The following is a 229,412-nucleotide window of genomic DNA, read 5'->3' on the forward strand; positions in this document are numbered from 1 at the left end:
TACTGGTTCGACGCATTTGCGCTCTGGGTGGTCTGCTGACGCGAATAACCCGCGGTATTGGCGTTGGCGATGTTGTTACTCAAGACCGACAACGATCCTTGAGCGGCGTTAAGCCCCGACATCCCGATATTGAGCAAACTCATGGTTCAGACCTTATAAATGAGTGGTCGCGCCCGCGGCAGCGTAATTCTGGTAACTGTTCATGGTTTTTGCGATCTGCGAAATCTTGCTGGCGTAGGCCGGGTCCGTGGCGTACCCGGCTTTTTGCAACTCGCGTACAAACTGTTCGGGGTTATCGGCCGATTTCACCACTTCTTTATAGCGATCATTGCTTTGCAGCAATGTCACGAGGTCATGGAAGCTGTCCTGGTAAGAATCGTAGGACCGGAACTGCGCCGTTTCCTTGACCATCGCCCCATCACGAAACTCGCTGGTGATTGCACGGGCCTGGCCGCCCTGCCAGCTCTGGCCGGCCTTGATGCCGAACAGGTTGTGGCTGCTGCTGCCATCCTCGGCGCGCATCACCGACTTGCCCCAACCGGTTTCCAGGGCGGCCTGGGCCACCAGGTACTTCGGATCGATACCGATACGCGCGGCGGCCGCCTTGGCCATCGGCAACATGGTCGCGACAAACTCATCCTGGGAGCTGAACGCCTTCTTCACCGGTGCCAATGGCGGCTGGGCCACAGCGCGGCCGTAGACCTGCATGCGCCCGCTCGGCACGGCAAACGTGCGCGCCGTGCTGTTGACCACATTGTCGGCGGCCGCGCTGTTACGCAGCGGCGCCGCCTGGGCAACGGTGGTGGTGTCGGTGCTCGGCACGATACCGGCGAGCAGGCGATCGGTCAGCTTGCTCGGCAAGGCGATACGGCGCTGGTTCATCAGTGCGATGTCGTTGCTGTGGGCCGCTGCGGCGCCCGCCTGGGGCTCCGCCACGCGATAGGCCCACAGTGGACGCTGGCCATTGGAACGCCCCAGCGGGCCCTCGGCCTGGGTTCCGGCGGCAATTTGCGTCGGCACATCGACCTTCTTGACCGCCTCAGCCGACGCCGGGCCCTGCAAGGTGGCCGCCTGGGCGTCCACCGGCTTGTTCTTCTGCATCTGGCGCATCAGCACATCGGCCAGGCCGATACCGCCGCCTTCGCGGGACATGGAAACCGCCAGTTGCTGGTCGTACATTTCCTGGTACTGCTTGGCGGCCGGGGTGTTCATCGGGTTGTCCTTGCCCAGGGCCTCGGTGGCCGAGCGCATGGACTTGAGCATCTCGCTCAAGAACAGCGATTCGAATTCCTGCGCCACCTTGCGCATGTTGCCTTCGCTGTTCTTGTCGCCGACCTTCAGTTGGTTCAGGCGATTCAAGTCGGAATACGAACCCGAATCCGCCGTGCTGGTCAGGCCGCTGTTACGCATGTCCATGGCCATGGCCTTAAATCACGATCAGGTCGGCTTGCAACGCGCCGGCCTGTTTCAACGCTTCGAGGATCGCCATCAAGTCGCCTGGCGCTGCCCCCACCTGGTTCACCGCACGCACAATCTCATCCAGCGTCGTGCCGGGGCCGAACTTGAACATCGGCTTGGCTTCCTGCTGGGCATTCACTCGCGAGCGTGGCACCACCGCCGTCTGGCCATTGGACAACGGCCCAGGCTGGCTGACGATCGGGTCTTCGGTGATGGTCACGGTCAGGCTGCCGTGGGTCACCGCCGCCGGCGAGACCTTGACGTTCTGGCCGATCACGATGGTACCGGTACGCGAATTGATGATGACCTTGGCCACCGCCTGGCCCGGATCGACTTCGAGGTTTTCCAGGATCGACAGGTAGTCCACGCGCTGGCTGGGGTCCAGCGGCGCGGTGACGCGGATCGAGCCGCCGTCGATGGCCTGGGCCACACCAGGGCCGAGCATGTCGTTGATCTTGTCGACTACACGCTTGGCGGTGGTGAAGTCCGAACGGTTGAGGTTCAGGGTCAGGCTGTTGCCCTGGTTGAAACCGCTCGGCACCGTACGTTCAACCGTAGCGCCACCCGGGATACGCCCGGCCGACGGCACGTTGACAGTGATCTTCGAACCGTCGCGACCTTCGGCGTCGAACCCGCCCACCACCAGGTTGCCCTGGGCGATGGCATAGACGTTACCGTCGATACCTTTAAGCGGGGTCATCAGCAAGGTGCCGCCACGCAGGCTTTTGGAGTTGCCGATGGACGACACGGTGATGTCGACCACCTGGCCCGGCTTGGAAAACGCCGGCAAGTCGGCACTGATCGACACCGCCGCGACGTTCTTCAACTGCACGTTGCCCGAACCCGCCGGCACCTTGATGCCGAACTGCGAGAGCATGTTGTTGAAGGTCTGCAGGGTGAACGGGGTCTGGGTGGTCTGGTCGCCCGTGCCATTGAGCCCCACCACCAGGCCGTAGCCGATCAACTGGTTGGAACGCACGCCAGAGATGCTGGCGATGTCTTTCAGGCGTTCGGCCTGGGCGACCGCGCTCAGACTCAGCAGGAGTGCCGCCGCCATCAGCTGTTTGAGTTTCAAAGTGGCCACCTAGAAAGGGAACAGCGGGCTAAGGAAGAACCGGTCGAACCAGCCCGGCTGACTCGCATCAGCGAACGAACCCGTACCCGAGTAGGTAATGCGTGCATCGGCAATGCGCGTCGACGACACAGTGTTGTCGGTGGAAATATCATCGGCACGGACCATGCCGGCAATACGCACCAGCTCGTCGCCGGTATTAAGCGTCATCCACTTCTCACCGCGCACGGCGATGATGCCGTTGGGCAATACATCGGCCACCGTCACAGTGACCGAACCGCTCAAGCTGTTGCCCTGCGCTGCCGCGCTCTTGCCGTTGGTGGCGCGATCACCGCTGTAGCCGGCATTCAGACTCAGGTCACCATTGCCCAGGGGGTTATTGGTGTTGGGCACGGCGCCAAACAGCGAGCTCAAACCAATGCTGGCCGTACTGGTCTTGTCGATCTGGGAGTTGGCGTTCTTGCTCGCCTGGGTTCGCTCGTTCAGGGTGATGGTGATGATGTCACCCACGCGGAACGCCTTGCGGTCGCTGTACAGGTTCTGTTCGAAACCGGCCTGGTAGATCGAACCATTGTTGGCCGCCGCCGGCAACGGCGTGCGCGGCAACACCGGCGCGTAGTACGGGTCATTGGGTTTTGGCGTCGGGGCGACACAGCCCGCGAGCACGGCAATCCCACTCAATGCCAGAACGGAAACATAGCGATTCATGACCCTTACCTCACGGTGTTGCAGGCGCTCTCAGGAGCGCCCCATAGACTTGATTACAGATTCTGCGTTACGAACGAAAGCATCTGGTCTGCGGTGGAAATCACCTTGGAGTTCATCTCGTAGGCGCGTTGAGTGGTGATCATGTTGACCATCTCTTCAACGGTGCTGACGTTGGAGGTTTCCAGGGTGCTTTGCAGCGTGGTGCCGAAACCGTTCAGGCCAGGGGTGCCGATTTGCGGCGCGCCGCTGGAAGCGGTTTCCAGGAACAGGTTGTTACCCATCGCCTGCAGGCCGGCCGGGTTGATGAAGTCGGCGGTTTGCAGGTTGCCGATCACTTGCGACGCCGGGTTACCGGCCACGGTGATCGACACGGTGCCGTCGTTGCCGACGGTGAAGGTCTGGGCGTTGTTCGGCACGACGATAGCCGGTTCCAGGGCAAAACCGTTGGCCGTCACGATCTGGCCATTGGAGTCCAGGTGGAAGGTACCGTCACGGGTGTAGGACGTGGTCCCATCCGGCTGCAGGATCTGGAAGAACCCTTTACCGTTGATGGCCATGTCCAGCGGCTGCCCGGTCTGCTGCAGGTTACCGGCGTTGAAGTTCTTCTGGGTGCCGACGATCTTCACACCGGTACCCAGTTGCAGACCCGACGGCAATTCGCTGTCCTGGGTCGACTGGGCGCCTGGCTGGCGCTTGATCTGATAGAGCAAGTCCTGGAACTCGGCGCGGTCACGCTTGAAACCCGTGGTCGACACGTTGGCCAAGTTGTTGGAAATGGTGGTCAGGTTGGTGTCCTGGGCGGACAGGCCTGTTTTGGCAACCCATAGAGCCGGAAGCATGCTGTTCTCCTTCGTGCGCCTGTTTGTTGGCGCTGCGCTGCAAAAATTGGTGGTCGGTCAATAACGTGGCTATCAGCTCATCGCCATTACGCGGGTCATGGCCTGGTCGTCTTCCTTGGCGCTGTTCATCATCTTGATGTGCAACTCGAACTGCTTGGAAAGCGCCAGGACCGCGGTCATTTCTTCCACGGCGTTGACGTTGCTCGCCTGCAGGAAACCCGAGGTCAGCGTGACGTTCGCGTCGGCAACGGCCGGCTGGCCATCCTTGGTATGGATGGTGCCATCCAGGCCTTTATTCATATTCTTGAAATCGGGCTGGACCAGCTTGATGCGGTCCACTTCAGCCATCACCCGCGGGCCTTCGCCCATGGCGCGGATGCTGATAGTGCCGTCGGCGCCCACTTCGACTTTCTGCTGCGGCGGTACGGCGATCGGGCCACCGTTGCCCATGATCGGCATGCCGTTGCCGGCGCGCAGCACACCCAGCGCATCGACGTTCATGCTGGCACTGCGCACGTAGGCTTCACCGCCATCGGGGGTTTGCACCGCCATCCAGCCATTGCCGTTCACCGCCACATCCAGGTCGCGACCGGTCTCGATCATCGCGCCAGGGCTGAAGTCGGTCGCGGGACGTTCGGTCATGGCAAACGCACGCGCCGGAAAGCTGTCACCGAACACCGGCATCGAACGCGCCTGTTCCAGGTCGCGTTGGAAACCGTTGGTGGAAATGTTCGCCAAGTTGTTGGCATGGGCCTTCTGCGCCAGTGCATTCTGGCTGGCGCCGGTCATTGCCACATAAAGGTACTTGTCCACGCTCTTTCCTCTTTCTGACGCAGGCTTGCCGCCCACCGCTGTACTGATGAGGCTTAAGCAATTTGCGAACCAACTTTTAAAAACAGGGGAAAGTCCAGGCGGGCTGGGGTTTTCGGGCAGGCAGCAGGATTTGAAGGACTGGAGATAGTCGAAAAAACGGCGGACTTATGCCGCTTACGGCAAGTACCCGTCTTACGGGTGACAGAGAACCAATGCGGGGGGGCGCAGTTGGTTATTTGTCCGCCTTGAGGATTTCGTAATCGCGCAACTTATTGGCGATGGTGGTGTGCGACACCCCCAGGCGTTTCCCCAACTGCCGGCTGCTGGGATGCTCGGCATACAGGCTCTCCAGCACCGCCTTCTCGAAGCGCCCGACGATCGCCTCCAAACCGCCCTCCAGGGAAAAGTCGCCAAGGGGTTGGCGCACGCCGTAGTCCGGCAGGCGGATGTGTTCGACCTTGACCGTCCCGCCGTCACACAGCGACACCGCCTGGAACAGCACGTTTTCCAGCTGCCGCACATTCCCCGGCCAGTGGTAGTGGCTGAGTTTGTCCATGGCGGCAGGCGCCAGCCTGGGCAACGGGCAGCCGATCTGCCGGCTGGCCTGGTCGAGAAAGTGCTCGACCAGGGGCGCAAGGCCGTCGAGGCATTCGCGCAGGGGCGGGATATGCAAGGACAGCACGTTGAGGCGGTGATAGAGGTCCTGGCGGAATTCGCCACGGGCGCAGAGTTCGGAGAGGTCCACCTGGGTGGCGCAGATCACCCGTACATCCAGGTACACCTCTTCGTCACTGCCCACGCGCCGAAAACAGCCGTCCTGCAGGAAGCGCAGCAATTTCACCTGCAAGCGCGCGCTCATTTCCCCAACGCCATCGAGAAATAACGTACCGCCGGCCGTCAGCTCCAGCAGCCCGAGCTTGCCTTCGGCCCGCGCGCCTTCAAACGCGCCGGGGCCGTAGCCGAACAATTCGGTCTCGGCCATCGACTCGGGCAACCCGGCGCAGTTCAGCGCCATCAACGGCGATTGCCCGCGCGGGCTGGCCAGGTGGCACGCGCGCGCCAACAACTCTTTGCCGGTGCCGGTTTCGCCTTCTATTAATAGAGGCGCATCCAACGGCGCCATGCGCCGGGCTTCACGCACCACGGCGGCCATGACCTTGGAGCTTTGGAAAATACTGTCGAAACCGCGCAGCTCCTGTTTGCGCACATTGTAGATACGCTCGCCCACGCGGTCGGCACGGTGCAGGGTCAACACGGCACCGGCCATGGCTTCGCTGTCGTCATGTTCGGAGGATTGCAGCGGTGCGATATCCGCCAGGAACACGTCACCCTTGACCTTGACCCGCAGGCCATTGATCCGCGATTTACTCGCGCGTACCAGTTCCGGCAAGTCGAAATCCTCGGCGTAGCGTGACAGCGGAATGCCCGGCACCTCGTCCACCCGCACCCCGAGCAACTGCGCGGCCGCACGGTTGGCGGCGACGATGGAGCCGCCCATGTCGATGGACAGCACCGGAAACTCCAGGGCACCGAGCAGCGCATTGAGCTCCATATGCCGACGCTCACTGGGCATCAGCCCTACCCTTTTGACGCCAAACACCCCGGCAATCGCCTCGAACTGCGGGCGCAGCGCCTGGAATTGCATGTTCACCAGGTTCGGGCAGAACAGGTAAATGGCGTTGCCATGCTCGCCGCCCACCTCACCCTTGGCGACGTTGACGCCGTACTCCACCAACAGGTTGAGGATGTCCCGCAGGATGCCGATGCGGTTCTGGCAGTGCACTTTGATACGCATGAAAAGGCTCGAAAAGTGGGTAGGCGCCGCGTCTTTTTGTCGCTGGGCGCAGATAGTCGTCAAGATTATGTGACAGCCTGGGGGCTTTTCCCAGCCCAATACGCCAACCAGTCGCACTTCCGTAACGAATACTTTACGAAAACCAGTAATTTTTCCTACACAGCCGATGCTGAAGCCGATGGAATCTTGCCCCGCACGGCGTATCAATAGGCTCATCCCAGGACATAACAAGAACGAATGCCTAGCAGGAGAGCCGTATGAAGCAGACGCACTACGTGGCCCGCGAGCCCGATGCGCAAGGTTTTATCCACTACCCGGCGGAAGAGCACGCGGTGTGGAACACCCTGATCACCCGCCAATTGAAAGTGATCGAGGGCCGCGCGTGCCAGGAATACCTGGACGGCATCGACAAGCTCGGCCTGCCCCTGGATCGCATCCCGCAACTGGGTGAAATCAACCAGGTGCTGGCCTCGACCACCGGCTGGCAAGTCGCCCGCGTGCCGGCGCTGATCCCCTTCCAGACCTTCTTCGAATTGCTCGCCAACAAGCAGTTTCCGGTGGCGACCTTTATTCGTACCCGCGAAGAACTGGACTACCTGCAAGAGCCGGATATTTTCCACGAGATCTTTGGCCATTGCCCGCTGCTGACCAACCCCTGGTTCGCCGAATTCACCCACACTTACGGCAAGCTCGGCCTGGCGGCCAGCAAGGAGCAACGGGTATACCTGGCGCGCCTGTACTGGATGACCATCGAGTTCGGCCTGGTGGACACCCCCGACGGTCGGCGTATCTACGGTGGCGGGATTTTGTCGTCGCCCAAGGAAAGTGTTTACTGCCTGTCCGACCAGCCTGAACATCAAGCCTTCGACCCGCTGGAAGCGATGCGCACGCCGTATCGCATCGACATCCTGCAACCGCTGTATTTCGTGCTGCCCAACCTCAAGCGCCTGTTCGAAGTGGCGCAGGAAGACATCATGGGCATGGTCGAGCGCGGCATGCAGCTTGGGTTGCATGCGCCGAAATTCCCGCCAAAACCCAAGGCCGCGTGAACCGTGGCTTTTAAGGCCAGGTGAGTCTGTTCCCCGGCCCCGCGTTGCTTTAGGGTGACGCCACTGACGACCGTTTTTAAACACTCGAATTCAGGACACCATCACATGACCACCTTGAACCAAGCCCACTGCGAAGCCTGCCGCGCCGATGCCCCGCAAGTCAGCGATGAAGAACTGCCGGTGCTGCTCAAGCAGATCCCCGACTGGAACATCGAAGTGCGCGATGGCGTGATGCAGCTGGAAAAGGTTTTCCTGTTCAAGAACTTCAAGTTCGCCCTGGCCTTTACCAACGCCATGGGTGAAATCTCCGAAGCCGAAGGCCATCACCCAGGCCTGCTCACCGAATGGGGCAAGGTCACCGTGACCTGGTGGAGCCACTCCATCAAGGGCCTGCACCGCAACGACTTCATCATGGCCGCGCGCACCGACGAAGTGGCCAAGGACGCCGAGGGCCGCAAGTAATGCATTTCGATGCCATAGGCCGGGTACCCGGCGACCCGATCCTCGGCTTGATGGACCTGTATGCCCAGGACGCCAACCCGAACAAGTTCGACCTTGGCGTGGGCGTCTATAAGGACGACCAGGGCCTGACGCCGATTCCCGCTTCGGTAAAGCGCGCCGAGCAGCGCCTGGTCGACACCCAGGCCACCAAGACCTATATCGGCGGCCACGGCGATGCAGCGTTCGGCAGCCTGATCAGCGAACTGGTGCTGGGCGCCGACTCCGCCCTGCTGCGCGAACACCGTGCCGGCGCCACTCAAACCCCAGGCGGCACCGGCGCCCTGCGCCTGAGCGCCGACTTTATCGCCCACAACCTGCACGGCCGTGGCGTGTGGTTGAGCGACCCGACCTGGCCGATCCACGAAACCATCTTTGCCAAGGCCGGGCTCAAGGTCAGCCATTACCCCTACGTGGGCGCGGACAACCGCCTGGATGTGGCGGCGATGCTGGCAACCCTCTCCACCGTGCCCAAGGGCGACGTGGTCTTGCTGCACGCCTGCTGCCATAACCCGACCGGCTTCGACCTGTCCCAGGATGACTGGCGCCAGGTGCTGCACATCGTACGCGAGCGCCAGTTGCTGCCGCTGATCGACTTCGCCTACCAGGGCTTTGGCGACGGCCTGGAGCAGGACGCCTGGGCGGTGCGCTTGTTGGCGGCTGAACTGCCGGAAGTATTGATCACCAGTTCGTGCTCGAAGAACTTCGGCCTGTACCGCGACCGGGTCGGCGCGCTGATCGTGTGTGCGGCGGATGCCGAGAAGCTGATGGATGTACGCAGCCAGCTGGCAAACACTGCGCGCAACCTGTGGTCGACGCCGCCGGACCATGGTGCGGCGGTGGTCGCGACCATCCTGGGGGATGCCGAGCTGAAACAGCAGTGGAGCGAGGAAGTCGAAGCCATGCGTGCGCGAATCGCGCAGTTGCGTTCCGGACTGGTGGAGGCGTTGGCGCCCCATGGTCTATCGGAACGGTTTGCGCACATTGGGGCGCAACGCGGGATGTTTTCCTACACCGGTTTGAGTGCCGAACAGGTCAAGCAACTGCGCGAGAAGCACAGCGTGTATATGGTCAGTTCGGGACGGGCCAACGTGGCGGGGATCGATGCGACACGCCTGACGCTCCTGGCAGAAGCCATCGCCGACGTCTCCAACTGAAGAAACACAAAACCAATTGTAGGAGCGAGCTTGCTCGCGAAGAACTCATAAGCACCGCGCCTATTCAGGCTGCACGCGTTATCGTTGACGTTTTTCGCGAGCAAGCTCGCTCCTACAGTTGGACTGTGGTTGGCCTTCAGTTTGTGATCATCTCAGCTTTCAACTGCGCTTCTTTCGCCTGCGCATCCGCCAAGCGATACAACTCGATGCTCCCATCCCAGTGCTCGATCAACGCCGTGCACGACTCCACCCAATCCCCGCAGTTGAGGTAATCCACCTCGCCCACCTTGCGAATCTCCGCATGGTGGATATGCCCGCACACCACGCCATGCAACTCGCGCCGGGTCACTTCGTGGGCGATGGCTTCTTCAAAATCGCTGATAAAGCTCACGGCGGTTTTGACCTTGTGTTTCAGGTACGCCGACAAAGACCAGTAGCCATAGCCGTAGCGGGCGCGCCAGTGGTTCAACCAGCGGTTCAAGGTGAGGGTGAACTCGTAGGCCGAGTCGCCCAGGAACGCCAGCCAACGGTGGTAGCGGGTGATCACATCGAACTGGTCGCCGTGGATCACCAGCAGATGGCGACCGTCGGCCGTCACGTGCACCGCCTCATCCACCAACTGGATATTGCCCAGGATCAGCTTGGAGTAGCGGCGCAGGAACTCGTCGTGGTTGCCGGTCACGTAGATCACCTCGGTCCCGCGCTTGGCCATGGTCAGCAGGCGACGGATCACGTTGGTGTGGGCCTGGGGCCAATACATGCCGCCGCGCATTTTCCAGCCGTCGATGATATCGCCCACCAGGTAGACCTTATCGGCGTGGTAGCCCTTGAGGAACTGCGACAGGTGTTCGGCCTGGCAATCCCGGGTGCCCAGGTGCACGTCGGAAATCCACAGGGTACGAACCCGCTGCTTGCGGCTGGGCTTGGTGAACTCGGCACTGGTCATGGGCATCCCTCGACGCTGTTTTCGCGAGCTTGCGCCCTGGCGATTAATAGCCCATGACAGTCGTGCGTCAGTCCGATGACAGCGCCCGCCGGCCGCGAAGCGTTGTAGACTGGCGCCCTGCCGCCCAGGAGACCGCGATGAGACCGTCGCTCACGCTACGCCACTACCTCGAAGCGCCCATCGCCCACAGCCATGACCATGCGCAGTTGGTGTTCGGCCTGTCCGGCCACCTGGACCTGGAAGTCGACGGCCGTGGCAGCCAGGTGCGCGAAAGCAGCGTGATGGTGCTGCCCTTCTCCGCCCACCACGCCTGTGGCAGTCGCGATGGCAGCCGTTGCCTGGTGCTGGATGTGCCCACGGAGCATTGGCTCCTGCAATCCCTGGGCGAACACGCCGACGCCAGCCGCCGCCTGCTCGATCAACCGGCACGCCTGGCCCTGGACTCCCGGCAACACCAACTGGTGCAATGGCTGGCGCACGGCCCCGTGGATGATCCATTGATCGTCCAACAGGGTGCGGTGCTGTTGCTGGCCAGCCTCAATCATCCGCAGGCCCCGCAGGTGCCGGGCCGCCGCCTGCCGTATGCGGCATTCAATGCGCATATCGAGCGACACGTCGCCCATCCGTTGCAGGTCGCCGACCTGGCGCGTATCGCCGGCCTGTCGGTGGCGCGCCTGCATGCGCGCTTTATCGCCGAATGCGGGCAGACGCCCATGGATTACATCCGCAGTCGGCGCCTGCAACTGGCCCTGAACCTGCTGCGCGAGACGCCGCTGCCCATCGGTGAAGTCGCCGAGCGGGTTGGCTACACCTCACAAAGTGCCTTTGCCGCCGCTATGCTGCGTGAATTCGGCGCCTCTCCCGGGGCGTTGCGGCGCGCCCCATAGGGCGAGCCTTGCGCTAAAAATCGCGAGTCCCACGACAGACGCACACACCGGCACCCTCTAGACTGCGAACCTGTCACTCCCGTTGGTTCAAGGATCGCAATGACTCCCCGCTCAGCCCTCGGCGCCCTGCATATCGGCGCACTGATGTTTGGCCTCACCGGCGTCTTCGGCAAGCTGGCGGCCGCCTCGCCGGCCATCATCGTGTTCGGGCGCGCCGCGTTTGCCGTGATCGCCCTGGCAGTGTTTGCGCGCTTCGCCAGCAACGCCCCCTGGAAAACCCTGGCGCTGCAGGACTGGCGCCGCCTGCTGGTCAGCGGCATGTTGCTGGCGGCACATTGGGTGACGTTCTTCATTGCGGTCAAAGTCGCCGGCGTGGCCGTCGCCACGTTGGGGTTCACCGCATTCCCGGCGTTTACCGTGATCCTCGAAGGGCTGATCTTCCGCGAGCGTATTCGCGCCAATGAGATCGTGCTGGTGGCCCTGGTCACCGTTGGCCTGGTGCTGGTGACGCCGGACTTCAATCTCGCCAGCGAAGCCACGGGCGGCCTGCTTTGGGGAATTGTCTCGGGCTTGCTGTTCTCATTGTTGTCGCTGAACAACCGCGCCAGCTCCGGACGGATTCCCGCCGTGCAGGCAGCGCTGTGCCAGAACGTGGTGGTCGCGGTGTGCCTGCTGCCCGTGGCCGCGCCGGGGCTGGCGGACGTTCGCGCGCTGGACTGGTTGTGGATCGGCCTGCTTGGGGTGTTCTGCACCGGCCTGGCCCACAGCCTGTTTGTCGCCAGCCTCGCGGTGATCAAGGCACGCACCGCCTCGGTGGTGTTCGCCATGGAGCCGGTCTATGGCATCACGGTAGCCTGGCTGCTGTTTGCCGAAACCCCGACCCTGCGCATGTTGCTGGGCGGCGCGTTGATCATCGTCGCCATCGTGCTTTCCGGGCTGATGGGCAGCGCCAGCCAGGCCAAGCAGCCCGCTGCAACGGCCTGATCTATACTTTAAACATCCGCAACAGTCAGCCGTCGTTCAACGGATACAGACTCCTCGACGACAGCCATGGTGTTTTCTGCAGTTGCTGCACGCGAGTGGTCACTCCATCAACGCGATGCAGGGGTTTCATCATGGAAATGTTCATCAGCTTGTTGGTTCAGATCATCAGCGGTGCCGTCGGTGGCAATTTGGCCGGCATGACCAAACAAAGCCTGGGCACCGGGCTCAATACCATGCTGGGGGGTGTCGGCGGGCTCGTGCTGGGCCAGGTCGTAGCCGCGCTGACCGGCACATCGGGCGGCGAGGCGCTGGATGTGGCAGCAGTCGGCAGCAATATCGTCGGCGGCGGCGTGGGCGGCCTGGTGCTGACCTGGGTCGTGGGCTTCATCAAAAGCAAGATGGCCGCCAAATAGCGGCGCACCAAGGGGTCACCGCCCTGATGTGGCGGTGACCTTCATGGCGTACGGTCGTTGTGGCCCAGGTCCCGTTGTGGGTCGATCTGGTCGCGCACCCGTTGCTTGAGCACCTTGGCTTCAGGGAAGCCACCATCCGCCTTGCGCTCCCAGATCTGCACACCGTCGCAGGTGATCCGAAACGCACCGCCGGTGGCCGGCTCCAGCGCCACCCGGCCGAGGTCATCGGCAAACGTACTCAACAACTCCTGCGCCAGCCACGCGGCGCGCAGCAGCCACTGGCACTGGGTGCAATAGGTGATGACAATCTCGGGTTTGCTCAACGACATAATTTGAGAGGCTCCTGGCGTAACGGGCTCGGTGGATCGGATGGCTATAATACCGGCCTTTATCGCCCAGCCTCGAGATTCATGATGCGCCGCCTGTTGTCCTGCCTGTTCCTGTGCCTGCTCCCGCTTCTTGCCGACGCCGTTGAGACGCCCCGCCCCAAAATCGGCCTGGTGCTGTCCGGCGGTGCCGCCCGAGGCCTGGCCCATATCGGCGTGCTCAAGGCCCTGGAGGAACAGGGTATTCATATCGACGCGATTGCCGGCACCAGCATGGGCGCGGTGATTGGCGGGCTGTATGCGTCGGGCTACAAGATCGATGAGCTGGAAAAACTGGCCCTGGGCATCGACTGGCAACAGGCGCTGTCCGACGCACCGCCACGGGAAGACGTGCCGTTTCGACGCAAGCAGGATGACCGGGATTTCCTGGTCAAGCAGAAGCTCAGCTTCCGCGATGACGGCAGCCTCGGCCTGCCCCTTGGCGTGATCCAGGGCCAGAACCTGGCGCTGCTGCTGGAAAGCATGTTCGCCCATACCAGCAACACGCGTAATTTCGACAAGCTGCCGATCCCCTTTCGCGCCGTGGCCACCGACATCACCACCGGCGAGAAAGTGGTATTCAGCAAGGGCCACCTGCCCCAGGTGATCCGCGCCAGCATGTCGATCCCGGCCGTGTTCGCGCCGGTGGAGCTGGATGGCCGCCTGCTGGTGGATGGCGGCATGACCGATAACATCCCACTGGATGTGGCGCGTGAGATGGGCGTGGACATCGCCATCGTGGTCGACATCGGCACCCCGCTGCGTTCACGCAAGCAACTGGCGACGGTGGTGGACGTGCTCAACCAGTCCATCACCCTGATGACCCGGCGCAACTCCGAAGAACAACTCAAGGCCCTGCAGCCCAGGGACGTCCTGATCCAGCCGCCCCTGGCCGCCTATGGCGTGACGGATTTCGGCCGCGCCAAGGACATGATCGATGCCGGCTACCGCGCCACCCGCGCCCTCGACGTTCGCCTGGCCCATTTGCGCCCCGCCGAGCCGATCGACCCGCAACTGGTGGCCGCGCGCACCGCGGGCGAACGCACCCCGGTGATCACCGCGATCAAGGTGGAGAACGACTCGAAGGTCAGCGACGACGTGATCCGCTACTACATCCGCCAACCGTTGGGCCAACCGCTGGAACTTGGCCGCCTGCAGACCGACATGGGCACCCTGTATGGCCTGGATTACTTCGAGCAGGTGCAATACCGCGTGGTGAAAAAGGGCCAGGACAACACCCTGGTGATCAGCGCGCGCGGCAAACGCAGCGGCACCGACTACCTACGCCTGGGCCTGAACCTGTCGGACGATATGCGCGGCGACAGCGCCTTCAACCTCGGCGCCAGCTACCGCATGAACGGCATCAATCGCCTGGGCGCCGAGTGGCTGACGCGGGTGCAGATCGGTGATCGGCAGGAGCTTTACAGCGAGTTCTACCAGCCGATGGATACCGGTTCGCGCTACTTTGTCGCGCCGTATATCAGCGCCCAGGCACAGAACGTCGAGCTGATCCTGGACAACGACCCCATCTCCGAATACCGCCTGGAACGCTACGGTTTCGGCCTCAACGTGGGGCGGCAGATCGGCAACAGCGGCGAGATCCGCTTCGGTGTCGGCGAGGCCTGGGGCAAGGCGGATGTGCGCATCGGCGACCGCGACCTGCCAAGTGTGAGCTTCAGCGAAGGCTTCTATGAACTGAAGTATTCCTTCGACTCCCTGGATAACGTGTACTTCCCCCACAGCGGCGAGGACATTGGCCTGGCGTTTCGCGAATTCGAACCGGGGCTGGGCTCGGACCAGCGCTATCGACAATGGGAGTTCAAGCTGGACAAGGCCATGAGCCACGGTCCGGACACGCTGGTGCTGGGCGGGCGCTACGGGCGCACCCTGGATGATTCGGACGTGGTGATTTCCAGCTTCCTGCTGGGCGGTGCGCGGCAGTTATCGGGCTTCCGCCAGGATGCGATTTCCGGGCAGAACATCAGCTTGATGCGCGCGGTGTACTACCGCCGGCTGACACCGCGCTCCTATCTGCCGCTGGATTTCCCGCTGTACCTGGGCGCGTCCCTGGAACGGGGCCGGGCGTGGAACAACGACAATGAGTTCGACAGCGGCTATATCAACGCCGCGAGTATTTTCCTCGGGTTTGATACGCCGCTGGGGCCGCTGAATTTCAGCTATGGGTTCAACGATGATAATCAGAAGGCGGTGTACCTGAACCTCGGGCAAACCTTCTAACCCTTGCTACAGGGCTCGGATCAGGATTTTTCCAGGTTTGCCAGGATGTGCCCATGCACCCGCATGCAGACACGCATATCTTCTTCGTCAATGCCCACAAACAGCTCGTGACGCAATGCCGTGGCGATCGTCTCGATCTGCTCGATCAACGGCTTGGCGGTGTCACACAGCAGGATGCGCTTGGCGCGACGGTCCTCCACCACGGCTTGGCGTTGCACCAGGCCCTGGCCTTCGAGGCTGTCGAGCAACCGGGCCAGGGTCGGCCCTTCTACGCCGACGCTTTGCGCCAACTCACGCTGGGTGGGGGCCTCTTCAAAACGGGCCAGGTGCAGCAGCACCAGCCAGCGCGCCTGGGACAGGCCCAACCCGGCCAAACGGCGGTCGAGCTCGGCGCGCCAACCTCGGGACATTTGCGCCAGCTGCATGCCAAAACGGTGTTGATCGGTTAACGGCATAAAAAACTCATGGTTTAGACTGAAAATAAAGTATGGCTAATTATTAGTCAGCTAAGCATGAGCCATGTCACTAGGCAAGAGTTGCTATGTACTGATTCGTTACATTGTCGTAATTGGCACACTAAATTTCGAATTCAGACTGCAAAGCGGCCCGCACGCAGTACAAAACCCCTTCAGGAACACGCCCGGTAAACAGCGGTGCAATCTCCGCAACCGGTGGCAATTCGCCTTCTCCGTCCAGGAATGCATCCTGGATCTCGCCGAGCAAATCTTCCGGCAAATCAAGGGCCTGCTCCAATGACAACTGCTGCTTGCCGATGGCTTCGGCCAGCAAGGTGTAGACGTTTTTCTCCGTGCATTGCAACTGGCCGGCGATCTGGATCGGGGTCATGCCGGCGCGGGCCAGGCTGATCAGCTCATGGCGAATATCGGCGATTTCCTTCGGCGCTTCGGCCTGGCCACCGAGCACTTCGAGGAACGCCTGGCCGTAGCGCTCCAGCTTACGCGCACCGACGCCGCTGACCCGCGCCATTTCGGCCATGGTGGTGGGCTGCTCGCGCAGCATTTCCAGCAAGGTGGAGTCGGGGAAAATAACGTACGGCGGCACGCTGTGTTCCTGGGCCAGTTTGCGTCGCAGGGTACGCAGGGCTTCCCACTGTTCGCGCTCCTCGCCCCGTACAAGCTGGCTGGCCTGGCTGGTGCTGGTCTTGGCGGTGGTTTGCGGCTTGAGGTCGCGGCGCAGCTCCAGGCTCACCTCGCCCTTGAGCAGCGGCCGGCAGCTGTCGTTCAGGCGCAGGCCGCCGTACCCTTCGATATCGATGTCCACCAGGCCACGCGCGACCATCTGCCGGAACAGCGAACGCCACTCGCCTTCGGCACGGGCCTTGCCGACGCCGTAGACCGAGAGTTTCTCATGGCCGAAGCTGCGCACTTTTTCGTTGTCCTTGCCCAGCAATACATCCACCAGATGACCGACGCCATAACGCTGGCCGGTGCGGTAGATCGTCGACAGTGCCTGGCGCGCGGGCTCGGTGGCGTCCCAGGTCTGCACCCCATCGATGCAGTTATCGCAGTGACCGCACGGTTGCGGCATGTCCTCGTCGAAGTAGGCCAGCAAGGTCTGGCGGCGGCAGCGGGTCTCTTCACACAACGAGAGCATCGCGTCGAGCTTGTGCTGCTCCAGGCGCTTGTGGCGCTCATCGCCTTCGGAGTTCTGCAGCATCTGCTTGAGCATCACCACATCCTGCAGGCCGTAGACCATCCAGGCATCCGCCGGCAGGCCATCACGGCCGGCACGCCCGGTCTCCTGGTAATAGGCCTCGAGGGACTTGGGCAGGTCCATATGGGCGACGAAGCGCACGTTGGATTTGTCGATGCCCATGCCGAACGCGATGGTGGCCACCATGATCAGGCCTTCCTCGTTGAGGAAGCGCTTCTGGTGGGCAGCGCGCGTTTCGTTGGGCAGGCCGGCGTGGTACGGCAGCGCCGGGTAACCCTGTTTGCAGAGGAACGCGGCCACTTCATCGACCTTCTTGCGCGACAGGCAATAGACAATGCCCGCATCGCTGCGCCGCTCGGAGAGAAACGCCAGCAACTGCTTGCGCGGCTGCTCCTTGGGCACGATGCGGTAGAAAATATTCGGCCGGTCGAAGCTCGACAGGAAACGCTCGGCGTTCTGCAGGTGCAGACGCTCGACGATTTCTTCACGGGTGCGCTTGTCGGCCGTGGCGGTCAGGGCGATACGCGGAACGTCCGGGAACAGCTCCGCCAGTTGACCGAGCTGCAAATATTCGCGGCGGAAATCATGCCCCCATTGCGATACGCAGTGGGCTTCGTCGATGGCGAACAGGGCAATTTCCAGGCTCTGCAAAAACGCCAGCATGCGCGGCTGCACCAGGCGCTCAGGTGCCAGGTAAAGCATCTTCACTTCACCGCGCTTGATCCGCGCGGCCAGGTCGCGTTGCTGCTCGGCACTGAGGGTGGAGTTCAAGGCGGCGGCGGCAACGCCGAGTTCTTCCAGGGTCGCAACCTGGTCGTCCATCAACGCGATCAGGGGCGACACCACCACTGCCAGCCCGTTGCGCAACAACGCCGGCACCTGGAAGCACAACGACTTGCCACCACCGGTAGGCATCAGGACCAGGGCATCACCACCCTTGGCCACGCGCTCAATGATCGCACCCTGGCGGCCACGAAAACTGTCGTAGCCGAAGATGTCCTTGAGGACGCGTTGAGCCTGATCGAGCATGTATAACTCCAACAAAATAGTGCCGAAATCCCTCTGTACAGGCTGGTCGAAAAAATGCGGGCTCACGGAAAATAATCCGTAAGCGAAGTTTTCTCGACCTGGCGCTTGGCCTGCAAGGGCATCACAAAACGCGGCAGTATACCCGAGCGTCATCCGGCAAAGGGTGCCGCTGACGAATTGCAGCCCGTCTCTAAAACCTGGCAAATATGCATGCCGACTGGCTTGGGCGCGCAAGAAAGCCTAGAATTCAGCATCGTTTATTCCCAAGGTAGTCCTTCAATGTCCTTCGCTGAGCAACTAACCCGCCTGCAAGCCTTCCTCGACGCCGATGAGCTGCATGACGAGGCGCTGGACTACGTGGCCGCCCACGGCTACCTGACCGCCCTGTCGATCTGCTCCGAGGTCGTTCCCGACCGTGAATGGATCGACGCACTGTTCGCCGAAGAGCCCCACTACGCCGACGCCGCCCAGCGCGAAGAAATCGAATCCACCCTGCTGGCCCTCAAGGCCCACATCTCGCGCCAACTGGCCTCCGATGAAGAGTTCGAGTTGCCGTGCGAGCTGGACCTGGGCGAGGAGCCGGACGACTCCGACCTGCGCGGCTGGTGCATCGGCTTCATGGAAGGTGTGTTCCTGCGTGAAGCCGCCTGGTTCGAAACCGCCGAGGAAGAAGTCAGTGAAATGCTCTTGCCGATCATGGTCGGTTCGGGGCTGTTCGAGGAAGAAGCTGAATTTTCCGACATCGCCGCCGACGCCAACCTGATGGACGACATGATCGTACAGATCCCGGAAGCCCTGACCGCCCTGTACCTGCTGTGCAACGCCCCTGACGAAAAACCGGCGATCCTCAAGCCACGCCACCACTGAGTCGCTTGCCCGTGACACCCATGGGCAATCGCTCGCTGCTCCTGCGCTACGTGCTGCTGGCCATCGGCTGGCTGAGCGTAGCGTTGGGAGTGATCGGTATTTTCCTGCCGGTATTGCCGACCACCCCCTTCCTCCTGCTCGCCGCCGCCTGCTTCGCTCGAAGCTCCCCGCGTTTCTACCTGTGGCTGGTGGAACACCCGCGCCTGGGCCCCTGGATTCGTGACTACCTGGACGGCAACGGCATCCCGCTCAAGGGCAAGGTCTACGCCATCGGCCTGATGTGGCTGAGTATCGGTTTTTCCTGCTACCTGGTGCCGTTGCCATGGGCACGTGGCTTCATGCTGACCAGCGCCGTGCTGGTGACAATCTACATCCTGCGCCAGAAAACCTTGCCACCGCGCTGAACGCCCACTGCGACATTAGATCCCACACGACCTTGGTCGACACTGACTAACCCCAGGCATCATGCGAGACTGTCCAACCGGGCCTGGAATGCCTGGGTGTTCTCATGCTCGGAGTTACCATGACGCTGTCCAGCGGGCTGATCGCCGCCGTTGCCCTGGCCTATATGGCCATTATGTTTGCCATCGCCTTCTACGGTGACCGCCGCCGTGCGCCGCTGCCGCCGCGCATGCGTGCCTGGGTCTATAGCCTGTCGCTGGCCGTCTACTGCACCAGTTGGACCTTCTTCGGCGCCGTAGGCCAGGCCGCCGAACAGCTGTGGGCGTTCTTACCGATCTACCTGGGACCGGTGCTGTTGCTGGTGTTGGCACCCTGGGTCCTGCAGAAGATGATCCTGATCAGCAAGCAGGAAAACATCACCTCCATCGCCGACTTCATCGCCGCACGCTATGGCAAATCCCAGTCCCTGGCGGTGGTGGTCGCGCTGATCTGCCTGGTGGGCGTGCTGCCTTATATCGCCCTGCAACTCAAAGGCATCGTGCTGGGGGTCAACCTGCTGATTGGCGCAGGTGCCGACACCACCGGCACCCGCGCGCAAGACACCGCCTTGATCGTGTCCCTGGTGCTGGCGTTGTTCACCATTGTGTTCGGTACCCGCAACCTCGACGCCACCGAACACCACCGCGGCATGGTGCTGGCGATTGCGTTTGAATCGTTGGTGAAGCTGTTCGCCTTTCTCGCGGTCGGGGCGTTCGTGACCTACGGCCTGTACGACGGTTTCGGCGACCTGTTCAGCCAGGCGATGCTCGCGCCACGCCTGGAGGAATACTGGAAGGAAACCATCAACTGGCCGTCGATGGTGGTGCAGACCGGCGTCGCTATGATGGCGATCATCTGCTTGCCTCGGCAGTTCCATGTGACGGTCGTGGAGAACATCGACCCCCAGGATCTGCGCCTGGCCAAGTGGGTGTTTCCGGCCTACCTGATCCTCGCCGCGCTGTTTGTCGTGCCGATCGCCTTGGGCGGCAAAATGATGCTGCCCGGCTCGGTGCTGCCGGATTCCTACGTGATCAGCCTGCCCATGGCCGAAGCCCATCCGGCCCTCGCCGTGCTGGCGTTTATCGGCGGTGCGTCGGCGGCCACCGGCATGGTGATCGTGGCGAGCATCGCCTTGTCGACCATGGTCTCCAACGACATGCTGCTGCCCTGGCTGCTGCGCCGCTCCAGCGCCGAGCGACCATTCGAAGTGTTCCGCCACTGGATGCTGTCGGTGCGCCGGGTCAGCATCGTGATCATCCTGCTGCTGGCGTATGTCAGCTACCGCCTGCTGGGCTCCACCGCGAGCCTGGCGACCATCGGCCAGATCGCGTTTGCCGCGGTGACTCAACTGGCCCCGGCCATGCTTGGCGCACTGTATTGGAAGCAAGCCAACCGACGCGGTGTATTTGCGGGGCTGGCGGCGGGTACGTTCCTGTGGTTCTACACCTTGGTCCTGCCGGTTACCGCGAAAAGCCTGGGTTGGTCCCTCGCCATTTTCCCGGGGCTGACGTGGATGCATTCGCACCCGCTCGGTTTGTCCGTCACCTCACTGACCCTGGGCACCGTGTTCTCCCTGACAGGTAACTTCACGCTGTTCGTGTGGGTGTCGATGCTGTCGCGCACGCGCGTGTCGGAACACTGGCAAGCCGGGCGTTTTATCGGCCAGGAAATCAGCCCGCGCGCCAATGCCCGCTCGATGCTGTCGGTACAGATCAGCGACCTGCTCAGCCTGGCTGCGCGGTTTGTCGGCGAAGAACGGGCCCAGCAGAGTTTTATCCGCTTCGCCTATCGCCAGGGCAAAGGTTTTAACCCCAACCAGAATGCCGACAACGACTGGATCGCCCACACCGAGCGATTGCTGGCCGGTGTGCTCGGCGCATCCTCGACCCGGGCCGTGGTGAAAGCGGCGATTGAAGGGCGGGAAATGCAGCTGGAAGACGTGGTACGCATCGCCGACGAAGCGTCCGAAGTGCTGCAATTCAATCGTGCCTTGCTGCAAGGCGCCATCGAGAACATCACCCAGGGCATCAGTGTGGTGGACCAGTCCCTCAAGCTGGTGGCCTGGAACCGGCGTTACCTGGAGTTGTTCAATTACCCGGACGGGCTGATCAGCGTAGGCCGACCGATTGCCGACATCATCCGCTACAACGCCGAGCGCGGCCTGTGCGGACCGGGCGAAGCCGAGGTCCACGTGGCACGCCGCCTGCACTGGATGCGCCAGGGCCGCGCGCATACCTCAGAGCGGCTGTTCCCGAATGGGCGGGTGATCGAGCTGATCGGCAACCCGATGCCCGGCGGCGGCTTCGTCATGAGCTTCACCGACATTACCGCGTTCCGCGAGGCCGAGCAGGCACTTACCGAGGCCAACGAAGGCCTCGAGCAACGGGTGACCGAGCGCACCCACGAACTGTCGCAGCTCAATGTGGCGCTCACCGATGCCAAGGGCGTTGCCGAGTCCGCCAGCCAGTCAAAGACCCGCTTCCTCGCGGCCGTCAGCCATGACCTGATGCAACCGCTGAACGCCGCCCGGCTGTTCTCCGCCGCCCTTTCCCACCAGAACGACGGCCTGTCCAGCGAAGCCCGGCAACTGGTACAGCACCTGGACAGCTCGCTGCGTTCGGCCGAAGACCTGATCAGCGACCTGCTGGATATCTCGCGCCTGGAAAACGGCAAGATCAACCCGCAGCGCCAGCCCTTTGTGCTCAACGAACTGTTCGACACCCTCGGCGCGGAATTCAAGGCCCTGGCCCAGGAACAAGGCCTGCGTTTTCGCCTGCGCGGCAGCCGCTTGCGCGTGGACAGTGACATCAAGTTGCTGCGGCGGATCCTGCAGAATTTCCTGACTAACGCTTTCCGGTATGCCGACGGCCCGGTGCTGCTGGGCGTACGTAGGCGCAAGGGCGAGCTGTGCCTGGAAGTCTGGGACCGAGGCCCTGGCATCCCGTTGGATAAACAGAAGGTGATCTTCGAAGAGTTCAAGCGCCTGGACAGCCACCAGACCCGCGCCGAGAAAGGCCTGGGCCTGGGCCTGGCGATTGCCGACGGCCTGTGCCGGGTGCTGGGCCATCGCTTGAGCGTACGCTCCTGGCCGGGCAAGGGCAGCGTGTTCAGCGTGCGTGTGCCGCTGGCACGCAACCAGGCCAGCCCGCAGGCCAAGCCTGCCCAGGAGAACGGCCTGCCGTTAAGCGGCGCGCAAGTGCTCTGCGTGGATAACGAAGAGAGCATCCTGATCGGTATGCGCAGCCTGCTGACACGCTGGGGCTGTGAAGTGTGGACCGCCACCGACCAGGCGCAATGTGCAGCGCTGCTGGAGCAAGGCGTACGCCCGCAACTGGCGCTGGTGGATTACCACCTCGACCACGGCGAGACCGGCACCGAGCTCATGGGCTGGCTGCGGGCGCAAATGGCGGAGCCGATTCCCGGTGTGGTCATCAGTGCCGACGGCCGCCCGGAGATGGTGGCAGAGGTGCACGCGGCAGGGTTGGATTACCTCGCCAAACCGGTGAAGCCCGCCGCGCTGCGGGCGTTGCTGAGTCGACACTTACCGCTGTAAACCGGATGTACTCAGTCAAAATTGGGGAGGGGGCTTGGCCCCTTCCACCTTTCGGATTGTGTTTATTCGGGAAGGTGCGCCACGCCGTCGGCGTCGGTCATCGCCCGCTCCAGCAAATCCGCCGGCAGGCTCTTGCTGGCACGCGCACCGAGCAACCTTAATTGCTCGGTGCGACTGACCAGGTTTCCGCGCCCATCTGTCAGCTTGTTCCGCGCCGCGCTGTAAGCCTTGTCCAATTGCTGTAGACGATTGCCCACTTCGTCCAGGTCCTGGATAAACAGCACGAACTTGTCGTACAGCCACCCGGCGCGTTCGGCGATTTCGCGGGCGTTCTGGCTTTGACGCTCTTGCTTCCAGAGACTGTCGATCACCCGCAGGGTGGCGAGCAGCGTCGTTGGGCTGACGATCACGATATGCCGGTCGAAGGCCTCTTGGAACAGATTCGGTTCGGCCTGCAAGGCCGCGGAAAAAGCGGCTTCGATCGGTACGAACAACAACACGAAATCCAGGCTGTGCAGGCCTTCCAGGCGTTTGTAATCCTTGCCGGCCAAGCCTTTGACGTGATTGCGCAGCGACAGTACGTGCTGCTTCAAGGCTGCCTGGCCGATCACCTCATCATCCGCCGCGACATACTGCTGGTACGCGGTGAGGCTGACCTTGGAATCCACCACCACCTGCTTGTCGCCGGGCAGCATGATCAGCACATCCGGTTGGAAGCGCTCACCGTCCGGGCCCTTCAAGCTGACCTGGGTCTGGTACTCGCGGCCCTTCTCCAGGCCGGCGTGTTCCAGCACCCGTTCGAGGATCAACTCACCCCAGTTGCCCTGGGTTTTCTGGCCCTTGAGGGCGCGGGTCAGGTTGGTGGCTTCGTCTGACAGACGCAGGTTCAGCTGCTGCAGGCGTTCAAGCTCCTTGGCCAGGGAAAAGCGCTCGCGAGCCTCGTTCTGATAGCTCTCTTCCACGCGTTTTTCGAAGGACTGGATGCGTTCCTTCAAGGGATCGAGCAACTGGCCAAGGCGCTCCTGGCTGGTCTCGGCAAAGCGCTGCTCACGCTCATCGAAGATCTTGCCGGCCAGCTCAGCGAATTGCGCACGCAACTCTTCCCGCGAGCCCTGCAGGTCGGCGAGGCGCTGCTGATGGCTTTCCTGCTGCTCGCGCAGTTCGGCGCGCAAGGCGGCCGACAATGCGTCGAGGCGGCGTAATTCGGTTTCCTTGGCGCTGCGGTCAAGGTTCCAGGCGTGGGCGGCGTCGCGGGCGTTGTCGCGGTCGATCTGCAACAGCTCGACCTCGCGGCGCACTGCAGCCAGGTCCGCTTGCTTGGCGGCGTTGGCCTGGCTCAGATCGCTGATTTCATCACGACTGGCATCCAGTTGAGCGGCGAGGCCCTCCTGGGCCAGTTGCGCAGTGGCCAGGCGCTCTTCGAGCAGTTCCCAACCGGTGGTCCGCGCGGTCAACCGCCGCTGAATCTGCCAGCACACCGCCAATAAAGGCACTGCGGCGCCAGCCAGGCCCAGGGCAACACTGGTCCAGTCAAAAACCATAGCCATTTCTGCCATCACCGAAAAGGAGCAAGGTTAACCAAGCGTAGAGCGTGAGGACAGCTCAGTCTTCGACCTGACCCAGTTCCCGTTGGGCACGGCGGTCACCGGCACGGGCGGCCAGGCGCAGCAGATCGTGGCCGATGCGGCGGTCGCGGGCGTTGCCGCACTCGCGGCACATCAATTGGCCCAGACGGCTTTGCGCAGCCACTACGCCCTCACGGGCCGGCTGCTTGAGCAAGCGCCCGGCGAAGTGTTTGACGTTGGTGCTATGCCCCAGGCGTGGGCTGTCGAGCAACCACAGGGCGACTTTCAAGGAAAAACGCTTGGGTGCGGTAACAGTCTGGGGGGTGTCGGTAACAGAAGGTGATACTGAGCGAAACTTCATAAAGCACTGTGGGACAGAACGGAAGGCGCGCCACTCTACTCTTTTTTTCGCACAGGTAAAGCTGAAAAAACCCGGCACGCCCGTTCTAGAGCAAGCGCTCGGGACAATCCACAGAAGCTGTGGATAACTCAGTGGACAACCAGCCTTTAACTCGCGCAAAGGCCCATGGAACGGGGCCCGCAGTCAAACTGACGATTTTTTCACCAATAAAAAAAAGCCAGATTTTTCATTGACTTAAATTTCCATTGCAGGCAAATGGCAGCCCTGTCCAGCGATTGACAGCCTGGTTACACACGCCGCAACTAATGTGCACAAGTACCGACCCGATGGTTATATCCCCGGCTTTTTTTGAAGCGATAGCCCTCAAAAATGTTACCGCCGAGGCAAAACAGGGACTTTTCAAATCTTTGCCAGCTCGCCACACTGCCCGACGGACAACACAACGCTGAGTGGGCCGATGAAAGGAATGCTGTTATTCGCCGTGTTGTTACTCGCCATCTGTGCCATTTCATTAGGGATCAATGTCGTGCTGCCATCCCCGGATGGGGCATTGTTTGCCATTGCCATCCTGCTATCGGCCGCGTTCACCGCCGTGAGCCTGTGCATCGAGCTGGGTGAAGGGCGTATCGATGACATGGGCGATGTGATGAGGATGGTCGAGACCGGCCAATCCTTGCGCCTGACCCTGGCCGCCTATGGGTTGGGTTGTTCCCTGGCCGCCGCCGTCACGGTGCTGGTGTATCGCGGCCTGCTGGGCGGCTGATTGAAGTTTTTTGATTAACGCGCTTCCATTGCCTGTTTCAATCCGTTACTATCCGCAGCGTTAGTACCAAGCTGAAAGTCAATTCTGGTCGAACAACTCCCCTGAACAACACGGGATCGACCACCTCGATGGTTTCCAGGTATCACTTGCGACGACACTGCCTTTGAACAAGCAAAGGGTGCCGCGAAGTTTTCATACTCTGACCGAACCAACCTGCAAATTGATCAGGATCTTCACCCCGGGCCCAGAACCTTTGCCCTTGTTGTGTTGCCTGCCCTCCTAAGTACCTACCTGCCAGCCCAAGCGCGCCTAACTTAATCAGCGCTTCAAACTGGCTGCTTTGTTCCAGTCGGGTTCTTCGTTTGATCAATGGTGATCAACGTTACTGGAACGTTTTAACGTTGCACGGTTCTTATCCGTGTCATTTGTAGGAACACCAATAATATGTCCGCTATCCACACTCAGGATGCCATTCGCACCCTCACCAACGCTTTTGCCCCAATGAACTGCCTGATCATGGCCGCTCGCAAAGGTTGCTTCAGCTTCACCCTGGTCAACGAACATGGCATCGCCCGTCACAGCGAACGCCTGTACCCCGATCAATACTCCAGCGCTGAACCGCTGCAGGCCGTGATCGAGCGTACCCGTCAGGCACTGGTTGCCTGATCGACCCGAGTCGCTGAAACACAAAAAACCCTGTTTAAAACACAGGGTTTTTTATTGCCCGTCATTCTTGCCTCGAGTATTTGCACTAAGTTCAAATCGATATAAACGTTATAACTGGTTGAAGAAGATGTTTTAAAAACAGTCCTTTACCTCATGAATATGACACTACACTTCAACTCAAGCGGCATGATCCGCTTCCGACGAGCCTGAGAGCCGATCCACTGCTGCCAAGCCCCCTTTCTCAGGGCTCGTCGACCCTTTTCACGGATTGAGGCATGTATGGGTATCGCAGCCAGTGAATTGTGTCGTTATGTGATCCGGCCGACGCTGACGTACCTCGGCCAGCAGAGCCCCACGGCTGAGTCACTGCTGCTGGGTATCGCCGCCAGCCAGTCGGAATTGGGTTCTGCCCTGCATGATCGACGCGGCCACGGCCTGTACAGCATCACCGAACCTCGCCATCGCGCCTTGTGGGATAACTACCTGGCGCTCGACCCCGAGCGTGCCAGCCTGGTACGCGGGCTCGCCAGCCAACACGCCTTTCTCAGTGCGCCCCAACTGGAGCTCACCGTAAACCTGCGTTATGCCACGGCCATCGCCTGGCTCCTGGTCGAACAACACAGCCCCGCCCTGCCACCACCCGGTGATGTTTTAGCCATGGCGCGTATCTGGAAAGAAATATTTCATCCTCAAGGAAGGCTGCGGGATTTCGCCCAGGCCTGGCAAACCTGTGTTTCGCCCTTGAATCACGCGACCTGCTGACCGGGCAATTTGCAAGATTCGGCAAAAAAGCCGAATTTTGGTCGGATTGTCCTACAAAACCGCTCTATCTCCTGCATTACAGCCTATAGCGCGATGTTAATTTTATTGATACTTTCCGCTGCGGTGATCACCACGGAGTTCTAATAATGAAAAAAGTAATGCTCAAGACCACACTTAGCCTCGCCGTTGCCATGGCATCCTCCCAACTGTTCGCAAGCGGTTTCGCACTGAACGAACAGAGCGTCAGCGGGATGGGTACGGGTTTCGCAGGTCGCTCTTCTTCTGCCGATGATGCAAGCACTGTCTACGGTAACCCTGCCGGTATGTCGCGCCTGAATGGCCAGCAAATCACCGGTGGTGTTGCGGCTATCGATGCCTCTACCGACATCAGCAATACCGGTGGCAACTCTCGCGGCTCCAACAAAGGTGACATGGTTCCGTTCACCGCGGTGCCATTCGGTTTCTACACCAATAAACTCAACGATCAGTGGGCCGTCGGCTTCGGTGTATACGCACCGTTCGGCCTGGTGACCGACTATGAAAACGGCTTTCAGGGCCGTGGTTTCGGCAGCAAGAGCGAAGTGAAGGTCATGACCTTCCAGCCCACTGTCAGCTACGCGTTCAACGACCGTGTATCCATCGGTTTCGGCCCGACCATCAACCGGATTTCCGGTGTGCTCGAGTCAGACAAGACCCTCAGCCCGCTCGCTTCCGATACCAACGTCAAAATCAAGGGTGACGATACCGCCCTGGGTTTCAACGTCGGCGTATTGGTCCAGGCCACCGACACCACTCGCGTGGGCCTGACCTACCACTCGAAGGTCAAATACAAGCTGGAAGGCCACACCACGGTCAGCGGCCCAGCAGCCACTCAACCGTTCCTGCGTAACAACCGTTACGACGCTTCGTTGAAAATCGACACCCCAGAGTCCTACGACCTGTCGGTCACCCAAGACCTGACCGACGCCTGGAAACTCTACGGCGGTGCAACCTGGACCCGTTGGAGTCGCCTGAAAGAGATCACCGTCAACAACGAAGGCGTAACGGCTGCCGGCGGCGTACTGGCGCCAAGCCAACTCGGTTCCATCACCGAAGAACAAAACTGGCATGACACCTGGGCCTACGCCGTGGGTACCTCGTATCAGTTGACCAAGCAAGTCGTGCTGCGTACCGGCCTGACCTTCGACCAATCCCCGGCCAACAACACCGATCGTTCGCCGCGCATCCCGACGGGCGACCGTACGATCTTCAGCGTGGGCCTGGGCTACAAAGTCATGGATAACATGACCGTCGACCTGGCGTATTCGTACCTGAAAGAAGAAGACGTCAAGATCAACCAGACGGCTAACGCCCCGTCGACAGCCAGTTACCGCGCCAAATACGAAAACAGTGCCAACGGTTTCGGCCTGGGCATGACCTACACCTTCTGATCCGGATGGGTGTAAAAAAGCCCCGCTCTCCCGCAAGGGAGGCGGGGCTTTTCAGTGCCCGATAATCAGGGTTTGGACGCTATCGCCTGCTCCACCGCCTTGATCAGGTCGGGGCTGTCCGGCTTGGTCAGGCTGGAGAAATCGGCAATCACCTTGCCCTGGCGGTCGACCACGTACTTGTAGAAATTCCACTTCGGCGCATTGCTCTGCTGCGCCAATACCTTGAACAGGTGCACCGCGTCCGGACCCTTGACCTTCTGCGGCTCGGTCATGGTGAAGGTCACGCCGTAGTTCACGTAGCAGACCTTGGCGGTTTCTTCGCCGGTCTTGGCTTCCTGCTTGAAGTCATCGGATGGCACGCCGATCACCTCCAACCCTTCATCCTTGTAGCGCTGATACAGCGCTTCGAGGCCTTTGAATTGCGGCGCGAACCCGCAAAAGCTTGCCGTGTTGACGATCACCAGAGGCTTGCCGGCAAAACGTTGGCACAGGTCGATGGATTCCTTGGCGCGCAACTTGGGCAGTTGACCCTCCAGCAACGGCGGGCAATCGGCAGCCAACGCCACCCCGCCAAAAGCAGCCATCAGCACAGGTACAGCCAGCCAGCGCATCTGCATGTCGAAAAGTCCTTTAAAAAGTTCAGGCACCGAACTTAACAGATCGACATACCCAGTTGCATCAACGCCAGGCCACCGCGCTGCCAGCCCCACCAGGCCAGGGCCAGCAACAGCGCGGTCGCGGCGGCCCCGCCACACCAATACCAGGTCGAACTCATGCCGCCTCCATCTGCGCCTGCAATCGCGCCACCGGCCGCTCACGCACCGGCCAATTCAGGGCTGCGGCGAGCACGCTCAACAGGATCGCGACTTGCCAGATCAAATCGTAGTTACCGGTTCGATCATAGACCACTCCGCCCAACCAGCCGCCAAGGAACGAGCCAAGCTGGTGGAAAAGGAACACGATCCCACCGAGCATGGACAGGTTTCGCACTCCGAACAACGTGGCGACCGTGCCGTTGGTCAGCGGCACCGTGGACAGCCACAAAAAGCCCATGGCCATGCCGAACAGGTAGGCCGTGACTTCGGTCACCGGCGCCCACAAAAACAGGATGATCACCACCGCGCGCAGCAGGTACAACCCGGTCAACAGGCGCGGCTTGGACATGCGCCCGCCGAGCCAGCCGGCGGTGTAGGTACCGAAGATATTGAACAGCCCGATCAACGCCAACACCGTGGTACCGACCGTGGCCGGCAAGTGCTGGTCCACCAGGTAGGCCGGCAGGTGCACACCAATAAACACCACCTGGAAACCGCAGACGAAAAAGCCGAAGGCCAGCAGCCAGAACCCGGAGTGGGAGCAGGCTTCCTTCAAGGCTTCACCCAGGGTCTGCTGGCCGGCCATGACCGGCAGCGGGCGGTCCTTGAGCATGCTCACCAGCGGCAGAATCAGCGCCACCATCAAACCCAGCGCCAGCAAGGCGGCCGACCAGCCCAGCCAACTGATCAAGCCCAACGTGCCCGGCACCATGGCGAACTGGCCAAACGAACCGGCGGCGCTGGCAATGCCCATGGCCATGCTGCGCTTTTCCGGCGCCACGGCGCGGCCGACCACACCCAGAATCACCGAAAACGATGTACCCGACAGGCCAATCCCGATCAGCAGGCCGGCACTCAAGGACAATGACCACGCCGAATCCGACAGCCCCATCAACACCAGGCCTGCGGCGTACAACACCCCGCCGACAAACACCGCCCTGGTGGCGCCGAACCGGTCGGCCAGGGCACCGGTAAACGGCTGCGCCAGGCCCCAGATCAGGTTCTGCAAGGCGATGGCAAAGGCAAAGGTCTCACGGCCCCAGCCGAATTCGCTGCTCATCGGCGCCAGGAACAGGCCGAACCCGTGCCGCACGCCCAAGGACAACGCCAGGATCAGCGCACTCCCCACAAGGATCCAACCACTGGTGCGCCACATCGACGTCATTTCTTATTCTCCGTTCGCGGGTATATACCCGCTTGTATTCGAACAAACCCGCGTTCAGGCGAGTTCATCCAGCAAGGCCAACAGGGTTTCGCGTTTTTCCGCGCCGAGTTGATCGATCAATTTCTGTTGCGCCGCCTCCCAGGCGGGTAACGCTGCCGCCAGGCGCTCTTCACCGGCGGCGGTCAACAGCACCAGGCGGTTGCGCAGGTCATCGCCCTCTACCATCCGCACCAGGCCCTCACCTTCCAACACCCGCAGGTTGCGCCCCAAGGTGCTGCGATCCAGGCCCATGGCGTCGGCCAGGCTGGAAATGCTCGGTTGATCGAGGCGCTGCAGGTTGCACAGCAAGGAATACTGGGCGACGTTGATCCCGAAGCCGTCGAGGGCGCCGTCGTAGTGCCTGCTGACGCCACGGGCGGCACGTCGCAGGTTGGTGCATAAACATTGGGAGGCAAGCATGGAACGTGTATATACCCGCGATTAAGGAAATGCAAGAAAGTGTTACAACGCCAAACCGACCAGAACAGCCACTTCCAGCAGCTCCAGCAGCGCGCCAGCGGTATCGCCTGTGGTGCCGCCGAGGCGATTGACCATCAGTTGGCGCAGGCCGATAAAACACACGGCCGCGAGCAGCACGGCGAGCCCCCCGCTGAAACCACCGATCAGGATGCAGGCCAGGCCACTGAGAATCAGCACCTGTTGCCCGACGACGCGCGGTAGATGATCCGACAACGCCTGGCCCAAGCCACCCGCTCGCACATAACGGGTGGTGAGAAACAACCCCAGCATCGACGCCCGGCCGATCAACGGCGCGAGAATCAACGCCACACCGTTGCGCTGTTCGATCAAGGCCACCAGTGCGGTGAACTTGAGCAGCAACACCAGGCCCAGGGTGACCACGGCAATCGGTCCGCTGCGCGGGTCTTTCATGATGCTGAGGGTGCGCTCGCGGTCGCCGAAGCCACCCAGCCAGGCGTCGGCGCTGTCCGCCAGGCCATCGAGATGCAGGCCGCCACTGAGCAATACCCAGGCCGTCAGCAGCAGCGCGGCGTGCAACAACAGCGGCGATCCGATCAAAAGCGTATTGAGCCCCCACAGCAGCACGCCAAACAGCAACCCGACCACGGGATAAAACAGCAACGAGCGCCCCAGTTCCTGCGGCTGCGGCATACCCGGCAGGCGAATCGGCAAACTGCTCAGGAACTGCACGGCGATCCAGAACGGCAGCATGCTCAGATTCCTTCCTTCAACACGCCATCGGCGCCGACCTGCAGGTTGAACAACCCACCATGAGCGACTTCGACATTCAGCAACTGCTCACGGGGCAGCCCCCGAGCCTGGGCCAACAGCAAACGCATTACCCCGCCGTGACTGATCAACAGCACACGCTCACCGGCATACGCCTTATGCAGGCGCAGGACGGCGCCCAAAACCCGCTGGGAAAACGCGCTGACCGGTTCGCCCTGGGGCGGCGTGAAGCTATAGGGATCGGCCCAGAACCGGCCCAGGCCTTCGGCGTCGGTCTCCATCAGCGCCGCCGCACTCTGCCCTTCCCAGGCACCGAAGTGCAGTTCCTGCAGGTCCTTTTCCAGGCTCACCGGCACATTCAACCGCGCGCCCAGTTCCTCCGCGAACCGCGCGCAGCGTTGCAGCGGCGAGCTGATCAGCCGATCCCAGGGCCCCTGCGCCAGCACGGCGGCGCGCATCTGTTCCCAGCCCTTGGCGGTCAATGCATCGTCAAGGCTGCCGCGCAGGCCGCCACCCAGTTCGGTTTCGCCATGGCGCAACAGGTCCAGGTGCAAAGTCATGCCGGACGATCTGCCACGGCCGCTTCGGCAAACGTCGCCATCTGCCCGTGCAGCGCACACGCCAGGCGCAGCAACGGTACCGCCAACGCCGCGCCACTGCCCTCGCCCAGGCGCAGGCCGAGTTCCAGCAACGGTTGTGCATCGAGGCTCTGCAAGACATGGCGATGGCCAGGCTCGGCACCGCGATGGCCGAACAGCAGCCAGTCGCGGCACGCCGGGTTCAAGCGCGTGGCGACCAGCGCCGCGACGGTGCAGATAAACCCATCCACCAACACCACGATGCCTTCCTGGGCACAGGCCAGGTAAGCCCCCACCAGGGCAGCGATTTCAAAGCCGCCGAGATTGCACAGGGTGTGCAGCGCATCCCCACGCTGCGCGGCATGCAGCGCCAGCGCGCGCTCGATCACCGCCACCTTGTGACTGACGCCTTGGGCATTCAATCCGGTGCCCGGGCCCGTCAGCTCGGCAACCTGGCAATCGAGCAAGGCGCAGGCCAGCGCACTGGCGGCGGTGGTGTTGCCGATGCCCATCTCACCGCCGACAAACAACTGCGCACCGCTTTCACGGGCGCGCAGCACACTGTCGCGACCCGCCTGCAATGCCAATCGGCCCTGGGCGCCGGTCATTGCCGGGCCCTTGACGAAATTGGCGGTGCCCGCGCCGATATTCAGGTGACGGACGCCGGGCAGGTTCAGCGAAGGGGTCACCGTACCGAGGTCGACCACTTCCAACTGCGCATCCAGTTGCCGCGCCAATACACTGATGGCCGCGCCACCGGTGACAAAGTTATGCAGCATCTGCCCGGTCACTTCCTGGGGAAACGCCGATACACCCTCGGCAACCACACCATGGTCACCGGCAAAGATGGCGATCCACAGCCGGTCCACCGACGGTTTGACCTGGCCCTGCAAGCCGGCCAATTGCACGGCCAGCGCTTCCAGCTGGCCCAGGGAACCGGCCGGCTTGGTCAATTGCTGCTGGCGCGCCAGGGCTTGTTCGTACGCCGAGGCGTCAATGGCCTTACAAGGGTTGAGCCACCAGGTGTCAGTCATAACGCAGTACCTTTCAACGTCAGGGGCAGGCCGGCAACCGTCAGGACAACACGCTGACAGCGCTCGGCCAAGGCTTGATGCAGCCAACCGGCTTCATCCACATAGCGGCGAGTCAATTCGCCCAGCGGCACGACACCCAGACCGGTCTCGTTGCTGACAAAAATAATTTCACCCGGCAGCACGGCCAGGCTTTCCAGCAATTGATCGCGCTCGAACGCCAGGCGCTGCGCGTCTTCGAGCATCAGCAGGTTGGTCAACCACAGGGTCAGGCAATCCACCAGCAGGCAACGACCGGGCGCGGCGTTTTCGCGCAGCACACGCGCCAGCTCGACAGGTTCTTCGATCAAACCCCAGTGATCAGGGCGACGCTCGCGATGCAAGGCAACGCGGGCATTCATCTCGCCGTCAAGCGGTTGGCTGGTGGCGATATAGATGACGGGCAAAGCGCTGTCGCTGGCGAGCTTTTCGGCCAGGCGGCTTTTACCGGAACGGGCGCCGCCTAAAATCAGTTGAAGCATGAGACACCCCCTACCCACCCACCCATCCACGATGCGCAGCGAGTCGTTTTTGATCTGGCTTTTGATCTGAGGTCGCCCCGTAAACCACGCTGGCCGAACGCAGGCTTGAATCCGTGGGTAACCCGGCAGGACGCCGGGTTAGCCGCACCGGGCCAGGGATGGCCCATTGCGGCGGCCCACGGATTCAAGCCGGAGTGAGGGCACACCGAGCCCAAGCGAGGTGCCGAGTGGTGGGGCGAAGGCCTTTTGCTTACTTTTGGGCCTTTCCAAAAGTGAGCCGCTGTAAGAGCGGAACCATAAGTGGCCGTTACCGCAGGAATGGATATGTACTCGGTATACCCGAACAATTCAGCACCTGATACACCGCTATCGGGGGCAAGTCGAATCGTCGCACCGCCCCTCCCACATTTGAACCGTGTGTACACCCTTAAACCCCACACAGATTGCGCAACAAATCGGTATCCAAGTGGTTCTCCACCAGATCCGCCAGGCGCTCGATATCGCGCTCGCGCAGGGCGTGATAATCCACCGCCTGCACATCCTGCAACCCGGCCCAACGCAGCAACGCACCGCAGGCCGCCGGGGTCTCGAACACGCCATGCAGATACGTGCCGAGAATCTGCCCATCAGCACTGTGCGCGCCGTCACGGCGACCGTCCTCCAGCACCACGGCGGCGTTCGCCAGGGCCGCGCCGCATGTCACGCCGGCATGGATCTCATAGCCACTGACCTCGGCGTCCTCCAGCAACAAACGCCCGCGTACATTACGCAACTGTTTCTCGGCTTCCAGGGTGGTACTGAACGCCAGCAGCCCCAAGCCGTCGCTGGAACCGGCCGGCCCTTCCAGGCCCAACGGGTCGTGTACCTGCTCACCGAGCATCTGCAAGCCGCCGCAAATCCCCAGCACCTTGCCGCCGTAGCGCAAGTGCCGCGCCACGGCGGTGTCCCAGCCATGGGCACGCAGGTACGCGAGGTCGCTGCGCACGCTTTTCGAGCCCGGCAGGATGACCAGGTCGGCGGCCGGAATCGGCTGGCCCGGCCCGATGAACTGCAAATCCACTTGGGGATGCAGGCGCAGCGGATCGAAATCCGTGTGGTTGCTGATGCGCGGCAACACCGGCACCACCACCTTGAGCACCTGCGCCGCCTTGTCGATCTGACGTTGGTCGATGCCGTCCTCGGCTTCCAGGTGCAGGTCCATCACGTAGGGCAATACGCCCACCACCGGTTTGCCGGTGCGTGCCTCCAACCAGTCCAGGCCCGGTTGCAGCAGTGCGATGTCGCCGCGAAAACGGTTGATGATGAAGCCCTTGACCCGCGCCTGTTCGCTGGGAGAGAGCAGTTCCAGGGTGCCGACCAGATGGGCGAACACCCCGCCGCGATTGATGTCGGCGATCAGCAGCACCGGGCAGTCGACGGCCTCGGCGAAGCCCATGTTGGCGATGTCATTGGCGCGCAGGTTGATCTCCGCCGGGGAGCCTGCGCCTTCCACCATCACCACCGGGTAGGCTTCGCTCAACCGTGCGTGGGAGGCCAGCACCGCCTGCATCGCGATGGCTTTGTAGTCGTGATAGGCCACCGCGTTCATGCTGGTCACGGCGCGGCCATGGATGATCACCTGGGAGCCGGTGTCGCTGTTGGGCTTGAGCAGCACCGGGTTCATGTCGGTGTGGGGCGCCAGGTTGGCCGCCTGGGCCTGCACCGCCTGGGCGCGGCCGATCTCGCCGCCTTCGGCTGTCACGGCGCTGTTGAGCGCCATGTTCTGCGGCTTGAACGGCACCACGGCAATGCCCTGGCGTACCAGCCAGCGGCACAACGCCGTCACCAGGGTACTTTTACCGGCATCGGAGGTGGTGCCTTGCACCATCAGCGTCGTCATGAGGCGTCCTTGTAGGCCGCCAGCGCTTCGTCAAGGCGCAGCCAGTCGGCCTCGGTGTCGGGCAGGCCAAACCGTACGCTGCTGTTGTGCACAAACAGGCGCAGCAAGATACCGCGCTGGGCCATGAATTCGTGCATGCGTTCGGCGTGCGGGGTGATCAGCCATTGGAACAACGCGCAGCCGCCCTGGGGTTGAAAGCCACGGCGTTCGAGCAGTTCAAACAAACGCTGGCCGGCCTCGATGCAGCGTGCCCGCTGCCGCGCATGGCCGGCGGTATCGCGCAGGCACACTTGCCCCAGCACCCGCGTCGGCCCGCTGACGGCCCAGGGCCCGACCTGTTCGGCCAGCAACTTGAGCAGCCTGCGCTCGGCCAGCACAAAGCCCAGGCGCACCCCGGCCAGGCCGAAAAACTTGCCGAACGAACGCAGCACAATCAGGCCGACCTGATGGGCCTGGCTCGCCAGGCTCAACTGCGGGGTGACATCCATGAACGCTTCGTCCACCACCAGCCAGCCGCCGCGCTGGGCCAGCCTTGTGTGCCAATCCAGCAGGCGTTGCGGGGCCAGGCTCAGTCCGGTGGGGTTATTGGGATTGACCACCACCAGCACGTCGAGGACGTCGAGGAAGAAGTCGACTTCCTGCTCCTGCACTTCACGCACCACGTAGCCGGCACGCCGCCAGGCCTCGGCATGTTCGGCGTAGCACGGCGACAGCACGCCGACCTTGCCGGCACGGCGCAGGCGCGGCAGCAACTGAATCGCCGCCTGGGAGCCGGGCACCGGCAGGACATGCGCAGCGCCGTAATACTCGCTGGCCGCCTGTTCCAGGCCGTCGTCCGATTCCGGCAAGCGCGCCCAGGCCCGCAGCGGAATCTCCGGGATCGGCCATGGCCAGGGTGCGAGGCCGCTGGACAGGTCCAGCCAATCGTCCTCGGCAATCCCGTACTGAATCGCTGCCTTGCGCAGCCGGCCACCGTGCTCAAGCATAAAATTGCCCCCCCACGCAGAGAATCAGCAACCACAACCATACGCCGCGCTGCACCAGTTGCCAGCCGCGGTCGATAGAGTCGGCATCCGCCGCCGGGCCTTCGCCCAGTGGCGGACGCTGGTGCACCTGGCCGTGGTAAATCGCGGCACCGCCCAGCTCAACACCCAACGCGCCCGCGCCGGATGCCATCACCGGCCCGGCATTGGGGCTGTCCCAGGTCGGCCCCTGGGTGCGCCAGCATTTGAGGGCCAGGCGGGTTTTGCCCAGCACGGCGTAGGTCAAGGCCACCAGGCGTGCAGGCACATAGTTGAGTACATCGTCGATCTTGGCCGCGGCCCAACCGAAACGCTCGAAGCGTTCGTTGCGATAGCCCCACATCGCGTCGAGCGTATTGCTCAGGCGGTAGAGCACCACGCCCGGCACGCCGGCGACGACAAACCAGAACAACGCGGCAAACACCGCATCGCTGCCGTTTTCCAGCACCGATTCGGTGGCGGCGCGGGCGACTTCGGTGCGGTCCAGTTCACTGGTCTGGCGGCTGACCAGGTAGCTCACCCGTGTGCGGGCCGCGTCGAGGTCATCGCTGCGTAGGGCCTGGGCCACCGGGATCACGTGCTCGCCGAGGCTGCGCATGCCGAGGGCGCAGTACAACGCGAGGATCTCCAGGACCCAGCCGATATACGGCGCCCACGACAACGCGGTGGCCAGCAGGGTCAACGGCACCACGGCGATAACCCATGCGGTCACGCCATGGCTGCGCCAGCCCCGGCCACCGCTGTTGAAACGCTGCTCGATGCGCCCGGCAAAATTGCCGAACGCCACCAGCGGATGCCAGCGCCTGGGCTCGCCCAGCAGCGCATCCAGCGCCACTGCTGCGACACACAGCAAGGCCACACTCATTGACTCACTCCCCACGCGTTTTCATACACCATGTCACTCAACGGCCGAGGCTCGGTCCAGCCTTCGAGCTGCAACATCGGTGCCGGGTAAAACTCCGTCACCGGCCCCAGGCACAAGACCGCCAGGGGTTTCGCGCCGGGCGGCAGGCCCAGCAGGTCGGCCAGGGCCTGGGGGTCGAACAGCGAGACCCAGCCCATGCCCAACCCCTCGACCCGCGCCGCCAGCCACAGGTTCTGGATCGCACAGGACAGCGACGCCAGGTCCATCTCCGGCAAGGTGCGCCGCCCGAAGATGTGGCGCTCGCGATCATCCATCAACGCCGCCACCAGCACTTCGGCGCAGTCGTGGATGCCTTCGACCTTGAGCTTCATGAACGCATCGGAGCGCTCGCCCAACGCCTCGGCGGTGCGCACGCGTTCTTCTTCCACCAACTGTTGAATCCGGCTGCGCAATGCGCGGTCGCTGATGCGGATAAACCGCCAGGGCTGCATCAGGCCGACACTGGGGGCCTGGTGCGCGGCCTGGAGCAGGCGATGCAGCAATTCGGGCGCAACACTGCCACCGCTGAAGTGGCGCATGTCGCGGCGTTCGGCGATGGCGCGGTAGACGGCGTCGCGGTCGGCCTGGGGGAAAGCGTTGTCGGTCATGGCCCTATCGGGGGCAAGCCCCCTCCCACAGTGGATGGGGTTTCAGCTCGGTCCGGGGCAAACAACGCGGCTACCGCCGTCGGATTCGACGGGAAATAGAAGTGCACGTAAGAGGCCGTCATCCGCCCCTGCCGGAACACCGCTTCGGCACCGCGCCCACCGTTCGGGCTCAGGCCACGGGCAATCGGCTGGCACTCGGTGCTGGTCAGGGAATGGTGATACGTGTGCCCGCGCAGCACGCCTTCCGGCAATTCGACGCTTTGCAGGGCGAGGGCCGCGAGTTTCTTTTGCATCACCGCATCGCCTTGCAGCAGGCCGACCAGTTCGGCGCGGGTGCCGTCGACATCGGTGAGCGAATCCAGCAGGTAGAGCATGCCGCCACACTCGGCGAGCAAGGGTTTGCCGGCTGCATGGTGGTTACGAATGGCGTCAAGCATCGGCGTGTTTTGCGACAGCGCCTGGTGGTGCAATTCCGGGTAACCGCCGGGCAAGTACAGGCTGTCAGCCTCGGGCAGTTGGCAATCATGGATCGGCGAGAAAAACGTCAGTTCGGCCCCCATCGCCCGCAGCAGGTCGAGGCTGGCGCCATAGGTGAAGGCGAAGGCTTCGTCACGGGCCACCGCAATGCGCACACCGGCCAGCAACGGCTCGGCCTCGATCACTTCCGGCGCGGCGAAGGTCACCGGTGGCGGCAATGCGACTTCGCAGCTGCTGCCCAGGGCCTGGGCGGCGGCGTCCAGGCGTACGTCGAGGTCATTCAGCTCGCTGGCCTGCACCAGGCCCAAATGGCGGCTGGGCAGTTCGATCCCGGTTTCGCGGGACAGGGCGCCATACCAGCGCAAGCCTTCGGTGAGGCTGCCTTCCAGCAACTGCGCATGGCGCAGGGTACCGACGCGGTTGGCCAGTACCCCGGCAAACGGCAGGTCCGGCTGATAACGCGCCAGGCCCAGGGCCAGGGCGCCAAAGGTCTGGGCCATGGCGGTGCCGTCGATCACACCGAGCACCGGCACGCCGAAATGCCGCGCCAGGTCGGCGCTGGACGGTGTGCCATCGAACAGGCCCATCACGCCTTCAATCAGGATCAGGTCGGCCTCACCCGCCGCTTCCCACAGCAGCCGACGACTTTCCTGCTCGCCCACCATCCACATGTCCAATTGATACACCGGCGCACCGCTGGCGCGCTCGTGGATCATCGGGTCCAGGAAATCCGGGCCGCATTTGAACACGCGTACCCTGCGCCCCAGGTTGCGGTGCAAACGGGCCAGCGCGGCGGTGACGGTGGTTTTGCCCTGGCCGGACGCCGGTGCGGCGATCAGGACGGCCGGGCAATGACGGGGCTGATTCAAAGTTCGACGCCCTTCTGTGCCTTGATCCCGGCCTGGAACGCGTGCTTGAGCATGCCCATTTCAGTGACGGTGTCGCCCATTTCGATCAGTTCAGGCTTGGCGCCACGGCCGGTGACGACCACGTGCTGCATCGGCGGACGCGCTTGCAGGTCGCTGAGGACCTGGTCCAAGTCGAGGTAACCATGCTTGAGGGCGATGTTCAGCTCATCCAGCACCACCAGGCCGATGGTGGGGTCTTGCAGCAGCTCACGGGACACGGCCCAGGCGGCTTCGGCGGCGGCGATATCGCGCTGGCGGTCCTGGGTCTCCCAGGTGAAGCCTTCGCCCATCACGTGGAAACGCACTTGCTCGGGGAAGCGGCGGAAGAACAACTCCTCACCGGTGCTGTTGCGCCCCTTGATGAACTGCACCACACCGCACTGCATGCCGTGGCCCATGGCGCGCGCGAGCATGCCGAATGCCGAGCTGCTCTTGCCTTTGCCGTTGCCGGTCAGCACCAGCAGCAAGCCGCACTCATTGGGGGAATTGGCGATGCGCTCGTCGATCACGGCTTTTTTGCGCAGCATGCGCGCCAGGTGGCGTTCGTCGCGGTCGGGGGTATCGGTCATGGCAGCTCTCCATTGGGGCTGGACAAAAACGGCAGGCAGGAAAAAACAGACAGCCAAGCATCGCCCACCGTGATGCTGTTGGATGATCCAGGCCGGTCTCCGGGCTCATGAGTGGTGCGCTGGCTCATCGACAGAGCGAACACGCCGACGGCGCGCCTTCCCATATCGCGGGCGATACAGTGGCAAAAGGCACCGTCTTGACTCATTTACCGTTGCGGGGGCAGCGCCGGAATCGCGGCAGCACTGTGTACAAGTGCGCTCGCTCACCGGCTTCCCTGTTTCACTCGGTCGACCCATGGGTCACAGAGCACCTGGAACAAGCCGCGAAGGTTAGTGGGTTGGGGGTGGAGCGTCAATTAAAGCTGGCCTTGCACTTGAACCATCGCACCAGCGCCCTCCTCTACCCTTACAGGTATCAAGGAGAACACCATGCATAAAACCAGACTCGCCCTGCTCATCATGCTCGCCGGCACCCTCGCCGCCTGCGGTGAAAGCTCCACCCTGCAGGTGTCCGACGGCACCGGGCCGTCGCCGCAGCTACCGGAGCCGAACAAAACCCTGATTCCCACGGTGAACATTGCCCCGGCTATCGGCTGGCCGGAGGGCGTGAAGCCAACGGCAGCGGCCGGCACCCAAGTGGCGGCGTTCGCCGAAGGCCTGGATCACCCGCGCTGGCTGTATGTATTGCCCAATGGCGATGTGCTGGTGGCAGAAACCAATGCGCCGCCCAAGCCGGATGATTCCAAGGGCATTCGCGGCTGGGTCATGGAGAAGGTCATGGGCCGCGCCGGTGCCGGTGTACCGAGCCCCAATCGCATTACCCTGCTGCGCGACGCCGATCACGATGGTGTTGCCGAGACCCGTACGGTGTTCCTGGAAAACCTCAACTCGCCCTTCGGTATGACACTGGTCGGCAATGACCTGTACGTCGCCGATTCGGACAAGCTGCTGCGCTTCCCCTATCAAGCGGGCGAAACCGCGATCAAGGCAGCTGGCACCAAGGTGGTCGACCTGCCTGGCGGCCCCCTGAATCATCACTGGACCAAGAACGTGATCGCCAGCAAGGACGGCAGCAAGCTGTACGTGAGCGTCGGCTCCAACAGCAACGTCGGTGAGAACGGTCTTGAGGCGGAACAGGGCCGGGCGGCTATCTGGGAAGTGGATCGCGCCAGCGGCCAGCAGCGCATTTTCGCTTCCGGCCTGCGCAACCCTAACGGCATGGCCTGGGAACCCCAGAGCGGCAAGCTATGGACGGCGGTAAACGAGCGCGACGAGATCGGCAGCGACCTGGTGCCGGACTACATCACCTCGGTCAAGGATGGCGGGTTCTATGGCTGGCCCTTCAGCTATTACGGCCAGCATGTGGATGTGCGCGTCACGCCGCAGAACCTGGACCTGGCGGCCAAGGCAATCGTGCCGGACTATGCGGTAGGGCCGCACACCGCGTCTTTGGGCCTGACGTTCGCCGAGGGCAGCAAACTCCCGGCGCCGCTCAGCAACGGCGCGTTCATCGGCCAGCATGGCTCGTGGAACCGCAAGCCCCACAGTGGCTACAAGGTGATCTTCGTGCCGTTCGAGGCAGGCCAGCCTAAAGGGCAGCCGGTGGATGTGCTGACCGGGTTTCTCGATAAAGATGAGAACGCCATGGGCCGGCCGGTAGGCGTGGTGATCGATCAGCAGGGGGATTTGCTGGTGGCGGATGACGTGGGGAACAAGGTGTGGCGGGTGTCGGCGGCTCAATAAACGCCCCCAGAAGCAACACAGAACCAATGTGGGAGGGGACTTGCTCCCGATAGCAGTGGGTCAGGCACAGATACTGTGACTGATACTTCGCTATCGGGGGCAAGCCCCCTCCCACATTTGGTTCAGGGATTACGTGCCAGGTTTGCTGGCAACACACGCTTGGCGCTCAGATAGGCATTCTGCCAATACGCCTTGGACAAGGTGTCCAGCTTGACCGTACCGCCGGTCTGCGGCGCATGCACAAAGCGGCCTTCGCCCACATAGATGCCGGCGTGGCTGACCTGGGAGCCGCCACCGGTGGCGAAGAACAGCAGGTCGCCGGTCTGCAGGTTCTGCTCGCTGACATCCTGGGCGCGCATCACGATCAGCTCGCGGGTGGTGCGCGGCAGGGAGATGCCGGCGGCATCGCGGAAGACGAAGCCGATCAGGCCACTGCAATCGAAACCCGAGTCCGGCGTGTTGCCGCCCCAACGGTAAGGCGTGCCGACCAGGCCCAGTGCACGAAAGAGTACGTCTTCGGCCGCAGGCGAGAAATTCTGGGTGGAATAGTTGAATACCGGCTTGGGCTTGACCGCAACGGGAGCGGGCGGCGGCCGGCTGGCACAGGCGCTGATAAGCGCGGCGCAGAGAATAAGGAGCAGGCGGGCTGAGGTCGACATGTGCAGAACAATCCTGGTCTGGATGCGGCTATCGCTGCCGAACGCTGAAAACCAGAACGCGCAAGCAAAGCTCGCGCGAACGGATTACAACAATGTCCAGGAATTCTAGCGCTTACACGTCAAACTTCAAGTATCACTTTAAGTTTACTTACTGGCGGTAACCGTAGTCGGTGCCATGGCGAGTGCGCGCTTGGCTTCGATGAAGGTTTTGCTCCAGTAGCTGTCACCCAGGCTGTCGACTCGAACACCACCACTGCGACGGCTGCTGGAGTGGATAAACTGGTTATCGCCCAGGTAGATACCGGCATGGCTTACGCGACCACGGCCCGCAGTACTGAAGAAAAGCAGATCACCGGGCTTGAGGTTGTTGCGCGCGACCAACGGTGCTTTCACGTTGATCATTTCGCGAGTGGAGCGTGGCAGGTTCATGCCAGCTTCTTCACGAAACAGGTAGCCGATGAAACCGCTGCAGTCGAAACCGGCTTCAGAGGTACCGCCGAAACGGTAACGGGTACCGATCAGAGACATGCCGCGTTCGAGGATGCTGTCGGCCAGGACTGGAAGCTGGTAAGGCTTGTTGCCGGAGAAATCGGCCAGTTCCTTTTCGGTTGCCACCTCTTCTTCATAGACAGAAGCAGACTGTGCAGCAACGAATTTTGCCTGGGACTGTTGTTGAGGTTTTTGCTGCTCAACCACCTGTTGAGGGTGGGAGGCGCAACCAAACAACAGGGTAACGAGTGCGAGGGGCACGAGGGGTGCGAAGCGATTTAGCATGGGCACGACCGTGGCTGGTATGTAAAGAAGTCGAGACTATGCCTTCTATCACATCGATTTGCAAATTCAATCGTGATCTATGTGACTTCGCGATTGGACTATGACATCTAAGCCGTAATTCCATTTATCGGTTCACATGCGTAGCCAACGTGGCTTAAACGCAGGATTTCTGGCGCCTGGAAATTGCCGAACCCCGTAGATTCAAGCAGTTACCAGCCCAACGTTTCCTTGAGAAAAGGGATCGTCAATTTTCGTTGAGCCTGCAGGGAGGCCTGATCGAGCTGCTCGAGCAAATCGAACAACGCGCTCATGCTGCGGGTGCCACGGGTGAGGATAAAGTGCCCGACCTCATCGGTGAGGTGCAGGCCGCGACGGGATGCGCGCAATTGCAGGGCCCGCAGTTTGTCTTCGTCGGAGAGTGGGCGCATCTGGAAGATCAGCGCCAGGGTCAGGCGCGACTTGAGGTCGGCCAGCTTGACCGGCAACTCCCGTGGCGAGGTGGAGGCCGCAATCAACAAGCGCCGGCCGCTGTCCCGCAGGCGGTTGAACAGATGGAACAGCGCCTCTTCCCAATCCGCCTTGCCGGCCACTGCCTGCAGATCGTCCAGGCACACCAGTTCGTATTGCTCAAGGTTGTCGAAGATCCCGATGCCGCGATCCATCAACTCGGCCAGGGGCAGGTAAACCGCCGGCTCGCCCATCTGCTCGAAACGCAGGCAAGCGGCCTGCAACAGGTGGGTACGCCCTACGCCGTGTTTACCCCACAGATAGATCAGGCTTTCGGTCCACCCGGCGTCGGCTTCGCAGAGCCGCTCGACATAGCCGAGTGCAGCGGCATTGGCGCCTGGGTAGTAATTGATAAAGGTAGCGTCATCACGCAGACGCACACCTAAGGGCAGCTGAATCGGTTTCATGCTGACTGAACGGCTCCCATCGAACCGTTAGTGGCCTCTGTGTAAAGTTTGCAAAGTTTATACCCGTGACGCCGGGCGCACAATGCAGCAGACCACAAGCAAAATCAAAGGTTTGCGTTAACTTGCCGGTTTTGAGCGGATTGTTTGACGCCATACCCCCATAAACAACAAACCCGGCCGAAGCCGGGTTTATGACGCAGCGGTTACAGGTCGGGGTCTTCGACCCCCGTATAGGCGTCGGAATCCTTGTACAGATCGTGCATATGACGCACCAGCACCATGATCACCGCCGCCACCGGCAGTGCCAGCAGAATGCCGGTAAAGCCGAACAGCTCGCCGCCCGCCAGGATCGCAAAGATCACCGCCACCGGGTGCAGGCCAATCCGGTCACCCACCAGCAACGGTGTGAGCACCATACCTTCCAGGGCCTGGCCGACCATGAACACCGCGACAATCCCCAGCATCGGGTACAGGTCGCCGCCAAACTGGAACAGGCCAGCCACCAACGCCGCGCCGATCCCGATCACAAAGCCCATATACGGCACGATAGCGGCAAGGCCGGCGATCAGGCCGATCAACAGGCCCAGCTCCAGGCCGATGGCCATCAAGCCCGCCGCGTAGATGATCCCCAGTGCCAGCATCACCAGCAGCTGCCCGCGCACAAAGGCACCAAGCACCTCATGGCACTCGCCGGCCAGGGCCACGATGCGCTCTTCACGATTGCGCGGCAACAGGCTGCGGATCTTGGCCATCATGATGTCCCAATCGCGCAGCAGGTAGAACGCCACCACCGGAATCAGCACCAGGTTGGTCAGCCAGCCGATCAGCGCCAGGCTGGAGGCGGTCGCCTGGCTGAGGATCACCCCCACAATATCGGTGGTCTGGCCCATGTGCTCGCTGATCGCCGCCTTGACCTTGTCGAACTTCCAGAAGCCATCCGACAGGCCCAACTTGGCCTGGGCCCACGGCATCGCCGTGTGCTGCAGCCAGTCGAGCATCTGCGGCGCCAGCTCATAGAGACGAAACAGTTGCTTGGCCAGCATCGGCACCAGCACCAGCACCAGCGCGGTGATGATCAACGTGAACAGTGCAAACACCGCAACCACGCCCAAGGTCCGCGACAGACCGGCTTTTTCCAGGCGATCCACCACGGGATCGAACAGATAGGCGAGCAGCAACGCAACCAGGAACGGCGTCAGGATCGAATGCAGCAGGAACACAAAAACGCACAGCAGGACGATCCCGCCAAGCCACACCCAACGACGCGTATCCGCCATAAACCACTCCATTATTTGCTTCTATCTATATAGGAAGAACTTTTACCAACGAAAATGCAGTTGCGCCTGGGGCGCAGGTGCCGCCGGCGGTTGTGTGCCATCGACCGCAGGCTGCTGCACCGAGGCCTCACCGGCAGGCACTTCCTGCAACCTGGCCAGGCTCAACTGGGTACGCAACTGATCGGCACTGCCGTTGACCCGATACACAATACGATTGCCATCCACCCATTGCGGCTGACCGCCAAACGGCTCAAGCAGGTGCCCCAGGGCCGCGTACCGCTCCAGGTTCATGCCCTGCACTTCCAGCAGTTGCTCGGTGCTCACACCGGGCTTGACTGCAAAGCGCGGCGCCAGTTTTTGGCTGACCGCCAGCATGACTGCATCGGCCAGCGCGCCCGTGTCGGCGCCTTGCGCGGTGCCCTGCTCGCTCTTGTCACCCAGCCACAGGCGCCATTTGGCCTGCCATTGATTGCCTTCCTGGCGTGCATGCACGGCCAGCAAGGCGTCGGCACCGTAGCGCTCGGACGCGGCGCGCAATGGCGTGGCATCGGCGCTTTCAAGATTCGGCGCGGTGGCGACCACCTGTTCATCCAGGTCCCCCAGGGGCAGGCGCAATGGCAAGCCACGGTGCTGTGCCGCACGGCGCAGCGCCTGGGCAGCGGCCTGGCCATCGCCGACCAGGCTGCTGCCTTCGGTGGAGTCGTTCAGCCACCAGCCGAGGATCGAGGGCCGATTGCTGCCCCAGATCGACAGGCCGGCGTCACGCAAGGCGCGATCGGTGCTGACCGGGTCGAAGTCCACTTGCAGGCTCTCGGGCGGGCCGGCGTCGTAACCGTATTGAGTGATGATTTGCTGCGGATCCTTGCGAATCGCCGCCAGGCCCGGGCCTTGTGCGGCCTTGGCATCGCCGGTGAGGCGGATCACCAGGGTCTCCACCGCACGCTGGGTCGCCTGGTCGCGCTCTTGCGGCGATTGGCTGCTGACGGGTTCGAGTACCTGGTACAGGCCATTGAGGGTTTCGGCATGACTCGCCAGGCTGATCAACGACAAGCAGCCTACAAAAAAGACATTACACAGACGCATGGAAGATTCCCGAACGACAAATTTAGCGGCTGGAACAGACCGCGTGAAATCGGTGTAGCCAGGCTGTGACCACAGCGACAACTAAAACATTCACGGGGTCCCGGTAAGTTTTCGCCATGTCATTAACGACAGCGGTTTAAAGGCTATACCTTAATACGTGCCTGAACAGACCCGATCAGCATTTTTTTAACCGGCTTTTTTAAATCTATCTGCCCTGCCCGTCGGCCCGAGGATGGCCGCTGCCCCTCAAGCCTGATAAAATCGCGCGCCTTCGCAGACCGTCAACGGCTGGGCCTTTTACCAAAAGCGCCTGCCCGCTCGGTCGTTACCCCTGAATCCCCCCTAAAGGCCTGGATCATGAGCAAGCAACCCTCCCTGAGCTACAAGGACGCCGGTGTAGACATCGACGCCGGTGAAGCATTGGTCGAACGCATCAAGAGCGTTGCCAAGCGCACTGCGCGCCCCGAAGTCATGGGCGGCCTGGGCGGTTTTGGCGCCCTCTGCGAGATCCCGGCCGGCTACAAGCAGCCTGTATTGGTTTCCGGTACCGACGGTGTGGGCACCAAGCTGCGCCTGGCACTGAACCTGAACAAGCACGACAGCATCGGCATCGACCTGGTCGCCATGTGCGTCAACGACCTGGTGGTATGCGGTGCCGAGCCGTTGTTCTTCCTCGACTACTATGCCACCGGCAAGCTGAACGTCGAGACCGCCACCCAGGTGGTGACCGGCATCGGCGCCGGCTGCGAACTGTCGGGTTGCTCCCTGGTCGGCGGCGAAACCGCTGAAATGCCAGGCATGTACGAAGGCGAAGACTACGACCTGGCCGGCTTCTGCGTCGGCGTGGTGGAAAAAGCCGAGATCATCGACGGCTCCAAAGTGGCTGCCGGCGACGCCCTGCTCGCCCTGCCATCCTCCGGCCCGCACTCCAACGGCTACTCGCTGATCCGCAAGATCATCGAAGTGTCCGGTGCCGACATCGAGAACATCCAGCTCGACGGCAAGCCGCTGACCGACCTGCTGATGGCCCCGACCCGCATCTACGTCAAGCCACTGCTCAAGCTGATCAAGGACACCGGCGCGGTCAAGGCCATGGCCCACATCACCGGCGGCGGCCTGCTGGACAACATCCCGCGCGTACTGCCAAAAGGCGCCCAGGCGATCGTCGACGTGGCCAGCTGGCAGCGTCCTGCGGTATTCGACTGGCTGCAGGAAAAAGGCAACGTCAATGAAACCGAAATGCACCGCGTGCTGAACTGCGGCGTGGGCATGGTGATCTGCGTCGCGCAGGAACACGTTGAAACCGCGCTGAACGTATTGCGTGAAGCCGGCGAGCAGCCTTGGGTCATCGGCCAGATCGCCACCGCTGCCGAAGGCGCGGCTCAGGTTGAACTGAAGAACCTCAAGGCTCACTGATGCCTCGGACCTGTGATGTCGTGGTGCTGCTTTCCGGCACCGGCAGTAACTTGCAGGCCCTGATCGACAGCACGCGCACCGGCGACAGCCCGGTGCGCATCGCTGCGGTGATCTCCAACCGCAGCGACGCCTACGGCCTGCAACGCGCCAGGGACGCGGGTATCGAAACCCGCTCGCTGGATCACAAGGCTTTCGAAGGCCGCGAGGCCTTCGACAGCGCCCTGGTCGAACTGATCGACGCCTTCAACCCCCAACTCGTGGTGCTGGCCGGTTTCATGCGCATTCTCAGCGCAGGTTTCGTGCGGCACTACGAAGGGCGCCTGCTGAATATCCACCCTTCCCTGCTGCCCAAATACAAAGGCATGCACACGCACCAGCGCGCCCTCGATGCCGGTGACAACGAGCATGGCTGCAGCGTGCACTTCGTCACCGAGGAACTCGATGGCGGGCCTCTGGTCGTACAGGCAGTGGTTCCGGTAGAGTCTGACGACTCGGCGCAGACCCTTGCGCAACGGGTGCATACCCAGGAACACAGGATTTACCCGCTGGCTGTGCGCTGGTTTGCCGAGGGGCGGTTGATTCTTGGTGACCAGGGTGCATTATTGGACGGTCAGTTACTTGCGGCCAGCGGCCACTTGATTCGAACCTAGGAGATTTTATGCGTCGCGCCTTGCTCTTCGCTTTTGCGCTGTTCGCCTTGCCTGCCGTGCAAGCGGCAGATCTACACCCGTTCTCCGCCAGCTACACCGCCGACTGGAAACAGTTGCCCATGAGTGGTTCGGCAGAACGCAGCCTGACCAAGAACGGTGACGGCACCTGGACCTTGAACTTCAAGGCTTCCATGATGATCGCCAGCCTGACCGAAACCAGCGTGATCCTGTTCGACAAGGACACCCTGCAACCGAAGAGCTATGCCTTCGAACGCGGCGGCCTGGGCAAGACCAAGAAGATCAATCTGGACTTCGACCCGTCGACCAAGAAAGTCACGGGCTTTGAAAACAAAGACCCGGTCAATGTGCCCCTGCAAAGCGGCATGCTCGACAAGTCGACCTACCAGTTGGCCTTGCAGCGCGACGTGGCAGCCGGCAAGAAAAGCATGAGCTACAACGTGGTTGAAGGCACCGACGTCGACACCTACGACTTCCGCGTGATCGGCCCGGAAAAGGTCCAGACCAAGGTCGGCAGCATTGACGCGATCAAGGTCGAGCGCGTACGCGACCCGACTCAAAGCAAGCGCATCACCCAGATGTGGTTCGCCAAGGACCTGGGTGGCATCCTGGTAGCCCTGCGTCAGGTGGAAACCGACGGCAAGGAATACAACATCATGTTGCAAGACGGTACCGTTGACGGCAAAGCCATCAAGGGCAGCTGATTGGATTGATGAGCAGAGAAGAGCCTCGCTGAATGCGGGGCTTTTTTTCGTCTGGGGGTTTTGGGTTCAAGTGTCTGCCGTCATCGGGAGCAAGCCCCCTCCCACAGGGGAAAGTGTTCGCAGTTCAAATGTGGGAGGGAGCTTGCCCGATGCCGCCCAACATGAAACTTCTGTCATAAACCTCTAAAGCGGTTTACTTAGCAAGCTAACAAACCGTATAAAAAGACCTGCGACGACTTGCCGCATACCCACCAGAAATTGGAGCAAGCAGATGACTGTAAAAGTAACTGAACGCGACGACGAACATATGTCCCACGAAGCGCTGGGCCATGGGATTCACATCTGGGATGTCCACCAACAGGACCTGCTGGTCGGCATGTTTCATAACGAGAGCGACGCTCATAATTATAAAAACGAGCTCGAAGCCCTTGAGATGAAACGCCAGACGCAAAGCGCCTGAAACTTCGAAATCCTGTAGGCCCCCCAGCCCCACGCAGCTGGGGGGCCTATAAAACACAAACCCCGCCTTCTGAGCGGGGTTTGTGTGTTCTGGGGCTGCTTCGCAGCCCAACGCAGGGCACGCCTGCTCACCACAATTCGTTGCTACAGCCTTACCACATCAAATCATCCGGGATCTGGTAAGCGGCGTACGGATCATCCTCATCCGGCACCTGGCTTTCGGTGAGGATATTGAGCTGCACGATACGCTCCGGGGCGCGCTCCTGGATCTTCAGCGCGGCTTCACGGGGGATCACCTCGTAGCCGCCACCGTGATGCACGATGGCCAGGGAGCCGTTGCTCAGCTTGTTGCGCATCAAGGTGTTGACCGACAGGCGCTTGACCTTCTTGTCATCCACGAAGTTGTAGTAGTCCTCGGTCGTGAGCTTAGGCAGGCGCGAGGTCTCGATCAGTTGCTTGACCTGGGCCGTACGGGCCTTGGCCTCGGCTTTTTCCTGCTGCTGGCGGTTCAGCTCCTGGTCACGCTTGACCTTCTCGGCCTGCGCTTCGGCGGCCAGGCGAGCCTGGGTGTCATCGGCCTCGATCTGGCCCTTGTGGACCAGGCGCTGCTGCTTCTGTTTCTCTTTGCCGACCTGCTTGGCCTGCTTTTGGTTGACCAGACCTGCTTTGAGCAACTGGTCGCGAAGGGAAAGGCTCATGGTGCTTACTCACTTAGGCAACTGCTCAACCGCAGCTGGACACGTTCTTTTCCTGACGTTTGGCTTCGCCCCACAGGGCGTCCAACTCTTCGAGGGTGCAATCTTCTATGGGTTGGTGGGTATCGCGCAATGCCTGTTCGATAAATCGGAAGCGTCGCTCGAACTTGGCATTGGCGCCACGCAGCGCGGTTTCCGGGTCGACCTTGAGGTGACGGGCCAGGTTGACCGCCGCGAACAGCAGGTCACCGACTTCATCGGCGATGGCTTCCGGGTCGTTGTCGGCCATGGCTTCGAGCACTTCGTCCAGCTCTTCGCGCACGTTATCCACCACCGGCAACGCCGATGGCCAGTCGAAGCCGACCTGGCTGGCGCGCTTCTGCAATTTGGCGGCCCGGGACAGGGACGGCAAGGCGCTGGGCACATCGTCCAGCAGGGACAGCTGCTCCGGCGCGTCGGATTTTTCCGCACGCTCCTCGGCCTTGATCTGCTCCCAACGTTCCTTGACCTGCTCTTCGCTCAGTCGAGGAATATCCAGCGGCGCATACAGATCGCCGGTCGGGAACACATGGGGATGGCGGCGAATCAGCTTGCGGGTGATGCTGTCGATCACCCCGGCAAATTCGAAACGTCCCTCTTCCCGCGCCAGCTGGCTGTAATACACCACTTGGAACAACAGATCGCCCAACTCCCCCTGCAGATGATCAAAGTCGCCGCGCTCGATGGCGTCGGCCACTTCGTAGGCCTCTTCCAGGGTGTGCGGGACAATGGTCGCGTAGGTTTGCTTGATGTCCCACGGGCACCCGTATTGCGGGTCCCGCAGGCGACTCATCAGGTGCAGCAGGTCTTCAAGTGAATACATCTTTCTGTGTCCGATCAGTGTGGGAGCAAGCCCCCTCCCACATTTAGCCTGCATTCATTGCGCGAATCATGGGGTACGGTTGCGCCGCGTCTCAATGATATTCGGCAGCTGGGAAATCCGCCCCAGCAACCGCCCCAGTGCGTCCAGCCCCGGAATCTCGATGGTCAGGGACATCAACGCGGTGTTGTCCTCTTTATTCGAGCGGGTGTTGACCGCCAGCACGTTGATGCGCTCATTGAGCAGCACTTGCGAGACGTCGCGCAGCAGGCCGGAACGGTCGTAGGCACGGATGATGATGTCCACCGGGTAGGTGAGCACCGGCACCGGGCCCCAGCTGACCTGGATAATCCGCTCCGGCTCGCGCCCGCCCAGTTGCAGCACCGAGGCGCAGTCCTGGCGGTGAATGCTGACGCCACGGCCCTGGGTGATGTAGCCGACGATGGCATCCCCCGGCAACGGCTGGCAGCAACCGGCGATTTGCGTCAGCAGGTTGCCGACGCCCTGGATCTGGATATCGCCGCGCTTGCCGGGCTTGTAGCCGGTGGCCTTGCGTGGGATCAGCTCCAGTTGTTCGTTGCCGCGCTCCGGCTCGACCAGTTGCTGGGCCAGGTTGACCAGCTGCGCCAGGCGCAGGTCGCCGGCACCGAGGGCGGCGAACATGTCTTCGGCGATCTTCATGTTGGCCTTTTCGGCCAGCTTGTCGAAGTCCACCTGCGGCAGGCCCAGGCGGCCCAGCTCGCGTTCGAGCAGGGTCTTGCCGGCGGCGACGTTCTGGTCGCGGGCCTGCAGCTTGAACCAATGGACGATCTTCGCCCGCGCCCGCGATGTGGTGATGTAGCCCAGGTTCGGGTTCAGCCAGTCGCGGCTCGGCGTGCCGTGCTTGCTGGTGATGATCTCGACCTGTTCGCCGGTTTGCAGGCTGTAGTTGAGCGGCACGATGCGCCCGTTGATCTTGGCGCCTCGGCAGTTATGGCCGATCTCGGTGTGCACGCGGTAGGCGAAGTCCAGCGGCGTCGCGCCCTTGGGCAAGTCGATGGCATGGCCGTCGGGGGTGAAGATGTAGACCCGGTCCGGCTCGATATCCACGCGCAACTGTTCGGCCAGGCCGCCGATGTCGCCGAGTTCTTCGTGCCATTCCAGCACTTGGCGCAGCCAGGAGATTTTCTCCTCGTACTGGTTGGACCCGGCCTTGACGTCGGTGCCCTTGTAGCGCCAGTGCGCGCACACGCCCAGCTCTGCCTCTTCGTGCATGGCGTGGGTGCGGATCTGCACTTCCAGCACCTTGCCCTCGGGGCCGATCACCGCGGTGTGCAGCGAGCGATAGCCATTTTCCTTGGGGTTGGCGATGTAGTCGTCGAACTCCTTGGGAATGTGCCGCCACAGCGTATGGACGATCCCCAGCGCGGTGTAGCAGTCGCGCATTTCCGGCACCAGCACGCGCACCGCACGCACGTCGTAGATCTGGCTGAAGGCCAGGCCCTTGCGCTGCATTTTGCGCCAGATCGAGTAGATGTGTTTGGCGCGGCCGCTGATGTCGGCATCGACCCCGGTGGCCTGCAACTCGGCGCGCAACTGGCCCATCACGTCGCTGATAAAGCGCTCACGGTCGAGCCGCCGCTCATGCAGCAGCGTGGCGATCTGTTTGTATTGATCAGGTTCGAGGTAGCGGAAGGACAAGTCCTCCAGCTCCCACTTGATATGGCCGATACCCAGGCGGTGGGCCAGGGGCGCATAGATGTCGAAGACTTCGCGGGCGACGCGGTTGCGCTTCTCGTCGTCGGCGGTCTTCACCGCACGGATCGCGCAGGTGCGTTCGGCCAGCTTGATCAGGGCGACACGTACATCGTCGACCATCGCCACCAGCATCTTGCGCAGGTTTTCCACCTGGCCCTGGGTGCCCAGCACCATGGACTGGCGCGGGCTGAGGCTGGCGCTGATGGCGGCCATGCGCAGCACGCCGTCGATCAGCTTGGCCACCACCGCACCAAAACGCTGGCTGACGGTCGGCAACTGGATGTGCCCTTCACGCACGCCGCGATAGAGCACGGCGGCGATCAGCGAGTCCTGGTCCAGCTTGAGATCGGCAAGGATCTCGGCGATTTCCAACCCGGTGCGAAAGCTGGAAGTGCCTTCGGCCCACAGGTTCTTGGCTGCATTGTCTTGTTGCTCAGACTCACGAGCGAACTCGCAGGCTGCTTTCAAGGCTTCACGGTCCAGTGCCGGGTCGACACTGATGGCATGATCCAGCCATGCCTCGAGATTGATACTGCCGTCGGTGTTGATCGGCTGGTGTGCTCTCACCTGTACCATCTTGCTTACCTTCCCTATGACGCACCTTGGATGCGCCAAAATCATCGCCGACCTTTTTACTGCGAGCTCCGTGGCAGATCATAGGCCTTGGAGAACGCAGGCCAGTCGGATTAAACGGGCATCCTAGCCCGCTTCAAATAACGCCATGGCCTCGACATGCGCTGTCTGCGGAAACATGTCGAGGATCCCGGCACGTTTTAGCCGGTAGCCTTGCTTGACCAGCTCAACCGTGTCCCGCGCCAGCGTCGCCGGGTTGCAGGACACATACACCAGGCGCTTGGCCCCCAGGGTGGCGAGCTTGCGCACAACCTCTTGGGCACCATCGCGGGGTGGGTCCAAGAGTACCGCAGAAAAGCCCTGTTTGGCCCATTCCGCGTCAGTCAACGGCTGGGACAAATCGGCCTGAAAAAACTGCGCATTATGCAAATTGTGGCTGATGGCGTTCTGCGCAGCCCGGTCCACCATGGCCTGCACACCTTCCACCGCCACCACGTCGCGCACCTGTTTCGCCAGCGGCAAGGCAAAGTTGCCCAGGCCGCAGAACAGGTCCAGCACCCGCTCATCAGGCTGTGGCGCCAGCCAGTCCAGGGCCTGGGCCACCATCGCCTCGTTGACCCCGGCGTTGACCTGGACAAAATCCCCCGGTCGGTACGCCAACTCCAAGTCCCATGGGCCCAATCGGAAACCTAGTGACTGATCAGGCTCAATCGGTTCCGGCTGACCTTCACCCTGCAGCCACAGCTGGGCGTCATGGAAGCTGCAGAATTCTTTCAGGATCAGCAGATCCGCCTCCGACAACGGCGCCATATGCCGCAGCAACACAGCGACGGACGAGCCACTGAACAACTCCACATGCCCCAGGGCCTGAGGTTTGCTCAGGCGGCGCAGCATGTTCGGCAGACGCTGCATGATCGGTTGCAAGGCCTGTACCAGCACCGGGCAATCATCGATGGCGACGATGTCCTGGCTGGCCACGGCGCGGAAACCCACCTCAAGCTTCTTCGCCTTGGCATCCCAACGCACGGCCACCCGGGCGCGGCGCCGGTAAGCGAATTCCGGCCCACTCAATGGTGCGGCCCACTCCTGCGGTTCGACACCGGCCACGCGGGACAGTTGCTCGGCGAGCATGCGCTGTTTCAGGGCAAGTTGTTCGGCATGGGGCAAGTGCTGCACGCTGCAACCGCCACAGCGACCGAAGTGCGCGCACGGTGCCGGGCGACGCAGCTCGCTGGCCGTGAACACGCGCTCGGTGCGGGCCTCGACCACCTTGCCGTGGGTGCCCAACACCCGCGCTTCAACCTCTTCGCCGGCCAGCGCACCGTTGACAAACCAGGTGCGACCTTCAAAGAACACGATGCCGCGGCCGTCGTTGGCCAGGCGCTCGATGGCCAGGCGTTGCTTCTTGCCCACGGGAATCTGTGGGGCCCGGCTGCCGCCCGTCGGTTGGAAGCGCAGGCCTCTCTCGTGCTTGGCCATCAGTTGGGTTCGTCGAAAATGCCGGTCGACAAGTAACGGTCGCCTCGGTCACAGATGATCGCGACGATCACCGCGTTTTCCACTTCCTTGGACAAGCGCAACATACCCGCCACGGCGCCGCCGGACGACACGCCGCAGAAGATGCCTTCTTCACGGGCCAGGCGGCGGGTGGTGTCTTCGGCTTCACGCTGGGCCATGTCGATGATGCGGTCCACGCGGGTCGCGTTGTAGATCTTCGGCAAGTACTCTTCGGGCCAGCGACGAATGCCTGGGATCGCCGCGCCTTCCATCGGTTGCAGGCCGACGATCTGGATCGCCGGGTTCTGCTCCTTGAGGTAGCGCGAGTTGCCCATGATGGTGCCGGTGGTGCCCATGGAGCTGACGAAATGGGTGATGGTGCCCTGGGTCTGGCGCCAGATTTCCGGACCGGTGGTGGTGTAGTGCGCTTCGGGGTTGTCCCCATTGGCGAACTGGTCCAGCACCTGGCCACGGCCTTCGGCGGCCATGCGCTCGGCGAGGTCGCGGGCGCCTTCCATGCCTTCTTCCTGGGTGACCAGCACCAACTCGGCGCCATAGGCGGTCATCGCCGCCTTGCGCTCGGCGCTGCCGTTGTCGGGCATGATCAGCACCATCTTGTAGCCCTTGATCGCGGCGGCCATGGCCAGGGCGATCCCGGTATTACCCGAGGTGGCTTCGATCAGGGTGTCGCCGGGCTTGATCTGCCCGCGCAGTTCGGCGCGGGTGATCATCGACAGCGCCGGGCGGTCTTTTACCGAGCCGGCCGGGTTGTTCCCTTCGAGCTTGAGCAACAGGGTATTGCTGGTTTCACCCGCCATGCGTTGCAAGCGGACCAGGGGCGTGTTGCCGACGCAATCGGCGATTGTAGGGTACTGCAAGGTCATGGCGTATTCGCAATCCAGACTGCGGGGGCGAACATCATACCGGGAAAGGTCGGCGGGCCATATCACGCAAAGTGTGGTGCTTATGGCTTAAAGGAATAAGCGAGGCGGTGGTGGCTGAGCGGGCGCCATCGGGAGCAAGCCCCCTCCCACACTGGACCGCATTCTCATGCTGGAACTCGATCGAATGTGGGAGGGGGCTTGCTCCCGATGGCCGCGCCTCGATATCCCGCCTAGCGCAAATGCCCATCGCCATGATTTCTCCGAAAGACCTCCTCCCCCATCGCCGCAATCTGCCCTTCGATCAATGCATCAAACGGCTTGAGCAACGGCTCGAACGACACTGGCGCCTCCAGCACCTGCAACGCCTGCACAATCGCCTCCACCGTCGACAACGCCCCCGGTCCGGGCGCCTTGCGCAGTCGATAGCGAGACACGGCGCCCTCGACCAGCGTGACCCGTGGCAACGCCGCCAACACAGGATTGAGGTGCAGCAGTTTGCGCGCCTTGCGCCAGGTGCCGTCGGGCACCACCAGCAACAGCGGCTGGGCGCCGGGTGCATAGGCTTGCAGCGGCTGTGCATCGTCAGCCGGAAACAACAGCCGCGCCTGATAGCCGGGCGGGTTCAACAGGGTCGGCAAGTCATCAAAGACCTCGCCCACCACCAACTGCGCATTGTTCAATCCCAACGCCGCCAGCCGCGCGGTATTGAGCGCATGGTTGACCTCGCTCGGGTGCTGCAAAACAAGCACACGTGTGCGGCTGTCGAGGCTGGGAATCAGCGCGCACAGGCAATGGGCGGCGGGCCTGAGGCAGCGGGAACAGTGGGGTCGGGACATGGTTTTCAGGCCTGGTTGAGCTGCGCTTTGAGTAGATCGCGGAAGGTCTGGATCAGCGGTTCGCGGCTGCGGCCCCGGCGCATGATCATCGAGAACGGCGCCTGGTAGCCGAAGGTCGCTGGCAGCAATACGCGCAGGTCGCCCTTGTCGGCCCAGGCCTGGGCGTAGTGCTCGGGCAGGTAGCCGATGTAGGCACCCGAGAGCACCAGGATCAACTGCGCCTCCATACTTTCCACCGTCGCGGCGCTGTGCTTGAAGCCGTGGCGCGCCAGTTCGGCCTGGCTCCAGTAGCCGCGCCCGACCATGCGCTGCTGGGTGATCACCTGCTCGGGGATGCGTCGTTCGCTGAACAACGGATGGCGGGTGCTGCAATACAACCAGTGCTGCTCGCGGTACAGCGGCATGTAGATCAGCCCGCTCATGCGGTTGGAGAAGGCACCGATGGCCAGGTCCAGGCGGTTGTCCTGCACGCCGAGTTGCAGTTCGTAGGGGCTCATCACCGATAAGTTCAGGTGCACCGCCGGGTGCTCCAGGCTGTAGGCGCCGATAACCTCGGCGAACGGCAAAGCCTTGTCGCTCACCGTGGAGTCGAGCACGCCGAGCTTGAGCGTCCCGCGCAGCTCGCCCTTGAGCGCGGCGGCATATTGTTCGAAGCCTTCCAGTTCGCCGAGCAGGCGCAAGGTTTCCTGGTGGAACAGCTCGCCCTTGCTGGTCAGGCTGAACCCACCCCGCCCGCGATGGCACAGCACCAGGCCCAACGCACTTTCCAACTGGCTCATGTAGGTGCTGATGGCCGAGGTGGACAGGTTGAGTTCGTGCTGGGCATTGGCGAACCCCTGGTGGCGCACGACGCTGACGAAGATGCGCAGGAGTTTCAGGTCGGGCAAGGCGCTGGCCATGGTCGGCTCCGGGTGTAGATGTGGGCAGTCTACCTGCCCGCATTAGTTTAGAAAAACCTGAACTAAGTATTTGCCCCTGCCGATTCTTCCCTTCCTGCGCTTTTCGCAGAATCGGCCCCTGATAAACACAACAACGATGAGGCAATCCCGTGGACAAGATTTTCCACCAACCACTGGGCGGCAACGAAATGCCGCGCTTCGCCGGCATCGCCACCATGATGCGCCTTCCCCACCTGCAATCGGCCAAGGGCCTGGATGCGGCCTTTATCGGCGTGCCCCTGGACATCGGCACCTCGCTGCGCGCCGGTACCCGCTTCGGGCCGCGTGAAATCCGCGCCGAGTCGGTAATGATCCGCCCCTACAACATGGCCACCGGTGCCGCGCCGTTCGACTCGCTGTCGGTGGCGGACATTGGCGACGTGGCGATCAACACCTTCAACCTGCTGGACGCCGTGCGCATCATCGAAGAGGCCTACGATGAGATTCTCGAGCACAACGTGATCCCGATGACGTTGGGCGGCGACCACACCATCACCCTGCCGATCCTGCGGGCGATCCACAAGAAACACGGCAAGGTCGGGCTGGTGCACATCGATGCCCACGCCGACGTCAACGACCATATGTTCGGCGAGAAAATCGCCCACGGCACCACCTTCCGCCGCGCCGTGGAAGAAGGCCTGCTCGATTGCGACCGCGTGGTGCAGATCGGCCTGCGCGCCCAGGGCTATACCGCCGAAGACTTCAACTGGAGCCGCAAACAGGGCTTTCGCGTAGTACAGGCCGAAGAATGCTGGCACCACTCCCTCGCGCCACTGATGGCCGAGGTGCGGGAAAAAGTCGGCGGCGGCCCGGTGTACCTGAGCTTCGACATCGACGGCATCGACCCGGCCTGGGCGCCCGGCACCGGCACCCCGGAAATCGGCGGCCTGACCACCATCCAGGCAATCGAAATCATCCGTGGCTGCCAGGGCCTCGACCTGGTCGGTTGTGATCTGGTAGAAGTTTCGCCGCCCTACGACACCACCGGCAACACCTCGCTGCTGGGCGCCAACCTGCTGTACGAGATGCTCTGCGTACTGCCTGGCGTGGCGCACCGTTGATGAGCGTGCCGCAGGTATTGAAAGCCGCCGCCGACCTGGTGTCGGCCTTTGCACGCAACGACCGCGCCGCCTACTTCGGCGCGTTCACGGCCGATGCCAGCTTTGTGTTCTACACCCTCCCCCAGCCGCTGCTCAGTCGCGATGCCTACCAGGCGTTGTGGGACAGCTGGCGCCGGGATGAAGGATTTGAGGTGCTGTCCTGCACCTCAAGTAACGCCGTGGTCAGCCTGCAGGGTGACGTGGCGATATTTATCCATGACGTGGCCACCGAGCTGCGCATGAACGGGGAGGAATTCTTTAGCCAGGAACGCGAGACCATTGTCTTCAAACGCCAAGGATCTCGCACAGAACAACAAGAAGGCCCGTGGCTGGCCTGTCACGAACATTTGTCCGCTATGCCGGAAGGGCTGCCGCCCCCTTAGCCAATGTGATCGGAGCTGATCATGAATAATAAAAACAACGATAAAAGTATTCGCACAATAGAAACCAACGGGGTCGAACAGATCCCGGACAACGAACGTACCGCCACCCCCAAGGATCTGTTCCGCCTGATCTTCGGCGGCGCCAATACCTTTGCCACCGCCGTGCTCGGTTCCTTTCCCGTGTTGTTCGGCCTGTCGTTCCAGGCCGGCGTCTGGGCGATTGTGCTGGGCGTGCTGGTGGGTGCGTTGATCCTGGCGCCGATGGGTCTGTTCGGGCCGATCAATGGCACCAACAACGCGGTGTCTTCCGGTGCGCACTTCGGCGTGCACGGGCGGATTGTCGGCTCGTTTCTGTCATTACTGACGGCAATTGCCTTCTTCTCACTGTCGGTGTGGAGTTCAGGCGATGCGCTGGTCGGCGGTGCGAAACGGCTGATCGGCCTGCCGGAAACCGACCTGACCCTGGGCCTGGCCTACGGCGTATTCGCCATGCTTGTCCTGACGGTGTGCATCTACGGCTTTCGCTTCATGCTGTGGGTCAACCGCATTGCGGTCTGGGCGGCAAGCCTGCTGTTTCTGTTGGGCATCTTCGCGTTCGCGCCGACCTTCGACAGCCACTTCGCCGGCAGCGTAGCCCTGGGCCAGACCGGCTTCTGGGCGGCCTTTATCGGCGCGGCGCTGGTGGCCATGAGCAACCCGATTTCCTTCGGGGCGTTCCTGGGTGACTGGTCACGCTATATCCCACGTGAGACGCCGAAAATGCGCATCATGCTGGCGGTAGTCCTGGCACAGATCGCCACCTTGATCCCGTTCCTGTTCGGCCTGGCCACCGCCACCATCGTGGCGGTCAAGGCGCCGGACTACATCGCGGCCAACAACTACGTCGGCGGTCTGCTGGCGGTGGCACCGACCTGGTTCTTCCTGCCGGTGTGCCTGATCGCGGTAATTGGCGGCATGTCCACCGGCACCACTTCGCTGTATGGCACCGGGCTGGACATGTCCAGCGTGTTCCCGCGCCTGCTGTCGCGGGTCAAGGCCACGCTGCTGATCGGGGTGATGTCGATTGCCTTCATCTTTATCGGACGTTTCGCCGCCAACCTGGTGCAGAGCGTATCGACCTTCGCCGTGCTGATCATCACCTGCACCACGCCATGGATGGTGATGATGATCATCGGCCTGATCGTGCGTCGCGGCTTCTACTGTCCGGATGACCTGCAGGTGTTTACCCGGGGTGAAACCGGCGGCCGCTACTGGTTCAGCCATGGCTGGAACTGGCGCGGGCTGGGGGCCTGGATTCCGAGTGCGCTGGTGGGCCTGTGCTTCGTCAACTTGCCGGGGCAGTTTGTCGGGCCGCTGGGCAACCTGGCCGATGGCATCGATATCAGCCTGCCGGTGACGCTGGGGTTGGCGTCGGTGGTGTACCTGACGTTGTTGCGTGTGTTTCCGGAGCCGGCTTCGGTGTATGGCCCCAAGGGTCCGCTTCGCAGCCCTGCGGGAGCAAGCTCCGCTCCCACAACAAGTTCGCCTGTTACCTAAAACAATAATCGGAGACCCGCCGTCATGGCTTTGGATTTATTCGTCGTACTCATCTACGCCGCCGGCATGCTCGTGCTCGGCTATTACGGCATGCGCCGCGCCAGGACCCACGAAGACTACCTGGTAGCCGGTCGCAACCTGGGCCCGTCGCTGTACATGGGCACCATGGCCGCCACTGTACTGGGCGGTGCATCCACCGTCGGTACCGTGCGCCTGGGTTATGTGCATGGCATCTCCGGCTTCTGGCTGTGTGCGGCGTTGGGCATGGGGATCATCGCGCTGAACCTGTTCCTGGCCAAGCCGCTGCTCAAGCTGAAAATCTTCACCGTCACCCAGGTACTGGAAAAACGCTACAACCCCATGGCCCGCCAGGCGAGTGCGGTGATCATGCTGGCCTACGCGCTGATGATCGGCGTGACCTCGATCCTGGCCATCGGCACCGTGCTGCAAGTGCTGTTCGGCCTGCCGTTCTGGATTTCGGTGTTGCTGGGCGGTGGTGTGGTGGTGGTCTACTCGACCATCGGCGGCATGTGGTCCCTGACCCTCACCGACATCGTGCAGTTCGTGATCAAGACCGTCGGCCTGATGTTTATCCTGCTGCCGATCTGCCTGTACCGCGTCGGCGGCTGGGATGAGCTGGTCGCCAAGCTGCCGGCATCGAGCTTCAGCTTCACCGCGATCGGCTGGGACACGATCATCACCTACTTCATGATCTACTTCTTCGGCATCCTGATCGGCCAGGACATCTGGCAGCGGGTGTTCACCGCCCGTGACGAAAAGGTCGCCAAGTACGCAGGCACTTTCGCGGGTTTCTACTGCATTCTTTACGGCCTCGCCTGTGCGCTGATCGGCATGGCGGCCCATGTGCTGATTCCGGACCTGGACAACGTCAACAACGCGTTCGCGGCCATCGTCAAAGTCTCGCTGCCGGACGGCATCCGCGGCCTGGTGATCGCGGCGGCACTGGCGGCAATGATGTCGACGGCCAGCGCCGGCTTGCTCGCCGCCTCCACCGTATTGACCGAAGACCTGCTGCCACGCCTGCGCGGCGGCAGACAATCGAGCCTGGCAATCAACCGCCTGTTCACGATGCTGACCGGGATCGTCGTGCTGGGCATCGCACTGGTGGTCAATGACGTGATCAGCGCCCTGACCCTGGCCTACAACCTGCTAGTGGGCGGCATGCTGATCCCGCTGATCGGCGCGATCTTCTGGAAGCGCGCGACCACGTCGGGGGCAATCACCTCCATGAGCCTGGGTTTTGTAACGGCGCTGGTGTTCATGTTCAAGGATGGCCTGGATGCGAACACGCCGATCTACTACAGCCTGGCAGTGGCGCTGGTGAGTTTTGTGCTGGTGAGTGTGTTGTCACGCCGGCCCGAGGCGGGGGTGGTTCGGGCGGTGTAAGCAATAAAGAGGGTTGGAGCGGTTTCTTCAGCGGGTGCGACGTCGGATGTCGCACCCGTTTTTTATCATGAGTACATTGTGGAAACTGCGGGCGCCTTTGCCTGGATGATTTCCTCGACCAAGGAGGCCCACACCAATCCCTGGGTGGTGCCCCCGGCATACGTCCCGCCGGCGGCAATGCGGTTGTAGGCGGAGCAATAAACTATCGACAGTCCATCAGGCTCCTCTCCTTCCATGGCCGTGACGACGAACTGTTCCCTGCTCAGTTCAGCAATGCGGGCCGGACTCAGATGCTGGGACAGGAACCGAACCCCAGCGCGCCGCAAAAGCGCCTCTATCTCATCCATCAAATGCGCAATGCCCAGATCGTCGCCCGATGCGTCAATCGATGGATTGTCGGCCAGAAACTTTTCAAACAGCTCAATGCCTGCACGATTGCACTCCACGGCCAGGTACTGGTTTCCAGGCATCAGATAAGCGTTGTCCAGCGGCTTTGCAGTCGTCTCCGTGGCTGAAAGGTGGCGCATGTTCACCTGCTTATGACTGGCGCCATCGCTCTGCTGATGTCCTCCGTAGACCGAGACCTGATAATTGGCCAGGCGGAACATCACGGCTTGGAGCAGGCCGTTGATGCCTCGACCGATGATCGATACGCGCGGCGCGCGGGCATCTGCCTGTTGCGCGGGGATCATCAATGAGTGGGCAAGTTTGCGCCGGACCAGGCAGCGCAAGGCGGTCAGGCTCAGTTGAATCGAGACGGCGTAGTCAAGGTCGCCGTGGCAGGCTTCAGTCATTGCCGCCTGGGTTGTCAGGGTCGCCGGCTTGCGCCACTTGGAGACACTGCAGCCGAGTGCCTGCGCGCGCACCCGAAATGCATCCAGTGTCCCAGGCCCGTAGTCCAATACAAGCTGGATAGCTTCAGCCGTTGCCAGGGCCCGTAAAGCGTCATCGCTGAAGACATCGGGCTTGGCGACGCAGACCAGGCGAGCCTGCCTGTGCAGGCACTGAATAAGGGCCCGATCAATGCGATGGGTGGACTCATCATTCAGGGATAAACAGATAGCGACGGCACGGGCCCCCTCCAGCACCTCGTGCCAGTCCACGCCAAAGGACACTCGGCTGTCGGAACAGGCTTTGCCGAGAGTGTCCGGCCTCTGAACGTGCCGATCCAATACCTTGATCCGAACCTCCGGATCTCGATCAAGCAACAACTTGACCAGCTCCCTGCCCACGTTGCCGTATCCCAGCACACAGATGTCGCGCGGCAGGGAGCCATCGGCCAGTGTCAGCCAGCGCGCCATATAGGCGGCGACATGTGGCGCGTTGACCCCCGGCGTATTGACTACGCGGATGTCGTTGGAACCGCAAAGGTCCAGTCGCACCTTATCCAGGCTCGTACCTCTGCGGATCAGATGGAGGTCGCCAAACGGATGGGATATGCGCCATTGGGCGATGACGTCTGCATCGATCGCCTGGTCCCCGACAATGATCGCCGATGGACTCAGGAGACCGATCTGAATGAGCAGATCATGCTTGGTCAATGTCGGGGGAAAGAACACCACGTTACTGGGTGCGTGAGCTTTCCAGGCTCTCGACACCGGTGCGAGATGCAGGATATTTCCGGTTATGGCGATGAGTGACGCGGCGACTGGCGGAATGGAAGAGAGCCTCATAGCTGTGTCTCCAACACTTCTGACGGACTGATGCCTCGCAGAGAGCCCTTCAATAAAGGTGGGGCGTTATTGGAGGGCCGTTGAGAAACTCAACCTACGCTCATGGTTTGAATTGAATAAGCCAGCCACTTCTGATGAACGAGTAGCCTGATTCCGACACGTGAAGGTCAGAGGCCTGACTGACCTGCATGGATTCGGACTACTTGCCTGGGTTACCGAGGGATGACAGACGGTTCCTGAAAGCAAACGCTCGCATCCGAACGATTGTTCAGATCACTGGGGCAAGTGAGTGTTATGGCGTGAGGGTTCTATCGCGCAGGCCCGGGGCAAGGGTGACTGGGGCGGCGGGAGGTAGGACTCGCGTTGGAAACGCTGTATGGACGCTGCGACGTGGGATGTCACGCCCGCGGGTTTTGCCTGGCGCAAAATAAACGGTGGGAGCGGGCTTACTCGCCCCCACCTTCAATCCTGCTTCAGCCAGAGATTATCTGCGGCGCGGACGACGCTGCTCGTCATCGGTACGAATCGGCACCGGTTGCAGGGGGGGCTCGATCAAGCCCAATGCAACGCCAAGGTCGTGGAGCCAGTTCTGGATTTTCTCTTTCATGGTTTGCCCCCTTTGAGGGAAATGCTGGTCGGCGCAAGTTCTGTCGCCTTTTCCTACATTGATAGTAGCCCTAAGTCCTACGTATTGCTTGAATGAAACCACAACGAACTGTTACTGAATTGATGCAAATCCTGACGGATCGCTCAAGCAATCGCACGTGCGTCTTGCAGGACCTCGGCCCTGCCCTCTTGCTGCAGGTCGATCCATGCGTTGAGGTTAGCGCCGAGCATACCCTTTCGCCACATCAGCCAGGTCGTCGCAGTGGCAAATTGCCCTGTCAGCGGATGAACGGACACGCTGTCCTTGCCCGGCAGGCTGTCGAGCATGGATTCGGACATCAGCGCCACACCTGAACCGGCGATGACACAGGCGAGCATGCCTTGATAAGACTCGATCTCAATCGCCCGCCCCATGGCGACGTGCTCGTGGGAAAACCAGGTTTCCAGGCGCGTGCGGTAGGCGCAACTGCGGCGAAAAGTGAACACCGAACGGCCGGCAACATCCTGCGGCCCGCGCACCGGTGGGTGGTCGGCTTCGCATATCAGCACCAGGCGTTCTTCGCACAGGGCCACACCGTCCAGGGAGGCAATCGTGATGGGCCCGTCCACAAATGCGGCGTCCAGGCGACCGGTGATCAACCCTTCGAGCAGTTCACCGCTGGGCGCCGATAGTACCTGGAGGTTCACCATCGGATACGCCTTGTGATAGCACGCCAGCAGCTTCGGCAAATGCACTGCCGCCGTGCTGTACATGCTGCCCAGCACAAAATTGCCAGCCGGTTGCCCACCTTGCACGGCGCCATGGGCTTCATCATGCAGCGCCAGCAGACGAGTGCTGTAGTCCAGCAACACCTTGCCCGCCGGAGAAAGCTGCAAGCGCTGGCGTTCGCGCACGAACAATTCCACGCCAAGCTGTTCTTCCATCTGCTTGAGCCGGGTCGACAAGTTCGACGGCACTCGATGCAGGCGCTCGGCAGCGCGGGTAATGGAGCCCTCTTCCGCCACGGCCTGGAAGATGCGCAATTGACTGAACTCCATGACTTTCTCCAAAACTGAACAAGTTACTCACTATTATTCATTTTTACAGAAAGTCAATCCACTCTAGCCTGACGGTATTCGCTTACCCGCAGGACACCCGACCATGTCACCCCTTACCCGCTTACTCGCCAGCTTTATCGCCCTGATGATGGCCATGGGCATTGGCCGCTTCGCCCTTACCCCGCAAATGCCCCACTTGCTCAGTGAAGGCCAGATCGACCTGACCGGCGCCGGACTGATCGCAGCGGCCAATTACCTGGGCTACTTCGTGGGCGCGGTGGATTCGATTTTTGCGCGCAGCCATCACCATGTGCGGGGTCGCCTGTATGGCGGGCTCTGGTTGTGCGTGTTGCTGACCCTGGCGTCGTACTGGGCCCAGGGTTTCTGGCCTCACATGCTGTTGCGCTTCGGTACCGGCGTTGCAAGTGCCTGGGCATTGGTGATGATCACCAGCCTGAGCCAGCCGCTGGCGATTGCCGCCGGGCGTGCACGCCTGGGCGCCCTGGTGTTCGCCGGGCCGGGGCTGGGGATTGTGTTGACCGGGTTGCTGGCGCTGGGCTCCAACCTGTTGGGCCAGAGCTCAGCAACCTTGTGGCTGATCTATGCGGTAGTGGCGCTGGTGATGCTGCTGGCAATCTTGCCCTTCCTGCCACAGCCGTCCGCCGTCACTGCGCCTGTTGCAAGCCACGCCGACACGGCCAGCAACGGCAGCATTACTCACCTGTGCTGGATCTACGTGTTGTTCGGCCTGGGCTACATCATTCCGGCGACCTTCCTGTCACAGATGGCCAGCGCGCAATTCAACGGCGCCTGGCAGGCTGATCTGTTCTGGCCCTGCTTTGGTTTGGCCGCGGCGATTGGGGTAGTGGTCGCAAGCCTGCGTCCCAAGGACCCGGACACCACCCGCCGCTGGCTGATGACCACGTTGTGGCTGCAGGCGGCCGGGGTATTCGCCTGCCTGCTGGGTAACGGTTGGGGCCTGGCGCTGGGGGTGTTGCTGTGCGGCGGGCCGTTCCTGGCCTGCATGCAGTTGGTGATGGCGCGCCTGCGGGACGTTGCGCCCCACGGCTATCAGCGCAACACCGGGCTGCTGACCGCCAGCTTTGCCATCGGCCAATTGAGCGGGCCGTTGCTGGCGTCGGTGAGCAGTCACCTGAGCGGAGGCCTGCAACCGGCGTTGGTGATTGCCGGTGCAGGCCTGTCAGTGGCGGGAGGGGTGTTGGTCAGCCGGCGACCAACGGTGCCGGCGCACGAACCTGCTCACGCCGCGCCAACACCAGGAAAAACAGCCCACCCAGGAAGCAGCCGGTGAACCAGGCAAAGTTAGCCATGCCCTGCAACGCCGGCGTGAAGGTGATCGCAACACCTGCCAGGGTCGCGGGCACCAGCGCCTTGACCGCCGTCCAGTTCACTCCGCCGTCGAAGTAATAGCGCCCGCTCGGGCTGTCATCGAACAGCGCGTCCACGTCGATCTTCTGCTTTTTGATCAGGTAGAAGTCCACCAGCAGAATCCCGAACAGCGGGCCGATAAAGGCCGCGAGGATATCCAGGGTGTAGTGGATCATCAGCGGGTTATTGAACAGGTTCCACGGGGTGATGAAGATCGACGCCACCGCAGCGATCATGCCGCCGGCGCGCCAGCTGATCTTGCTCGGCGCGACGTTGGCGAAGTCGAACGCCGGGGACACGAAGTTGGCGACGATGTTGATGCCGATGGTGGCAGTCACAAATGCAAAAGCGCCCAGCAGCACCGCCATGCTGTTATCAATGCGCGAGACGGTCGCGATCGGGTCATGGAGCATTTCGCCAAACACCGGCAAGGTGCCCGAGACGATCACCACGGTCACCAGGGAAAACGCCAGGAAGTTCACCGGCAGGCCCCAGAAGTTGCCGCGCCGCACGTCCTGCATGCTGCGGCAGTAACGGCTGAAATCACCGAAATTCAGGGTCGGCCCGGAAAAATACGACACCACCAGCGCCGTCGCCACGATGACCTGGCCAAACGCCTGCCAGCCCGACAGGGATTTTTCCGCGAGGGTAAAGCTGATATTCGCCCACCCTGCCTTCCACACGATCCAGCCGGCCAGGGCAAACATCACCGCATAGACCACCGGCCCCGCCCAATCGATAAAGCGGCGGATGGACTCCATGCCGGCCCAGAACACGGCCGCCTGCAACACCCATAAACTGAGGAAACCAAACCAGCCCAGGTAAGACAGGCCGGCAAAATGCGGCTCTGCAAACACCGCCATCTGTGGGAAAAAGCGCAATACCACAATGATCAGGGCACTCGACGCCAGGTAGGTCTGAATCCCGTACCAGGCCACCGCAATCAAGCCGCGAATCACGGCGGGAATGTTCGCACCGAACACGCCAAACGCCAGCCGGCAGATTACTGGATAGGGCACGGCGGCCTGCTGGCTGGGCTTGGCCACCAGGTTGGCAATCAATTGCACAATGCAAATGCCTGCCAGCAAGGCAATCAACACCTGCCAACTGGCCAGCCCCAAGGCAAACAGACTGGCGGCGAACACATAGCCGCCCACGCTGTGCACGTCACTCATCCAGAAGGCAAAGATGTTGTACCAGGTCCACTTTTGCGGCAGCGGCCCCAGGTCCTGGTTGTACAGGCGGGGGCTGTAGCCTTTGGGCAATTGTTCGGTCATCGCGGGCTCCTCGTCATACCGGCCTGCGCTTCCGTCACGGGGTGCATACGGGAGGCGGCATGGTTTGTATACGAGACAGTCAGCAGAATACGTGCCAATAGCACACAATCCCTCTGAAACCGCGTTCCAAAGGGCTACACAGAGCCTTAGTGACGGGGACTGCGCTCAGCAACGGTGCAGATTAATCCTGTACACAATCACTGGTGCACCCGATGTGCACACACGTACCCAACCGTGCAGCACGCCGCTGTGAGGAAGGCGCCCCAGGCCATGTCCATCACTGCCAACCCGCCGGACCAACCCTGCAGCGTGGCCCAATTGCTCAGGTCATAGGTGCCGTAGGCCACCAGGCCCAGCAATGCACCCAGTCGCGCCGCGCGCTGCCAACTGGCACTGGGCAAGACCACGAACACCACGCAACCGAGGACATACAAGAGATAGAACAGCGCGGCGGGCAACAGGCGAGGCTGATCGAGCATCAGCGGGCCCAGCAGGGATTTGTAGGTCGGGCCCATAAGGACGCCAAGCCAGAGGCCGTCGAGGACCAGGAAGGCAAGCAAGGTGCCGAGGTAGGCAAAGACAGACTTCTTGGACATTGATGCAGCCTCTGTAGGAGCGAGCTTGCTCGCGAAAATATTCCAGGCGCATCACGGTGTCGGATGGACCTTTTTCGCGAGCACGCTCGCTCCTACAGAAGAGCAAACCGCACTCAGCTTAGTTCAATGCGATCCGCGTGAATCACGATCTGGCCCTGCTTGTAGAGTGCACCAATGGCTTTCTTGAAGTTGCCCTTGCTCACGCCAAACAAGTTGCTGATCACCGCCGGGTCGCTCTTGTCGCTGACCGGCAAACTGCCGTTGTTTTCACGCAACTTGGCGAGGATCTTCGAGTTGAGGCTGGACGCCGCTTCCTGGCCGACCGGTTGCAGGCTCAGGCTGATGTTGCCATCGGCGCGGATCTCTTTGATAAAGCCTTTTTCTTCCTTGCCCGGGCGCAGGAACTTGAACACTTCGTTCTTGTGGATCAGGCCCCAGTGCTTGTTGTTGATGATCGCCTTGAAGCCCATGTCGGTGGCTTCGGCGACCAGCAGGTCGACTTCCTGGCCCACGACGTAGTTGGCCGGCGTCTTGTCCAGGTAGCGGTCGAGGCGTGCGGTCGCGGTAATACGCTTGGTGTGTTTGTCGAGGTAGACATGCACCACGCAGTATTCACCGGCGGTCAGCTGACGTTTCTCTTCCGAATACGGCAGCAACAGATCCTTTGGCAAGCCCCAGTCGAGGAACACGCCAATACTGTTGACTTCCACGACTTTCAAACTGGCAAATTCGCCGACTTGAACTTTCGGTTTTTCGGTAGTGGCGATAAGTTTGTCATCGCTGTCCAGATAAATGAAAACGTTAAGCCAGTCTTCATCTTCACTGGGAATATCCTTGGGGATATACCGATTAGGCAAGAGGATTTCGCCATCTTGCGCCCCATCGAGGTACAAACCAAAGTTAGTGTGTTTAACCACTTGCAAGCTGTTGTAGCGCCCGACTAAAGCCATTTCCAATACCCTCATTGCGTGGGCGGCATTCTACCCGAGTTGCCCTCGCCGCGCGCGCGCGCCTGAAAAATCGCGGGTTTGCCTGGCGTTCCAGTGGCACCGCCCCGCTCGTCCGATCATTCGGCTGAATTTTGCCACGCCACCGGTGCCGGCTCAGCCCGTGGTTTCGAGTTAAAACAGTAAGTTAGGGGTTTATTTCAAAGATGAACTTTGGCTGTTTTCCGCCGCCGCGCTTATTCCCGGGGGATATTTACCAAGCAATTGTCAAGTATTTCCTGTACGATGCCTGGCCAAGTTAATTTTCTACAGGTTAGTGGCCGCCATGCGCGTAAAAGCATCCAACAGCAAAGCAAAGCCAGCTCCCGCCGTTGAAACCAGCGAATCGATCAACAGCCAGATTGCTGCTTTCCTCAAGTCCGGTGGCGAAATCCAGCAAATTGCCAAGGGCGTGAGCGGCCAGACTTTCGGCCCGTCCAAGCAGATCAGCCTGGGTAAAAAGTAATACCGCGCAGCACATCTGGTCCCTAAGCGTCTTGCCTTCAAGGCGCTAGGACTAGAGCCCGAAATACCCTCTCGCGTCACCTTCAGAACGTGCAAATCGACGAACGGGCCTCACCTCCTGGCATTCGCCGGTATGCTTGCACACGTCTAGCACGGGCATCTGCCCTATTTTTCCGTTACTGCTCCTCGCTTTTCATGGAGTGAAGCATGCTTAAACGCTGCATTTTCGTGGCCAGTATCCTGGCGGCCAGCCCTCTCGCCGAAGCGCAGATTTTCCAGCGTGAACTGGGCGACTTCGACCTGAAATTGGGCACCACCCCCAGCCGTAGCATGGCCCAGGGCCTGGTCAAGCCGACCTCGCCGGGCAGTGACTCGTTCCATGGCGGGCTGGACCTGAGCCATGACAGCGGCCTTTACTTCGGCCAGTTTTCGCCGAACATGGGCCTGTCCTCGGCCAGCACCCTCGAAGTCGACTCCTACATGGGGTTCAAACACCCCTTCGACCAGACCCTGGGCTACGAAGTCGGCCTGATCCACTACAGCTACCCCAAGCTCAGCCCCCTCGACAGCCAGGAGTTCTACGGCGGTCTGAATCTACTCGGCAATCGTTTCGGCGCTTCCTTCAGCAACGACCCGGACCGCCAGGACAGCACGCTGTTCGCCGACCTCGGCGGTACCCAGCCCTTCGGCATCGGCGTCAGCATGAAATACACCACCCATCAGCTGGGCACGCCGGCTTCGGTAGAGGGCGGCACCATCAGCAGCTTCAGCGACTGGTCGGTACAGTTCTCCCGCGCCTGGAAAGGCATCGACCTGGACCTGATCTACAGCGACTCCAGCCTCAGCGGTGGCGATTGTTCGGCCTACTCCGGACACAATTCGCAATGCGATGGCCTGTTGACCCTGAAGGCGGTGCGGTCGTTTTATTGATGGGCTGAACTGTCGCGTGCGCCGCGGGTTCACATGCATTGACTCCCCTCTGCGCAAGGACACGCCCATGCTGCGTCGGCTCAAACTGCTGGTGGTATTCCTGACCCTGAGCCTGGTGCTCGCCGGCTGCAACCGCGTGGGCCTGGCCTACCGCAACCTGGACGTGATCATCCCCTGGACCCTCAACGACTACCTGGACATGAACGCCGGGCAGAAGAGCTGGTTCAACGACAAGCTCAAGGACCACCTGGCCTGGCACTGCACCACCCAATTGCCGGGTTACCTCGACTGGCTCGACCGCCTGCAAGCAATGGTCGAGAGCAACCAGGTCACCGATGCAGCGCTGCAAACCCGCACGGTTGAGGCCAAGCAGGCGATTGCCGAGGTGGCGCGGGAAATCACCCCGTCGGCGATTGAATTGTTACAAGGGCTGGATGACCAGCAGGTCAACGACATGAACGATGCCCTGGCCAAGGACCTGCGCAAACGCCAGGACGAATACCTCAAGCCGCCGCTGGCCAAGCAGATCCAGGACCGCGCCGAGCGTATGAGCAAGCGTCTGGATGCGTGGATGGGGCCACTGAGCGATAGCCAGAAGAACCGGGTAATGGCCTGGTCCATCAGCCTGGGCGAGCAGAACGAGCAGTGGATCGGCAACCGTGCCCACTGGCAGGCACAATTCATCGACGCCGTGCAGCAACGCCACAGCGCCGATTTCCCGCAGAAAATCCAGCAACTGCTGGTGGACCGCGAAAGCCTGTGGACACCGGAGTATCGCGCGGCATATGCCCAGACCGAAGCCGCTGCACGCAGCTTGATCGTCGACGTCATGGCCGACAGCAGCGTGCCGCAACGGCTGAAACTCACCCAGAAAATCGACAAGGTCCGCAGTGACTTCCAGGCGCTCAAATGCCTGAAAAGCGCGCAGTCCTAATTGGGCGCCAGGGTGCCTAACCAGGCCACCAGCGCGAGGATCAGCGCCCCGGCCCCCATCTCCAGCACCATGCTGCGCCGTAGCGCAGCCATGGCAGCGACATAATCACCGGCCGCCACGGACCGTTGCAGAAGCGGCGTCAGGTGGAAACGATTGAGCGCCGCCAGCCCCAGCATCAGGCCAAACAGTCCCAGTTTCAGGCACAACAGGATCGCGTAGACACCGCCGGTAAGGCCGTCCAGATTCAGCCCGACCACCAACAGATAGTTGGCCACCCCGGTGCCGATCAGCACCGCGACAAATCCCGCTCCCACATGCTCGAACCCCTTCAGCGCCCTTGCCAGCACCCGAACGTGATAAGCATCGTGCAAAGACGTGCGCCTCGACAACAACCCGAACGCCGCCAACGCCCCGACCCAGCCACCCGCTGCCAACAGATGCGCGCCGTCGCTGAGGATGTGCCACACACCCAGCGTGCCTTCATGCATCACGCCGTGCCCGGTCCACGCCAGCGTCACCAACGCGGCGGCGCCCGACAACGCGGTCAGTGGCAGGCTAGGGCCAAGCGCAGCCACCACCAGCGCCCCCATCCGTAGCCACCACGTCACGCCCAGGTCGGTCTGCCAGAGCATCATGTGCAGATGCGGCCACAGCGTCTGCCAATCCGTTGCGCCACTCATGGCCTGGGTCAGCGCCAACAGCGACGCTATCGACAGCACTATTCCGACGCCAGCCGTCAGCCGCAGCAGGCCCCTCAAATTCAGCAGCACGCGCTCCGGCGCCTTGAGTCCGTAAAGACCAAAGAGCCCCAGGCCAAACAACAGCATCAGGTCAAGATAGAGCGCAAAGCGCAGTGTGACTTGGGTCAGTTCGCTCATGGCTGGACGCTGAACACCACGTTACCGGTAATCGGGTGCGTGTCGGATGACACCGCGCGCCAATCGACCCGGTAGGTGCCGGTGGCCAGTGCAGAAGCCGGCTTGATCAGCATCACCCTGGGGTCGGTGCTCGCCGCGACACTGGCCTTGATGGGCATCGGCGAATTGGGCATGCCGGGCATATCGGTCATGGTCAGCCTGGCTCCGGAAAACTGCGTCAGCAGGTTCTCCGAAAAGCGCAGTTCAATGACGGCCGGCGCGGCACCTTGGGCCCCGGCTGGAGGGAGGGAGGACAACAGTTTCGGATGGGCCGAGGCCGGCAGGCTGATCATCAATCCGACCCACAGCGCCCCCCCCGTTAACGCGGTTTTCAACATCGACATGCAAGGCTCCAGGCCGCTCAAGGCGGCGAGTTATAGGAATAAGAAACCGGTTAAAACCAAAGGCGCACACCGACCACCCAGCGCAGTTGGCTGATGTCCTCGTCTTCGTCGCGAGCGTATTGCGCCGTCCGCCCATAGCTGCGGTTCCAACTCACACCCACGTAAGGCGCCAACTCCCGGCGCACCTCGTAGCGCAAGCGCAGGCCCAGCTCGCTTTCCGACAGGCCTGCGCCCACCCGGCGCTGCGGATCGTTCTGCGCATAAAAATTGAGTTCGGCCGTCGGCTGAAGGATCAGGCGATTGCTCAGCAGGATGTCGTAGTCACCTTCCAGGCGTGCCGCGGTGTGGCCCGACTCGCCCACAAACAGCGTCGCCTCGGCCTCGAAGTTGTAGAGCGCCATGCCCTGCAGGCCGAACGCCGCCCAGGTCTGGCTGTCCCCGGGCTTGAAGTCCTGGCGCACGCCGCCAACCAGGTCCCACCAAGGGCTGATGGCGTGCCCCCACAACACCTGGGCTTCGGCGTTGTCAGTGCGACCGGCGCTGCGCTCGCCTTCGCTGCGCAGCCACAGACGGTCGATGTCACCACCGACCCAACCCTTGATGTCCCAGTTCAGCGCACCACCGCCACCGCCGCCTTGCCATTCCAGCTGGTTGACCAGCAGCATTGAGTTGATGCCGCTGTCATGCACCACATGCCCGCCCGGCGCGTTATACACGGCGGCGCGATCAGCGTCGGTGAGCAGCGGGATCGGCGTACGGCTTTCGCTCAGCGCCGGAACCGCCGGGCTCATGCCTTGAAACTCCTCGGCCTGCGCCAGCGAGCCGAATGCCCACCCGGCCAGCGCGATACACACCGATAAAACTCGACGATTCATGCTCGCGTCCTCATTCATGCACGCGCACTTCACGGAACATGCCCATTTCCATGTGGTACAGCAGGTGGCAGTGATAGGCCCAACGGCCCAGGGCATCGGCGGTCACCCGGTAACTGCGGCGCGAGCCCGGCGGCATGTCGATGGTGTGTTTGCGGACCTGGAACTGGCCGTTTTCATCCTCCAAGTCGCTCCACAGGCCGTGCAGGTGAATCGGGTGGCTCATCATCGTGTCGTTGACCAGCACCAGCCGGACGCGCTCGCCATAGGTCAGTTGCAAGGGCTCGGCATCGGAGAACTTCACGCCATTGAATGACCAGGCGAACTTCTCCATATGCCCGGTGAGGTGCAATTCAAGGGTGCGCGCGGGGTCGCGGCCATCGGGGTCCTCAAAGGTGCTGTGCAGGTCGGCGTAGGTCAGCACTCGCCGACCGTTGTTGCGCAGGCCGATACCGGGATCGTCGAGCTTGGGCACCGGGCTCATCGCCTGCATGTCCACCAAAGGGTTGTTCTGCTCGCTGGCCGGGTGGCTCTGCATCGACATCGCGCCCATCCCACTGTGATCCATGCCCGCCATATCCGGCATGTCCGCCATGGCGCCGTGATCCATCCCACCCATGCCCATGTCGTCCATGGTGAGCCAGGGGCGCGGCTCAAGTGCCGGTACGGGGGCCGTCGCCCCCGCCTGGCGGGCAAGCGTGCCACGGGCATAACCCGTGCGGTCCATGGACTGGGCAAACAGCGTGTAGGCCGCTGCCGTGGGCTCCACCAGCACATCGAAGGTTTCGGCGACCGCAATGCGGAACTCATCGACGCTGACCGGCTTGACCGGCTGGCCATCGGCGGCGATGACGGTCATCTTGAGCCCCGGGATGCGCACATCGAAATAGGTCATCGCCGAACCGTTGATAAAGCGCAGGCGTATTTTCTCCCCGGCTTCAAACACCCCGGTCCAGTTGAGGCCGGGGGGCTGGCCGTTGAGCAGGTAGGTGTAGGTCTGGCCGCTGACGTCCGCGAGGTCGGTAGGGTTCATCTTCATCTGCGCCCACATCAGCCGGTCGCTGACGGTGGCCGACCAGCCCTGCTTGCCCACATCCCGTGCGAAATCGCCCACGGTGGGCTTATGCAGGTTGTAGTAATCGGACTGCTTCTTGAGGGTCTTCATCAGGGCGACGGGGTCTTCGTCGGTCCAGTCCGAGAGCATCACCACGTAGTCGCGCTGGCAGGTGAAGGGCTCGGGCTCCAACGGCTCGATGACCAGCGGGCCGTACACCCCCTGCTGCTCCTGGAACCCGGAGTGGCTGTGGTACCAGTAAGTGCCGTGCTGTCTGACCTTGAACTGATAGACAAACACGCCACCCGCCTCGATACCCTTGAAACTCAGGCCGGGCACGCCGTCCATGGTCGACGGCAACAAGATGCCGTGCCAGTGGATCGACGTCGGCTCGCTGAGGCGGTTGTGCACGCGCAGGGTCACGGTGTCGCCCTCACGCCAGCGCAGCAACGGGCCGGGCAGGCTGCCATTGATGGTCAACGCGGTGCGCTGTTGACCCGTGAGATTGACCGGCGTCTGCTCGATAAACAGAGCGAATTCGCTGCCCGCCAGCACCGTGGGCTCGCCCGCACTTGTCAGCGCCCATACCGGCGTGCGCCATAGCCCGAGCCCGCCCAGCAGGCCGCCGGCGGCCAGGCCTTTGACGAAGGTTCGTCTGGAGGTAGTAGAGTGCATGCCGATTCAAGTCCGTCAGTTGAATGGCAGCAGATTAGGGGTCGCCGGCTGTCAGCAACCTTAGCGGCAGATTACCGATCCGACAGTTTCGGCGTGCCCGGCACCGCCTGGGTGCCGGGGCATGGAGGGGTCAGGCAATCTGTGCCTTGGACGCCACCTCAGCGAAGGTCGCCGGATCCAACGCATCGGCCTGCTCATCCAGCACCTGGCGCGGGTGATCGTTGCCCGGGATGGAGCTGTCGATCAGCGCCAACAGCTGCGCGCCCAGGGCGGTCAGAATGAAATTCTCTCCGTTACCGCCTTCTTCCTCAGGCCGCGACTCGATAAACCCACGCTTGAACAACAGCGCTTCATAGTCCGCGGCGGTCTTTTTAAGCGCATCCAGGTTACCGGTGGACTCGCCCGCAGTGGCCTTCTCGGCCGCTTCCTGCTCGGCGTATTTGCGTGGGGCAAAGCTGCCCTCGCCGTTCTGCACTTCATGCAGCAGACGTTCGATCAGATCCCAGTTGTAAGTCGTCATCCTGATTCCTCCTGCAGGCCTAAGGAAAGTAGCCCGTCTGTAGGAGTGACCCTGTGGGTCTGTGGCCGTTCATACCAACCGACGGGCGTCATTTCTCTGAACTTTCCAGACGTTCGCCCCCTCAACTGAGCATCACCGCCAAGGAGGTCCGACCATGAAAACCCTGATGAACCTGGCCATCGCCGCCACGTTGCTCACCGCCCTGCCTGCCTGGGCCTGCACTCCGGAGGAGGCCACGGCCAAGCGCGAGCAACTGGCCCAGGAAGTGGCCAAACTCACCGAGCAGAACCCGACCAAGGCCAAGGAGATGAACGACGAGCTGCAGAAGATGGACCTGGATACTGAAAGCGCGGAGTTCCCCGACAAGTGCCAGTTGATCGACGCCCGGCTCAAGGAATTGAAAGAAGCGGCGGCCAAGGCGAACAACTGAGGTTAAAAAAAACCGGACAACGTCCGGTTTTTTCACATCCCCCACGCCTTACTCGGCAGCGGGTGCTTCTGGCTTGCGACGCTTGAGCGGCGCCATGCCATCCTTGCTGACGAGCGACAGGTTGTCGGTCTTCGGCCGGTTGGCGATCTTGCGCTTGGTCGGCGACTTGGCACCGGCCTTTTTCTTCTCGCCCTTGGCGTCGGTTTTTTTCTTCTTCACGCCAACGGCCTTGCCCGACGCCTTGACCTTCTTCGGCCCGGTGTAGGTGCCTTTGACTTCCTTGATGGTGCGGCGCTCGAACGACTGCTTGAGGTAGCGCTCGATGCTCGACATCAGGTTCCAGTCGCCGTGGCAGATCAGCGAGATCGCCAGGCCATCGTTGCCCGCACGCCCGGTACGGCCGATACGGTGCACGTATTCGTCGCCGCTGCGGGGCATGTCGAAGTTGATGACCATGTCCAGGCCGTCCACGTCCAGGCCGCGCGCGGCGACGTCGGTGGCGACCAGGATCTTCACGCCGCCGGCCTTGAGGCGGTCGATCGCCAGTTTGCGGTCCTTCTGGTCTTTCTCGCCGTGCAGCACAAACGCCTTGTAGTCCTGGGCCACCAGGCGGCCGTAGATGCGGTCGGCGGCAGCGCGGGTGTTGGTGAACACGATGGCCTTCTGATAGGTCTCGTTGGCCAGCAACCAGTTGAGGATCTGTTCCTTGTGCACGTTGTGGTCAGCGGTGACGATCTGCTGGCGCGTGGTGGCGTTCAGGTCGCTGACGTTGTTGACCTGCAGGTGCTCAGGGTTGTTCAGGACCTTGGCGACCATCTCGCGCAGGGTCGAACCACCGGTGGTGGCGGAGAACAGCATGGTCTGCTGGCGGTTCACGCATTCAGCCACCAGGCGCTGCACGTCGTCGGCAAAGCCCATGTCGAGCATGCGGTCGGCTTCGTCGAGCACCAGCACCTCGACTTCCTTGAGGTCAAGGTTACCGGCGTTGAGTTGCTCGATCATGCGCCCAGGCGTGCCGATCAGGATGTCCGGCACCTTGCGCAGCATGGCGGCCTGGACCTTGAAGTCTTCGCCACCGGTGATCAGGCCGGACTTGATGAAGGTGAACTGCGAGAAGCGCTCGACTTCCTTCAAGGTCTGCTGGGCCAGCTCGCGGGTCGGCAGCAGGATCAGGGTCTTGATGCTGACGCGGACCTTGGCCGGGCCGATCAGGCGGTTAAGAATCGGCAGCACGAAAGCGGCGGTCTTGCCACTCCCGGTTTGAGCCGTCACCCGCAGGTCACGCCCTTCGAGCGCGAGCGGGATGGCCGCTGCCTGCACAGGCGTAGGCTCGACAAATTTAAGCTCGGCCACGGCTTTGAGCAGGCGTTCGTGCAGGGCGAATTGGGAAAACACGGGTGCTACCTCGAAGAAATACAAAAAATCAGCTGCATAGGGTACCGGTTTCGGGCGTCCAAACCGAGTGTCTTTACGCGAACGGCGCTAATCAGTTGCTTTTTTGTCAGAGCATTTGTCCACGGCATCAACTTTGTTGCACTTAAATGCTCTAATCGCGCCGTCTTGTCTTACAGAAGAATCGGTTTCATCCATGGATATCAAACAGCTCTGGCTCAACGTCCAAAACCTCTGGGGCACCCTCGACGAACACCCGCTGCTGCATGCCAGCCTCGGTTTCCTGGTGTTGCTGGTGGTGGCCCTGCTGCTCGGACGGGTGGCCCGTTACCTCATCCTGCACGCCGTCAAATTGCTCGGACGGCAACCGGCGCTGCACTGGCTCAACGACCTGCGGCACAACAAAGTCTTCCACCGCCTGGCGCAGATGACGCCTTCGCTGGTGATCCAGTTCGGCCTGTACCTGGTGCCGGACCTGAGCAAAACCGCCATCCTGTTTATCGGCAACGTGGCCCTGGCCCTGACCATCCTGTTCCTGATGCTGGCCATGAGCGCCCTGCTCAACGCCCTGCTGGACATCTATGCGCGCACCGAACACGCGCGTACCCGCTCGATCAAGGGCTACGTGCAGTTGGCGAAGATGGTGCTGTACGTGTTTGGCGCGATCATCATCGTCGCGACCCTGATTGACCGTTCGCCACTGTTACTGCTGTCGGGCCTGGGTGCGATGTCGGCGGTGATCCTGTTGGTCTACAAGGACACGCTGTTGTCGTTCGTCGCCAGCGTGCAATTGACCAGCAACGACATGCTGCGCGTCGGCGACTGGATCGAAATGCCCCAGGTCGGCGCCGACGGCGATGTGGTGGACATCACCCTGCACACGGTCAAGGTGCAGAACTTCGACAAGACCATCGTCTCCATCCCGACCTGGCGCCTGATGTCCGAATCGTTCAAGAACTGGCGCGGCATGCAGGCCTCGGGTGGGCGACGCATCAAGCGCAGCCTGTTTATCGATGCCAGCGGCGTGCGCTTTTTGCGTGACGATGAAGAAGTACGCATGACCCAGGTGCATCTGCTCACCGACTACATCGGGCGCAAGCAGGCCGAACTCAAGGCCTGGAACGAAGCCCAGGGCCACAGCGCGCAACTGTCGGCCAACCGCCGGCGCATGACCAACCTCGGCACCTTCCGCGCGTATGCCCTGGCCTACCTCAAAAGCCATCCGGACATCCAGCCGAACATGACCTGCATGGTGCGCCAGATGCAAACCACCGCCGAGGGCGTGCCGCTGGAGATCTACTGCTTTACCCGCACCACCGCGTGGGCCGATTACGAGCGGATCCAGGGGGATATTTTCGACTACCTGCTGGCCGTGTTGCCGGAGTTCGGATTGAACCTGTACCAGCAACCCAGTGGCACCGACTTGCGCACCGGGATACTGGCCCTGGCAGGCACTGCCCGAACCTTGGAAACCCCGGAGTAGTGACAACGATATCGACGAGGGGCTGGGAAGCGCCTCGTCGCTATCTATATAGGACGATGGGCGCAACCGTATTCATCTAAACACGACCGATAAAAGCCAGCATCTATGTATAGCCGCTGCTGCCGATTATTCAACGGGCCCACCCCATAAAGAAAATTTCTCCTACGCCTTTAGTGAATTTCACTACTTGCGCGCACTATTTCTAATCTGTTTTAAAAAAAATCCACGCCTTAGCATCTGGCCATCAAACAACGCCAGCAAAAGGCCTCCCTCATGTTATGGACAACTCAGCTTTCCGATAATGCAGCAGACTTTGTATTAAGTTCGAATGCCGAAGCATTGACCCACTATTGTGGTGCTGGCGCCTTTGCTCAACCCCACGATTTTTATACCCAAAACCCCTACCAGCGCCCTTCGCGGCCGCAGGACGTCACCGATTCAATCATCACCACCTGCCTGACCAGCGACCAGCTTTCAAACAGCCAGCATCTATTGGCACAGCGGTTGTTATTGAATATCTACGAACAAGACCTGGTCTTCTTGCCCAAGCCGCCATTGGAACTCGACTTCAAGGCGTTCAAGCGTTTCTATGATCCCCAGCACGCGGCCAGTGGCAAAAAGATCCGCCCGTTGCTGGAACACTACTTGTACAACTGGCTCAAGGAAGAAGTACATATCAATGGCCCTTGGTGCCTGGACTCTTTTATCGCCCACACCGATAAAGTATTGGATGACGTCGCCCGATCCGAGTCCAAACTCCATGAAGTACTGACCACCAGCCGCCACCCCGAGCGAGCCGCCAGGTTTTTCATGACGCAGTGTGCGGGAGACTTCCTCAGTGAAGCATCGGCCATGGCCCGCAACGTACTGGGTAACAGCGGTGTGTACACCAGCGAATTGTTCAAGATCCTGATCGACGAGTACGGCTACGGCGTCGACAAAAAGAAGCACAGCACCATTTTTGAAGACATGCTCCAGGACATGGGCATGTCCCATCACGTGCACCACTACTGGCAGTTCTATACGCCGGCGTCGCTGTCGCTCACCAACTACTTCCACTATGTATCGGCCAACCATGGCGAGCTGTTCCGCTATATCGGCGCCATGTACTACACCGAAGCCACGTTGGCGCTGACCACCAAGCACCAGTCACGCGCGATCAAGACCATCTTCAACGGCAGCGTCTCCACGGACTATTTCGATGAGCATGCCCACATCGATGTGCACCACGGAAGAATGGCCCTCCAGCGCCTGATCATTCCCATGATCAAGCAGTTCGGCACCCAGATCATCCCCGATCTTATTCGCGGCTTTGAAGAGTTCAGGCTGCTTCAGGACATCGCCGACGAAGAGTTGTATGCCCATATCAACTGGCATGACGCGTTCGATGAGCATCGCGCACAGGCAGCGGCGCTCCAGGGCCACAAACCCGTGGACCTGAGGATTACCGAGACCGAACACGAGCTGTCGGTGCTGCATACCCACCCGAATGACGAACTGTTCTGGGTCGAATCAGGCGAGCTGGAGTTTGTCGCCAGCCCCGAACTGACGGTGCGCCTCAAGGCCGGCGAAGGCGTGGTAATTCCCAAGGGAATGCTGCACGGCACCCGCATCACCAGCCCGTCCTGCACGTACACCGTCACCGCCATCTGAGTAGGCAACCCAATGAAAGCCATCAGCCTGAATCTCGACCACGCCAACTTTGTGGCCGTGGGGGAAAGAACCTACTTTCTCAAGCGTCACGCCTATTCGACGCAATTGCTGCCCACCGCATGCCCCCACCGTGGCGGCCCGCTGCACATGGGCGAAGTGACAGGCGACGGCCAAAGCGTGATCTGTCCCTGGCACGACAATGCCTACAAGGTCTGCAACCTGGAAAAAAAGGCGCTGCCCACCGTGCGCGTCATGAACCAGATCAGCACCGTCGTCGGCGACACCGAGCGCTGTGTGCCGCTGCTTAAAATCTCCCGTTACGACTGATGAAGCCCATGAATACTAAATCGACATTGACCGCGTTCTATTCAATCGTGACCCTCTTCACCGGCCTCGACATGGCGATTGTCATCGCGATGGTCTGGTTCGGCCTGGAGACTACCGGTTCGACATTCCTGGTCGGCGCCACCTTGTGCGTGGCCACCGTGGTGCCCTATTTATGCGAACAGTACATCGGCAAGTTCTTTACCATTGAACTCAGCCTGAAACGGCTGCTGTACATTCGCCTGGCGGCCTTCGCCGCAGTACTGGGGCTGTCGTTTACCCAGGCCGCCTTGCTGCCCATCGGCTTCCTGGCCATCGCGTTCGTGGTGGGCGTCACCGACTACTTCACCATCAGCACCCTGGAATCGAAAAATACCAAGCTGGTGCTGGCCGGCCTCACCGACAGCGATACCTGCGCGCGGTTGATGCAAACCTCCATCCAGATCGGTGCCTTCGGCGGTGCGCTGCTGGGCGGGTTGATCGTGGATGTGTTCTCGGTCAACCAGACGCTGCAGATCATCAGCCTGGCGGCGATCCTCTCGCTCGCGGCCATCCTCCTGGTGGCCGACAACCCCAACGAACACACCGCCGAACAGGCCACAGGGCCCTCCACTGCGCGGCCGCTGGACCTGCCGCGCAACCTCTACATCCTGATCATCGTGTTGAGCATGATCGGGTTCCATATCGGCGCGTTCAACAGCCTGGTGCCCATCGTTTTTCAAAAGCTCAATGAGTGGAATGCCACCCTGTTCGGCGTCGCCAGTGGCCTGGCCGGCCTGGGCGCCTTCAGCGCCGCGGTATTGCCGCGCATCAAGCTCAACAGCTACGGGGCCATCTCGCTGGTGATACTGGCGGACGTGGCAATCGTCTACTTCCAGAACCTCTACGTGATGATGGCCGCGGCCTTCCTGCTGGGTTTTTGCATCAACAGCCTGCGGATCCAATTGCGTAAAACCCTGATCGAGTCGGCGCCCAACGCCCGGGTAGCCGATGTGATCGCGGCCAAGAGTTCGCTCTACTACCTGCTGGTCAGTGGCTCGGCACCGATGATCCTGACGTTCTTCACCACCTCGGGATTTCTCGGACTCGAAGGCGCCCGCCTGTTGATGATCGTCTCCGCCGGCCTGTTGGCCACCGCCGTACTGGCATGGAAACTGACCCCGGCCGCCGCGCCCACGGCCACCACGGAATAAGGAATGCACGACGTGAAAACCGTACTCATCGTTGACCCGTTCTCCACGGGCAAACTCTACGCGCCCTTGCTCAACGCACAGGGCATACGGTGCATCGCCGTGATCTCCACACGCGCCTTGCCTGAACACTTCACCAACGACTTGATCACCGAGAACTTCCATGAGGTGTATGCCTGGGAAGAGAGCCTGTTGATTACCCTGGAAGCCTTGTCACCGAGCGCCGTGATCGCCGGTTGCGAAACCGCGATCTACCTCACGGACTACCTGACGGAGCTGCTCGACATCCCGGGCAACAGCCGTATCACCAGCGACCTGCGACGCAACAAATTCTCCATGCAGCAGGCGCTGAAAAAATACCAGTTGGCCCACATCGATTCGCACTTGCTGAGCTCACCGAGCCGTATCGGCGAAGTGCTGGGCAAACTCGACGAGGCGGCCACCTATGTGGTCAAGCCGCTGAACTCGGCCGCCACCGAAGGCGTGGTGTTTGCCCAGGGCAAACGCGAAGTGGAGACCGCCTTGAAAAACGCGGCCTGGCAGCAGAAAAACGACCTGGGCGAAGTCAATCTCGGTTTTATCGTGCAGTCGTTCATAGCGGGACCGGAGTACGTGGTGGACATGGTCGCCTTTGACGGCACCTACGTCGTTGCCAGCGTCTGCAAGTACACCAAGATCCAGAAGAACGGCAGCATGTTTGTCTACGAAAGCCTCGACACCCTCGACCCGCGGGCTGAAGAACTGCAACCGCTGACCGATTACGCGCGCCAGGCGGCAGCGGCCCTGGGCGTGCGGGTCGGGCCGATTCATATGGAAATCATCTGGTCTGAGGCCGGGCCGGTGATGATCGAGGCCGGCGGTCGCTTGCACGGCGGCATCGCGCCCCTGCTGTTCCAGCAGGTGTATCACCCCGACTTGCTGTCACTGTCGATCGACAGCTACCTCGGCCACCCACGCCCCCAGGCCGATGCGGTCAGCCAGATCAGCCATGGCCGGATCGGTTTCTTCTGTTCCGATGAACGCCATGCCTTCGCTCCGCCCTCACCCCAGGCCATACAAAGCGCCCAGGCGGACGAGGCCTATTGCGGGCACCGTTATTTCATCGGCGCCGGCGATACCACGCCGGTCACGATCGACTTCGCCACCTGTCCAGGGCTGTTCTGGCTGCAAAGCCCTTCGGCGCAGCAACTGGACGCCAGTACCGCCAACCTGCGAAAAAAACTGTGGGGCTAAGGTTATGAAAAGTCGCTTGATCATCAGAAAGTCAGCCTGTGAGCTGGGCATCAATAATGCGTGCGCCGCCGTGATCGAAGACATCACCGTCTCGGATGACCAGAGCTTCGTCGGGGTACTGCAAAGTAACCTGAACCACGTGGCCTCGCGCCTTAACGAGCTGGACTCGAACGTCGTATACGAGGGGTTTGCCAAACAGCTCAAGAAACTCGGCTACGAAAATACCGTGAGCGCCAACGAAAAGCTGCTGCGCCGCTTCATCGCCAAAGGCGTGTACCCCATCAACAACATCGTCGACGCCTATAACGCGGTCGCGATCCGACATGGGGTCAGCATCGGCGTGCACACCTATCATCAGAAGGATGACATCTACGTGATGCGGTCGGAAAAACCGAGGGTGCTACGCCCCCTGTTCGCCAAGAAGGCCATCACCATTCCCGTCGGCGATATCGTCTATACCTGCGGTGATGTGCCGTTGGCGAGCATCGGCAAGGTGGATGCCGATGCCCATGACTTCCGGCTGACAAAAGACTCGTCGAGGTTGTTGGTGGTGATCCTGGGGCACGACGACACATCGTTCCAATTCAACCAGGCGGTCATCGAAGAACTCGTGGACACCCTGCGCCAGAAAATGCCGAACCTGAGCCATCATTTTCTTGAAACCGTGCGCGACCACGCCTGAAGCCAGCACATGAAGGGGGGGCCGGCGCCTAGCGCCAGGCCTTCAGCACCGGGTTGACCACCACTTCCTTCACATGCTCGATCTTCAGCAGGCTGTCCTTGAAAACCATCAGTTCTTCAAAGCTCCTGTACCGAACGTCGAGCATCATGTCCACGTCGCCAAACAGGGAATAGGCATGCACCACCTGGCTGAACTGCTGGATCTTCGGAAACACCAGATGGCAGTTGCTGCCATTGAGCGTCAGCATCAAGAACGCCGCTTGCAGGGTCTCATCGCCCTCGGCGACGTTGATGGTGAAGCCCAGGATGATGCCTTTTTCAATCAGCTTTTGAACGCGCGACTCCACTGCGGTTCGAGACTTGTGAACTTGCCGCGCCAATTGCGCCAGGCTGACTCGGGAGTCATCCTTCAAGGCTGCAATGATCAGTTCATCAATCTTGTCCACTCTGCCGCCCCCACACCGTTCTTTTCGATAGCAGACTTTCATTGTCGCTCACGCATGCCTTCGGCCGATCACGTCGCAGACTGTACGCCAGGCGCGGGCTTTACGCCCAATCGACTTATCCACACCGCCCCCAGGATCACCAGGCCACCCAAGGCCAGGCGACCCAACGGCTCGTGCTGGTTCCAGATCAGCAGGTTCAGCAACAATCCTACCGGCACATGCAGGTTGTTCATCACCGCCAGGGTTCCGCCATGCACCAGGCAGGCGCCTTTGTTCCACCAATAAATGCCAAGGGCAGTGCTGACCAGCCCGAGGAACAGCAAGACACCCCATTGCAGCGGCGCTTGCGGCAGGAAATCGGCCTTGCCGAACAACAGGAACGCCGGCAACACCACCAGCAACGCACCGAGGTAGAAATAACCGAAACGCCGGTAGTGCGGCAGGTCACTTGGGTAGCGTGCCACCAGGTGCTTGTACATCACTTGCCCGGCGGCGTAGGTGAAGTTAGCCAGTTGCAGCAGCAGGAAGCCCATCAGGAAGTGCGGGGTGATCTGGTCGAAGCGAATCACCGCCGCCCCCGCCACTGCCACCAGGGCAGCAACCAGTGCCCACGGGTTGAAGCGCCGGTTGAGCGCATCTTCGATCAGAGTCACGTGCAACGGCGTGAGGATGGTGAACAGCAGCACCTCCGGCACCGTAAGCACACGAAAGCTCAGGTACAGGCACACATAGGTCACGCCGAACTGCAGCGCGCCGATCACCAGCAGGCCGCGCATAAAGGCAGGTTCGACCGAACGCCAGCGAGTCAGCGGGATAAAGACCAGCCCGGCCAGTACCACACGCACCAGCACCGCGAAGTAGCTGTCGACGTGACCGGCGAGGTATTCGCCGATCAAGCTGAAGGAAAATGCCTGAATCAGGGTGACAACCAGTAGATAGCCCATGTGCGCCTCGCATCGAATGGGCGGGACATTAAAGGTTTTCGGCGATTGAAGAAACTCGGGGCAAAAAAAACCCGACCTCGCTAAAGCGGCAGTCGGGCAGGAGCACTCAGGAGCAACAAGTGCAAAGGGAGGTTCGTACGCGTACTTGAAGGGTTTGCGTGGAGCGATATAAACACCGCGCGATTATCTGACGATTAAAGGATCAACCACCTCATGCCACGAGCTGTACCAGCTGGGCCTTGGCGTGGTTGATGCCCTTTTCCTGGAAGTCCCCGCTCAGGTTCACCCCTTCGGCGTGAATGAAAGTGACATCGTGGATGCCGATAAAGGCCATGACCTGGCGCAGGTACGGTTCCTGGTGATCGGAACTGGCACCGGTGTGGATGCCACCCCGGGCGGTCAACACAATGGCACGCTTGCCGGTCAACAAACCTTGCGGCCCGGTGGGGGTGTACTTGAAGGTCACACCCGCCCGCAACACGTGATCCAGCCAGGCCTTGAGGGTGCTGGGGATGGCGAAGTTGTACATCGGTGCGGCCATCACCAGCACGTCGGCGGCCAGCAGTTCGTCGGTCAACTCGTTGGAGCGGTCGAGGGAAGCCTGTTCGTTACCGTTGCGCTGATCCGCCGGTTTCATCCAGCCGCCGAGCAGGTTGGCGTCCAGGTGCGGAACCGGGTTGAGCGCCACGTCACGCACCGTGATCCGGTCCGTCGGGTGGGCGGCCTGCCATTGGCTGATGAACTGCTGGGTCAGTTGACGGGAGATTGAATCCTGCTGGCGGGCGCTGCTTTCGATGATCAGGACATTGGACATGGCTTCGTAGGCTCCATCTGTAATTGCTGTAAGTCGATGGAGTGGAGATTAGACAGAGCCAATTCGATAAAAAAGCGCAAAAAACTGCTATAACCAATCTATAAATTTGTTTATAAGCGGAGTATCGCGAGGGGCATGCTCCGCTGCTGTGTTATTTCGGCGCGCAGGCCAACGCGATACGCATCTTGATAATGGCGCGGTTGAACTTGACCGTGGTGTTGGTGCTTTTCCCCGCTGGCACCGTAACCGTGCGACGACGCGGCGATTCCGGGCCATTGGTGAACGTTACCGAACACACGGCGTCCTGGGTGCCGTAGTTATTCAGCTGGATCGAGCTGATATCGCCGTCCACGTCGGAGGCGGTGTAATCGATGCTCACGCCGTCGATCTTTTTCGTCACGTCGATGGGGTAGGCAAACGCGCTCATCGGCAGCAGCGTCAGCAACACACAACAGAATTTTCTCATTCGGCAGTCTCCAATAGGGACCGCCAGCTTAGGACAAGAGGAACACATCTTGAAAGCGCCCCGCGTTACCCTCGATCAATGGCGCACGCTGCAAGCCGTCGTCGACCACGGCGGCTTCGCCCAGGCAGCGGAAGCGCTGCACCGTTCGCAGTCCTCGGTGAGCTACACAGTAGCCCGTATGCAAGACCAACTCGGCGTGCCGCTGCTGCGCATCGACGGGCGCAAGGCGGTACTCACCGACGCCGGTGAAGTGCTGCTGCGCCGCTCCCGGCAACTGGTGAAAAACGCCAGCCAGCTGGAAGACCTCGCCCACCATATGGAACAGGGCTGGGAAGCCGAAGTGCGGCTGGTCGTCGATGCGGCCTATCCCAACGCGCGCCTGGTACGCGCACTCACCGCGTTCATGCCGCAGAGCCGTGGTTGCCGGGTGCGTTTGCGGGAAGAGGTGCTGTCCGGCGTCGAAGAGCTGTTGATCGAAGGCGTGGCCGACCTGGCGATTTGCGGCTTCAGCATCCCCGGCTACCTGGGCACCGAAATGAGCGACGTGGAGTTCGTCGCCGTGGCCCACCCCGAGCACGCCTTGCACCGTATGAACCGCGAGTTGAGCTTCCAGGACCTGGAAAGCCAGATGCAGGTGGTGATCCGCGACTCCGGCCGCCAGCAACCCCGGGATGTGGGCTGGCTTGGCGCTGAACAACGCTGGACCGTCGGCAGCCTGGCCACCGCCGCCGCCTTTGTCGGCAGCGGCCTGGGCTTTGCCTGGCTGCCACGGCACATGATCGAGCGTGAACTCGCCGAAGGCGTGCTCAAGCAGCTACCCTTGGAACAGGGCGGCAGCCGCCACCCCACGTTCTACCTGTATTCAAACAAGGACAAACCCTTGGGGCCGGCAACGCAGATCCTCGTGGAGCTGCTGCGCACCTTTGACACAGCCCCTCTGGACGCGCCTTTCGCCGCCCCCCAGCAAGCCTGAAACGGAGTTCATGCATGGCCTGGTTCGACCATGAAGGCTGCAGCCTGCACTATGAGGAATACGGCCACGGCACGCCGCTGATCCTGATCCACGGCCTGGGCTCCAGCAGCCAGGATTGGGAACTGCAGGTGCCGGCGCTGGCCCGCCACTACCGCCTGATCGTGGTGGATGTGCGCGGCCATGGGCGCTCCGACAAGCCTCGGGAGCGCTACAGCATCGAAGGGTTCACCTACGACCTGGTCGCCCTGATCGAGCACCTGGACCTGCCGCCCGCCCATGTGGTGGGCTTGTCCATGGGCGGCATGATCGCCTTCCAACTGGCGGTGGACGAGCCCGGCCGGGTCAAGAGCCTGTGCATCGTCAACAGCGCGCCGCAGGTCAAGGTACGCAGTGCCCGGGAGTACGGGTGGTGGGTCAAGCGCTGGACGCTCGCCCGTGTGCTCAGCCTCGCCACCATCGGCAAGGCACTGGGCGAGCGCCTCTTCCCCAAGCCGGGTCAGGCCGACCTTCGCCGCAAGATGGCCGAACGCTGGGCAAAAAACGACAAACGTGCTTATCTCGCCAGCTTCGATGCGATTGTGGGCTGGAGCGTACAGGAACGACTTTCGAGGATTACCTGTCCAACCCTGGTCATCAGCGCCGACCACGACTACACCCCCGTGGCCCAGAAAGAAAACTATGTAAAACTGCTGCCCGATGCGCGACTGGTGGTGATCGAGGATTCCCGCCATGCCACGCCCTTGGACCAACCCGAAGTCTTTAATACCACCCTGCTCGATTTTCTAGAGACAGTCGAAACCACTACCCAGGATCACTGACCCATGCTGAAAAAAATCGCCTTTTTTGCCGGTTCCGTTCTGTTCGCTGCCAACCTGATGGCCGCCGAGCCTTCCAAGGCGCCACACGTATTGATCTCCACCACCAACGGCGACATTGAAATCGAACTGGACCCGGTCAAGGCGCCGATCAGTACCAAGAATTTCCTCGCCTATGTCGACAAAGGCTTCTACACCAACACGATCTTCCACCGCGTGATCCCGGGCTTCATGGTCCAGGGTGGCGGGTTCACCCAGCAGATGTCGCAAAAGCCGACCGAAGCGCCGATCAAGAACGAAGCCAGCAATGGCCTGCATAACGTGCGTGGCACGCTGTCGATGGCCCGCACCTCGAACCCGGATTCGGCCACCAGCCAGTTCTTCATCAACGTGGCTGACAACGCCTTCCTCGACCCGGGTCGCGATGCCGGTTATGCCGTGTTCGCCAAAGTGGTCAAGGGCATGGATGTGGTCGACATCATCGTCAACTCCCAGACCACCACCAAGCAAGGCATGCAGAACGTGCCAATCGATCCTGTCCTGATCAAGTCGGCCAAGCGCATCGACTGAGGTCTGCAGGAAACTCCGCGCACGGCCCACAAGGCCGCGCGCGCATTTGAAAGGAGAGCCCGCCAGGCGGGCGTCAACCCTAATGCTCTATCGTCGTTTTGAACAACTGATCGATATTTTCCGCGACGCACCCAGCGCCGCCCCTCCCGACAAAGTCCTGCCCTTCTACCTCTACTACCTGCGCCAGGTGTGGCCGCACTTCGCCGCCTTGCTGGTGGTGGGCCTGATCGGCGCGCTGATCGAAGTCGCGCTGTTCAGCTACCTGAGCCGTATCATCGACCTGGCCCAGGGCACGCCACCCGCCAACTTCTTCCAGCTCCACAGCACCGAGCTGATCTGGATGGCCGTGGTCGCCCTGCTGCTGCGCCCGATCTTCGGCGCCTTGCACGACCTGCTGGTGCACCAGACCATCAGCCCCGGCATGACCAGCCTGATCCGCTGGCAGAACCACAGCTACGTGCTCAAGCAGAGCCTCAACTTCTTCCAGAATGACTTCGCCGGGCGTATCGCCCAGCGCATCATGCAAACCGGCAACTCCCTGCGCGACTCCGCCGTGGCGGCAGTGGACGCTATCTGGCACGTGGCGATCTACGCCATCAGCTCCCTGGTGCTGTTTGCCGAGGCCGACTGGCGCCTGATGATCCCACTCGTGACCTGGATCGTTTGCTACAGCCTGGCGCTGCGCTACTTCGTGCCGCGCGTGAAAGAACGCTCGGTGATCTCGTCGGAGGCACGCTCCAAACTGATGGGCCGCATCGTCGACGGCTACACCAACATCACCACCTTGAAGCTGTTCGCACACACCCAATACGAGCAGCAGTACGCCAAGGAAGCGATCATCGAGCAGACCGAAAAAACCCAGCTGGCCAGCCGCGTGGTGACCAGCATGGACATCGCAATCACCAGCATGAACGGCCTGCTGATCGTCACCACCACCGGCCTGGCCCTGTGGCTGTGGACACAGTCGCTGATCTCGGTGGGCGCGATTGCCCTGGCTACCGGCCTGGTGATTCGTATCGTCAACATGTCCGGCTGGATCATGTGGGTGGTCAACGGCATCTTCGAAAATATCGGCATGGTGCAGGACGGCCTGAAAACCATCGCCCAACCCCTGGCCGTGATTGATCGCGACAACGCCCCGCGTTTAAGCGTGCCCCGTGGCGAAGTCCGCTTCGAGCACGTGGATTTCCACTACGGCAAGCAGAGCGGGATCATTGGCGGCCTGAACCTTGAGATCAAGGCCGGTGAAAAGATCGGCCTGATCGGCCCGTCCGGCGCGGGCAAGTCGACCCTGGTCAACCTGCTGCTGCGCCTCTACGACCTGCAAGGCGGGCGGATCCTGATCGACGGCCAGAACATCGCCGAAGTGGCCCAGGAAACCCTGCGCGAACAGATCGGCATTATCACCCAGGACACCTCGCTGCTGCACCGCTCGATCCGCGACAACCTGCTGTACGGCAAGCCGGACGCCACCGACGAAGAACTCTGGGCCGCCGTGCACAAGGCGCGTGCCGACGAGTTCATCCCGCTGCTGTCGGACTCGGAAGGCCGTACCGGGCTGGATGCCCACGTGGGCGAACGCGGGGTGAAACTCTCCGGTGGGCAGCGTCAACGTATCGCTATCGCCCGTGTACTGCTCAAGGATGCGCCGATCCTGATCATGGACGAAGCCACCTCGGCGCTGGATTCGGAAGTGGAAGCGGCGATCCAGGAAAGCCTGGAAACCCTGATGCAAGGCAAGACGGTGATTGCGATTGCGCACCGGTTGTCGACCATCGCGCGGATGGACCGCCTGGTGGTGCTGGAGAAAGGCCAGATTGCCGAGACGGGCAGCCATGCCGAGCTGCTGGCCCATGGCGGCTTGTATGCACGCTTGTGGCAGCACCAGACCGGGGGGTTTGTCGGCATCGACTGAAGCAAGCCCCCTCCCACATGGGTGGCCTGGATTTGTGTAAAAACCGTGCTGTACTCAGTGCAGTGCCCAGACGGGCGCTGAAGTAAATCTGCAGGGAGCATCACTGATTTACTGATTGGGTAGAGCGATCTATCAAGGACGTGCTGCATGTCTTTGTTCAAGCGTTCAGTCACAGAGGGGTTGGGAACGTTTTGGCTGGTGTTGGGCGGTTGCGGGAGTGCGGTGTTGGCCGCCGCTTTTCCCGCCGTCGGGATCGGGTTGCTGGGTGTGGCCCTGGCGTTCGGGCTCACGGTGCTGACCATGGCGGTGGCCATCGGGCATATCAGCGGTTGTCACCTCAACCCGGCGGTATCGGTGGGGCTGGTAGTGGGCGGGAGGTTTCCGGCCAGGGAGTTACCGGCGTACATCGTGGCCCAAGTCATCGGCGGGGTGGTCGCCGCCGCATTGTTGTACTTCATCGCCAGTGGCAGGCCGGGCTTTGAACTGGCCGGCGGACTGGCCTCCAACGGCTATGGCGAGCATTCGCCGGGCGGCTATTCAATGGCAGCGGGGTTTGTCTGCGAGCTGGTGATGACAGCGATGTTCGTGCTGATCATCCTCGGCGCCACCGACCACCGTGCCCCGAAGGGCCTCGCGCCCATCGCCATTGGCCTGGCCCTCACCTTGATCCACCTGATCTCCATCCCCGTGACCAACACCTCGGTCAACCCGGCCCGCAGTACCGGCCCGGCCTTGATCGTCGGCGGGTGGGCGATCCAGCAGTTGTGGATGTTCTGGCTCGCGCCGATCCTGGGTGCGGTGGCGGGCGGTGTTGTCTATCGATGGCTGGGCAAGGAGGAGCCGGCCTGAGGCAAAGGGTCAGCCCTGCCGGTAAGGCAGGGCTGCCCTCGCCTCTTCGGCATACGCCACAATCCCCACCCGTTCGCGCTCGAGGAAATCCTCGACGGCATTCTTCAACCCGGGATGGCGCAGGTAGTGCCATGACCGGGTGATCACCGGTTCAAACCCGCGAATCAATTTGTGCTCGCCCTGGGCGCCGGCGTCGAAGCGTTGCAGGCCGTGGGCGATGGCGTAATCCATGCCCTGGTAGAAGCAGGTTTCGAAATGCAGCCGGTCAAACTCCGCCAGGCAACCCCAGTAGCGGCCGTAGAAGCTGTCGCCACCGATCAGGCTGAAGGCCATGGCCACTGGGCGTGTGCCTTGCTTGGCCAGCACCACACGGATCGCCTCGGGCATGCGTTCGGCGAGCAGGCTGAAAAATTCGCGGGTCAGGTAGGGTGTCTGGCGGCGGACCGCGTAGGTATTGGCGTAGCAGGCGTAGACAAAATCCCATTGCGCCTCGCTCAACTCGTGGCCTTGCAACCACTGGAAGTCGATGCCCTGCCCCGCCACTTGTTCGCGCTCCTTGCGCATCTGTTTGCGCTTGCGGGAACTGAGGGCATCGAGAAAATCCTGGAAGTCACGGTAACCACGGTTCTGCCAGTGAAACTGACAACCCAGGCGCTGCAACCAACCCGGTTGTTGGGCTAACGCCTCATCGGCCAAGCCGTCGGTGAAGTTGATATGGGCACTGGAGAGCCCTTCGATTTCCAGGTAGCCCGGCAGGCTCTTCAGCAGTTCGAAACCATCGTCGACGCTGGCCGCCAACAAGCGGGGGCCGCTGACCGGGCTGAATGGTACGGCCGTCAGCAGCTTGGGGTAGTAATCAATGCCCGCACGCTCGCAGGCATCGGCCCAACCATGGTCGAACACGTACTCGCCATAGGAATGCCATTTGCGATAACTGGGCAATGCCGCCACCAGGCGGTCGCCTTCCCAGTGCAACAAATGTTCCGGTTGCCAGCCCGATTGAGGGCCCAGGCTGGCACTGTCTTCCAGCGCGCTGAGGAAGGCGTGCCGCACAAAGGGCTGGGCGTCCGGCACCAGTGCGTCCCAGGCCTGCGGAGCGATTTCGGACAGGTTGTCCAGGCGTTGCAGCGGCATCGGCATCCTCACTACGTCATGGCATGAAAGCCTGGCGAGTATCGCTTATCGCAGGTCCGGGCACACCCCCAAATCGCCCGACAAGGCTCTAAATCAATAGTTCCATTCTTAAATAATTTGTCATCTACATGACATCACTTCGCCACTGCGCCGTCATAAACGATCGTGATACTGACGCCTGTTTTTAGAGCGCCTGGTTCTATCAGGTGGTTACTTTTCCGTCCGTCATCGGTCGGTTGTGTCCTGGATGGTTTGCCATCCCTCCTCACTTTCGGAGATTGATATGCGTCTTGCTTCCACTAAAACTGCAGCGGCCCTGTGCGGGGGCCTGTTACTGGCCCTGAGCGTTCCGGCCAGCGCTGCAGTCGACGCTAAATTGCTCGACATGCTCAAGGCCAACGGCCAGATCACCGCTTCGCAGTACACCGAACTGCAAAACGAGTTGGCCAAAGACCAGAAAGAACAGCAGATCGCACGGCAAGCTCAACAAGAGACCAACGAACAGATCGCGGCCACCGCGAAGAAAACCAACGAGCTGAGCAGCTTCGACCAGAAGCTGGCCTGGGCCGCCAAGACCCAGTTCAAGGGTGATGTGCGCATGCGCCACGAGACCATCAAGGTCGAAGGCGAAAATGGTGTCACCCGCGCCGGCGTCACCGGTCGTGACAAGGACCGCGAACGGATCCGCGCGCGCCTCGGCGCCTACACCGAAATCAACCCGCAGGTAGACACCGGTATTCGTATCGCCACCGGCGGCGGCAGCGATGCGCGCTCCACCAACCAGGACCTGGACGGCTACTTCGATAAAAAATCGATCTGGCTGGACCTCGGCTATATCGACTACCACCCCGACCAGATCAAAAACCTGCACATCATTGGCGGCAAAATGCTGCAGCCCTGGGTCAACATGGGCGATGTGATCTGGGATAGCGACATCAACCCGGAAGGCCTGGCACTCACCTACAAGTACCCACTGGGCGGCAGCGCCGAGCTGTTCGGCAGCCTGGGTAACTACAACCTCAAGGACAACGTGGACGGTGACGGCGTGCAGTACCGCCATGACCTGCGCCTGACCACCGGCCAGTTGGGGACCCGCTTCTCGGTGACCGACAACCTGAAAATGACCCTGGGCGGCAGCGTCTACGCCTACCAGAACGATGAAGACAGCCGTGCCTCAGGCACCAGTACCCCGAACGTGCTGGCAACCAACGGTAACACCCCCAACGGCGAGTTCCGCCTGTATGAAGGCTTCGGTCAAGTCGATATCGGCGGCCTGGCGGTCCCCCTGTCGTTCTACGGTCAGTACGTGAAAAACAACGACGCAATCGACGATGCGGACACGGCCTGGTTGCTGGGTGCCAAGTCCAAGGTGTTCGGTTTCAACCTGGACTACAACTATCGCGACGTGCAGAAAAACGCCGTGGTGGGTGCCTTCACCGATTCGGACTTCGGCGGCGGCTTCACGGGTTCCCGTGGTCACAAGTTCAAAGTCGGCTATGACATCGACAAGAACTTCGCCGTCGGCGCGACCTACTTCCTGACCAAGACCGACACCTACAGCCGCACGCTGGTGGACGGTAGCGCCAAAGCCAACACCTTCCAGCTGGATGCAGAAGCCAAGTTCTAAAGATAAGTGTTCAAGACCTCGGGCCAGGACGGCCCGAGGTGGCTGTACCAGACTTGCGTGGGTGGATCGGTCCCCATCATCCGTCCGATCGCCCCACGCGAGCCTGCTTATTCCCCGTCTTTCTGATCCTTGAGCCGCTCGGCAGCCAGCCGCTGCGCCAAGGCATCCACATCCTTCACCGGTTCCTGCGGCAGCATCCGCAACGTCGCCTGCAGCAGGCGCATCTGGCGGATAAACCGTCGGCAGTTGGGGCAGAACATCAAGTGATGACGCACCAGCAGACGTTCGCGAAAGGTCAATTGCCCATCGAGATAGTCACTGGAACGTGCCACTTGTTCTTTACAGGTCAACATTCGCCCGTTTCCTCAAAATGCTCCACCGTGGCGAAGACTTTAAGCCGTGCTCGATGCAACAGCACGCGGACATTGGAGAGTGAGAGCGTCAGAAGATTACAGATCTCCTCCAGCTCCAACCCCTGGCGTTCACGCAGCACCAGCACGCTGCTTTGCAGTTCGGACAAACTCAGCAACGTGTGCTCCAGGCACTTGCGCAGTTCATCCTCGGTCAGCAAGGCTTCCGGGGTGTCCTGGTGCCAGGCATACGGGGCGACGGCCCAGTGGCCATCATCGGGGGAGAATCGATCATCGCCGATGGTGCCGTGGGGCGAAGGCAAGTCGTCGAGCAGCACTTCCCGGCGATTCTGCTTGTAGCGCCCCTTGGCGGCGTTGGCGGTGATGGTCAGCAGCCAGGTCTTGAGGCTGGAGCGCCCTTCGAATTTGGCCAGGTTGCGCACCACCGACAGCCAGGCGTCCTGCACCACTTCGTCGGCATGGCGCTGGCCGGCGATGGCATACGCCACCGCCCGCATCGCGCTTTGGTACGTGGTGACCAATTCCTTGTAGGCCCGTTGCTCGCCCTTGAGCAGTCGTTCAAGCAGGTGCGCGTCGTCCGCTGCTGCCATTCAAGACCTCGATTGTCTTAACGCTTGCGCAGGATCACGCTACCGATCGAATAGCCTGCGCCAAACGAACTGAGGACCGCGACGGCGCCCTTGGGCAGATCGTCCTGGTAGGTGTGGAATGCAATCACCGAACCCGCCGAGCTGGTGTTGGCGTAAGTATCGAGGATCACCGGTGCTTCTTCCACCGTGGCTTCGCGGCCCAGCAGTTTCTTCACGATCAGGTGGTTCATGCTCAGGTTGGCCTGGTGCAGCCAGAAGCGCTTCACATCGGCCACGTTCAACTGGTTCTCGGCCAGGTGCACACCGATCAGCTCGGCGACCATCGGGCACACGTCGCGGAAGACTTTGCGGCCTTCCTGCACGAACAGCTTGTCGGGCGCACCGATGCCCTCTTCCGCCGCGCGGTTGAGAAAGCCGAAGTTGTTGCGGATGTTATTGGAGAACTTGGTCAGCAGCTTGGTGCTCACCACGTCGAACTGATGCTCGGACGTTGCCAGGTCGGCGCGCTCGAGGACCACCGCCGTGGCGGCGTCGCCGAAGATAAAGTGGCTGTCGCGGTCACGGAAGTTCAAGTGGCCGGTGCAGACTTCCGGGTTGACCATCAGGATCGCCCGGGCCTGGCCCAGCTGGATGCTGTTGGCGGCGTTCTGGATGCCGAAGGTCGCCGAGGAGCACGCCACGTTCATGTCGAAACCGAAGCCTGCGATGCCCAGGGCTTCCTGGACTTCGATGGCGATGGCCGGGTAGGCACGTTGCAGGTTGGAACAGGCGACGATCACACCATCGATGTCGGCGGCAGTCTTGCCGGCGCGCTGCAGGGCCTGCTCGGCGGCACCGATGGCCATCTGGCAAAGCACCGACCACTCGTCATTGCTGCGTTCGGGCAGGCGCGGCGCCATGCGCTGCGGGTCAAGGATGCCGTCCTTGTCCATCACGAAGCGGCTCTTGATGCCCGAGGCTTTTTCGATGAACGCAGCGCTCGACTCCGTCAGCGCCTGGACTTCACCGCGCTCGATGGCAGCGGCGTTGTCCGAGTTGAACTGGTGCACGTACGCATTGAAAGACTGCACCAGTTCTTCGTTGCTGATGCTGTTGGCAGGGGTGTAAAGGCCAGTGCCGCTGATGACGACGTTATGCACGATCGTTCCTCTAAATCTGTCAGGCAGATGATATTGGTACCGACGTACCAAACCGTAAGTAGTTCTATTCCGCCCAGCGGACATCAAACTGGCATCGCTTTATTCCATCGCGCCGTGGCTACACACCAGCCCATCACGACGATCCCGGCATTTATAACCGCGAAGTTTGCCACAAACCCTGGGGTTTGGCGCCATATGCCGGATAAACACCCCGATCAAAACGCCATCAAGTTTCAATGTGGGAGGGGGCTTGCCCTGATAGCGGTGTACCAGACACAGGTTCTGCCACTGACACATCGCTATCGGGGGCAAGCCCCCTCCCACATTTGGACCTGTCTGGTCTGGATAACCGAGAAAGGGATCAGGCCTCGACCAGGCTCCACTGCTTGCTCAAGCGCTTGTCGGAAATCGGCACCTTGGTCCCCAACTGCTGTGCAAACAACGACACCCGGTATTCCTCCAACCACCAGCGATAAAGCTCCAGTTGCGGGTCGCGCTTGCCTTCCTGGGTGTGCTTGTTCAAGCGGTTCTGGTACTGCGCCCACAGGCCGCCCAGTTCGCTGCTCCACACACGATCCTTTTGCACCTGGCTAGGCAGTTTCTCCAGGCGCAATTCGATGGCCTTGAGAAAACGCGGCAATTCCTTGAACCACTGCGCCGGGGTTTCGCGCACAAAGCCGGGATACACCAGGCTGCTCAATTGCTGCTTGATGTCGTTCAGGGCCACGGCCTGGGCCAGGTCGATCTTGCCCTTGAAGCGCTTTTGCAGGCCATGCCAGAGCTTCAGCACTTCCAGGGTCAGGCGCGCCAGGCGTTCGGCGTGTTCGGTCCAACTGCCACGCTTGCGTTCAGCCAGCGCCGCCAACCCAGCACCGTCACGGGGCAAACTGGCTTCGCCTTCCAGCACACAGGTGTCGAGGCTGGCCAGCAGGATGTCTTCCACCAGGGCGTCGATACGCCCCAGTTCGCGGTACATCAGGCCCAGTTCAGTGAGGCCGGGCAATTTGCCGCGCAGGAATTTGGCCGGTTCCGCCAATTGCTGCATCAACAGGCGCTGCAACGCCCGGCGGTGCTGGAACTCAGCCTCGGCGGCGGTGGAAAAACGGCCCTCTTTCACGGTGCCGTTTTCTTCCACCAGCGCCGGATAGACCGTCATCGACAGCCCGGCGATCTTCTGCTGGGTTTTCTCGGCCACCGCCGCGAACACCTTGGCCTCCACCGGCTGCTGGCTTTTCGCGGTGTGCGGCACGGCCAGCGCGGCCTGGCTGGCTTCGGCAAACCGCGCAGTCAACTCGGCCAGGTCGCGGCCTTCGCCGAGGAACTTGCCCTGGCCGTCGACCACTTCCAGGTTCATCTTCAGATGGTTTTCCACCTGCTGCGCCGCTTCGGCCCAGGCCTCATCGCTGACCCGCGCCCCGGTCATGCGCAGCAATTCGCGCCCCAATGCCTGGGGCAGCGAACCCTGGCCAAACTCGATGCGCTGCAGCGCCGCCTTGACGAAATCCGGCACCGGCACGAAGTTCTTGCGCAGGGCCTTGGGCAGGTTGCGCACCAGGGCGATGCACTTGGCTTCGATCAGCCCCGGCACCAGCCATTCCAGGCGCTCCGGCGGCAAGGCTGGCAGCAGCGGTGCCGGTACGCGCAGGGTCACGCCGTCGCGGGGGTGGTTGGGTTCAAAGTGGTAACTCAGGGCCAGTTCCAGGTCGCCCAGGTGCAGGGTGTCCGGGTAATGGGCGGCAGTGACTTCACTGGCCTCGCGGGCCAGCACGTCTTCCTCGCGCATGATCAGCAACTGCGGGTCTTTCTGGCTGTTGACCTTGTACCAGCTGTCAAAGGTGGCGGTCTGGTGGATCTCCGCCGGCAGCCGTGCGTCGTAGAACGCGTACAAGGTCTCTTCGTCGGCCAGGATATCGCGGCGGCGCGCCTTGGCTTCCAGTTCGTCGAGCTGCTCCAGCAGTTGCTGGTTGGCCGTGAGGCACTTGGCGCGGGACTGGATCTCGCCACGCACCAAGCCTTCGCGAATAAACAACTCCCGCGACACCACCGGGTCAATCGGCCCGTAATGCACCGGCCGACGCCCGACCACGATCAGCCCGAACAGGGTGATCTGCTCGAACGCCACCACCTGGCCGCGCTTCTTCTCCCAGTGGGGCTCGAAGTGGTTTTTCTTGATCAAGTGCCCGGCCAGCGGTTCAATCCAGTCGGCATCGATCTTCGCCACCATGCGCGCATACAGCTTGGTGGTTTCCACCAGTTCGGCGGTCATCAGCCATTGCGGGCGTTTCTTGCCGATACCCGAGGACGGGTGGATCCAGAAGCGTCGCTGACGGGCGCCGAGGTAATCGCCGTCTTCGGTCTTCTGGCCGATCTGGCTGAGCAGGCCGGACAGCACCGCCTTGTGCAGCTTGGGGAAATCCGCCGGTTCTTTGTTGACGGTCAACTGCATGTCGCGGCAGATCAGGCTCAACTGGCGATGGGAGTCGCGCCACTCGCGCAGACGCAGGTAGTTGAGGAAGTTCTTGCGACACCAGTTACGCAGCGGGCTGGCGGTGAGTGCCTGGCGCTGCTCTTCAAAGCCACGCCACAGATTGACCAGCCCGGCGAAGTCCGAGTCCGCATCTTTCCACTGTGCATGGGCCTGGTCGGCGGCCTGCTGGCGCTCCGGTGGGCGCTCGCGCGGGTCCTGGATCGACATGGCGCTGGCCACGATCAACACTTCCTGCAAGCTGCCGAGCTTGGCGGCTTCAAGCAGCATGCGGCCCATGCGCGGGTCCACCGGCAGGCGCGCCAACTGGCGACCCAATGGCGTGAGCTGGCTGTTGCGGTCGACGGCCGAGAGTTCCTGCAACAGGTTGAAACCGTCGCTGATGGCCTTGCCGTCCGGCGGTTCGATAAACGGGAAATCGGTGATTTCGCCCAGGCGCAGGTGCAGCATCTGCAGGATCACCGCCGCGAGGTTGGTGCGCAAAATCTCGGGATCGGTAAATTCCGGACGGCCGATAAAATCCTCTTCGCTGTACAAGCGAATGCAGATCCCCGGCTCCACCCGGCCGCAACGGCCTTTACGCTGGTTGGCACTGGCCTGGGAAATCGCCTCGATCGGCAGGCGTTGCACCTTGGCGCGGTAGCTGTAGCGGCTGATGCGTGCGGTGCCGCTGTCGATTACGTAACGAATGCCCGGCACGGTCAGCGAGGTTTCCGCGACGTTGGTCGCCAGTACCACGCGGCGCCCTGGATGGGACTGGAAAATGCGCTGCTGTTCGGCCGGCGACAGCCGCGCGTACAACGGCAGGATCTCGGTGTGCTTGAGCTGGGCCTTGCGCAGCATCTCGGCTGCATCGCGAATCTCGCGCTCGCCGGGCAAAAATACCAGCACGTCGCCAGGGCTGCGGCGTTCGCTGCGCTCATAGGCGGCGATTTCATCAAGGGTGGCGAGGATCGCCTGGTCGACGGTCAGGTCGTCTTCGACGCGGTTGCCCTCCTCGTCCTGTTCCAGGGTCAATGGGCGGTACCAGGTGTCCACGGGGAAGGTGCGGCCCGAGACCTCGACAATCGGTGCGTCGTCGAAGTGCTTGGAAAAACGCTCCAGGTCGATGGTCGCCGAAGTGATGATGACTTTCAGGTCGGGACGACGCGGCAGCAGGGTCTTGAGGTAACCCAGCAGGAAGTCGATGTTCAGGCTGCGTTCGTGGGCTTCGTCGACGATGATCGTGTCGTAGCGTTCCAGGTAACGGTCGTTCTGGGTCTCCGCCAACAGGATGCCGTCGGTCATCAGCTTGATCAGGGTGTTGGCATCGCTCTGGTCTTCGAAGCGCACCTGATAGCCGACCAACGCGCCCAGCGGCGTGGCCAACTCTTCGGCGACGCGGCTGGCGACGCTGCGCGCAGCGATCCGGCGTGGCTGGGTATGGCCGATCAGGCCATATTGGCCGCGGCCGATCTCCAGGCAGATCTTCGGCAACTGGGTGGTCTTGCCCGAGCCGGTCTCGCCGGCAATGATCAGCACCTGATGCTTTTGCAGCGCGTCCTTGATCTCATCGCGCTTGGCGGCGATCGGCAAACTGTCGTCGTAACGAATCACCGGCAGGCTGGCCCGCCGCGCCGTGACCTGGGAGCAAGACGCCTGCATGCGCGTGACCCACTGCGCCAGCTTCTCCTCGTCGGGCTTCTTGCGCAGCTCGAGCAACTGGCGCCGCAAGCGGTGGCGGTCGGCGAGCATGGCGTGGTCGAGGTTTTTCAGCAGTTGGTCGATAGCGGGCGCTTGGTCAGTCATCAGGTACGCAAAGGTCGTCTATTTATGCCGGGTGCGGATTGTCGCAGAAAAGCAGCTGCGAGCGGCAAGCTTCAAGCGGCAAGTCAGGGCGGATCTGCTTTTACTTGCCGCTTTGAGCTTATGGCTGCTCTTTTCTTTTATAAGGGAAGACATCGATCACCTTGCCTGCACGAATCGCCTCCTGCAGGCCTTTCCAATAATCAGCGTTATACAGCTCGCCGTGCAGTTCATCGAACAGCTTGCGCTGGCCGGCGTCGGCGAACAGGAACGGCGGGAACTCTTCCGGGAACACGTCCAGCGGGCCGATGGAGTACCAGGGCTCCGAGGCCATTTCATCCTCGGGCGTGCGCGGCGCGGGGATGTGGCGGAAGTTGGCTTCGGTGAGAAAGCAGATTTCGTCGTAGTCGTAGAACACCACGCGGCCGTGACGGGTGACGCCGAAGTTCTTCAGCAGCATGTCGCCGGGAAAGATGTTCGCTGCCGCCAGTTGCTTGATCGCCAGGCCGTAGTCTTCCAGGGCTTCGCGCACCTGGGCGGGGTTGGCGTTTTCCAGGTAGAGGTTGAGCGGGGTCATGCGCCGTTCGGTCCAGCAGTGGCGGATCAGTACCGTATCGCCTTCCACTTCGACGGTGCCGGCAGCGACGTCCAGCAGTTCAGCCAGGCACTCGGGCTCGAACTTGCCCAGGGGAAAGCGGAAGTCGGCAAACTCCTGGGTATCGGCCATGCGCCCGACGCGGTCGACGCTTTTGACCAGGCGGTACTTCTCGATCACCGTGGCGCGGTTGACGTTTTTCGACGGTGAAAAACGGTCCTTGATGATCTTGAACACGGTGTTGAAGCCCGGCAGGGTGAACACGCTCATGACCATGCCACGCACGCCAGGGGCCATGATGAATCGATCGTCGGTGGTCGCCAGGTGGTTGATCAGCGCGCGGTAGAACTCCGACTTGCCGTGTTTATAGAAACCAATCGAGGTGTACAGCTCGGCAATGTGCTTGCCCGGCAGGATGCGCTTGAGAAAGCCGATGAATTCCGCCGGCACCGGCACGTCGACCATGAAGTAGGAGCGGGTGAACGAAAAGATGATCGACACCTCCGCCTCGTCGGTGATCAGCGCATCGATCTGGATGCCCTGGCCTTCGCGGTGCAGCAGCGGGATCACCAGGGGCCATTGTTCGTCGCGGGTGTAGATGCGCCCGACGAGGTAGGCGCCTTTGTTGCGGTAGAGCACCGAGGAAAACAGCTCGACCTTGAGGTCCGGGTCCTTGCACACCCAGTCCGGCAGGTTTTCCCGCAGTTGGGCTTCGAGGCGATGCAGGTCGGCTGCCAGGTCGGCGTAGGGCTCGCTGAAACGATAGTCGGCAAAAATCTGCGCGAGCATCTCGGGAATCTGGCCGGCGGGCGCGTAGGTACGGGTTTGTGCCGCCCGTGCCCGGCGCAGGCTCGGCCGCGTGGTGTGGATGAACATGCAGCCGTCGCTGATCAGGTCATGGCTGAACAGCCCGCAGAAGATCGAGTTGTACCAGGTCTCGGACAGCTCATCGTCAAAGCGCAGGTCGATCAGGCCGATATAGGCGCTTTTCACCAGGGGCCACAGGTCAATGTCGAGCAATGCGCTGCCCTCGAAGTTCGCACGCAGGCGCGCGCTGACTTCACCGACCTTGTCTTCGTACAGGTTGATCCGCGCCGCCGACGCCGCCTGCCCCTGTTGCCACTGGGCCTTTTCGAAACGCTCGCGGGCGCCATCGGTGATCTGGCGAAAGTGTTCGCGGTAATCGTCGAAGCCTTCGAGGATGGTGCGGGCGATAGCGAGGGCAGGCGTGGATGGCGACATGCGGGAAACCTCGAGCGGGCATCGGGAAGCCCTGAGCTTAGCCAGTGTACGCAGGCAGGAGAAGGGTCATTTTTTGCACTGACCTGTACAAGTCTGTTCATTTCGTACATTTATTTTCAATTTTTTTAATTCGACCATCCGGTCAATAAACGCACCTTATAGTCGATCCGCGTTTGATCCACAGGCCTTGAGCGCCGTGGCCTGGCAGGTAGAAGCCGGAAAACCGCCAACCAGAACGGCCGCGGGTCCTCCATAAGGCTTTGGATCCAACTAAGGGAAACCCCGATTACCACCTTGATGGCACTTTGATATATAGCGCGCCCTCTCCCACCCTAACAAGGTCCGAAGACCGATCCGGGAGCAGGTTCTAATCGCCCAAGGAGCATTGAGATGTCATTGAGGAACATGAGGATCGGTCTGCGTGCCAGTCTGAGTTTTGGGGTTTTGGCCAGCTTGCTGGTGATTGTGGGAATGTTTGGCCTGGGCCAGATGGCCAAGCTGCGGGAAAGTGCGCTGGTCATTGAGCAAACCTGGATGCCGAGCATCGAGAATATCCATGACAGCGCAGCCTTGGTGGCCACCATCCGCCTGGAGTCCCTGCGCCTGGTGAGCACCGACGAATCTCGCGTGCGTGACACCAGCAGAGGCCTGATCAGCCGCACCAGCAGCGAACTGCAAGCCCTGCTCGATCGTCATGAAACCTTGCTGAGCAATGACGAAGAGCGCGAACTGCTGAAAACCCTCAAGGGCAATGTCGCGACGTACCTGGCCATCGTCGGACAGATGGTTGCGTTGGTGGACAAGGATCAACAGCAAGACGCCCTCGACCTGCTCGTCAGCCGCCTCGCCCCCCAGGGCACGATCCTGAGCCAGAGCCTGGAAAACCTGATCGTCTTTAACCAGAACGGCGTCGAAGCGGCGGCCGATTCGGCCGCACAGATGTATTCGAGCGCACAGTGGATTGTCGGCCTGATTATCGCAGTCGCATTGATCGCCACCTTGCTGCTGGCCTGGCTGCTGACCCGCAGTATCACCGCGCCGATCGGCCAGGCCCTGAACGTGGCGCGCACCATCGCCGCCGGCGACTTGAGCCAGCCGATCGTGGTGCGCGGCCATGACGAACCCGCGCAATTGCTGAGCGCCCTGGCGACCATGCAAGCGCAGCTGCAGACCACCATCCGAGGCATCAGCGAATCGGCGCAGCAACTGGCTTCCGCCGCGGAAGAAATGAGCGCGGTGATGGAACAAAGCACGCGCGGCCTGCAGGCGCAGAACGATGAAATCGAGCAGGCGGCCACCGCCGTGACCGAGATGAGCACGGCGGTGGACGAGGTCGCGGGTAATGCGGTGTCCAGCGCCGAGGCGTCCCAGGCTTCCGATGAGGACAGCAAGCACGGCCACTACCAGATCAGCGAAACCATCAGCTCGATCCAGAACCTGGTGGACGAAGTGCTCGGCGCCTCGAACAAGGCCGAAGGCCTGGCGCTGCAAGCCCAGGACATCAGCAAGGTGCTGGAAGTGATCCGTGGCATTGCCGGGCAAACCAACCTGCTGGCGCTCAACGCCGCGATTGAAGCGGCGCGTGCCGGTGAAGCCGGGCGTGGGTTCGCGGTCGTCGCCGACGAGGTGCGTTCGCTGGCACAGCGCACCCAGGACTCCACCGAAGAAATCGAACAGATGATCACCGGTATCCAGCAAGGCACCCAGGCCACCGTCGAGGCGCTGAACAGCAGCGCCGAGCATGCCGGCCAGACCTTGCAGCGAGCCAACAGCGCCGGCAGCGCCCTGGAAAAAATCACCGCCGCCATCTCGCAGATCAGCCAGCGCAACCTGGTGATCGCCAGCGCCGCCGAGCAACAGGCGCTGGTAGCGCGCGATGTGGACCGCAGCCTGGTGAACATCCGCGACCTGTCCACCCAGACCGCCGCCGGCGCCACCCAGACCTCGGCCGCCAGCCAGGAACTGTCGCGGCTGGCGGTGGACCTGAATGGGCTGGTGACGCGGTTTGTCCTGTAATCAATGAAGGCGGCGTGCAACACTCGCGGCCTTATTGATGTAGGAGTGTTCCGTGAGGCCCGTTGACACCCTTTACCTGCTGGGGCTCGCCGCCATCTGGGGCGCGAGCTTTCTGTTCATGCGCATTATCGCGCCGGAAATCGGCACGGTGCCGACCGCATTTTTCCGCGTATCGATTGCCGCCGCCGGGCTATTGGTGATCCTGGCGATGGCGCGGGTGAACTGGGATTTCCAGGGCAAGTTCAAGACAGTCCTGTTGCTGGGGGTGATCAACTCGGGGATCCCGGCGACCATGTATTCGGTGGCCGCCCAGGTGCTGCCGGCGGGTTACTCGGCGATCTTCAATGCCACCACGCCGTTGATGGGCGTGTTGATTGGCGGGCTGTTTTTCAGCGAACGCCTCACCCCGTCGAAAATCGCCGGGGTGTGCCTGGGTCTGTTCGGTGTAGGCGTGCTGACCCGTGCAGGACCGGTGGCGTTTGACCTGGAATTATTGATGGGCGCACTGGCTTGCCTGTTGGCCACCACCTGTTATGGCTTTGCCGGGTTCCTCGCCAGGCGCTGGCTGGACCAGCGCGGCGGCCTGGACAGTCGTCTCGCGGCCCTGGGCAGCATGCTGGGCGCGACGCTGTTTCTGCTGCCGTTGTTTGCCTACAGCGCGATCAGCCATCCGCCGGCGAGTTGGGGTGGGTGGCAAGTGTGGCTGTCGTTGCTGGGGTTGGGGCTGGTGTGTACGGCGTTTGCGTACGTGTTGTACTTCCGGCTGCTCACCGCGATTGGGCCGGTGAGGTCGATGACCACCACCTTCCTGATCCCGCCGTTCGGCGTGTTGTGGGGGGCGTTGTTGCTCGACGAGCCGTTATCGATGGCGCATTTATATGGCGGCGTGTTGATTGCCGGGGCGTTGTGGCTGGTATTGCGGCCTCGAAAACCGTAGGCGCCGGCTGGCCGGCACCTACGGGGGGCATCAGTTTTTGCGGAACACGAAGACCAGCCCAATGATGATCAAGCCCATCCCCAACAGGCTCAGCATCGCGAGCCGATTGCCGAAGATCAGGTAATCCATCACCGCCGTCACCGCCGGCACCAGGTAGAACAGGCTGGTGACGTTCACCAGGTTGCCCCGGGCGATCAGGCGGTACAGCAACAGCGTTGCCAGCAACGACACCACCAGGCCCATCCACAGCACCGGCAGGTAAAAGCCGGCGTTGTGTTCAACATGGAACGGCTGGAACGGCACGAACACCGAACACAACAGCAGCCCCGCCAGGTACTGCACCGGCAGGGTACCAAGGGGGTTGTCGGTGATGCGCTTTTGCATGATCGAGCCGAAGGTCATGCTTGCCAGGGCCAGCAGCCCGAACAGCATCCCGGCCAGGGACATGCCCGCCAGCCCGATGCCTTGGTAGACCACCATGATCAGCCCGGCCAAGCCCAGACTCAGGCCGAACATCCGGCGCCAGGATCGCTGGCGCTCCATCAGCACCACGGTGAGGATCGGCTGCACCCCCATGATGGTCGCCATGACGCCGGGGGTGACGCTGAGGTCCAGGGCCAGCAGATAGAAAATCTGATAGGCCCCCAGCAACACCAACCCGGTTGCCGCCGCGTACAACAGGGGCTTGCCGGGACGCGGCAGTTTCAGCGTGAGGATCGGCACCAGCACCACCAAGCCTGCAAGGGCGACGGCAAAGCGGATCAGCAGGAAGGCGAAGGGTGACGCATGGGCCAGGCCCAGCTTGGAGAAGATCGCCCCGCTGCTCCACAGCAGGACAAACAGGCTCGTCGAGGCCGCCGCGGCCACGGAGTGTTTCGAAAGAACGGACATGGTTACCACCTGTAATCAGGCAAAAAAAGCCGATTCAGCCGCAGAGGCTGAAATTCAGTAGTTTTTTTCAGGCAGGCAGAGCGGGCACAGCAACGTGCCGATCAGCCCGAAATGCCAACACCCGGCGGTGATACGACTGCGTACACCGGCGTGCTACTGACAGGTGGGGGGTAGTGACTGATCTGCGCAGGCTGCTTGTTCGCGCACGGCACGCGCACAGCGTTGACCGCTGAATCGACTACCGCTATGCGCAGGGAAGCTGGCATGTGCTGATCTTTTTGACGGGATAAGGACGCAAGGACTATAACCAGCCGATGACATGTTTTGCAATCACTTGCCCAAGCCCTTTTGCGGGGAGGCGTTTTCACGTTTCGGGGCGCGGGCCGTCGCTATAATGCCGACCGGTTTTTTCCAAGGATTCCCCCATGCTCGCACTGCCCTGGCTGTACCTGGCGCTTCTTTCCATCGGCTATGTGCTGGCCTTGGCCTACGGGCAATTGGGCGTACTGGCGCTGGTGTCCGTCGCCCTGCTGTTGATCGCCGGCTATGCCGTACGCCAGCAGCGCACGCCGTGGGCGCGTTACCTGGGTCACGGGCTGTTTGTCGTGTTGGCGCTAGGCCTGGCGATGCATTGGCTGCCGGGGTTCTATAACGGTCGCGGCATTGCCCCGCAGCGCTTCACCCCCGATGCCGTGCCGTTCTCGATGTACCTGAACCTGGACAAGCCGTTGATTGGCTTCTGGTTGCTGCTGGCCTGCCCGTGGATTGTGGCGCGGCGTTCGTTGCGCCTGTCGATCTGCGTCACCGCGTTGTTACTGACCCTTACCGCCATCGTTGCGCTGGGTGGCGCAACCCTGCTGGGCGTGATCAGTTGGGCGCCGAAATGGCCGGACCAGGCCTGGCTGTGGGTACTCAACAACCTGTTGCTGGTGACCCTGGTGGAAGAAGCCCTGTTCCGTGGCTACATTCAAGGCGGCTTGAGCCGGCGCTTCAGACAGTTGCCCTACGGCGAAAACCTCGCACTGCTGCTGGCATCGCTGCTGTTCGGCCTGGTGCACGTGGGTGCAGGGTGGCAATGGGTGCTGCTGGCGGGCATCGCCGGGGTCGGTTATGGCCTGGCGTATCGGTTTGGCGGGCTGGGTGCGGCGATTGCCACGCACGTTGGCTTGAATCTGCTTCACTTCGGGTTGTTTACCTATCCGATGCTGGCAGGCTGATGACTGCCTTCGGCGCTGCCCGGGTACTTTTACGACATTGGTAACACCTCGTAACCAGCCGAACGGTCAGTAGTCGGCTCCGCGCCCTTTGGGCAGAATCCCCCTTCGTTACCGACCCACTCCGCACAACCCGGTCCCTACGCGCTGACACGCCTGGCACTGCGTTGAAGGCAGCTGTGCACCCGCGTTTCAGACCCAGCTTTTACTCACCCTCCATACAAGAAGCCATCCCCATGCCTCTCAAGACACTGTCTATCTTCGGCACGCGCCCGGAAGCCATCAAAATGGCGCCGATGGTGATCAATCTCGCCAATGACGACCGTTTCCACTCGAGAGTGTGTGTCACGGCGCAGCACCGAGAGATGCTGGACCAAGTGCTTGAGCTGTTTGGATTGGTACCTGACTACGACTTGAACATCATGAAGCCGGATCAGAACCTGACGGATGTGACGACGGCAATCATCCAGGGGCTGCAAGCTGTCCTGGAAGACTTCAAACCCGATGTGATCCTCGTCCACGGGGATACGGCGACCACTTTTGCAGCCAGTCTGGCGGCCTATTACCAACAGATACCCGTTGCCCATATCGAAGCCGGGCTGCGTACCCACAACCTCTATTCCCCCTGGCCCGAGGAGGGCAACCGACGCCTGACCGGCAGCCTTGCCTCGATGCATTTCGCCCCCACCCAAACCTCGCGGCAGAACCTGATCAATGAGGGGGTGGCCGCCGAATGCATTCATGTCACGGGCAATACAGTGATCGATGCACTGCTCAGCGTTGTAGAGAAACTTCACGCCCCGACATCCCCTCTGCGCGGCCGCCTTGACCGGCAATTTGCCTTTCTGCCCCAAGACCAGCGGATGATCCTGGTGACAGGCCATCGCCGGGAAAACTTTGGTGACGGTCTTGAACGTATCTGCCAGGCCCTGGCTGAAACCGCCGCGCGTTTCCCGGCGGTGACCTTTGTCTACGCCGTGCACCTGAATCCCAATGTGCAGGAACCCGTGCGACGGCGACTGGCGAGCATCAGCAATGTACATCTGATCGAGCCGCTGGATTACCTGCCGTTTGTCTACCTGATGACCCGGGCGTACCTGATTCTCACGGATTCGGGCGGTATCCAGGAGGAAGCACCTGCACTGGGCAAGCCGGTGCTGGTGATGCGTGACACGACTGAACGCCCCGAGGCAGTCGATGCCGGGACGGCGCGGCTGGTGGGCACGGAGATCGCAAGCATTACCCACCACCTCAGGGAGCTGCTCAGCGATGACGCGGCCTACCGGGAGATGAGTAATGCCCACAACCCCTACGGTGACGGCAGAGCGTGCACACGCATTCGCGAAGTTCTGATCACAACCTGGCGAAAAAACGAGGCCGCGGCATGAGCGTGCCGACGCTCTGCGTCCTGGGCCTGGGTTATATCGGCTTGCCCACCGCCGCGCTGTTTGCCTCGCCGCAACGAACAGTCATTGGCGTCGATATAAACCCGCATGTCGTGGACCTCATCAATCTCGGCCAAGTGCATATCATAGAGCCCGACCTGGACCGGTTGGTCCGCTCGGCGGTCAGCCACGGCTACCTGCGGGCGACAACCCGGCCGGAGCCGGCGGATGCCTTCCTGATCGCCGTGCCCACCCCATTCCTGGAAAACCGCGAGCCAGACCTGAGCTATATAGAAGCGGCCTGCCGTGCCATCGCCCCGGTGCTGAAAAAGCACGACCTCGTGATCCTGGAGTCGACTTCTCCGGTCGGTACCACCGAACTGCTGGTGAAATGGCTGGCCAGTGTGCGTCCGGACCTGACCTTTCCCACCACCCATCAGCAAGCCAGTGACATCCGCATCGCCCACTGCCCCGAACGGGTACTGCCAGGGCATGTCTTGAGGGAATTGGTCAGCAATGACCGCATCATCGGGGGCATGACCGATGCCTGCTCAGCCGCAGCAGTACGGCTTTACCAGCAGTTTGTCGAAGGCCAGTGCATTGTCACTGACACACGCACCGCGGAAATGTGCAAGCTGACCGAAAACAGTTTCCGCGACGTCAATATCGCCTTCGCCAACGAACTCTCGATGATCTGCGCACAGTTGAAGATCGACCCATGGGAGCTGATCCGCCTGGCCAACCATCATCCGCGTGTGAATATCCTGCAGCCCGGGCCTGGCGTCGGTGGGCACTGTATAGCGGTGGACCCGTGGTTCATCGTCAGTAAAACACCGGACCTGGCGCTGTTGATCCGCACCGCACGCCTGGTCAACGACAGCAAACCCCAGTGGGTCATCCAGCAAGTCAAGGTGGCGGTGGCCAACCTTTTGTTCAAGCACCCCGGGCTGCGCGCGCACAACGTGCGAATTGCCTGCTATGGCCTGGCGTTCAAGGCAGACATCGACGACCTGCGTGAAAGCCCGGCACTTGGCATTGCCCGCCAGTTGGCCAACGAACTGGGGATAACGCTGCTGCTGGTCGAGCCCAATATCGATGCACTGCCCGACGACCTGACTGGCCATTCCCTGACCGACGTGGCCTGTGCCTGGGACAGCGCCCATATCCATGTGTTGCTGGTCGGGCATCGCGAATTCAGATCCATGTCAGCGCGACATAGCAACGGCGTGGTGATTGATGCTGCCGGCGTACTGGCGAACTGACGATGAATAATCCACAGCCACTCGCCGATACCCATGATCGCGTCATGGAAGCCTATTACGGCAAGCTGGGCGAACACTTCATGCAGGAAACCCGTGCGCGGATCCATTGGATCTGCGCACAGGTCACCGGCAGGACAGTACTCGACGTAGGTTGCTCCCAGGGCATTATCCCCGTGTTGCTGGCCCGTGAAGGCCACAGGGTCACGGGCGTGGATAACGACCCCAGGGCGTTCGAGCAGGCCAAAGATTACCTGAGGGCCGAACCCGATCACGTGCAGCGCAACGTCCGCTACTTGAATGCAGACTTTATGTCGCTGGACACCCAGGGCATGGAACCTGACAGCATCGTGATCAGTGAAGTGCTTGAGCACCTCATCCACCCGGCAGCCTTCGTCGAAAAAGCCGCATCGATGCTCAAGCCGCGTGGCCGGCTGATCATCACCGTGCCGTTCGGGGTGAATGACTTCCTTGACCACAAGCACACGTTCTACCTGCTGGAACCCTTTCGGCTGTTGAGTGCGTACCTGCAGGTCATCCAGGTCGAAATGCTGGGCAAGTGGGTGGGAATGGTCGCCATCAAAACAGAACCCGAGGGCTGTTCGCTGGGTGTCGAGCATCTACGTCAACTGGAAGCGGCGTTCGAGTCCGTCGAGCGTAACCTGCTAGGCCAGGTAGCCGGCGGTCGCCAACAGCGGGAACAGGTCAATCAGAAATACCGTGAAGCGACTGAGCGCATTCAGCAACTCAAGAACGAACTGGCGTACTCAACCGAGAGCAATACCCGGCAGCAAGGGCAAATAGAAGTCCTGACCGCCAATCTGCAGCGCGCAAACGCCAGGTGCCACCTGCTGGAAAATCGCTTGATCAAGACGCGGGCCAGCACCACTTATCAGTTGGGGTATCAACTGCGTGTGGGGGTGGGCTCGCTACGTGAATGCCTGCTTTTGCCTGGCGCCTTGTTCAAGCTGTATCAACAAGCCCGCGCACGTCGCAAAGGCAACGCACCTACGGCCCCCCCTGGCGATGATGCGATCCCACCGGCGCTGCCTGGCACCGCCGCTTTCCTTGTCACGCCGGCCCCCACTCCGCTGGCGGATGCAGAGCATGTGCGCAGCCAGCTGTTGCTTGCCCCCCATGACACGGCCAAGCCCTTCAGAATGGCCTGTGTGATGGACACCTTTACCCATGAGGCCTACCGGTATGAATGCGAGCTGTTGCAACTGACACCGGACCAGGGCCTGGCCGAACTGCAATCGTTCCAACCCGACCTGCTGTTTATCGAATCCGCGTGGCGCGGCCAGGATGGCCGCTGGCATAACAAGATCGCCCAGAACAGCACAGAGCTGCGCCAGGTCTTGCAGTGGTGCCGGGAACACAAGGTGCCAACGGTGTTCTGGAACAAGGAAGATCCGGTGCACTTCGAGACGTTCCTGGGTACCGCCACACAGTTCGACCTGGTGTTCACCACGGATATCGACTGTATTCATCGCTATAAAAGCGCGCTGGGGCATGAGCGTGTCTACCTGCTGCCCTTTGCCTGCCAACCGGCGATGCACAACCCGATCGAGTTGTACGAGCGCAAGGATGCGTTCTGTTTCGCCGGTGCCTACTACTGCCGATACCCCGAACGGACGCGGGACCTGGAACACTTCGTCAATGCCCTGCCGGGCTTTCGTCCGCTGGAAATCTACGATCGCAACTTCGGCCAGCCAGAAGCCAACTATCAGTTTCCGGCCCGATATCGGGGCTACATTGCCGGTACGCTTGAGGCGACACAGATAGACCTGGCCTACAAGGGCTACCGGTATGCGATCAATCTCAATTCGGTCAAACAGTCGCAATCCATGTTCGCCCGTCGTGCCTTTGAATTGCTGGGTTCCAACACCCTGACCGTCAGCAATTTTTCTCGCGGCCTGCGTGTGCTGATGGGCGACCTGGTCATCTGCAGCGACAACGGCCAGGAGGTCTTGCGTCGCCTCGACACGCCCGCCGGACACGCCAGGCTGCGGTTGGCAGGGCTGCGAAAGGTGATGCTGGAACACACCTATGCCCACCGGTTGATGTATGTGATGAGCAAGGTGACCCATCGCGTGCATGACCTGCCACTGCCGACGATTTGCCTGGTCGCTGAGGCGGCCGACGAGGCTCAATTGCAGGCGCTCATTGAGCATCTGCGGCGTCAGCGCTACCCCCGCGTCAAGCTGTATGTCGTGGTAAGCGACGCGCCGGCAAGGCAGCCCGCCACCGTTGACCCGCGCTTGCAGCTGATTGAGCGCAAACAGCTGGACAAGCTCACCCTCGGCGAGCTGGCAGGCGGCGCCGACTGGTTCGGCGCCATGCTTGCCGTGGACTACTACGGCCCTCACTACTTGCTCGACCTGGCCTTGGCCACGCGCTACAGCAAGGCCCGGGTGATCGGCAAGATGGCGCACCATGCCGCGGACGAACAGGATATACGCCTGATCAACCCAGGCCAGGAATACCGCAGTGCCACCGGGATAGCGGCACGTCGAGCCTTGATCAAGACAGAAGCGCTGGCACAACAGCCCGCCCGTGCCTGGCTGGAAAGCCTCCCGGCGCTCACCTACACCCACCCTCCATCCCTCGCGATCGATGCGTTCAACTACTGCGAAAACGCCGCGGGCACTGATCGACAGCACGTCGTTGCGGTGGTGGATGACCTCGAGCTGAACAGCGGAATCAGCCTCCAGCATCTCCAGCGCAGCAGTGAAACGATCCCGCCACTGAGCGCAGATACTGATGGCCCGCTGAGCAACGGCCGGGACCTGTCAGAACTGTTCGGCCCGCTGCGCAGCAAGTATCTGCGCGCGCAGGTCGAAGGCGGCACCTGGCATATCGACTCCTCCCTCGCGGACGGAAAACATGAATATCACTACGCCAGGCACGAGTTGAACGTTGCCCAGCTGAAACAGGCCGACGACACCTTGAGATTGCTGCTCGATGCCACGCCGGGCCTGAACCTGCAACTGGTCGTGCTGTATCTGGATGCGCAGAAACAACGGATCAGCCATGTCATGCAGCAGGCCAATCGCAATCAGGCCTGGGATATACCGCCCGAAACAGCGTACCTGCGCCTGGGCCTGCGGGCCCACGGCAGCGGCAGCACGACGATCAAGGCATTGGTTCAAGGACACCGGGAAATCCAACCCTCCCACCTCCTCGCCAAGGCCGCGCACCTGCTGCTGACCAACCACTACCCGGCCTATGACGACCTGTACCGTAATGGCTTTATTCATACCCGTGTCATGGCCTATCAGGAACAGGGCCTGGCGGTAGATGTCTTTCGTCTGCGCCCCGACGAGTCGATCAGTTATCACGAATTTGAAAATGTCGACGTGGTGACCGGCCCGGGCAGCGCCCTGGCAAGCATGCTGGACAGCGGACAGTACACGACACTGCTGGTGCACTTCCTGGATCCGCAGATGTGGGAAATAGTGCGCCCCTACTTGCCCCGCCTCCGGGTGATTGCCTGGGTGCACGGCGCGGAGATCCAACCTTGGTGGCGCCGGGCTTACAACTATGGCGACGAAACACTGTTGCAACTGGCCAAGCTCGACAGTGAGCGACGCATGGGCTTCTGGCTCAGCCTTTTGCAACCCATGCCGCCCAATCTGCAACTGGTATTCGTCTCCCGACAGTTTGCCGAAGACGTCATGGAAGACCTGGGGTTCAGGTTGCCGAGGAGTCAATACCGAGTGATCCACAACCCCATCAATACGCGGCTGTTTGCCTATCAGGAAAAACCGCCTGAGCAGCGCAAGAAAATCCTCTCGATCCGCCCCTATGTGTCACGCACCTACGCCAACGACCTGAGCGTCAAAACCATTCAACTGCTGGCGACCAAACCATGGTTCAACGAACTTGAGTTCCTGATGGTCGGTGACGGACCCTTGTTTGAAGAAACCCTCGCACCGCTGCGTCAGTACCCGAACGTCACCCTCGAAAAACGCTATTTGAAACAATCCGAGATCGCCGACCTGCACAAACACTATGGCGTGTTTCTGTGCCCCAGCCGCATGGACACACAAGGGGTATCGCGTGACGAAGCCATGGCGTCGGGCCTGGTCCCTTTGACTAATCGGGTCGGGGCCATCCCTGAGTTTGTTGACGACGACTGCGGTTTTCTATCGGCCCCCGAGAGTTTCACCGGGCTCGCCGAAGGAATAGAAACACTGTTTTTCAACCCGGAAATATTCAGGGCGAAATCATTCAACGCCAGGCAACGCGTGCTTGCGCAGAGCGCTATGCATTTGATCACCGCGGCCGAACTAAGCCTGATACGGGAACCCCACGGTGAGCCGAGACGTTAAGGCATTGCAATACCGTATCCTGTCGGCACTTCTCTGGTGCGTATGCCTGGGCCAGCACCTCATGAGCATCGCTCCACGTGCGGTGTTGATGGCCCATACCGCACATTTCTGCGCACAAGTGTTGTTGATAACGACGTACTTCCTGCCGATCAAGATTGTCATCCTGCTCGGTTCAGAGACGGTCCCCGCCTATTTGCCAGCCCCGTTGAAAGGCCTCGATCAAACCGCCCTGATCATCGGGCTCGGTCTGTTGACGGTGATCCTTTACGCTTTTTACCTGGGCGCCGGGTTCATGGCCTCCCGTTACTCAAGGGCGGGGGCACGCGCCCTGATAGACGGCGGTGCCGAACCTGCGCGGCTAAAAACCCAATTGGCCCTGGCAGCCAGGACATTTTCCAGGTTTGCGCGGGGTTTATCCGACGCCATGTTTACCCTGATCGTCTTCTGCGTGCTGCTCTACCTCTACCCGTCCCTCCTGGCGATCGGCCTGGCTTATTCCGTGCTCGCTGCGGCTGTGCTGATTGGCTTGAACAACCGTAGCCAACGTGTGCAGGCGGTACTCTCCCGTCACCCACTCACGGTGGCCGATGCGTTTTACTCAATGGGCTTTCTGGCGGCATTCGCCTTCATCATTGTCGACTTTCTCTGCCTGACGCCTCCCCACCTGTACATCGCGTTGATAGCGCTGATCCTGATACGTCAAAGCCTCAGCAGACTGAAGGTCCTGACCCAGGACATTCTTTACCTGAACACCCACGCCCCGAGCATCAACCGGATGTTTCTCGCCCTCCACCCGACCCGCTGAACCCCGTCCACATCAACAGGAGTCTCCCGTGCCCCGCATCGCCATGATCGTCTGGAATGAGTTCCGCAACGACGCCCGCGTATTGAAGCAAGCCCGGACACTCCAGGCAGCCGGTTATCAAGTCACCGTGTTCGCCCTGCATGCGCCCGGCGTGACGCATCGCAAGGAGGTGCTGGCCGAAGGCATCCGCGTGGTACGCGTAGCGCGCAGCGTGCGCTGGGGTGCGGCCAACGCCGGATCGCCCCCATCGCCAGGCCCGTTCGCAGCCGAACAATCGATGCCCCTGCGACGCATTCTTTCGCGGCTTTGGGTACATGCAGGGCTGCTGCTACGCATCGCCCTGCATCGCGCTGCGGTGGTGCATGCCCACGACGTCAATACCCTGCCCACCGCCTGGCTGGCGGCCCGGCTCAGCGGCGCCAGGCTGGTGTATGACGCCCACGAAATCAGCACCAGCCGCGAGGGGTATGCGCGCTTTCGCAGCTGGGTGGGTTGTGTCGAAAAAACCTTGATGCCCAGGGCCGAAGGCATCATTACCACCACGCAAAGCCGGGCCAGGTTTTTTGCCAGGGCCTATGGAATCGCCCGCCCGCTGGTACTGCAAAACCGCCCCTGCCTGAGCGCCACCTCACCCGGCCAGAGGATTCGCCTTGAGTTGGGCTTGCGACACCCCTGGCCCATCGTTGTCTATCAGGGCGGCCTTCAACAGGGACGCGGGCTGGAACGCTTGCTACGCGTGGCGGCGTCGTTGCAAGGCGCTTACCTTGTATTGATCGGGAGCGGCAGGCTTACCCCTGCCTTGATGGCATTGCGCACGGAACTTGGCCTGACAGACCGAGTGCACTTTATCCCGACCGTTGCACTGGCGGATTTGCCCAGCTACACCGCATCAGCCGATATCGGTGTGCAGCCGATCGAAAATACCTGCCTGAACCACTTCACCACCGACTCGAACAAATTATTTGAATATGTCATCGCCGGGCTGCCCGTGGTGGCCACGGACTTTCCGGAGATTCGCAAGATTGTCCGGGCCTACTCCATAGGACTTTTGGTACCGGCAGGCTCGGAGCAATCACTGCGCACCGCACTGCAGTGCCTGATCGATGAACCGTTATTGCGTCAGGCACTGGCGCAAAACGCAAAAAATGCCGCGCTGCATTTAAATTGGGAACGGCAGGAAAGCACGCTGGTGGCGCTGTACGAGCGTGTACTGCGGCGTAAAACCGAGGTGCGCGTATGACCAAGCGCATTCTCATATTGAGCTATTACTTTCCACCCGATCTGTCGGCATTTCGCGTCGAGGCGTTGGTCAAGGCCTTGTTCACCCACGGTAACGGCGAGATAGAGATCGAGGTACTGACCACCCAGCCAAACCGCTACCCGTCCTATGAGGCTGACCCTGCCCACACCGCGCATCAGCCGAAGCTGTCCGTCACCCGCATCGGCCTCCCCGCGCACAGATTCAGCGCATGGGGCCAGGCCTGGGGGTTTGCCCACTATGCCTGCGGCGTCCTTCAGGCCGTGAAGGGTAAGCCGTATGACGTGATCGTGGCCACCTCTTCGCGACTGATGACGGCCGCACTGGGCGCCGCCATCGCGCGCAGAAAACACGCGCCTCTCTACCTGGATATTCGCGATATCTTTGTCGACGTCCTGCCCGAGCTTTTCCCCGGTGTTGTCGGCAAGCTCCTGGCACGGGTGTTTTCCCGCCTGGAAAAAGTCACCCTTGGGTATGCGACGCGGGTCAACCTGGTATCCCCCGGCTTCCTGAGTTACTTCGCGCCTCGTTATCCACACAAGACCTTCTCAACCTACACCAACGGTGTGGATGATCTGTTTCTTGAAACCCCCTTCCCTACCGAACCGCCTGACGACCCGACACGCCTGCTGAAGATCGTCTACGCTGGCAATGTCGGCGCCGGCCAAGGCCTGGAAAAAATCCTGCCCGCCCTGGCCGAACGGCTGGCAAACAGGGCCTGTTTCTATGTCATTGGCGATGGCAGCACGATGAAAAAACTGAGCGAGGCGCTGATCAAAAGAAACGTAAGGAATGTCGAGCTTATTCCTCCCATGCCTCGCCATAGACTGATTCACTACTATCAGCAAGCGGATGTGCTTTTTTTGCACCTTAATAGCTTTAAGGCATTCTTGAAGGTCATCCCTTCCAAGCTGTTTGAATATGCAGCCACTGGAAAACCAATCCTGGCGGGGCTGGAAGGCTATTCAAAAGCGTTCACTCTTAACCATATTCCCAATGCTTGCGTGTTTGCCCCCGCAAACCCGGACGCTGCCGTTGCCGCACTCGCCCGTCTTGATCTGGGTACCACCGACCGAGCGGCATTTCTACAGGAGTATTCCCGCAGCAGGATCCAGCAACGCATGGCTCTGGACATTCTCGATACCACAACACCCGAAGAGCCGTGACCCTGGAAACTGCCAAGCCGATTGTTGCAAAAATAAGTTAAATAAACCCCCGTTACCGCCGATACCCAATGAAAGCCTTGCGGATTGAACAATCATGCGTAATAACCAGCCCGTTACCCAGCGCGAACGTACCTTCCCCGCTCAGCAACGGTTGATCTCCACCACAGATGCCAAAGGCGTGATCACCTACTGCAACGACGCATTCGTCGAAATCAGTGGGTTCTCGCGCGACGAACTGGTGCGTGCCCCGCACAACCTGGTCCGTCACCCGGACGTGCCAGCGGCCGTGTTCGGGCATATGTGGACCACGCTCAAACAAGGCTTGCCATGGATGGGCATCGTTAAGAACCGTTGCAAGACGGGCGATCACTACTGGGTCAACGCCTATGTGACGCCGGTCTTCGAAGGCAACCAGGTGGTCGGCTACGAATCGGTGCGCATCAAGCCCACCGCCGAGCAGATCCGCCGTGCCGAGGCGCTCTACCAACGCATCAACCAGGGCAAGTCGGCCGTTCCCCAGCGGGACAAGTGGCTGCCGGTGTTGCAGGACTGGCTGCCGTTTATCCTGATCAGCCAGTTGAGCTTCATGATCGGTGCGTCGCTCAACTCCCACTGGGGCTTTGCCCTGGCGGCGGGTTTGTCGGTGCCATTGGGCCTGCTGGGCCTGAGCTGGCAACAGCGCGGCCTCAAGCGCCTGCTGCGCCTGGCCGAGCAGACCACCTCCGACCCGTTGATCGCGCAGATGTACACCGACAGCCGTGGTGCACAGGCGCGCCTGGAGATGTCGATCCTCAGCCAGGAGGCACGCCTGAAGACCTGCCTGACGCGCCTGCAGGACACCGCCGAGCACCTCAACGACCAGGCGGCGCAGTCCAATACCCTGGCGCATAACAGCTCCAGCGGCCTGGAACGCCAGCGCGTGGAAACCGAGCAGGTGGCCACGGCGGTCAACCAGATGGCGGCAACCACCCAGGAAGTGGCCAGCCATGTGCAGCGCACGGCCGATGCGACCCAGGAAGCCAATCGCCTGACCGGTCGCGGTCGCGATATTGCCGGGGAAACCCGCGAGGCGATTCAGCGTCTGTCGGTGGCCGTGGGGGAAACGGGCGTGACCGTCACCCAACTGGCCAAGGACAGCGACGAGATCGGCGGCGTAGTCGACGTGATCAAAGGCATTGCCGACCAGACCAACCTGCTGGCGCTCAACGCCGCCATTGAAGCGGCGCGGGCCGGTGAGATGGGCCGTGGGTTTGCGGTGGTCGCCGATGAAGTGCGCCAACTGGCGCAGCGCACGGCTGAGTCGACCGGGCAGATCCATGCCCTGATCGCCAAGCTGCAGCAAACCGCTGCCGCTGCCGTGCAAACCATGGACACCGGGCATCGCCAGGCCGAAGAAGGCGTGGCGCGGGTGATGGAGGCGGACCAGGCATTGGTGGGCATCAGTGAAGCGGTGGCGCATATCACCGACATGACCACCCAGATCGCGGCCGCCACCGAAGAGCAAAGCTCGGTGGCCGAAGAGATCAGCCGCAATATCAGCACCATTGCGCTGTTGGCGGACCAGACCTCGGAACAGGCAATGAACTCGGCACAGTTGAGTGAAGAGCTGACGCATACGGCGAATACCCAGTATTCGTTGGTCGAGCGTTTCAACCGGTAGACCGCTATCGGGAGCAAGCCCCCTCCCACAGTTAACCGCGTACATCCCTTGGAATGCGGTCGAATGTGGGAGGGGGCTTGCTCCCGATTGGCCCTAACAGGCGCTGAGAAACTCAGTCACCTGCACGGCCGCAGCCTCCAAATGCTGCTCATGCGTAAACCCCGAAGCCTTCAACGGCTTCAAATCATGATCTCCCGCCACCAGCCACATCACTTCGATGCTCGGCGACAAGTCATACCCTTCCACGGCCGCCCGATTGCCCAGTGCATCACGCTCGCCCTGCACAATCAACGTCGGCGTCTTCAATCCGGCCAAATGCGCTACACGTGGTTTCTCCGGTTTCCCCACCGCATAGAACGGATACCCCAGGCACACCAGCCCGTCGGCGGCCAATTCGTCCGCCAACAGACTCGCCATGCGCCCGCCCATGGACTTGCCGCCAATGGCCAGTTTCCCAGCGACATGACGTCGCACCTCGGCATACACCCCGCGCCAGGCTTCCAGCAGTCTTGGCGCCGGGTTGGGCGGGCGTTTGCCGCCGTCCAGTCGGCGCTGGGCCATGTAGGGAAACTCGAAGCGCAACACGTTGACGCCATGCCCGGCAAGGCGTGCAGCCATGTCGTTCATGAAGGATGAGTCCATCGGTGCGCCGGCACCATGGGCCAGGATCAACGTCACGCAATCACCCGAAGCAACGCCCGACGCGACATCCCAAAGCCAACCGTGTTCCCGCACACACTGCGCCCATTGATCCCCGTCAATACTGGCCTTGTGCTCTTTGCCCATGCTTGCCTCGCTATTCAGTCTGCCTATAACTCCAGCCCAAGTGCCGCATTTGCTTGGGTTGAACCGTGGATGGGGAACCATGAACACTACTTTAAGTACCGCCTATAACTACAAGGTGGTCCGCCAATTCGCCATTATGACGGTGGTGTGGGGCATCGTCGGCATGGGGCTCGGGGTTTTTCTCGCCGCCCAATTGGTTTGGCCCGCGCTCAACTTCGACTTGCCCTGGACCAGCTTCGGCCGCCTGCGCCCACTGCACACCAACGCGGTGATCTTCGCGTTCGGTGGCTGTGCGCTGTTCGCCAGCTCCTTCTACTCGGTGCAGCGTACCTGCCAAACCCAGCTGTTCGCGCCGAAAATCGCCGCGTTCTGCTTCTGGGGCTGGCAACTTGTCATCCTTCTGGCCGCGATCAGCTTGCCCTTGGGCTACACCAGTTCCAAGGAATACGCCGAGCTGGAATGGCCGATCGACATCCTGATCACCATCGTCTGGGTGGCCTACGCCATCGTGTTCTTCGGCACGGTGATGAAGCGCAACACCAAGCACATCTACGTCGGTAACTGGTTCTTCGGTGCGTTCATCATCACCGTGGCGATCCTGCACATCGTCAACAACCTGGAAATCCCGGTCAGCCTGACCAAGTCCTACTCGCTGTATGGCGGTGCGACGGATGCCATGGTGCAGTGGTGGTACGGGCATAACGCGGTAGGCTTTTTCCTCACCGCCGGCTTCCTCGGGATGATGTACTACTTCGTGCCGAAACAGGCCGAGCGCCCGGTGTACTCCTATCGCCTGTCCATCGTGCACTTCTGGGCGCTGATCACCCTGTACATCTGGGCCGGTCCTCACCACCTGCACTACACCGCGCTGCCGGACTGGGCACAGTCCCTGGGCATGGTGATGTCGCTGGTACTGCTGGCGCCGAGCTGGGGCGGCATGATCAACGGCATGATGACCCTGTCGGGCGCCTGGCATAAGTTGCGCAGCGACCCGATCCTGCGCTTTTTGGTGGTGTCCCTGGCGTTCTACGGCATGTCGACCTTCGAAGGGCCGATGATGGCGATCAAGACCGTCAACTCGCTGTCCCACTACACCGACTGGACCATCGGCCACGTACACGCCGGCGCCCTCGGCTGGGTAGCGATGATCTCCATCGGCGCGCTGTACCACATGATCCCGAAAGTCTTCGGTCGCGAGCAGATGTACAGCCTCGGCCTGATCAACGCGCACTTCTGGCTGGCCACCATCGGCACCGTGCTCTACATCGCCTCGATGTGGGTCAACGGCATCGCCCAGGGCCTGATGTGGCGTGCGATCAACGAAGACGGCACCTTGACCTACTCCTTCGTCGAAACCCTGGTGGCCAGCCACCCAGGCTTCATCGTGCGGCTGGTGGGCGGTGCGGTGTTCCTCAGCGGCATGTTCCTGATGGCTTACAACACATGGCGCACCGTGCGCTCGGCACAACCTGTCGAAGCCGCCCCTGTCGCGCAGATGGCCTGAGGAGTCTGTGATGAAACACGAAACGATTGAAAAGAACGTCGGCCTGCTGATGCTGCTCATGGTGCTCGCCGTGAGCATCGGTGGCCTGACCCAGATCGTCCCGCTGTTCTTCCAGGACGTGACCAACAAGCCGGTGGAAGGCATGAAGCCCTACACCGCGCTGCAACTGGAAGGCCGCGACATCTACATCCGCGAAGGCTGCGTACAGTGCCACTCGCAGATGATCCGCCCGTTCCGCGCCGAGACCGAGCGCTACGGCCACTACTCGGTGGCCGGTGAAAGCGTGTGGGACCACCCGTTCCTGTGGGGTTCCAAGCGCACCGGGCCTGACCTGGCGCGCGTCGGCGCACGCTACTCGGACGACTGGCACCGCGCGCACTTGTACAACCCGCGCAACGTCGTGCCCGAGTCGAAAATGCCGGCCTACCCGTGGTTGGTCACGGCGGCGGTCGACAGCAGCCACACCGAGACCAAGTTGAAAGTGATGCGCACCCTCGGCGTGCCGTACACCGACGACGACATCAGTGGCGCCGTGGCCAGCCTCAAGGGCAAGACCGAAATGGACGCGCTGGTTTCGTACCTGCAGGTACTCGGCACTGCCATCAAGAGCAAGAGGTGAGCCATGGGATTTGAATTCGATGCGGGCACCATCCGCGGCCTCGGCACGCTGGTGGTCGCCATCGCCTTTATCGGCCTGTCGCTGTGGGTGTTCAACAACCGGCGCAATGCGGAATTCGAGCAGGCGCGCCTGCTGCCCTTCGCCGATGAACCCTCTCCAACCGACGCTCAAGAAGAGCCTGTAACAAGGAGCAACCGGCCATGACTACCTTTTGGAGTACATGGATCTGCGTACTGACCCTCGGCAGCCTGATCGGCCTGACCTGGCTGTTGTTCGCCACCCGCAAGGGCGAGACCAAGGGCAGCGTCGACCAGACCATGGGCCATGCCTTCGACGGTATCGAGGAATACGACAACCCCCTGCCCCAGTGGTGGTTCATGCTGTTCGCCGGCACCCTGGTGTTTGCCGTCGGCTACCTGATCCTCTACCCGGGCCTGGGCAACTGGAAAGGCGTGTTGCCGGGCTATGAAGACGGCTGGACCTCGGCCAAGGAGTGGGACAAGGAGATGGCCAAGGCCGACACCAAGTTCGGACCGATCTTCGCCAAATTCTCGGCCATGCCCGTGGAACAAGTCGCCAAAGACCCGCAGGCGCTGAAAATGGGCGGTCGCCTGTTCGCCTCCAACTGCGCGGTGTGCCACGGCTCGGATGCCAAGGGCGCATTCGGCTTTCCCAACCTGGCTGACAACATCTGGCGTTGGGGCGGTTCGGCCGAAGCGATCAAGACCACCATCATGAACGGTCGCCACGCGGCGATGCCGGCCTGGGGCGACATGCTCGGCGACGACGGCGTGAAAAACGTCGCCGCCTATGTGCGCCACGACCTGGCCAAGTTGCCATTGCCGGCCGACAGCACCGCCGACCTGGCCGCAGGGCAAGCCGCATTCAACACCACCTGCGTGGCCTGCCATGGTCCGCAGGGCCATGGCATGGAAGCCATGGGCGCGCCGAACCTGACCCTGCCCGCCGGCTACATCTACGGCACCAGCCTCGCGCAGTTGCAGCAGACCATTCGCCACGGCCGCCAAGGCCAGATGCCCGCCCAGGAAGTGCTGCAGGGCAACGACAAAGTGCACCTGCTCGCCGCCTACGTTTACAGCCTGTCCCATAACGCTGATGGCGCAACGCCAGAAAGCCCAGCCCAGTAACACCTGACTGCCGCCCCAGTCTGGGGCGGCAGCTCTACCGCGCTACGCGACCAAGTGTCGCACCCTTCCAAAGCACACCTTTCCCCTCCTGCCATTCGGGTCTACGCTTGCTTGCACAGCGGACCGATCCTGGCGTACGCGACGACAGTCGTTGCGACCCCCGAAATTTCCTGTCCACTCGATCAGCTTTAGATTTCGGATTTTATCCTTACGCCAAACATGGAAAGGGCGCAGAATCTGGCGTGGAACGCATTGACACAGGTCAGCCTTGCGTTGCAATGGCCCCTTGCTTTCTACATACTTGCGGCCGAATTTTACCTATAAAAAAACCTAAACCGTGGAACCTTAGAATGAGCACAGCAATCAGTCCGACTGCTTATAACTATAAGGTAGTCCGCCAGTTCGCCATCATGACGGTGGTCTGGGGGATCCTTGGCATGGGGCTCGGGGTGTTCATCGCCTCGCAACTGGTTTGGCCGGAATTGAATTTCGGTCTGCCATGGACAACCTTCGGCCGCCTGCGCCCGCTGCACACCAACCTGGTGATCTTCGCCTTCGGCGGATGTGCATTGTTTGCCACCTCCTACTATGTCGTGCAGCGAACCTGCCAGACACGACTCATCTCCGACAGCCTCGCGGCCTTCACCTTCTGGGGTTGGCAAGCGGTCATCGTCGGCGCCATCGTCACCTTGCCGCTGGGCTACACCACGACCAAGGAATACGCCGAGCTGGAATGGCCGATCGCGATTCTGCTGGCCATCGTCTGGGTGACCTACGCAGTGGTGTTCTTCGGCACCATCGTCAAGCGCAAGACCAAGCACATCTATGTGGGCAACTGGTTCTACGGGGCCTTCATCCTGGTGACGGCGATGCTGCATATCGTCAACCACGCCTCGTTGCCGGTCAGCCTGTTCAAGTCCTACTCGGCCTACGCCGGGGCGACGGATGCGATGATCCAGTGGTGGTACGGCCACAACGCCGTGGGTTTCTTCCTCACCACCGGTTTCCTGGGGATGATGTACTACTTCGTGCCCAAACAGGCCGAACGGCCTATTTACTCGTATCGCCTGTCCATCGTGCACTTCTGGGCGCTGATCACCCTGTACATCTGGGCCGGCCCGCACCACCTGCACTACACCGCGCTGCCGGACTGGGCCCAGTCCCTGGGCATGGCGATGTCGATCATCCTGCTGGCCCCGAGCTGGGGCGGCATGATCAACGGCATGATGACCCTGTCGGGCGCCTGGCATAAGCTGCGCACCGACCCGATCCTGCGCTTTTTGGTGGTGTCCCTGGCGTTCTACGGCATGTCGACCTTCGAAGGGCCGATGATGGCGATCAAGACCGTCAACTCGCTGTCCCACTACACCGACTGGACCATCGGCCACGTACACGCCGGTGCCCTCGGCTGGGTAGCGATGATCTCCATCGGCGCCCTGTACCACATGATCCCCAAACTGTTCGGCCGTGTGCAGATGCACAGCGTCGGGCTGATCAACGCGCACTTCTGGCTGGCCACCATCGGCACCGTGCTCTACATCGCCTCGATGTGGGTCAACGGCATCACCCAGGGCCTGATGTGGCGTGCGATCAACGATGACGGCACCCTCACCTACTCCTTCGTCGAAGCGCTGCAAGCCAGCCACCCTGGTTTCATCGTCCGCGCCCTGGGGGGTGCGTTCTTTGCCAGCGGCATGCTGTTGATGGCCTACAACGTCTGGCGCACCCTGCGTGCCTCGGACCCGGCAGAAGCCGAAGCCGCCGCCAAGATCGCCGTTGTGGGAGCCCACTGATGAAGCATGAAGTCGTCGAGAAGAATATCGGCCTGCTGGCCTTCTTCATGGTCATCGCCGTGAGCATCGGTGGCCTGACCCAGATCGTTCCGCTGTTTTTCCAGGACGTGACCAACAAGCCGGTCGAAGGCATGAAGCCGCGCACCGCCCTTGAACTGGAAGGCCGCGACGTCTACATCGCCAACGGCTGTGTCGGCTGCCACTCGCAGATGATCCGCCCGTTCCGCGCCGAAACCGAACGCTACGGCCACTACTCGGTCGCCGGTGAAAGCGTGTGGGACCACCCGTTCCTGTGGGGCTCCAAGCGCACCGGCCCGGACCTGGCCCGTGTCGGCGGGCGCTACTCCGATGACTGGCAACGCGCGCACTTGTACAACCCGCGCAACGTGGTGCCTGAGTCGAAAATGCCGGCGTATCCGTTCCTCGTGGAAAACAAGCTCGACGGCAAGGACACCGCGAAGAAGATGGAAGTCCTGCGCACCCTGGGCGTGCCCTACACCGACGAAGACATCGCCGGTGCAGCCGCAGCCGTGAAGGGCAAGACCGAAATGGACGCATTGGTGGCCTACCTGCAAGGCCTGGGCACCATCATCAAAAGCAAACGGTGATTCTTCATGGATATCGGGATGATTCGAGGCCTGGGCACCGTCGTGGTGATGGTGGCCTTTATCGGCCTGGCGCTGTGGGTGTTCAGTCCCCGGCGCAAGTCGGAGTTTGACGACGCGACCATGTTGCCCTTTGCGGATGATCCCGAAGCCATCAAGCACGTCGAGCAAGCTTCTAGGAGTAACAAAGAATGACTACGTTCTGGAGTCTGTACGTCACAGTCCTCAGCCTGGGTACCATCTTCGCCTTGACCTGGCTGCTGCTGTCGACCCGCAAGGGCCAGCGCGCCGAGCAGACCGACGAGACCGTCGGCCACTCGTTCGACGGCATCGAGGAGTACGACAACCCGCTGCCCAAATGGTGGTTCATGCTGTTCGTCGGCACCATCATCTTCGCCCTTGGCTACCTGGTGCTCTACCCCGGCCTGGGCAATTGGAAAGGCCTGCTGCCGGGCTACAACTACCTCGACAACGACAAGCAAACCCCGTTCGCCAACGGCCAGACCGGCTGGACCGGCGTGCACGAATGGGAAAAGGAAATGGCCAGGTCGGACGCCAAGTTCGGGCCGATCTTCGCCAAATTCGCGTCGATGCCGATTGAAGATGTCGCCAAGGACCCGCAAGCCCTGAAGATGGGCGGTCGCCTGTTCGCCTCCAACTGTTCGGTGTGCCACGGCTCCGACGCCAAGGGCGCCTACGGTTTCCCCAACCTGACCGACGCCGATTGGCGCTGGGGTGGCGAACCGGCGACCATCAAGGAAACCATCATGAAGGGCCGCCATGCCGTCATGCCGGCCTGGCTGGACATCCTCAAGGAGCAAGGCGTCAGCGACGTCGCCGCGTTCGTCGTCACCAACCTCGACGGCCGCAAGCTGCCGGAAGGCGTAAAAGCCGATGTGGCCAACGGCGAGAAACTCTTCGCCGCCAACTGCGTGGCCTGCCACGGCCCCGCCGGCAAGGGCACTCCCGCCATGGGCGCGCCGGACCTGACCCACCCGGGTGCATTCATCTACGGTTCGAGCTTCGCCCAACTGCAGCAGACCATCCGTTGGGGCCGCCAGGGCCAGATGCCTGCGCAGGAGCAACTGCAAGGCAACGACAAGGTGCACTTGCTCGCGGCGTATGTTTACAGCTTGTCCCATGGGGATAAGAAGGCCGAAGAGCAGTAAGGCTCTCGGAAACAAAAGAGCCCCGCCCAGCGAAAGCTGGCGGGGCTTTTTCATTTCCAAGGCCGTGCCCCCCCATGGGAAAAGCACGTTGACCGCTTGTAGCTTTAGGCTTGTGGCTTGCCAAGGCCAAGTAGTAACGTAACTACATTCAACCCGCTCCAGGGGAGGCGCACCATGACTTTCACCACCATTTCCAGTCGCGAGTTCAATCAAGACACAAGCGGTGCCAAAAAAGCCGCTCGCCAAGGCCCGGTTTTTATCACCGATCGCGGCAAGCCTGCCCATGTACTGCTAAGCATTGAGGACTACCAAAAGCTGACAGGTCTCAATGCAAACATCGTTGACCTGCTGGTGATGCCGGAAGCGGCCGATATCGACTTTGAAACCGAACGTGCCGTGATCACTCATCGACCCGTGGACCTCTCTTGATGTATCTACTCGACACCAACGTCATCTCTGAACTGCGTAAACCCCAGGCTGATGCAAACGTGGTCGCCTGGGCCAAAAGTGTCAGCGCACCGCGTATGTTTATTTCGGCAATCACCCTGAAAGAATTGGAAACCGGGGTCTTGCGCATTGAGCGGCGCGACCCGGCTCAGGGGAAGGTGTTGCGAACCTGGCTCAAGCGTCATGTGATGCCGGCCTTTGATGCCAGAATCCTGCCCGTCGATGCTGCAGTCGCGTTGCGTTGCGCACACTTGCATGTGCCGGACCGCGCCAATGAAAGTGACGCATTGATTGCCGCGACCGCGCTGGTGCATGGGCTCACGGTTGTCACGCGCAACGTCAGCGATTTCAAATCCAGCGGCGTTCCACTGATCAATCCTTGGGACGAATGACCGCTTCCTCCACGAAAACCGTCCATACTTCCCAAGTCAATTGATCCAGGTCACGTACACCATCAATTGATTTCCCCCAACGCGACCAAAGGTCGCACCCTTTGAGCACCATCGGGGGCGTATCATTACGCCACTGCAAGACCCTTAATTTGACCCCGGTTGGCACGTACTGGCCGAGGCAAATCTCCACCGCCGTGGGATGCAATGATGAGCAACCAGATACCGGTACATGACGTTACCCCGCCTGCCAAAAACGCCAGCAGTGCTGACACCAAGACTGTCGACCTGTACGCCTCGCGCGAAAAAATCTACACCCGCGCCTTCACCGGCCTGTTCCGCAACCTGCGCATGCTCGGCGGTGCCGGCCTGTTCCTGCTCTACTTCGGCACGGTGTGGCTGAACTGGGGCGGCCACCAGGCGGTGTGGTGGAACCTGCCGGAACGTAAGTTCTTTATTTTCGGCGCGACCTTCTGGCCCCAGGACTTCATCCTGCTGTCGGGCATCCTGATCGTCGCCGCGTTTGGCCTGTTCTTCATCACGGTGTACGCCGGCCGCGTGTGGTGCGGGTATACCTGCCCGCAAAGCGTGTGGACATGGATCTTCATGTGGTGCGAAAAGGTCACCGAAGGCGACCGCAACCAGCGTATCAAGCTGGACAAGGCACCCATGGGGGCCAACAAGTTCCTGCGCAAATTCAGCAAGCACACGCTGTGGCTGTTGATCGGTTTTGTCACCGGCATGACCTTTGTCGGCTACTTCTCGCCGATCCGCGAGCTGGTGTTCGACTTCTTCACCGGCCAGGCCGACGGCTGGTCGTATTTCTGGGTCGGCTTCTTCACCCTCGCCACCTATGGCAACGCCGGCTGGCTGCGCGAACAGGTGTGCATCTACATGTGCCCGTATGCACGCTTCCAGAGCGTGATGTTCGACAAGGACACCCTGATCGTTTCCTACGATCCACGCCGTGGCGAAGTGCGTGGCCCGCGTAAAAAAGGCACCGACTATAAGGCCCAGGGCCTGGGGGACTGCATCGACTGTACGATGTGCGTCCAGGTATGCCCTACCGGTATCGACATCCGCGACGGCCTGCAAATCGAGTGCATCGGTTGCGCCGCCTGTATCGACGCCTGCGACACCATCATGGACAAGATGGAATACCCGCGCGGCCTGATCAGCTACACCACCGAGCACAACCTGTCGGGGCAGAAAACCCACAAGTTGCGCCCACGCCTGATCGGTTATGCCCTGGTGTTGCTGGCGATGATCAGCCTGTTGGCCGGGGCGTTCTTCATGCGTTCGCTGGTGGGCTTCGACGTGAGCAAGGACCGCGTGCTGTACCGCGAAAACGCCGAAGGGCGCATCGAAAACGTCTACAGCCTGAAGATCATGAACAAGGACCAGCGCGATCACACCTACGTGCTCGACGCCGCCGGCCTGCCGGACCTCAAGCTGCAAGGCCGACGTGAAATCAGAGTGGCGGCGGGCGATATCGTCAGCATGCCGGTGGAGCTGTCGAGTGCGCCGGAGCAACTGCCGTCGAGTACCAACGAGGTGAAATTCATCCTCACCGATGCCGATGACGCCAGCGTCCATGTTGAAGCCAAGAGCCGATTCATCGGCCCACAAGTTCGATAACGAGAGAACTGAACAATGCCCGTAGCCACTGCCGCAAGCCCCTGGTACAAGCACCTCTGGCCCTGGATCATCATTGGGATCCTGGCCTGCTCGGTGACCTTGACCTTGTCCATGGTGACCATCGCGGTGAACAACCCGGACAACCTGGTCAACGACAACTACTACGAGGCCGGCAAAGGCATCAACCGCTCCCTGGACCGCGAACGGTTGGCCCAGACCCTGCAACTGCGCGCCAAGCTGCACCTGGATGAGCTGACCGGCGAAGTCGAACTGCAACTCACCGGCTACAGCAACCCGAACACCCTGGAACTGAACCTCATCTCCCCGACCCAGCCGGAGAAGGATCGCAAGATCAACCTGACCCGCAGCGACAGCGAACCGGGCCGCTACATCGGCCAGGTCACCGACAAGGTCGAAGGCCGCCGCTTCGTGGAATTGCTGGGCGTGGAAGGCGACAGGACCTGGCGCCTGTTCGAGGAAGAAGAAGTCAGCCACGACAAGGATTTGCTGCTGGGTGATGAACCGTTGCAGGGTGCTGAAGACCTGAAAAAATAGCAGCGCCCATGACCAGCCCAACCCCCTGCTACCACTGCGCCCTGCCCGTCCCGTCCGGCAGTCGCTTCACCGCCGTGATCCTCGGCGAGCGCCGCGAGCTGTGCTGCCCCGGCTGCCAGGCCGTGGCCGAAGCGATTGTGGCCGGTGGGTTGGAAAGCTATTACCAGCACCGCAGCGAAGCCTCGGCCAATCCCGAGACGCTGCCAGTGCAACTGGTGGACGAACTGGCGCTGTATGACCGCGCCGACGTGCAAAAACCCTTCGTGCACCATGAAGGCGAGCTCGCCGAAACCACCCTGTTGATGGAAGGCATCAGTTGCGCCGCCTGTGGCTGGTTGATCGAGAAACACCTGCGCAGCCTGCCCGCCGTGGCCGAGGCGCGGCTGAACCTGTCCAACCATCGCCTGCAGGTGCGCTGGGCCGACGGGCAATTGCCGTTGAGCCAGTTGCTCAGTGAACTGCGCCATATCGGCTATGCCGCCCACCCGTATCAAGCGGACCGTGCGGCCGAGCAACTGGCCAGCGAGAACCGCCTGGCCCTGCGCCAGCTGGGGGTCGCCGGGCTGCTGTGGTTCCAGGCGATGATGGCGACCATGGCCACCTGGCCGGAATTCAATATCGACCTGAGCCCCGAGCTGCATGTGATCCTGCGCTGGGTGGCGATGTTTCTGACCACCCCCATCGTGTTCTACAGTTGTGCGCCGTTCTTCAAGGGCGCCATGCGCGACGTGCGTACGCGTCACCTGACCATGGACGTGTCGGTGTCCCTGGCCATTGGCGGGGCTTACCTGGCCGGGATCTGGACCGCAATCACCGGCGTGGGCGAGTTGTATTTCGATGCGGTGGGCATGTTTGCGCTGTTCCTGCTGGCAGGTCGCTACCTGGAGCGCCGTGCCCGGGAGCGCACGGCCGCCGCCACCGCGCAGTTGGTCAACCTGCTGCCCGCCTCATGCCTGCGCCTCAAAGGTGACGGCCAGAGCGAACGTATTCTCTTGAGCGAACTGGCGCTGGGCGACCGCGTGCTGGTGCATCCGGGCGCGGTTCTGCCGGCAGATGGGGTGATCCTCGACGGCCGCTCCAGCATCGATGAGTCGCTGCTCACCGGGGAGTACCTGCCGCTGCCGCGCCAAACCGGGGATGCGGTCACTGCCGGCACGCTGAACGTCGAAGGCGCGTTGACCGTCGAAGTGCGCGCCCTGGGCCATGAGACCCGCCTGTCCGCCATCGTGCGCCTGCTGGAGCGGGCCCAGGCCGAGAAGCCGCGCCTGGCGCAGATCGCCGACCGCGCCGCGCAGTGGTTCCTGTTGTGTTCGCTGATTGCCGCGGCGGTGATCGGCCTGTTGTGGTGGGAGCTGGATTCATCGCGGGCGTTCTGGATCGTGCTGGCGATGCTGGTCGCCACCTGCCCCTGCGCGTTGTCCCTGGCCACGCCGACCGCCCTCACCGCCGCCACCGGCACCCTGCACAAGCTCGGGCTATTGCTGACCCGTGGCCATGTGCTCGAAGGCCTGAACCAGATCGACACGGTGATCTTCGACAAGACAGGCACCCTCACCGAAGGCCGCCTGGCGTTGAAAGCGATCCGGCCCCTGGCCACTCTGAACAGTGACGAATGCCTGGGCCTCGCCGCCGCCCTGGAAAACCGCTCCGAACACCCGATTGCCCGCGCCTTCGGGCGTGCGCCGCTGGCCGCCGACGAGGTGCTCAGTTCCCCGGGCCTTGGCCTGGAGGGCCGTGTCGGCACACGCCAGTTACGCATCGGCCAGCCGGGGTTTGTTTGTGCACTCAGTGGGTGCCCGATTCCCGCCGCTCCGGAGGATGACGGCCAATGGCTGCTGCTGGGCGACGGCGACGGTGCCCTGGCCTGGTTCGTCCTCGACGACCGCCTGCGCAGCGATGCCCCTGCCCTGCTGGCCGCCTGCAAGGCGCGTGGTTGGCGCACGCTGCTGCTGTCGGGGGACAGTTCGCCGATGGTCGCCAGCGTCGCCGCTGAACTGGGCATCGATGAAGCCCACGGCGGCCTGCGCCCAGACGACAAGCTCCACGTGCTGCAACAACTGCACAAGGAAGGCCGCAAGGTGCTGATGCTCGGCGATGGCGTCAACGATGTGCCGGTGCTGGCCGCCGCCGACATCAGCGTGGCCATGGGCTCGGCCACCGACCTGGCCAAGACCAGCGCCGATGCGGTGCTGCTGTCCAACCGCCTGGATGCCCTGGTGCAGGCCTTTACCCTGGCACGACGCACCCGTCGGGTGATCATTGAAAACCTGCTGTGGGCGGGGCTGTACAATGGCCTTATGCTGCCGTTTGCCGCCCTCGGTTGGATCACCCCGATCTGGGCGGCGATCGGCATGTCCCTCAGTTCGTTGACCGTGGTGCTCAACGCCCTGCGCCTGACTCGCCTGCCGAGTGCGCAGGCCACAAGCGCCCCTTTGGTAACCCGCCCGCTGCCGGCTTGAGCCGCGCGGGCATGGAGTGCAGATGCCAGCTCTATACGTGATGATTCCGGCGGCGCTGCTGTTAGTGGGCGTGGCCATCTACATCTTCTTCTGGGCGGTGGACAGCGGCCAGTACGACGACCTCGACGGCCCAGCCCACAGCGTGCTGTTCGACGACCAGGACCCCAACCACCTGGCGGCCGTGGACGAAGCCAACGGCCCCGAGCAACCGCCCGTGCCCAAAGACCCGCCCCATGCTTGAGCTGGCGCCGCTGCTGGTCTCTGCGCTGATCCTCGGCCTGCTGGGCGGCGGCCATTGCCTGGGCATGTGCGGCGGGCTGATGGGCGCGCTGACCCTGGCGATTCCCAAGGAACAACGCAGCCGTCGATTCCGCCTGCTGCTGGCGTACAACCTGGGGCGCATCCTCAGCTATGCCAGCGCCGGGTTATTGATCGGCCTCGCCGGCTGGGCGGTGGCCAACAGCCCGGCGGCCCTGTTCATGCGTGTGCTCGCCGGGTTGCTGTTGATCTGCATGGGGCTGTACCTGGCCGGTTGGTGGAGCGGCCTCACCCGCATCGAAAGCCTCGGGCGCGGCCTGTGGCGCTGCATACAGCCCGTCGCCAACCGTTTGCTGCCGGTGTCCAGCCTGCCCCGCGCGCTGCTGCTGGGCGCGCTGTGGGGCTGGTTGCCGTGCGGGCTGGTCTACAGCACCCTGCTGTGGGCCGCCAGCCAGGGTAATGCGCTGGACAGTGCGCTGCTGATGCTGGCTTTTGGCTTAGGCACATGGCCAGTACTGCTGGCGACCGGGTTGGCGGCCGAACGCGTGACCGCGTTATTGCGCAAGCGCAGCGTGCGTATGGCCGGGGGCCTGCTGGTGATTATTTTCGGTATCTGGACCCTGCCAGGTCCGCACCAGCACTGGCTGATGGGCCATTAAAAGGCTATGTGGCATAGCGCCGCTCCCCGTTGATGCAAATCAAGATGCCCTACCGGCCACGCCCCTAGACTCGGCTCACTAGCCTATCCGGGGAATGCCCGCATGCTCGACGCCATTCGTTGGGACCCACATCTGATTCAACGCTACGACCTGGCGGGACCGCGCTACACGTCCTACCCCACCGCCGTACAATTCGACAGCCAGGTCGGCACCTTCGACCTGCTCCACGCCCTGCGCGAAAGCCGCAAGGCCACGCGACCGTTGTCGCTGTATGTGCATGTGCCGTTCTGCGCGAACATTTGCTACTACTGCGCGTGCAACAAGGTGATCACCAAGGACCGCGGCCGCGCCCAGGCCTACCTGCAACGCCTGGAGCAGGAGATTCAGTTGGTGGCCTGCCACCTCGACCCGAAACAGTCGGTTGAACAACTGCACTTCGGCGGCGGCACCCCGACCTTTCTCAGCCACGACGAACTGCGCCAGGTCATGGGCAGCCTGCGCCAGCACTTCAATCTGCTCGACGACGACTCCGGCGACTACAGCATCGAGATCGACCCGCGCGAAGCCGACTGGGCGACCATGGGCCTGCTGCGTGAACTGGGCTTCAACCGTGTGAGCATCGGCCTGCAAGACCTCGACCCCGACGTGCAGCGCGCAGTCAACCGCCTGCAAAGCCTGGAAGAAACCCGCGCGGTGATCGACGCCGCCCGCACCCTGCAGTTTCGCTCGATCAATATCGACCTGATCTACGGCCTGCCCAAGCAGACGCCGATCAACTTCGCGCGCACCGTGGAGGAAGTGATCAAGCTGCAGCCGGACCGCCTGTCGGTGTTCAACTACGCGCATCTGCCGGAACGCTTCATGCCCCAACGACGGATCAACAGCGAGGAACTGCCATCGCCGGAATCCAAGCTGCTGATGCTGCAGACCACCATCGAGCAACTGACCCAGGCCGGCTACCGCTATATCGGCATGGACCACTTCGCCCTGCCGGACGACGAACTCGCCATTGCCCAGGAAGAAGGCACGCTGCAGCGTAACTTCCAGGGCTACACCACCCACGGCCATTGCGACCTGATCGGCCTCGGCGTATCAGCCATCAGCCAGATCGGCGACCTGTACTGCCAGAACAGCAGTGACCTGAACGGCTATCAGAACGCCCTGGCCAGCGCCCAACTGGCCACCAGCCGTGGCTTGCTGTGCACCACGGATGATCGGTTACGTCGGGAAGTGATCCAGCAGTTGATCTGCACGTTCAGCCTGGCCTTCGAGCAGATCGAACAGGCGTTCAACATTGATTTTCGCGGGTATTTCGACGAGGTCTGGCCGCAACTTGAGGCGATGGCGCAAGACGGCCTGATCGAACTGGATGCCCAAGGCATTCGCGTGCTGCCCGCCGGACGGCTGCTGGTGCGTTCAGTCTGCATGGTGTTCGATGCGTACCTGGAGCACCAGAACCGGCAGCGGTTTTCGCGGGTGATCTAGTTACATCGACAACGACGCGGCTTTGAGCGCGTCATCGGCGCTCATGGTCTTCATCGCTTTGGCCAGAGAGGTCTGGGCCGTCATCAAACCTGCCTGCAACGAACTGATCGCGCCTTGCACATTGGCGGTCTTGGCCCGGGCCTGCTCCGGGGTCAAGCTTTTGTCTGCCGCGATCGCCTGAAGCTCAGCCATTTTCTCGGCGATCTGCTGTTTCAGCTTGCGGATCATTTTCAGCACCTCCTTGACGTTATCGTCCAGGCCGCTGTCGTCGATATCGGCATTCGCGCTTTTGGGCGCCCCGGCCGCCTTGAACGCTGCGGCGGAAATAGTCACCGTCACCCCTTCAATCACCTTGGTTTCAGGCGCCGGCGCGGTCACGGGCAGCTTTTCCTCGGCCTCGGCAGCGGGCTTCAAGTCCTGCACGCTGGGTACACGGATGGCAGGGTTGTAAGCCGCGATAACAGACATGATCCGAGCTCCGAAGGGTAGATATGCAACTGTATCGGCAACGGTACAAAAAGCTTTATACCGTTGCCTGTTTTTTGTACAGGCTGGCTTCACTGCCCACCAGTGCGGTACCCTTACGTCTTATGTGTGTTTTCCCACAAGGATTTAAGAAATGTCCGAGCCAGTCAAACTGCGCGCTCACAGCCAGGCTCACTGCAAGGATTGCAGCCTGGCCCCCCTCTGCTTGCCACTTTCGTTGAATCTGGAAGACATGGATGCGCTGGACGAAATCGTTAAACGCGGTCGCCCGCTCAAGAAAGGCGAGTTTCTGTTTCGCCAGGGGGACAAGTTCGATTCCGTCTATGCAGTACGTTCGGGCGCGCTGAAGACCTTCAGCTTGAGCGACAGCGGCGAAGAGCAGATCACCGGTTTCCACCTGCCCAGCGAGCTGGTCGGGTTGTCGGGCATGGACACCGAGATTCACCCGGTGTCGGCCCAGGCCCTGGAAACCACCTCAGTGTGCGAAATCCCCTTCGAGCGCCTGGACGAACTGGCCCTGCAATTGCCACAACTGCGCCGTCAATTGATGCGCGTGATGAGCCGCGAGATTCGTGACGACCAACAGATGATGCTGCTGTTGTCGAAGAAAACCGCCGACGAGCGCATCGCCACCTTCCTGGTCAACCTGTCGGCGCGGTTCCGTGCCCGTGGTTTCTCGGCCAACCAGTTCCGCCTGAGCATGTCGCGCAACGAAATCGGCAATTACCTGGGCCTGGCGGTGGAAACCGTATCCCGTGTGTTTACCCGCTTCCAGCAGAGCGAACTGCTGGCCGCCGAAGGCAAGGAAGTGCATATCCTTGACCCGATCCAGCTGTGCGCACTCGCCGGTGGTTCCTTGGAAGGCTGATGCAGACGCTTGCGGCCGCGCCAATCGGTGAGGCCGCAGGTATACTTCGAGTCCGTTTTCCGCCCAGGACTCTTCGACGATGACTTTCGATTCGTTCGACATCAAATCCCTGATCCGCCCCGTCATCGACTTCCCCAAGCCTGGGGTGATCTTTCGTGACATCACACCGCTGTTCCAATCGCCCAAGGCCCTGCGCCTGGTGGCTGACTCCTTTGCCCATCGCTATGTCGAAGCCGATTTCAGCCATATCGGCGCGATGGATGCGCGCGGCTTCCTGATCGGCTCGATCATCGCCTACCAACTGAACAAGCCGCTGATCCTGTTCCGCAAGCAGGGCAAGCTGCCGGCTGACGTGCTGTCCGAGGGTTACCAGACCGAATACGGCGAGGCCTTCCTCGAAGTGCATGCCGACAGCCTGTGCGAAGGTGATTCGGTGCTGATGTTCGATGACCTGATCGCCACGGGCGGTACCCTGATCGCGGCGGCCAACCTGGTGCGACGCATGGGGGCGAAGATCTTTGAAGCGGCGGCGATCATTGACCTGCCGGAACTGGGCGGCTCGCAACGCCTGGAAGACATGGGCATCCCGACGTTTTGCCTGACCCGCTTTGCCCTCACCGAGCGGTAACGGCTGCGCGGACTGACGTTATCAGGGGCAAGTGGATTCGCCGCACTGCCCCTCCCACATTTGATCCTGCGCTGATCGTCAGAGCGCGATCGGTTTACGACCGGCGAACGAATGCGCCAACGTGCCGCCGTCCACCAACTCCAATTCGCCACCCAGCGGCACGCCATGGGCGATACGCGAAGTGACCAGGCCTTTGTTGCTCAGCAGTTGGGCGATGTAATGCGCGGTGGCTTCACCTTCCACGGTCGGGTTGGTGGCCAGGATCACCTCGGTAAAGGTGCCCTGCTCCTCGATACGCGCCACCAGCTGCGGAATGCCGATGGCCTCCGGCCCCAGGCCATCGAGCGGCGAGAGATGGCCCTTGAGCACGAAGTAGCGCCCGCGATAACCGGTCTGCTCCACCGCATACACATCCATCGGCCCTTCCACCACGCACAGCAGCGTGTCATCGCGGCGCGGGTCGGCGCATTGCGGGCAGAGTTCTTCTTCGGTGAGGGTCCGGCACTGGCGGCAGTGGCCCACCCCGGTCATGGCCTGGCTCAAGGCCTGGGCCAACCGGGTACCGCCGCTGCGATCACGCTCCAGCAGTTGCAGCGCCATGCGTTGGGCGGTTTTCTGGCCGACACCCGGCAACGTGCGCAGGGCATCGATCAGTTGGCGAATCAGGGGGCTGAAGCTCATGGGCGAGTGGTCCGACAAAACAACGAGACGCGGTTTATACCCGCGCCTCGGATTAGCGTCAAATGCTCAATCCTGCGCGACCCGTACCACCAACTTGCCGAAGTTGCGCCCTTCCAGCAAACCGATAAAGGCTTCGGGCGCCTGCTCCAGGCCCTCGACCACGTCTTCGCGGAACTTGATCTTGCCGTCGCGTACCCACGGCGCCATGGCGCTGAGGAACTCCGGCTGGCGATCACCGTAGTCGTCAAACACGATAAAGCCCTGGATCCGTACACGCTTGGTCAACAACGTGCGTTGCAGCGCCGGCAAGCGGTCAGGCCCGCTGGGCGCTTCATGGGCGTTATAGCCGGCGATCAGCCCGCACAGGGGGATGCGCGCCTTGGGGTTGAGCAACGGCAGCACGGCGTCGAACACCTTGCCACCGACGTTTTCGAAATAAATGTCCACGCCCTTGAAGCAGGCCTGGGCCAAGTCGTCGGCAAACGTTGCGCTCTTGTGGTCGATGCAGGCATCAAAACCCAATTCGTCCACCACGTAGCGGCACTTCTCGGCACCGCCCGCAATCCCGACCACACGCAGGCCCTTGAGCATGGCCACCTGGCCGACCACCGAACCCACCGCGCCGGAGGCAGCCGCCACCACCAGGGTTTCTCCGGCTTTCGGCTGGCCGATGTCCATCAGGCCCATGTAGGCGGTCATGCCCGGCATGCCCAGCACCCCCAGGGCCATGGACGGGCTGGCCAGGCCATTGGGCACCGGGATCAGGTTGCGGCCGTCGGAAATGCTGTGGCTCTGCCAACCGGTGGCGCCGACGACCAGATCACCCACCTCGAATTTCGGATTCCGCGATTGCTCGACACGGCTGACAGCCCCGCCGGTCATCACCTCGTCGATTTCCACCGGCGCGGCGTAGGACGGTGCGTCGCTCATGCGCCCGCGCATATAAGGGTCGAGGGAGAGGTAGAGCGTCTTCAGCAGGACCTGGCCGTCTGCCAATTCCGGCAAGGTCACCCGTTCCAGGCGGAAGTTTTCCGGCGTGGGTGCGCCTTGAGGGCGTGAGACCAGGACAATGCGCTGGTTCAAAGTCGGTTCGTGAGGCATGAAGGGCTCCTTGATCGAATCTATCGGTATAGGGTGCAGACCATGGGTGCCGCGCCAGGGTTCGATTGGATTGGCACAAACAAAAATGCCAGGCACAAGGCCTGGCATTGGAGTCTAGCTAAAGCCTGGCGATCAGAACGGCAGCTTCATGCCCGGTGGCAGTTGCATGCCGGCAGTCACGCCGGACATTTTGTCCTGGCTGTTGGCTTCGATCTTGCGCACGGCGTCGTTGACGGCCGCGGCGAACAACGCCTCGAGCATTTCCAGGTCATCTTCGCCCACGCCTGGCAATACGCTTGGGTCGATGCTCACGCGCTTGATGTCGTGACGACCGGTCATCACCACGCTGACCATATCGCCACCGGCTTTACCGGTGACTTCGGCGTTGGCCAGCTCTTCCTGCATCTTGGCCATCTTTTCCTGCATCTGCTGCGCCTGCTTCATCAGGCCGGCCATGCCACCTTTCATCATGGGAATCACCTCAAAAGTACGTGGATCAATGAATAGCCCGGTGTCAGGATGACTGGGGCACCGGGGCTTCGACAGGTTCAATTGTATCTTGGCGAACGACCGCACCGAACTGCTGCATCATTTGCTGGATGAGCGGATCGCCGTGGATCGAGTCCTCAGCCTCGCGCTGGCGGTTGATACGCCGGCGGGTCGCGGCCTGGGCCGGGGTTTCCTGCTCGGGCTTGATCAACTCGATGGCGATGGTCAGCGTGCGCCCATGGTACTGGTTCAGGGCATCGTTGAGGCGCCGCTGTTGGGTCGCGTTGAACAGGGCGCTGTGGGCCGGGTCCAGGTGCAACAGCCAGTGGTCGCCATCGATGGCGATCAGGGTGCAGTTGGCGGCGATGCTGCCGGTCATGCCGGAAATCGGCAGTTTCGGGAACAGCTCCAGCCATTGCAGGGCCAGGCCGGTGGCCGGTGCCGCAGCAGGCTCCGCCTCGGGTTCCGGGGCCGGCTCGGCGGTGTGCTCGCTGGCCAGGTCGTCCAGGTAGCTGTAGGCCGAATCCATGTCCGGCTCGATGTAATCTTCGTCCAGCGGCGGTTCGTCGTCGAGGTCGATGCCCGGGGTTGCGGCTTCGACCTGGGCCACAGTCGGCTCGGGAACCGGGGCCGACACCCACTCGGGGGCGGCCGGTACCACGCTGTCCGGCGTCGGCGCAGGCATCGGCGTCAGCTCGGGCTGCTCACCGACGGTTTCCAGGACAGGCTCGACATAGGGCTGCTGTTCGACCTCGACCTCAGCGTCTACCGGGTCATTCCAGGGCAGGTCGACGACAGGCTCGGGCTCGACAACCGGTTCCGGCTCAACCACCGCTGCCGCCACTACCGGTGCCGGCTCAGGCGCCGGCGCAACAGGGGCAGCAACCACTGGCGCGACCACCGCCGCGCCAGCCACTGGTTTGGCGGAATCAACTGTGGCCTGGCTGATCCCCACTGGCTTTAGCGGCTGTCTCGGTGCGTCGGCCGAATCCGCCGGCCGGAAGGCCAGCATCCGCAGCAGGACCATCTCGAAGCCTCCGCGCGGATCGGGCGCCAAAGGCAGGTCGCGACGACCGATCAGGCCCATCTGGTAGTAGAACTGCACGTCTTCGGCCGGCAACGCCTGGGCCAGGGCCAACACGCGGTCGCGGTCGCCATGGCCGTTGTCGACACCTTCCGGCAATGCCTGGGCGATGGCAACGCGGTGCAGCACATTGAGGATTTCCGAGAGCACGCCGTTCCAGTCCGGGCCTTGCTCCGAGAGGTGGCGCACGGCTTCGAGCAACGCCTTGGCATCGCCCTCGATCAGCGCGTGCAGCACGTCGAACACCTGGCCGTGGTCCAGGGTGCCGAGCATGGCGCGCACATCGGCGGCCATGACCTTGCCTTCACCAAAGGCAATGGCCTGGTCGGTGAGGCTCATGGCATCGCGCATCGAGCCATCGGCGGCGCGGCCCAGCAGCCACAGTGCGTCGTCTTCGAACGGTACGTTCTCGACGCCCAGCACGTGGGTCAAATGCTCCACCACGCGCTCGGGGGTCATGTTCTTCAGGGAGAACTGCAGGCACCGCGACAGGATCGTTGCAGGCAGTTTCTGCGGGTCGGTGGTGGCCAGGATGAATTTGACGTAGGGCGGCGGCTCTTCCAGGGTTTTCAACAAGGCGTTGAAGGAATGGCTGGAAAGCATGTGCACTTCGTCGATCAGGTAGACCTTGAAGCGGCCACGGCTGGGCGCGTACTGCACATTGTCGAGCAGCTCGCGGGTGTCTTCGACCTTGGTGCGGCTCGCGGCGTCGATCTCGATCAGGTCGACGAAACGCCCTTCGTCGATCTCGCGGCACACCGAGCAGGTGCCGCAGGGCGTCGAAGTGATACCGGTTTCACAGTTCAGGCATTTGGCGATGATGCGCGCAATGGTGGTCTTGCCCACTCCACGGGTACCGGTGAACAGGTAGGCGTGGTGCAGCCGCTGGCTGTCCAAGGCATTGATCAGAGCCTTGAGCACATGGGTCTGGCCGACCATTTCGCGGAACGAGCGCGGACGCCATTTACGTGCAAGAACCTGATAACTCATCGAAAACCGTCGCAACTGGGAAGCGGAAGCGGGTAATGCTAGCGGAGCAAGGGGGAAATTGCATCCGGCACGCTCGCCTAATCTGACTAAGCTCTGCTGACTGGCCCCGAAAAGGCCTGAACCCGGAGAGTGTATGCGCGTAGTCTTGGGCGCTTTATGGATGATGACCACGGCTTGCCTGGCGGCGCCTGCACCGCTGCGCTTCTCGGTTTCCGACAGTTGGGCGATGCCCATGGTGCAGGTGGAGAACGGCCGGCCTACACAGGGGATTTTGTATGATTTGATGTTGAGCCTGGCCACCCAGGTTGGCCAGCCGGCGGAATTCCACGTGCTGGCCCGCGCCCGTATCGCCACAGCCATGGGGCACGGGGATATTGATGTGCGCTGTTATGTCACCCAGGCGTGGGTCGACAACCTGTCCGGCGACTACATCTGGAGCTTGCCTTTAATGGTGCAGCGCAATGTGCTGGTCAGTGTGCGCAACCAGCCGGTGCAGGTGCTCAAGCTGACACCCCAGCCGATCGGCACGGTGCTCAACTATCGCTATGGCGCCCTCGACCCACTGTTTGCCAACGGCCAACTCACCCGCGACGACGCCCGCAGCGAAGAACAGGTGCTGCACAAGCTGGTGGCGGGGCGATTCAACTACGCAGTGAGCAATGAATGGATCGTCGACCGTTTCAACCAGAAAATGCCAATCAGCCAGCGCTTGCACAAAGTTGCGCTGATTGAGGAGCAAAACCTCGGCTGCATCGTGCGCAACGATCCCGACGTGCCGGCCCAAAAGATCCTGCGCACTTTGCTGCGGATGAAAATGTCCGGCGAAATCGACGACATCATCAAGCTATACACTGGCGAAGACCCGGTCCCCCTGCACGCTCCTGACAAAAACTGACAGGCACTCCTTATAGACTCGGCGCCACACCACGCCCGTTCTCAAGGAGCCCACATGAACACCCTCGCCCATTACTTCCTGCTGTACGTCGACAGCCCGGCCACCAGTGCCCATTTCTATAGCCGCCTGCTGGGCAAGCCGCCGGTCGAATTGAACCCGACCTTTGCCCTGTTCATTCTGGACAACGGGGTAAAGCTCGGGCTGTGGTCGCGTCATACCGTCGAGCCGGCAGCCCGGTTCACAGGCGGTGGCGGTGAAGTGGGCTTCTCGCTGCCCGACATGGCCGCCGTGGACGCGTTGCACGACCAATGGGCAGAACGGGGCGCCATCATTGTCCAGTCACCGACGCCCATGGACTTCGGCTACACCTTCGTCGCCCAGGACCTCGACGGCCACCGCTTGCGCGCGTTTAGCCTGAACGACTGACCACCAGCGCCCCTCCAGGCTGATGGCCGCCACGCTGGCCAGCACGATCACAGCGCCCAGCATCACCTGCACGGCAATGTGCTCGCCCAGCAACGTCGCGGCCATCACCATCGCCACCGGCGGGATCAGGTACATCGCCACCGACGCGCGGCTGACCTCCACATGCTTCAACACATACCCCCAGGCCAGATACGCCAAGGCGCTGGGGAAAATCCCGAGCACCAGCACCGCCACGTTCTCTGCCAACGGCGCCTGCACCACTGCAGCCGGCAGGCCCGGCAGGTTCACACACAGCATCAGGGTGCCCGCCCACACCATGTAGCACGCCATGGTCAGCGGACTGTAGCGGTGGGCATAGTGTTTCTGCAGGGCGAAGTACACGCTCCACGACACCGCCGCCAGCAGGATCGACAAGCCACGCGGGTCGATCTCACCCAGCCCCTGATCCCCCCAGATCACCACCAGCACGCCGAGCAGCCCCAGCAAGACGCAGCCCCAGCGCCAGGCACTGACCCGTTCCTTCAGACAGAAAAACGCGACCAGCACACTGAACAACGGCGCCGACTGCGCCAGGACGCTGGACGCCGCTGCCGTTACCCATTGCTGCCCATAGTTGAGGCTGGTGTGATGCAGGAACACGCCGAAGAACCCCAGCACCAGCAACCACGGAACATCCCGCAGGCGCGGCCGGCCGATGCCCATCACCAGTGCCACACCGCCCATGAACAGCGAGGCAATCAAAAACCTTAGCAACGCCAATTGGCCGGGACTGTAGCTGTGCAGCCCCATGTGCACGCCAATCGGCGAATAGGCCCAACACAGGATGACGCTGGCGATGACTAGCGTAAGCTTTACAGGTGAAGGGGTATTCATCGATGGCGTCCAGAAACCGGGAAGGAGTGCCGTCAGTCTTGGCCCGGGCAAGGCGCAGGACAATTAACCGTTTCTGACTTCTGCAATCACTGGAACTGAGCAATGGAACTGGCCCAACTGAAAATGGTGCGAGCCGTGGCACAAACCGGCAGCGTGGCCCAGGCGGCCGTGCTGCTGCATTGCGTGCCGTCCAACATCACCACGCGCATCAAGCAGCTGGAAGGCGAGCTGGGCACACCGCTATTCATCCGCGCCGGACGTGGACTGGCCATCAGTGCCGCCGGTGAGATTTTCCTGGATTACTGCGAGCGCATCCTGGCGCTGGTGGATGAGTCCAAACGCGCCGTGGACGCCAATGCGATTCCCCGTGGCACCTTGCGTATCGGCGCGGTGGAGTCCAGCGCCAGCGGGCGTTTGCCGCCCCTGCTGGCGGAGTATCATCGGCGCTACCCCGATGTCAGCCTGGAACTGGTGACCGGCGCCTGGGGCCCGTTGCTCGACGACCTGCAACACCACCGCCTGGACGTGGCGCTGGTGGCCGCCGGCATCAAACGCACCAAGCTCGAACACAGCGTGGTCTACAGCGAACGCCTGGTGCTGATCGCCAGCGCGTCCAGCGCCCCCATCAGTGGCGCCGAGGACCTCGCCGGCCGCACCCTGCTGGTATGGCCACCCGGCTGCCCGTATCGCGCAGCCCTGGAAAACTGGGTCAAGCCCCATGACTTCAAGCCGACCATCGCCAGTTATGCCAGCTGGGGCACGATTATCGGCTGCGTCAGCGCGGGGATTGGCGTGGCGTTGGCGCCGGAGGGGATCCTGGCCCGCTATGAGCAGGCCAACCAGCTGGCGTCTTATCGATTTGAAGAGTTGGCGGCGGTGGATAACCTGCTGTTCTGGCACAAGGACACCCAGCGGCATCTGGCCAGGGACGCATTTGCCGAGCTGTTGCGGGAGACTTTTGACTAACTCGCAACATGTTGTTTCGGTTATCCTCCAGCGAAATTAATTCAAAATGTAAGGGACTACCATGAATTACTTCCGCCTGTTGTTGGCGGCGGCCGCTCTGAGCCTGCCTGCCGCGCCTGCCGTTGCTGCTGCCTCGCCTGCCCCCGTTGAAACCAGTGCCCCCGCCGAAACAGCCGAGCACTTTCTGGCGTCACTCAACCAAAAGACCGGCACGGTCACCCTGCCCAGCGGCATCGCCACCCTCAAGCTCACCGACGAGTTCTACTACCTCGACCCCGCCGATACCGAGCGCTTGCTCACCGATGGCTGGGGCAACCCGCCGGGCTTCAAGACCCTGGGCATGATCGTGCCCAAAGCCGTCAGCCCATTGTCGGAACGCGGTTGGGGCGTGATCGTCAGCTACAAGGCAGATGGGCACATCTCCGACGAAGATGCGGCAAAAATCGACTACGCCGACCTGCTCAAGCAAATGCAGGAAGAAGACGAAGCAGAGAACAAGGAACGCCAGAAACAAGGCTACGCCGGCCTGCACCTGCTGGGCTGGGCCGAGCCACCGCGCTACGACGACACCACCCACAAGATGTATTGGGCCCGCGAACTGAAGGCTGACGACGCCGACCAGAACACCCTCAACTACAGCATCCGCGTGTTGGGCCGTGAAGGCGTACTGGAACTCAACGCTGTGGCCGCCATGGCCGACCTGGCCACCATCCAACAGGAATTGCCTAAGGTGCTGGCCTTTACCAACTTCACCGACGGCAACCTCTATACCGACTTCAACCCGAAAACCGACAAGCTTGCCACTTACGGCCTCGCCGCGCTGGTTGCCGGTGGGATCGCCGCCAAGGCCGGGCTATTTGCCAAGATCGGTATCTTCCTGCTGGCTGCGAAGAAGTTCCTGGTGATCGGCGTAGTGGCGCTGCTCGCAGTGATTCGCAAGCTGTTCAACCGCAGCAAGGCCTGAACCCCAGGCACAAAAACGCCGCAGCGTGCCCGGCACACTGCGGCGATTGGGATGACTCAGTTGGGCGCGACCAGTCGACTGTATTGATCCTGGCTGATCCAGCCACTGAACGAGCGGTCGTCGTCATTGATAAACTCGACCTGGGCCCAACCGTCCTTGAAGGCCAGCACACCGACCACATCGCGCTTGACGATATACGGACGCTTGGCGGCCTTGGCGCCTGGGGTTTTCAGCAGGTAAGCCTTGTCGGCGGATACCGTCACCAGGCCGATCCATTGTTTGCTGGCGGTCTGGGTCAGGTCCAGGCCGGTGGCAATCTCCGGCATCAGTACGTTCAGGCAGCCGGGGTGCTGGCGGCCCTCTTCCACCGTCAGGGTCACGCCATCGGTCGAAGGCGCCAGGCTGCCGGGATGAGCCTCGTCAAGCCACGTGGTGAGCGCCTCAGGCTTACCTTGCAGGTAAAACGCGCAACGGCGGGTGACGCCCTCGCCCATGGCTTCCGAATAGAACCCTTCGACCTGATGCTCCGGCGTCACTGCCAGCATCAGCCCTTCGTACTTGCCCGAATGCAACGCGGCCGAACCGGCCAAGGCAGGGCCCACGGCGCACAACGACAACACACCTATCGCTAGAAAACGGATCATCCTATTTTTTCCCTTCAAGTTTTTCGTAGGCTTTTTGCATAAGGACGTCGTAGTTGCCGTAGTCCTCGCCGTTATAGTTACGTGCCATGCCGGTAAAATCCTTGGCTTTCATGGCCTTCATCAATGCCGGGCTCTTGCTGCAAAAACCGAGGAAGGCTTTTAGTTGGTTACCGGCATTCACCTTTAGTGCTGCCGAAAACTCAAACACCGTCTTGTAGCCGCACGAGGCAAAGTTAAAGCCCATGATCTGGAACATGCCCCACGACGCCGACATGAGGGCCGCTTCCTGGTCCAGGCCAAAAGCGGTGGCCATGGTTTCCCAAGCCTTGGCCTGGTCCTTGTTATTGGCCTGCCACTGCGGCCCGGCCTTTTTCTTGTAGGGGTAGGACAGCAGCGGGTGCGCCTGGTCGTAGATGTGCTTGGTGTACTTGCGAAACAAGTGCCCTTCAAACGCGATCACCGGCAACTTGGCCGGCCCGAACCCGGAACGCCCACCTGATTCCACGGTGGCGAAGGCCTTGATGATATTCACCGAAATACCGCTGCCCAATTGCGTGGCAGCATTCTGGAAATCCGTTTCACTGAGGGTCATGCCCCCGTCGCACGTGGCCTGGAGCATCAATTGCCGGTTACGCCGCTCGGCCTCGATCATCGCGCGCATGCGGTCCAGGTACACATTGACCGTGGCCTGCACCGCATCGCCCTGGTTGTTGCCGAATGCATTGAGAAAACTCGGGATGCGCATCGTCGGAAAGGCCTTCACCGGCACCTTCACCGCTTCTTCGATCAGGCTGTTGAACGTACGACCGGTGGGGTCGACCACACCATCGGGATGGGCATACTTGAGGTGGCGAAACTGGTATTGGCTGATGCACTGCACCAACTGGCCATCGCACTTGCCGTTTTCGGCCAGCGGGAAACCCATCTTGGGAATGATCAGATTGAATAAATACTGGATGCACTGCACATCGGCGGGCAAGTTGCGGGCTTTACCCGGCGCACCTACCGAAGCACTGATAAGACGGGGTAACCCTTGCAGGCTTTTCATCAAAGACATCCTTGTTAGTTAAAGAAGTGATAGCACTTCAATATCAAGTCGGCGCCCTCGTCATACTCTGTAACAAGTGGCCGGCGGAAACTAACAAGGCAGTTTGGGGTTGTCCAGAGGGGTGTTGGAAAGTTGTGAAACAACCATCATCGACCGCGCAATAAAACATCGGCAGTTGACTGAAAACAGGTCATTTGGATTTGAATAGAAGGGGGACTGCAAGAAAGAGCGCTATGGAGGCAACCCCACCAGCCACACCCCGGCACACAATGTTCCCGCTGTGGCTGCTGCCTTCCGGCTCTGACCAGGTTCACGGGTAATCGTTGCGGGGGGACCGATGGGGTCACCATAACGACGCTGGCCTCTCGGCAAGCGGGGCCATTGTACCGATCTCATCGGAAGTTACAACCGTTGGCGACGGATTAAAAATATGAAGAGGTTCAAGCACTTGCCATGGCCGTCAGCATCCCCTCCCACAGGGGTTCATCATTGTGCCTGCAACACCTCGTCCGCCCGGCCACCCTCTTCCTGGATCACCAGGTGGATGAAGTGCAGCTTGGCGATCACCGCCGGTGGCAGCACGAATGGGTAGAAGTCCGGCTGGCCCATGGCGCGGGACAGTTCATTGAGCATGCCCGCCAGTTCGATCCAGGCGTTGACGAAGGACAGGAATGCCACGCCGCCGGGATGTTCGGGGTCGTAGAGAGTGGTGAGTGGGAATGGCTGGTAATCCAGGTCCATCTCACGGGCGCTCATGCCAAAGCCCAGGGCGGTGTCGACGGCGTCCATCATGTGCAGGTAGTGGGCCCAGGTTTCGGCCCAGTCTTCCCAGGGGTGCATGGTGGCGTAGGCACTGACGCAGGTTTGCTGCCAGTCGGGGCGGGGGCCGTTCTGGTAGTGCTGATCGAGGGCGTCGGCGTAACTGGCGCGTTCGTCGCCGAACAGGTTGCGAAAAGGCTCCAGCCAGTGGCTGTTGGCGATCAGGCGATCCCAGTAATAGTGACCGACCTCATGGCGAAAGTGGCCCAGCAAGGTGCGATAGGGTTCGCGCATCTGCACGCGGATTTTTTCGCGGTGGGCGTCGTCGGCTTCCTTGATGTCGAGGGTGATCAGGCCGTTGGCATGCCCGGTCATGGGCGCGTTGCCTTCCAGGTCGATGCCGACAAAGTCGAACGCCAGGCCGCTGTCCTCGTCGACGCTCTTGGGCACCACTTGCAGGCCCAGGCTGATCAACTGTGCTACCAGCCGACGCTTGGCGGTCTCCACCTTGCGCCAGCGCTCGGGGTTCTCCGGGATCGACAGGTCGGGGATGGTGCGGTTGAGGCTGCACGCCACACACAACGGTGCGGTGCTGTGGGCGGGAATCAGCCAGTTGCAGGCCGCCGCGGTGTCGAGGTTGGCGCAGCGGCGGAAGGCGCCGGCGTCGAGGTTGTCGTCCTGTAGCCAGGTGCCTTCCACAGGCCCCGGCTGCAGGGAGGACAAGCGGCTTTGCTGCGGTTGATAGCCCAGCACCGCGTGGCAGGCCAGGCATTGGCTGTTGCGAAAGAACAGCGCTTGCCCGCACCGGCACTGCCACACCTTGCCGTTGCGCGAGGTTTCGGCCATGAACGGTGCGGCGATGCGCGAACTGAGTTGCTCGAAGTAGCGGAACATGGCGATCTCTCCCTGGGTGACTGAGACTAGATCATCTGGGACTCAGGATCGTTCCACTTTCTTCAAGGGCGGCTCCGCAGCCTGGCGCGGGCGGTGCGACGATTCGACAAGCCCGCTCACCACCGGCGCCGCGTCAGACCGAAATGTTGTGCTTGGCAAGGAACGCGACAAAGGCCTCTTCGTCCAGCACCTTCAACCCCAGTTCGCTGGCCTTGGCCAACTTGGAGCCGGCACCCGGCCCGGCCACGACGCAATGGGTCTTTGCCGACACGGAACCGGCCACCTTGGCGCCGAGGCTTTCGAGCTTGTCCTTGGCCACGTCGCGACTCATCAGCTCCAGGGAGCCGGTGAGCACCCAGGTATGCCCTGCTTCGGGCAGGCCTTCGACCACCTTCTTCTCGCTCTGCCAGTGCATGCCGAAGTCCTTGAGCTGCTGCTCGATGGCCAGGGCATGGCTGGCGTTGTCCGGGTTATCGAAAAACTCGCGCACGGCATTGGCCTGCTTCTCCGGCAGCGCCTGGCGCATGTCGAGCCAGTCCGCCTTGATCACACCTTCCAGGCTGCCGAACTTGTCCGCAAGTTTCTGCGCGGCGCCGGGGCCGACGGAGGGTACGTGCAGCTTGTCGAGGAAGCCGCCCAAGGTGGTACTGGCGGCGAACTCGGCGCTCAGCTCGCCCTGATCCTGCAATTGCAGGCCGCATTCATCAGGCGACAGCAACGCGCCGATCACGTCCTGGTTGTGGCTGTCTTCGAAGAAGCTGTGGATCTCATGGGCCACTTCCAGGCCCACATCCGGCAGGTACGTCAACACTTCCGGCAAGGCCTTCTGCACGCGCTCAAGGGACGCCAGGGAGCGCGCCAGCACCTTGGCCGTCTCTTCGCCCACATCGGGAATGCCCAGGGCGTAGATAAAGCGCGCCAGGGTCGGGGTCTTGCTGTTTTCGATGGCGGTGATCAGCTTCTTGCTGGAAATATCGGCAAAGCCTTCCAGGTCGATGATCTGCTCGTATTTAAGCTTGTAGAGGTCGGCCGGCGAACCGATGAGTTTTTCATCCACCAGTTGCTCGATGGTTTTGTCACCGAGCCCGTCGATGTCCATGGCCCGGCGCGAGACGAAATGGATAATCGCCTGCTTGAGCTGGGCACCACAGGCCAGGCGCCCGACGCAGCGGTACACCGCGCCTTCGCTGACGGTTTCCTTGCCCTTGCTGCGCTTGACCAGCTGGGTGCGCTCCACATGGGAGCCGCACACCGGGCAGCTTTCGGGGATCTGCACCGCGCGGGCGTGTTCCGGGCGGCGCTCGGTGACCACGGAGACGACCTGCGGGATCACATCCCCGGCACGGCGGATAATCACGGTATCGCCGATCATCAAGCCCAGACGCGCGACTTCATCCATGTTGTGCAGGGTGGCGTTGGACACGGTGACGCCCGCGACCTTGACCGGTTTCAAGCGCGCCACTGGGGTTACGGCGCCGGTGCGGCCGACCTGGAACTCAACGTCGAGCAACTCGGTGAGTTCTTCCATGGCCGGGAACTTGTGCGCGATGGCCCAGCGCGGCTCGCGGGCGCGAAAGCCCAGTTCACGCTGGGAGGCGATGCTGTTGACCTTGAACACCACGCCGTCGATTTCATAGGGCAGGCTGTTACGTCGCTCGCCGATATCGCGGTAATAGTCCAAGCACTCCTGGATGCCCTTGGCCAGTTTCAGCTCATGGCTGATGGGCATGCCCCACTTCTGCAGTTGCTTCAAGTTACCGATATGGGTGTCGCTGATATCCCCGGTTACCTGGCCGATGCCGTAGCAGCAGAACTCCAGCGGACGACTGGCGGTGATCTTCGAATCCAGCTGACGCAAGCTGCCCGCTGCCGCATTACGCGGGTTGGCGAAGGTCTTGCCGCCGACTTCCAGTTGCGAGGCGTTGAGCCGCTCGAAACCGGCCTTGGACATGAACACTTCGCCGCGCACTTCCAGGGTCGCCGGCCAGCCGCTGCCGTGCAGTTTCAACGGGATATTGCGCACGGTGCGCACGTTGACGCTGATGTCCTCGCCGGTGGTGCCGTCGCCACGGGTGGCGCCGCGTACCAATTCGCCATCCTGGTAAAGCAGGCTGACCGCCAGGCCATCCAGCTTCGGCTCACAGCTGTATTCCACCGCCGCGCCACCGCCGAACAGATCACCCACGGGCAGGTCGAGCCCCTCGGTGACCCGGCGATCAAATTCCAGCATGGTGGTTTCATCAAACGCATTGCCCAGGCTGAGCATGGGGATCTCGTGACGCACCTGGGTGAAGGCTGACAATGCCGCACTGCCGACCCGCTGCGTCGGCGAATCCCGCGTCACCAGCTCCGGATGCTCGGCCTCCAGGGCCTTGAGCTCGTGGAACAGGCGGTCGTACTCGGCGTCCGGAATGCTCGGCTCATCAAGCACGTGGTAACGGTAGTTGTGCTGATCCAGTTCAGCGCGCAGTTCGAGGATGCGGGTGTGGGCGGCGGTCATGGGTGTTCTCTCATAAAGCAAAAGAGCAGCCGAAGCTGCTCAAATGTTGGTGCGCTTATTCTAATGACAACGCTGGAAACCAATCCTCAGCGTTTCTGTGTCAGGGCGCGACGCTCGAACTCGACGATGCGCTGACGGTAGTGTTCGATGGTCTGGGCGGTCAGGACGCTGCGTTGGTCGTCCTTGAGCTCGCCGTTGAGTTCCTGGGACAGCTTGCGGGCAGCGGCCACCATTACGTCGAAGGCTTGTTTCGGGTGACGCGGGCCCGGCAGGCCGAGGAAGAAGCTCACCGCAGGGGTGCTGAACAGGTCGATGTCGTCCAGGTCGAAAGTGCCTGGCTTGACCGCGTTAGCCATGGAGAACAGCACTTCGCCGTTGCCGGCCATGCTTTCGTGGCGGTGGAAAATATCCATCTCGCCAAAGCGCAGGCCGCTTTCGAGGATGTTCTGCAACAGGGCCGGGCCCTTGAAGCCGGCGGCGTCGCGGCAGATCACGCTGATCACCAGCACTTCTTCGGCGGCAGGCTGATCGTTGACGGATTGACGCGGCGCATTCTTGCCGGCGTTTTCATCCGGGAAATCGTCATCACGGCTGCTGAAGCTCGGGCCTTCATCGACATCGAGGTTCAGGTCACCCTGATGGGGTTCGGCAACAGCTGCACTGGCGCGCTTGCCACGCTTGGAAGAGGGCTCGCGGGCTTCACGCACCGGTGCACTCATCGACGGCAGGTCATGCTCGTCCAGTTGCGGTTCCTTATGGGTATCCAGCACACGGGGCGGCCCCAGCAGCTCGGCGCTGCCGTCGTCGTCGGGCAAGTTGGACAGGTTGCGGTCCAGGCGGAATTTGAGCTTGCCCTTGCCACCGCGCATGCGGCGCCAGCCATCAAAAAGAATACCGGCAATGACAATAATGCCGATGACGATCAGCCACTCGCGCAGACCGATTTCCATGTAATCCCGTGCCTCTAATAAAAAATGCTGAAAAATAAGGGGTTTAGCACCGTGCAAACCGCTTTAAAACGTGGCGCCAACTCTATGTTCTGACTGACGTTTTGCCCACGCACACGAAAAATTGACATTAAACTAGCACGACCAAAGATAACTTTACACCGTCTGTCAAAATGCCTTGAACAAATATGTCCATTTGCCACTTTCACCAGGCCGGTAAATCACCTGACATCGCGCTGAAAACTTTCGCTCATGGCGCAGCTCAGGATTCCACCATCGCCATCGCTTCTTCGACATCCACCGCGACCAAACGTGAACAACCCGGTTCATGCATTGTCACCCCCATCAACTGATCAGCCATTTCCATGGCGATCTTGTTGTGGGTGATATAGATGAACTGCACCGTCTGGGACATCTCCTTGACCAGTCGCGCATAGCGTCCAACGTTAGCGTCATCCAATGGGGCGTCAACTTCATCGAGCATGCAGAACGGCGCCGGGTTCAACTTGAAGATGGCAAACACCAGGGCCAACGCGGTCAGGGCTTTTTCGCCGCCGGACAACAAATGGATGGTGCTGTTCTTCTTGCCCGGAGGCCGCGCCATGATCGTTACCCCTGTATCGAGTAGATCTTCGCCCGTCAGTTCCAAGTAAGCGCTGCCACCACCGAAAACTTTCGGGAATAACGCCTGTAAACCGCCATTAATCTGATCAAAGGTATCTTTGAAGCGGTTACGGGTTTCCTTGTCGATCTTGCGGATCACGTTTTCCAGGGTGTCCAGGGCTTCCACCAGGTCGGCGTCCTGGGCATCCAGATAACGTTTGCGCTCGGACTGCTGCTGGTATTCATCGATGGCCGCGAGGTTGATCGCGCCCAGTCGCTGGATACGTGCGGCAATCCGTTCAAGTTCTTCCTCGGCTTCTTTCTCGTTGGCCTGGGCGGTCAAGGTATTGAGCACGCCATGCAAGTCGTAGCCGTCTTCGAGCAATTGGTCTTGCAGGGCCTTGCGGCGCACGGTCAGGGCTTGCCATTCCATGCGCTGTTGTTCGAGCTGGCCGCGAATCAGCTGGGATTGCTGCTCGGCCTGGGTCCGGCGTTTTTCTGCGTCGCGCAGTTCGCGGTCGGCGTCTTCCAGGGCGATCTGCGCGGTCTTGAGTTCTTCGTCGACGGTCATGCGCTTGTCGAGCAACTCTTCAAGCTTGAGGCGCAGCTCTTCCAGCGGTGCTTCGCCCTCCTCCAGGTTGAGGCTCAGTTGCTCGCGCTTTTCGGTCAGGCGTTCGGACTGCATCTCCAGGCGCTCAAGGGCCTGGGCCGTGGACGCGTGCTGGGCCTTGAGCGAACCCAGGCGCACGGCCAACTGATGGGCGTGGTCCTTGTGCTGGCGGGCTTCCTGGCGCACACGATCAAGGCGCTCGCGCAGGCTGTCACGCTGAGCCAGCAGCAATTCGCGCTGCTCGGTGTCCAGGGCCATGCTGTCGAGGGCTTCCTGCAATTGCAGGCGCGCTTCGCCGATCTGTTCGTGTTCGAGGGCGCGCTGTTCGCCCATCTCGGCCACTTCTTCGTCGAGGCGGGTGCGGCGCAGGGTCAGTTGCTCGGCCTTGGCCTTGCTCGCGGAAAGCTGGGCTTTCAATTCGCCTTGCTGGCGCGCTTCGTCCTGCAACAGGCGCCGCAGGTGTTCGCGGCCGGTCTCTTGCTGGCGCTGGGTGGCGCGCAGGGTTTGCAGTTCGGTTTCGAGGCTTTCCAGGGTGGCTTCGCGCTCTTCACGCTCGGCGATCAGGTTGACGATTTCCTGGCCGCGGGCCAGAACGCCGCTTTCCGCTTCACTGGCGCGGCGCACCCGCAGGAAGTGGCGGCCGACCCAGTAACCGTCGCGGCTGATCAGGCTTTCGCCGCCCGCCAGTTGACCGCGCTGGGCCAGGGCCTGTTCCAGGGACTCCACCGGCTTGACCTGGCCCAGCCACGGCGACAGGTCAATCGCCGCTTCGACCTTGTCCAGCAGGCTGCCCGGCACTCGCGTGCCATCAGCGGCGGGGCTGAGCAGACGCAGATCGCCCTGGGCGAAGCCGGCCAGGTCGAAGCCGCCAAAATCATCCACCAGTACGGCTTGCAGGTCGGCGCCTAGAACGGTCTCTACCGCCAGCTCCCAACCGGCTTCAACTTTCAAGCCTTCGGCCAAGCGCGGACGCTCGGCCAGGTGCTGGTCACGCAGCCATTCGGCGGTGCCGGTGCCTGGGTCCAATGCCGCTTGCTGCAAGGCTTCAAGGGACGCCAGGCGGCCGTTAAGCCGCTGCAAATCACCCTGGGCCTGCTGCTGGGCCTGGGTCGCCTGTTGCAGTTGCTGACGCAATTGCTCCAGGCGCTCCACTTGTTGTTCTTCGCTGGCTTCCAGCTCTTCCAGCGTCATCTCGCTTTCGGCCAGTTGCTCGCTGAGCTCCATGATCGCCGCGTCTTCCGGGTCGGCGGCAAGCAGCACGCGCTCTTCCTGCAGGCGACGCTGGCGCTCGGCCAGGCGTTCCATGCTGGTTTCCAGTTGCTGGATGCGCGACTGCTGCACCTCGGCCTGGCGCCGCGGTTCGGCGGATTGCAGGTTGAAGGCGTCCCACTGCTCCTGCCAGCCGTGCATGGTGGTTTCGGATTCTTCCAGCGCAGCGGCGGCCTCTTCGGCGGCGGCGTTGGTGATGTCCTGCTCGGGGGTGAGCATGTCCAGCTCTTCGCCCAACGTCAGCAGCAAGGTGCGGTCGTGGCCCAAATGGGATTCGGTTTCCAGGCGCGCGCGTTCCGCTTCCTTCAAGTCATCCTGCAACTGACGCAGGCGCTGCTGGCCGTGCTGGATGCTTTGCTCGACCCGGGCGATATCACCGCCCACCGAATAGAAGCGGCCCTGCACCAGATTGAAGCGTTCGGACAGGTCATGGTGCCCGTCGCGCAGGCGCTCGATGGCGGCGTCGGCATTGCGCTGCTCGGCCACCAGCGCTTCAAAGCTGATTTCCTGGGTGCCGATGATCGCTTCGCGCTGACCCACCTGATCGTTCAACGCCTGCCAGCGCAGGGCCGACAGTTGCGCCTTGAGCTGACGCTCTTCGCCCTTGTATTCCTGATACTTCTCGGCCGCCTGGGCCTGGCGGTGCAGGCGCTCCAACTGGCGCTCCAGCTCTTCGCGCAGGTCGGTGAGGCGGGCGAGGTTTTCATGGGTGCGGCGGATACGGTTTTCGGTCTCGCGGCGGCGCTCCTTGTACTTGGAGATGCCGGCCGCTTCCTCGATAAAGTTGCGCAGGTCTTCGGGCTTGGCTTCGATCAGCTTGGAGATCATGCCCTGTTCGATGATCGAATAGCTGCGTGGGCCCAGGCCGGTACCGAGGAAGATGTCGGTAATGTCCCGGCGTCGGCACTTGGTGCCGTTGAGGAAGTAACTGTTCTGGCTGTCGCGCGTCACTTTGCGGCGGATCGAGATTTCCGCGTAGGCCGCGTACTCGCCGACCAGGGTGCCATCGGAGTTGTCGAACACCAGTTCGATGCTCGCCTGGCTCACCGGCTTGCGGCTGGTGGAGCCGTTGAAGATGACGTCGGTCATCGACTCGCCACGCAGGTTTTTTGCCGAGCTCTCGCCCATCACCCAGCGTACGGCGTCGATGATGTTCGACTTGCCGCAGCCATTGGGCCCGACCACTGCCGCCATGTTACTGGGGAAGTTCACCGTGGTCGGGTCGACGAAGGATTTGAACCCCGCCAGTTTGATGCACTTGAGCCGCACGTTTAGGCGTCCGCCAACGCAGCGATGACCAGCGAGCTGCTGCGCTGGCAGTAGGCCGACAGCACCTGGCGGATCTGCTCCAGGTCACGGGCGAGTACGGCGGCGAGCAGTTGCTCGAACAGCGCCAGGTACTCGCTCATGGACGCCTTGCGCTGATCCAGGGCCAGGTAATAGGCACGGTTCATCGCCGGCTGCAGGTTTTCGACGGTTTCCTGCAAATACGGGTTGTTGGCAAAGGGGTACGCGGCGCGCATCACATTGAAGCATTCTTCGACAAAGGCGCGGATGTCCTGGCGCTCGAAATTGCTCACCAGGCGCTGCTGGATCTGGACGAACGGCGCCATGTCGGCCTGGGTCTGCCAGCCCTGGGCGACCGCATTGCCAAGCAGGATATACAGCTCACTCATCAGCGTGCACAGGCTCTGCACCTTGTGCGCCGTGAGCTCGGTCACATGGGCGCCACGGCGCGGCAGGATCGCGATCAGGTGGCGGCGTTCGAGGATCAGTAAAGCTTCACGCACGGAGCCACGGCTGACATTGAGCGCCAGCGTGACTTTCTGTTCCTGGATCCGCTCTCCAGGCTTGAGATCGCCGCGAATGATACGTTCGGCGAGGTGGTGAGCGATTTGCTCGGCGAGACTGTCCGGCGCCTTGAACGTCATGTTTTCCCTTCAAAATCGTCTATCGGTACAAGCGCGGCAGTGTAGCGCATTGGCCCGCTGATGGCGCTACGCCCACCGTGGCGAATTTGGCATGAAATAAGCAACGCTGAACACCCACACGCCCCCAAAAACGCCGGTTTCAGAAGACTGAACCATAATTGAAAGTGTTGCGATCGCATTTTCCTGACCTTCTGGTCAGAAAATCATTGACCGAAAAGTCAGACATGACTAGATTCGGCGCAAAGCGGTTAACAACAATAATGAGTCTGCGAGGCCTTCCGTGATCCAGTTTTTACTTAACCAGGAACTCCGTAGCGAGCACGCCCTGGACCCCAACCTGACCGTGCTCAACTATCTGCGCGAGCATGTGGGCAAACCCGGTACCAAGGAAGGCTGCGCCAGCGGCGACTGCGGTGCGTGCACGGTGGTGGTCGGCGAGTTGCACACCGACCCTCAGGGCGTTGAGCAGATCCGTTATCGCAGCCTCAATTCCTGCCTGACATTTGTATCGTCGCTGCACGGCAAGCAGTTGATCAGCGTCGAAGACCTCAAGCACCAGGGCCAACTGCACAGCGTGCAACAGGCGATGGTGGAGTGCCACGGTTCGCAATGCGGCTTTTGCACCCCCGGGTTTGTGATGTCGTTGTTCGCCCTGCAAAAGAACAGCGACGCCCCCGACAGCCAGAAGGCCCACGAGGCCCTGGCCGGCAACCTGTGCCGCTGCACCGGCTATCGGCCGATCCTGGCCGCCGCCGAACAGGCCTGCTGCAACAAACCGGCGGACCAGTTCGACAACCGCCAGGCCGAGACCATCGCCCGCCTCAAAGCCATCGCGCCGACCCAAACCGGTGAACTCAACAGCGGCGACAAACGCTGCCTGGTGCCCCTCACCGTTGCCGACCTGGCCGACCTCTACGACGCCTACCCGCAAGCCCGCCTGCTGGCCGGCGGCACCGACCTGGCGCTGGAAGTCACCCAGTTTCACCGCACCCTGCCGGTGATGATCTATGTCGGCAATATTGAAGAGATGAAGCGCATCGAGGACTTCGACGACCGCCTGGAAATCGGCGCCGCCACTGCCCTCTCCGACTGCTACACCGCGCTGCACCACGAATACCCGGATTTCGGCGACCTGCTGCACCGCTTCGCCTCCCTGCAAATCCGTAACCAGGGTACCCTCGGCGGCAATATCGGCAACGCCTCGCCGATTGGCGATTCGCCGCCGCTGTTGATCGCCCTGGGGGCGCAGATCGTGCTGTGCAAAGGCAACACGCGCCGTACGCTGGCCCTGGAAGACTACTTCATCGACTACCGCGTGACGGCGCGCCAGGACAGCGAGTTCATCGAAAAAATCATCGTCCCCAAGGGCCACGCGCTGTTCCGTGCCTACAAGGTTTCCAAGCGCCTGGACGACGATATTTCCGCCGTGTGTGCGGCCTTCAACCTGAAGATCGACAACGGTGTGATCGGTGATGCCCGCGTCGCGTTCGGCGGCATGGCCGCCACGCCAAAACGCGCGAAAAACTGCGAAGCCATGTTGGTCGGCGCCACCTGGAACGCCGCCACCGTCGAGAAAGCCTGCGCTGCCCTCGCCGAGGATTTCACCCCGCTGTCGGACTTCCGCGCCAGCAAGGAATACCGTCTGCTCAGCGCCCGGAACCTGCTGCGCAAATACTTCATCGAACTGCAAACGCCGCACATCGAGACTCGGGTGACCGCTTATGTCTAACCATCACGCCGTGGAAAAAACCCAGGCCGAACTGGCCGCGCTGTTTGCCCAGGACCTGACCTCCGGAGTCGGCCGCAGCGTCAAGCATGACAGCGCCGCCAAGCACGTGTCCGGTGAAGCGCAGTACATCGATGACCGCCTGGAATTCCCCAACCAGTTGCACCTGTATGCACGCATGTCCGACCGCGCCCACGCCCGGATCATCCGCATCGACACCGCGCCCTGCTACGCCTTCGACGGTGTGCGTATCGTCATCACCCACGAAGACGTGCCGGGCCTGAAAGACATCGGCCCGCTGCTGCCCGGCGACCCCTTGCTGGCCATCGACACGGTGCAGTTCGTCGGCCAGGTGGTTTTGGCCGTGGCCGCCCGCGACCTCGACACCGCACGCAAGGCCGCGATGGCCGCCGTGATCGAATACGAAGACCTGGAGCCCGTGCTGGATGTGGTCGAGGCCTTTCGCAACAAGCACTTCGTGCTCGACAGCCACACCCACCAACGGGGTGATTCGGCCGGCGCACTGGCGACCGCCAAGCACCGCCTCCAGGGCACCCTGCATATCGGCGGCCAGGAACACTTCTACCTGGAAACCCAGATTTCCTCGGTAATGCCCACCGAAGACGGCGGCATGATCGTCTATTGCTCCACGCAGAACCCCACCGAAGTGCAGAAGCTGGTGGCCGAAGTGCTGGACGTGTCGATGAACAAGATCGTCGTCGATATGCGCCGCATGGGTGGCGGTTTCGGCGGCAAGGAAACCCAGGCGGCGAGCCCGGCGTGCCTATGCGCGGTGGTGGCGCGCCTCACCGGCCAGCCGACCAAGATGCGCCTGCCGCGCGTCGAAGACATGCTGATGACCGGCAAGCGCCACCCCTTCTATATCGAATACGACGTGGGCTTCGACGACAGCGGTCGCCTGCACGGGATCAACCTGGAACTGGCCGGTAACTGCGGCTGCTCGCCGGACCTGTCCAACTCGATCGTCGACCGCGCCATGTTCCACGCCGACAACGCGTATTACCTGGGCGATGCCACGGTGAACGGCCATCGCTGCAAGACCAACACCGCGTCCAACACCGCCTATCGCGGCTTCGGCGGCCCACAAGGCATGGTCGCCATCGAGGAAGTGATGGACGCCATCGCCCGCCATCTGGCGCTGGACCCGTTGGCGGTGCGCAAGGCCAATTACTACGGCAAGACCGAGCGCAACGTCACCCACTACTACCAGACCGTAGAGCACAACATGCTCGAGGAAATGACCGCCGAACTTGAAGCCAGCAGCCAATACGCCGAGCGCCGCGAAGCGATCCGCCTGTACAACGCCCACAGCCCGATCCTGAAAAAAGGCCTGGCGCTGACGCCGGTGAAATTCGGGATCTCGTTCACGGCGAGCTTCCTGAACCAGGCGGGCGCGCTGATCCATATCTACACCGACGGCAGCATCCACCTGAACCACGGCGGCACCGAGATGGGCCAGGGCTTGAACACCAAGGTCGCGCAAGTGGTGGCCGAAGTGTTCCAGGTGGACATCGACCGCGTGCAGATCACCGCCACCAACACCGACAAAGTGCCCAACACCTCGCCGACCGCCGCGTCCAGCGGTGCGGACCTGAACGGCAAGGCCGCCCAGAACGCCGCCGAAACCATCAAGCAACGCCTGGTGGAATTCGCCGCGCGCAAGTACGACGTGAGCGAAGCGGATGTGGAATTTCATAACGGCCATGTGCGCGTGCGCGAGCAGATCCTGACCTTCGAGGCGTTGATCCAGCAGGCGTATTTCGCCCAGGTCTCGCTGTCGAGCACCGGCTTCTACAAGACCCCGAAAATCTTCTACGACCGCAGCCAGGCCCGCGGTCGGCCGTTCTACTACTTCGCCTTCGGCGCGGCGTGCTGCGAAGTGATCGTCGACACCCTGACCGGCGAATACAAGATGCTGCGCACCGACATCCTCCACGATGTGGGCGCCTCACTGAACCCGGCCATCGACATCGGCCAGGTAGAAGGAGGCTTTATCCAGGGCATGGGCTGGCTGACCATGGAAGAGCTGGTGTGGAACAACAAGGGCAAGCTAGAGACCTGCGGCCCGGCCAGCTACAAGATCCCGGCGGTAGCCGACATGCCTTTGGATTTGCGTGTGAAGCTGGTGGAAAACCGCAAGAACCCGGAAGACACGGTGTTCCATTCCAAGGCCGTGGGTGAGCCACCGTTCATGCTCGGGATTGCCTCGTGGTGCGCGATCAAGGATGCGGTGGCGAGCCTGGCTGATTATCGCCATCAGCCGAAGATCGATGCGCCGGCGACACCGGAGCGGGTGTTGTGGGGGTGTGAGCAGATGCGCAAGTTGCAGACGGCGACAGCTGTCGAGACTGAAACTGAAATGGCTTCGCTCTAGACCGATGACGGCCTGACAGACACCACAAGAGGTGACTATGAACAACTGGATCAGCGCCCTCGCCGACCTGCAAAACCAGGGTGAGCCCTGCGTACTGGTGACCATCATCGAAGAGCTCGGCTCCACGCCGCGCAATGCCGGTTCGAAGATGGTGATCAGTGCCGCGCAAACCTTCGACACCATCGGCGGCGGGCACCTGGAATACAAGGCCATGCAGATCGCCCGCGACATGCTCGTGCGTGGCCAGCAGAACACCCATCTGGAGCGCTTCAGCCTCGGCGCCAGCCTGGGCCAGTGCTGCGGTGGCGTCACCGTGCTGCTGTTCGAACCCATGGGCCAGGTGCAGGCGCAGATCGCGGTGTTCGGCGCCGGCCATGTCGGCCGCGCGCTGGTGCCGTTGCTGGCGAGCCTGCCGTGCCGGGTACTCTGGATCGATTCCCGCGAGCAGGAGTTTCCGGAACATATCCCCCAGGGCGTGCGTAAAATCATCAGCGAAGAGCCGGTGGACGAAATTGCCGACCTGCCGGTGGGCAGCTACTGCATCGTCATGACCCACAATCACGCGCTGGACCTGGAACTCACCGCCGCCCTGCTCAAGCGCAATGACTTCGCCTACTTCGGCCTGATCGGCTCCAAGACCAAACGCGTCAAGTTCGAACACCGCCTGCGCGATCGCGGCTTCGACGCCGCGCAGTTGCAACGCATGCGTTGCCCCATGGGCCTCAGCGAGGTGAAGGGCAAGTTGCCGGTGGAGATCGCCATCTCCATCGCCGGCGAAATCATCGCCACCTATAACGCCAGTTTCGGCCAGCACACCGCGAGCGCCGAACCCATTGCCAAATTGCTGCCGGCCTCGCGCCGCAGCCAAGCTATCAATTGAGACGACCATGCCTTTGACTCGCAAAGCCTACCGTGCCGCCCTCCTGCACAGCATCGCCGACCCCGCTGAAGTTGGGATCGAAGCCTCCTACGAGTATTTCGAAGACGGCCTGCTGGTGATCGAAAACGGCCGGATCAGCGCCGTGGGCCATGCCGGCGACCTGCTGCCGAGCTTGCCTGCCGACATCGACATCACCCATTACCAGGATGCGCTGATCATCCCCGGCCTGATCGACACCCATATCCACCTGCCGCAAACCGGCATGGTCGGCGCGTATGGCGAGCAGTTGCTGGACTGGCTCAACACCTACACCTTCCCGTGCGAAAGCCAGTTCGCCGACAAGGCCCACGCCGAAGAAGTCGCAGGCATTTTTATCAAGGAACTGCTGCGCAACGGCACCACCACCGCGCTGGTGTTCGGCAGCGTGCATCCGCAGTCGGTGAACGCATTCTTTGAAGCGGCGGAAAAACTCGACCTGCGCATGATCGCCGGCAAGGTGATGATGGACCGCAACGCCCCGGACTACCTTACCGACACCGCCGAATCCGGCTACCAGCAAAGCAAGGCGCTGATCGAACGCTGGCACGGCAAGGGCCGCCTGCACTATGCGGTCACCCCGCGTTTTGCGCCGACCAGCACGCCGGAACAATTGGCGCTCGCAGGACAACTGTTGGGCGAATACCCGGACCTGTACATGCAGACGCACATCAGTGAGAACAAGCAGGAAGTCGAGTGGGTGAAGGCGCTGTTTCCGGAGCGCAACGGCTATCTGGATGTGTACGATCACTACCAGCTGCTGGGCGAGCGCTCGGTGTTTGCCCACGGCGTGCACCTGTGTGATGAGGAATGCGCACGGTTGGCGGAGACGGGGTCGGCGGTGGCGTTCTGTCCGACCTCGAACCTCTTCCTCGGCAGCGGCCTGTTCAACCTGCCGATGGCCGAGAAACACAAGCTGAATGTCGGCCTGGGCACCGATGTGGGTGGTGGCACCAGTTTCTCGCTGCTGCAAACCTTGAACGAAGCCTACAAGGTCATGCAACTGCAGGGCGCGCGGTTGAGCCCCTTCAAGTCGCTATACCTGGCCACCCTGGGCGGTGCGCGGGCGCTGCGCCTGGAAGACAAGATCGGCACGTTGCAGCCGGGCACCGATGCAGACTTCCTGGTGCTGGACTACAACGCAACGCCGCTGCTGAGCTATCGCTTGAAGCAGGCCAATAACATTGCCGAGACGTTGTTCGTGTTGATGACCCTGGGGGATGATCGGACGGTGTTGCAGACCTACGCTGCCGGCCAACTCGTGCACCAACGCTGATCTGCGCCACGACACAAAACAAATGTGGGAGGGGGCTTGCTCCCGATAGCGGCGGATCAGGCACTTAATTCAGTGACTGACACTCTGCCATCGGGAGCAAGCCCCCTCCCACATTTTTTAATCGGGTTTACAGCTTGACTGAAGAACGCCCCGGCTTCTTGGTCTGCAACAGATGCGAGAACACCGCATGCAAATCATCCGACGCACTTTCCTCGTCGAGGTTGAGCTTGCTGTCGATATGATCCATGTGATGCATCATCAAGTTCACCGCCAACGCCGCGTCCCGTGCTTCGATCGCATCGATCAGTTGGGTGTGCTCATCGTAGGAACAGTGCGAGCGGTTGCCGCTTTCGTACTGGGCGATGATCAACGAGGTCTGGGACACCAGGCTGCGCTGGAAGCTGATCAGCGGCGCGTTTTTCGCGGCTTCGGCCAGCTTGAGGTGGAATTCGCCGGAGAGGCGGATGCCCGCCCCGCGATCACCGCGGGAGAAGCTGTCGCGCTCGTCGTTGACCATCTGGCGCAGTTCGGCCAGTTGCTCGGCGGTGGCGTGCTGCACCGCCAGCTCGGTGATCGCTCGCTCTACCAGGCGCCGGGCCAGGAACACCTGGCGTGCTTCTTCCACGCTTGGGCTCGCCACCACCGCGCCACGATTGGGCCGCAGCAACACCACGCCTTCATGGGCCAGGCGCGACAGCGCGCGGCGAATGATGGTGCGGCTGACGCCGAAGATTTCGCCCAGTGCCTCTTCGCTCAATTTGGTACCGGGTGCCAGGCGCTGCTCGAGGATCGCCTCGAAGATATGCGCGTAGACGATATCGTCCTGGGTTCCGCTGCGACCGGCCTTGCCGGCTCGCGGTTGTTTCTTGAGAGGTTGCAACTGTTCGTTCATGGGCACTCGGGTAGGGAGAACGGCGGCGAATTAACGGTAATACGGCAACTTTAAGGTAATACGGCAACACGGGGTCGCTGGCAAGTATCACCTAAAAACAGCGCACATTGTACACAACCCACTGCGCCAACACACTGTACGGCTGTTTGCGGTGCCGTCTGTATTGCAATGAGTCGTTACGTTTGAGTTTAGGCTTGAATCTGCGCCGTCACCGGCAAACACCCAGGTAAAAGGAACACCTCTCCATGACCGACGCCACCCAAGCGCCCTTGCGCCCGCTGGCCGACACTTCTGCCTCCGCCGTCGTCGCCGGCTTTATCGCCATGATGACCGGCTATACCAGCTCCCTGGTGCTGATGTTCCAGGCCGGCCAGGCGGCCGGCTTGACCACGGCGCAGATTTCTTCGTGGATCTGGGCGATTTCCATCGGCATGGCGGTCTGCAGCATCGGCCTGTCCCTGCGCTATCGCACGCCGATCACCATTGCCTGGTCCACCCCCGGCGCGGCGCTGTTGATCACCAGCCTGGGCGGTGTGAGTTACGGCGAGGCCATCGGCGCCTACATCACCTGCGCGGTGCTGGTGACGCTCTGCGGGCTCACCGGCAGCTTTGAAAAACTGGTCAAGCGTATCCCTGCGTCGTTGGCGGCCGCGTTGCTGGCGGGGATCCTGTTCAAGATCGGCAGCGAGATTTTCGTCGCTGCGCAGCATCGCACCGGCCTGGTCCTGGGGATGTTTTTCACCTACCTGATCATCAAGCGTCTGTCGCCACGCTACGCGGTACTGGCCGCCCTGATGATCGGTACCCTGCTGTCGGGGCTGATGGGCTTGCTGGACTTCAGCGGTTTCCACCTGGAAGTGGCGACGCCGGTATGGACGACGCCGCACTTCTCGCTGGCGGCAACCATCAGCATCGGGATTCCGTTGTTCGTGGTGGCGATGACCTCGCAGAACATGCCCGGCGTCGCCGTCCTGCGGGCCGATGGCTATAACGTGCCGGCCTCGCCGCTGATCACCGCCACCGGCCTGGCCTCGCTGGTGCTGGCGCCCTTTGGCTCCCACGGCATCAACCTGGCGGCGATCAGCGCAGCGATCTGCACCGGCCCCCATGCCCATGAAGACCGTAATAAACGCTACACCGCCGCCGTATGGTGCGGGGTGTTCTACGGGATAGCCGGGGTGTTCGGCGCAACACTGGCGGCACTGTTCGCAGCCTTGCCCAAGGAACTGGTGCTGTCGATTGCGGCCTTGGCCTTGTTTGGCTCGATCATCAATGGCTTGAGTATCGCCATGAATGAGCCGAAGGAACGGGAAGCGGCGCTGATCACCTTTATGGTCACCGCGTCAGGCTTGACGTTGTTTTCCATCGGCTCGGCGTTCTGGGGGATTGTGGCGGGGGTGTTGACGCTGCTGATTCTGAATTGGCGCAAGGCATAAAAAAACGGCGACCCTCAGGTCGCCGTTTTTTTCAGTATCACTTAGCCGCGTTGATCGGCTTTTCCGGATACCACACGTCCAGCAGCGGGCTGACTTCAGCCTTGGTCAGCTCGGAACGGGTTTTCAGCCAGGCTTCGACGGCAGCACGCTGCTCTTCGGAGACCGAGCCACGCTTCTGCAGGCAAACCAGACCGTAGTCGTCGCCGCCGACATAGCCCAGGCCGTTGGCTTCCATGGCTTCTTTGATGAATGCTTCGAGGAAAGCGTCGATAGCTTCTTCACTCAGGCCTTCTTTGAAGTCCAGGTTCAGTTCGAAACCCAGCTCTTGAAATTCATCAACGCACAGTTTTTTGCGCAGACGCTGGGAACGGTTAGTCGCCATTGGAACAATCCTCATAAGTAATAACGGGCGGCACTTTAGCAGTTTAAGGCGACGATTGCCCGACTCTCTGGGACGGGCGGCCGTTTGCTGTTAAAAAAACGCCGATTACCAGCTATCGTTCAGCTACAAGTGCCTTCACCTTGGGGCATAATGCCGACACTTTCATGACCATTGAGGGATTTTTCCTATCTACCCCTCGCCTTTTTCACCCTCCTCAGCAGTAGGGTTTTATTTCTTATGATCAAATCTTTGCGTCCATTGCTACTTGCCAGTTTTCTCCTGCCACTGGCCTTTTCCACCTCCGCGGCCCCGATCAATAACACCTTGCCTGCCAACGTCCAGCAGGCACTGGCCAAAGCCAAGCTGCAAAACACTGCGCTGTCCCTGGTGATGATCCCGTTGAACGGCCCCGGCACCCCCACCGTGTTCAACGCCGACGTCTCGGTAAACCCGGCTTCCACCATGAAGCTGGTCACCACCTATGCGGCCCTGGAAATGCTCGGCCCCAACCACCAGTGGAAAACCGAGTTCTACACCGACGGCACCCTCAGCGGTGGCGTGTTGCACGGCAACCTGTACCTCAAGGGCGGCGGAGACCCCAAGCTGAATATGGAAAAACTCTGGCTGCTGATGCGCGACCTGCGGGCCAATGGCGTGCAGCAAGTCACCGGTGACCTGGTGCTGGACCGCAGTTTCTTCAACCAGCCGCAGTTGCCGGAATTCAATGACGACGGCAACGACGAGAACAAACCGTTCCTGGTCAAGCCCGACGCCCTGCTGGTCAACCTCAAGGCCCTGCGCTTTGTGACCCGTAACGATTCGGGCCGCGTGCTCGTCTCGGTCGAGCCGCCGATTGCCAGCATCCGCATCGACAACCAGGTCAAGGCCTCCAACGCCAAGCAGTGCACCGGCGACGTACGCTACAACCCGGTCACAGGCGCCGATGGCAGTATGACGGTCACCGTCAGCGGCCAATTGGCCGATGGCTGCAGCTCGCAGACTTATCTGTCGTTGCTGGACCACGCCACCTACACCGCCGGTGCGGTGCGGGCGATCTGGCAGGAACTGGGCGGCACCATCCAGGGCCGCGATATCCAGGCGCCGGTGCCCAAGGATGCCAAGGTCCTGGCCCGCGCCTTTTCGCCGGACCTGGCGGAAATCATCCGTGACATCAACAAATACAGTAACAACACCATGGCCCAGCAGTTGTTCCTGAGCCTGGGCGCGCAGTTTCGCAACGATGCCGACGGCGACGATGCCAAGGCCGCGCAACGTGTGGTGCGCCAGTGGCTGGCGAAGAAAGGCATCACCGCGCCACACCTGGTGATGGAGAACGGTTCGGGCCTGTCCCGTGCCGAGCGGGTCAGCGCCCGCGAGATGGCCGCCATGCTGCAGGCCGCCTGGAAAAGCCCCTACGCTGCGGAATACATCAGCTCGATGCCGATCGCCGGCACCGACGGCACCATGCGCAAACGCCTGAAGACCACGGCCATGCGCGGCGAAGCCCACGTCAAGACCGGTACCTTGAATACCGTGCGCGCCATTGCCGGGTTCAGCCGCGACAACAATGGCAACACCTGGGCGGTGGTGGCGATCCTCAACGATCCGAAGCCGTGGGGCGCGTCGTCGGTGCTGGACCAGGTGCTGCTGGATCTGTACCGCCAGCCAAAACTGGCGGCGGCAGCTCCCGTCCTATAGGAGCGAGCGTCAGGCCCGCGCCCTCTCGGCCTCCACCCGGTCCCTGCCCGCCTGCTTGGCCACGTACACCGCCGAGTCGGCACGCAACAACAGGCCATCAATGCCTTCATCCACCCGCCAGCTGGCCACACCAAAGCTGGCGGTGACGATGCCCACAGGCTCCATCGGCAGGTTACGCAGGGATTGCCACAACTCCATGGCCAGGCCATAAGCCTGCTCGCCATCGGTATTGGGGCACAGCACCATGAATTCCTCGCCCCCCAGGCGGCAGAACACGTCGGTGCGGCGCAGACGCTGACTGATGCGCCTGCACAACTCCTGCAACACCCCGTCGCCAACCGCATGCCCGTGCTGGTCGTTGATACGCTTGAAATGATCGATATCGAGCATGATCACCGACAGCGCCCCACTGGTCCGGTTGAGCCTCGCCATCTCGGCCCTGAGGCGGTCCTGGAAATAGCGACGGTTGTGAATCCCGGTCAGGGAATCTGTGATGGACAGCGCGCGCAGCTCCTCTTCAACCCGCTTCAAGTCGGAAATGTCCGACACATAGCCATGCCACAGCGTACCGCCCCCCGGTAACTCTTCCGGGGTGGCCTCGCCGCGAATCCAGCGCAACCCCCGTTGCGGCAACTGCACCCGGTACTCTTCGCGCCAGTGGCTCAACTGCAATGCCGACAGGCGAATCGAGGCCCGCACCCGCTCCGCGTCCAGCGGGTGGATTCGATCGAAGACCTTCGTCGCATCCCGCTGCAACGCGCTGACCTCGATTTCATAGATATCGCGCATGCCGTCGCTGGCGTAGATAAAGCGCCAGTTATCCTGGGGTTCCAGGGTGAATTGGAAGATCCCCCCGGGTACGTGGGCACTGAGTTTCTTGAGCAGGCGGTCCCGCGCCGCCAGGGCCTCGTAGGCGCGTTTCTGCTCGGTGACGTCCAGGTAAATCGCGAGGTGACCGATCCACAGACCATGGTCATCCAGCAAGACGGTGGCCAACATATTCACAATCAGCTGACTGCCATCCTGGCGGACCAAGGTCCACTCCCGGGCTTCGTGCAGGTTGTCGGGGCTTTCCACCAGCATCGCCTGGCTCGCCGGGATACGCTTGCCCAAGGTCACGCTCAGGCTCGCGGAACGTGCCTCCAGCTCCAACGCCAAGTGCAGGCTTTCCAGGGTCAGCTTGCCCACCACCTGCTCGGCCTCGTACCCCAGCATCTGCTCGGCACCGGCGTTGAAGGTGTTGATCACACCGCGCAAGTCAGTGGCAATGATCGCTACTTGGGTAGCGGCATTCAGTACGCTGCGCAACTGGCCATGGGCACCCCGTAGTTCCTGCTCACGCAAGCGCAACTGCACAGTGCGTTGCTCCACCAGTTTCAACGCACGCTGGCGCTGGCTCACCAGCACATAGAGCAAGGCGCTGAGCAGCAGGCTGAGTAGGCTACCCATGGTCAGGATCGTGGACAGCGAGGAATAGTTGGCCTGCTCGAACACCTTGCTCGGGCGCAGGCTCAGGGCGTACACATGATCGCCCAGGGTCAGGCGACGCGCGCCAGCGAGGTCGCTGTTGGCCACGGTATTGCCGGACTCGAAGAGCACGCGCTTTTGCAGGTCGGAGGTGTCGACGATCTGCATCACCAGGTTGTCCCGCTCCGCTTTGGGCAAGCCGTCGGCGACCAGCTGGCGCATGCTGATCACCGCCATCACGTAACCGTATGGCTCATTTGGGGACGGCTCGGACGTGGGCAGGTGACTCACCGGCGCGACCAGTAATACACCAGTGGCATAAGCAGGCTCGACCCCCACCAACTGCATGGGTTGGGACACCGCCAGCTTGCCGCTCTTTTGCGCCCGCTCAAGGGCCGAGCGCCGCAGGGGCTGGGCCAGCAGATCAAAACCCAACGGTGTGCCCAGCAGGCTTTGGGTCTGGCTGTAGAGCACCGGCACGTATTCATCACGTTCGGGCGCCGGGGCCAACTCACCGGCCGAATTCAATTCTCGGATCACAAACGGTGCGCCCCGCTGGCGGGTCACCTCTTGTTCAAATTGACTGCGCTGCTCGCGAAGCACCCGCGGCGCCCAGGAGTAGGCCCGGGCGCGCAACAACAACGGCTGGGCAAACCCATCGAACTCTTCGCGGGATACCTCATCAGAGTTGACGAAAAACCGCCGCAGGCTGTTCAGGCGTTGTTCCTGATCCTCGAAGCGTTCCTGCAAGCGGGTGTAACGCTCGTTGACCAGCAACTGAAAGCGCTGGCGAACCTGTTGCTGATAGAGGTCGGAGGCCGCCCAGGCGACGATGGCCGTCAGCGCAAAACCTGCCAATAACACCACCAATGCCACCAGCCAAGCCGACGCCTGTTCACTGATAAAGCCTAGGATTTTCGGGCGAACGGCTTGCAACGGCATAGGCAACACTCACAACGCCAGCGTGCGGGGGGTGTCACTTTGGCTAGGCCTTAAGTTATAGCCATCGGCCCAGGGTTTGACCAGCGTAAAAAAGCCGCAAGCCCGGAATAGTCCAGGCTTGCGGCTTTTTCGTGGCGGCGATCAGCGAGCAGTGATTTTCCACGCCCGGTGGATCTTCGCATTACGCGCAAAATCCGGATCGAGGGTCTTGTCGCTGATTTCCTCGACCGCATAGCGTTCGCTGAGATTGTCCTCCAGCTGGAACTTGCGGAAGTTGTTCGAGAAGTACAGCACGCCACCCGGTGCCAGGCGCGCCATGGCCAGGTCGAGCAACTGCACGTGGTCGCGCTGGACGTCGAAGATGCCTTCCATGCGCTTGGAGTTGGAGAAGGTCGGCGGGTCGATGAAGATCATGTCGAACTCATCGCGGCTGGCCTCCAGCCAGGCCATCACATCGCCCTGCTCCAGGCGGTTCTTGTCGGAAAAACCGTTGAGCGAGAAGTTGCGACGTGCCCAGTCCAGATAGGTCTTGGACAGGTCGACACTGGTGGTGCTACGCGCGCCACCCTTGGCTGCGTGCACACTGGCGGTGGCGGTGTAGCAATACAGGTTGAGGAAACGCTTGCCGGCCGCTTCCTTTTGGATACGCATGCGCATCGGACGGTGGTCGAGGAACAGACCGGTGTCCAGGTAGTCGGTGAGGTTGACCAGCAGCTTCACGCCGCCTTCGCTGACCTCGGTGAACTTGCCCTGGGCACTCTGGCGCTCGTATTGCTTGGTACCGCTCTGGCGCTCGCGGCGCTTGACCACCACGCGGCTCTTGTCGATGTTCAGCGCCTGGGGAATGGCCGCCAGGGCGTCGAACATGCGGGCCGAGGCTTTTTCCGGGTCGATGGATTTTGGCGCAGCGTATTCCTGGACGTGGACCCAGTCGTGGTACAGGTCGATGGCCATGGAGTATTCAGGCATATCGGCGTCGTAGACGCGGTAGCAATCCACCCCTTCACGCTTGGCCCACTTGCCCAGCAGCTTGAGGTTCTTTTGCAGGCGGTTGGCGAACATCTGCCCGCCTTCGCTCAGGCGCGCCTGCTCGACCACGGGGGCCGGGGCGGGCTTGATCGGGTTGCCGTTCTTGTTGTACTGGCGCTCCTGCGGCTCGACCGGAGCCTGGTCGTAAACGGCCTGCTCACGTTCGGCCTGGCGCTGTTCCGGGGTACGGCGCTCGCCGGTGACGAACTGATCCGGGTTGACCTTGATCAGCAGCAACTTGCACGGCAATGCGCCGTTCCAGAACGAATACTGCTTGTGGCTGCGGATCCCCATGCGCTTGCCCAGGTCCGGCGCGCCGGTGAACACCGCCGCTTCCCAGCCCATGCAGGCCTGGCGCAGGCGCTCGCCGAGGTTCTGGTAGAGGTACAACAGGCTGGCTTCGTCACCCAGGCGCTCGCCGTAGGGCGGGTTGCAGATCACCAGGCCTTTCTGGTTCTGGTCCGGGCGCGGCTCGAAGGTGCCGACTTCGCCCTGGTACACCTTGATCCAGTGGCTCAGGCCGGCGCGCTCGATGTTGTTGCGGGCGGGCTGGATCAGGCGCGGGTCGGCTTCGTAGCCCCGCACCCACAACGGCGGCTTGTTCATGCCAATGGCCGCGCGTTCAGTGGCTTCGGCGTGGAGTTTTTTCCACAGCGCCGGGACGTGGCCGAGCCAGGTGGTGAAGCCCCACAATTCGCGATTCAGGTTAGGTGCCATGTCGGCGGCAATCATCGCGCCTTCCACCAGGAAGGTGCCCACGCCGCACATCGGGTCAGTCAGCGCGCCGCCTTCGGCAGCAATGCGCGGCCAGCCGGCACGAATCAGGATCGCCGCCGCCAGGTTTTCCTTCAACGGCGCGGCGCCCTGCTGCAGGCGGTAGCCGCGCTGGTGCAGGCTGTGGCCGGACAGGTCGAGGGACAGGATGGCTTCGCCACGATCCAGGCGCAGGTGGATGCGCAGGTCGGGGTTGATCTTGTCGATGGACGGGCGTTCGCCGGTCGGGGTACGCAGCTTGTCGACGATCGCATCCTTGACCTTCAGCGCGCCGAAGTGGGTGTTGTCGATGCCTGAGCCGTGACCGCTGAATTCCACCGCCAGGGTACCGTCGGAGACCATGTGATCGGCCCATTCAATATCCAGCACACCGTGGTAGAGGTCTTCGGCGTCCTTCATCGGGAAGCGCTTGAGCACCAGCAACACACGGTTGGCCAGGCGCGACCAGAGGCATAGACGATAGGCGGTTTCCATGTCGGCCATGCCGCGCACGGCCGAGGTGTGCTCGCGGGCGTCCTCAAGGCCAAGCCCGACGGCTTCCTCGATCAGCAGGCCTTCGAGGCCCTTGGGGCAGGTGAGGAAGAGTTCAAAACGGTCCGACATGGGGCATTCCAGGCTTTTCAGCAATAAGTGAACGGGCGACGCATCGCCGGCTCGGTTTTCAATCAAGCACTTTTCTTGAAGAGTGCTCGCGTGGCACGAATGTGCCGTTCCACCCCGTCTGACGGGCCTTGGAGCCTTTATTGACGGGGCAGAGAGAGAATTTGACGCAACAAAAAGAAATATTCCGACCCTTCGTCGAATAATAACCGACTGCAACCAGCGGGCATTCTCACTAAAGGATTAAACCCGTCCTCTTTGCAGGGTGCATCATAGCTGGCTTTGCCCGACAAATGGGGCGAAAAGCCATCCCAGCTTATGGCTATAGCATCGTTATCGTTACGTGCTTATGACAAAACGATCATTGAATCCATGTGACCTATTGGTTAGAACTCAACACAGGTTGGCGCCGCAACGACGCCGACACATAGGCTCGCCACGCCGGCAGCGAGCCCACCAACGGCAGAAAAACTCTGCCCGGCCTCAGACGAGGCCGAAGGATATCAAGACAGTCAACAAGTGAGGGAAACACCCTATGAGAAGACTTAAGCGTGATCCGTTGGAAAGAGCATTTTTACGCGGATATCAATATGGCGTTCATGGCAAATCCCGTGAGCTTTGCCCATTTACTCTACCGTCGGTACGCCAAGCCTGGATCAACGGCTGGCGAGAAGGACGCGGCGACAACTGGGACGGTATGACTGGCACTGCGGGAATCCACAGACTCAACGAACTTCACGCCGTCGGCTAATCAAGGGCATTTAATTCCGACACCACCTCGAATATGTAGCGACTTAACCACGCACGCCCTATCCAGGCGGCGGGCTTCGGCCCAGGGGCTCCTCTTAAGGAGCCCTTTTTATTGGCGGTGTTTTTAATGACCATTCCCCGCCCAGCGTGCATCTACTATCAGCGCAAGGCCGCAATCGCATCCACTGACTGGCGGATCAGCGCCGGGCCTTTATAAATAAAACCCGAGTACAACTGCACCAGGCTGGCGCCCGCAGCGATCTTCTCGGCGGCATGCTTGCCTTCGGTAATGCCGCCCACCGCGATGATCGGCAAACGCCCGGCCAACTCAGCAGCCAGCACCTTGACGATATGGGTGCTCTTGTCACGCACTGGCGCACCCGATAGACCACCCGCTTCATCGCCATGGGCCAACCCTTCGACGCCGACACGGCTGAGGGTGGTGTTGGTCGCGATGACCGCATCCATGCCCGCATCCACCAGGGCCTGGGCCACCAGCACGGTTTCTTCGTCACTCATGTCCGGGGCGATCTTGATTGCCAGCGGCACGCGCTTGCCATGGCGCACGGCCAGGTCTTCCTGGCGTTGGCGCAGGGCTTCGAGCAGTTGCTTGAGCGAATCGCCGAACTGCAGGCTGCGCAAGCCCGGGGTGTTGGGCGAGCTGACGTTGACGGTGACATAGCTGGCGTGGGCGTAGACCTTGTCCAGGCAGATCAGGTAGTCATCCACTGCGCGCTCGACCGGCGTGTCGAAGTTCTTGCCGATATTGATACCGAGAATGCCCTTGTACTTTGCGGCCTCGACGCGCGACAGCAGATGATCGACGCCCAGGTTGTTGAACCCCATGCGATTGATGATCGCCTCGGCTTCCGGCAGGCGGAAGATACGCGGCTTGGGGTTGCCCGGTTGCGGTCGCGGCGTCACGGTGCCGATCTCCACAAAACCGAAACCCAACTGCGCGAAGCCATCGATGGCCGCACCGTTCTTGTCCAGGCCGGCGGCCAGTCCGACCGGGTTGGGGAAGTCGAGCCCCATCACCGACACCGGCATTTTCGCCGGTGCCTTGCATACCAGGCCATTGAGCCCCAGGCGGCCACCGGCGCCGATCAGGTCCAGGGACAGATCGTGGGAGGTTTCCGGGGAGAGTTTGAACAACAGCTGGCGGGCCAGGGTATACATGGGCGGGCTAGACTCGGATGGCGGCGAAAGGTGGCGGCGATTATAGCGGGGTGGCGGGGTGCATGCGAGGCGCGCCGCCCAAACGTCAGTAGCGTTGCTGTACCAGGGCCTCATAACGTGCCCAGATTTTTTCTGCATAGCGCATGCGCAACGCGTCGCGCTCAGGGCCGGAGCCGGGCCCGACATTGTAGGACCCCACCGCCGTCCAGTTGTAGCCAAAACGCTGGATAAACTCGGCCAGTATGGACGCCCCGACTTCCACCGACAGGCAGGGCTCACTCAACAGCCTTTCCTCGGTGATACCCAGCTTGAGCAGGCGAGGCAAATGGATACTGTTGATCTGCATCAGGCCGATATCCCGTGTGCCGTTACCGTTGGCGTAGTTCATCGCATCCGGGCGAAAATCCGACTCCACGGCGGCGATAGCCTGTAGCAACTCCGGCTCGATATCGTAGCGATGGGCGGTTTCCTCCCAGCAATAGGCCAGTGCCTGATTGCCGCTCGTCACCAGGCCAAGCCACAGCAGCCGGCGCCAGAACTCAGCCATGACTGACTTGGCCACAGGCCGAACACACATGCGGCACGGTATCCATAGGCCCGGGCCCCTGCCGCGCAGCCTTCACCGGGCATGTAAAGCGATACCCGCGACCATAAATGGTCTTGATAAAGCCTTTGTCAGCGCCAAGATGCTTGCGCAGCGAATAAATGCAACGGGTCAGCGACTCCTCGGCGACCTCCCCCTGGGGCCAGGCCAACTCCAGCAAACGATCCTTGGTCATCAGTGCACCGCCAGAGACCAACAACAGCCGCAAAACATGCAGCTCCTTGGGTGGCAACTGGACGTCGCTGCCGTCGCCGGTCAGGCGACCATCGCCATGCAGCGTCCACTGGGAAAAGAGCAGGGACGTCGTCGTCAACTCATCATTCACGACGGCCATATCTACCTCGACATCCGACTACTGACATTGAAGTCCTTATTTTCCAGTACTGGCTCTTGTGCCCACATCACGACTATAAAAAACCACCTTGCAGCCCACGCTAGGAAAAAACCCATACAGCCGACGCTTTTTAGCAACACCCTGTAAGACACTTCACCCACATACGTCAGGCGCTCCCCCATTTATAGACCTCGTGCAACTCAACACCCAACCGATCCTCCAGTTGCACCAACTCGCCCAATGCGAGCAACCGGCCATTAACCCGAACTTCCACGCAGTGGATGATGCCCGGCGACAATGGCAGCACCTTTCCAGCAGCAAAAGCTGCCAGGCGCCTGCGGCTGATCAGTTGTTCCTGTAGAAGAATTTCCAAATGCATGGGTCAACACCTTATTCACGGAGAGCTATCGCGACCCGGGCGTACAAACGCACGTTGCACGCGCTCGTATTGCGCCGCACTCAACGGTGGTGCGCCCACGCCTGTGGCCAACGCCTTCAACTCGCTACCCGCGGCCCGGGCCTGAATCACAAACAGGCGAACCTTGGCCGGGCCGGCTGGAGCGGTGCTGCGTCCCGGCTCATGCGCCTCACGGCTGAACGCTCCCAGCCACAGGCGCTTGCCCTGCGCGACCCTCACCACACTGCTGGCACTCACCCGTCCGACCGCGGTCGGTTTGCCGCGCCGCCCCGCCTGGCTCAATTGTCGACCATCCTCGACATGGAGCAGCATCTCGATCTGGTTCGCTTCGGCAAAACGCGGCAGTACGCTGACCTGGGAGCCGTATTGCACGGGCTTCCAATCAGCATGGTCGGCTCCGGGAGCAGGCAGGTAGAAGGTGTGGTTATCCTGGAACACGGCCGGCACATTCTCCTGGGTGAGAATCACCGGCAACGTCATCACCCTTGCTCGCCGCCGGCGCTCCAGCGTGGCGATTTGCGCCATCACGCGGTTATCGTCCATCGGCTCCAGAATGCGCGTGGCCTGGGCCTTCCCATCCTTGTCCCAGTCAAAACCCAGCTTTTTCAGCTCGTTACGGTCCACATCCACCATCCAGAGCGAGACTTCGATAGAACGCTTGGGCGTGTCCAACTCCGCCACCAGGCGCTCGATGAACCCCAACTGCGCAGGTTTACCCTTGATCAGCAGGCTATTGGTATCCGGGTATGCGATCACCACCAGGTTCTTGTCGGCCAGCGGTCCCTTCTGTTCGGAACCCAACAGGGTTTCGATCGTCGACGCGATTCCCGGCACCGTGACCTTTTCGTCACCCATGGCATAGCCGCGGTCTGCCACGTGGGTGTTGAGTACCTGAACGACAGCAAACGCCTGCTTACCTACTTGTAACTCAGCACGCTCGCGATCCATCAATTGGGCCAGGCGCAAAACGTGGTCGACATAATGAGGTGGGCCGGACACATCGAATGTGCGTGCCCCGCTCACGCGCAGGGGGTAGCGCGTCTCATCAAGCCCCCAACGGCGCATGAGGCCACGAAACCGCTCGACAGATATATGCCTCAGCACCACTGCCGAACGTTTTGCCTCGCTGGCGTTGTAGAGATAGAGCGCCTGGCCATCGCTGTACCAGATCAAGCCGTACTGCAACGCAAGCGTCTCCAGGGCGTGCAGCGGCATAGCGAGGTCAATGACCTCGCTGATGCGTATGCGCGCCACTTCACCGCTCACGACGATGGGCAGGCCCATGGGCACGGACAAGGCGGTAAAGACGGTATGCAGGCTCTCGTCCTGCGCCTGGTAGATTTCGCCCCGGGCACCGGCACTTCCCAGCATCAGCGCGGCAAGCAGCAGCCAGAGACAGGGAGTGGTTACGGAAAAGTGAGCGTACACCTGGGATTTCCTGGGCGGCCTGGCAGTAAGAAGCGGCCATACTGAGAGGCAGCCGAGTTTCAATCTTGATGAAAAGTTGACGGCTGGCGGCGCCCATCGGCCCGTGGCATGTGCCTTGCTACGGACTCTGTATCAAGGCGCGCACCAACGGCGGAGCGGGCTTACGGACAAAGGCGTCGTTACCCGCAATGGCCTTGCATCGCCATCTGAGGGAACGACGCTTTTTTGTGAAAGAAAAGGTAGGTGTTGATGAACGATTCGGTTGGCAACAGCCCGACGAACGACCCGCTGGCCTGGGTCAACGGCAGTGATGCCCCGGAAAAGAGCAGCCTTGACCTGGGCTTCATGGCCTTGAGCGATTGCGCATCCCTGGTGGTGGCGGCGACCCAGGGTTTCGCACAGCCTTATGGCTTGACCCTCAACCTCAAGCGCCAATCTTCATGGGCCAACCTGCGGGACAAACTGGTCAGCGGCGAGCTGGACGCCGCCCACAGCCTGTACGGGCTGGTCTATGCCGTGCACCTGGGCATCGGCGGCGTCGCACCTACCGACATGGCAGTCTTGATGGGGCTGAACCAGAACGGCCAAAGCATCAACCTGTCCCGCAGCCTGCAACAGCAGGGCGTGGTCACTCCTGAGGCGCTGGACCGTCATGTGCACCAAAGCCGAACAAAACTGACTTTCGCCCAGACCTTTCCCACAGGCACTCACGCCATGTGGTTGTACTACTGGCTGGCGAGCCAAGGCATTCATCCGCTACAGGATGTGGACAGCGTCGTGGTACCACCCCCGCAAATGCTCGCGCACCTGCAGGCCGGGCGTATCGATGGCTTTTGCGTCGGCGAGCCCTGGTGCGCCAGTGCCGTCAAGCAAAACCAGGGCTTTACCCTGGCGACCAGCCAGGCGATCTGGCCGAACCATCCGGAAAAGGTGCTCGGCTGCACCCAGGCATTTGTCGACCAGTACCCCAACACCGCCCGCGTGCTGGTGATGGCGATCCTGGAGGCCAGCCGCTTTATCGAGCAAAACACCGAAAACCGTCGCTCCACCGCACAACTGCTCAGTGGCCGCGAGTACCTCGATGCCCCGCTCGACTGCATCGAGCCGCGCTTGCTGGGCGCCTATGACGACGGCCTGGGCAACCAATGGCAGGACCCCCACGCCCTGCGTTTTTTTGCCGATGGCGAGGTCAACCTGCCCTACCTCTGCGATGGCATGTGGTTCATGACCCAGTTTCGACGCTGGGGCCTGCTGCGCGAAGACCCTGACTACCTGGGCGTGGCGCGCCAAGTGCAACAGCTGGCGCTGTATCGTCAGGCCGCCGAGGCACTGGGCCTCGGCGACAACGGCCAGGACATGCGCAGCAGTCAACTGATCGACGGCAAGATCTGGGACGGCTCGGATCCCGCCGGCTACGCGCGCAGCTTCCGCCTGCATGCCATGGCGAACCCTACCAGCCGCCAAGCCTTGCGCTGACAGGAGGATGTCCATGCTGCGAATCCTGTTGATCAACGACACGCCACGCAAAGTCGGCCGCCTGAGGACAGCGCTGATCGAGGCTGGTTTTGAAGTGATCGATGAATCCGGCCTGACCATCGACCTGCCTGCGCGCGTCGAAACGGTGCGCCCGGACGTCATCCTGATCGATACCGAGTCACCGGGCCGCGATGTGATGGAGCAAGTGGTGCTGGTCAGCCGCGACCAGCCCCGGCCCATCGTGATGTTTACCGACGAGCATGACCCCGACGTGATGCGCCAGGCGATCAAGTCGGGGGTCAGCGCCTACATCGTCGAAGGCATTCAGGCGCAGCGCCTGCAACCGATCCTCGACGTGGCCATGGCTCGCTTCGAGAGCGACCAGGCCTTGCGCGCCCAGCTCCAGGCCCGTGACCAGCAGTTGGCCGAGCGCAAGCGCATCGAGTTGGCCAAGGGCATGCTGATGAAAATGAAGGCCTGCAATGAGGAAGAGGCCTACACCCTGATGCGCCGCCAGGCCATGAGCCGCCAGCAGAAACTGATCCAGGTGGCGGAGCAGATCATCGCCATGAGTGAACTGCTCGGCTGAGCACACTACGGCCAGCATGTTGGCGCAGGACTTGCTAAGTAATCACCACAGGTAACCAACGGCGGTTGCCCCTTCACGACAAAGACGTCGCACACCCGGTTTGCCCTTGCGAACCCGGTGGCGGCGTTTTTTTGTTTTGGCCCCGGTAGCACGGGGCCGGTGGGGCGGCCTCAGCCGGCAGCTCCATCACCAGGCCTTCTTACAAGACTCCCAACCGTTGAGGTGCGTGATGAAATCAAGCTTCTGGAAATCCGGGCACACCCCGACCCTGTTTGCCGCGTTCCTGTATTTCGACCTGAGTTTCATGGTCTGGTATTTATTGGGCCCCCTGGCGGTGCAGATTGCCGCCGACCTGCACCTGACCACCCAACAACGCGGCCTGATGGTGGCGACGCCGATCCTGGCCGGCGCGGTGCTGCGTTTCCTGATGGGCATGCTGGCGGACAAGCTGTCGCCCAAGACCGCCGGGCTGATTGGCCAGGTGATTGTGATCGTCGCCTTGTTCAGCGCCTGGAAACTGGGGATTCACAGCTACGAACAAGCCTTGTTGCTGGGACTGTTCCTCGGCATGGCCGGCGCGTCCTTTGCGGTGGCACTGCCGCTGGCGTCCCAATGGTACCCGGCCGAACACCAGGGCAAGGCCATGGGCATCGCCGGTGCGGGTAACTCGGGCACGGTGTTCGCGGCGTTGCTGGCCCCTGTGCTGGCGGCGGCGTTTGGCTGGAGCAATGTGTTCGGCTTTGCGCTGATTCCGCTGATCCTGACGCTGATCGTCTTCGCCTGGCTGGCACGCAATGCACCCGAGCGGCCGAAAGCCAAGTCCATGGCCGATTACTTCAAGGCCCTGGGCGACCGCGACAGCTGGTGGTTCATGTTTTTCTACAGCGTGACCTTCGGCGGTTTTATCGGCCTGGCCAGCGCCCTGCCCGGCTATTTCAACGACCAATACGGCCTGAGCCCCATGACTGCCGGCTACTACACCGCCGCCTGCGTGTTCGGTGGCAGCCTGATGCGCCCACTGGGCGGCGCCCTGGCCGACCGTTTCGGCGGAATCCGCACCCTGCTCGGCATGTACAGTGTCGCGGCGATCTGCATTGCGGCAGTGGGTTTCAACCTGCCCAGCTCCTACGCGGCACTGGCGCTCTTCGTCTGCACCATGCTCGGCCTGGGTGCGGGCAATGGCGCGGTGTTCCAGTTGGTGCCACAGCGTTTCCGGCGTGAGATCGGTGTGATGACCGGCTTGATCGGCATGGCCGGCGGCATCGGCGGTTTCGCCCTGGCCGCGGGCATGGGCGCAATCAAGCAGAGCACCGGCAGCTATCAACTGGCCTTGTGGCTGTTCGCCAGCCTGGGCGTACTGGCCTGGTTCGGCCTGCATGGCGTCAAGCGTCGCTGGAGAACCACCTGGGGTTCGGCCGCAGTGACCGCTGCGCGCGTCTGATGAGCCTGCAACTGAGCGTCGCCCACGCCAGCGCCATCGGCCCACGGGCGGAAAACCAGGATGCGCTGCGGGTCGTCACCCCCGCAGCGGAACTGGCGGCGAGCAAAGGCTACCTGTGCGCCATGGCCGACGGTGTGAGCCAGTGCGCCGACGGCGGCCTGGCCGCACGCTCGACTTTGCAAGCCCTGGCCCTGGATTACTACGCCACGCCGCAAACCTGGGGTGTGGCACAGGCATTGGAGCGCTTGCTGCTGGCGCAAAACCGCTGGTTGCAGGCCAATGGCGGCGGCCAGCCGTTGCTGACCACCCTCAGTGCCCTGGTCTTTCGCGGCCAGCGTTTCACCCTGGCCCATGTCGGTGATTGCCGGGCGTATCGCTGGCTGGACGGTGAGTTGCAGCGCATCAGCGAAGACCATGTGTGGGAGCAACCGGGCATGCAGCACGTGCTCAAGCGTGCCCTCGGCCTGGATCAGCACCTGGTGCTGGATTTTCTCGACGGTCAATTGCGTGAAGGTGAGTGCTTCCTGCTGCTCAGCGACGGCGTCTGGGCCACCCTGGGCGATCACAGCATCAGCGCGATCCTGCGCGAACAAACCGACCTGGACCTGGCGGTCACCACGCTGGTCAATGCCGCACACCTGGCGGGCAGCCAGGACAATGCCAGCGCCTTGCTGGTGCGCGTCGACACACTCGGCGCTGCCACCCTCGGTGACGCCCTGGTGCAATTGCAGCAATGGCCCTTGCCACCGCTGCTGAAATCCGGGCAACGCTTTGAAGGCTGGCAGGTGGACAGCGTGCTGGCGCAAAGCAGGCAGTCGTTGCTGTACCGGGTGCGCGATGCCCAACAGCAGCCCTGGCTGCTGAAAACCCTGCCACTGAGCCGCGACGACGACAGCGACGCCGGCCAGGCATTACTGTCGGAAGAGTGGTTTTTGCGACGGGTAGCCGGGCGTGCCTTTCCTGAGGTGCACGCCGCCAGCGGGCGCCAGCATTTGTACTACGTCATGCGGGAATACCCGGGGCAGACCCTGGCCGAGCTGTTCCAGCACCAGGGCCCATTGCCCCTGGCGCAATGGCAGTCCGTCGCCGAGCGTTTGCTGCGCGCAGTCGGCATGCTGCACCGACGGCAGATCCTGCACCGCGACATCAAGCCGGAAAACCTGCTGCTGGGGGATGACGGTGAATTGCGCGTGCTGGATTTCGGCCTGGCCTACTGCCCGGGTCTTTCCGAGGACCGGGCCCACGTACTGCCCGGCACCCCGAGCTTTATCGCGCCCGAAGCGTTCAATGGCGACCGTCCGACAGCCCAGCAGGATTTGTACAGCGTAGGCGTCACCTTGTATTACCTGTTGACCGGGCATTACCCCTACGGGGAAATCGAAGCCTTCCAACGGCCTCGATTTGCCCAGGCTGTCAGCGCCAGCCGCTATCGCCCGGATCTCCCCGATTGGCTCCCCCTGAGCCTGGAGCGCGCCGTGGCTGCCCAGCCGGCGCATCGCTATGAAACCGCCGAGGAATGGCTGCTGGTGCTGGAACAGGCGGACCGCCATGAACTGAGCATCCGCCCCAGGCCCCTGCTGGAGCGCGAGCCGTTGAAGGTCTGGCGCACCTTGGGCCTGGTCTCGATGCTGATCAATCTGATTCTTCTGTATTCACTCTTTCACAACTGACGTCAGCTCTAGACGAGGAAAAACCCATGAACGCAAAAGTCTGGCTGGTGGGCGCGGGCCCTGGCGATCCGGAGCTGTTGACCCTCAAGGCTGTACGGGCCCTGCACGAAGCCGATGTGGTACTGATCGATGACCTGGTCAACCCCGCAGTGCTGGAGCACTGCGCCGAAGCGCGGGTGATCACGGTCGGCAAACGCGGCGGCTGCCGCTCGACCCCGCAGGACTTTATCCACCGCCTGATGCTGCGTTACGCCCGCCAAGGCAAGTGCGTAGTGCGGCTGAAAGGGGGTGACCCGTGCATTTTCGGCCGCGGTGGCGAAGAAGCCGTATGGCTGCGCGAACGCGGCGTCGAGGTAGAGTTGGTCAACGGGATCACCGCCGGGCTGGCGGGGGCAACGAATTGCGCGATTCCACTGACGTTGCGTGGCGTCAGCCGCGGTGTGACCCTGGTCACGGCCCATACCCAGGACGACAGCAGCCTTAATTGGCGCGCGTTGGCCGAGGGCGGGACGACATTGGTGGTGTATATGGGAGTGGCCAAGCTGGAGGAGATTCGCCAGCAATTGCTCGAAGGCGGGATGGCGGCAGATATGCCGGTGGCGATGATCGAAAACGCCTCACTGCCCCAACAGCGCGAATGCCGCAGTGAGCTGTCGCGGATGCATGAAGACGCACAGGCATTTGCCTTGAAGAGCCCGGCGATTCTGGTGATCGGCCATGTTGCGGCCGCCGAGCAGACGGCTTATGTCGCAGCCGCAGTCAGCGCCTGAGGCAAATTCCAGGCGAAAAAAAACCCGGCCGAAGCCGGGTTTTTTCTACATCTCAGTAATTACTGAGCGGTAGCTTCAACCGACGCTTCTACGCGACGGTTAACAGCACGACCAGCTTCAGTTGCGTTGTCAGCAACTGGGCGGGATTCGCCGTAACCTACCGCGGTGATGCGGCTAGGCTGAACGCCATCTTTAACCAGGACTTGCTTAACAGCGTCAGCACGACGCTGGGACAGCTTCTGGTTGTAGGCGTCTGGACCTACGGAGTCAGTGTGACCAGCAACTTCTACGTTGGTAGCTGGGTACTGAGCCATGAAGTCGGCCAGGTTTTTCACGTCGCCGTAGCTGTTAGGCTTAACAACGGCCTTGTCGAAGTCGAACTTAACGTCCAGCTCAACACGAACAACCTGGGCAACTGGAGCTTCTGGCTCTGGAGTTGGCTCTGGAGCTGGTGCAGGGGTAGGAGCTGGAGCAGCTGCGCCAGCGTTACCGCCGAAGTTCACGCCCAGGCCAACCAGTGCGGAGTAGTCCCACTTGCCGTTGTCCAGACCGTAGTCAGCTTCAACACCGGCACGAGCGTACAGGTTGTTGGTGAAGTAGTACTTCACGCCGGTACCAACGGTAGCGAAGGTAGTCTGGTCGCGACCGCTGTGGCCGTCAGCCTGGACGTTGGTACGGCTCTGGTGACCGAAGCCGCCTTCTACGTATGGACGCAGGCTGTCTACGCCAGCTTGACCGAAGTGATACTGGGCAACCAGGCTGCCGGTATCGCCTTTGATCTTCTGGTTACCAGTACCGTCGTTCGAACGGGTGTGGTTGGTCTTGTCGTAGGACAGGTTCAAGGACAGGTCGTCGGTCAGGAAGTAACCGATGCGAGCGCCAGGATTGAAGCCGTCTTCGATGTGCTTGACGCTATCGTTGTACTGCTTCTTGTAGAACAGCTCGCCTTCAACTGCGCCTTGGCCTTGTGCCAGAACGCCGAAAGAAGTAGCGGCAATAAGAGAACCAATGGCCAAGCCCAAGGTGTTTTTCAGTTTCATCCGTTAAATCCCCATCTGGTGATTGTAAAGCAGTCCCACAAACCGGGGGACAACTCGGCGACAAGTCTAACAGAACTTGCCTACACGTAAGAGATATTTGCCACGCACTAAGTTTCAGTCTCGCCCGCAAATTTCTCACGTAATTTATCTAGAGCACGCTTGTAACGCATTTTTGTAGCACTCAAACCCATGTGCATGATGTCAGCGATTTCCTGGAACTCCAGCTCTGCGACAAATCGTAGCACCAGAATTTCCCGGTCAATCGGGTTCACATACACCAGCCAGCGATCGAGTCCGCCCTTTTCCTCGGGTGCCGGCGCCTTTTCTTCAGACGCCTCCTCAAGGGGGTCCAGACTCAAGGCGTCCATCAAGCGACGCTTTCGCCGTTCCTTCCGATACTGCGTGATGCACTCGTTGTAGGTGATGCTGTACAGCCACGTCTTGAACTTCGATTTGCCCTCGAAGTTCTTCAGGCCGTACAGCACCTTGAGCATCACTTCCTGACAGACATCATCCGCATCTCTATCGTTCCCTAAATACCTTGAACAAACGTTGAACAGAGTGCGTTGATATCTGCGCATCAATTCTTCATACGCGCGAGTTACGTGAAACAGCTCCGTGTGCGAGCGCGCGACCAACTCCTCATCAGAGAGCTCACGGGGGTCATAGCGCGTGGACAGCGTTTGGGCTTTATTCAAAACAAGTCGTGCCGACAGTCAGGTCAATGTCCGCTACAGCCCGGTCAGCCGGGCTTGCGGCGGCGTACATTAGCAGGGTTTACCGGGTTAGCGGCTACTGACCTGCTGCTCGAGGAGAATCCGATTGGACAGCGACACCAGGTCGCCGTCATCGGTCAGCACCGTCGTCTTGACTGTGCCGATCTCCTCGATTTGCCCTTCGACCTCGCCCACACGCACCTGTTGCCCAACCTGATACAACTCACGCACATAGATTCCCGCGAGAATCTGGCCGGCAATTTCCCGGCTTCCCAAGCCCATGGCCAGCGCAACGGCCAGACCAACGGTAATCAAAACGATGACGATCACGTGGTTGAGCAGGTCAGTCTTGACCTCCAACTGGCTGATCGCGACCGAAATACTGATGATGATCACCAACCCCTGGGCGATGCGCCCCAGGCCAGCGGCATAATCCAACCCCACACCTTCAGCGGCGCCGCGCACCAGCCCATTGGCCAGTTGAGCAAGCAAAACGCCTACGAGAAGCACCAGCGCGCCGCCGAAAACCTTCGGTAAATACAGCGCCAGCATGTCGAGCGTAGCTGAAACTCGCTCAAGTCCAAGGGATTGCGCCGCAGAAACCAGAAAAATCAGCAAAACAAACCAATAGACGATCTTGCCGATCAACGTGGAGATCGGCACCTGCAACCCGGCGCGGCCCAGCAGCTTGGTCAGGCCAGTGCCGGCCATCAGGCGGTCAAGGCCCAGTTTCGCGAGCAATTTGGACAGCAGGGTGTCGAGCAGCTTGGCCACGACAAAGCCCAGCAACACCAGGACCAGGGCACCAAACAGGTTGGGGATGAAATTCGCCACCTTGGTCCACAATGCGGTCATCGCGGTGACCAGGCTCTGGGTCCAGAGATCAAGTTCCATATTCAATCAGCCTTATCAGCAGTGCGAGCAAGAGGTTTACGACGGGAAACCGGCGACACGTGGGCCGAACCGTTGTTCAGGGCCATCATCAACGCCGGCATCCAGCGGCCGAGCAGACCGAACAGGTCACCCGCGCCCACCTGACGGTTAGCGGTTTTCAATACGCGGCCCAGGCAGGCATCGTCGTCACGGTTGGACGGCGAGGCATTGAGCATGTCACGCAAAGACTGTTCGAACGGATCGTGCATAAAGACCTCTCGCAAGTGTTTTAAAAGACGAGGGTAAAATTCCTGGGGTCACATAGGCCCCTTCCTACGTTCAGGTCATATTCAGCTCAAACCCAGCGCAATCGTCGAAACAGCCACCATTGTCCGAGTGCCACCGAGACCATCAACAGGCATGCAATCACGAATCCGTAGGGGCTGGCAGAGAACGGTATGCCCCCCACATTTATACCCAGCAAACCGGTCAGGAAACTCATCGGCAGGAAGATTCCCGTGATGATCCCGAAGCGGTACATGGTGCGGTTCATGCGTACGCTCAAGCGTCGGTCTTCGGCCTCAAGCACAAGCCCCACGCGCTCCCGGGTCAATTCGAGTTCTTCCAGGTAGCGGGTCAGGCTGTTGTTCAATTCGTTCCAATAGTCGGCATCGTCGTCACAGAACCACGGCAATTTTATCCGCGTGAGCTGGGCAAAAATATCCCGCTGCGGCGACAGGAAACGCTTTAGCCCGGCCGCTCGGCGACGGATCTGCAAAACACTGCCATGTTCAGGTGTATACCGTTCGTCGGTATCGAGTTTTTCTTCCTCCGCATCGACGATTTCCGACAAATCCGTGACCAGATCCTGGACCTTGTTGGTCAGGTACTGCGCCATATAAAGGATGAGCTCCGAAGCGGTTTTCGGCCCCTTGCCATCCGCCAACTGCACCAGCAGTTCATCGGTGGCGCGCAACGGGCGCAGACGCAGGGAGATCACACGGCTGGCGGCAGCGAAGATACGTACCGAGACCATGTCTTCCGGCTCGGCCCCCGGGTTGAGGTTGACCCCGCGCAGGAACAGCAGCAACTCGGCATCCGGCAGCGGCAACAGGCGTGGGCGGGTGTTCTCCTCCAGCAGCAGGTCACAGGCGAATTCGCTCAAGCCACTGGATTTGCGCAGCCAGGTCTGGGTCTGGGGATGGCTGCGATCCCAGTGCAGCCACAGGCTTTCCTGGGGCTGCAGTTGCAAGTCGTCGAGCTCAGTCCGGGCAATCGAACGCGCACCGCCTTTACCGTCCAGCACCAGGGCATGCACCAGCCCCCACTGCGCGTTTTCTTCCTCGAACATCCTCACCCCTGTCGGTTATTGCGGTTTATTCAGGCATCTGCAGCGGGCTTGGCGAGACGATCACGCCATTGTTGTCGGCGTAGATGTACTCACCGGGGCGGAACGTCACACCCGCAAATGTCACCACGACGTTCAGGTCGCCGATGCCGCGCTTATCGGTTTTCATCGGATGACTGGCCAGCGCCTGTACCCCAAGGTCGGTCTGGGCGATCACATCGACATCACGGATGCAGCCATAGATCACCAACCCTTCCCAACCGTTTTTCGCGGCTTTCTCGGCGATCATGTCGCCCAGCAGCGCGCGGCGCAGGGAACCACCACCGTCGACCACCAGCACCTTGCCGGCGCCCGGCTGGTCGGCCTGCTCCTTGACGAGGGAGTTATCTTCGAAACATTTGATGGTGACAATCTCGCCGCCGAAGGAATCTCGGCCGCCGAAGTTGCTGAACATCGGCTCGACCACCTGCACCAGGTCCGGGTAGGCGTCGCACAGGTCGGGGGTCACGTAATGGTTCATTGAAAAATTCCTTTCCGTCAAAGAAGTGTCTTTCGAAAGAAGCGCCAGCAGGAGCCGGTGCGCAACATCCCATCCGCTTCATCGCAACGCAATAACCACGGCGCGACTGAATATGACCAGAAGCGTTTAACGCGTCATATATTAGCCGCAACCACACAAGAGCGAAACGCCCTTGGCAGAGCCCTGGTTCAAACTACGACCAATGCCTCGGGCTTGGCAGCCAATAAAGGTGCCAGCGGGTCGTTCAACCATTGCTCAACCAGCGGCCAGACCTCGGCCTGGGCGGCCTTGCTGACGAGCATTTCCACATGCCCGAAATCACCGCTGAACCCTTGCTGGCGCCCCAGGCACAGGTACTGACGGTGCTCGGAGCCGATCTGCTCGAACAGCTTACGGCACGCCCAGTCCGGATCCTGCCGATCGCCCGCCGCGCTGACGGCCAACAGCGGCACATCGACGTCCGCCAGGCCTTTCCACCAATCGCGCTTACCTTCGCCAAAGCGACCGAACAGGCCATTCCAGCGCATGGCTTCGATCAGCACGCCCGCCGGTTCGTCCTCCGGGCCCCGCTTGAGCCGCGAGCCGGACACTGCGCCGAAACGCTTCAACAGCAGACGGCCGGTCCACTCCACCGGGGGAAGTTTCAAGGGCCAGTGGCTGCGACTGACCTGACAGCCAAACAGCGCCACCGAGGCCACTGCCGGCGCCCCCAGGTGCTGCCCACCCAGGGCCGCCGCCAGGGTTGTAGCGCCGAGAGAATGACCCATCCAATGGGGAATCTGCGCACTTTGCTCACGCACAAAGGCGCCAATGGCCGGCAGATCGTAACGCGCGTAGTCGGCGACGCGGTTGCGGGCGTAGCCCTGGTTGCGCCGGGACAGCCCATGACCGCGCATTTCCGGGATCCACACATCGAACCCCTGGCGGGCCAGGTAGGCGCCCAGGCCGATCCCCTTGGGCGAATACCAGAAACGCCGGTTGGAAAAACTGCCGTGCAACAAAATAACCGGGATGCCCCGGTTTTCCGGGACATCGGCCAGGCCCAAACGGGTCACCGCCAGCTCGACGGTACCGTCGGGGCTGTTACCGGGCTTGAGGCGATACACGTCTTCACTCAGGTCGCCACGACGCTCAGCGCTGATCAGGGCGACAGGAAACAGGTTGCTGCTGCTTTGCATAATGCTCTTGCACAAAAAAGGGCGACGTCCGCAAGGATTCCGCCCTGTACAGATAAGAATGCCGGTCACCCTGACGGGGGACCGGCACTTTTGACATGGCGACCTCAGGCGGACGCTTGGCCTTCCGCCAGGAAGAACCAGGTTTCCAGCACGGAGTCAGGGTTCAGCGAGACGCTTTCGATACCCTGCTCCATCAGCCATTTGGCCAGGTCTGGGTGATCGGAAGGGCCCTGGCCGCAGATACCGATGTACTTGCCGGCCTTGTTGCACGCCTGGATGGCGTTGGCCAGCAGCTTCTTGACCGCAGGGTTACGCTCGTCGAACAGGTGGGCGATGATCCCGGAATCGCGGTCCAGGCCCAGGGTGAGCTGGGTCAGGTCGTTGGAACCGATGGAGAAGCCGTCGAAGAACTCCAGGAACTCTTCGGCGAGGATGGCGTTGGACGGCAGTTCGCACATCATGATCACGCGCAGGCCATTTTCGCCGCGGGACAGGCCGTTTTCGGCCAGCAGGTCGACGACCTGGCTCGCTTCGCCCAGGGTACGGACGAACGGCACCATGATCTCGACGTTGGTCAGGCCCATCTCGTTGCGCACACGCTTGAGGGCGCGGCACTCAAGCTCGAAGCAGTCACGGAACGCTTCGCTGATGTAACGCGAGGCGCCACGGAAGCCCAGCATCGGGTTCTCTTCTTCCGGCTCATAGAGCTTGCCGCCGATCAGGTTGGCGTATTCGTTGGACTTGAAGTCCGACAGGCGCACGATGACCTTTTTCGGGTAGAACGCCGCCGCCAGGGTGCTGATGCCTTCCACCAGCTTCTCGACGTAGAAGCCCACCGGGTCGTCGTAGCCGGCGATGCGCTTGTCCACGCTTTCCTTGATGTCCAGCGGCAGGCCGTCGTAGTTCAACAGGGCCTTGGGGTGCACACCGATCATGCGGTTGATGATGAACTCCAGGCGGGCCAGGCCCACACCGGCGTTCGGCAACTGCGCGAAGTCGAAGGCACGGTCCGGGTTGCCGACGTTCATCATGATCTTGAACGGCAGGTCGGGCATGGCGTCGATGGAGTTTTGCTTGATGTCGAAGCCCAGCTCGCCTTCAAAGATGAAGCCGGTGTCGCCTTCGGCACAGGACACGGTCACGCCCTGGCCGTCCTTGAGCAGTTGGGTGGCGTTGCCGCAACCGACCACTGCCGGGATCCCCAGTTCGCGCGCGATGATCGCCGCATGGCAGGTACGCCCGCCACGGTTGGTCACGATAGCGCTGGCACGCTTCATCACCGGTTCCCAGTCCGGGTCGGTCATGTCGGAAACCAATACGTCGCCAGGCTGGACTTTGTCCATCTCGGACACGTCCTTGATGATCCGCACCTTGCCGGCGCCGATGCGCTGGCCGATGGCACGGCCTTCCACCAGCACGGTGCCGGTTTCTTTCAGCAGGTAGCGTTCCATGACGTTGGCCGAGGTACGGCTCTTCACGGTTTCCGGGCGGGCCTGCACGATGTACAGCTTGCCGTCGTCACCGTCCTTGGCCCATTCGATGTCCATCGGGCACTGGTAGTGCTTTTCGATGATCATCGCTTGCTTGGCCAACTCGCTGACTTCCGCGTCGCTCAGGCAGAAGCGCGCGCGCTCGGCCTTGTCGACGTCCACGGTTTTCACCGAACGACCGGCCTTGGCCTCGTCGCCGTAGATCATCTTGATGGCCTTGCTGCCCAGGTTGCGGCGCAGGATGGCCGGGCGGCCGGCTTCAAGGGTGTGCTTGTGCACGTAGAATTCGTCGGGGTTGACCGCGCCTTGTACAACAGTTTCGCCCAGGCCGTAGGCGCCGGTGATAAACACCACGTCACGGAAGCCCGACTCGGTGTCGAGGGTGAACATCACGCCGGCGGTGCCGGTTTCCGAACGCACCATGCGCTGCACGCCAGCGGACAGGGCCACCAGCTTGTGGTCGAAACCCTGGTGTACACGGTAGGAAATGGCACGGTCGTTGAACAGCGAGGCAAACACTTCCTTGGCGGCACGGATCACGTTTTCCACGCCGCGGATGTTAAGGAAGGTCTCTTGCTGGCCGGCGAAGGAGGCGTCGGGCAGGTCTTCGGCGGTGGCCGAGGAGCGCACGGCGACGGCCATGTCCGGGTTGCCGGCCGACAGGGTGGCGAAGGCGGTGCGGATTTCTTCGTTGAGCTTCTCGGGGAACTCGGCTTCCATGATCCATTGGCGGATCTGGGCACCGGTTTTGGCCAGGGCGTTGACGTCATCGACGTCCAGGGCATCCAGCGCGGCGTGGATCTGAGCGTTGAGGCCGCTCAGTTCGAGGAAATCGCGGTAGGCCTGGGCCGTGGTGGCGAAACCACCCGGCACCGACACACCTGCGCCTGCAAGATTACTGATCATCTCGCCGAGGGATGCGTTCTTGCCCCCTACGTGCTCTACATCATGGACGCCGAGCTTATCGAGGGAAACTACGTACTCTACCAAGGTGATCTCTCCACTAACTGTGTTGGAAAAGCTCAGGACGCCGGCTGCTCGTAGGAGCGATTACCCGCGTTTGTGGCCTGGACCTGGAAAATAAGTGAGAATGCGGCCCACTATGGGGACGGCAAAATCGCGCCTATCATATCCAAGATTCGTCATCAGCTTAAGGCCCAGGGCTCAAATGAAACGATCTGCTTTCTTTATCTCCGACGGCACCGGCATTACCGCCGAAACCCTGGGTCAGAGCCTGCTCGCGCAGTTCGAAAACAATACCTTCGCCAAATTCACGCGGCCCTATATCGACAGCGTGGATAAAGCGCGGGCCATGGTACAACAAATCAATCTGGCGGCTGAAAAAGACGGCTTTCGGCCGATCATTTTCGACACCATCGTCAATCAAGACATCCGTGAGATTCTCGCAACGTCGAATGGTTTCATGATCGACATTTTCTCGACGTTCCTGGCGCCGCTGGAGCAGGAGTTGAGCGAACACTCCTCCTATTCGGTCGGAAAGTCCCATTCCATTGGGCATAACTCCAATTATATGGAGCGTATCGAGGCGGTGAACTTCGCCCTCGACAACGACGACGGCGCCCGCACTCACTACTACGACAAGGCCGACCTGATCCTGGTCGGCGTGTCGCGCTGCGGCAAAACGCCCACCTGCCTGTACATGGCCATGCAATTCGGCATCCGTGCGGCCAACTACCCGCTGACCGAAGACGACATGGAGCACCTGACGCTGCCCGCCGCGCTGCGCGCCCATTCGCACAAGCTGTTCGGCCTGACCATCGACCCGGACCGTCTCACCGCCATCCGCAACGAGCGCAAGCCCAACAGCCGCTACTCCAGCTATGCCCAGTGCGAATTCGAAGTGCGCGAAGTAGAAAATCTGTTCCGTCGCGAGAACATTGCGCATATCAATTCCACGCATTTTTCGGTGGAAGAGATTTCGGCGAAGATTCTGGTGGAGAAAGGTGTGGAGCGGCGCTTCAAATAATGTCTTGAGACACTGCTTTACCGTGGTGAGCGGGCTTGCCCCGCGCTGGGCTGCGAAGCAGCCCCAACCCAGTCAGCGAGAACTGGCTGACACACCGCATTTATCTTGATTGGGGCTGCTGCACAGCCCAGCGCGGGACAAGCCCGCTCACCACAACGAGCCTGCTCACAGCATGGACGTCCACTCGCTATAGGTGAAACCGCCCTCCCCCTTGCCCCAACGCCGTCGCCAACGCATCAAACCCCGCCCGCAACAACTGATCATCCCCCGAGGTATTGCAGATACTCGCCCGAATGAACTGCGGCACCGCCGTCTGCCCCACGGCAAACGCCTCGGCGGTGGCGATCAGGTAATTATTCTGCTTGAGCTCCGCCTCGATTTCCGACGCGCGCCAGGGCTCCGGCACCTCGATCCAGAAGTGCGGGCTGTTCAGGTGGGTGCGGTACGCCAGGCCGGCCAACAGGTCCTGCACCAGGGTCTTGCGGCGGCTGATCTCGTTGATCTGTTGGCGCAGCAGGTATTCCGCCGTGCCGTTTTCGATCCACTGCGTCGCCAGTTCCAGGGTCACCGGCGTGGCCATCCAGCAGGTGGAGCGCAACGCCGCCGAGATACGGCTGACCAGCGCCGGGGGCGCATGCACATAGCCCACACGCAGCCCAGCAGACACGGCCTTGCTCAGGCTGCTGATCAAAATCGTACGTTCGGGGGCAAAATGGCTGAGGGGCGGTGGACGGTCTTCAACCAACACGCCGTGGGCTTCGTCCTCAAGAATCAGCAGATTATGTTCCCGGCACACCTTCACCAGGGCTTCGCGGCGCGCCACGGATAACACCGCCGTGGTCGGGTTCTGGATGGTCGGCGTGCAATACAGCGCTGAAACCCGGTGATTACGACAGACTTCATCCAGCGCGCTCGGCAGCACGCCTTCTTCGTCCATCTCCAGGCCGATCAGGCGGATACCCAGCATGCGAGCCGCGGTGATCAGCCCCGGGTAAGTCAATTGTTCGGTGACCACCGTATCGCCGGCGCGCAACAGGGCCATCATCGCGCACAGCAGGCCATGCTGGCCGCCGTTGACGCAGATCACCTGCTCGGGGATCGGATGAAAATCACGCTGCACCAGCCACTGCGCGCCCGCGTCGCGATAACGCGGCAGGCCGGCATCGGGGGTGTAGGCGCTGATGTCCTGGAGGAACTTGGCGTTGGTCGACAGGGTTTGGAAGCTCTGTGCCAGGAAGGTGGTTTCCTGACCCGGGATATGCATGTTGCGACTCATGTCGAAGTACTGGCGCGGCTCCTCGCTGAAGTTACGAAAGCCTTCATCACGCTGGCGCTCCATCCCACGCTTGCGGACGAAAGTGCCGTCACCCACTCGCGCTACTACCAAACCCAGACGCTCCAGCTCACCGTAGGCCCGGCTGATGGTGCCGATGGTCACCCCCAGATTGTCGGAAAGCACCCGATGAGGCGGCAGTTTTCGTCCCGGCTCAATCAAGCCTTCGAGGATGCCCCGTTCCATGACATCGGACAGGCGCTTGTACTTCACGCCCTGCCCGTTGGACAACCCCTCACGCATAATTGACACCATGTCAATATTTGTTTTGACAGCCATCTTTCGCCCTAATAGTGTGCTTTTACGGGTTCAATCGCCGAATTTCATAACTCATTACAAGTTCAATATAGAGTTCAATTCAGGCTCAGGGAAGCAATAAACGATGCCAATGTCCGCCGTTCTCGAAAACACCGCCAAAACCAAAACGCAAAAACAGTGGCTGGCCGGGCTGGTGACCAGCGTGATGTTCCTGATCGTGTGCCTGAGCTGGGGCACCACGTGGCTGGGGATCAAGATCGCCGTGGAGAGCGTGCCGCCGCTGACGTCCGCCGGCCTGCGCTTCCTGATCGCCTTCCCGCTGTTCCTGTGCTTTGCCAAGGTGCGCCGCGAGCCCATCCTGTTTCCCCGCGAGAGCCGCTGGTTCTTCGTGTTCGTGACCCTGTCCTACTTCAGCGTGCCCTACTACCTGCTCAACTACGGCGAGATGCATGTGTCATCCGGTCTCACCGCCCTGCTGTTCAGTTGCATGCCGGTATTCATCCTGATTTTCTCCGCGTTGTTCCTGCGCGAGCGCATCTACTTTTCCCAGGTGGTCGGCATCGGTATCGGCTTCGGCAGCCTCTACATGATCATCAGGAGCCAGGGCCTGCACCTGGACCACGCCGAGTTCCTGGGGGTACTGGCGATCCTGGCGGCCGCGATCATGCACGCCTTGTGCTACGTCATCACCAAGCAAAAAGGCAGCGCCATCAGCGTGATCACCTACAACACCCTGCCCATCGGCATTGCCGGGCTGATGCTGTTCGTGGCCGGGTTGTGGTTTGAAACACCGACCTTTGAAGCCATCACCCTGCGCTCCTGGAGCGCGCTGTTCTACCTGGGGCTGGTGGCCTCGGTGGGTGGGTTCATCGTGTATTTCATGCTGCTCAAGCGCTTGAGCCCGATCATCCTGTCGTTCGTGTTCATCATCTTCCCGGTGTTCGCGGTGATCATCGGCGCCTGGTACGAAGGCGTGGCGATTTCCCGCGACCTGATGCTGTATTCGGCCATCCTGCTGGCCGGCTTTGCGATCACCAAATTGCCCATTGAAAAACTCCTGGCCAAGAAAAATTGACCCGCCATCAACGCGAGAGAAACATGGACGTCCTCCGCCCAAAAGCCCTGGAACAGATCTACGCCCACGCCAGCCGCAGCTACCCCGAGGAATGCTGCGGCTTTGTCTTCGCCGACGGCAGCGTGTACCTGGGCAGCAACATCCAGAACGAACTGCACCGCAAAAACCCCGAGATGTACCCGCGCAGCGCGGCCAATGGCTACACCTTCTCGGTGGCCGACACCCTGCTGATGAACAAGGCGTTTCGCAGCGACAACCCGGTGGTGGTGATCTACCACTCCCACCCGGATGTCGGCGCCTATTTCAGCGATGAAGACCAGGACAAGGCCCTGTTCATGGGCGAGCCGATCTACCCCGTCAGTTACCTGGTGGTCGACGTTCGCCAGGGCCAGGCCCTGGGTTCAAAACTGTTTGCCTGGGATGGCGAGCATTTCACCCTTAACCCCTTCAACGACCTGCACACGGAGTTGTCCATGAACGCTGTCTCTTTCCCCGACATTCTGGTTCGCGTGGCCAAGCTGCCGGAATCGACCCTCGAGGGCGCCGGATCGACATTGCGCGAAGTCATTGAAAACCTCTGCAGCAGCCACCCGCAGTTGCGCGCCCATCTGTTTCACGAAAAGAACAACCAGCTCAAGGAACACTTCCTGTTCACCGCCGAGGAAGAGCTGATCGGCGCCGATGACCGGCTGCCGGAAAAAGCCCGCATCGAAGTGCTGCTCGCCACCTCCGGCGGTATGGACGTCGACAGCCTCAGCAACGAGGAAGTGCAACGTTACGTGCGCCATATCACCCTGCCCGGCGTCGGCCGCGAAGGCCAGTTGAACCTCAAGAAAGCCAAGGTCCTGATCATCGGCACCGGCGGCCTGGGCTCGCCCATCAGCCTGTACCTGGCAGCGGCCGGTGTCGGTACCCTGGGGCTGGTGGATTTCGACGTGGTGGAAAGCAGCAACCTGCAACGCCAGATCGTCCACGGCAACAGCACCCTGGGCATGCCCAAGGTCGACTCGGCCAAGCAGCGCTTGCAGGACCTCAACCGCCATATCCAGATCAACGCCCACGACACCGCCCTGAACGCCGACAACGCCCTGGAACTGGTGGGCGCCTATGACCTGGTCATCGACGGCACCGACAATTTCGACACCCGCTACCTGGTCAACGACGCCTGCGTGCAACTGGGCAAACCCCTGGTGTACGGCGCCATCTACCGCTTCGACGGGCAGATCAGCGTGCTCAACTACCAAGGCGGGCCGTGCTACCGCTGCCTGTTCCCCAGCGCACCGCCCGCGGAACTGGCGCCCAATTGCAGCGCCGGAGGGGTGATCGGCGTGCTTCCCGGGGTGGTCGGGATGATCCAGGCCACCGAGGCGATCAAACTGTTGATCGGCATTGGCGAGCCCCTGTCCGGCCGCCTGATGCGCTTCGATGCACTGGCGATGAAGTTCAGCGAAATCCGTTTCAAGCGCCGTGCCGACTGCCCGTGCTGCTCCGACCTGCGCCACAGCGAAACCCTGGCGCCAGCCGTCTGTGCGGACGCCGTGCCCAGCCAACCGTCCCTGGCCGAAGAGCGCTATATCAAGCCGCGCGGACTCAAGCAGGTACTCGAACACCCCAGCAGCGCCGACGTGCTGCTGGATGTGCGCGACGCCAGCGAACTGGAGGTGTGCAAATTACCGGGGGTGGTGCATATCCCCCTGGCCGAGCTGGATGGCCAACTCGGGCGCCTCAGCCGCGACAACACCCATTACCTGATCTGCTACGCCGGCACCCGCGCCGAGCAAGCGGCCAGCACCCTGCTGGCGGCGGGTTTCGCCAACACCAAAGTCCTGCAAGGCGGCATGAAACACTGGGTTCGCGACGTCGAACCCGACATGCCGTTGTACTGACCCGGGGGCTGACCGATGCTGCATAACTCTATCCTCGACGCCATCGGCCATACGCCGATCGTCCGCCTGGCGCAGTTTTCCGAAGACCTTGGCATCGAGGTCTACGCCAAGCTCGAATCCCTCAACCCGGGGGGCAGCCACAAGGCGCGCATCGCCCTCGGCATGATCCTCGACGCCGAGCGGCGCGGCGTGCTGATCCGTGACGCCGGGCAAACCATCATCGAACCCAGCGGCGGCAATACCGGTATCGGCCTGGTGATGGCCGGCAACGTACTGGGCTACAAGGTGGTGCTGGTGATCCCGGACAACTACAGCCCCGAAAAACAGAAGCTGCTGCGCCTGTACGGTGCCAAGGTGGTGCTCTCCGACAGCCGCCTCGGCAACAATTCCCACGGTGAAAAATGCATGGAGTTGCAGCTGGAAAACCCCAGCTACGTGATGCTCAACCAGCAACGCAACGGCGCCAACCCGCAAACTCACCGTGACACCACCGCGCCGGAAATCCTCCGCGCCTTCGGTGATCGCCGTGTTGACTATTTCGTCAGCGGCATCGGCACCGGCGGCCATATCACCGGTATCGGCGAAACCCTCAAGGCCGCCTGGCCAGCCCTGCGCGTGATGGGCGTGGAGCCCGAAGAATGCGACCTGCTGAAGAACCAGCACGCGCCGCACCATATCCAGGGCCTGTCCATCGGCCTGATCCCGAGCATCCTCAACCTGGAGGTGATCGACGGCATGCTCAAGGTCTCGCGCCAGGACTGCATCGACATGATGAAACGCATCATGCGCACCGACGCCATCAGCCTGGGCCTGTCCTCCGCCGCCAACATGGTGGCCATCGCCAGGCTCGCCCCCGAATTGCCGCCCGAAACGGTGGTGTTGACCATGGTCTACGACAATGCCGACAGCTACCTGCCCAGTTTCGAATAACGGGTTTTCCAACCAGCCAGAATGCGGGGGTGCCTCCATGGGCGGCTTTATCGACATGCAACAGTTGCACGATGAGTTGCTCACCCAGCTCATCAAGACCCTCACCCCCATGCAGATGAAACAGCTGGAGCCGCACCTCGCGCCGCTGATCCAGAATGCCGCCCAGGCGGTGGCCGAGGACTTGATCGCCTATGCCTATCGCGACCCGGCATCCCGTGGCCGCGGCGAACTGATCCTGGAGTCCTACGCCTCGTTCAAGGCAGTGCTCTATTACCGGCTTGCGCATCAGGTGTGGAATTTCCCCGACCAGACCAACGGCGTGTTTTCACGCATCGCCCTCAAGCTGAGCAACCAGGGCAAGGTCCTGTCCGGGGCCGAAATCCACCCGGCGGCGCGTATCGGCCGGCGCTTTGTGCTCGACCACGGCTACGGCACGGTAATCGGCGAGACCTGCGAGATCGGCAACGATTGCTACATCCTCTGCGGCGTGACCCTGGGTGCCCGCGGCATCGCCAACAATCCCGATGGCAAGCGCCATCCGCGCCTGGGCAACAACGTCGAGGTCGGTTCCGGCGCCCGGGTGCTGGGCTATGTGCTGATCGGCGACAACGTGTTTATCAGCCCTTCCTGTGTGATCACCCAGGACGTACCCGCCGGCACCAAGGTGAAGGTGGTGAACCAGATCCAACTGCAAAAAAACGATGAATCGGACCACAGCAACTACCTCGGGGCCTTCGCCCTGGATGAGCGCCTGCACGTGGTCGGCGAGGTCAATGCCAGCCACAAGGTCACGGTGCTGGACGCCGACTTTCATCCGTTGCAAGGCCTGATGCTGGAGCCAACGGTGAAGGAACGTCACCACCTGCAATTCAGGCTGCACCGCCTCGAATCCGGCAACTACCTGCCGCGCCTGCCGCTGAACCTGAAAGTCTGCGGGCCGGAATTCGAAATCACCCTGCTCTCCCCCCCTGGCTTGAGCGCGATGGTGCGCCACCTGCTGCAGGCCAGCCCACTGATCGTCGGAGGTTGAACATGTCCGTGCACACCATGGAAACCCTGGCGCTGTTTGACAGCGCGCCCTACCAGAACGCATTCAGCGCCCGGGTGATTGCCGTCAGCGAACACGGCATCGCCCTGGAGCACACCCTGTTCTACCCCACCGGCGGCGGCCAACCCGGCGATACCGGCCACCTGACCCTGGCGGACGGTACCCGGGTCGACGTGACCGGCACGGTGCGCGACCCGGTGCTGCGTTCGATCATCTGGCACCAGGTGGAACACTGCCCCGAGCAACTGGTCGCCGGCGTGCTGGTGGACGCCGGCCTGGATTGGGAGCGACGCTACCAGCACATGAAAATGCACACCTGCCTGCACCTGCTGTGCTCGCTCATCGACGCACCAGTGACCGGTTGCAGCATCAGTGCCGACAAAGGCCGCCTGGATTTCGACCTGCCGGAAATGACCCTCGACAAGGACAGCATCACCCGTGACCTCAATGCGCTGATCGAACAGGCCCACGAGGTGAAGACCCTATCGATGCCGGCTTCGGAGTACGCCACCCTGCTGCAGATCACCCGCACCCAGGCGGTTGCGCCGCCGGTGATCCAGGGTTCGGTACGGGTGATTGAAATCGGCGGGATCGATATCCAGCCATGCGGCGGTACCCATGTGCTCAACACCGAGGAAATCGGCCGGGTGTTCTGCGAGAAGATCGAGAAGAAGAGCAAGCACAACCGCCGGGTGATCCTGCGGTTTGAGTGAACGCAACAACTGTGGGAGGGGCTTGCCTCTCCCACATTTTTAGTTTTGCGGCGCCTGCTAGATGACGAACAGGTCCACGAAACGATTGACCGGCGTGGCCTCGAGCTTCGCCTGGTCCGTGCACAACGCAAAGATCTCGGCACTGCGCTGGGCGGTAAAGCGCGTGGCCAGGTTGGCTTTGAACTTGTCTTCCAGCAACGCAATGCCCTCCACTCGACGACGGCGATGGCCGATCGGGTATTCCACCGCCACTGGCTCGGTGCTGGAGCCATCCTTGAAGAACACCTGCACGGCATTGGCGATGGAACGCTTGTCGGCTTCCAGGTATTCACGGCTGTAGCGTGGGTCTTCGACGATGACCATCTTGTCGCGCAACTGATCAATGATCGGGTGAGCGGCGTGGAATGCATCCTCGTAGTGCTCGGCCACCAGGTTGCCGAATGCCAGGGGCACGGCGGTCATGTATTGCAGGCAATGGTCACGGTCGGCCGCATTGGCCAGTGGCCCGGCCTTGGAGATGATGCGAATCGCCGACTCATTGGTGGTGATCACGATGCGCTCGATGTCGTGCAGGCGATCCTTGACCAACGGATGCAAGGTCACCGCGGCTTCACAGGCGGTCTGCGCGTGGAACTCGGCGGGGAAGCTGATCTTGAACAACACGTTTTCCATCACGTAGGTGCCATACGGCTGGGACAGGCTGAACGCACGCTTGTCCTCGGGCTTGAGCGCCAGGTCGTTGTTGGTGTGGCTGAACAGCACGTCGTAGAAGCCCCATTGCAGCGCGCTCAGCACACCAGGGATGCCCATTTCGCCGCGCAGGGCTATATCCGCCAGGCGCACGCCGCGACTCGACGCATCCCCCGCCGCCCAGGATTTGCGCGAGCCGGCATTCGGCGCATGGCGATAAGTGCGCAGGGCCTGGCCATCGACGAAGGCGTGAGACAGCGCCGACAGCAACTGTTCGCGGTTGGCGCCCATCAGCTTGGCGGTAACCGCCGTGGAGGCGACTTTCACCAACAGCACATGGTCGAGGCCAACGCGGTTGAACGAGTTTTCCAGGGCAATCACACCCTGGATTTCGTGGGCCATGATCATCGCATCCAGCACCGCGCGCACGGTCAGCGGCGCGTCGCCATTGGCCACGCGCTGTTGCGATAGGTGATCCGCCACGGCAAGGATGCCGCCGAGGTTATCCGAGGGATGCCCCCACTCGGCGGCGAGCCAGGTGTCGTTGTAGTCGAGCCAGCGCACGATGCAGCCAATGTCCCAGGCCGCCTTGACCGGGTCCAGGCGAAACGAGGTGCCCGGCACCCGCGCGCCAAACGGCACCACCGTGCCTTCAACCATCGGCCCCAGGTGCTTGGTGCACTCGGGAAAACGCAGGGCCAGCAGGCCGCAACCGAGGGTGTCCATCAGGCAGTTGCGGGCGGTGTCCAAGGCGGCCTGGGACTCGATCCGGTAGTTGAGGACATAGTCTGCGATGTCCTGCAAAACCGGGTCGTAGTCGGGGCGGTTGTTCTGGTCGACGTTAGTGCTCATGGCAGATCTCCAAAGTGAGTTAGGGTTGTTGCATCCTCAGGGTCAGGGTTGATCGTTTCGCAGGTCTGAATGCCTGCTTATGACTGTGGGAGGGGGGCTTGCCCCTCCCACAGGGGATTGGTGTTGGACTTTAGAAAGAGTCGCCGGGTACGCGGACGAAACCTTCCATCAACACCCGCGCACTGCGGCTCATGATGGCTTTCTTCACCACCCACTCACCGTCCACCTGGGTGGCTTCAGCCCCCACGCGCAAGGTGCCGGAGGGATGCCCGAAGCGCACGGCATTGCGTTCAATACCGCCCGCAGCGAGGTTGACCAAGGTCCCCGAAATCGCCGCCGCCGTGCCGATCGCCACCGCCGCCGTGCCCATCATCGCGTGGTGCAGCTTGCCCATGGACAGGGCGCGCACCAGCAAATCCACATCGCCGGCCTTGATCGCCTTGCCACTGGACGCCACGTAGTCGGCAGGCTTGGCCACGAACGCCACCTTCGGCGTGTGCTGGCGCTGGGCCGCTTCGTCGAGGTGCTTGATCAGCCCCATGCGCAACGCGCCATAGGCCCGTACGGTCTCGAACATCGCCAAGGCCTTGGGGTCGCCGTTGATCGCGCCTTGCAGCTCGGTGCCGGTGTAACCGAGGTCTTCGGCGTTGATGAAAATCGTCGGGATGCCGGCGTTGATCAGCGTGGCCTTGAAGGTTCCGACACCCGGCACTTCCAGGTCGTCAACCAGGTTGCCGGTGGGGAACATCGAACCGCCGCCGCCCTCTTCTTCCGCCGCCGGGTCCATGAATTCCAGCTGCACTTCGGCCGCCGGGAAGGTCACGCCGTCCAGCTCGAAGTCGCCGGTTTCCTGCACCGCCCCGTCGGTGATCGGCACGTGGGCGATGATGGTCTTGCCGATATTGGCCTGCCAGACCCGCACCACGGCCACGCCGTTATGGGGCACGCGGGCCGCATCGACCAGCCCGGCGCTGATGGCGAACGAACCCACCGCCGCCGACAGGTTGCCGCAGTTGCCACTCCAGTCGACAAAGGGCTTGTCGATGGAGACCTGGCCAAACAGATAGTCCACGTCATGATCGGCGCGGGTGCTTTTGGCGAGGATCACGGTTTTGCTGGTGCTCGATGTGGCGCCGCCCATGCCGTCGATTTGCTTGTCGTAGGGATCGGGGCTGCCGATCACCCGTAGCAGCAAGGCATCCCGCGCCGCTCCCGGCACCTGCGCCGACTCGGGCAGGTCCTGGAGGCGGAAAAATACGCCCTTGCTGGTGCCGCCACGCATATAGGTGGCGGGGATCTTGATTTGCGCTGCGTGTGCCATGGTCATCCTCTTCAGGCGGTGGTCGCCGATTCCAGGAAATCCTGGGCAAAACGTTGCAACACGCCGCCCGCCTCGTAGATCGACACTTCTTCGGCGGTGTCCAGGCGGCACGTCACCGGCACCTCGACACGTTCGCCATCCTTGCGATTGATCACCAGCGTCAGCTGCGCACGCGGGGTGCGTTGGCCGATCACGTCGTAGGTTTCGCTGCCATCAATCTGCAAGGTGTGACGGTCGGTGCCCGGCAGGAACTCCAGGGGCAACACGCCCATGCCCACCAGGTTGGTGCGGTGGATGCGCTCGAAACCTTCGGCGGCAATCGCTTCCACACCCGCCAGGCGCACGCCCTTGGCCGCCCAGTCGCGGGACGAGCCCTGGCCGTAGTCGGCGCCGGCAATGATGATCAGCGGCTGCTTGCGCTCCATGTAGGTCTCGATGGCTTCCCACATGCGCGTGACCTGGCCTTCCGGTTCGATCCGCGCCAGGGAGCCCTGCTTGACCTTGCCGTTCTCCCGCACCATTTCGTTGAACAGTTTCGGGTTGGCGAACGTCGCGCGTTGTGCGGTCAGGTGGTCGCCACGGTGAGTGGCGTAGGAGTTGAAGTCGACTTCCGGCAGGCCCATTTTCGCCAGGTATTCGCCGGCGGCGCTGTCGAGCATGATCGCGTTGGACGGCGACAGGTGATCGGTAGTGATGTTGTCCGGCAGCACCGCCAGCGGGCGCATGCCCTTGAGCGGCCGCGCACCGGCCAGCGCGCCTTCCCAGTACGGTGGGCGGCGGATATAGGTGCTCTGCGGGCGCCAGTCGTACAACGGCGCGACTTTCGGGCCGGTGTCTTCGTGGATCGCGAACATCGGGATATACACCGCGCGGAACTGCTCCGGCTTGACCGAGGCCTTGACCACCGCGTCGATCTCTTCGTCGCTCGGCCAGATGTCCTGCAGGCGGATTTCCTTGCCGTCGGCGTCGAGGCCGAGCACGTCCTTCTCGATGTCGAAACGGATGGTGCCGGCAATCGCATAGGCCACCACCAGCGGCGGCGAAGCCAGGAACGCCTGCTTGGCGTACGGGTGGATACGCCCGTCGAAGTTACGGTTACCCGAGAGCACGGCGGTGGCGTACAGGTCGCGGTCGATGATCTCTTGCTGGATCACCGGGTCGAGCGCGCCGGACATGCCGTTGCAGGTGGTGCAGGCAAACGCCACCACGCCAAAGCCGAGCTTTTCCAGCTCATGGCCCAGGCCGGCTTCTTCCAGGTACATGGCCACGGTTTTCGAACCCGGTGCCAGGGACGACTTGACCCAAGGTTTGCGCGTCAGCCCAAGCCTGTTGGCGTTGCGCGCCAGCAGCCCGGCGGCGATCACGTTGCGCGGGTTACTGGTGTTGGTGCAACTGGTGATGGCGGCAATGATCACCGCGCCGTCGGGCATTTGCCCCGGCACTTCATCCCACTGGCCGGAGATGCCCTTGGCGGCCAGGTCGCGGGTGGCGACTCGGGCGTGCGGGTTGCTCGGGCCTGCCATGTTGCGCACCACACTGGACAGGTCGAAGGTGAGGCCACGCTCGTATTGCGCGCCTTTGAGATCGTCTGCCCACAGGCCGGTGTGGCGGGCGTATTGCTCGACCAGGGCGACTTGCTCGTCTTCGCGGCCGGTGAGTTTCAGGTAGGCGATGGTCTGCTGGTCGATATAAAACATGGCCGCCGTGGCGCCGTATTCCGGGGCCATGTTGGAGATGGTCGCGCGGTCGCCGAGGGTCAGTTTGGACGCGCCTTCACCGAAGAATTCCAGCCAGGCGCCGACCACTTTCTGTTGGCGCAGGAACTCGGTCAGGGCCAGCACCATATCGGTGGCGGTGATGCCCGGCAGCAACTGGCCGGTCAATTCGACGCCGACGCTTTCCGGCAGGCGCATCCACGACGCGCGGCCGAGCATGACGCTTTCGGCTTCAAGGCCGCCGACGCCAATGGCGATCACGCCCAACGCATCGACGTGGGGGGTATGGCTGTCGGTGCCGACGCAGGTATCCGGGAAGGCCACACCGTCACGCACCTGGACCACCGGGGACATTTTCTCCAGGTTGATCTGGTGCATGATGCCGTTGCCCGGCGGGATCACGTCGACGTTCTTGAAGGCCTTTTTGGTCCACTCGATAAAGTGGAAGCGGTCTTCGTTGCGACGGTCTTCGATGGCGCGGTTTTTCTCGAACGCGTCCGGGTCGAAACCACCGGCTTCGACAGCCAGGGAGTGATCGACGATCAACTGGGTGGGGACCACCGGGTTGACCTGGGCCGGGTCGCCGCCTTGCAGGGCGATGGCATCACGCAGGCCGGCGAGGTCGACCAGGGCGGTCTGGCCGAGAATGTCGTGGCACACGACGCGGGCCGGGAACCAGGGGAAGTCGAGGTCGCGTTTGCGTTCGATCAACTGGCTCAGGGATGCGTTGAGGGTGGCCGGGTCGCAGCGGCGCACCAGGTTCTCGGCGAGCACACGAGAGGTGTAGGGCAACGTGGCATAGGCGCCGGGGCTGATTGCATCGACCGCCGCGCGGGCGTCGAAGTAATCCAGGCGGCTGCCGGGGAGTGGTTTGCGAAATTCAGTGTTCATCGTCAGGACTCGGTCACGGTGATTGCAAAAGGAAGACCTGGGCCGATCCGGAATTGAAATGCGATCCAAATGTGGGAGGGGCGGTGCGACGATTCGACTTGCCCCCGATAGCGGTGTGTCATTCAACACCTATGGCAACTGATAAACCGCCATCGGGGGCAAGCCCCCTCCCACACTGGGTCCGGTTTCCACTTCGGGATCGTCGGTGTTCCCATTCAGCGACGTTCGATTGGCACGAACTTGCGCTGTTCGACGCCGGTGTACTCGGCGCTTGGACGGATGATGCGGTTGTTGGCGCGCTGCTCAAATACGTGGGCCGCCCATCCTGTAAGCCGCGAGCAGACGAAGATCGGCGTGAACAGCTTGGTCGGGATGCCCATGAAGTGGTACGCCGAGGCATGGTAGAAATCGGCGTTGGGGAACAGTTTCTTCTGCTCCCACATGGTCTTGTCGATGGCTTCGGAGACCGGGAACAGCACGGTGTCGCCCACTTCGTCAGCGAGTTTTTTCGACCAGCCCTTGATCACTTCATTGCGCGGGTCGTTGTCTTTGTAGATCGCGTGGCCGAAGCCCATGATCTTGTCCTTGCGCGCCAGCATGCCGAGGGTGCCTTCGACCGCTTCGTCTGCCGAACCGAAACGCTCGATCATTTCCATCGCCGCTTCGTTGGCACCGCCGTGCAGCGGGCCGCGCAGGGAGCCGATGGCGGCGGTGACGCAGGAATACAGGTCGGACAATGTCGAGGCACACACCCGCGCGGTAAACGTCGAGGCGTTGAACTCGTGCTCGGCGTAGAGGATCAACGACACGTTCATGACTTTTTCATGCAGTTCGCTCGGCTTCTTGCCATGCAGCAGGTGCAGGAAGTGGCCGCCGATGCTCGGCTCGTCGGTCACGCAGTCGATGCGCTTGCCGTCGTGGCTGAAGCGGTACCAGTAGCACATGATCGCCGGGAACGCGGCGAGCAGGCGGTCGGTCACGTCGCGTTGCACGCTGAAGTCTTTTTCCGGCTCGATATTGCCAAGGAAGGAGCAACCGGTGCGCATCACGTCCATCGGGTGGGCGTCGGCGGGGATGCGTTCGAGCACTTCTTTCAGCGCTTGCGGCAGGTCACGCAGCGTGCTCAGCCTGGCGCTGTAGGCGGCCAGTTCGGCCTGGGTCGGCAGTTCGCCGTACAGCAGCAGATAAGCGACCTCTTCAAACTGTGCATCGGCAGCCAGTTCGCGCACGTCGTAGCCACGATAAGTCAAGCCGGCTCCGGCCTGGCCCACGGTGGACAGTGCGGTCTGCCCGGCGACCTGGCCACGCAGGCCGGCGCCACTCAGTACTTTTGCTTCAGCCATGGTTTTTCTCCAATCTTGTCGTTATTCAGGGAGGCGTGTTCGTCACTTTTTCGCGGCGAACAGCGCGTCAAGCTTCTGCTCGAAGGTGTGGTAGTCGATGCGATCATAAAGCTCCATGCGGGTTTGCATGGTGTCGATCACGTTCTGTTGAGTGCCGTCGCGACGGATCGCGGTGTAGACGTTCTCGGCAGCCTTGTTCATGGCACGGAAGGCGGACAGCGGGTACAGCACGATGGAAACATCGGCAGATTTCAACTGTTCAGTGGTGTACAGAGGCGTGGCGCCGAACTCGGTGATGTTGGCCAGGATCGGCGCCTTCACACGGGCGGCGAACAGTTTGTACATCTCAAGCTCGGTAATGGCTTCCGGGAACACCATGTCGGCGCCGGCTTCGATGCAGGCGGCGGCACGCTCCAGGGCGGACTCCAGGCCTTCCACGGCCAGGGCATCGGTGCGCGCCATGATCACGAAGCTGTCATCGGTGCGCGCGTCCACGGCGGCCTTGATGCGGTCGACCATTTCCTGCTGGGACACGATCTCTTTGTTCGGACGATGGCCGCAGCGCTTGGCGCCGACCTGGTCCTCGATATGAATCGCGGCCGCGCCGAACTTGATCATCGATTTGACCGTGCGCGCGACGTTGAACGCCGAGGAGCCGAAGCCGGTGTCCACGTCCACCAGCAGCGGCAGGTCGCAGACGTCGGTGATACGGCGCACGTCGGTGAGTACGTCATCCAGGCCGGTGATGCCCAGGTCCGGCACGCCGAGGGAACCGGCCGCCACGCCGCCGCCCGACAGGTAGATCGCCTTGAAGCCGGCGCGCTTGGCCAGCAGCGCATGGTTGGCGTTGATCGCACCGACCACCTGCAAGGGATGCTCGCTGGCGACCGCGTCACGGAAACGCTGGCCGGGTGTGCTTTTATTGTTCGAACTCATGACTCACCTCTATCAGGGGCGCCGCCTGGGAAATGACGGGCAATATTGCGTTTGGAAGCACCGATATGCCGGCGCATCAACAACTCGGCCAGTTCACCGTCGCGATCGGCAATCGCATCAAGAATGCGGTGATGCTCGGCAAAGGCCTGGCGTGGACGATTGGGGGTGGCGGAGAACTGGATGCGGTACATGCGCACCAACTGGTACAGCTCGCCGCAGAGCATCTGGGTGAGGGTGCGGTTGCCCGCACCTTGAATGATCCGGTAATGAAAATCGAAGTCGCCTTCCTGCTGGTAATAGCCGACACCCGCCTGGAACGCGGCGTCGCGTTCGTGGGTGTGCAGCACCTGACGCAGCTCTTCGATCTCCGCGTCGGTCATGCGCTCGGCGGCCAGGCGACAGGCCATGCCTTCCAGGGACTCGCGGATTTCATACAGTTCAACCAGCTCGGCGTGGCTCAAGGACACGACCCGGGCGCCCACATGGGGCACGCGCACCAGCAGGCGCTGGCCTTCCAGGCGGTGGATCGCCTCGCGCAGCGGGCCACGGCTGATGCCGTAGGTGCGGGCCAGTTCCGGCTCGGAAATCTTGCTGCCGGGCGCGATCTCACCCTTGACGATGGCGGCCTGGATGCGTCGGAAGACGTTCTCGGACATCGTTTGGGATTCGTCCGACGCCATTATCGGAGCTTCTGATTGACCCAGCATATTGTCGACACCTTTGAAAGCAATGCGGCAAAAACTAGCCAATAAACCGCGACCAGTCAAAGAATAAATCGATATTGTCGACAATCGTCTAATAATCCCGGCTGTATCCCCTCAGGGCATGGCCGGCTGCCAGCGCTGGCGCCAGAAAAGCATCATGTTAGAATGCCCGCCGCATTTGCCTGACATCACTTGATGAAACGGCGCACGAAGGGAGCTTGCGCAGCAATGCCAGTCGCCTTGAATTGAACATCGCACTGCACCGCCTCAGGATCTATGAGACTCAAGCCCTTCCCCCTGTTGTTTTGCCTATTGTCCATACCGAGCCTTGGCGCTGCCGCCGAGAAGACGGTGTATGGCCTCAATGAATACGCGCAATTGGCCGGCATCGACCTGGAAGTAGCCGCCAAGCTCGACACCGGCGCCAAGACCGCCTCCCTCAGCGCCCGTGACATCAAGCGTTTCAAGCGCAACGGCGAATCCTGGGTGCGCTTCTACCTGGCCATCGACACCGCCCATTCCCATCCCATCGAACGCCCCCTGGCCCGCGTCAGCAAGATCAAGCGTCGCGCCGGCGACTACGACCCCGATGAGGACAAGAACTACACCGCCCGTCCTGTGATTGCCCTGGATATCTGCATGGGCACCGCTTTACGCAGCATCGAAGTGAACTTGACTGACCGCAGCGCTTTCCAATACCCGCTGCTGATCGGCTCCGAAGCGCTCAAACGCTTTGATGCGCTGGTCGACCCCAGTCTTAAATACGCAGCAGGCAAACCTGCCTGCGCCGCCGACGCTCATACCGCCGAGTAAACCGAATGCGCGCTCTAACCCTGCACCTGAGAATCCTGATCGCCATCCTGGTGGTGTTGGGTATTTCGGTCACCGCCTACCAGATCTTCGTGCTGGGCATTCCCGTCACCGAGGACGCCACCGACGACCTGTGGAACATCGACGCCAAGGTCGAGTTCGTCGCCAACCCCAAGGACCCGGTGAAGATCCAGATGTTCGTGCCGCCCTTGAGCCGCGACTTCGTCAGTCTTAATGAGAGCTTTATCTCGAATAACTACGGGGTGAGCGTCAACCGCATCGACGGCAACCGCAAGGTCACCTGGTCGGCACGCCGCGCCAAGGGCAACCAGACCCTGTATTACCGCCTGGTGCTGACCAAGCGCTACAGCGGCGAAAAAACCAAGATCAAGGGCCCGACCTTCCGCGACAGCATTGCCGTGGAAGGCCCGGAAAAAATCGCCGCCGAAGCCCTGCTGGCGCCGATCCGCCAGCATTCGGCCGACGTCGAGACCTTTATCACCGAGGCCATCAAGCGCACCAACAACCTCAACGACGACAACGTGAAGCTGTTGCTGGCCGGCGACCCGTCGACGCCGCACAAGGCCAAGATCGTCGAGCTGCTGCTGTCCATCGCCCACGTGCCGGTGGAAAAGGTCCACACCATCCGCCTGGTGGCCGACCAGCCGCAAACCCCGGAACTGTGGCTGCGCAGCTTCAATGGCAACGACTGGCTGTACTTCAACCCGGAAACCGGCGAACAGGGCCTGCCCGCCGACCGCCTGCTGTGGTGGACCGGCGATGAAAACCTGATCACCGTCGATGGCGGCAAGAAAGCCATGGTCACCTTCAGCCTCAATAACAGCGAAATGAACGCCATTCGCCTGGCCAAGCTGACCGACGAGAACACCGACGCCAACTTCCTCGAATACTCGCTGTACGGCCTGCCGCTGCAAACCCAGCAGACCTTCATGATCATGGTGATGATCCCGATTGGGGTGCTGGTGATCCTGATCCTGCGCAACCTGATCGGCCTGCAGACCCTCGGCACCTTTACCCCGGTACTGATTGCCCTGGCGTTCCGCGAGACGCAGCTGGGCTTCGGGATTGTGCTGTTCACGATTATCACCGCGCTCGGCCTGTCCCTCAGGTCGTACCTGGAACACCTGAAGCTGCAGATGCTGCCCAGGTTGTCGGTGGTGCTGACCTTCGTGGTGGTGCTGATCGCCGCCATCAGCCTGTTCAGCCACAAGCTGGGGCTGGAGCGCGGGCTGTCGGTGGCGCTGTTCCCGATGGTGATCCTGACCATGACCATCGAACGCCTGTCGATCACCTGGGAAGAGCGCGGCGCCAGCCATGCCATGAAAGTCGCGATTGGTACGCTGTTCGCCGCGTCCCTGGCGCACATCATCATGAGCGTGCCGGAGCTGATCTACTTCGTATTCACCTTCCCGGCGATCCTGCTGATCCTGGTGGGCTTCATGCTGGCAATGGGCCGCTATCGTGGCTACCGCCTGACCGAGCTGGTGCGATTCAAGGCCTTCCTCAAGGCTGACTCGTAATGTTCGGCTTCTGGAAGACCTGGAAGGCCCTGGAAGCGCGGGGGATCATGGGCATCAACCGGCGCAATGCCGACTACGTGCTCAAGTACAACAAGCGCAGCCTGTATCCGATCGTGGATGACAAGATCATCACCAAGGAGCGGGCCATCGCCGCCGGCATCCATGTGCCGGAAATGTACGGGGTGATCTCCACCGAGAAGGAAATCGACAAGCTCGACGAGATCATCGGTGGGCGCAGCGACTTCGTGATCAAGCCGGCCCAGGGCGCCGGCGGCGACGGCATCCTGGTGGTGGCGGACCGTTTCGAGGGGCGCTATCGCACGGTGTCGGGCAAGATCATCAGCCATGAAGAGATCGAGCACCAGATTTCCAGCATCCTCACCGGCCTGTACTCCCTGGGGGGCCACCGCGACCGTGCGCTGATCGAGTACCGCGTGGTGCCTGACCAGATCTTCAAGAGCATCAGCTACGAAGGCGTACCGGATATCCGCATCATCGTGCTGATGGGCTACCCGGTGATGGCGATGCTGCGCTTGCCGACCCGCCAGTCGGGCGGCAAGGCCAACCTGCACCAGGGCGCGATCGGCGTGGGCGTCGACCTCGCCACCGGCCTGACCCTGCGCGGTACCTGGCTGAACAACATCATCACCAAGCACCCCGACACCACCAACGCGGTGGATGGCGTGCAACTGCCCAACTGGGACGGGTTCATGAAGCTCGCGGCCGGCTGCTACGAGCTGTGCGGGCTGGGGTATATCGGCGTGGACATGGTGCTCGACCAGGAAAAGGGCCCGCTGATCCTGGAGCTGAATGCGCGGCCGGGGCTGAATATCCAGATCGCCAACGACTGCGGCCTGACCTTGCGCACCCATGCGGTGGAGGCGCGACTGGAAGAACTGAAAGCCGCCGGCGTGACGGAAACTCCGGAAGAGCGGGTGAAGTTCGTGCAGGAGATGTTCGGGCATATTCCCCCCGTGGAAGGCTGATCCGGTCTTCGAACTGTCTATCCCCGACATCCCCCCTAGGAGCAAATCCTACGGGGGACTACAATCCCTCTCCCCCCGCGCCATTGGCTGATCCAACCCCGCATGTCGACCTGCTCCGTACACCCATTGCCCTACCGGGCCAACCCCGCCGAGTATTTTGCGGCGATTCGCCACGCTCCCGGCGCGGTCCTGCTCGACAGCGGCCGCCCGGCGGCCGAGCGTGGGCGTTACGATCTGCTCAGCGCCTGGCCCGACGCAACCTTGACGGTAGCGCCTGACGAAAGCGGCGCTGCTTTCCTGCAACGCTTGCGGGAAAACCTGACGCGACTGGGTGAAGCCACAATTCCTGCCGGTTTGCAGTTGCCGTTCGCCGGTGGCTTGATCGGCTACCTGAGCTACGACTTCGGTCGGCACCTGGAGCCCATGCCGCACCTGGCGGTGGATGACCTGCACCTGCCGGACGCGCGCTTCGGGCTGTACGCCTGGGCACTGATCAGTGACCACCAGGCCCGGAGCAGCCAACTGGTGTTTCACCCCTCGCTGGCAGACAGCGAACGGCAACGGCTGATCGCGTTGTTCAGCCATGGGGCGGTCGACACCTCTGCGACGTTCAAACTCCAGGGCCCGATGGCCCCCGACCTCAGTGCCGAGGCCTACCGCCTGGCCATCGTGCGGATCCAGGATTACATCCAGGCGGGCGACTGCTACCAGGTCAACTTCGCCCAGCGTTTCCGCGCGCCGTGCCTGGGTGATCCCTGGGCCGCCTACTGCGCGTTGCGCGAAGCCTGCCCGACGCCGTTTTCCGGGTTCCAGCGCCTGCCGGACGACGGCGCAGTGCTGAGCCTGTCGCCGGAGCGTTTCGTGCGCATCAGCGAGCGCCACGTCGAGACCCGCCCGATCAAAGGCACCCGCCCCCGCGGCCTTACGCCGGAAGAAGACGCGGCGAATGCCGACGAACTGCTGGCCAGCCCCAAGGACCGCGCCGAGAACCTGATGATCGTCGACCTGCTGCGCAACGACCTCGGCCGCACGTGCCGCACCGGCTCGGTCAATGTGCCGGAATTGTTCAGTCTGGAAAGCTACCCCAATGTGCACCACCTGGTCAGCAGCGTGACCGGCACGTTGGCCGACGACAAAGATGCCCTCGACCTGATCGCCGGCAGCTTCCCCGGCGGCTCGATCACCGGCGCGCCGAAGATTCGCGCGATGCAGATCATCGACGAACTGGAGCCCACACGCCGTGGGCTGTACTGCGGTTCGCTGGTGTACCTGGATGTGCGCGGCGAGATGGACAGCTCCATCGCCATCCGCAGTTTGCTGGTCAAGGATGGCCAGGTGTGCTGTTGGGGCGGCGGTGGGATCGTGGCGGATTCGCAGTGGGAGGCGGAGTACCAGGAGTCGCTGACGAAGGTGCGGGTGTTGTTACAAACGCTGGAAAGCCTGTAGCGCACAGTGCCTTCCTGGCTCTCAGACGCAGCGCCGAGCAGTAGAAAAAACCTGAATCAGAACCGCAGTAGACGTAGTTGAACTTCGGAAGATAGCGTCCGGCTTCAACCGTCCACCCGCCGTCTGTGAAGGATCACATGAAGCGACTGCCTACCCGTCAGGAAATATTTCCGAGATTGCACCCCCTCTCAACCGCGCCTATCATCTCCCAAATTGGGAGGTTGCAGCGATGCGGATAATCGCCCTATCGACCTTACGAATATTCTGGGAAAGCCAACCCGCCTATATCGATGCAAAGGCACCGCTTATTGAACTGTATCGCCATATGGAAAAGGCCATTTACCCGACGCCACAAGCACTCAAGGCAGCGCTCAGGACCGCGAGCATTCTCAAAGGTGGCAGGGTTGTATTCAACGTGGGCGGCAACAAATATCGAGTGATCATGGCGATCGATTACCAGCGACAGCTTGGGTTCATACGGTTCGTAGGGACTCATGCGCAGTACGACCAGATCAACGCGGAGACCGTGTAATGAACATCAAACCCATACACTCCCAGGAAGACCTCACTGCGGCACTCGCGCGGGTGCAGCAGCTCTGGGGAGCGGACATCGGCTCGACTGAAGGCGATGAGCTGGAAATTCTTGCAGTACTCATTGAGAAGTACGAAGCCGAACATTACCCAATGCCACCCTCTGATCCGGTGGAAGCCATTAAATTTCGCATGGAGCAACTGGGCATGACTGCCCGCGACCTGGAGCCATTTATCGGCACCAGCGGACGGGTGTCAGAGGTGTTGAACCACAAGCGCAAGCTGAGCCTGTCGATGATCAAGCGGCTGCATGAAGGCTTGAGTATTCCTTATGAGCGGTTGCTTGCAGAGGGCTGACAGGAACATAGGCAGTGGCTTTACCCGCCCCATCAGCCCGGCCGAAAAAATTAAAGGCTCAACGGCCGATTCGAAGCCTTGATGAATTCCTTCTTCAAATCTTCAAACGTATGCACCGCCGGGAATTGCGGGAACTCGCGGATCACGTTCTCCGGCGCATGGAACAGAATCCCACGGTCGGCCTCGCCCAACATGGTGGTGTCGTTGTAGGAGTCGCCCGCGGCGATCACGCGGTAGTAGAGGGTCTTGAACGCCAATACCGACTGGCGCTTGGGGTCTTTCTGGCGCAGTTGGTAGCTGACCACGCGGTCGTTTTCGTCGGTGATGAGACGGTGGCACAACAAGGTCGGGAAGCCCAGCTGGCGCATCAGCGGCTGGGAGAATTCGTAGAAGGTGTCGGACAGGATCACCACTTGGAAGCGCTCGCGCAGCCAGTTGACGAACTCGATGGCACCGTCCAGCGGCTTGAGGGTGGCGATCACTTCCTGGATGTCGGCGAGCTTGAGCCCGTGTTCGTCGAGGATGCGCAGGCGCTGCTTCATCAGCACGTCGTAGTCGGGAATGTCCCGGGTGGTGGCCCGCAGGGATTCAATGCCGGTTTTTTCGGCGAAGGCGATCCAGATTTCCGGCACCAGCACCCCTTCCAGGTCGAGACAGGCAATTTCCACAAGACACTCCCATTAGATGTTGTTAGTTGAGCGAGCAAAAGGACTGCCGAACTCTAGCGATTCAAGCCCGCCGCCGCAACGCAGGGCGGATTTTGATACCATCGCTCCCCTATAGAGCGCTCAGCGCCATTGACCTGTAGGAACCGTCCTGATGAACCAAGCCTTCGACGTCGTTGAACTCGCCACGACTTATGCCAACAAGTCTGCCCAGGACATTCTCAAGCTGGCGTTCAGCCAGTTCGGTGATGACCTGTGGATTTCCTTCAGCGGCGCCGAGGATGTGGTGCTGGTGGACATGGCCTGGAAGCTGAACAAGAACGTCAAGGTGTTCAGCCTCGACACCGGTCGCCTGCACCCGGAGACCTACCGGTTTATCGAACAGGTGCGCGACTTCTACAAGATCGACATTGAACTGATCTCGCCGGACCAGAGCAAGCTGGAACCCTTCGTCAAGGAGAAAGGCCTGTTCAGCTTCTACAAGGACGGCCATGGTGAATGCTGCGGCGTGCGCAAGATCGAGCCGCTGCGCCGCAAGCTTTCCGGCGTCAGCGCCTGGGCCACCGGCCAACGCCGCGACCAGAGCCCAGGTACCCGCAGCCAGGTGGCGGCGCTGGAAATCGACACGGCCTTCTCCACCCCGGAACGTACCCTGTACAAGTTCAACCCGCTGGCGCAGATGACCAGCGAGGAGATCTGGGGTTACATCCGCATGCTGGAGCTGCCATACAACAGCCTGCATGAGCGCGGCTTTATCAGCATCGGCTGTGAGCCGTGCACCCGGCCTGTGCTGCCGAACCAGCACGAGCGCGAAGGGCGCTGGTGGTGGGAGGAAGCCACGCAGAAGGAATGCGGGCTGCATGCCGGGAATATCATCAGCAAGGCTTGAAGTTGATGCTGTAAAAAATGTGGGAGGGGGCTTGCCCCCGATAGCGGTGGGTCAGCCAGTTCAATAGTTGCTGACACACTGCAATCGGGGGCAAGCCCCCTCCCACATTTTGTCTTGTGCTGAATGTTAGAGATGTACACATAGATGTAACCATCGGTGCCATTTATGTGTGCAATTTCTCTTCAGCCGCACCATAACGTAACACCTCTCCCCTCCCGTCGATTGACCTGGCGAATCACAGGCTGACAGCGCAAAAATAAATAGCTGTTCAATCGGTCAATTTATATTTCTTCAAATTCAGCCAGTTATTTAACTAACCTATAAAAACGAAATTACCCAGAACTTTCATAGATCCAAAGCTGGCACGCATGTGGCTTAAGGTGAAATACGCTTTGTATACAATAAATACAAAACCTACATACACTTTTCCATCTGCAGCGCCCCGGCAGATGTGCTGGAGCCTGCCGGAATGCGTACAAGCCTCTCGAACAACATCGCACTGGATCTGCCCTCCTCCGCCCTGAACCCGGACGCCGCGAGCCCCGGCCCCCTGGTGCTCAGCCCGCGCCTGCACAACAAGGACCTGGCGCCCACCAAGATCGAAGGCCGACGCTGGGGGCGCTACAGCATCTTCGCGCTGTGGACCAATGACGTGCACAACATCGCCAACTATTCGTTCGCCATCGGTCTCTACGCGCTGGGCCTGGGCGGCTGGCAGATCCTGTTGTCCCTGGGCATCGGCGCGGCGCTGGTGTACTTCTTCATGAACCTGTCGGGGTATATGGGCCAGAAGACCGGCGTGCCGTTTCCGGTGATCAGCCGCATCAGCTTCGGCATTCACGGTGCGCAGATCCCGGCGTTGATCCGCGCCGTGATCGCGATTGCCTGGTTTGGTATACAGACGTACCTGGCGTCGGTGGTGTTCCGCGTACTGCTGACGGCGATTCATCCGGGCTTTGCCGACTATGACCACAACTCGATCCTGGGATTATCGACTCTGGGTTGGGCCTGTTTCGTGGCGATCTGGTTCGTGCAACTGGTGATCCTGGCTTATGGCATGGAGATGGTGCGCCGCTATGAAGGCTTCGCCGGACCGGTGATTCTGCTGACGGTGGCGGCGCTGGCCGGTTGGATGTACTTCCAGGCCGGCGGCAACATTGCCTGGTCGATCCGCGAACCGCTGAGCGGCGGCGAGATGTGGCGCAATATCTTTGCCGGTGGCGCGTTGTGGCTGGCGATCTATGGCACGCTGATCCTCAACTTCTGCGACTTCGCGCGCTCTTCGCCGTGCCGCAAGACCATCCTCGTCGGCAACTTCTGGGGCCTGCCGGTGAATATCCTGGTGTTTGCCGCCATCACTGTGCTGCTGTGCGGCGGGCAATTCCAACTCAATGGCCGAGTGATCGAAAGCCCGACTGAAATCATTGCAGCCATCCCCAATACCTTCTTTCTCGTGCTGGGCTGCCTGGCGTTCCTGATCGTCACCGTGGCGGTGAACATCATGGCCAACTTCGTCGCGCCGGCCTTTGTGCTGAGCAACCTGGCGCCCAAGTACCTGAACTTCCGCCGCGCCGGCTTGATCAGCGCCACCGTGGCCGTACTGATCCTGCCATGGAACCTCTACAACAGCCCGTTGGTGATCGTGTATTTCCTCTCCGGCCTGGGCGCGCTGCTGGGGCCGCTGTACGGGGTGATCATGGTCGATTACTGGCTGATTCGTAAAAGCCAGGTGGACGTGCCGCAGCTGTATAGCGAAAACCCGAATGGCGTTTATTACTACAGCCGTGGGGTGAATATGCGTGCCGTGGCGGCGTTTATTCCTGCAGCCGTGATCGCCATCCTGCTGGCGCTGTTGCCCGGATTTGCCAGCGTCTCACCGTTTTCCTGGTTGTTTGGCGCCGGTATTGCAGGGTTGCTGTACCTGCTGATCGCCAAGCGCCAGCCGTTCTACGCCGATGTCAGCGGCGAAAGCATTGCCGTCGATAACGTCAGTCACTGAGTAAGGACATTCCATGCGTATCCTTGTGGTCAACGTCAACACCACCGAATCCATCACTGAAACCATCGCTCAGCAGGCGCGGTCCGTGGCCTCGCCGGGCACCGAGATTGTCGGGCTCACGCCCTACTTCGGCGCGGAGTCGGTGGAGGGCAACTTTGAAAGCTACCTGGCCGCCATCGCCGTGATGGACCGGGTGATGGCCTACGACCAACCGTTCGATGCGGTGATCCAGGCCGGCTACGGCGAGCACGGCCGGGAAGGCTTGCAGGAATTGCTGAATGTGCCGGTGGTGGACATCACCGAAGCAGCAGCCAGCACCGCAATGTTCCTGGGCCACGCCTACTCCGTGGTGACCACCCTGGACCGCACCGTGCCGCTGATCGAAGACCGCCTGAAACTCGCCGGCCTGTACCAGCGCTGCGCCTCGGTGCGCGCCAGCGGCATGGCAGTGCTGGAACTGGAAGAAGACCCGCTGGCCGCCATGGAAGCCATCGTGCGCCAGGCGGAACTGGCCATCCGCGAGGACAAGGCCGAAGTGATCTGCCTGGGTTGCGGCGGCATGGCCGGGCTGGATGAGCAGATTCGCCAGCGCACCGGGGTGCCGGTGGTGGATGGGGTGACGGCGGCGGTGACCATTGCCGAATCCCTGGTGCGGCTGGGGTTGTCGACGTCGAAGATCCGCACTTACGCGACGCCACGCCCGAAGCAGGTGATTGGCTGGCCGACTCGGTTCGGCCGCTGACCGGCACCTGCTTTCAGATTGCGCTGAACCTCTGGCCCAGCTTCTTCTCGGCAAACTGCTCGATGATGAAATCCACAAACGCCCGGGTCTTGACGGGCAGCAGTTTGTGCTCGGCGTAGTAGATGGAAATATTGCCGTCGTCGACACACCAGCCGGGCAACACGCGCGCCACCGCGCCACTGTCGAGGAACGGCACGGCCATGGGCATGCTCACCAGCGCAATCCCCAGGCCCTGGGCGCTGGCACAGCAGGCGGCTTCGGAGTCGCTCATGGTCATGCCGGGCTTGAGCACCAGCGGGCGGTGTTCACGTTCGACACTGGTCAACTGCCAGGACCGGATACGCCCGGTTTGCGGCGAGCGGATCAGAATGCCCTTGCAGCGCGACAAGTCTTCGGGCTCGCGCACCGGCGGGCGCTGCGCCAGGTAACCCGGCGAGGCCACCAGCACCCGATGCGCCGGCGCCAGCTTGCGCGCCACCACCCCTTGGGGCAGCTCAAAACCGCCACCTATAGCGGCATCGAAGCCCTGGCCGATCAGGTCCACCTGGCGGTTATCGAAATGCCAGTCCGGGCTGATATCCGGAAAGCGCGCCATGAACGCCCCCAGCAACGGCACCACGTAGCGATTGCCAAACACCGTGCCCATGCTGACCTTGAGCGTGCCCACCGGCCGGCCTTCGGCGCTGGCCAGGTTAGCCACGGCATTCTGGATGGTGGTGAGGCTGCCACTGACTTCGGCCAGGAACAACTTGCCGGCTTCGGTCAGGGCCAGACGCCGGGTGCTGCGCTGGAACAGCCGCACGCCGAGGCGCACCTCCAGCTTGGCGACGCTTTTGCCGACCGCCGCCGGGGTCAGGCTCAGGTGCCGGGCGGCCTCGGCAAAGCTGCCACCTTCAGCGCTGCGCACGAAGCATTCGATACTGCCAAAGCTTTCCATGTCGCCCCACTCTAAACTTTTGGTTTACACAGACTATAGCAATCACGGTCTACCGGCAGCGGCGAGCGAGGTCGATACTCGGCTCCAACAACAGGGCATTGCGCCTTGAATGACCAGGAGATCGACATGACCACACACAACCTCAGCGGCAAAGTCGCCTTGATCCAAGGCGGTTCCCGCGGCATCGGCGCCGCCATCGTCAAGCGCCTGGCCGCCCAGGGTGCAGCCGTTGCCTTTACCTACGTCAGCTCGGCCGCCAAGGCTGAAGCCCTGCAGCACAGCGTAATCAGCGAAGGCGGCAAAGCCCTGGCGATTCACGCCGACAGCGCCGATGCCACTGCGATCCGCAACGCGGTCAACGCCACCGTGGAAGCCTTCGGCCGCCTGGACATCCTGGTGAATAACGCCGGCGTGCTGGCCATCGCACCGCTGGAAGACTTCAAGCTGGAAGACTTCGACCAGACCCTGGCGATCAACGTACGCAGCGTGTTTATCGCCACCCAGGAAGCCGCCAGGCATATGGGTGAAGGTGGCCGGGTGATCAACATCGGCAGCACCAATGCCGAACGCATGCCGTTTGGCGGTGGTGGCCCGTACGCAATGAGCAAGGCGGCGCTGGTCGGTTTGACCAAGGGCCTGGCGCGGGATCTTGGGCCGCGTGGCATCACGATCAATAACGTGCAGCCTGGACCGGTGGACACCGATATGAACCCGGCAAACAGTGATTTTGCCGAGAGCCTGATCGGGTTGATGGCGGTGGGACGTTACGGGCATGTGGAAGAGATTGCCAGTTTTGTGGCGTATCTGGCCGGGCCGGAAGCGGGGTATATCACCGGTGCCAGCCTGACTATCGATGGTGGGTTCAGCGCATAACCCAATGTGGGAGCGGCTTGCCCCCTCCCACAGGTTGACCTTGTTGGTTCAGGAGATGGGCGGCAGGCCATAGGCCGCCAGGTCGAAATCCGCAAGCTTGCGGATGATCTGGTCGGCATGCTGGTACTTGCTGTCGGCCATGGCCTCATCGGGCACGGCGATGGCGGTCATATGGGCGGCCTTCGCCGCCGTCACACCAAACGGCGAGTCTTCGAACACCAGGCAATCCTCGGGCGCAACGCCCAGGCGGCGAGCAGCAGTAAGGAAGATGTCCGGCGCAGGCTTGGCGGCGCCGACTTCCGGGTCGTCAGCGGTGACGATGGTGTCGAACAAACCAAACCACTCGCGGTGCAGGGTAGTCTTGTGGCCAAACGAATTGCGCGACGAACTGGTGCCCACGCCAATCGGTATGTTGTGCGCCTTCAAGTGCCGCACCAGCGCCTCCGCGCCGGGCATGCCCAAGGCCTTGGGAAAGCGCTCGCTCATCAGCGGCTCGCGAATTTCGAGGAATTCAGCCGGGGTAATCGGCAGGTCCAGCGCCTTGACCACATAGTCGGCCAAATCCTGGGCGCCGCGCCCGATGATGTGCTGCTTGATGCCCCAGTCGTAGGTTCGTCCGTAGCGTTCAGCGATGATCTGCGTGACTTCGGTGTAGATGCCTTCCGTATCCAGCAATAACCCGTCCATATCGAAAATCACGGCCTTGATCGGACCGACTGCGGTACGCGGTGCATTCATCACTACAAACCCTGGAGGAAGGACTAAATGGATTCAGCACAATAACGGCCTGGGTTGCCTGCAAGCAACCTTCGCGGCCAGGTATTGAGTCGGCACACGCCTGCAATCTGTGTGCGATCAGTGATTCATACCGCGCAACAGTTTTACCCGCTCGCGTGCCATGCGGCCGTCTAGGGTTTGTAGGAACAGAGCGTTCGGCCGATAGCTCTCCTCTGAAAAATACCCCTTGCAAACCTTATAAAAGACTTATTAACTTCTGATGAACTCAATCCACTGGACCCGAAAAGCCGTCAAGCAATTGCTTCGATTGCATTCGTATCATCAGCAACAAGTGCGTGATGCCGTCTTCGTACTTGAACGCATGCCCGACGCAGTCAACGTCAAGGCGTTGGTCAACCACCCCTGCGGTTACCGATTAAGGGTCGGGAGTTACCGAGTCCTTTTCGACTGGGACGGCAATATCCAGGTAGTCAGCATTCAAGAGGTCAAGAAACGTGACGAGCGAACCTACTGCCATACAGATCATCCACAATACGGAGGGCAAGCCAGCGTTCGTGGTGATCCCTTATGAACACTATCTGGCCCGGCAGAACGATCCAAACCTCATCCCCCACGCGGTCGTCAGCCGCCTGGTAGATGGAGCCACTCCGATCCGAGCCTGGCGCGAACACCTGAACCTGACCCAGGAAGAAGTCGCCCTACGCCTGGGGATTTCCCAATCCGCATTTGCCCAGCAAGAGGCGGTGAACAAACCTCGCCGGACGACGCGGGAAAAGATTGCCAAGGCATTTGGCATTAACGCCGTTCAACTGGAGCTATAGCCTCAAACGGGACAGTCCGCGCCTTCAGTCACCTAAAAGCGAAACCAAACATGCTCTATCGTCTAGCCGCAGACAGCCTCGTGCTGTTCCACCTGTGTTTCATCCTGTTCGTACTGTTTGGTGGGCTGCTGGCCCTGAAATGGCGCCCGGTTATCTGGCTGCACCTGCCCGCCGCTGCGTGGGGCGTGGCGGTCGAAGTGTTCCACCTGCCCTGCCCGCTGACCCGCTGGGAAAACCTGTTTCGCCACCTCGCCGGGCAGGACGGTTATGGCGGTGGGTTTATCGAGCATTACATCCTCACGCTGATCTACCCGGCCGGGCTGACGCCACAGATCCAACTGGGCCTGGGCGGGTTGGTGCTGGCGATCAATATTGCGGTGTATGTGCGCTTGATCAGGCGTTACGTACAGGATTGAGACAGCTTCTCTGGTGAAGAATCAGACTCACTCAGTCCCTTCACCGGCGCGCCCCCATGTCCGAAGCCTTCGAAGTCCCCAGCCCCCACGAAAAACACCTCGAACACACCACCGAACATGCCCACGCCCGTGGTGACAGTTTCGCCAGCCGCATCGCCGTCATGACCGCGCTGATGGCCACCCTCGGCGCCATGCTCAGCTACCAGGCCGGCTCCACCGAGAGTGAGGCGGCGATGGACAAGAACAACGCAGCCATCATCAAGACCGACGCCGCCAACCAATGGAACTACTACCAGGCCAAGTCCAGCCGACAGAACCTGGCGGAACTCGCGACCCATATTCCCGGCGTGGATGCCGCCCATTACAAGGATGAGATCGAGCGCTACAAAAGCCAGAAGGAAGAGGTACGCAAGCAAGCGGAAAAACTGGAAGCGACCTCAAAGGAATGGGATGAAAAATCCGAGCAGGCCCTGCACCAGCATCATCGCTGGGCCCAGGCGATGACCGCGATTCAGATCGCGATTTCGCTGGCGGCGATTACATTGTTGACGAGAAGGGAATGGTTGAAGCGCATGTCCTATGCGGCGGCGGGTGTGGCGGTGGTGCTAGGTAGCCTGGCCTGGCTGCATATCTAGCAATTTTACTTGGGCGCGTTGCACTCATCGCTATATAGTAAATGGCATAACGCTACCCAAGGAGAGACCGGTGTCCGCACAACCCAAAGAAGCCGTGGGCGCCGCCTACAGCATTGAATCCATGCGCTATGCCCAGGCCATGACCTGGCAAGCCATCGACCACCTCGCCCAGCGCATCCGCCCCGGCATGCTGGAATCCGAAGCACGCGAATTGGGCAAGCACGTGCTTGCCGAACTCGACATGCAACGCATCTGGCACCCGCTGCTGGTGCGCTTCGGCGCCAACACCCTGAAGACCTTCAAACAACGCTCCGATGGCGACCCGGTGCTGGGCGACAACGACATTTTCTTCATCGACATGGGCGCCGTGTGGCAAGGCCACGAAGGTGACGCCGGCGCGACCTTCGCCACCGGCAACGACGCGGACATGATCGCCTGCGCCAACGCCGCCAAGGAACTGTTCGACCGCGTGCAAGCGCGCTGGATAGACGACCGGGGCGCCGGCCTGGAGCTTTACCGCTACGCCGAAGAACAAGCCCAGGCCATGGGCTGGCAACTGAACCTGGACATCAAGGGCCATCGCGTCAGCGACTTCCCCCACGCCATCCATCGTGGCGGCGACCTGGGTGACTTCGAGCACTACCCGAATGCAGGGCTGTGGATCCTGGAAATCCAGATCGCCCACCCGACCAAGCCCTACGGCGCCTTCTATGAAGACTTACTCGCCTGACCGTTAAAGGAACAGAAATGGAACGCTCCACTGAACACTCTGTGCTGTTGTTTTCCTACGGCACATTGCAGGACAAAACCGTGCAACTGGCCAACTTCGGGCGGGAACTGGCAGGCCAACACGATGCAATGCTGGGCTACGCACAAAGCTGGGTAGAAATCACCGACCCGCAGGTACTGGCCAGCAGTGGCAAGACCCATCACCCGATTGTGCAACCTACCACCGAGGCGGGGGCGCGTATTGAGGGGATGGTGTTTCAGATTTCCGAGCAGGAACTGGCGGCGGCGGATGCGTATGAAGTGGCGGACTACAAGCGCATGGCTGTGACGTTGGCGTCCGGGCTGACGGCGTGGGTGTATGTGCAAGCCTGAAGATGACGTTGCCCAAATCGCCCAAGCTTTAACCTGAGCCCGCGACGTATCATGGGCCAACCTTTCGAGAATGGCCCATGAACCTCAGTATCTTCTACGCACTCGCCGCCGCCGCCCTGTTCGGCGCCAGCACCCCGCTCGCCAAACACCTCGGCCTGGGCCTCTCGCCCGTGCTGCTCGCCGGCCTGCTCTATCTTGGCAGTGGCGTCGGCCTCGCTGGTGTGCGCGTGATTCGTGATCGCGGCTGGAAACCCTCCGGGCTAACCCCTTCGGAATGGCCCTGGCTGCTCGGCGCCATCGCATTCGGCGGCATCCTCGGGCCCGTCGCGTTGATGTTCGGCCTGACCCGCACCGCCGGCGCCACCGCCTCCCTGATGCTCAACCTGGAATCGGTGCTGACCGCCGTTATCGCCTGGGTCGTGTTCAGGGAAAACGCCGACCGTCGCATCGTCCTGGGGATGATCGCCATCGTGCTGGGCGGCGTGGTGTTGTCAGGGGCCGACGGCGGTGGCACCAGCCATGACTGGACGGGGCCGCTGGCGGTTGCCGTGGCGTGCCTGTGCTGGGGGATCGATAACAACCTGACGCGCAAAGTGTCTGCGTCGGACGCGCTGTTTATCGCCGGGGCCAAGGGGTTGATCGCGGGGCTGGTGAATGGCGGGTTGGCGCTTTATCTCGGGGCGCGGATCCCGGGCATGGCGCAGCTGGCGCCTATCTTGCTGGTGGGTTTTCTGGGCTATGGCATCAGCCTGGTGATGTTCGTGCTGGCGTTGCGCGGACTGGGCAGTGCACGCACGGGGGCGTATTTTTCGACTGCGCCGTTCCTGGGGGCCGCGATTGCGCTGCTGTTGTTGGGTGAGTCAGTGACGCTGGCGTTCTGGATTGCCTCAGCGCTGATGGCCGTGGGGGTTTGGCTGCACCTGACGGAGCGGCATGCCCATGAACATCAGCATGACGCGACGGAACACGGGCATCGGCATGTGCATGATGAACACCATCAGCATGAGCACGGGTTTGCGTGGGATCCGGCGGAACCCCATAGCCATGTGCATGTGCACAGTCCGCTGAGGCACAGCCATGCGCATTTTCCGGATGTGCATCATCGGCATCGGCATTGAGGGAGCCCCCACTACCCGACGTAGCGCTGTCGCGCAGCAAACGGGGACCTTTGTGGCGAGCGGGCTTGTCGAAGCGTCGCACCGCCCGCGTTGGGGTGCGAAGCGCCCCTGATGAAGACGAATGAGGTCTATCAGGCACTCCTCTGCGCCTGGTTTTGGGGCTGCTGCGCAGCCCAACGCGGGGCAAGCCCGCTCGCCACAGGAATGCGGTCGCCTGAAATTGCTTATGCAAGGCTCAAGACTTTAGGATGAAATATTAAATCTTAAAAATCAGTAAGCTATTTTAAGTTTGGTAAGCGATGTATTGCACAGCAGCAATAGATTTGAGCAACTTCCTACAAAGCCCTCAGAAGCGCCACTCCTGCTCTTTTTGTCGACACCACCGCGCCTCTGCAGATACTGCTCGATGCCGCGACATATCGACTTCACGCCGTCACCCAAGTCCTGGAGAACCTCGTACTACACAGTGAAATCAGCTGCGATGCCGTTGTTCTGAGCGATTTTGCATTGCTCTGCTCAATCCCTCTACGAGACGGATGCGATTTGCTGGATGTCATAGGGCGACGGATGGATGTGGCGGGCGCGTGATTTAATCCTCACAGACTTTTTCAGAATCCGAAAATTACAAAACCCTGGTTTCTTTCGAAATCAGGGGTTTTGTTTAAAAATCAAATAAATCTTTCCGCTTTTCCTTGTAAAACCAGAGTGCCGGTAGGCCACTCTAGGGGGGATTGGTTTCCGGAGCCCGAAAAAAGGCCCCCGCACCAGGTCAAAGTGTGGGGACCCTTTTTACATAAGCGGCGTTATTCGTAATGCGTCCAGATGAATTTTTGAAAGCCAGCTATCGACCCATAGCAGTCATCTGAACCGCATTGATCGACAGAAATGTCCACCGCCAATCCTAAAATCGTGAAGGTAGCTCATTTCCGGTCTTGATATTCGAAAAGACCTCATCTGGATCTGCCTGACACCAATATCTAAACAGAAGGCGAGGTTCGGTATTTCCGAAATACTGATCAACGGTGCTGTCGGGCGGCACGGTCAATTTAGGTGCTGGCCATTGCTGCGCTAAAACACCTATTGGTTTGTCAGACGACCAAATAATCCAAGTAGCCTTGCCTCCATTGATACCCGGTAAGTAGCCGGCATCTTGTATCACTTCGATTAAGGCGCGCAGCGTTGCTGATGGATCGAGTGTGATCGACGTCGCATGGCTTCCCAGATCTTCTCCTGCATGAACGCTATCTCGATCAATGGCAACTTCCAACGTGACTACTCCTTTTTTACCGCTGTGCTGTCACTAGATCGTCCAGCGTAGAGACATCAACAACTACCTGTCCACAGCCTGCTTTTGGCCGCAAGCTGACGTTGATCATACCGTGCAAAAGCAGGAAAAAGTGGACGTTAGGCACGAGCCTGTTGAAACTGACGTCGAATTGACCCAGAGGCCTATGCCACACTGCCCCATCCCGTCAGTAAATATCTAGTGCTGGTAATAGTTCACAGGGTAGGATCCTGGATCAGTAAAGTTTCTGTAACAGGGCCAATCCAGCACTGGCGATAATAATCTCAGGCGATATACACGTTTTACCAGAGGTGAAGTAATGCCGTTAGATAAAGATTGGCAGCCAAGTTTTGGGACTATCTTCACGTGGTTCGCCATGGATCGACATGGGCGTATAGCTGTAATGGTGAATAATTGTTTCGGCCCTATCCCTTCGAGCTTGTTGGCTATTCCAGAGCTAGAGAAAAAACTCGACAGTATAAATGAGTTTATGTGGGAAGAGTCGCGTGAGTTTCAAAGTTATCCAAAAAACAAGGAAGGTCAAACTCTTTTAGATATATATAGGTTTCGCAGGGAGCTCAAACCCTCGTCGCGCGGCGAAATGGAACGCATAGTCTTAGAGAGTTCGAACTTTTATCAAGAGCTCACGGAGTATTCAATTCCATCAATAAAAGGCTTCTATGTTTATCACGCGCTAGAAGATTACGTGTCCAGCGAAGACAATCCGATTGGTTATGAGGGCGACGCGGGAATTGGAGACTACTTTCGATATTTGATTCCAACGGCATGCGCTAGCATCGAAGACTTCCCTGAAGAATTAAGGTCACTAATCGCCGTATCCGACACATTAGATTTCACAGTTGACCGAGCCATATTTAGTATGTCAATCAATCAGAGTTTTAAGCGATCTTTTAATCAACAGACGTGAAAGATTAGCAGTTTTTAAAAAGTATTCGTTTCATCGGCTACGCAGTGAAGCGCTCTGGATTTGTAGACAAACGGAGTGTCAGTTATTGGCCGATTGCTGCCTGCGAGGTGATATTCCCTAGGCCTACCGCAGGCACATTATCGCGTCGGTAATCGCTTTTGCATTTGTGTCCAGAGTTGCCGTGGCCATGATTGCGTTATCTGCAGCACTCACTACGCCATTCTCTGGAAGCCACTTAGTGGTCTCTTCAATCGCCGCACCCAAGGCATGCTGAATGTGCAGGAGCAACGTCAAAGCGTGTGCTGCAGCGATATTGCAACCTGAGTTATCTGGCAGTCGTCCTTGATGAGAGTTGCGGAAATCCTAATTCACGCGGGCTAGAACAGTTTTCTGGTCCAAGTGTTGGCTTTTGAGCCCATCATACTTCTTCCGCTAATTTTCACACCAGAACAGGGCGCCAGTCCCATGGCGGTCCCATGAGGGCATTTTTCGGACGCAAAAAACCACAAACCCCCGACTTTCTCTAGGAAAATCAGGGGTTCGCGTTTTCAAAATGTGGCGGTGAAGGAGAGATTCGAACTCTCGATACAATTTCTTGTATACACACTTTCCAGGCGTGCTCCTTAAGCCACTCGGACACTTCACCGTATCTCGTCAAACCAGTTCAGTCTGTCGAGGCGCGCTAATGTAGTCGAAAGCCTTTCTGATGGCAAAGGTTTTTTTCAGAATTTTCATGCGGTTAGATGGGTATGCCGGGATGTGCCCGGCGAGGGGTGGTGATTCTGCCATTCTTGGGCATGGGCGTCCTGTGTCTGGGGCCAGTGTTGCGCCCTGCTCCAGGCCTTCCGGCGTTCTCCCTGCGGGGAAAGTCTGACTGGGCAGTCAGTCACGGCGCTTTACCGGGGCGGGCGTGGTGGGTAACGTCTGCGCATGCGCCTTTATAAACAGCCTCTCTATAACAAATCCTACAAGGAACCGCGTCATGAGTGAGTTGATTGCTTACCACCACCTCGAAGACGGTATCGCGACCCTGACCCTGAGCAACGGCAAGGTGAATGCCATTTCTCCGGATGTGGTCAGTGCGTTCAATGCAGCGCTGGACCAGGCCGAGAAAGATCGGGCGGTGGTGATCATCACCGGCACGCCGGGGATCCTGTCGGGTGGGTATGACTTGAAGGTGATGACAGCCGGCCCCAAAGAAGCCATCGGCCTGGTGACGTCGGGCTCGACATTGGCACGTCGCCTTTTGTCCCACCCGTTTCCGGTGATTGTGGCGTGCCCTGGGCATGCGGTGGCCAAAGGTGCTTTCCTGTTGTTGTCGGCAGATTATCGGATCGGGGTGGAAGGCCCGTTCAGCATTGGCCTGAATGAGGTGGCGATCGGCATGACCATGCACCACGCCGGTATCGAGCTGGCGCGGGACCGTCTGCGTAAATCGGCGTTTCATCGCTCGGTGATCAATGCCGAGATGTTTGACCCGCAAGGCGCGTTGCAGGCCGGTTTCCTCGACAAGGTGGTGGCACCTGAAGAGCTGCAGGCGGCGGCGCTGGAAGCGGCACGTCAGTTGAAGAAGCTGAATATGAATGCCCATAAGCACACCAAGCTGAAGGTGCGTAAGGCGTTGCTGGAGGCGTTGGATGAGGCAATCATCCAGGATCAGGGGCATATCCTGAGTTAATACCTACAACCGGAACATCGAAGCCCGACCTTGCGTCGGGCTTTTTCGTACAAATGAATCCGAAACATCTTTAGCCGCTCTAGCCTGCCTATATCGGCACATGATGAAACATGTGCTTAAACATCGCCCATCTCCTACCTCTTTACGGGTAATTGCCGAA

214 protein-coding genes, 1 tRNA gene, 1 other RNA gene, 1 pseudogene and 1 riboswitch (1 of these 218 running past the window's edge) are annotated in these 229,412 nt (G+C 61.4%); of the genes and pseudogenes, 110 read left to right on the plus strand and 107 right to left on the minus strand.

What is annotated here, in order from left to right:
• From flgK to J1N02_RS05035, 7 genes are all read right to left on the minus strand, one after another.
• A protein-coding gene (gene flgK, locus J1N02_RS05005; protein ID WP_368961219.1) for a flagellar hook-associated protein FlgK crosses the window boundary here: on the minus strand, positions 1–143 show its 5' portion. The gene continues 1,906 nt to the left of window position 1, outside the view; only the first 143 of its 2,049 coding nucleotides appear in the window; the start codon lies at positions 141–143; its stop codon lies off the left edge, out of view.
• 10 nt (positions 144–153) lie between these two features.
• Positions 154–1,422 (minus strand): flagellar assembly peptidoglycan hydrolase FlgJ, encoded by a 1,269-nt coding sequence (gene flgJ / locus J1N02_RS05010; RefSeq protein ID WP_421147206.1) that lies wholly within the window; start codon positions 1,420–1,422, stop codon positions 154–156.
• Positions 1,423–1,426: 4 nt separating this feature from the next.
• Positions 1,427–2,515 carry a flagellar basal body P-ring protein FlgI gene (locus tag J1N02_RS05015; protein ID WP_033901075.1) on the minus strand — a complete coding sequence of 363 codons (1,089 nt, stop codon included), beginning with the start codon at positions 2,513–2,515 and terminating at the stop codon, positions 1,427–1,429.
• A gap of 27 nt (positions 2,516–2,542) precedes the next feature.
• Positions 2,543–3,238 (minus strand): flagellar basal body L-ring protein FlgH, encoded by a 696-nt coding sequence (gene flgH, locus J1N02_RS05020; protein ID WP_092486545.1) that lies wholly within the window; start codon positions 3,236–3,238, stop codon positions 2,543–2,545.
• 53 nt (positions 3,239–3,291) lie between these two features.
• Positions 3,292–4,077, minus strand: a complete 786-nt coding sequence (gene flgG / locus J1N02_RS05025; RefSeq protein WP_027603835.1) for a flagellar basal-body rod protein FlgG — start codon at positions 4,075–4,077, stop codon at positions 3,292–3,294.
• A gap of 72 nt (positions 4,078–4,149) precedes the next feature.
• The gene (locus tag J1N02_RS05030; RefSeq protein ID WP_027603834.1) at positions 4,150–4,890 is read right to left on the minus strand and encodes a flagellar basal body rod protein FlgF; all 741 of its coding nucleotides are present in this window, start codon (positions 4,888–4,890) and stop codon (positions 4,150–4,152) included.
• Positions 4,891–5,122: 232 nt separating this feature from the next.
• A complete protein-coding gene (locus tag J1N02_RS05035) occupies positions 5,123–6,685 on the minus strand; it encodes a sigma-54-dependent transcriptional regulator (RefSeq protein WP_065946832.1) in 1,563 nt (520 codons plus the stop codon).
• A gap of 257 nt (positions 6,686–6,942) precedes the next feature.
• Between J1N02_RS05035 and phhA the strand changes: the two genes are divergently transcribed.
• The 3 genes from phhA (at position 6,943) to J1N02_RS05050 (ending at position 9,389) form a co-directional block, all read left to right on the plus strand.
• Positions 6,943–7,734, plus strand: coding sequence for a phenylalanine 4-monooxygenase (gene phhA, locus J1N02_RS05040; RefSeq protein WP_027603832.1), 792 nt, complete (start codon positions 6,943–6,945; stop codon positions 7,732–7,734).
• 105 nt (positions 7,735–7,839) lie between these two features.
• A complete protein-coding gene (locus tag J1N02_RS05045) occupies positions 7,840–8,196 on the plus strand; it encodes a 4a-hydroxytetrahydrobiopterin dehydratase (RefSeq protein ID WP_010208721.1) in 357 nt (118 codons plus the stop codon).
• Positions 8,196–9,389: an amino acid aminotransferase gene (locus J1N02_RS05050; protein ID WP_098478949.1), complete on the plus strand. Its 1,194-nt coding sequence runs from the start codon at positions 8,196–8,198 to the stop codon at positions 9,387–9,389. The genes J1N02_RS05045 and J1N02_RS05050 overlap by 1 nt, the downstream gene beginning before the upstream one ends.
• Before the next feature lie 136 nt (positions 9,390–9,525).
• On the opposite strand, the gene J1N02_RS05055 is transcribed toward J1N02_RS05050, so the two are convergent.
• On the minus strand, positions 9,526–10,335 hold the full coding sequence (locus J1N02_RS05055; protein ID WP_065924942.1) for a UDP-2,3-diacylglucosamine diphosphatase: 810 nt from the start codon (positions 10,333–10,335) through the stop codon (positions 9,526–9,528).
• Between the two features lie 137 nt (positions 10,336–10,472).
• On the opposite strand from J1N02_RS05055, the gene J1N02_RS05060 reads away from it, so the two are divergent.
• The 3 genes from J1N02_RS05060 (at position 10,473) to J1N02_RS05070 (ending at position 12,619) form a co-directional block, all read left to right on the plus strand.
• Positions 10,473–11,222, plus strand: coding sequence for a helix-turn-helix transcriptional regulator (locus J1N02_RS05060; protein ID WP_098478948.1), 750 nt, complete (start codon positions 10,473–10,475; stop codon positions 11,220–11,222).
• A gap of 99 nt (positions 11,223–11,321) precedes the next feature.
• Positions 11,322–12,206, plus strand: coding sequence for a DMT family transporter (locus J1N02_RS05065; protein WP_098478947.1), 885 nt, complete (start codon positions 11,322–11,324; stop codon positions 12,204–12,206).
• A 131-nt stretch (positions 12,207–12,337) separates the two neighbouring features.
• A complete protein-coding gene (locus tag J1N02_RS05070) occupies positions 12,338–12,619 on the plus strand; it encodes a hypothetical protein (RefSeq protein ID WP_027603827.1) in 282 nt (93 codons plus the stop codon).
• Between the two features lie 41 nt (positions 12,620–12,660).
• On the opposite strand, the gene J1N02_RS05075 is transcribed toward J1N02_RS05070, so the two are convergent.
• Positions 12,661–12,948, minus strand: coding sequence for a SelT/SelW/SelH family protein (locus J1N02_RS05075; protein WP_065924939.1), 288 nt, complete (start codon positions 12,946–12,948; stop codon positions 12,661–12,663).
• A gap of 84 nt (positions 12,949–13,032) precedes the next feature.
• On the opposite strand from J1N02_RS05075, the gene J1N02_RS05080 reads away from it, so the two are divergent.
• Positions 13,033–15,222 (plus strand): patatin-like phospholipase family protein, encoded by a 2,190-nt coding sequence (locus J1N02_RS05080; protein WP_092355212.1) that lies wholly within the window; start codon positions 13,033–13,035, stop codon positions 15,220–15,222.
• Between the two features lie 20 nt (positions 15,223–15,242).
• Here J1N02_RS05080 and J1N02_RS05085 read toward each other — a convergent pair whose 3' ends face one another.
• Positions 15,243–15,677, minus strand: a complete 435-nt coding sequence (locus J1N02_RS05085) for a MarR family transcriptional regulator (protein WP_027603824.1) — start codon at positions 15,675–15,677, stop codon at positions 15,243–15,245.
• Positions 15,678–15,798: 121 nt separating this feature from the next.
• Positions 15,799–17,925, minus strand: a complete 2,127-nt coding sequence (gene recQ / locus J1N02_RS05090) for a DNA helicase RecQ (RefSeq protein ID WP_098478946.1) — start codon at positions 17,923–17,925, stop codon at positions 15,799–15,801.
• A gap of 279 nt (positions 17,926–18,204) precedes the next feature.
• Here recQ and J1N02_RS05095 point away from each other — a divergent pair, with 279 nt between their 5' ends.
• The 3 genes from J1N02_RS05095 to J1N02_RS05105 all read left to right on the plus strand — a co-directional run bounded on the left by J1N02_RS05095 (position 18,205) and on the right by J1N02_RS05105 (position 22,786).
• On the plus strand, positions 18,205–18,792 hold the full coding sequence (locus J1N02_RS05095; RefSeq protein ID WP_027603822.1) for a YecA family protein: 588 nt from the start codon (positions 18,205–18,207) through the stop codon (positions 18,790–18,792).
• Between the two features lie 20 nt (positions 18,793–18,812).
• Positions 18,813–19,196, plus strand: a complete 384-nt coding sequence (locus J1N02_RS05100; RefSeq protein ID WP_098478945.1) for a YbaN family protein — start codon at positions 18,813–18,815, stop codon at positions 19,194–19,196.
• A gap of 119 nt (positions 19,197–19,315) precedes the next feature.
• Positions 19,316–22,786 (plus strand): PAS domain-containing hybrid sensor histidine kinase/response regulator, encoded by a 3,471-nt coding sequence (locus J1N02_RS05105; protein WP_027603820.1) that lies wholly within the window; start codon positions 19,316–19,318, stop codon positions 22,784–22,786.
• A 62-nt stretch (positions 22,787–22,848) separates the two neighbouring features.
• On the opposite strand, the gene rmuC is transcribed toward J1N02_RS05105, so the two are convergent.
• Positions 22,849–24,213: a DNA recombination protein RmuC gene (gene rmuC, locus J1N02_RS05110; protein WP_421147232.1), complete on the minus strand. Its 1,365-nt coding sequence runs from the start codon at positions 24,211–24,213 to the stop codon at positions 22,849–22,851.
• Positions 24,214–24,388: 175 nt separating this feature from the next.
• Complete coding sequence (locus J1N02_RS05115) at positions 24,389–24,712, minus strand: hypothetical protein (RefSeq protein ID WP_043293316.1); 324 nt, start codon at positions 24,710–24,712, stop codon at positions 24,389–24,391.
• A gap of 457 nt (positions 24,713–25,169) precedes the next feature.
• On the opposite strand from J1N02_RS05115, the gene J1N02_RS05120 reads away from it, so the two are divergent.
• From J1N02_RS05120 to J1N02_RS05135, 4 genes are all read left to right on the plus strand, one after another.
• Positions 25,170–25,475, plus strand: coding sequence for a hypothetical protein (locus J1N02_RS05120; protein ID WP_027603817.1), 306 nt, complete (start codon positions 25,170–25,172; stop codon positions 25,473–25,475).
• A 444-nt stretch (positions 25,476–25,919) separates the two neighbouring features.
• On the plus strand, positions 25,920–26,141 hold the full coding sequence (locus tag J1N02_RS05125; protein WP_010563939.1) for a hypothetical protein: 222 nt from the start codon (positions 25,920–25,922) through the stop codon (positions 26,139–26,141).
• A 279-nt stretch (positions 26,142–26,420) separates the two neighbouring features.
• Positions 26,421–26,903 carry a hypothetical protein gene (locus J1N02_RS05130; protein WP_092355223.1) on the plus strand — a complete coding sequence of 161 codons (483 nt, stop codon included), beginning with the start codon at positions 26,421–26,423 and terminating at the stop codon, positions 26,901–26,903.
• A 146-nt stretch (positions 26,904–27,049) separates the two neighbouring features.
• Positions 27,050–28,333: an OmpP1/FadL family transporter gene (locus J1N02_RS05135; RefSeq protein WP_092355226.1), complete on the plus strand. Its 1,284-nt coding sequence runs from the start codon at positions 27,050–27,052 to the stop codon at positions 28,331–28,333.
• Positions 28,334–28,398: 65 nt separating this feature from the next.
• On the opposite strand, the gene J1N02_RS05140 is transcribed toward J1N02_RS05135, so the two are convergent.
• From J1N02_RS05140 to cobO, 14 genes are all read right to left on the minus strand, one after another.
• Positions 28,399–28,950: a glutathione peroxidase gene (locus tag J1N02_RS05140; RefSeq protein ID WP_027603814.1), complete on the minus strand. Its 552-nt coding sequence runs from the start codon at positions 28,948–28,950 to the stop codon at positions 28,399–28,401.
• A 35-nt stretch (positions 28,951–28,985) separates the two neighbouring features.
• Entirely contained in the window at positions 28,986–29,108 is a 123-nt protein-coding gene (locus J1N02_RS05145) for a hypothetical protein (RefSeq protein ID WP_256221084.1), read from the minus strand.
• A complete protein-coding gene (locus J1N02_RS05150; protein ID WP_166655305.1) occupies positions 29,105–30,304 on the minus strand; it encodes an MFS transporter in 1,200 nt (399 codons plus the stop codon). The genes J1N02_RS05145 and J1N02_RS05150 overlap by 4 nt, the downstream gene beginning before the upstream one ends.
• Before the next feature lie 63 nt (positions 30,305–30,367).
• Positions 30,368–30,772: a MarR family winged helix-turn-helix transcriptional regulator gene (locus tag J1N02_RS05155; protein WP_027603812.1), complete on the minus strand. Its 405-nt coding sequence runs from the start codon at positions 30,770–30,772 to the stop codon at positions 30,368–30,370.
• Positions 30,773–30,814: 42 nt separating this feature from the next.
• A complete protein-coding gene (locus tag J1N02_RS05160) occupies positions 30,815–31,543 on the minus strand; it encodes an adenosylcobinamide-GDP ribazoletransferase (RefSeq protein ID WP_074847416.1) in 729 nt (242 codons plus the stop codon).
• A 2-nt stretch (positions 31,544–31,545) separates the two neighbouring features.
• Positions 31,546–32,121: an alpha-ribazole phosphatase family protein gene (gene cobC / locus J1N02_RS05165; RefSeq protein ID WP_027603810.1), complete on the minus strand. Its 576-nt coding sequence runs from the start codon at positions 32,119–32,121 to the stop codon at positions 31,546–31,548.
• Complete coding sequence (gene cobT / locus J1N02_RS05170; protein WP_027603809.1) at positions 32,118–33,173, minus strand: nicotinate-nucleotide--dimethylbenzimidazole phosphoribosyltransferase; 1,056 nt, start codon at positions 33,171–33,173, stop codon at positions 32,118–32,120. The genes cobC and cobT overlap by 4 nt, the downstream gene beginning before the upstream one ends.
• Positions 33,170–33,691, minus strand: coding sequence for a bifunctional adenosylcobinamide kinase/adenosylcobinamide-phosphate guanylyltransferase (gene cobU, locus J1N02_RS05175; RefSeq protein WP_092355238.1), 522 nt, complete (start codon positions 33,689–33,691; stop codon positions 33,170–33,172). Before cobU ends, cobT begins: the two co-directional genes overlap by 4 nt.
• A 427-nt stretch (positions 33,692–34,118) precedes the next feature.
• Positions 34,119–35,570 (minus strand): cobyric acid synthase, encoded by a 1,452-nt coding sequence (locus tag J1N02_RS05180; RefSeq protein ID WP_098478944.1) that lies wholly within the window; start codon positions 35,568–35,570, stop codon positions 34,119–34,121.
• Positions 35,567–36,556: a threonine-phosphate decarboxylase CobD gene (gene cobD / locus J1N02_RS05185; RefSeq protein WP_098478943.1), complete on the minus strand. Its 990-nt coding sequence runs from the start codon at positions 36,554–36,556 to the stop codon at positions 35,567–35,569. Before cobD ends, J1N02_RS05180 begins: the two co-directional genes overlap by 4 nt.
• The gene (gene cbiB / locus J1N02_RS05190) at positions 36,549–37,457 is read right to left on the minus strand and encodes an adenosylcobinamide-phosphate synthase CbiB (RefSeq protein ID WP_027603805.1); all 909 of its coding nucleotides are present in this window, start codon (positions 37,455–37,457) and stop codon (positions 36,549–36,551) included. Before cbiB ends, cobD begins: the two co-directional genes overlap by 8 nt.
• Positions 37,454–38,104 (minus strand): 5,6-dimethylbenzimidazole synthase, encoded by a 651-nt coding sequence (bluB, locus tag J1N02_RS05195; RefSeq protein ID WP_092355249.1) that lies wholly within the window; start codon positions 38,102–38,104, stop codon positions 37,454–37,456. Before bluB ends, cbiB begins: the two co-directional genes overlap by 4 nt.
• On the minus strand, positions 38,101–39,450 hold the full coding sequence (locus tag J1N02_RS05200; RefSeq protein WP_027603803.1) for a cobyrinate a,c-diamide synthase: 1,350 nt from the start codon (positions 39,448–39,450) through the stop codon (positions 38,101–38,103). Before J1N02_RS05200 ends, bluB begins: the two co-directional genes overlap by 4 nt.
• Entirely contained in the window at positions 39,447–40,058 is a 612-nt protein-coding gene (gene cobO / locus J1N02_RS05205) for a cob(I)yrinic acid a,c-diamide adenosyltransferase (protein WP_027603802.1), read from the minus strand. Before cobO ends, J1N02_RS05200 begins: the two co-directional genes overlap by 4 nt.
• 72 nt (positions 40,059–40,130) lie before the next feature.
• Positions 40,131–40,388, minus strand: a riboswitch (cobalamin riboswitch).
• A 99-nt stretch (positions 40,389–40,487) separates the two neighbouring features.
• On the opposite strand from cobO, the gene J1N02_RS05210 reads away from it, so the two are divergent.
• On the plus strand, positions 40,488–41,801 hold the full coding sequence (locus J1N02_RS05210) for a PQQ-dependent sugar dehydrogenase (protein ID WP_421147207.1): 1,314 nt from the start codon (positions 40,488–40,490) through the stop codon (positions 41,799–41,801).
• A 122-nt stretch (positions 41,802–41,923) separates the two neighbouring features.
• Here the strand turns inward: J1N02_RS05210 and J1N02_RS05215 are convergent, their stop codons facing one another.
• The 5 genes from J1N02_RS05215 to J1N02_RS05235 all read right to left on the minus strand — a co-directional run bounded on the left by J1N02_RS05215 (position 41,924) and on the right by J1N02_RS05235 (position 46,508).
• Positions 41,924–42,460 carry a C40 family peptidase gene (locus tag J1N02_RS05215; RefSeq protein ID WP_027603800.1) on the minus strand — a complete coding sequence of 179 codons (537 nt, stop codon included), beginning with the start codon at positions 42,458–42,460 and terminating at the stop codon, positions 41,924–41,926.
• A gap of 144 nt (positions 42,461–42,604) precedes the next feature.
• Positions 42,605–43,234: a C40 family peptidase gene (locus tag J1N02_RS05220; RefSeq protein WP_027603799.1), complete on the minus strand. Its 630-nt coding sequence runs from the start codon at positions 43,232–43,234 to the stop codon at positions 42,605–42,607.
• A 209-nt stretch (positions 43,235–43,443) separates the two neighbouring features.
• Entirely contained in the window at positions 43,444–44,148 is a 705-nt protein-coding gene (hda, locus tag J1N02_RS05225) for a DnaA regulatory inactivator Hda (RefSeq protein ID WP_027603798.1), read from the minus strand.
• Positions 44,149–44,351: 203 nt separating this feature from the next.
• On the minus strand, positions 44,352–45,425 hold the full coding sequence (locus J1N02_RS05230) for an AI-2E family transporter (protein ID WP_027603797.1): 1,074 nt from the start codon (positions 45,423–45,425) through the stop codon (positions 44,352–44,354).
• 42 nt (positions 45,426–45,467) lie between these two features.
• Positions 45,468–46,508 carry a DUF2066 domain-containing protein gene (locus tag J1N02_RS05235; protein ID WP_027603796.1) on the minus strand — a complete coding sequence of 347 codons (1,041 nt, stop codon included), beginning with the start codon at positions 46,506–46,508 and terminating at the stop codon, positions 45,468–45,470.
• 357 nt (positions 46,509–46,865) lie between these two features.
• Between J1N02_RS05235 and purM the strand changes: the two genes are divergently transcribed.
• From purM to J1N02_RS05255, 4 genes are all read left to right on the plus strand, one after another.
• On the plus strand, positions 46,866–47,924 hold the full coding sequence (purM, locus tag J1N02_RS05240) for a phosphoribosylformylglycinamidine cyclo-ligase (protein ID WP_014719398.1): 1,059 nt from the start codon (positions 46,866–46,868) through the stop codon (positions 47,922–47,924).
• Positions 47,924–48,574 (plus strand): phosphoribosylglycinamide formyltransferase, encoded by a 651-nt coding sequence (purN, locus tag J1N02_RS05245; protein WP_027603795.1) that lies wholly within the window; start codon positions 47,924–47,926, stop codon positions 48,572–48,574. The genes purM and purN overlap by 1 nt, the downstream gene beginning before the upstream one ends.
• Positions 48,575–48,582: 8 nt before the next feature.
• Positions 48,583–49,296 (plus strand): DUF3108 domain-containing protein, encoded by a 714-nt coding sequence (locus J1N02_RS05250; protein WP_027603794.1) that lies wholly within the window; start codon positions 48,583–48,585, stop codon positions 49,294–49,296.
• Positions 49,297–49,567: 271 nt separating this feature from the next.
• Complete coding sequence (locus tag J1N02_RS05255) at positions 49,568–49,756, plus strand: hypothetical protein (RefSeq protein WP_027603793.1); 189 nt, start codon at positions 49,568–49,570, stop codon at positions 49,754–49,756.
• Between the two features lie 151 nt (positions 49,757–49,907).
• On the opposite strand, the gene J1N02_RS05260 is transcribed toward J1N02_RS05255, so the two are convergent.
• From J1N02_RS05260 to J1N02_RS05290, 7 genes are all read right to left on the minus strand, one after another.
• Complete coding sequence (locus J1N02_RS05260; RefSeq protein WP_010208656.1) at positions 49,908–50,453, minus strand: DUF2058 domain-containing protein; 546 nt, start codon at positions 50,451–50,453, stop codon at positions 49,908–49,910.
• Between the two features lie 25 nt (positions 50,454–50,478).
• Positions 50,479–51,312: a nucleoside triphosphate pyrophosphohydrolase gene (gene mazG / locus J1N02_RS05265; protein WP_065940604.1), complete on the minus strand. Its 834-nt coding sequence runs from the start codon at positions 51,310–51,312 to the stop codon at positions 50,479–50,481.
• A gap of 66 nt (positions 51,313–51,378) precedes the next feature.
• Positions 51,379–53,622, minus strand: a complete 2,244-nt coding sequence (relA, locus tag J1N02_RS05270; protein WP_027603791.1) for a GTP diphosphokinase — start codon at positions 53,620–53,622, stop codon at positions 51,379–51,381.
• Between the two features lie 123 nt (positions 53,623–53,745).
• Positions 53,746–55,098 carry a 23S rRNA (uracil(1939)-C(5))-methyltransferase RlmD gene (rlmD, locus tag J1N02_RS05275; protein WP_098478941.1) on the minus strand — a complete coding sequence of 451 codons (1,353 nt, stop codon included), beginning with the start codon at positions 55,096–55,098 and terminating at the stop codon, positions 53,746–53,748.
• Positions 55,098–56,000, minus strand: a complete 903-nt coding sequence (cysM, locus tag J1N02_RS05280; RefSeq protein WP_015885254.1) for a cysteine synthase CysM — start codon at positions 55,998–56,000, stop codon at positions 55,098–55,100. The genes rlmD and cysM overlap by 1 nt, the downstream gene beginning before the upstream one ends.
• Positions 56,001–56,230: 230 nt before the next feature.
• Positions 56,231–56,836, minus strand: a complete 606-nt coding sequence (locus tag J1N02_RS05285) for a tRNA-uridine aminocarboxypropyltransferase (protein ID WP_098478940.1) — start codon at positions 56,834–56,836, stop codon at positions 56,231–56,233.
• A 5-nt stretch (positions 56,837–56,841) separates the two neighbouring features.
• The gene (locus J1N02_RS05290) at positions 56,842–57,735 is read right to left on the minus strand and encodes a LysR family transcriptional regulator (RefSeq protein WP_065924693.1); all 894 of its coding nucleotides are present in this window, start codon (positions 57,733–57,735) and stop codon (positions 56,842–56,844) included.
• A 149-nt stretch (positions 57,736–57,884) separates the two neighbouring features.
• Between J1N02_RS05290 and speB the strand changes: the two genes are divergently transcribed.
• Genes speB through J1N02_RS05310 form a run of 4 tightly spaced genes read left to right on the plus strand, consistent with a single transcriptional unit; the run spans position 57,885 to position 62,200 of the window.
• Positions 57,885–58,835, plus strand: a complete 951-nt coding sequence (speB, locus tag J1N02_RS05295; RefSeq protein WP_027603787.1) for an agmatinase — start codon at positions 57,885–57,887, stop codon at positions 58,833–58,835.
• A complete protein-coding gene (locus J1N02_RS05300; protein WP_092355269.1) occupies positions 58,835–59,257 on the plus strand; it encodes a YybH family protein in 423 nt (140 codons plus the stop codon). Before speB ends, J1N02_RS05300 begins: the two co-directional genes overlap by 1 nt.
• Positions 59,258–59,278: 21 nt before the next feature.
• Positions 59,279–60,793, plus strand: a complete 1,515-nt coding sequence (locus tag J1N02_RS05305; RefSeq protein ID WP_027603785.1) for a purine-cytosine permease family protein — start codon at positions 59,279–59,281, stop codon at positions 60,791–60,793.
• Between the two features lie 24 nt (positions 60,794–60,817).
• The gene (locus J1N02_RS05310; RefSeq protein ID WP_098478939.1) at positions 60,818–62,200 is read left to right on the plus strand and encodes a sodium:solute symporter; all 1,383 of its coding nucleotides are present in this window, start codon (positions 60,818–60,820) and stop codon (positions 62,198–62,200) included.
• A 65-nt stretch (positions 62,201–62,265) separates the two neighbouring features.
• Here J1N02_RS05310 and J1N02_RS05315 read toward each other — a convergent pair whose 3' ends face one another.
• The 3 genes from J1N02_RS05315 to ptrR form a co-directional block, all read right to left on the minus strand.
• Entirely contained in the window at positions 62,266–63,873 is a 1,608-nt protein-coding gene (locus J1N02_RS05315) for an NAD(P)-dependent oxidoreductase (RefSeq protein WP_098478938.1), read from the minus strand.
• A gap of 484 nt (positions 63,874–64,357) precedes the next feature.
• Positions 64,358–64,480, minus strand: coding sequence for a PA1414 family protein (locus J1N02_RS05320; protein ID WP_003193089.1), 123 nt, complete (start codon positions 64,478–64,480; stop codon positions 64,358–64,360).
• 143 nt (positions 64,481–64,623) lie between these two features.
• Entirely contained in the window at positions 64,624–65,517 is an 894-nt protein-coding gene (gene ptrR / locus J1N02_RS05325) for a putrescine utilization regulator PtrR (protein ID WP_065924698.1), read from the minus strand.
• Between the two features lie 103 nt (positions 65,518–65,620).
• Between ptrR and J1N02_RS05330 the strand changes: the two genes are divergently transcribed.
• Positions 65,621–66,829 carry an MFS transporter gene (locus tag J1N02_RS05330; protein WP_027603781.1) on the plus strand — a complete coding sequence of 403 codons (1,209 nt, stop codon included), beginning with the start codon at positions 65,621–65,623 and terminating at the stop codon, positions 66,827–66,829.
• On the opposite strand, the gene J1N02_RS05335 is transcribed toward J1N02_RS05330, so the two are convergent.
• From J1N02_RS05335 to J1N02_RS05345, 3 genes are all read right to left on the minus strand, one after another.
• Positions 66,741–68,183: an NCS1 family nucleobase:cation symporter-1 gene (locus J1N02_RS05335; RefSeq protein WP_027603780.1), complete on the minus strand. Its 1,443-nt coding sequence runs from the start codon at positions 68,181–68,183 to the stop codon at positions 66,741–66,743. The two genes, J1N02_RS05330 and J1N02_RS05335, sit on opposite strands and share 89 nt — an antisense overlap.
• 197 nt (positions 68,184–68,380) lie before the next feature.
• Positions 68,381–68,779: a DUF2177 family protein gene (locus tag J1N02_RS05340; RefSeq protein WP_098478937.1), complete on the minus strand. Its 399-nt coding sequence runs from the start codon at positions 68,777–68,779 to the stop codon at positions 68,381–68,383.
• Positions 68,780–68,892: 113 nt separating this feature from the next.
• A complete protein-coding gene (locus J1N02_RS05345; RefSeq protein ID WP_027603778.1) occupies positions 68,893–69,729 on the minus strand; it encodes a CvfB family protein in 837 nt (278 codons plus the stop codon).
• Between the two features lie 322 nt (positions 69,730–70,051).
• On the opposite strand from J1N02_RS05345, the gene J1N02_RS05350 reads away from it, so the two are divergent.
• The 3 genes from J1N02_RS05350 to J1N02_RS05360 all read left to right on the plus strand — a co-directional run bounded on the left by J1N02_RS05350 (position 70,052) and on the right by J1N02_RS05360 (position 72,094).
• Positions 70,052–70,231, plus strand: a complete 180-nt coding sequence (locus tag J1N02_RS05350; protein WP_003193095.1) for a hypothetical protein — start codon at positions 70,052–70,054, stop codon at positions 70,229–70,231.
• Positions 70,232–70,437: 206 nt separating this feature from the next.
• Positions 70,438–71,160 carry a TorF family putative porin gene (locus J1N02_RS05355; protein WP_027603777.1) on the plus strand — a complete coding sequence of 241 codons (723 nt, stop codon included), beginning with the start codon at positions 70,438–70,440 and terminating at the stop codon, positions 71,158–71,160.
• Between the two features lie 67 nt (positions 71,161–71,227).
• On the plus strand, positions 71,228–72,094 hold the full coding sequence (locus J1N02_RS05360) for a DUF6279 family lipoprotein (protein WP_027603776.1): 867 nt from the start codon (positions 71,228–71,230) through the stop codon (positions 72,092–72,094).
• Here J1N02_RS05360 and copD read toward each other — a convergent pair.
• From copD to J1N02_RS05385, 5 genes are all read right to left on the minus strand, one after another.
• Positions 72,091–72,972 (minus strand): copper homeostasis membrane protein CopD, encoded by an 882-nt coding sequence (gene copD / locus J1N02_RS05365; protein WP_421147208.1) that lies wholly within the window; start codon positions 72,970–72,972, stop codon positions 72,091–72,093. The genes J1N02_RS05360 and copD overlap by 4 nt on opposite strands.
• Positions 72,969–73,355 carry a copper homeostasis periplasmic binding protein CopC gene (gene copC, locus J1N02_RS05370; protein ID WP_027603774.1) on the minus strand — a complete coding sequence of 129 codons (387 nt, stop codon included), beginning with the start codon at positions 73,353–73,355 and terminating at the stop codon, positions 72,969–72,971. Before copC ends, copD begins: the two co-directional genes overlap by 4 nt.
• Positions 73,356–73,405: 50 nt before the next feature.
• Complete coding sequence (locus J1N02_RS05375; protein WP_421147209.1) at positions 73,406–74,230, minus strand: copper resistance protein B; 825 nt, start codon at positions 74,228–74,230, stop codon at positions 73,406–73,408.
• Between the two features lie 10 nt (positions 74,231–74,240).
• Positions 74,241–75,956: a copper resistance system multicopper oxidase gene (locus tag J1N02_RS05380; protein ID WP_098478933.1), complete on the minus strand. Its 1,716-nt coding sequence runs from the start codon at positions 75,954–75,956 to the stop codon at positions 74,241–74,243.
• A 130-nt stretch (positions 75,957–76,086) separates the two neighbouring features.
• Positions 76,087–76,476, minus strand: coding sequence for a hypothetical protein (locus tag J1N02_RS05385; RefSeq protein WP_017134854.1), 390 nt, complete (start codon positions 76,474–76,476; stop codon positions 76,087–76,089).
• 154 nt (positions 76,477–76,630) lie between these two features.
• Between J1N02_RS05385 and J1N02_RS05390 the strand changes: the two genes are divergently transcribed.
• Entirely contained in the window at positions 76,631–76,906 is a 276-nt protein-coding gene (locus tag J1N02_RS05390) for a hypothetical protein (protein WP_027603771.1), read from the plus strand.
• 48 nt (positions 76,907–76,954) lie between these two features.
• On the opposite strand, the gene J1N02_RS05395 is transcribed toward J1N02_RS05390, so the two are convergent.
• Entirely contained in the window at positions 76,955–78,301 is a 1,347-nt protein-coding gene (locus J1N02_RS05395; protein WP_027603770.1) for a DEAD/DEAH box helicase, read from the minus strand.
• A gap of 193 nt (positions 78,302–78,494) precedes the next feature.
• Between J1N02_RS05395 and J1N02_RS05400 the strand changes: the two genes are divergently transcribed.
• From J1N02_RS05400 to J1N02_RS05425, 6 genes are all read left to right on the plus strand, one after another.
• The gene (locus tag J1N02_RS05400) at positions 78,495–79,781 is read left to right on the plus strand and encodes a mechanosensitive ion channel family protein (RefSeq protein ID WP_098478932.1); all 1,287 of its coding nucleotides are present in this window, start codon (positions 78,495–78,497) and stop codon (positions 79,779–79,781) included.
• Positions 79,782–80,054: 273 nt separating this feature from the next.
• Complete coding sequence (locus tag J1N02_RS05405; protein WP_051429301.1) at positions 80,055–81,434, plus strand: iron-containing redox enzyme family protein; 1,380 nt, start codon at positions 80,055–80,057, stop codon at positions 81,432–81,434.
• Positions 81,435–81,446: 12 nt separating this feature from the next.
• Positions 81,447–81,761, plus strand: a complete 315-nt coding sequence (locus J1N02_RS05410) for a Rieske 2Fe-2S domain-containing protein (RefSeq protein WP_027603767.1) — start codon at positions 81,447–81,449, stop codon at positions 81,759–81,761.
• Between the two features lie 8 nt (positions 81,762–81,769).
• Entirely contained in the window at positions 81,770–82,951 is a 1,182-nt protein-coding gene (locus tag J1N02_RS05415) for an MFS transporter (RefSeq protein ID WP_027603766.1), read from the plus strand.
• A gap of 12 nt (positions 82,952–82,963) precedes the next feature.
• On the plus strand, positions 82,964–84,181 hold the full coding sequence (locus J1N02_RS05420; RefSeq protein WP_027603765.1) for an ATP-grasp domain-containing protein: 1,218 nt from the start codon (positions 82,964–82,966) through the stop codon (positions 84,179–84,181).
• Positions 84,182–84,185: 4 nt separating this feature from the next.
• The gene (locus J1N02_RS05425; RefSeq protein ID WP_027603764.1) at positions 84,186–84,863 is read left to right on the plus strand and encodes a phenylalanine--tRNA ligase beta subunit-related protein; all 678 of its coding nucleotides are present in this window, start codon (positions 84,186–84,188) and stop codon (positions 84,861–84,863) included.
• A gap of 28 nt (positions 84,864–84,891) precedes the next feature.
• Here the strand turns inward: J1N02_RS05425 and J1N02_RS05430 are convergent, their stop codons facing one another.
• From J1N02_RS05430 to J1N02_RS05445, 4 genes are all read right to left on the minus strand, one after another.
• Positions 84,892–85,308 carry an Lrp/AsnC family transcriptional regulator gene (locus tag J1N02_RS05430; RefSeq protein WP_027603763.1) on the minus strand — a complete coding sequence of 139 codons (417 nt, stop codon included), beginning with the start codon at positions 85,306–85,308 and terminating at the stop codon, positions 84,892–84,894.
• Between the two features lie 68 nt (positions 85,309–85,376).
• Positions 85,377–86,252 carry a carboxylate/amino acid/amine transporter gene (locus J1N02_RS05435; protein ID WP_027603762.1) on the minus strand — a complete coding sequence of 292 codons (876 nt, stop codon included), beginning with the start codon at positions 86,250–86,252 and terminating at the stop codon, positions 85,377–85,379.
• 211 nt (positions 86,253–86,463) lie between these two features.
• On the minus strand, positions 86,464–87,066 hold the full coding sequence (locus J1N02_RS05440; RefSeq protein WP_027603761.1) for an FMN-dependent NADH-azoreductase: 603 nt from the start codon (positions 87,064–87,066) through the stop codon (positions 86,464–86,466).
• A gap of 151 nt (positions 87,067–87,217) precedes the next feature.
• Entirely contained in the window at positions 87,218–87,532 is a 315-nt protein-coding gene (locus J1N02_RS05445) for a hypothetical protein (protein WP_027603760.1), read from the minus strand.
• Positions 87,533–87,581: 49 nt separating this feature from the next.
• Between J1N02_RS05445 and J1N02_RS05450 the strand changes: the two genes are divergently transcribed.
• The 5 genes from J1N02_RS05450 (at position 87,582) to aqpZ (ending at position 92,654) form a co-directional block, all read left to right on the plus strand.
• A complete protein-coding gene (locus J1N02_RS05450) occupies positions 87,582–88,505 on the plus strand; it encodes a LysR family transcriptional regulator (RefSeq protein WP_027603759.1) in 924 nt (307 codons plus the stop codon).
• Positions 88,506–88,519: 14 nt separating this feature from the next.
• Positions 88,520–89,323, plus strand: a complete 804-nt coding sequence (locus J1N02_RS05455; RefSeq protein WP_421147210.1) for an alpha/beta fold hydrolase — start codon at positions 88,520–88,522, stop codon at positions 89,321–89,323.
• 3 nt (positions 89,324–89,326) lie between these two features.
• Positions 89,327–89,890: a peptidylprolyl isomerase gene (locus J1N02_RS05460; RefSeq protein WP_027603757.1), complete on the plus strand. Its 564-nt coding sequence runs from the start codon at positions 89,327–89,329 to the stop codon at positions 89,888–89,890.
• 82 nt (positions 89,891–89,972) lie between these two features.
• Positions 89,973–91,805: an ABC transporter ATP-binding protein gene (locus J1N02_RS05465; RefSeq protein ID WP_421147211.1), complete on the plus strand. Its 1,833-nt coding sequence runs from the start codon at positions 89,973–89,975 to the stop codon at positions 91,803–91,805.
• Positions 91,806–91,952: 147 nt separating this feature from the next.
• Positions 91,953–92,654 carry an aquaporin Z gene (aqpZ, locus tag J1N02_RS05470; RefSeq protein ID WP_092355304.1) on the plus strand — a complete coding sequence of 234 codons (702 nt, stop codon included), beginning with the start codon at positions 91,953–91,955 and terminating at the stop codon, positions 92,652–92,654.
• A 9-nt stretch (positions 92,655–92,663) separates the two neighbouring features.
• Here the strand turns inward: aqpZ and J1N02_RS05475 are convergent, their stop codons facing one another.
• Positions 92,664–93,788 (minus strand): GNAT family N-acetyltransferase, encoded by a 1,125-nt coding sequence (locus J1N02_RS05475; RefSeq protein ID WP_092355484.1) that lies wholly within the window; start codon positions 93,786–93,788, stop codon positions 92,664–92,666.
• A 283-nt stretch (positions 93,789–94,071) separates the two neighbouring features.
• Here J1N02_RS05475 and J1N02_RS05480 point away from each other — a divergent pair, with 283 nt between their 5' ends.
• Positions 94,072–95,415, plus strand: a complete 1,344-nt coding sequence (locus J1N02_RS05480; protein WP_027603753.1) for a putative porin — start codon at positions 94,072–94,074, stop codon at positions 95,413–95,415.
• A 107-nt stretch (positions 95,416–95,522) separates the two neighbouring features.
• Here the strand turns inward: J1N02_RS05480 and J1N02_RS05485 are convergent, their stop codons facing one another.
• The 5 genes from J1N02_RS05485 to aceK all read right to left on the minus strand — a co-directional run bounded on the left by J1N02_RS05485 (position 95,523) and on the right by aceK (position 103,622).
• On the minus strand, positions 95,523–95,768 hold the full coding sequence (locus tag J1N02_RS05485; protein ID WP_169897989.1) for an anti-sigma factor family protein: 246 nt from the start codon (positions 95,766–95,768) through the stop codon (positions 95,523–95,525).
• Entirely contained in the window at positions 95,762–96,376 is a 615-nt protein-coding gene (locus J1N02_RS05490; protein ID WP_027603751.1) for an RNA polymerase sigma factor, read from the minus strand. Before J1N02_RS05490 ends, J1N02_RS05485 begins: the two co-directional genes overlap by 7 nt.
• A gap of 17 nt (positions 96,377–96,393) precedes the next feature.
• Entirely contained in the window at positions 96,394–97,515 is a 1,122-nt protein-coding gene (locus tag J1N02_RS05495) for a beta-ketoacyl-ACP synthase III (RefSeq protein WP_027603750.1), read from the minus strand.
• Between the two features lie 361 nt (positions 97,516–97,876).
• Entirely contained in the window at positions 97,877–101,788 is a 3,912-nt protein-coding gene (gene hrpA, locus J1N02_RS05500) for an ATP-dependent RNA helicase HrpA (protein ID WP_027603749.1), read from the minus strand.
• 118 nt (positions 101,789–101,906) lie between these two features.
• Complete coding sequence (gene aceK / locus J1N02_RS05505) at positions 101,907–103,622, minus strand: bifunctional isocitrate dehydrogenase kinase/phosphatase (RefSeq protein ID WP_146476737.1); 1,716 nt, start codon at positions 103,620–103,622, stop codon at positions 101,907–101,909.
• A gap of 405 nt (positions 103,623–104,027) precedes the next feature.
• Here aceK and J1N02_RS05510 point away from each other — a divergent pair, with 405 nt between their 5' ends.
• Both J1N02_RS05510 and J1N02_RS05515 read left to right on the plus strand, forming a co-directional pair.
• A complete protein-coding gene (locus tag J1N02_RS05510) occupies positions 104,028–105,638 on the plus strand; it encodes a methyl-accepting chemotaxis protein (RefSeq protein WP_371914486.1) in 1,611 nt (536 codons plus the stop codon).
• A gap of 52 nt (positions 105,639–105,690) precedes the next feature.
• A complete protein-coding gene (locus tag J1N02_RS05515; protein ID WP_027603746.1) occupies positions 105,691–106,575 on the plus strand; it encodes a DMT family transporter in 885 nt (294 codons plus the stop codon).
• Between the two features lie 30 nt (positions 106,576–106,605).
• On the opposite strand, the gene J1N02_RS05520 is transcribed toward J1N02_RS05515, so the two are convergent.
• Positions 106,606–107,466 carry a DMT family transporter gene (locus J1N02_RS05520; protein ID WP_027603745.1) on the minus strand — a complete coding sequence of 287 codons (861 nt, stop codon included), beginning with the start codon at positions 107,464–107,466 and terminating at the stop codon, positions 106,606–106,608.
• A 425-nt stretch (positions 107,467–107,891) separates the two neighbouring features.
• On the opposite strand from J1N02_RS05520, the gene J1N02_RS05525 reads away from it, so the two are divergent.
• The 8 genes from J1N02_RS05525 to J1N02_RS05560 all read left to right on the plus strand — a co-directional run bounded on the left by J1N02_RS05525 (position 107,892) and on the right by J1N02_RS05560 (position 120,547).
• On the plus strand, positions 107,892–108,683 hold the full coding sequence (locus J1N02_RS05525; protein WP_421147212.1) for a CPBP family intramembrane glutamic endopeptidase: 792 nt from the start codon (positions 107,892–107,894) through the stop codon (positions 108,681–108,683).
• 233 nt (positions 108,684–108,916) lie between these two features.
• Complete coding sequence (gene wecB / locus J1N02_RS05530) at positions 108,917–110,068, plus strand: non-hydrolyzing UDP-N-acetylglucosamine 2-epimerase (RefSeq protein WP_027603743.1); 1,152 nt, start codon at positions 108,917–108,919, stop codon at positions 110,066–110,068.
• Positions 110,065–111,327 (plus strand): UDP-N-acetyl-D-mannosamine dehydrogenase, encoded by a 1,263-nt coding sequence (gene wecC, locus J1N02_RS05535; protein WP_027603742.1) that lies wholly within the window; start codon positions 110,065–110,067, stop codon positions 111,325–111,327. The genes wecB and wecC overlap by 4 nt, the downstream gene beginning before the upstream one ends.
• Positions 111,328–111,329: 2 nt before the next feature.
• Positions 111,330–115,658, plus strand: a complete 4,329-nt coding sequence (locus J1N02_RS05540; RefSeq protein ID WP_421147213.1) for a methyltransferase domain-containing protein — start codon at positions 111,330–111,332, stop codon at positions 115,656–115,658.
• Positions 115,642–116,463, plus strand: a complete 822-nt coding sequence (locus J1N02_RS05545; RefSeq protein WP_027603741.1) for a hypothetical protein — start codon at positions 115,642–115,644, stop codon at positions 116,461–116,463. The genes J1N02_RS05540 and J1N02_RS05545 overlap by 17 nt, the downstream gene beginning before the upstream one ends.
• Before the next feature lie 28 nt (positions 116,464–116,491).
• Positions 116,492–117,703 (plus strand): glycosyltransferase, encoded by a 1,212-nt coding sequence (locus tag J1N02_RS05550; RefSeq protein WP_027603740.1) that lies wholly within the window; start codon positions 116,492–116,494, stop codon positions 117,701–117,703.
• Positions 117,700–118,887 (plus strand): glycosyltransferase family 4 protein, encoded by a 1,188-nt coding sequence (locus J1N02_RS05555; protein ID WP_092355322.1) that lies wholly within the window; start codon positions 117,700–117,702, stop codon positions 118,885–118,887. The genes J1N02_RS05550 and J1N02_RS05555 overlap by 4 nt, the downstream gene beginning before the upstream one ends.
• Before the next feature lie 94 nt (positions 118,888–118,981).
• Complete coding sequence (locus tag J1N02_RS05560) at positions 118,982–120,547, plus strand: methyl-accepting chemotaxis protein (protein ID WP_092355325.1); 1,566 nt, start codon at positions 118,982–118,984, stop codon at positions 120,545–120,547.
• Between the two features lie 93 nt (positions 120,548–120,640).
• On the opposite strand, the gene J1N02_RS05565 is transcribed toward J1N02_RS05560, so the two are convergent.
• Entirely contained in the window at positions 120,641–121,333 is a 693-nt protein-coding gene (locus tag J1N02_RS05565) for an alpha/beta family hydrolase (RefSeq protein WP_098478925.1), read from the minus strand.
• 79 nt (positions 121,334–121,412) lie between these two features.
• Between J1N02_RS05565 and ccoN (J1N02_RS05570) the strand changes: the two genes are divergently transcribed.
• The 16 genes from ccoN (J1N02_RS05570) (at position 121,413) to hemN (ending at position 136,061) form a co-directional block, all read left to right on the plus strand.
• A complete protein-coding gene (gene ccoN, locus J1N02_RS05570; RefSeq protein WP_085205420.1) occupies positions 121,413–122,837 on the plus strand; it encodes a cytochrome-c oxidase, cbb3-type subunit I in 1,425 nt (474 codons plus the stop codon).
• A gap of 10 nt (positions 122,838–122,847) precedes the next feature.
• Entirely contained in the window at positions 122,848–123,456 is a 609-nt protein-coding gene (ccoO, locus tag J1N02_RS05575; RefSeq protein WP_017735321.1) for a cytochrome-c oxidase, cbb3-type subunit II, read from the plus strand.
• Positions 123,457–123,459: 3 nt separating this feature from the next.
• A complete protein-coding gene (locus J1N02_RS05580) occupies positions 123,460–123,660 on the plus strand; it encodes a cbb3-type cytochrome oxidase subunit 3 (protein ID WP_027603735.1) in 201 nt (66 codons plus the stop codon).
• A complete protein-coding gene (ccoP, locus tag J1N02_RS05585; protein ID WP_092355331.1) occupies positions 123,657–124,604 on the plus strand; it encodes a cytochrome-c oxidase, cbb3-type subunit III in 948 nt (315 codons plus the stop codon). Before J1N02_RS05580 ends, ccoP (J1N02_RS05585) begins: the two co-directional genes overlap by 4 nt.
• 350 nt (positions 124,605–124,954) lie before the next feature.
• A complete protein-coding gene (gene ccoN / locus J1N02_RS05590; RefSeq protein ID WP_421147214.1) occupies positions 124,955–126,397 on the plus strand; it encodes a cytochrome-c oxidase, cbb3-type subunit I in 1,443 nt (480 codons plus the stop codon).
• A complete protein-coding gene (ccoO, locus tag J1N02_RS05595) occupies positions 126,397–127,005 on the plus strand; it encodes a cytochrome-c oxidase, cbb3-type subunit II (RefSeq protein ID WP_003193167.1) in 609 nt (202 codons plus the stop codon). The genes ccoN (J1N02_RS05590) and ccoO (J1N02_RS05595) overlap by 1 nt, the downstream gene beginning before the upstream one ends.
• A 6-nt stretch (positions 127,006–127,011) precedes the next feature.
• The gene (locus J1N02_RS05600) at positions 127,012–127,197 is read left to right on the plus strand and encodes a CcoQ/FixQ family Cbb3-type cytochrome c oxidase assembly chaperone (RefSeq protein WP_003193169.1); all 186 of its coding nucleotides are present in this window, start codon (positions 127,012–127,014) and stop codon (positions 127,195–127,197) included.
• Positions 127,194–128,171, plus strand: a complete 978-nt coding sequence (ccoP, locus tag J1N02_RS05605) for a cytochrome-c oxidase, cbb3-type subunit III (protein ID WP_090400261.1) — start codon at positions 127,194–127,196, stop codon at positions 128,169–128,171. Before J1N02_RS05600 ends, ccoP (J1N02_RS05605) begins: the two co-directional genes overlap by 4 nt.
• 174 nt (positions 128,172–128,345) lie before the next feature.
• Positions 128,346–128,600, plus strand: a complete 255-nt coding sequence (locus tag J1N02_RS05610; RefSeq protein ID WP_027603731.1) for a type II toxin-antitoxin system Phd/YefM family antitoxin — start codon at positions 128,346–128,348, stop codon at positions 128,598–128,600.
• Positions 128,600–129,010, plus strand: coding sequence for a type II toxin-antitoxin system VapC family toxin (locus J1N02_RS05615; RefSeq protein WP_065924739.1), 411 nt, complete (start codon positions 128,600–128,602; stop codon positions 129,008–129,010). The genes J1N02_RS05610 and J1N02_RS05615 overlap by 1 nt, the downstream gene beginning before the upstream one ends.
• 207 nt (positions 129,011–129,217) lie before the next feature.
• Positions 129,218–130,645 carry a cytochrome c oxidase accessory protein CcoG gene (ccoG, locus tag J1N02_RS05620; protein WP_027603729.1) on the plus strand — a complete coding sequence of 476 codons (1,428 nt, stop codon included), beginning with the start codon at positions 129,218–129,220 and terminating at the stop codon, positions 130,643–130,645.
• A gap of 15 nt (positions 130,646–130,660) precedes the next feature.
• Entirely contained in the window at positions 130,661–131,200 is a 540-nt protein-coding gene (locus J1N02_RS05625; RefSeq protein WP_065924741.1) for a FixH family protein, read from the plus strand.
• 8 nt (positions 131,201–131,208) lie between these two features.
• Entirely contained in the window at positions 131,209–133,659 is a 2,451-nt protein-coding gene (locus J1N02_RS05630) for a heavy metal translocating P-type ATPase (protein WP_146476741.1), read from the plus strand.
• A 22-nt stretch (positions 133,660–133,681) separates the two neighbouring features.
• Entirely contained in the window at positions 133,682–133,900 is a 219-nt protein-coding gene (gene ccoS / locus J1N02_RS05635; RefSeq protein ID WP_027603726.1) for a cbb3-type cytochrome oxidase assembly protein CcoS, read from the plus strand.
• Entirely contained in the window at positions 133,893–134,576 is a 684-nt protein-coding gene (locus J1N02_RS05640; protein ID WP_027603725.1) for a sulfite exporter TauE/SafE family protein, read from the plus strand. Before ccoS ends, J1N02_RS05640 begins: the two co-directional genes overlap by 8 nt.
• A 102-nt stretch (positions 134,577–134,678) precedes the next feature.
• Positions 134,679–136,061, plus strand: coding sequence for an oxygen-independent coproporphyrinogen III oxidase (gene hemN / locus J1N02_RS05645; RefSeq protein WP_027603724.1), 1,383 nt, complete (start codon positions 134,679–134,681; stop codon positions 136,059–136,061).
• Here hemN and J1N02_RS05650 read toward each other — a convergent pair whose 3' ends face one another.
• Positions 136,062–136,529, minus strand: a complete 468-nt coding sequence (locus J1N02_RS05650; RefSeq protein ID WP_092355340.1) for a hypothetical protein — start codon at positions 136,527–136,529, stop codon at positions 136,062–136,064.
• Between the two features lie 151 nt (positions 136,530–136,680).
• On the opposite strand from J1N02_RS05650, the gene fnr reads away from it, so the two are divergent.
• Together fnr and J1N02_RS05660 are read left to right on the plus strand one after the other, a co-directional pair.
• Positions 136,681–137,415 (plus strand): fumarate/nitrate reduction transcriptional regulator Fnr, encoded by a 735-nt coding sequence (gene fnr, locus J1N02_RS05655; protein ID WP_027603722.1) that lies wholly within the window; start codon positions 136,681–136,683, stop codon positions 137,413–137,415.
• A gap of 79 nt (positions 137,416–137,494) precedes the next feature.
• Positions 137,495–138,043 (plus strand): adenine phosphoribosyltransferase, encoded by a 549-nt coding sequence (locus J1N02_RS05660; protein ID WP_092355343.1) that lies wholly within the window; start codon positions 137,495–137,497, stop codon positions 138,041–138,043.
• A 78-nt stretch (positions 138,044–138,121) separates the two neighbouring features.
• Here J1N02_RS05660 and recR read toward each other — a convergent pair whose 3' ends face one another.
• The 4 genes from recR to dnaX all read right to left on the minus strand — a co-directional run bounded on the left by recR (position 138,122) and on the right by dnaX (position 142,388).
• The gene (gene recR, locus J1N02_RS05665) at positions 138,122–138,724 is read right to left on the minus strand and encodes a recombination mediator RecR (protein ID WP_027603720.1); all 603 of its coding nucleotides are present in this window, start codon (positions 138,722–138,724) and stop codon (positions 138,122–138,124) included.
• 66 nt (positions 138,725–138,790) lie between these two features.
• Entirely contained in the window at positions 138,791–139,825 is a 1,035-nt protein-coding gene (locus J1N02_RS05670) for an NADP-dependent oxidoreductase (RefSeq protein WP_027603719.1), read from the minus strand.
• Between the two features lie 132 nt (positions 139,826–139,957).
• On the minus strand, positions 139,958–140,296 hold the full coding sequence (locus tag J1N02_RS05675) for a YbaB/EbfC family nucleoid-associated protein (RefSeq protein WP_003193199.1): 339 nt from the start codon (positions 140,294–140,296) through the stop codon (positions 139,958–139,960).
• 43 nt (positions 140,297–140,339) lie between these two features.
• A complete protein-coding gene (dnaX, locus tag J1N02_RS05680) occupies positions 140,340–142,388 on the minus strand; it encodes a DNA polymerase III subunit gamma/tau (protein WP_421147215.1) in 2,049 nt (682 codons plus the stop codon).
• A gap of 133 nt (positions 142,389–142,521) precedes the next feature.
• Between dnaX and J1N02_RS05685 the strand changes: the two genes are divergently transcribed.
• On the plus strand, positions 142,522–143,283 hold the full coding sequence (locus tag J1N02_RS05685; protein WP_027603717.1) for a substrate-binding periplasmic protein: 762 nt from the start codon (positions 142,522–142,524) through the stop codon (positions 143,281–143,283).
• Positions 143,284–143,337: 54 nt separating this feature from the next.
• Positions 143,338–143,709, plus strand: coding sequence for a VOC family protein (locus J1N02_RS05690; protein ID WP_027603716.1), 372 nt, complete (start codon positions 143,338–143,340; stop codon positions 143,707–143,709).
• Here the strand turns inward: J1N02_RS05690 and J1N02_RS05695 are convergent.
• Positions 143,623–144,582 carry a DMT family transporter gene (locus J1N02_RS05695; RefSeq protein WP_421147216.1) on the minus strand — a complete coding sequence of 320 codons (960 nt, stop codon included), beginning with the start codon at positions 144,580–144,582 and terminating at the stop codon, positions 143,623–143,625. The two genes, J1N02_RS05690 and J1N02_RS05695, sit on opposite strands and share 87 nt — an antisense overlap.
• Before the next feature lie 102 nt (positions 144,583–144,684).
• Between J1N02_RS05695 and J1N02_RS05700 the strand changes: the two genes are divergently transcribed.
• Positions 144,685–145,548, plus strand: a complete 864-nt coding sequence (locus tag J1N02_RS05700; RefSeq protein WP_414887421.1) for a LysR family transcriptional regulator — start codon at positions 144,685–144,687, stop codon at positions 145,546–145,548.
• Positions 145,549–145,609: 61 nt separating this feature from the next.
• Complete coding sequence (locus J1N02_RS05705) at positions 145,610–146,512, plus strand: DUF2167 domain-containing protein (RefSeq protein WP_421147217.1); 903 nt, start codon at positions 145,610–145,612, stop codon at positions 146,510–146,512.
• 56 nt (positions 146,513–146,568) lie between these two features.
• Here J1N02_RS05705 and J1N02_RS05710 read toward each other — a convergent pair whose 3' ends face one another.
• The 8 genes from J1N02_RS05710 to J1N02_RS05745 form a co-directional block, all read right to left on the minus strand.
• Positions 146,569–147,156, minus strand: coding sequence for a hypothetical protein (locus tag J1N02_RS05710; protein WP_027603712.1), 588 nt, complete (start codon positions 147,154–147,156; stop codon positions 146,569–146,571).
• A 1-nt stretch (position 147,157) separates the two neighbouring features.
• Positions 147,158–148,204: an N-acetylmuramidase family protein gene (locus J1N02_RS05715; protein ID WP_027603711.1), complete on the minus strand. Its 1,047-nt coding sequence runs from the start codon at positions 148,202–148,204 to the stop codon at positions 147,158–147,160.
• A gap of 243 nt (positions 148,205–148,447) precedes the next feature.
• An RNA gene (gene ffs, locus J1N02_RS05720) (signal recognition particle sRNA small type) lies at positions 148,448–148,544 on the minus strand.
• 146 nt (positions 148,545–148,690) lie between these two features.
• Positions 148,691–149,857 (minus strand): zinc-binding metallopeptidase family protein, encoded by a 1,167-nt coding sequence (locus J1N02_RS05725; protein WP_421147218.1) that lies wholly within the window; start codon positions 149,855–149,857, stop codon positions 148,691–148,693.
• A 133-nt stretch (positions 149,858–149,990) separates the two neighbouring features.
• Complete coding sequence (gene ligA / locus J1N02_RS05730) at positions 149,991–152,357, minus strand: NAD-dependent DNA ligase LigA (RefSeq protein WP_108573734.1); 2,367 nt, start codon at positions 152,355–152,357, stop codon at positions 149,991–149,993.
• Positions 152,358–152,443: 86 nt separating this feature from the next.
• Entirely contained in the window at positions 152,444–153,307 is an 864-nt protein-coding gene (zipA, locus tag J1N02_RS05735; RefSeq protein WP_027603708.1) for a cell division protein ZipA, read from the minus strand.
• A gap of 259 nt (positions 153,308–153,566) precedes the next feature.
• On the minus strand, positions 153,567–157,055 hold the full coding sequence (gene smc / locus J1N02_RS05740) for a chromosome segregation protein SMC (RefSeq protein ID WP_098478919.1): 3,489 nt from the start codon (positions 157,053–157,055) through the stop codon (positions 153,567–153,569).
• Between the two features lie 2 nt (positions 157,056–157,057).
• Entirely contained in the window at positions 157,058–157,717 is a 660-nt protein-coding gene (locus J1N02_RS05745; RefSeq protein WP_027603706.1) for a GntR family transcriptional regulator, read from the minus strand.
• Between the two features lie 280 nt (positions 157,718–157,997).
• On the opposite strand from J1N02_RS05745, the gene xdhA reads away from it, so the two are divergent.
• From xdhA to guaD, 4 genes are read left to right on the plus strand one after another with little or no spacing between them, the layout of a single operon-like run.
• Entirely contained in the window at positions 157,998–159,446 is a 1,449-nt protein-coding gene (xdhA, locus tag J1N02_RS05750; RefSeq protein ID WP_368961316.1) for a xanthine dehydrogenase small subunit, read from the plus strand.
• Positions 159,439–161,838, plus strand: coding sequence for a xanthine dehydrogenase molybdopterin binding subunit (gene xdhB, locus J1N02_RS05755; RefSeq protein WP_368961318.1), 2,400 nt, complete (start codon positions 159,439–159,441; stop codon positions 161,836–161,838). The genes xdhA and xdhB overlap by 8 nt, the downstream gene beginning before the upstream one ends.
• Positions 161,839–161,875: 37 nt before the next feature.
• Positions 161,876–162,718: a xanthine dehydrogenase accessory protein XdhC gene (xdhC, locus tag J1N02_RS05760; RefSeq protein ID WP_368961320.1), complete on the plus strand. Its 843-nt coding sequence runs from the start codon at positions 161,876–161,878 to the stop codon at positions 162,716–162,718.
• Positions 162,719–162,725: 7 nt separating this feature from the next.
• Complete coding sequence (guaD, locus tag J1N02_RS05765) at positions 162,726–164,030, plus strand: guanine deaminase (protein ID WP_368961322.1); 1,305 nt, start codon at positions 162,726–162,728, stop codon at positions 164,028–164,030.
• A 127-nt stretch (positions 164,031–164,157) separates the two neighbouring features.
• Here the strand turns inward: guaD and J1N02_RS05770 are convergent, their stop codons facing one another.
• Positions 164,158–164,922 carry a GntR family transcriptional regulator gene (locus J1N02_RS05770; RefSeq protein ID WP_003175499.1) on the minus strand — a complete coding sequence of 255 codons (765 nt, stop codon included), beginning with the start codon at positions 164,920–164,922 and terminating at the stop codon, positions 164,158–164,160.
• 245 nt (positions 164,923–165,167) lie between these two features.
• Here J1N02_RS05770 and J1N02_RS05775 point away from each other — a divergent pair, with 245 nt between their 5' ends.
• Positions 165,168–166,358, plus strand: a complete 1,191-nt coding sequence (locus J1N02_RS05775) for a benzoate/H(+) symporter BenE family transporter (RefSeq protein ID WP_065924766.1) — start codon at positions 165,168–165,170, stop codon at positions 166,356–166,358.
• A 37-nt stretch (positions 166,359–166,395) separates the two neighbouring features.
• Here the strand turns inward: J1N02_RS05775 and J1N02_RS05780 are convergent, their stop codons facing one another.
• Positions 166,396–166,740 carry a YggL family protein gene (locus J1N02_RS05780; RefSeq protein WP_010208515.1) on the minus strand — a complete coding sequence of 115 codons (345 nt, stop codon included), beginning with the start codon at positions 166,738–166,740 and terminating at the stop codon, positions 166,396–166,398.
• A 237-nt stretch (positions 166,741–166,977) separates the two neighbouring features.
• On the opposite strand from J1N02_RS05780, the gene dacB reads away from it, so the two are divergent.
• Complete coding sequence (gene dacB / locus J1N02_RS05785) at positions 166,978–168,438, plus strand: D-alanyl-D-alanine carboxypeptidase/D-alanyl-D-alanine endopeptidase (RefSeq protein ID WP_027603700.1); 1,461 nt, start codon at positions 166,978–166,980, stop codon at positions 168,436–168,438.
• 9 nt (positions 168,439–168,447) lie between these two features.
• Here dacB and J1N02_RS05790 read toward each other — a convergent pair whose 3' ends face one another.
• Together J1N02_RS05790 and rlmKL are read right to left on the minus strand one after the other, a co-directional pair.
• Positions 168,448–170,847, minus strand: a complete 2,400-nt coding sequence (locus J1N02_RS05790; RefSeq protein ID WP_421147219.1) for a sensor domain-containing diguanylate cyclase — start codon at positions 170,845–170,847, stop codon at positions 168,448–168,450.
• Positions 170,848–170,988: 141 nt separating this feature from the next.
• Positions 170,989–173,253, minus strand: a complete 2,265-nt coding sequence (rlmKL, locus tag J1N02_RS05795; RefSeq protein ID WP_027603698.1) for a bifunctional 23S rRNA (guanine(2069)-N(7))-methyltransferase RlmK/23S rRNA (guanine(2445)-N(2))-methyltransferase RlmL — start codon at positions 173,251–173,253, stop codon at positions 170,989–170,991.
• A 532-nt stretch (positions 173,254–173,785) separates the two neighbouring features.
• Between rlmKL and rmf the strand changes: the two genes are divergently transcribed.
• Positions 173,786–174,001: a ribosome modulation factor gene (gene rmf / locus J1N02_RS05800; RefSeq protein WP_002553055.1), complete on the plus strand. Its 216-nt coding sequence runs from the start codon at positions 173,786–173,788 to the stop codon at positions 173,999–174,001.
• Positions 174,002–174,159: 158 nt separating this feature from the next.
• Here the strand turns inward: rmf and J1N02_RS05805 are convergent, their stop codons facing one another.
• From J1N02_RS05805 to sctC, 5 genes are all read right to left on the minus strand, one after another.
• Entirely contained in the window at positions 174,160–175,179 is a 1,020-nt protein-coding gene (locus J1N02_RS05805; RefSeq protein ID WP_092486772.1) for a quinone-dependent dihydroorotate dehydrogenase, read from the minus strand.
• A gap of 85 nt (positions 175,180–175,264) precedes the next feature.
• Entirely contained in the window at positions 175,265–175,726 is a 462-nt protein-coding gene (locus J1N02_RS05810; protein ID WP_027603696.1) for a transglycosylase SLT domain-containing protein, read from the minus strand.
• Complete coding sequence (locus J1N02_RS05815) at positions 175,719–176,117, minus strand: winged helix-turn-helix domain-containing protein (protein ID WP_027603695.1); 399 nt, start codon at positions 176,115–176,117, stop codon at positions 175,719–175,721. The genes J1N02_RS05810 and J1N02_RS05815 overlap by 8 nt, the downstream gene beginning before the upstream one ends.
• 166 nt (positions 176,118–176,283) lie before the next feature.
• On the minus strand, positions 176,284–176,496 hold the full coding sequence (locus J1N02_RS05820; protein WP_027603693.1) for a FliM/FliN family flagellar motor switch protein: 213 nt from the start codon (positions 176,494–176,496) through the stop codon (positions 176,284–176,286).
• A gap of 15 nt (positions 176,497–176,511) precedes the next feature.
• Positions 176,512–177,906: a type III secretion system outer membrane ring subunit SctC gene (gene sctC / locus J1N02_RS05825; protein ID WP_368961350.1), complete on the minus strand. Its 1,395-nt coding sequence runs from the start codon at positions 177,904–177,906 to the stop codon at positions 176,512–176,514.
• A gap of 306 nt (positions 177,907–178,212) precedes the next feature.
• Here sctC and J1N02_RS05830 point away from each other — a divergent pair, with 306 nt between their 5' ends.
• The 5 genes from J1N02_RS05830 to cobA all read left to right on the plus strand — a co-directional run bounded on the left by J1N02_RS05830 (position 178,213) and on the right by cobA (position 183,909).
• Entirely contained in the window at positions 178,213–179,439 is a 1,227-nt protein-coding gene (locus J1N02_RS05830; RefSeq protein ID WP_368961327.1) for a CmpA/NrtA family ABC transporter substrate-binding protein, read from the plus strand.
• Positions 179,440–179,452: 13 nt separating this feature from the next.
• Positions 179,453–180,028, plus strand: a complete 576-nt coding sequence (locus J1N02_RS05835; RefSeq protein WP_027603690.1) for an ANTAR domain-containing response regulator — start codon at positions 179,453–179,455, stop codon at positions 180,026–180,028.
• A 229-nt stretch (positions 180,029–180,257) separates the two neighbouring features.
• Positions 180,258–181,469, plus strand: coding sequence for a nitrate/nitrite transporter (locus J1N02_RS05840; RefSeq protein WP_027603689.1), 1,212 nt, complete (start codon positions 180,258–180,260; stop codon positions 181,467–181,469).
• A complete protein-coding gene (locus J1N02_RS05845; RefSeq protein WP_027603688.1) occupies positions 181,469–183,139 on the plus strand; it encodes a bifunctional protein-serine/threonine kinase/phosphatase in 1,671 nt (556 codons plus the stop codon). Before J1N02_RS05840 ends, J1N02_RS05845 begins: the two co-directional genes overlap by 1 nt.
• A 26-nt stretch (positions 183,140–183,165) precedes the next feature.
• Positions 183,166–183,909, plus strand: coding sequence for a uroporphyrinogen-III C-methyltransferase (gene cobA, locus J1N02_RS05850; protein ID WP_065924776.1), 744 nt, complete (start codon positions 183,166–183,168; stop codon positions 183,907–183,909).
• A 59-nt stretch (positions 183,910–183,968) separates the two neighbouring features.
• On the opposite strand, the gene J1N02_RS05855 is transcribed toward cobA, so the two are convergent.
• The 8 genes from J1N02_RS05855 to ppsA all read right to left on the minus strand — a co-directional run bounded on the left by J1N02_RS05855 (position 183,969) and on the right by ppsA (position 192,064).
• Positions 183,969–184,949 carry an OmpA family protein gene (locus J1N02_RS05855; RefSeq protein ID WP_027603686.1) on the minus strand — a complete coding sequence of 327 codons (981 nt, stop codon included), beginning with the start codon at positions 184,947–184,949 and terminating at the stop codon, positions 183,969–183,971.
• A gap of 107 nt (positions 184,950–185,056) precedes the next feature.
• Positions 185,057–185,647: an RNA polymerase sigma factor SigX gene (sigX, locus tag J1N02_RS05860; RefSeq protein WP_010208495.1), complete on the minus strand. Its 591-nt coding sequence runs from the start codon at positions 185,645–185,647 to the stop codon at positions 185,057–185,059.
• Positions 185,648–185,734: 87 nt separating this feature from the next.
• Complete coding sequence (locus J1N02_RS05865) at positions 185,735–186,559, minus strand: mechanosensitive ion channel family protein (RefSeq protein ID WP_003175519.1); 825 nt, start codon at positions 186,557–186,559, stop codon at positions 185,735–185,737.
• 2 nt (positions 186,560–186,561) lie between these two features.
• Positions 186,562–186,807 (minus strand): hypothetical protein, encoded by a 246-nt coding sequence (locus tag J1N02_RS05870; protein ID WP_015885347.1) that lies wholly within the window; start codon positions 186,805–186,807, stop codon positions 186,562–186,564.
• Between the two features lie 86 nt (positions 186,808–186,893).
• Positions 186,894–187,889: a zinc transporter ZntB gene (locus tag J1N02_RS05875; RefSeq protein ID WP_027603685.1), complete on the minus strand. Its 996-nt coding sequence runs from the start codon at positions 187,887–187,889 to the stop codon at positions 186,894–186,896.
• Positions 187,890–187,914: 25 nt separating this feature from the next.
• Entirely contained in the window at positions 187,915–188,406 is a 492-nt protein-coding gene (rraA, locus tag J1N02_RS05880) for a ribonuclease E activity regulator RraA (RefSeq protein ID WP_027603684.1), read from the minus strand.
• 188 nt (positions 188,407–188,594) lie between these two features.
• Positions 188,595–189,584 (minus strand): alpha/beta fold hydrolase, encoded by a 990-nt coding sequence (locus J1N02_RS05885; RefSeq protein WP_027603683.1) that lies wholly within the window; start codon positions 189,582–189,584, stop codon positions 188,595–188,597.
• A 104-nt stretch (positions 189,585–189,688) separates the two neighbouring features.
• On the minus strand, positions 189,689–192,064 hold the full coding sequence (gene ppsA, locus J1N02_RS05890) for a phosphoenolpyruvate synthase (RefSeq protein WP_027603682.1): 2,376 nt from the start codon (positions 192,062–192,064) through the stop codon (positions 189,689–189,691).
• 178 nt (positions 192,065–192,242) lie between these two features.
• On the opposite strand from ppsA, the gene ppsR reads away from it, so the two are divergent.
• Entirely contained in the window at positions 192,243–193,061 is an 819-nt protein-coding gene (gene ppsR, locus J1N02_RS05895; protein WP_027603681.1) for a posphoenolpyruvate synthetase regulatory kinase/phosphorylase PpsR, read from the plus strand.
• 187 nt (positions 193,062–193,248) lie between these two features.
• Here the strand turns inward: ppsR and J1N02_RS05900 are convergent, their stop codons facing one another.
• On the minus strand, positions 193,249–194,673 hold the full coding sequence (locus tag J1N02_RS05900) for a PLP-dependent aminotransferase family protein (protein ID WP_027603680.1): 1,425 nt from the start codon (positions 194,671–194,673) through the stop codon (positions 193,249–193,251).
• Between the two features lie 160 nt (positions 194,674–194,833).
• Here J1N02_RS05900 and J1N02_RS05905 point away from each other — a divergent pair, with 160 nt between their 5' ends.
• The 5 genes from J1N02_RS05905 to J1N02_RS05925 are packed head-to-tail and all read left to right on the plus strand — an operon-like array spanning position 194,834 to position 200,304.
• The gene (locus J1N02_RS05905) at positions 194,834–195,727 is read left to right on the plus strand and encodes a DMT family transporter (RefSeq protein ID WP_161985727.1); all 894 of its coding nucleotides are present in this window, start codon (positions 194,834–194,836) and stop codon (positions 195,725–195,727) included.
• A gap of 23 nt (positions 195,728–195,750) precedes the next feature.
• Positions 195,751–197,613 (plus strand): molybdopterin-synthase adenylyltransferase MoeB, encoded by a 1,863-nt coding sequence (moeB, locus tag J1N02_RS05910; RefSeq protein ID WP_027603678.1) that lies wholly within the window; start codon positions 195,751–195,753, stop codon positions 197,611–197,613.
• Positions 197,614–197,628: 15 nt separating this feature from the next.
• On the plus strand, positions 197,629–198,543 hold the full coding sequence (locus J1N02_RS05915; RefSeq protein WP_027603677.1) for a PLP-dependent cysteine synthase family protein: 915 nt from the start codon (positions 197,629–197,631) through the stop codon (positions 198,541–198,543).
• A gap of 37 nt (positions 198,544–198,580) precedes the next feature.
• Positions 198,581–199,573 carry a serine O-acetyltransferase gene (locus J1N02_RS05920; protein WP_065940684.1) on the plus strand — a complete coding sequence of 331 codons (993 nt, stop codon included), beginning with the start codon at positions 198,581–198,583 and terminating at the stop codon, positions 199,571–199,573.
• A 2-nt stretch (positions 199,574–199,575) separates the two neighbouring features.
• Positions 199,576–200,304 carry an alanyl-tRNA editing protein gene (locus J1N02_RS05925; RefSeq protein WP_092355416.1) on the plus strand — a complete coding sequence of 243 codons (729 nt, stop codon included), beginning with the start codon at positions 199,576–199,578 and terminating at the stop codon, positions 200,302–200,304.
• Between the two features lie 57 nt (positions 200,305–200,361).
• Here the strand turns inward: J1N02_RS05925 and prpD are convergent, their stop codons facing one another.
• The 6 genes from prpD to J1N02_RS05955 form a co-directional block, all read right to left on the minus strand.
• Entirely contained in the window at positions 200,362–201,846 is a 1,485-nt protein-coding gene (gene prpD, locus J1N02_RS05930) for a 2-methylcitrate dehydratase (RefSeq protein WP_421147220.1), read from the minus strand.
• A gap of 130 nt (positions 201,847–201,976) precedes the next feature.
• On the minus strand, positions 201,977–203,167 hold the full coding sequence (gene prpF / locus J1N02_RS05935; RefSeq protein WP_027603673.1) for a 2-methylaconitate cis-trans isomerase PrpF: 1,191 nt from the start codon (positions 203,165–203,167) through the stop codon (positions 201,977–201,979).
• Positions 203,168–203,178: 11 nt separating this feature from the next.
• Positions 203,179–205,773 carry a Fe/S-dependent 2-methylisocitrate dehydratase AcnD gene (gene acnD / locus J1N02_RS05940; protein WP_065946896.1) on the minus strand — a complete coding sequence of 865 codons (2,595 nt, stop codon included), beginning with the start codon at positions 205,771–205,773 and terminating at the stop codon, positions 203,179–203,181.
• Positions 205,774–205,988: 215 nt separating this feature from the next.
• Positions 205,989–207,116, minus strand: a complete 1,128-nt coding sequence (gene prpC / locus J1N02_RS05945) for a bifunctional 2-methylcitrate synthase/citrate synthase (RefSeq protein ID WP_027603671.1) — start codon at positions 207,114–207,116, stop codon at positions 205,989–205,991.
• A gap of 42 nt (positions 207,117–207,158) precedes the next feature.
• Positions 207,159–208,052 carry a methylisocitrate lyase gene (gene prpB, locus J1N02_RS05950; RefSeq protein ID WP_027603670.1) on the minus strand — a complete coding sequence of 298 codons (894 nt, stop codon included), beginning with the start codon at positions 208,050–208,052 and terminating at the stop codon, positions 207,159–207,161.
• The gene (locus J1N02_RS05955) at positions 208,049–208,759 is read right to left on the minus strand and encodes a GntR family transcriptional regulator (RefSeq protein WP_027603669.1); all 711 of its coding nucleotides are present in this window, start codon (positions 208,757–208,759) and stop codon (positions 208,049–208,051) included. Before J1N02_RS05955 ends, prpB begins: the two co-directional genes overlap by 4 nt.
• 273 nt (positions 208,760–209,032) lie before the next feature.
• Here J1N02_RS05955 and J1N02_RS05960 point away from each other — a divergent pair, with 273 nt between their 5' ends.
• The 6 genes from J1N02_RS05960 (at position 209,033) to J1N02_RS05985 (ending at position 214,427) form a co-directional block, all read left to right on the plus strand.
• Positions 209,033–209,569 carry an ATP-dependent zinc protease gene (locus tag J1N02_RS05960; protein WP_027603668.1) on the plus strand — a complete coding sequence of 179 codons (537 nt, stop codon included), beginning with the start codon at positions 209,033–209,035 and terminating at the stop codon, positions 209,567–209,569.
• A 5-nt stretch (positions 209,570–209,574) separates the two neighbouring features.
• Positions 209,575–211,107: an inactive transglutaminase family protein gene (locus tag J1N02_RS05965; RefSeq protein ID WP_027603667.1), complete on the plus strand. Its 1,533-nt coding sequence runs from the start codon at positions 209,575–209,577 to the stop codon at positions 211,105–211,107.
• Entirely contained in the window at positions 211,107–212,093 is a 987-nt protein-coding gene (locus J1N02_RS05970; RefSeq protein WP_027603666.1) for an alpha-L-glutamate ligase-like protein, read from the plus strand. The genes J1N02_RS05965 and J1N02_RS05970 overlap by 1 nt, the downstream gene beginning before the upstream one ends.
• Positions 212,094–212,195: 102 nt before the next feature.
• Positions 212,196–213,539, plus strand: coding sequence for an aminodeoxychorismate synthase component I (gene pabB, locus J1N02_RS05975; RefSeq protein ID WP_092355427.1), 1,344 nt, complete (start codon positions 212,196–212,198; stop codon positions 213,537–213,539).
• A gap of 229 nt (positions 213,540–213,768) precedes the next feature.
• A complete protein-coding gene (locus J1N02_RS05980; RefSeq protein ID WP_053132719.1) occupies positions 213,769–214,071 on the plus strand; it encodes a type II toxin-antitoxin system HigB family toxin in 303 nt (100 codons plus the stop codon).
• Positions 214,071–214,427 carry a helix-turn-helix domain-containing protein gene (locus tag J1N02_RS05985; RefSeq protein ID WP_027603663.1) on the plus strand — a complete coding sequence of 119 codons (357 nt, stop codon included), beginning with the start codon at positions 214,071–214,073 and terminating at the stop codon, positions 214,425–214,427. Before J1N02_RS05980 ends, J1N02_RS05985 begins: the two co-directional genes overlap by 1 nt.
• A gap of 50 nt (positions 214,428–214,477) precedes the next feature.
• Here the strand turns inward: J1N02_RS05985 and thrH are convergent, their stop codons facing one another.
• Positions 214,478–215,095: a bifunctional phosphoserine phosphatase/homoserine phosphotransferase ThrH gene (thrH, locus tag J1N02_RS05990; RefSeq protein ID WP_027603662.1), complete on the minus strand. Its 618-nt coding sequence runs from the start codon at positions 215,093–215,095 to the stop codon at positions 214,478–214,480.
• A gap of 151 nt (positions 215,096–215,246) precedes the next feature.
• Between thrH and J1N02_RS05995 the strand changes: the two genes are divergently transcribed.
• The 3 genes from J1N02_RS05995 to J1N02_RS06005 all read left to right on the plus strand — a co-directional run bounded on the left by J1N02_RS05995 (position 215,247) and on the right by J1N02_RS06005 (position 218,722).
• Positions 215,247–215,981: a phosphoadenylyl-sulfate reductase gene (locus J1N02_RS05995; protein ID WP_027603661.1), complete on the plus strand. Its 735-nt coding sequence runs from the start codon at positions 215,247–215,249 to the stop codon at positions 215,979–215,981.
• Between the two features lie 469 nt (positions 215,982–216,450).
• Entirely contained in the window at positions 216,451–217,980 is a 1,530-nt protein-coding gene (locus J1N02_RS06000) for an NCS1 family nucleobase:cation symporter-1 (protein ID WP_027603660.1), read from the plus strand.
• A gap of 13 nt (positions 217,981–217,993) precedes the next feature.
• Positions 217,994–218,722 (plus strand): aspartate/glutamate racemase family protein, encoded by a 729-nt coding sequence (locus tag J1N02_RS06005; protein ID WP_027603659.1) that lies wholly within the window; start codon positions 217,994–217,996, stop codon positions 218,720–218,722.
• A gap of 13 nt (positions 218,723–218,735) precedes the next feature.
• Here the strand turns inward: J1N02_RS06005 and J1N02_RS06010 are convergent, their stop codons facing one another.
• The gene (locus tag J1N02_RS06010; protein ID WP_421147221.1) at positions 218,736–219,659 is read right to left on the minus strand and encodes a LysR substrate-binding domain-containing protein; all 924 of its coding nucleotides are present in this window, start codon (positions 219,657–219,659) and stop codon (positions 218,736–218,738) included.
• Positions 219,660–219,785: 126 nt separating this feature from the next.
• Here J1N02_RS06010 and J1N02_RS06015 point away from each other — a divergent pair, with 126 nt between their 5' ends.
• Positions 219,786–220,532, plus strand: coding sequence for a 3-oxoacyl-ACP reductase family protein (locus J1N02_RS06015; protein WP_027603657.1), 747 nt, complete (start codon positions 219,786–219,788; stop codon positions 220,530–220,532).
• A 48-nt stretch (positions 220,533–220,580) separates the two neighbouring features.
• Here the strand turns inward: J1N02_RS06015 and J1N02_RS06020 are convergent, their stop codons facing one another.
• Complete coding sequence (locus J1N02_RS06020; protein WP_098478907.1) at positions 220,581–221,270, minus strand: HAD-IA family hydrolase; 690 nt, start codon at positions 221,268–221,270, stop codon at positions 220,581–220,583.
• Between the two features lie 259 nt (positions 221,271–221,529).
• Here J1N02_RS06020 and J1N02_RS06025 point away from each other — a divergent pair.
• From J1N02_RS06025 to J1N02_RS06060, 8 genes and pseudogenes are all read left to right on the plus strand, one after another.
• Positions 221,530–221,781, plus strand: a pseudogene (locus J1N02_RS06025) (type II toxin-antitoxin system RelE family toxin); the annotation flags it as partial.
• Entirely contained in the window at positions 221,765–222,091 is a 327-nt protein-coding gene (locus J1N02_RS06030) for a helix-turn-helix domain-containing protein (RefSeq protein WP_092355438.1), read from the plus strand. The pseudogene J1N02_RS06025 and the gene J1N02_RS06030, both read left to right, overlap by 17 nt.
• A 50-nt stretch (positions 222,092–222,141) precedes the next feature.
• Entirely contained in the window at positions 222,142–222,507 is a 366-nt protein-coding gene (locus J1N02_RS06035; protein WP_421147222.1) for a DUF2784 domain-containing protein, read from the plus strand.
• Between the two features lie 56 nt (positions 222,508–222,563).
• On the plus strand, positions 222,564–223,142 hold the full coding sequence (locus J1N02_RS06040) for a DUF4337 domain-containing protein (RefSeq protein WP_027603653.1): 579 nt from the start codon (positions 222,564–222,566) through the stop codon (positions 223,140–223,142).
• Between the two features lie 70 nt (positions 223,143–223,212).
• A complete protein-coding gene (locus tag J1N02_RS06045) occupies positions 223,213–223,872 on the plus strand; it encodes a M24 family metallopeptidase (RefSeq protein WP_108573726.1) in 660 nt (219 codons plus the stop codon).
• A 17-nt stretch (positions 223,873–223,889) separates the two neighbouring features.
• Positions 223,890–224,243: a gamma-glutamylcyclotransferase family protein gene (locus J1N02_RS06050; RefSeq protein ID WP_368963027.1), complete on the plus strand. Its 354-nt coding sequence runs from the start codon at positions 223,890–223,892 to the stop codon at positions 224,241–224,243.
• Between the two features lie 77 nt (positions 224,244–224,320).
• Positions 224,321–225,361 carry a DMT family transporter gene (locus J1N02_RS06055; RefSeq protein WP_027603650.1) on the plus strand — a complete coding sequence of 347 codons (1,041 nt, stop codon included), beginning with the start codon at positions 224,321–224,323 and terminating at the stop codon, positions 225,359–225,361.
• A 390-nt stretch (positions 225,362–225,751) separates the two neighbouring features.
• On the plus strand, positions 225,752–225,949 hold the full coding sequence (locus J1N02_RS06060; protein WP_081744370.1) for a short-chain dehydrogenase: 198 nt from the start codon (positions 225,752–225,754) through the stop codon (positions 225,947–225,949).
• 313 nt (positions 225,950–226,262) lie between these two features.
• Here J1N02_RS06060 and J1N02_RS06065 read toward each other — a convergent pair whose 3' ends face one another.
• Positions 226,263–226,628 (minus strand): hypothetical protein, encoded by a 366-nt coding sequence (locus J1N02_RS06065; RefSeq protein ID WP_421147223.1) that lies wholly within the window; start codon positions 226,626–226,628, stop codon positions 226,263–226,265.
• 337 nt (positions 226,629–226,965) lie between these two features.
• Here J1N02_RS06065 and J1N02_RS06070 point away from each other — a divergent pair, with 337 nt between their 5' ends.
• On the plus strand, positions 226,966–227,574 hold the full coding sequence (locus J1N02_RS06070) for a hypothetical protein (RefSeq protein WP_027603649.1): 609 nt from the start codon (positions 226,966–226,968) through the stop codon (positions 227,572–227,574).
• Between the two features lie 123 nt (positions 227,575–227,697).
• Here J1N02_RS06070 and J1N02_RS06075 read toward each other — a convergent pair whose 3' ends face one another.
• Together J1N02_RS06075 and J1N02_RS06080 are read right to left on the minus strand one after the other, a co-directional pair.
• A complete protein-coding gene (locus J1N02_RS06075) occupies positions 227,698–227,910 on the minus strand; it encodes a hypothetical protein (protein WP_098478905.1) in 213 nt (70 codons plus the stop codon).
• Between the two features lie 220 nt (positions 227,911–228,130).
• A tRNA-Ser gene (locus J1N02_RS06080) sits at positions 228,131–228,220 on the minus strand.
• Between the two features lie 336 nt (positions 228,221–228,556).
• On the opposite strand from J1N02_RS06080, the gene J1N02_RS06085 reads away from it, so the two are divergent.
• A complete protein-coding gene (locus J1N02_RS06085; protein ID WP_098478904.1) occupies positions 228,557–229,252 on the plus strand; it encodes a crotonase/enoyl-CoA hydratase family protein in 696 nt (231 codons plus the stop codon).
• Positions 229,253–229,412 lie beyond the last annotated feature (160 nt).

The sequence above is a fragment of the Pseudomonas sp. NFX5 genome (genome assembly GCF_049132125.1).
In the GTDB taxonomy this organism is placed as follows: Bacteria; Pseudomonadota; Gammaproteobacteria; order Pseudomonadales; family Pseudomonadaceae; genus Aquipseudomonas; species Aquipseudomonas marginalis.

Bases quoted from the DNA above. Each gene is read 5' to 3' on its own strand.
- J1N02_RS05915 (WP_027603677.1), top strand. From the start codon at position 197,629: ATGCTGCATAACTCTATCCTCGACGCCATCGGCCATACGCCGATCGTC.
- acnD (WP_065946896.1), bottom strand. From the start codon at position 205,773: ATGAACACTGAATTTCGCAAACCACTCCCCGGCAGCCGCCTGGATTAC.
- pabB (WP_092355427.1), top strand. From the start codon at position 212,196: ATGTCGACCTGCTCCGTACACCCATTGCCCTACCGGGCCAACCCCGCC.
- J1N02_RS05870 (WP_015885347.1), bottom strand. From the start codon at position 186,807: ATGCACGATCCGTTCGAACAGTCTTTGCGTGACATGCTCAATGCCTCG.
- J1N02_RS06085 (WP_098478904.1), top strand. From the start codon at position 228,557: ATGAGTGAGTTGATTGCTTACCACCACCTCGAAGACGGTATCGCGACC.
- J1N02_RS05075 (WP_065924939.1), bottom strand. From the start codon at position 12,948: ATGTCGTTGAGCAAACCCGAGATTGTCATCACCTATTGCACCCAGTGC.
- J1N02_RS05355 (WP_027603777.1), top strand. From the start codon at position 70,438: ATGCTTAAACGCTGCATTTTCGTGGCCAGTATCCTGGCGGCCAGCCCT.
- J1N02_RS05705 (WP_421147217.1), top strand. From the start codon at position 145,610: ATGAATTACTTCCGCCTGTTGTTGGCGGCGGCCGCTCTGAGCCTGCCT.
- J1N02_RS05290 (WP_065924693.1), bottom strand. From the start codon at position 57,735: ATGGCCAGCGCCTTGCCCGACCTGAAACTCCTGCGCATCTTCGTCAGC.
- J1N02_RS05015 (WP_033901075.1), bottom strand. From the start codon at position 2,515: ATGGCGGCGGCACTCCTGCTGAGTCTGAGCGCGGTCGCCCAGGCCGAA.
- J1N02_RS05105 (WP_027603820.1), top strand. From the start codon at position 19,316: ATGACGCTGTCCAGCGGGCTGATCGCCGCCGTTGCCCTGGCCTATATG.
- cobA (WP_065924776.1), top strand. From the start codon at position 183,166: ATGAACGCAAAAGTCTGGCTGGTGGGCGCGGGCCCTGGCGATCCGGAG.
- purN (WP_027603795.1), top strand. From the start codon at position 47,924: ATGCCTCGGACCTGTGATGTCGTGGTGCTGCTTTCCGGCACCGGCAGT.
- J1N02_RS05130 (WP_092355223.1), top strand. From the start codon at position 26,421: ATGGGTATCGCAGCCAGTGAATTGTGTCGTTATGTGATCCGGCCGACG.
- J1N02_RS05155 (WP_027603812.1), bottom strand. From the start codon at position 30,772: ATGCTTGCCTCCCAATGTTTATGCACCAACCTGCGACGTGCCGCCCGT.
- cysM (WP_015885254.1), bottom strand. From the start codon at position 56,000: ATGACCTTGCAGTACCCTACAATCGCCGATTGCGTCGGCAACACGCCC.
- J1N02_RS05475 (WP_092355484.1), bottom strand. From the start codon at position 93,788: ATGCCGCTGCAACGCCTGGACAACCTGTCCGAAATCGCTCCGCAGGCC.
- J1N02_RS05235 (WP_027603796.1), bottom strand. From the start codon at position 46,508: ATGCGTCTGTGTAATGTCTTTTTTGTAGGCTGCTTGTCGTTGATCAGC.
- J1N02_RS05710 (WP_027603712.1), bottom strand. From the start codon at position 147,156: ATGATCCGTTTTCTAGCGATAGGTGTGTTGTCGTTGTGCGCCGTGGGC.
- flgG (WP_027603835.1), bottom strand. From the start codon at position 4,077: ATGCTTCCGGCTCTATGGGTTGCCAAAACAGGCCTGTCCGCCCAGGAC.
- J1N02_RS05995 (WP_027603661.1), top strand. From the start codon at position 215,247: ATGAACCAAGCCTTCGACGTCGTTGAACTCGCCACGACTTATGCCAAC.
- J1N02_RS05135 (WP_092355226.1), top strand. From the start codon at position 27,050: ATGAAAAAAGTAATGCTCAAGACCACACTTAGCCTCGCCGTTGCCATG.
- dacB (WP_027603700.1), top strand. From the start codon at position 166,978: ATGATCAAATCTTTGCGTCCATTGCTACTTGCCAGTTTTCTCCTGCCA.
- J1N02_RS05885 (WP_027603683.1), bottom strand. From the start codon at position 189,584: ATGCAAAGCAGCAGCAACCTGTTTCCTGTCGCCCTGATCAGCGCTGAG.
- J1N02_RS05555 (WP_092355322.1), top strand. From the start codon at position 117,700: ATGACCAAGCGCATTCTCATATTGAGCTATTACTTTCCACCCGATCTG.
- J1N02_RS05670 (WP_027603719.1), bottom strand. From the start codon at position 139,825: ATGCCTCACGAACCGACTTTGAACCAGCGCATTGTCCTGGTCTCACGC.
- J1N02_RS05610 (WP_027603731.1), top strand. From the start codon at position 128,346: ATGACTTTCACCACCATTTCCAGTCGCGAGTTCAATCAAGACACAAGC.
- J1N02_RS05630 (WP_146476741.1), top strand. From the start codon at position 131,209: ATGACCAGCCCAACCCCCTGCTACCACTGCGCCCTGCCCGTCCCGTCC.
- J1N02_RS05660 (WP_092355343.1), top strand. From the start codon at position 137,495: ATGACTTTCGATTCGTTCGACATCAAATCCCTGATCCGCCCCGTCATC.
- J1N02_RS05160 (WP_074847416.1), bottom strand. From the start codon at position 31,543: ATGCTGCCGTTCTGGATCGCCGTGCAGTTCCTGAGCAGTTTGCCGATT.
- J1N02_RS05315 (WP_098478938.1), bottom strand. From the start codon at position 63,873: ATGAGGCTCTCTTCCATTCCGCCAGTCGCCGCGTCACTCATCGCCATA.
- J1N02_RS06040 (WP_027603653.1), top strand. From the start codon at position 222,564: ATGTCCGAAGCCTTCGAAGTCCCCAGCCCCCACGAAAAACACCTCGAA.
- J1N02_RS05970 (WP_027603666.1), top strand. From the start codon at position 211,107: ATGTTCGGCTTCTGGAAGACCTGGAAGGCCCTGGAAGCGCGGGGGATC.
- J1N02_RS05230 (WP_027603797.1), bottom strand. From the start codon at position 45,425: ATGGCGGATACGCGTCGTTGGGTGTGGCTTGGCGGGATCGTCCTGCTG.
- J1N02_RS05060 (WP_098478948.1), top strand. From the start codon at position 10,473: ATGAGACCGTCGCTCACGCTACGCCACTACCTCGAAGCGCCCATCGCC.
- J1N02_RS05435 (WP_027603762.1), bottom strand. From the start codon at position 86,252: ATGGGCTATCTACTGGTTGTCACCCTGATTCAGGCATTTTCCTTCAGC.
- J1N02_RS05650 (WP_092355340.1), bottom strand. From the start codon at position 136,529: ATGTCTGTTATCGCGGCTTACAACCCTGCCATCCGTGTACCCAGCGTG.
- J1N02_RS05380 (WP_098478933.1), bottom strand. From the start codon at position 75,956: ATGCACTCTACTACCTCCAGACGAACCTTCGTCAAAGGCCTGGCCGCC.
- J1N02_RS05455 (WP_421147210.1), top strand. From the start codon at position 88,520: ATGGCCTGGTTCGACCATGAAGGCTGCAGCCTGCACTATGAGGAATAC.
- ccoG (WP_027603729.1), top strand. From the start codon at position 129,218: ATGAGCAACCAGATACCGGTACATGACGTTACCCCGCCTGCCAAAAAC.
- J1N02_RS05600 (WP_003193169.1), top strand. From the start codon at position 127,012: ATGGATATCGGGATGATTCGAGGCCTGGGCACCGTCGTGGTGATGGTG.
- J1N02_RS05340 (WP_098478937.1), bottom strand. From the start codon at position 68,779: ATGTCCAAGAAGTCTGTCTTTGCCTACCTCGGCACCTTGCTTGCCTTC.
- J1N02_RS05855 (WP_027603686.1), bottom strand. From the start codon at position 184,949: ATGAAACTGAAAAACACCTTGGGCTTGGCCATTGGTTCTCTTATTGCC.
- ccoN (WP_421147214.1), top strand. From the start codon at position 124,955: ATGAGCACAGCAATCAGTCCGACTGCTTATAACTATAAGGTAGTCCGC.
- J1N02_RS05960 (WP_027603668.1), top strand. From the start codon at position 209,033: ATGAGACTCAAGCCCTTCCCCCTGTTGTTTTGCCTATTGTCCATACCG.
- rmf (WP_002553055.1), top strand. From the start codon at position 173,786: ATGAGAAGACTTAAGCGTGATCCGTTGGAAAGAGCATTTTTACGCGGA.
- J1N02_RS05965 (WP_027603667.1), top strand. From the start codon at position 209,575: ATGCGCGCTCTAACCCTGCACCTGAGAATCCTGATCGCCATCCTGGTG.
- J1N02_RS05690 (WP_027603716.1), top strand. From the start codon at position 143,338: ATGAACACCCTCGCCCATTACTTCCTGCTGTACGTCGACAGCCCGGCC.
- J1N02_RS05125 (WP_010563939.1), top strand. From the start codon at position 25,920: ATGTCCGCTATCCACACTCAGGATGCCATTCGCACCCTCACCAACGCT.
- ptrR (WP_065924698.1), bottom strand. From the start codon at position 65,517: ATGGAGTTCAGTCAATTGCGCATCTTCCAGGCCGTGGCGGAAGAGGGC.
- zipA (WP_027603708.1), bottom strand. From the start codon at position 153,307: ATGGAAATCGGTCTGCGCGAGTGGCTGATCGTCATCGGCATTATTGTC.
- J1N02_RS06050 (WP_368963027.1), top strand. From the start codon at position 223,890: ATGGAACGCTCCACTGAACACTCTGTGCTGTTGTTTTCCTACGGCACA.
- J1N02_RS05560 (WP_092355325.1), top strand. From the start codon at position 118,982: ATGCGTAATAACCAGCCCGTTACCCAGCGCGAACGTACCTTCCCCGCT.
- J1N02_RS05540 (WP_421147213.1), top strand. From the start codon at position 111,330: ATGAATAATCCACAGCCACTCGCCGATACCCATGATCGCGTCATGGAA.
- cobT (WP_027603809.1), bottom strand. From the start codon at position 33,173: ATGACTGACACCTGGTGGCTCAACCCTTGTAAGGCCATTGACGCCTCG.
- copD (WP_421147208.1), bottom strand. From the start codon at position 72,972: ATGAGCGAACTGACCCAAGTCACACTGCGCTTTGCGCTCTATCTTGAC.
- aqpZ (WP_092355304.1), top strand. From the start codon at position 91,953: ATGTCTTTGTTCAAGCGTTCAGTCACAGAGGGGTTGGGAACGTTTTGG.
- ccoO (WP_017735321.1), top strand. From the start codon at position 122,848: ATGAAACACGAAACGATTGAAAAGAACGTCGGCCTGCTGATGCTGCTC.
- recQ (WP_098478946.1), bottom strand. From the start codon at position 17,925: ATGCTCGATCAGGCTCAACGCGTCCTCAAGGACATCTTCGGCTACGAC.
- J1N02_RS05035 (WP_065946832.1), bottom strand. From the start codon at position 6,685: ATGCGTATCAAAGTGCACTGCCAGAACCGCATCGGCATCCTGCGGGAC.
- J1N02_RS05410 (WP_027603767.1), top strand. From the start codon at position 81,447: ATGAAAGCCATCAGCCTGAATCTCGACCACGCCAACTTTGTGGCCGTG.
- J1N02_RS05415 (WP_027603766.1), top strand. From the start codon at position 81,770: ATGAATACTAAATCGACATTGACCGCGTTCTATTCAATCGTGACCCTC.
- phhA (WP_027603832.1), top strand. From the start codon at position 6,943: ATGAAGCAGACGCACTACGTGGCCCGCGAGCCCGATGCGCAAGGTTTT.
- J1N02_RS05875 (WP_027603685.1), bottom strand. From the start codon at position 187,889: ATGTTCGAGGAAGAAAACGCGCAGTGGGGGCTGGTGCATGCCCTGGTG.
- mazG (WP_065940604.1), bottom strand. From the start codon at position 51,312: ATGTATTCACTTGAAGACCTGCTGCACCTGATGAGTCGCCTGCGGGAC.
- cobU (WP_092355238.1), bottom strand. From the start codon at position 33,691: ATGCTTCAACTGATTTTAGGCGGCGCCCGTTCCGGTAAAAGCCGCCTG.
- J1N02_RS05360 (WP_027603776.1), top strand. From the start codon at position 71,228: ATGCTGCGTCGGCTCAAACTGCTGGTGGTATTCCTGACCCTGAGCCTG.
- ccoS (WP_027603726.1), top strand. From the start codon at position 133,682: ATGCCAGCTCTATACGTGATGATTCCGGCGGCGCTGCTGTTAGTGGGC.
- J1N02_RS05445 (WP_027603760.1), bottom strand. From the start codon at position 87,532: ATGAGAAAATTCTGTTGTGTGTTGCTGACGCTGCTGCCGATGAGCGCG.
- J1N02_RS05820 (WP_027603693.1), bottom strand. From the start codon at position 176,496: ATGCATTTGGAAATTCTTCTACAGGAACAACTGATCAGCCGCAGGCGC.
- J1N02_RS05345 (WP_027603778.1), bottom strand. From the start codon at position 69,729: ATGGCTTTAGTCGGGCGCTACAACAGCTTGCAAGTGGTTAAACACACT.
- J1N02_RS05400 (WP_098478932.1), top strand. From the start codon at position 78,495: ATGGATATCAAACAGCTCTGGCTCAACGTCCAAAACCTCTGGGGCACC.
- J1N02_RS05070 (WP_027603827.1), top strand. From the start codon at position 12,338: ATGGAAATGTTCATCAGCTTGTTGGTTCAGATCATCAGCGGTGCCGTC.
- rlmD (WP_098478941.1), bottom strand. From the start codon at position 55,098: ATGGCCAAGCACGAGAGAGGCCTGCGCTTCCAACCGACGGGCGGCAGC.
- J1N02_RS05180 (WP_098478944.1), bottom strand. From the start codon at position 35,570: ATGACGACGCTGATGGTGCAAGGCACCACCTCCGATGCCGGTAAAAGT.
- J1N02_RS05465 (WP_421147211.1), top strand. From the start codon at position 89,973: ATGCTCTATCGTCGTTTTGAACAACTGATCGATATTTTCCGCGACGCA.
- fnr (WP_027603722.1), top strand. From the start codon at position 136,681: ATGTCCGAGCCAGTCAAACTGCGCGCTCACAGCCAGGCTCACTGCAAG.
- bluB (WP_092355249.1), bottom strand. From the start codon at position 38,104: ATGACCGACAACGCTTTCCCCCAGGCCGACCGCGACGCCGTCTACCGC.
- J1N02_RS05440 (WP_027603761.1), bottom strand. From the start codon at position 87,066: ATGTCCAATGTCCTGATCATCGAAAGCAGCGCCCGCCAGCAGGATTCA.
- moeB (WP_027603678.1), top strand. From the start codon at position 195,751: ATGGACGTCCTCCGCCCAAAAGCCCTGGAACAGATCTACGCCCACGCC.
- J1N02_RS05675 (WP_003193199.1), bottom strand. From the start codon at position 140,296: ATGATGAAAGGTGGCATGGCCGGCCTGATGAAGCAGGCGCAGCAGATG.
- guaD (WP_368961322.1), top strand. From the start codon at position 162,726: ATGCCTTTGACTCGCAAAGCCTACCGTGCCGCCCTCCTGCACAGCATC.
- J1N02_RS05390 (WP_027603771.1), top strand. From the start codon at position 76,631: ATGAAAACCCTGATGAACCTGGCCATCGCCGCCACGTTGCTCACCGCC.
- J1N02_RS05220 (WP_027603799.1), bottom strand. From the start codon at position 43,234: ATGCTAAATCGCTTCGCACCCCTCGTGCCCCTCGCACTCGTTACCCTG.
- J1N02_RS05580 (WP_027603735.1), top strand. From the start codon at position 123,460: ATGGGATTTGAATTCGATGCGGGCACCATCCGCGGCCTCGGCACGCTG.
- J1N02_RS05080 (WP_092355212.1), top strand. From the start codon at position 13,033: ATGCGCCGCCTGTTGTCCTGCCTGTTCCTGTGCCTGCTCCCGCTTCTT.
- J1N02_RS05215 (WP_027603800.1), bottom strand. From the start codon at position 42,460: ATGTCGACCTCAGCCCGCCTGCTCCTTATTCTCTGCGCCGCGCTTATC.
- J1N02_RS05770 (WP_003175499.1), bottom strand. From the start codon at position 164,922: ATGAACGAACAGTTGCAACCTCTCAAGAAACAACCGCGAGCCGGCAAG.
- J1N02_RS06000 (WP_027603660.1), top strand. From the start codon at position 216,451: ATGCGTACAAGCCTCTCGAACAACATCGCACTGGATCTGCCCTCCTCC.
- relA (WP_027603791.1), bottom strand. From the start codon at position 53,622: ATGGTACAGGTGAGAGCACACCAGCCGATCAACACCGACGGCAGTATC.
- xdhC (WP_368961320.1), top strand. From the start codon at position 161,876: ATGAACAACTGGATCAGCGCCCTCGCCGACCTGCAAAACCAGGGTGAG.
- xdhB (WP_368961318.1), top strand. From the start codon at position 159,439: ATGTCTAACCATCACGCCGTGGAAAAAACCCAGGCCGAACTGGCCGCG.
- J1N02_RS05375 (WP_421147209.1), bottom strand. From the start codon at position 74,230: ATGAATCGTCGAGTTTTATCGGTGTGTATCGCGCTGGCCGGGTGGGCA.
- J1N02_RS05055 (WP_065924942.1), bottom strand. From the start codon at position 10,335: ATGACCAGTGCCGAGTTCACCAAGCCCAGCCGCAAGCAGCGGGTTCGT.
- J1N02_RS05865 (WP_003175519.1), bottom strand. From the start codon at position 186,559: ATGGAACTTGATCTCTGGACCCAGAGCCTGGTCACCGCGATGACCGCA.
- J1N02_RS05490 (WP_027603751.1), bottom strand. From the start codon at position 96,376: ATGGCAGCAGCGGACGACGCGCACCTGCTTGAACGACTGCTCAAGGGC.
- J1N02_RS05310 (WP_098478939.1), top strand. From the start codon at position 60,818: ATGGCTTTGGATTTATTCGTCGTACTCATCTACGCCGCCGGCATGCTC.
- J1N02_RS05955 (WP_027603669.1), bottom strand. From the start codon at position 208,759: ATGCTGGGTCAATCAGAAGCTCCGATAATGGCGTCGGACGAATCCCAA.
- J1N02_RS05810 (WP_027603696.1), bottom strand. From the start codon at position 175,726: ATGGCTGAGTTCTGGCGCCGGCTGCTGTGGCTTGGCCTGGTGACGAGC.
- prpB (WP_027603670.1), bottom strand. From the start codon at position 208,052: ATGAGTTCGAACAATAAAAGCACACCCGGCCAGCGTTTCCGTGACGCG.
- J1N02_RS05095 (WP_027603822.1), top strand. From the start codon at position 18,205: ATGTCCTTCGCTGAGCAACTAACCCGCCTGCAAGCCTTCCTCGACGCC.
- sctC (WP_368961350.1), bottom strand. From the start codon at position 177,906: ATGCTGGGAAGTGCCGGTGCCCGGGGCGAAATCTACCAGGCGCAGGAC.
- J1N02_RS05525 (WP_421147212.1), top strand. From the start codon at position 107,892: ATGCTCGCACTGCCCTGGCTGTACCTGGCGCTTCTTTCCATCGGCTAT.
- cobO (WP_027603802.1), bottom strand. From the start codon at position 40,058: ATGACCGATACCCCCGACCGCGACGAACGCCACCTGGCGCGCATGCTG.
- J1N02_RS05815 (WP_027603695.1), bottom strand. From the start codon at position 176,117: ATGGCCGTCGTGAATGATGAGTTGACGACGACGTCCCTGCTCTTTTCC.
- J1N02_RS05835 (WP_027603690.1), top strand. From the start codon at position 179,453: ATGCTGCGAATCCTGTTGATCAACGACACGCCACGCAAAGTCGGCCGC.
- J1N02_RS05625 (WP_065924741.1), top strand. From the start codon at position 130,661: ATGCCCGTAGCCACTGCCGCAAGCCCCTGGTACAAGCACCTCTGGCCC.
- J1N02_RS05745 (WP_027603706.1), bottom strand. From the start codon at position 157,717: ATGACGTTCAAGGCGCCGGACAGTCTCGCCGAGCAAATCGCTCACCAC.
- J1N02_RS05715 (WP_027603711.1), bottom strand. From the start codon at position 148,204: ATGAAAAGCCTGCAAGGGTTACCCCGTCTTATCAGTGCTTCGGTAGGT.
- J1N02_RS05320 (WP_003193089.1), bottom strand. From the start codon at position 64,480: ATGAAAGAGAAAATCCAGAACTGGCTCCACGACCTTGGCGTTGCATTG.
- cobC (WP_027603810.1), bottom strand. From the start codon at position 32,121: ATGACTTTGCACCTGGACCTGTTGCGCCATGGCGAAACCGAACTGGGT.
- J1N02_RS05725 (WP_421147218.1), bottom strand. From the start codon at position 149,857: ATGTTCCGCTACTTCGAGCAACTCAGTTCGCGCATCGCCGCACCGTTC.
- J1N02_RS05150 (WP_166655305.1), bottom strand. From the start codon at position 30,304: ATGTGGCGCACCAGTGGTTGGATCCTTGTGGGGAGTGCGCTGATCCTG.
- J1N02_RS05385 (WP_017134854.1), bottom strand. From the start codon at position 76,476: ATGACGACTTACAACTGGGATCTGATCGAACGTCTGCTGCATGAAGTG.
- J1N02_RS05250 (WP_027603794.1), top strand. From the start codon at position 48,583: ATGCGTCGCGCCTTGCTCTTCGCTTTTGCGCTGTTCGCCTTGCCTGCC.
- J1N02_RS05065 (WP_098478947.1), top strand. From the start codon at position 11,322: ATGACTCCCCGCTCAGCCCTCGGCGCCCTGCATATCGGCGCACTGATG.
- J1N02_RS05425 (WP_027603764.1), top strand. From the start codon at position 84,186: ATGAAAAGTCGCTTGATCATCAGAAAGTCAGCCTGTGAGCTGGGCATC.
- J1N02_RS05260 (WP_010208656.1), bottom strand. From the start codon at position 50,453: ATGAGCCTTTCCCTTCGCGACCAGTTGCTCAAAGCAGGTCTGGTCAAC.
- J1N02_RS05980 (WP_053132719.1), top strand. From the start codon at position 213,769: ATGCGGATAATCGCCCTATCGACCTTACGAATATTCTGGGAAAGCCAA.
- J1N02_RS05485 (WP_169897989.1), bottom strand. From the start codon at position 95,768: ATGTTGACCTGTAAAGAACAAGTGGCACGTTCCAGTGACTATCTCGAT.
- cobD (WP_098478943.1), bottom strand. From the start codon at position 36,556: ATGCTTGAGCACGGTGGCCGGCTGCGCAAGGCAGCGATTCAGTACGGG.
- J1N02_RS05405 (WP_051429301.1), top strand. From the start codon at position 80,055: ATGTTATGGACAACTCAGCTTTCCGATAATGCAGCAGACTTTGTATTA.
- J1N02_RS05115 (WP_043293316.1), bottom strand. From the start codon at position 24,712: ATGAAGTTTCGCTCAGTATCACCTTCTGTTACCGACACCCCCCAGACT.
- J1N02_RS05900 (WP_027603680.1), bottom strand. From the start codon at position 194,673: ATGGCTGTCAAAACAAATATTGACATGGTGTCAATTATGCGTGAGGGG.
- J1N02_RS05100 (WP_098478945.1), top strand. From the start codon at position 18,813: ATGGGCAATCGCTCGCTGCTCCTGCGCTACGTGCTGCTGGCCATCGGC.
- J1N02_RS06070 (WP_027603649.1), top strand. From the start codon at position 226,966: ATGCCGTTAGATAAAGATTGGCAGCCAAGTTTTGGGACTATCTTCACG.
- J1N02_RS06035 (WP_421147222.1), top strand. From the start codon at position 222,142: ATGCTCTATCGTCTAGCCGCAGACAGCCTCGTGCTGTTCCACCTGTGT.
- J1N02_RS05805 (WP_092486772.1), bottom strand. From the start codon at position 175,179: ATGTATACCCTGGCCCGCCAGCTGTTGTTCAAACTCTCCCCGGAAACC.
- J1N02_RS05085 (WP_027603824.1), bottom strand. From the start codon at position 15,677: ATGCCGTTAACCGATCAACACCGTTTTGGCATGCAGCTGGCGCAAATG.
- J1N02_RS05925 (WP_092355416.1), top strand. From the start codon at position 199,576: ATGTCCGTGCACACCATGGAAACCCTGGCGCTGTTTGACAGCGCGCCC.
- J1N02_RS05350 (WP_003193095.1), top strand. From the start codon at position 70,052: ATGCGCGTAAAAGCATCCAACAGCAAAGCAAAGCCAGCTCCCGCCGTT.
- J1N02_RS05615 (WP_065924739.1), top strand. From the start codon at position 128,600: ATGTATCTACTCGACACCAACGTCATCTCTGAACTGCGTAAACCCCAG.
- rraA (WP_027603684.1), bottom strand. From the start codon at position 188,406: ATGAACCATTACGTGACCCCCGACCTGTGCGACGCCTACCCGGACCTG.
- copC (WP_027603774.1), bottom strand. From the start codon at position 73,355: ATGTCGATGTTGAAAACCGCGTTAACGGGGGGGGCGCTGTGGGTCGGA.
- J1N02_RS05120 (WP_027603817.1), top strand. From the start codon at position 25,170: ATGAAAGGAATGCTGTTATTCGCCGTGTTGTTACTCGCCATCTGTGCC.
- J1N02_RS05985 (WP_027603663.1), top strand. From the start codon at position 214,071: ATGAACATCAAACCCATACACTCCCAGGAAGACCTCACTGCGGCACTC.
- ppsR (WP_027603681.1), top strand. From the start codon at position 192,243: ATGAAACGATCTGCTTTCTTTATCTCCGACGGCACCGGCATTACCGCC.
- J1N02_RS05840 (WP_027603689.1), top strand. From the start codon at position 180,258: ATGAAATCAAGCTTCTGGAAATCCGGGCACACCCCGACCCTGTTTGCC.
- J1N02_RS05300 (WP_092355269.1), top strand. From the start codon at position 58,835: ATGAGCGTGCCGCAGGTATTGAAAGCCGCCGCCGACCTGGTGTCGGCC.
- cbiB (WP_027603805.1), bottom strand. From the start codon at position 37,457: ATGAGTGTGGCCTTGCTGTGTGTCGCAGCAGTGGCGCTGGATGCGCTG.
- aceK (WP_146476737.1), bottom strand. From the start codon at position 103,622: ATGTCGCCATCCACGCCTGCCCTCGCTATCGCCCGCACCATCCTCGAA.
- hda (WP_027603798.1), bottom strand. From the start codon at position 44,148: ATGAAACCGATTCAGCTGCCCTTAGGTGTGCGTCTGCGTGATGACGCT.
- J1N02_RS05775 (WP_065924766.1), top strand. From the start codon at position 165,168: ATGACCGACGCCACCCAAGCGCCCTTGCGCCCGCTGGCCGACACTTCT.
- ligA (WP_108573734.1), bottom strand. From the start codon at position 152,357: ATGACCGCCGCCCACACCCGCATCCTCGAACTGCGCGCTGAACTGGAT.
- J1N02_RS06005 (WP_027603659.1), top strand. From the start codon at position 217,994: ATGCGTATCCTTGTGGTCAACGTCAACACCACCGAATCCATCACTGAA.
- J1N02_RS05685 (WP_027603717.1), top strand. From the start codon at position 142,522: ATGCGCGTAGTCTTGGGCGCTTTATGGATGATGACCACGGCTTGCCTG.
- J1N02_RS05790 (WP_421147219.1), bottom strand. From the start codon at position 170,847: ATGCCGTTGCAAGCCGTTCGCCCGAAAATCCTAGGCTTTATCAGTGAA.
- flgJ (WP_421147206.1), bottom strand. From the start codon at position 1,422: ATGGCCATGGACATGCGTAACAGCGGCCTGACCAGCACGGCGGATTCG.
- prpC (WP_027603671.1), bottom strand. From the start codon at position 207,116: ATGGCTGAAGCAAAAGTACTGAGTGGCGCCGGCCTGCGTGGCCAGGTC.
- J1N02_RS06055 (WP_027603650.1), top strand. From the start codon at position 224,321: ATGAACCTCAGTATCTTCTACGCACTCGCCGCCGCCGCCCTGTTCGGC.
- hrpA (WP_027603749.1), bottom strand. From the start codon at position 101,788: ATGACTGACCAAGCGCCCGCTATCGACCAACTGCTGAAAAACCTCGAC.
- wecB (WP_027603743.1), top strand. From the start codon at position 108,917: ATGCCTCTCAAGACACTGTCTATCTTCGGCACGCGCCCGGAAGCCATC.
- J1N02_RS05920 (WP_065940684.1), top strand. From the start codon at position 198,581: ATGGGCGGCTTTATCGACATGCAACAGTTGCACGATGAGTTGCTCACC.
- J1N02_RS05045 (WP_010208721.1), top strand. From the start codon at position 7,840: ATGACCACCTTGAACCAAGCCCACTGCGAAGCCTGCCGCGCCGATGCC.
- rlmKL (WP_027603698.1), bottom strand. From the start codon at position 173,253: ATGTCGGACCGTTTTGAACTCTTCCTCACCTGCCCCAAGGGCCTCGAA.
- prpD (WP_421147220.1), bottom strand. From the start codon at position 201,846: ATGAGCACTAACGTCGACCAGAACAACCGCCCCGACTACGACCCGGTT.
- prpF (WP_027603673.1), bottom strand. From the start codon at position 203,167: ATGGCACACGCAGCGCAAATCAAGATCCCCGCCACCTATATGCGTGGC.
- J1N02_RS06010 (WP_421147221.1), bottom strand. From the start codon at position 219,659: ATGGAAAGCTTTGGCAGTATCGAATGCTTCGTGCGCAGCGCTGAAGGT.
- J1N02_RS05140 (WP_027603814.1), bottom strand. From the start codon at position 28,950: ATGCAGATGCGCTGGCTGGCTGTACCTGTGCTGATGGCTGCTTTTGGC.
- purM (WP_014719398.1), top strand. From the start codon at position 46,866: ATGAGCAAGCAACCCTCCCTGAGCTACAAGGACGCCGGTGTAGACATC.
- ccoO (WP_003193167.1), top strand. From the start codon at position 126,397: ATGAAGCATGAAGTCGTCGAGAAGAATATCGGCCTGCTGGCCTTCTTC.
- J1N02_RS05210 (WP_421147207.1), top strand. From the start codon at position 40,488: ATGCATAAAACCAGACTCGCCCTGCTCATCATGCTCGCCGGCACCCTC.
- J1N02_RS05510 (WP_371914486.1), top strand. From the start codon at position 104,028: ATGAGGATCGGTCTGCGTGCCAGTCTGAGTTTTGGGGTTTTGGCCAGC.
- J1N02_RS05480 (WP_027603753.1), top strand. From the start codon at position 94,072: ATGCGTCTTGCTTCCACTAAAACTGCAGCGGCCCTGTGCGGGGGCCTG.
- recR (WP_027603720.1), bottom strand. From the start codon at position 138,724: ATGAGCTTCAGCCCCCTGATTCGCCAACTGATCGATGCCCTGCGCACG.
- dnaX (WP_421147215.1), bottom strand. From the start codon at position 142,388: ATGAGTTATCAGGTTCTTGCACGTAAATGGCGTCCGCGCTCGTTCCGC.
- J1N02_RS05695 (WP_421147216.1), bottom strand. From the start codon at position 144,582: ATGAATACCCCTTCACCTGTAAAGCTTACGCTAGTCATCGCCAGCGTC.
- J1N02_RS05565 (WP_098478925.1), bottom strand. From the start codon at position 121,333: ATGGGCAAAGAGCACAAGGCCAGTATTGACGGGGATCAATGGGCGCAG.
- J1N02_RS05255 (WP_027603793.1), top strand. From the start codon at position 49,568: ATGACTGTAAAAGTAACTGAACGCGACGACGAACATATGTCCCACGAA.
- J1N02_RS05700 (WP_414887421.1), top strand. From the start codon at position 144,685: ATGGAACTGGCCCAACTGAAAATGGTGCGAGCCGTGGCACAAACCGGC.
- J1N02_RS05335 (WP_027603780.1), bottom strand. From the start codon at position 68,183: ATGACCGAACAATTGCCCAAAGGCTACAGCCCCCGCCTGTACAACCAG.
- hemN (WP_027603724.1), top strand. From the start codon at position 134,679: ATGCTCGACGCCATTCGTTGGGACCCACATCTGATTCAACGCTACGAC.
- wecC (WP_027603742.1), top strand. From the start codon at position 110,065: ATGAGCGTGCCGACGCTCTGCGTCCTGGGCCTGGGTTATATCGGCTTG.
- J1N02_RS05145 (WP_256221084.1), bottom strand. From the start codon at position 29,108: ATGAGTTCGACCTGGTATTGGTGTGGCGGGGCCGCCGCGACCGCGCTG.
- J1N02_RS05520 (WP_027603745.1), bottom strand. From the start codon at position 107,466: ATGTCCGTTCTTTCGAAACACTCCGTGGCCGCGGCGGCCTCGACGAGC.
- J1N02_RS05845 (WP_027603688.1), top strand. From the start codon at position 181,469: ATGAGCCTGCAACTGAGCGTCGCCCACGCCAGCGCCATCGGCCCACGG.
- J1N02_RS05050 (WP_098478949.1), top strand. From the start codon at position 8,196: ATGCATTTCGATGCCATAGGCCGGGTACCCGGCGACCCGATCCTCGGC.
- flgH (WP_092486545.1), bottom strand. From the start codon at position 3,238: ATGAATCGCTATGTTTCCGTTCTGGCATTGAGTGGGATTGCCGTGCTC.
- J1N02_RS06020 (WP_098478907.1), bottom strand. From the start codon at position 221,270: ATGAATGCACCGCGTACCGCAGTCGGTCCGATCAAGGCCGTGATTTTC.
- ccoP (WP_090400261.1), top strand. From the start codon at position 127,194: ATGACTACGTTCTGGAGTCTGTACGTCACAGTCCTCAGCCTGGGTACC.
- J1N02_RS05305 (WP_027603785.1), top strand. From the start codon at position 59,279: ATGAATAATAAAAACAACGATAAAAGTATTCGCACAATAGAAACCAAC.
- J1N02_RS05285 (WP_098478940.1), bottom strand. From the start codon at position 56,836: ATGTCCCGACCCCACTGTTCCCGCTGCCTCAGGCCCGCCGCCCATTGC.
- J1N02_RS05780 (WP_010208515.1), bottom strand. From the start codon at position 166,740: ATGGCGACTAACCGTTCCCAGCGTCTGCGCAAAAAACTGTGCGTTGAT.
- J1N02_RS05460 (WP_027603757.1), top strand. From the start codon at position 89,327: ATGCTGAAAAAAATCGCCTTTTTTGCCGGTTCCGTTCTGTTCGCTGCC.
- J1N02_RS05830 (WP_368961327.1), top strand. From the start codon at position 178,213: ATGAACGATTCGGTTGGCAACAGCCCGACGAACGACCCGCTGGCCTGG.
- J1N02_RS05330 (WP_027603781.1), top strand. From the start codon at position 65,621: ATGTCACCCCTTACCCGCTTACTCGCCAGCTTTATCGCCCTGATGATG.
- ccoN (WP_085205420.1), top strand. From the start codon at position 121,413: ATGAACACTACTTTAAGTACCGCCTATAACTACAAGGTGGTCCGCCAA.
- J1N02_RS05640 (WP_027603725.1), top strand. From the start codon at position 133,893: ATGCTTGAGCTGGCGCCGCTGCTGGTCTCTGCGCTGATCCTCGGCCTG.
- J1N02_RS06015 (WP_027603657.1), top strand. From the start codon at position 219,786: ATGACCACACACAACCTCAGCGGCAAAGTCGCCTTGATCCAAGGCGGT.
- ccoP (WP_092355331.1), top strand. From the start codon at position 123,657: ATGACTACCTTTTGGAGTACATGGATCTGCGTACTGACCCTCGGCAGC.